The organism is Providencia sp. PROV188 (assembly GCF_027595165.1).
GTDB lineage: Bacteria > Pseudomonadota > Gammaproteobacteria > Enterobacterales > Enterobacteriaceae > Providencia > Providencia lanzhouensis.
Genome location: NZ_CP097291.1, coordinates 3,056,590 through 3,287,275, shown reverse-complemented (window position 1 = coordinate 3,287,275; position 230,686 = coordinate 3,056,590). Strand labels below are relative to the sequence as shown.

At 43.4% G+C, this 230,686-nt stretch carries 209 protein-coding genes, 4 tRNA genes, 1 other RNA gene and 2 riboswitches (2 of these 216 running past the window's edge); of the genes, 122 read left to right on the top strand and 92 right to left on the bottom strand.

The genetic code is table 11. The features are described from left to right. From M5X66_RS18775 to acuI, 12 genes are all read right to left on the bottom strand, one after another. On the bottom strand, window positions 1-62 hold the 5' end (the start) of the coding sequence (locus tag M5X66_RS18775; RefSeq protein ID WP_230082467.1) for an ATP-grasp domain-containing protein. It extends 802 nt beyond the left edge of the window; only the first 62 of its 864 coding nucleotides appear in the window; the start codon lies at window positions 60-62; its stop codon lies off the left edge, out of view. Further along, on the bottom strand, window positions 34-1,200 hold the full coding sequence (locus M5X66_RS15075) for an MFS transporter (protein WP_230082466.1): 1,167 nt from the start codon (window positions 1,198-1,200) through the stop codon (window positions 34-36). The genes M5X66_RS18775 and M5X66_RS15075 overlap by 29 nt, the downstream gene beginning before the upstream one ends. Next, window positions 1,190-2,224 carry a threonine aldolase family protein gene (locus M5X66_RS15070; RefSeq protein ID WP_154637161.1) on the bottom strand — a complete coding sequence of 345 codons (1,035 nt, stop codon included), beginning with the start codon at window positions 2,222-2,224 and terminating at the stop codon, window positions 1,190-1,192. Before M5X66_RS15070 ends, M5X66_RS15075 begins: the two co-directional genes overlap by 11 nt. Window positions 2,225-2,513: 289 nt before the next feature. Then, window positions 2,514-2,810, bottom strand: coding sequence for a DNA-binding transcriptional regulator Fis (gene fis / locus M5X66_RS15065; protein WP_004258438.1), 297 nt, complete (start codon window positions 2,808-2,810; stop codon window positions 2,514-2,516). Window positions 2,811-2,824: 14 nt separating this feature from the next. After that, window positions 2,825-3,802 carry a tRNA dihydrouridine synthase DusB gene (gene dusB / locus M5X66_RS15060; RefSeq protein ID WP_036956067.1) on the bottom strand — a complete coding sequence of 326 codons (978 nt, stop codon included), beginning with the start codon at window positions 3,800-3,802 and terminating at the stop codon, window positions 2,825-2,827. Between the two features lie 329 nt (window positions 3,803-4,131). Then, the gene (gene prmA / locus M5X66_RS15055) at window positions 4,132-5,016 is read right to left on the bottom strand and encodes a 50S ribosomal protein L11 methyltransferase (protein ID WP_036956069.1); all 885 of its coding nucleotides are present in this window, start codon (window positions 5,014-5,016) and stop codon (window positions 4,132-4,134) included. Between the two features lie 177 nt (window positions 5,017-5,193). Beyond that, window positions 5,194-6,654, bottom strand: a complete 1,461-nt coding sequence (gene panF / locus M5X66_RS15050; RefSeq protein ID WP_036956072.1) for a sodium/pantothenate symporter — start codon at window positions 6,652-6,654, stop codon at window positions 5,194-5,196. Then, window positions 6,644-6,886 (bottom strand): DUF997 family protein, encoded by a 243-nt coding sequence (locus tag M5X66_RS15045; RefSeq protein ID WP_108478429.1) that lies wholly within the window; start codon window positions 6,884-6,886, stop codon window positions 6,644-6,646. Before M5X66_RS15045 ends, panF begins: the two co-directional genes overlap by 11 nt. A 176-nt stretch (window positions 6,887-7,062) precedes the next feature. Next, window positions 7,063-8,409 carry an acetyl-CoA carboxylase biotin carboxylase subunit gene (gene accC / locus M5X66_RS15040; protein WP_036956076.1) on the bottom strand — a complete coding sequence of 449 codons (1,347 nt, stop codon included), beginning with the start codon at window positions 8,407-8,409 and terminating at the stop codon, window positions 7,063-7,065. A 12-nt stretch (window positions 8,410-8,421) separates the two neighbouring features. Next, window positions 8,422-8,892, bottom strand: coding sequence for an acetyl-CoA carboxylase biotin carboxyl carrier protein (accB, locus tag M5X66_RS15035; protein WP_154609985.1), 471 nt, complete (start codon window positions 8,890-8,892; stop codon window positions 8,422-8,424). Between the two features lie 18 nt (window positions 8,893-8,910). Then, on the bottom strand, window positions 8,911-9,375 hold the full coding sequence (aroQ, locus tag M5X66_RS15030) for a type II 3-dehydroquinate dehydratase (RefSeq protein ID WP_036956081.1): 465 nt from the start codon (window positions 9,373-9,375) through the stop codon (window positions 8,911-8,913). A gap of 234 nt (window positions 9,376-9,609) precedes the next feature. Further along, window positions 9,610-10,590: an acrylyl-CoA reductase (NADPH) gene (acuI, locus tag M5X66_RS15025; protein ID WP_036956084.1), complete on the bottom strand. Its 981-nt coding sequence runs from the start codon at window positions 10,588-10,590 to the stop codon at window positions 9,610-9,612. Window positions 10,591-11,205: 615 nt separating this feature from the next. Between acuI and M5X66_RS15020 the strand changes: the two genes are divergently transcribed. The 11 genes from M5X66_RS15020 (at window position 11,206) to M5X66_RS14970 (ending at window position 23,628) form a co-directional block, all read left to right on the top strand. Next, window positions 11,206-12,249, top strand: coding sequence for a rod shape-determining protein (locus M5X66_RS15020; RefSeq protein ID WP_006662897.1), 1,044 nt, complete (start codon window positions 11,206-11,208; stop codon window positions 12,247-12,249). 87 nt (window positions 12,250-12,336) lie between these two features. Continuing rightward, window positions 12,337-13,314, top strand: a complete 978-nt coding sequence (gene mreC / locus M5X66_RS15015) for a rod shape-determining protein MreC (RefSeq protein ID WP_036956086.1) — start codon at window positions 12,337-12,339, stop codon at window positions 13,312-13,314. Between the two features lie 48 nt (window positions 13,315-13,362). Further along, window positions 13,363-13,851: a rod shape-determining protein MreD gene (gene mreD, locus M5X66_RS15010; RefSeq protein ID WP_036956087.1), complete on the top strand. Its 489-nt coding sequence runs from the start codon at window positions 13,363-13,365 to the stop codon at window positions 13,849-13,851. Window positions 13,852-13,887: 36 nt separating this feature from the next. Further along, window positions 13,888-14,475 (top strand): Maf family protein, encoded by a 588-nt coding sequence (locus M5X66_RS15005; protein WP_036956088.1) that lies wholly within the window; start codon window positions 13,888-13,890, stop codon window positions 14,473-14,475. Continuing rightward, on the top strand, window positions 14,472-15,941 hold the full coding sequence (rng, locus tag M5X66_RS15000; RefSeq protein WP_036956090.1) for a ribonuclease G: 1,470 nt from the start codon (window positions 14,472-14,474) through the stop codon (window positions 15,939-15,941). Before M5X66_RS15005 ends, rng begins: the two co-directional genes overlap by 4 nt. Window positions 15,942-15,964: 23 nt before the next feature. Beyond that, window positions 15,965-19,762 carry an AsmA2 domain-containing protein YhdP gene (gene yhdP / locus M5X66_RS14995; RefSeq protein WP_071992176.1) on the top strand — a complete coding sequence of 1,266 codons (3,798 nt, stop codon included), beginning with the start codon at window positions 15,965-15,967 and terminating at the stop codon, window positions 19,760-19,762. Next, the gene (nit1, locus tag M5X66_RS14990; protein ID WP_108478432.1) at window positions 19,762-20,601 is read left to right on the top strand and encodes a deaminated glutathione amidase; all 840 of its coding nucleotides are present in this window, start codon (window positions 19,762-19,764) and stop codon (window positions 20,599-20,601) included. The genes yhdP and nit1 overlap by 1 nt, the downstream gene beginning before the upstream one ends. 20 nt (window positions 20,602-20,621) lie before the next feature. Then, complete coding sequence (tldD, locus tag M5X66_RS14985; RefSeq protein ID WP_154599768.1) at window positions 20,622-22,067, top strand: metalloprotease TldD; 1,446 nt, start codon at window positions 20,622-20,624, stop codon at window positions 22,065-22,067. Between the two features lie 92 nt (window positions 22,068-22,159). Then, entirely contained in the window at window positions 22,160-22,681 is a 522-nt protein-coding gene (locus M5X66_RS14980; RefSeq protein WP_036956095.1) for a ribonuclease domain-containing protein, read from the top strand. Between the two features lie 13 nt (window positions 22,682-22,694). Then, window positions 22,695-23,003, top strand: a complete 309-nt coding sequence (locus tag M5X66_RS14975) for a barstar family protein (RefSeq protein WP_036956096.1) — start codon at window positions 22,695-22,697, stop codon at window positions 23,001-23,003. Between the two features lie 61 nt (window positions 23,004-23,064). Next, window positions 23,065-23,628 (top strand): RBBP9/YdeN family alpha/beta hydrolase, encoded by a 564-nt coding sequence (locus M5X66_RS14970; RefSeq protein WP_036956097.1) that lies wholly within the window; start codon window positions 23,065-23,067, stop codon window positions 23,626-23,628. Window positions 23,629-23,681: 53 nt separating this feature from the next. On the opposite strand, the gene M5X66_RS14965 is transcribed toward M5X66_RS14970, so the two are convergent. The 3 genes from M5X66_RS14965 to yjgA form a co-directional block, all read right to left on the bottom strand. Beyond that, window positions 23,682-24,002, bottom strand: coding sequence for a low molecular weight protein tyrosine phosphatase family protein (locus tag M5X66_RS14965; protein ID WP_036956099.1), 321 nt, complete (start codon window positions 24,000-24,002; stop codon window positions 23,682-23,684). Then, window positions 23,999-24,232 carry a hypothetical protein gene (locus tag M5X66_RS18770; RefSeq protein ID WP_036956101.1) on the bottom strand — a complete coding sequence of 78 codons (234 nt, stop codon included), beginning with the start codon at window positions 24,230-24,232 and terminating at the stop codon, window positions 23,999-24,001. Before M5X66_RS18770 ends, M5X66_RS14965 begins: the two co-directional genes overlap by 4 nt. A 156-nt stretch (window positions 24,233-24,388) precedes the next feature. Beyond that, window positions 24,389-24,934: a ribosome biogenesis factor YjgA gene (gene yjgA, locus M5X66_RS14955; RefSeq protein WP_036956102.1), complete on the bottom strand. Its 546-nt coding sequence runs from the start codon at window positions 24,932-24,934 to the stop codon at window positions 24,389-24,391. 183 nt (window positions 24,935-25,117) lie between these two features. Between yjgA and pmbA the strand changes: the two genes are divergently transcribed. Continuing rightward, window positions 25,118-26,458 carry a metalloprotease PmbA gene (gene pmbA, locus M5X66_RS14950; RefSeq protein WP_036956103.1) on the top strand — a complete coding sequence of 447 codons (1,341 nt, stop codon included), beginning with the start codon at window positions 25,118-25,120 and terminating at the stop codon, window positions 26,456-26,458. Between the two features lie 134 nt (window positions 26,459-26,592). Here pmbA and rnk read toward each other — a convergent pair whose 3' ends face one another. The 11 genes from rnk to kdsD form a co-directional block, all read right to left on the bottom strand. After that, window positions 26,593-27,003: a nucleoside diphosphate kinase regulator gene (rnk, locus tag M5X66_RS14945; protein ID WP_036956104.1), complete on the bottom strand. Its 411-nt coding sequence runs from the start codon at window positions 27,001-27,003 to the stop codon at window positions 26,593-26,595. 200 nt (window positions 27,004-27,203) lie between these two features. After that, window positions 27,204-27,476 (bottom strand): PTS phosphocarrier protein NPr, encoded by a 273-nt coding sequence (gene npr, locus M5X66_RS14940; RefSeq protein ID WP_036956105.1) that lies wholly within the window; start codon window positions 27,474-27,476, stop codon window positions 27,204-27,206. Then, window positions 27,473-28,327 (bottom strand): RNase adapter RapZ, encoded by an 855-nt coding sequence (gene rapZ / locus M5X66_RS14935; protein WP_036956106.1) that lies wholly within the window; start codon window positions 28,325-28,327, stop codon window positions 27,473-27,475. Before rapZ ends, npr begins: the two co-directional genes overlap by 4 nt. Window positions 28,328-28,507: 180 nt before the next feature. Next, window positions 28,508-28,975: a PTS IIA-like nitrogen regulatory protein PtsN gene (gene ptsN, locus M5X66_RS14930; RefSeq protein ID WP_132496594.1), complete on the bottom strand. Its 468-nt coding sequence runs from the start codon at window positions 28,973-28,975 to the stop codon at window positions 28,508-28,510. Window positions 28,976-29,063: 88 nt separating this feature from the next. After that, window positions 29,064-29,351 (bottom strand): ribosome hibernation promoting factor, encoded by a 288-nt coding sequence (gene hpf / locus M5X66_RS14925; RefSeq protein WP_036956108.1) that lies wholly within the window; start codon window positions 29,349-29,351, stop codon window positions 29,064-29,066. 23 nt (window positions 29,352-29,374) lie between these two features. Then, window positions 29,375-30,820 carry an RNA polymerase factor sigma-54 gene (gene rpoN, locus M5X66_RS14920; RefSeq protein WP_036956109.1) on the bottom strand — a complete coding sequence of 482 codons (1,446 nt, stop codon included), beginning with the start codon at window positions 30,818-30,820 and terminating at the stop codon, window positions 29,375-29,377. Between the two features lie 98 nt (window positions 30,821-30,918). Beyond that, window positions 30,919-31,644 (bottom strand): LPS export ABC transporter ATP-binding protein, encoded by a 726-nt coding sequence (gene lptB / locus M5X66_RS14915; protein ID WP_036956110.1) that lies wholly within the window; start codon window positions 31,642-31,644, stop codon window positions 30,919-30,921. 5 nt (window positions 31,645-31,649) lie between these two features. Further along, complete coding sequence (gene lptA / locus M5X66_RS14910; RefSeq protein WP_036956111.1) at window positions 31,650-32,207, bottom strand: lipopolysaccharide ABC transporter substrate-binding protein LptA; 558 nt, start codon at window positions 32,205-32,207, stop codon at window positions 31,650-31,652. Continuing rightward, window positions 32,191-32,784, bottom strand: coding sequence for an LPS export ABC transporter periplasmic protein LptC (gene lptC / locus M5X66_RS14905; protein WP_036956112.1), 594 nt, complete (start codon window positions 32,782-32,784; stop codon window positions 32,191-32,193). The genes lptA and lptC overlap by 17 nt, the downstream gene beginning before the upstream one ends. A 16-nt stretch (window positions 32,785-32,800) precedes the next feature. Further along, a complete protein-coding gene (gene kdsC / locus M5X66_RS14900; protein WP_036956113.1) occupies window positions 32,801-33,361 on the bottom strand; it encodes a 3-deoxy-manno-octulosonate-8-phosphatase KdsC in 561 nt (186 codons plus the stop codon). Window positions 33,362-33,388: 27 nt separating this feature from the next. Then, window positions 33,389-34,357 carry an arabinose-5-phosphate isomerase KdsD gene (gene kdsD, locus M5X66_RS14895; protein WP_036956114.1) on the bottom strand — a complete coding sequence of 323 codons (969 nt, stop codon included), beginning with the start codon at window positions 34,355-34,357 and terminating at the stop codon, window positions 33,389-33,391. A gap of 383 nt (window positions 34,358-34,740) precedes the next feature. Here kdsD and mlaF point away from each other — a divergent pair, with 383 nt between their 5' ends. From mlaF to murA, 7 genes are all read left to right on the top strand, one after another. Further along, window positions 34,741-35,544 (top strand): phospholipid ABC transporter ATP-binding protein MlaF, encoded by an 804-nt coding sequence (mlaF, locus tag M5X66_RS14890; protein ID WP_006659099.1) that lies wholly within the window; start codon window positions 34,741-34,743, stop codon window positions 35,542-35,544. Between the two features lie 6 nt (window positions 35,545-35,550). After that, window positions 35,551-36,333 (top strand): lipid asymmetry maintenance ABC transporter permease subunit MlaE, encoded by a 783-nt coding sequence (gene mlaE / locus M5X66_RS14885; RefSeq protein ID WP_036956115.1) that lies wholly within the window; start codon window positions 35,551-35,553, stop codon window positions 36,331-36,333. A 3-nt stretch (window positions 36,334-36,336) separates the two neighbouring features. Further along, on the top strand, window positions 36,337-36,882 hold the full coding sequence (gene mlaD, locus M5X66_RS14880) for an outer membrane lipid asymmetry maintenance protein MlaD (RefSeq protein WP_154637159.1): 546 nt from the start codon (window positions 36,337-36,339) through the stop codon (window positions 36,880-36,882). Between the two features lie 35 nt (window positions 36,883-36,917). Then, window positions 36,918-37,547 carry a phospholipid-binding protein MlaC gene (gene mlaC, locus M5X66_RS14875; protein WP_036956117.1) on the top strand — a complete coding sequence of 210 codons (630 nt, stop codon included), beginning with the start codon at window positions 36,918-36,920 and terminating at the stop codon, window positions 37,545-37,547. A 1-nt stretch (window position 37,548) separates the two neighbouring features. Then, the gene (gene mlaB / locus M5X66_RS14870) at window positions 37,549-37,839 is read left to right on the top strand and encodes a lipid asymmetry maintenance protein MlaB (protein ID WP_036956118.1); all 291 of its coding nucleotides are present in this window, start codon (window positions 37,549-37,551) and stop codon (window positions 37,837-37,839) included. 137 nt (window positions 37,840-37,976) lie between these two features. Beyond that, window positions 37,977-38,231, top strand: a complete 255-nt coding sequence (ibaG, locus tag M5X66_RS14865; RefSeq protein WP_036956119.1) for a BolA family iron metabolism protein IbaG — start codon at window positions 37,977-37,979, stop codon at window positions 38,229-38,231. 54 nt (window positions 38,232-38,285) lie between these two features. Beyond that, window positions 38,286-39,548 carry a UDP-N-acetylglucosamine 1-carboxyvinyltransferase gene (murA, locus tag M5X66_RS14860; protein WP_036956120.1) on the top strand — a complete coding sequence of 421 codons (1,263 nt, stop codon included), beginning with the start codon at window positions 38,286-38,288 and terminating at the stop codon, window positions 39,546-39,548. A 126-nt stretch (window positions 39,549-39,674) separates the two neighbouring features. Here murA and degS read toward each other — a convergent pair whose 3' ends face one another. From degS to zapG, 3 genes are all read right to left on the bottom strand, one after another. After that, a complete protein-coding gene (gene degS / locus M5X66_RS14855) occupies window positions 39,675-40,739 on the bottom strand; it encodes an outer membrane-stress sensor serine endopeptidase DegS (RefSeq protein WP_036956121.1) in 1,065 nt (354 codons plus the stop codon). A gap of 131 nt (window positions 40,740-40,870) precedes the next feature. After that, window positions 40,871-42,265 (bottom strand): Do family serine endopeptidase, encoded by a 1,395-nt coding sequence (locus tag M5X66_RS14850; protein ID WP_036956406.1) that lies wholly within the window; start codon window positions 42,263-42,265, stop codon window positions 40,871-40,873. Between the two features lie 321 nt (window positions 42,266-42,586). Continuing rightward, window positions 42,587-42,985, bottom strand: coding sequence for a Z-ring associated protein ZapG (gene zapG, locus M5X66_RS14845; protein ID WP_036956122.1), 399 nt, complete (start codon window positions 42,983-42,985; stop codon window positions 42,587-42,589). Window positions 42,986-43,234: 249 nt separating this feature from the next. Between zapG and zapE the strand changes: the two genes are divergently transcribed. From zapE to sspB, 5 genes are all read left to right on the top strand, one after another. Beyond that, window positions 43,235-44,365: a cell division protein ZapE gene (gene zapE / locus M5X66_RS14840; protein WP_154609980.1), complete on the top strand. Its 1,131-nt coding sequence runs from the start codon at window positions 43,235-43,237 to the stop codon at window positions 44,363-44,365. A 315-nt stretch (window positions 44,366-44,680) separates the two neighbouring features. Continuing rightward, entirely contained in the window at window positions 44,681-45,109 is a 429-nt protein-coding gene (gene rplM, locus M5X66_RS14835; RefSeq protein ID WP_006659112.1) for a 50S ribosomal protein L13, read from the top strand. A 14-nt stretch (window positions 45,110-45,123) separates the two neighbouring features. Further along, window positions 45,124-45,516, top strand: a complete 393-nt coding sequence (gene rpsI / locus M5X66_RS14830) for a 30S ribosomal protein S9 (protein WP_004258235.1) — start codon at window positions 45,124-45,126, stop codon at window positions 45,514-45,516. 501 nt (window positions 45,517-46,017) lie between these two features. Further along, window positions 46,018-46,659, top strand: a complete 642-nt coding sequence (gene sspA, locus M5X66_RS14825) for a stringent starvation protein SspA (protein ID WP_036956125.1) — start codon at window positions 46,018-46,020, stop codon at window positions 46,657-46,659. Window positions 46,660-46,667: 8 nt separating this feature from the next. After that, window positions 46,668-47,159: a ClpXP protease specificity-enhancing factor gene (gene sspB, locus M5X66_RS14820; RefSeq protein ID WP_036956408.1), complete on the top strand. Its 492-nt coding sequence runs from the start codon at window positions 46,668-46,670 to the stop codon at window positions 47,157-47,159. A gap of 65 nt (window positions 47,160-47,224) precedes the next feature. On the opposite strand, the gene M5X66_RS14815 is transcribed toward sspB, so the two are convergent. Then, window positions 47,225-48,601 (bottom strand): FAD-dependent oxidoreductase, encoded by a 1,377-nt coding sequence (locus M5X66_RS14815; protein ID WP_154637158.1) that lies wholly within the window; start codon window positions 48,599-48,601, stop codon window positions 47,225-47,227. A gap of 225 nt (window positions 48,602-48,826) precedes the next feature. Here M5X66_RS14815 and arcB point away from each other — a divergent pair, with 225 nt between their 5' ends. From arcB to mtgA, 3 genes are all read left to right on the top strand, one after another. Then, window positions 48,827-51,172, top strand: a complete 2,346-nt coding sequence (arcB, locus tag M5X66_RS14810; RefSeq protein ID WP_036956128.1) for an aerobic respiration two-component sensor histidine kinase ArcB — start codon at window positions 48,827-48,829, stop codon at window positions 51,170-51,172. Between the two features lie 230 nt (window positions 51,173-51,402). Next, entirely contained in the window at window positions 51,403-52,053 is a 651-nt protein-coding gene (elbB, locus tag M5X66_RS14805; protein ID WP_036956130.1) for an isoprenoid biosynthesis glyoxalase ElbB, read from the top strand. A gap of 8 nt (window positions 52,054-52,061) precedes the next feature. Next, a complete protein-coding gene (gene mtgA, locus M5X66_RS14800) occupies window positions 52,062-52,784 on the top strand; it encodes a monofunctional biosynthetic peptidoglycan transglycosylase (RefSeq protein WP_154637157.1) in 723 nt (240 codons plus the stop codon). Between the two features lie 63 nt (window positions 52,785-52,847). Here mtgA and dolP read toward each other — a convergent pair whose 3' ends face one another. From dolP to M5X66_RS14780, 4 genes are read right to left on the bottom strand one after another with little or no spacing between them, the layout of a single operon-like run. Beyond that, window positions 52,848-53,423, bottom strand: coding sequence for a division/outer membrane stress-associated lipid-binding lipoprotein (gene dolP, locus M5X66_RS14795; protein WP_036956134.1), 576 nt, complete (start codon window positions 53,421-53,423; stop codon window positions 52,848-52,850). 9 nt (window positions 53,424-53,432) lie between these two features. Further along, window positions 53,433-54,023, bottom strand: coding sequence for a DnaA initiator-associating protein DiaA (gene diaA, locus M5X66_RS14790; RefSeq protein WP_006659121.1), 591 nt, complete (start codon window positions 54,021-54,023; stop codon window positions 53,433-53,435). After that, window positions 54,024-54,410: a YraN family protein gene (locus M5X66_RS14785; protein WP_036956136.1), complete on the bottom strand. Its 387-nt coding sequence runs from the start codon at window positions 54,408-54,410 to the stop codon at window positions 54,024-54,026. 48 nt (window positions 54,411-54,458) lie between these two features. Beyond that, window positions 54,459-56,138: a penicillin-binding protein activator gene (locus tag M5X66_RS14780; protein WP_036956138.1), complete on the bottom strand. Its 1,680-nt coding sequence runs from the start codon at window positions 56,136-56,138 to the stop codon at window positions 54,459-54,461. Window positions 56,139-56,199: 61 nt separating this feature from the next. Between M5X66_RS14780 and rsmI the strand changes: the two genes are divergently transcribed. From rsmI to M5X66_RS14765, 3 genes are all read left to right on the top strand, one after another. After that, window positions 56,200-57,072 carry a 16S rRNA (cytidine(1402)-2'-O)-methyltransferase gene (gene rsmI, locus M5X66_RS14775; RefSeq protein WP_270103688.1) on the top strand — a complete coding sequence of 291 codons (873 nt, stop codon included), beginning with the start codon at window positions 56,200-56,202 and terminating at the stop codon, window positions 57,070-57,072. Between the two features lie 103 nt (window positions 57,073-57,175). Continuing rightward, window positions 57,176-57,549, top strand: an RNA gene (gene rnpB / locus M5X66_RS14770) — RNase P RNA component class A. A 314-nt stretch (window positions 57,550-57,863) separates the two neighbouring features. After that, a complete protein-coding gene (locus M5X66_RS14765) occupies window positions 57,864-58,934 on the top strand; it encodes a 4Fe-4S binding protein (RefSeq protein ID WP_270103687.1) in 1,071 nt (356 codons plus the stop codon). A gap of 159 nt (window positions 58,935-59,093) precedes the next feature. Here the strand turns inward: M5X66_RS14765 and dagF are convergent, their stop codons facing one another. From dagF to M5X66_RS14715, 10 genes are all read right to left on the bottom strand, one after another. Continuing rightward, window positions 59,094-59,834 carry a 2-dehydro-3-deoxy-phosphogluconate aldolase gene (gene dagF / locus M5X66_RS14760; RefSeq protein WP_036956146.1) on the bottom strand — a complete coding sequence of 247 codons (741 nt, stop codon included), beginning with the start codon at window positions 59,832-59,834 and terminating at the stop codon, window positions 59,094-59,096. A 1-nt stretch (window position 59,835) separates the two neighbouring features. Further along, window positions 59,836-60,948 (bottom strand): DgaE family pyridoxal phosphate-dependent ammonia lyase, encoded by a 1,113-nt coding sequence (locus M5X66_RS14755; protein ID WP_036956149.1) that lies wholly within the window; start codon window positions 60,946-60,948, stop codon window positions 59,836-59,838. Then, entirely contained in the window at window positions 60,932-62,071 is a 1,140-nt protein-coding gene (locus M5X66_RS14750; RefSeq protein ID WP_036956151.1) for an amidohydrolase/deacetylase family metallohydrolase, read from the bottom strand. Before M5X66_RS14750 ends, M5X66_RS14755 begins: the two co-directional genes overlap by 17 nt. Window positions 62,072-62,162: 91 nt before the next feature. Then, on the bottom strand, window positions 62,163-62,813 hold the full coding sequence (locus tag M5X66_RS14745) for a DUF4310 family protein (RefSeq protein WP_036956154.1): 651 nt from the start codon (window positions 62,811-62,813) through the stop codon (window positions 62,163-62,165). A gap of 2 nt (window positions 62,814-62,815) precedes the next feature. After that, entirely contained in the window at window positions 62,816-63,607 is a 792-nt protein-coding gene (locus M5X66_RS14740; protein WP_036956155.1) for a DUF4311 domain-containing protein, read from the bottom strand. A gap of 26 nt (window positions 63,608-63,633) precedes the next feature. After that, entirely contained in the window at window positions 63,634-63,930 is a 297-nt protein-coding gene (locus M5X66_RS14735; RefSeq protein WP_270103686.1) for a DUF4312 family protein, read from the bottom strand. Continuing rightward, complete coding sequence (locus tag M5X66_RS14730) at window positions 63,930-64,295, bottom strand: SFCGS family glycine-rich protein (protein WP_036956157.1); 366 nt, start codon at window positions 64,293-64,295, stop codon at window positions 63,930-63,932. Before M5X66_RS14730 ends, M5X66_RS14735 begins: the two co-directional genes overlap by 1 nt. 58 nt (window positions 64,296-64,353) lie before the next feature. Next, complete coding sequence (locus M5X66_RS14725; RefSeq protein ID WP_036956160.1) at window positions 64,354-64,692, bottom strand: transcriptional antiterminator; 339 nt, start codon at window positions 64,690-64,692, stop codon at window positions 64,354-64,356. Window positions 64,693-65,205: 513 nt separating this feature from the next. Then, a complete protein-coding gene (locus tag M5X66_RS14720) occupies window positions 65,206-67,143 on the bottom strand; it encodes a BglG family transcription antiterminator (RefSeq protein ID WP_270103685.1) in 1,938 nt (645 codons plus the stop codon). A gap of 190 nt (window positions 67,144-67,333) precedes the next feature. Next, window positions 67,334-68,041 (bottom strand): pirin family protein, encoded by a 708-nt coding sequence (locus M5X66_RS14715; RefSeq protein WP_036956165.1) that lies wholly within the window; start codon window positions 68,039-68,041, stop codon window positions 67,334-67,336. A gap of 122 nt (window positions 68,042-68,163) precedes the next feature. Here M5X66_RS14715 and M5X66_RS14710 point away from each other — a divergent pair, with 122 nt between their 5' ends. Then, window positions 68,164-69,057, top strand: coding sequence for a LysR family transcriptional regulator (locus tag M5X66_RS14710; protein WP_154599776.1), 894 nt, complete (start codon window positions 68,164-68,166; stop codon window positions 69,055-69,057). Between the two features lie 312 nt (window positions 69,058-69,369). On the opposite strand, the gene M5X66_RS14705 is transcribed toward M5X66_RS14710, so the two are convergent. The 5 genes from M5X66_RS14705 to M5X66_RS14685 all read right to left on the bottom strand — a co-directional run bounded on the left by M5X66_RS14705 (window position 69,370) and on the right by M5X66_RS14685 (window position 71,880). Then, window positions 69,370-69,765 carry a DoxX family protein gene (locus tag M5X66_RS14705; RefSeq protein ID WP_132496578.1) on the bottom strand — a complete coding sequence of 132 codons (396 nt, stop codon included), beginning with the start codon at window positions 69,763-69,765 and terminating at the stop codon, window positions 69,370-69,372. Between the two features lie 263 nt (window positions 69,766-70,028). After that, a complete protein-coding gene (locus M5X66_RS14700) occupies window positions 70,029-70,331 on the bottom strand; it encodes a YqjK-like family protein (RefSeq protein WP_036956170.1) in 303 nt (100 codons plus the stop codon). Then, window positions 70,318-70,722 carry a phage holin family protein gene (locus M5X66_RS14695; RefSeq protein WP_036956172.1) on the bottom strand — a complete coding sequence of 135 codons (405 nt, stop codon included), beginning with the start codon at window positions 70,720-70,722 and terminating at the stop codon, window positions 70,318-70,320. The genes M5X66_RS14700 and M5X66_RS14695 overlap by 14 nt, the downstream gene beginning before the upstream one ends. 9 nt (window positions 70,723-70,731) lie before the next feature. Then, window positions 70,732-71,037: a DUF883 family protein gene (locus tag M5X66_RS14690; RefSeq protein WP_036956175.1), complete on the bottom strand. Its 306-nt coding sequence runs from the start codon at window positions 71,035-71,037 to the stop codon at window positions 70,732-70,734. A 183-nt stretch (window positions 71,038-71,220) separates the two neighbouring features. After that, window positions 71,221-71,880: a DedA family protein gene (locus M5X66_RS14685; protein ID WP_108478444.1), complete on the bottom strand. Its 660-nt coding sequence runs from the start codon at window positions 71,878-71,880 to the stop codon at window positions 71,221-71,223. Window positions 71,881-72,490: 610 nt separating this feature from the next. Between M5X66_RS14685 and M5X66_RS14680 the strand changes: the two genes are divergently transcribed. The 3 genes from M5X66_RS14680 (at window position 72,491) to sstT (ending at window position 75,966) form a co-directional block, all read left to right on the top strand. Then, window positions 72,491-73,462 carry a TerC family protein gene (locus M5X66_RS14680; protein WP_036956180.1) on the top strand — a complete coding sequence of 324 codons (972 nt, stop codon included), beginning with the start codon at window positions 72,491-72,493 and terminating at the stop codon, window positions 73,460-73,462. Between the two features lie 96 nt (window positions 73,463-73,558). Then, window positions 73,559-74,428 (top strand): hypothetical protein, encoded by an 870-nt coding sequence (locus tag M5X66_RS14675; RefSeq protein WP_234413545.1) that lies wholly within the window; start codon window positions 73,559-73,561, stop codon window positions 74,426-74,428. Window positions 74,429-74,709: 281 nt separating this feature from the next. Further along, window positions 74,710-75,966 (top strand): serine/threonine transporter SstT, encoded by a 1,257-nt coding sequence (gene sstT / locus M5X66_RS14670; RefSeq protein ID WP_036956183.1) that lies wholly within the window; start codon window positions 74,710-74,712, stop codon window positions 75,964-75,966. 65 nt (window positions 75,967-76,031) lie between these two features. Here the strand turns inward: sstT and M5X66_RS14665 are convergent, their stop codons facing one another. Beyond that, a complete protein-coding gene (locus M5X66_RS14665; RefSeq protein WP_270103684.1) occupies window positions 76,032-78,053 on the bottom strand; it encodes an NADPH-dependent 2,4-dienoyl-CoA reductase in 2,022 nt (673 codons plus the stop codon). 257 nt (window positions 78,054-78,310) lie between these two features. Here M5X66_RS14665 and M5X66_RS14660 point away from each other — a divergent pair, with 257 nt between their 5' ends. Beyond that, window positions 78,311-78,907: a GNAT family N-acetyltransferase gene (locus M5X66_RS14660; RefSeq protein WP_154599778.1), complete on the top strand. Its 597-nt coding sequence runs from the start codon at window positions 78,311-78,313 to the stop codon at window positions 78,905-78,907. Window positions 78,908-78,967: 60 nt separating this feature from the next. Here M5X66_RS14660 and M5X66_RS14655 read toward each other — a convergent pair whose 3' ends face one another. Beyond that, window positions 78,968-80,041, bottom strand: a complete 1,074-nt coding sequence (locus M5X66_RS14655) for an NAD(P)H-dependent amine dehydrogenase family protein (RefSeq protein WP_108478447.1) — start codon at window positions 80,039-80,041, stop codon at window positions 78,968-78,970. A 355-nt stretch (window positions 80,042-80,396) separates the two neighbouring features. Here M5X66_RS14655 and M5X66_RS14650 point away from each other — a divergent pair. Then, window positions 80,397-80,473 (top strand) — tRNA-Ile (locus M5X66_RS14650). 77 nt (window positions 80,474-80,550) lie between these two features. Here M5X66_RS14650 and M5X66_RS14645 read toward each other — a convergent pair. Then, a complete protein-coding gene (locus M5X66_RS14645) occupies window positions 80,551-81,099 on the bottom strand; it encodes an RBBP9/YdeN family alpha/beta hydrolase (RefSeq protein WP_108478448.1) in 549 nt (182 codons plus the stop codon). 1,168 nt (window positions 81,100-82,267) lie between these two features. On the opposite strand from M5X66_RS14645, the gene M5X66_RS14640 reads away from it, so the two are divergent. The 7 genes from M5X66_RS14640 to M5X66_RS14610 all read left to right on the top strand — a co-directional run bounded on the left by M5X66_RS14640 (window position 82,268) and on the right by M5X66_RS14610 (window position 88,639). Further along, on the top strand, window positions 82,268-82,834 hold the full coding sequence (locus M5X66_RS14640) for a fimbrial protein (protein ID WP_036956196.1): 567 nt from the start codon (window positions 82,268-82,270) through the stop codon (window positions 82,832-82,834). A 155-nt stretch (window positions 82,835-82,989) separates the two neighbouring features. Then, complete coding sequence (locus M5X66_RS14635; protein ID WP_270103683.1) at window positions 82,990-85,461, top strand: fimbria/pilus outer membrane usher protein; 2,472 nt, start codon at window positions 82,990-82,992, stop codon at window positions 85,459-85,461. Between the two features lie 22 nt (window positions 85,462-85,483). Beyond that, window positions 85,484-86,224 carry a fimbria/pilus periplasmic chaperone gene (locus M5X66_RS14630; RefSeq protein WP_108478449.1) on the top strand — a complete coding sequence of 247 codons (741 nt, stop codon included), beginning with the start codon at window positions 85,484-85,486 and terminating at the stop codon, window positions 86,222-86,224. Between the two features lie 34 nt (window positions 86,225-86,258). Next, window positions 86,259-86,741 carry a fimbrial protein gene (locus M5X66_RS14625; protein ID WP_036956202.1) on the top strand — a complete coding sequence of 161 codons (483 nt, stop codon included), beginning with the start codon at window positions 86,259-86,261 and terminating at the stop codon, window positions 86,739-86,741. An 11-nt stretch (window positions 86,742-86,752) separates the two neighbouring features. Then, complete coding sequence (locus M5X66_RS14620) at window positions 86,753-87,256, top strand: fimbrial protein (protein ID WP_108478450.1); 504 nt, start codon at window positions 86,753-86,755, stop codon at window positions 87,254-87,256. Further along, window positions 87,253-87,765, top strand: a complete 513-nt coding sequence (locus M5X66_RS14615) for a fimbrial protein (RefSeq protein ID WP_036956207.1) — start codon at window positions 87,253-87,255, stop codon at window positions 87,763-87,765. Before M5X66_RS14620 ends, M5X66_RS14615 begins: the two co-directional genes overlap by 4 nt. 19 nt (window positions 87,766-87,784) lie before the next feature. After that, window positions 87,785-88,639: an MrpH family fimbial adhesin gene (locus M5X66_RS14610; RefSeq protein WP_270103682.1), complete on the top strand. Its 855-nt coding sequence runs from the start codon at window positions 87,785-87,787 to the stop codon at window positions 88,637-88,639. 64 nt (window positions 88,640-88,703) lie between these two features. Here M5X66_RS14610 and M5X66_RS14605 read toward each other — a convergent pair whose 3' ends face one another. After that, complete coding sequence (locus M5X66_RS14605) at window positions 88,704-92,579, bottom strand: Ig-like domain-containing protein (protein ID WP_195848043.1); 3,876 nt, start codon at window positions 92,577-92,579, stop codon at window positions 88,704-88,706. Window positions 92,580-92,904: 325 nt separating this feature from the next. Here M5X66_RS14605 and hypF point away from each other — a divergent pair, with 325 nt between their 5' ends. The 18 genes from hypF to M5X66_RS14515 all read left to right on the top strand — a co-directional run bounded on the left by hypF (window position 92,905) and on the right by M5X66_RS14515 (window position 111,865). Continuing rightward, window positions 92,905-95,187: a carbamoyltransferase HypF gene (hypF, locus tag M5X66_RS14600; protein ID WP_108478452.1), complete on the top strand. Its 2,283-nt coding sequence runs from the start codon at window positions 92,905-92,907 to the stop codon at window positions 95,185-95,187. 619 nt (window positions 95,188-95,806) lie between these two features. Next, complete coding sequence (gene hybO, locus M5X66_RS14595) at window positions 95,807-96,925, top strand: hydrogenase 2 small subunit (RefSeq protein WP_036956217.1); 1,119 nt, start codon at window positions 95,807-95,809, stop codon at window positions 96,923-96,925. Window positions 96,926-96,927: 2 nt separating this feature from the next. Continuing rightward, on the top strand, window positions 96,928-97,983 hold the full coding sequence (gene hybA, locus M5X66_RS14590; RefSeq protein WP_036956220.1) for a hydrogenase 2 operon protein HybA: 1,056 nt from the start codon (window positions 96,928-96,930) through the stop codon (window positions 97,981-97,983). After that, window positions 97,970-99,157 (top strand): Ni/Fe-hydrogenase cytochrome b subunit, encoded by a 1,188-nt coding sequence (gene hybB / locus M5X66_RS14585; RefSeq protein ID WP_036956223.1) that lies wholly within the window; start codon window positions 97,970-97,972, stop codon window positions 99,155-99,157. Before hybA ends, hybB begins: the two co-directional genes overlap by 14 nt. After that, window positions 99,154-100,857: a hydrogenase 2 large subunit gene (gene hybC, locus M5X66_RS14580; protein WP_108478454.1), complete on the top strand. Its 1,704-nt coding sequence runs from the start codon at window positions 99,154-99,156 to the stop codon at window positions 100,855-100,857. The genes hybB and hybC overlap by 4 nt, the downstream gene beginning before the upstream one ends. Beyond that, window positions 100,857-101,351, top strand: a complete 495-nt coding sequence (locus M5X66_RS14575; protein WP_036956228.1) for a HyaD/HybD family hydrogenase maturation endopeptidase — start codon at window positions 100,857-100,859, stop codon at window positions 101,349-101,351. Before hybC ends, M5X66_RS14575 begins: the two co-directional genes overlap by 1 nt. A 7-nt stretch (window positions 101,352-101,358) precedes the next feature. Then, a complete protein-coding gene (gene hybE / locus M5X66_RS14570; protein ID WP_036956414.1) occupies window positions 101,359-101,844 on the top strand; it encodes a hydrogenase-2 assembly chaperone in 486 nt (161 codons plus the stop codon). Continuing rightward, the gene (gene hypA / locus M5X66_RS14565; protein ID WP_270103681.1) at window positions 101,844-102,185 is read left to right on the top strand and encodes a hydrogenase maturation nickel metallochaperone HypA; all 342 of its coding nucleotides are present in this window, start codon (window positions 101,844-101,846) and stop codon (window positions 102,183-102,185) included. The genes hybE and hypA overlap by 1 nt, the downstream gene beginning before the upstream one ends. A 126-nt stretch (window positions 102,186-102,311) precedes the next feature. Then, window positions 102,312-103,424, top strand: a complete 1,113-nt coding sequence (hypB, locus tag M5X66_RS14560) for a hydrogenase nickel incorporation protein HypB (protein WP_036956231.1) — start codon at window positions 102,312-102,314, stop codon at window positions 103,422-103,424. After that, the gene (hybG, locus tag M5X66_RS14555; RefSeq protein ID WP_036956233.1) at window positions 103,415-103,711 is read left to right on the top strand and encodes a hydrogenase maturation factor HybG; all 297 of its coding nucleotides are present in this window, start codon (window positions 103,415-103,417) and stop codon (window positions 103,709-103,711) included. Before hypB ends, hybG begins: the two co-directional genes overlap by 10 nt. Next, window positions 103,695-104,807 (top strand): hydrogenase formation protein HypD, encoded by a 1,113-nt coding sequence (hypD, locus tag M5X66_RS14550; protein ID WP_270103680.1) that lies wholly within the window; start codon window positions 103,695-103,697, stop codon window positions 104,805-104,807. Before hybG ends, hypD begins: the two co-directional genes overlap by 17 nt. A 1-nt stretch (window position 104,808) precedes the next feature. Beyond that, window positions 104,809-105,834: a hydrogenase expression/formation protein HypE gene (hypE, locus tag M5X66_RS14545; protein ID WP_270103679.1), complete on the top strand. Its 1,026-nt coding sequence runs from the start codon at window positions 104,809-104,811 to the stop codon at window positions 105,832-105,834. Between the two features lie 69 nt (window positions 105,835-105,903). Next, a complete protein-coding gene (locus M5X66_RS14540; RefSeq protein WP_442959370.1) occupies window positions 105,904-107,484 on the top strand; it encodes an ABC transporter substrate-binding protein in 1,581 nt (526 codons plus the stop codon). Continuing rightward, window positions 107,484-108,452, top strand: coding sequence for an ABC transporter permease (locus tag M5X66_RS14535; RefSeq protein WP_036956240.1), 969 nt, complete (start codon window positions 107,484-107,486; stop codon window positions 108,450-108,452). Before M5X66_RS14540 ends, M5X66_RS14535 begins: the two co-directional genes overlap by 1 nt. Then, window positions 108,449-109,261, top strand: a complete 813-nt coding sequence (locus tag M5X66_RS14530) for an ABC transporter permease (RefSeq protein ID WP_108478459.1) — start codon at window positions 108,449-108,451, stop codon at window positions 109,259-109,261. The genes M5X66_RS14535 and M5X66_RS14530 overlap by 4 nt, the downstream gene beginning before the upstream one ends. Further along, a complete protein-coding gene (locus M5X66_RS14525; RefSeq protein ID WP_036956244.1) occupies window positions 109,255-110,040 on the top strand; it encodes an ATP-binding cassette domain-containing protein in 786 nt (261 codons plus the stop codon). Before M5X66_RS14530 ends, M5X66_RS14525 begins: the two co-directional genes overlap by 7 nt. Window positions 110,041-110,044: 4 nt before the next feature. After that, a complete protein-coding gene (locus M5X66_RS14520) occupies window positions 110,045-110,641 on the top strand; it encodes an ATP-binding cassette domain-containing protein (RefSeq protein ID WP_195848027.1) in 597 nt (198 codons plus the stop codon). 174 nt (window positions 110,642-110,815) lie between these two features. Next, window positions 110,816-111,865: an Abi family protein gene (locus tag M5X66_RS14515; protein WP_154637129.1), complete on the top strand. Its 1,050-nt coding sequence runs from the start codon at window positions 110,816-110,818 to the stop codon at window positions 111,863-111,865. Here M5X66_RS14515 and M5X66_RS14510 read toward each other — a convergent pair whose 3' ends face one another. After that, window positions 111,866-112,759, bottom strand: coding sequence for a LysR family transcriptional regulator (locus M5X66_RS14510; RefSeq protein WP_108478462.1), 894 nt, complete (start codon window positions 112,757-112,759; stop codon window positions 111,866-111,868). Between the two features lie 98 nt (window positions 112,760-112,857). Between M5X66_RS14510 and M5X66_RS14505 the strand changes: the two genes are divergently transcribed. From M5X66_RS14505 to M5X66_RS14495, 3 genes are all read left to right on the top strand, one after another. After that, window positions 112,858-114,189 (top strand): MFS transporter, encoded by a 1,332-nt coding sequence (locus tag M5X66_RS14505; RefSeq protein ID WP_036956249.1) that lies wholly within the window; start codon window positions 112,858-112,860, stop codon window positions 114,187-114,189. After that, entirely contained in the window at window positions 114,190-114,582 is a 393-nt protein-coding gene (locus M5X66_RS14500) for a hypothetical protein (protein WP_036956250.1), read from the top strand. Between the two features lie 181 nt (window positions 114,583-114,763). Continuing rightward, window positions 114,764-116,233, top strand: coding sequence for an MFS transporter (locus tag M5X66_RS14495; RefSeq protein WP_270103678.1), 1,470 nt, complete (start codon window positions 114,764-114,766; stop codon window positions 116,231-116,233). Between the two features lie 63 nt (window positions 116,234-116,296). Here the strand turns inward: M5X66_RS14495 and rpoD are convergent, their stop codons facing one another. The 3 genes from rpoD to rpsU all read right to left on the bottom strand — a co-directional run bounded on the left by rpoD (window position 116,297) and on the right by rpsU (window position 120,409). After that, a complete protein-coding gene (gene rpoD, locus M5X66_RS14490; RefSeq protein ID WP_036956252.1) occupies window positions 116,297-118,147 on the bottom strand; it encodes an RNA polymerase sigma factor RpoD in 1,851 nt (616 codons plus the stop codon). Between the two features lie 182 nt (window positions 118,148-118,329). After that, a complete protein-coding gene (gene dnaG / locus M5X66_RS14485) occupies window positions 118,330-120,075 on the bottom strand; it encodes a DNA primase (protein ID WP_270103677.1) in 1,746 nt (581 codons plus the stop codon). Between the two features lie 118 nt (window positions 120,076-120,193). Then, entirely contained in the window at window positions 120,194-120,409 is a 216-nt protein-coding gene (rpsU, locus tag M5X66_RS14480; protein ID WP_001144069.1) for a 30S ribosomal protein S21, read from the bottom strand. A 373-nt stretch (window positions 120,410-120,782) separates the two neighbouring features. Between rpsU and tsaD the strand changes: the two genes are divergently transcribed. Further along, on the top strand, window positions 120,783-121,814 hold the full coding sequence (gene tsaD, locus M5X66_RS14475) for a tRNA (adenosine(37)-N6)-threonylcarbamoyltransferase complex transferase subunit TsaD (protein ID WP_036956254.1): 1,032 nt from the start codon (window positions 120,783-120,785) through the stop codon (window positions 121,812-121,814). A gap of 92 nt (window positions 121,815-121,906) precedes the next feature. Here the strand turns inward: tsaD and M5X66_RS14470 are convergent, their stop codons facing one another. Further along, window positions 121,907-123,439 carry a methyl-accepting chemotaxis protein gene (locus M5X66_RS14470; RefSeq protein WP_036956255.1) on the bottom strand — a complete coding sequence of 511 codons (1,533 nt, stop codon included), beginning with the start codon at window positions 123,437-123,439 and terminating at the stop codon, window positions 121,907-121,909. Between the two features lie 310 nt (window positions 123,440-123,749). After that, window positions 123,750-124,403, bottom strand: a complete 654-nt coding sequence (plsY, locus tag M5X66_RS14465; protein ID WP_036956256.1) for a glycerol-3-phosphate 1-O-acyltransferase PlsY — start codon at window positions 124,401-124,403, stop codon at window positions 123,750-123,752. 115 nt (window positions 124,404-124,518) lie between these two features. Here plsY and folB point away from each other — a divergent pair, with 115 nt between their 5' ends. After that, complete coding sequence (gene folB / locus M5X66_RS14460) at window positions 124,519-124,878, top strand: bifunctional dihydroneopterin aldolase/7,8-dihydroneopterin epimerase (protein ID WP_154599822.1); 360 nt, start codon at window positions 124,519-124,521, stop codon at window positions 124,876-124,878. Between the two features lie 56 nt (window positions 124,879-124,934). Here folB and M5X66_RS14455 read toward each other — a convergent pair whose 3' ends face one another. Continuing rightward, window positions 124,935-126,170, bottom strand: a complete 1,236-nt coding sequence (locus M5X66_RS14455; protein WP_036956258.1) for a multifunctional CCA addition/repair protein — start codon at window positions 126,168-126,170, stop codon at window positions 124,935-124,937. A gap of 10 nt (window positions 126,171-126,180) precedes the next feature. Continuing rightward, window positions 126,181-126,792 (bottom strand): TIGR04211 family SH3 domain-containing protein, encoded by a 612-nt coding sequence (locus M5X66_RS14450; protein ID WP_036956260.1) that lies wholly within the window; start codon window positions 126,790-126,792, stop codon window positions 126,181-126,183. A gap of 280 nt (window positions 126,793-127,072) precedes the next feature. Here M5X66_RS14450 and M5X66_RS14445 point away from each other — a divergent pair, with 280 nt between their 5' ends. From M5X66_RS14445 to M5X66_RS14425, 5 genes are all read left to right on the top strand, one after another. Continuing rightward, a complete protein-coding gene (locus tag M5X66_RS14445) occupies window positions 127,073-128,035 on the top strand; it encodes a CYTH domain-containing protein (RefSeq protein WP_154609927.1) in 963 nt (320 codons plus the stop codon). Window positions 128,036-128,046: 11 nt separating this feature from the next. Beyond that, window positions 128,047-130,890 carry a bifunctional [glutamate--ammonia ligase]-adenylyl-L-tyrosine phosphorylase/[glutamate--ammonia-ligase] adenylyltransferase gene (glnE, locus tag M5X66_RS14440; protein WP_036956263.1) on the top strand — a complete coding sequence of 948 codons (2,844 nt, stop codon included), beginning with the start codon at window positions 128,047-128,049 and terminating at the stop codon, window positions 130,888-130,890. 95 nt (window positions 130,891-130,985) lie between these two features. Beyond that, a complete protein-coding gene (hldE, locus tag M5X66_RS14435; protein ID WP_036956264.1) occupies window positions 130,986-132,413 on the top strand; it encodes a bifunctional D-glycero-beta-D-manno-heptose-7-phosphate kinase/D-glycero-beta-D-manno-heptose 1-phosphate adenylyltransferase HldE in 1,428 nt (475 codons plus the stop codon). Between the two features lie 185 nt (window positions 132,414-132,598). Beyond that, window positions 132,599-132,877 carry a type II toxin-antitoxin system HicA family toxin gene (locus M5X66_RS14430; RefSeq protein ID WP_036956265.1) on the top strand — a complete coding sequence of 93 codons (279 nt, stop codon included), beginning with the start codon at window positions 132,599-132,601 and terminating at the stop codon, window positions 132,875-132,877. Continuing rightward, entirely contained in the window at window positions 132,870-133,223 is a 354-nt protein-coding gene (locus tag M5X66_RS14425) for a type II toxin-antitoxin system HicB family antitoxin (RefSeq protein ID WP_036956266.1), read from the top strand. Before M5X66_RS14430 ends, M5X66_RS14425 begins: the two co-directional genes overlap by 8 nt. A 68-nt stretch (window positions 133,224-133,291) precedes the next feature. Here the strand turns inward: M5X66_RS14425 and ubiK are convergent, their stop codons facing one another. Further along, entirely contained in the window at window positions 133,292-133,570 is a 279-nt protein-coding gene (ubiK, locus tag M5X66_RS14420; RefSeq protein ID WP_006662951.1) for a ubiquinone biosynthesis accessory factor UbiK, read from the bottom strand. A gap of 225 nt (window positions 133,571-133,795) precedes the next feature. Next, window positions 133,796-133,963: riboswitch (FMN riboswitch) on the top strand. Window positions 133,964-134,117: 154 nt separating this feature from the next. Between ubiK and ribB the strand changes: the two genes are divergently transcribed. Then, window positions 134,118-134,771, top strand: coding sequence for a 3,4-dihydroxy-2-butanone-4-phosphate synthase (ribB, locus tag M5X66_RS14415; protein WP_036956267.1), 654 nt, complete (start codon window positions 134,118-134,120; stop codon window positions 134,769-134,771). Between the two features lie 170 nt (window positions 134,772-134,941). Next, a complete protein-coding gene (ygiD, locus tag M5X66_RS14410) occupies window positions 134,942-135,745 on the top strand; it encodes a 4,5-DOPA dioxygenase extradiol (RefSeq protein WP_108478471.1) in 804 nt (267 codons plus the stop codon). Window positions 135,746-135,872: 127 nt separating this feature from the next. Here the strand turns inward: ygiD and M5X66_RS14405 are convergent, their stop codons facing one another. The 3 genes from M5X66_RS14405 to tolC form a co-directional block, all read right to left on the bottom strand. Continuing rightward, complete coding sequence (locus M5X66_RS14405) at window positions 135,873-137,033, bottom strand: glutathionylspermidine synthase family protein (RefSeq protein ID WP_270103676.1); 1,161 nt, start codon at window positions 137,031-137,033, stop codon at window positions 135,873-135,875. Window positions 137,034-137,039: 6 nt separating this feature from the next. After that, window positions 137,040-137,747: a DUF1190 family protein gene (locus tag M5X66_RS14400; RefSeq protein ID WP_036956270.1), complete on the bottom strand. Its 708-nt coding sequence runs from the start codon at window positions 137,745-137,747 to the stop codon at window positions 137,040-137,042. A 408-nt stretch (window positions 137,748-138,155) separates the two neighbouring features. Then, window positions 138,156-139,538, bottom strand: coding sequence for an outer membrane channel protein TolC (tolC, locus tag M5X66_RS14395; protein ID WP_036956271.1), 1,383 nt, complete (start codon window positions 139,536-139,538; stop codon window positions 138,156-138,158). A 308-nt stretch (window positions 139,539-139,846) separates the two neighbouring features. On the opposite strand from tolC, the gene nudF reads away from it, so the two are divergent. The 7 genes from nudF to ftsP all read left to right on the top strand — a co-directional run bounded on the left by nudF (window position 139,847) and on the right by ftsP (window position 148,933). Next, window positions 139,847-140,485: an ADP-ribose diphosphatase gene (nudF, locus tag M5X66_RS14390; RefSeq protein WP_036956272.1), complete on the top strand. Its 639-nt coding sequence runs from the start codon at window positions 139,847-139,849 to the stop codon at window positions 140,483-140,485. 133 nt (window positions 140,486-140,618) lie between these two features. Next, entirely contained in the window at window positions 140,619-141,458 is an 840-nt protein-coding gene (gene cpdA / locus M5X66_RS14385; RefSeq protein WP_154637125.1) for a 3',5'-cyclic-AMP phosphodiesterase, read from the top strand. Further along, window positions 141,458-142,048, top strand: coding sequence for an esterase YqiA (yqiA, locus tag M5X66_RS14380; protein WP_036956274.1), 591 nt, complete (start codon window positions 141,458-141,460; stop codon window positions 142,046-142,048). The genes cpdA and yqiA overlap by 1 nt, the downstream gene beginning before the upstream one ends. A 118-nt stretch (window positions 142,049-142,166) precedes the next feature. Further along, window positions 142,167-144,062, top strand: coding sequence for a DNA topoisomerase IV subunit B (gene parE / locus M5X66_RS14375; RefSeq protein WP_036956276.1), 1,896 nt, complete (start codon window positions 142,167-142,169; stop codon window positions 144,060-144,062). 36 nt (window positions 144,063-144,098) lie between these two features. Continuing rightward, window positions 144,099-146,354 (top strand): DNA topoisomerase IV subunit A, encoded by a 2,256-nt coding sequence (gene parC / locus M5X66_RS14370; protein ID WP_036956278.1) that lies wholly within the window; start codon window positions 144,099-144,101, stop codon window positions 146,352-146,354. Window positions 146,355-146,410: 56 nt separating this feature from the next. Beyond that, window positions 146,411-147,139 (top strand): 1-acylglycerol-3-phosphate O-acyltransferase, encoded by a 729-nt coding sequence (locus tag M5X66_RS14365; RefSeq protein WP_036956280.1) that lies wholly within the window; start codon window positions 146,411-146,413, stop codon window positions 147,137-147,139. A 378-nt stretch (window positions 147,140-147,517) separates the two neighbouring features. After that, window positions 147,518-148,933 (top strand): cell division protein FtsP, encoded by a 1,416-nt coding sequence (gene ftsP / locus M5X66_RS14360; RefSeq protein WP_036956282.1) that lies wholly within the window; start codon window positions 147,518-147,520, stop codon window positions 148,931-148,933. Window positions 148,934-148,983: 50 nt separating this feature from the next. On the opposite strand, the gene M5X66_RS14355 is transcribed toward ftsP, so the two are convergent. Then, on the bottom strand, window positions 148,984-149,598 hold the full coding sequence (locus tag M5X66_RS14355; protein ID WP_270103675.1) for a LysE family translocator: 615 nt from the start codon (window positions 149,596-149,598) through the stop codon (window positions 148,984-148,986). Window positions 149,599-149,800: 202 nt separating this feature from the next. Here M5X66_RS14355 and folA point away from each other — a divergent pair, with 202 nt between their 5' ends. Next, window positions 149,801-150,295 carry a type 3 dihydrofolate reductase gene (gene folA, locus M5X66_RS14350; protein ID WP_036956287.1) on the top strand — a complete coding sequence of 165 codons (495 nt, stop codon included), beginning with the start codon at window positions 149,801-149,803 and terminating at the stop codon, window positions 150,293-150,295. Window positions 150,296-150,374: 79 nt separating this feature from the next. Here the strand turns inward: folA and apaH are convergent, their stop codons facing one another. The 6 genes from apaH to lptD all read right to left on the bottom strand — a co-directional run bounded on the left by apaH (window position 150,375) and on the right by lptD (window position 157,131). Beyond that, window positions 150,375-151,202 (bottom strand): bis(5'-nucleosyl)-tetraphosphatase (symmetrical) ApaH, encoded by an 828-nt coding sequence (gene apaH, locus M5X66_RS14345; protein WP_036956289.1) that lies wholly within the window; start codon window positions 151,200-151,202, stop codon window positions 150,375-150,377. 2 nt (window positions 151,203-151,204) lie between these two features. Beyond that, the gene (gene apaG, locus M5X66_RS14340; protein ID WP_036956291.1) at window positions 151,205-151,582 is read right to left on the bottom strand and encodes a Co2+/Mg2+ efflux protein ApaG; all 378 of its coding nucleotides are present in this window, start codon (window positions 151,580-151,582) and stop codon (window positions 151,205-151,207) included. Between the two features lie 18 nt (window positions 151,583-151,600). Continuing rightward, the gene (gene rsmA, locus M5X66_RS14335; RefSeq protein WP_036956293.1) at window positions 151,601-152,410 is read right to left on the bottom strand and encodes a 16S rRNA (adenine(1518)-N(6)/adenine(1519)-N(6))-dimethyltransferase RsmA; all 810 of its coding nucleotides are present in this window, start codon (window positions 152,408-152,410) and stop codon (window positions 151,601-151,603) included. Next, complete coding sequence (pdxA, locus tag M5X66_RS14330; protein WP_036956416.1) at window positions 152,407-153,399, bottom strand: 4-hydroxythreonine-4-phosphate dehydrogenase PdxA; 993 nt, start codon at window positions 153,397-153,399, stop codon at window positions 152,407-152,409. Before pdxA ends, rsmA begins: the two co-directional genes overlap by 4 nt. Then, window positions 153,380-154,702, bottom strand: coding sequence for a peptidylprolyl isomerase SurA (gene surA, locus M5X66_RS14325; RefSeq protein WP_036956295.1), 1,323 nt, complete (start codon window positions 154,700-154,702; stop codon window positions 153,380-153,382). The genes pdxA and surA overlap by 20 nt, the downstream gene beginning before the upstream one ends. Before the next feature lie 68 nt (window positions 154,703-154,770). After that, window positions 154,771-157,131, bottom strand: coding sequence for an LPS assembly protein LptD (gene lptD / locus M5X66_RS14320; RefSeq protein ID WP_195848049.1), 2,361 nt, complete (start codon window positions 157,129-157,131; stop codon window positions 154,771-154,773). Window positions 157,132-157,335: 204 nt separating this feature from the next. On the opposite strand from lptD, the gene djlA reads away from it, so the two are divergent. Further along, entirely contained in the window at window positions 157,336-158,151 is an 816-nt protein-coding gene (gene djlA / locus M5X66_RS14315) for a co-chaperone DjlA (RefSeq protein WP_036956297.1), read from the top strand. Window positions 158,152-158,222: 71 nt separating this feature from the next. Here djlA and rluA read toward each other — a convergent pair whose 3' ends face one another. The 6 genes from rluA to thiB all read right to left on the bottom strand — a co-directional run bounded on the left by rluA (window position 158,223) and on the right by thiB (window position 167,915). Further along, entirely contained in the window at window positions 158,223-158,873 is a 651-nt protein-coding gene (rluA, locus tag M5X66_RS14310) for a bifunctional tRNA pseudouridine(32) synthase/23S rRNA pseudouridine(746) synthase RluA (protein WP_132496533.1), read from the bottom strand. 99 nt (window positions 158,874-158,972) lie between these two features. Beyond that, on the bottom strand, window positions 158,973-161,879 hold the full coding sequence (gene rapA / locus M5X66_RS14305) for an RNA polymerase-associated protein RapA (protein ID WP_154609932.1): 2,907 nt from the start codon (window positions 161,877-161,879) through the stop codon (window positions 158,973-158,975). A 333-nt stretch (window positions 161,880-162,212) separates the two neighbouring features. Beyond that, window positions 162,213-164,564, bottom strand: a complete 2,352-nt coding sequence (locus tag M5X66_RS14300; RefSeq protein ID WP_036956303.1) for a DNA polymerase II — start codon at window positions 164,562-164,564, stop codon at window positions 162,213-162,215. Between the two features lie 75 nt (window positions 164,565-164,639). Beyond that, window positions 164,640-165,338, bottom strand: coding sequence for a thiamine ABC transporter ATP-binding protein ThiQ (thiQ, locus tag M5X66_RS14295; RefSeq protein ID WP_270103674.1), 699 nt, complete (start codon window positions 165,336-165,338; stop codon window positions 164,640-164,642). Further along, entirely contained in the window at window positions 165,331-166,935 is a 1,605-nt protein-coding gene (gene thiP / locus M5X66_RS14290) for a thiamine/thiamine pyrophosphate ABC transporter permease ThiP (protein WP_270103673.1), read from the bottom strand. The genes thiQ and thiP overlap by 8 nt, the downstream gene beginning before the upstream one ends. After that, window positions 166,911-167,915 (bottom strand): thiamine ABC transporter substrate binding subunit, encoded by a 1,005-nt coding sequence (thiB, locus tag M5X66_RS14285; protein ID WP_036956308.1) that lies wholly within the window; start codon window positions 167,913-167,915, stop codon window positions 166,911-166,913. Before thiB ends, thiP begins: the two co-directional genes overlap by 25 nt. Before the next feature lie 62 nt (window positions 167,916-167,977). Next, a riboswitch (TPP riboswitch) is annotated at window positions 167,978-168,070 on the bottom strand. Between the two features lie 113 nt (window positions 168,071-168,183). Between thiB and rppH the strand changes: the two genes are divergently transcribed. The 13 genes from rppH to M5X66_RS14220 all read left to right on the top strand — a co-directional run bounded on the left by rppH (window position 168,184) and on the right by M5X66_RS14220 (window position 187,693). Then, window positions 168,184-168,717: an RNA pyrophosphohydrolase gene (rppH, locus tag M5X66_RS14280; protein ID WP_006659219.1), complete on the top strand. Its 534-nt coding sequence runs from the start codon at window positions 168,184-168,186 to the stop codon at window positions 168,715-168,717. Between the two features lie 4 nt (window positions 168,718-168,721). Then, on the top strand, window positions 168,722-170,968 hold the full coding sequence (gene ptsP, locus M5X66_RS14275; RefSeq protein ID WP_036956310.1) for a phosphoenolpyruvate--protein phosphotransferase: 2,247 nt from the start codon (window positions 168,722-168,724) through the stop codon (window positions 170,966-170,968). A gap of 100 nt (window positions 170,969-171,068) precedes the next feature. After that, on the top strand, window positions 171,069-171,965 hold the full coding sequence (lgt, locus tag M5X66_RS14270) for a prolipoprotein diacylglyceryl transferase (RefSeq protein ID WP_036956312.1): 897 nt from the start codon (window positions 171,069-171,071) through the stop codon (window positions 171,963-171,965). Window positions 171,966-172,124: 159 nt separating this feature from the next. Further along, window positions 172,125-172,976, top strand: a complete 852-nt coding sequence (locus tag M5X66_RS14265; RefSeq protein WP_036956314.1) for a thymidylate synthase — start codon at window positions 172,125-172,127, stop codon at window positions 172,974-172,976. 401 nt (window positions 172,977-173,377) lie between these two features. Next, window positions 173,378-173,899 carry a prepilin-type N-terminal cleavage/methylation domain-containing protein gene (locus tag M5X66_RS14260; protein ID WP_270103672.1) on the top strand — a complete coding sequence of 174 codons (522 nt, stop codon included), beginning with the start codon at window positions 173,378-173,380 and terminating at the stop codon, window positions 173,897-173,899. Further along, entirely contained in the window at window positions 173,893-174,507 is a 615-nt protein-coding gene (locus tag M5X66_RS14255; protein ID WP_270103671.1) for a prepilin peptidase-dependent protein, read from the top strand. The genes M5X66_RS14260 and M5X66_RS14255 overlap by 7 nt, the downstream gene beginning before the upstream one ends. After that, window positions 174,504-174,947: a DUF2509 family protein gene (locus M5X66_RS14250; RefSeq protein WP_108478484.1), complete on the top strand. Its 444-nt coding sequence runs from the start codon at window positions 174,504-174,506 to the stop codon at window positions 174,945-174,947. The genes M5X66_RS14255 and M5X66_RS14250 overlap by 4 nt, the downstream gene beginning before the upstream one ends. Next, window positions 174,944-175,312: a type II secretion system protein gene (locus tag M5X66_RS14245; protein ID WP_036956318.1), complete on the top strand. Its 369-nt coding sequence runs from the start codon at window positions 174,944-174,946 to the stop codon at window positions 175,310-175,312. Before M5X66_RS14250 ends, M5X66_RS14245 begins: the two co-directional genes overlap by 4 nt. Further along, window positions 175,290-178,664, top strand: a complete 3,375-nt coding sequence (recC, locus tag M5X66_RS14240; protein WP_270103670.1) for an exodeoxyribonuclease V subunit gamma — start codon at window positions 175,290-175,292, stop codon at window positions 178,662-178,664. Before M5X66_RS14245 ends, recC begins: the two co-directional genes overlap by 23 nt. 16 nt (window positions 178,665-178,680) lie before the next feature. Beyond that, window positions 178,681-181,575 (top strand): pitrilysin, encoded by a 2,895-nt coding sequence (gene ptrA, locus M5X66_RS14235; RefSeq protein WP_154599802.1) that lies wholly within the window; start codon window positions 178,681-178,683, stop codon window positions 181,573-181,575. Then, window positions 181,572-185,183 (top strand): exodeoxyribonuclease V subunit beta, encoded by a 3,612-nt coding sequence (recB, locus tag M5X66_RS14230; RefSeq protein WP_270103669.1) that lies wholly within the window; start codon window positions 181,572-181,574, stop codon window positions 185,181-185,183. Before ptrA ends, recB begins: the two co-directional genes overlap by 4 nt. Then, window positions 185,183-187,093, top strand: coding sequence for an exodeoxyribonuclease V subunit alpha (gene recD, locus M5X66_RS14225; protein ID WP_270104033.1), 1,911 nt, complete (start codon window positions 185,183-185,185; stop codon window positions 187,091-187,093). Before recB ends, recD begins: the two co-directional genes overlap by 1 nt. 24 nt (window positions 187,094-187,117) lie before the next feature. Continuing rightward, window positions 187,118-187,693 carry a hypothetical protein gene (locus tag M5X66_RS14220; protein ID WP_036956323.1) on the top strand — a complete coding sequence of 192 codons (576 nt, stop codon included), beginning with the start codon at window positions 187,118-187,120 and terminating at the stop codon, window positions 187,691-187,693. A gap of 115 nt (window positions 187,694-187,808) precedes the next feature. On the opposite strand, the gene argA is transcribed toward M5X66_RS14220, so the two are convergent. Beyond that, window positions 187,809-189,149 carry an amino-acid N-acetyltransferase gene (gene argA, locus M5X66_RS14215; protein ID WP_036956324.1) on the bottom strand — a complete coding sequence of 447 codons (1,341 nt, stop codon included), beginning with the start codon at window positions 189,147-189,149 and terminating at the stop codon, window positions 187,809-187,811. A 393-nt stretch (window positions 189,150-189,542) separates the two neighbouring features. Here argA and amiC point away from each other — a divergent pair, with 393 nt between their 5' ends. Beyond that, window positions 189,543-190,793 (top strand): N-acetylmuramoyl-L-alanine amidase AmiC, encoded by a 1,251-nt coding sequence (gene amiC / locus M5X66_RS14210; RefSeq protein WP_036956325.1) that lies wholly within the window; start codon window positions 189,543-189,545, stop codon window positions 190,791-190,793. A gap of 157 nt (window positions 190,794-190,950) precedes the next feature. Here the strand turns inward: amiC and M5X66_RS14205 are convergent. The 3 genes from M5X66_RS14205 to M5X66_RS14195 all read right to left on the bottom strand — a co-directional run bounded on the left by M5X66_RS14205 (window position 190,951) and on the right by M5X66_RS14195 (window position 191,295). Further along, window positions 190,951-191,027, bottom strand: a tRNA-Met gene (locus tag M5X66_RS14205). Window positions 191,028-191,054: 27 nt separating this feature from the next. Then, window positions 191,055-191,131: transfer RNA gene (locus tag M5X66_RS14200), tRNA-Met, on the bottom strand. An 87-nt stretch (window positions 191,132-191,218) separates the two neighbouring features. Further along, window positions 191,219-191,295 (bottom strand) — tRNA-Met (locus M5X66_RS14195). A 227-nt stretch (window positions 191,296-191,522) separates the two neighbouring features. On the opposite strand from M5X66_RS14195, the gene mltA reads away from it, so the two are divergent. Both mltA and tcdA read left to right on the top strand, forming a co-directional pair. Beyond that, window positions 191,523-192,614 (top strand): murein transglycosylase A, encoded by a 1,092-nt coding sequence (gene mltA, locus M5X66_RS14190; protein WP_270103668.1) that lies wholly within the window; start codon window positions 191,523-191,525, stop codon window positions 192,612-192,614. 52 nt (window positions 192,615-192,666) lie between these two features. Beyond that, window positions 192,667-193,479, top strand: a complete 813-nt coding sequence (gene tcdA, locus M5X66_RS14185; protein ID WP_154599804.1) for a tRNA cyclic N6-threonylcarbamoyladenosine(37) synthase TcdA — start codon at window positions 192,667-192,669, stop codon at window positions 193,477-193,479. A gap of 33 nt (window positions 193,480-193,512) precedes the next feature. Here the strand turns inward: tcdA and csdE are convergent, their stop codons facing one another. Both csdE and csdA read right to left on the bottom strand, forming a co-directional pair. After that, window positions 193,513-193,974 (bottom strand): cysteine desulfurase sulfur acceptor subunit CsdE, encoded by a 462-nt coding sequence (gene csdE, locus M5X66_RS14180; protein WP_108478490.1) that lies wholly within the window; start codon window positions 193,972-193,974, stop codon window positions 193,513-193,515. A gap of 11 nt (window positions 193,975-193,985) precedes the next feature. Further along, on the bottom strand, window positions 193,986-195,191 hold the full coding sequence (csdA, locus tag M5X66_RS14175; RefSeq protein ID WP_270103667.1) for a cysteine desulfurase CsdA: 1,206 nt from the start codon (window positions 195,189-195,191) through the stop codon (window positions 193,986-193,988). 653 nt (window positions 195,192-195,844) lie between these two features. Here csdA and M5X66_RS14170 point away from each other — a divergent pair. Genes M5X66_RS14170 through rlmM form a run of 3 tightly spaced genes read left to right on the top strand, consistent with a single transcriptional unit; the run spans window position 195,845 to window position 198,305 of the window. Beyond that, on the top strand, window positions 195,845-196,786 hold the full coding sequence (locus M5X66_RS14170; RefSeq protein ID WP_036956330.1) for a transcriptional regulator GcvA: 942 nt from the start codon (window positions 195,845-195,847) through the stop codon (window positions 196,784-196,786). A 27-nt stretch (window positions 196,787-196,813) separates the two neighbouring features. Further along, window positions 196,814-197,209, top strand: coding sequence for a DUF423 domain-containing protein (locus M5X66_RS14165; protein WP_036956331.1), 396 nt, complete (start codon window positions 196,814-196,816; stop codon window positions 197,207-197,209). Further along, a complete protein-coding gene (gene rlmM / locus M5X66_RS14160) occupies window positions 197,202-198,305 on the top strand; it encodes a 23S rRNA (cytidine(2498)-2'-O)-methyltransferase RlmM (protein ID WP_036956332.1) in 1,104 nt (367 codons plus the stop codon). The genes M5X66_RS14165 and rlmM overlap by 8 nt, the downstream gene beginning before the upstream one ends. A gap of 63 nt (window positions 198,306-198,368) precedes the next feature. Here rlmM and xni read toward each other — a convergent pair whose 3' ends face one another. From xni to queF, 3 genes are all read right to left on the bottom strand, one after another. Further along, entirely contained in the window at window positions 198,369-199,124 is a 756-nt protein-coding gene (gene xni / locus M5X66_RS14155) for a flap endonuclease Xni (RefSeq protein WP_036956333.1), read from the bottom strand. A gap of 44 nt (window positions 199,125-199,168) precedes the next feature. Beyond that, complete coding sequence (ppnN, locus tag M5X66_RS14150; RefSeq protein ID WP_036956334.1) at window positions 199,169-200,536, bottom strand: nucleotide 5'-monophosphate nucleosidase PpnN; 1,368 nt, start codon at window positions 200,534-200,536, stop codon at window positions 199,169-199,171. A gap of 103 nt (window positions 200,537-200,639) precedes the next feature. Further along, a complete protein-coding gene (queF, locus tag M5X66_RS14145; RefSeq protein WP_036956335.1) occupies window positions 200,640-201,485 on the bottom strand; it encodes an NADPH-dependent 7-cyano-7-deazaguanine reductase QueF in 846 nt (281 codons plus the stop codon). 158 nt (window positions 201,486-201,643) lie between these two features. Between queF and syd the strand changes: the two genes are divergently transcribed. Beyond that, window positions 201,644-202,204: a SecY-interacting protein gene (gene syd / locus M5X66_RS14140; RefSeq protein WP_154599808.1), complete on the top strand. Its 561-nt coding sequence runs from the start codon at window positions 201,644-201,646 to the stop codon at window positions 202,202-202,204. A gap of 385 nt (window positions 202,205-202,589) precedes the next feature. On the opposite strand, the gene M5X66_RS14135 is transcribed toward syd, so the two are convergent. Further along, on the bottom strand, window positions 202,590-203,486 hold the full coding sequence (locus tag M5X66_RS14135; protein WP_036956337.1) for a VirK/YbjX family protein: 897 nt from the start codon (window positions 203,484-203,486) through the stop codon (window positions 202,590-202,592). Between the two features lie 248 nt (window positions 203,487-203,734). On the opposite strand from M5X66_RS14135, the gene M5X66_RS14130 reads away from it, so the two are divergent. Genes M5X66_RS14130 through M5X66_RS14120 form a run of 3 tightly spaced genes read left to right on the top strand, consistent with a single transcriptional unit; the run spans window position 203,735 to window position 205,311 of the window. Further along, complete coding sequence (locus tag M5X66_RS14130; RefSeq protein WP_036956339.1) at window positions 203,735-204,073, top strand: YqcC family protein; 339 nt, start codon at window positions 203,735-203,737, stop codon at window positions 204,071-204,073. Between the two features lie 3 nt (window positions 204,074-204,076). Continuing rightward, window positions 204,077-204,835 carry a tRNA pseudouridine(65) synthase TruC gene (truC, locus tag M5X66_RS14125; RefSeq protein ID WP_036956341.1) on the top strand — a complete coding sequence of 253 codons (759 nt, stop codon included), beginning with the start codon at window positions 204,077-204,079 and terminating at the stop codon, window positions 204,833-204,835. Between the two features lie 23 nt (window positions 204,836-204,858). Then, window positions 204,859-205,311, top strand: a complete 453-nt coding sequence (locus tag M5X66_RS14120; RefSeq protein WP_270103666.1) for a flavodoxin — start codon at window positions 204,859-204,861, stop codon at window positions 205,309-205,311. Between the two features lie 62 nt (window positions 205,312-205,373). Here the strand turns inward: M5X66_RS14120 and M5X66_RS14115 are convergent, their stop codons facing one another. The 4 genes from M5X66_RS14115 to map all read right to left on the bottom strand — a co-directional run bounded on the left by M5X66_RS14115 (window position 205,374) and on the right by map (window position 210,704). Continuing rightward, window positions 205,374-205,760, bottom strand: coding sequence for a DUF3461 family protein (locus tag M5X66_RS14115; protein WP_036956344.1), 387 nt, complete (start codon window positions 205,758-205,760; stop codon window positions 205,374-205,376). A 512-nt stretch (window positions 205,761-206,272) separates the two neighbouring features. Next, window positions 206,273-207,100: a 2,3,4,5-tetrahydropyridine-2,6-dicarboxylate N-succinyltransferase gene (gene dapD, locus M5X66_RS14110; RefSeq protein ID WP_036956346.1), complete on the bottom strand. Its 828-nt coding sequence runs from the start codon at window positions 207,098-207,100 to the stop codon at window positions 206,273-206,275. Window positions 207,101-207,160: 60 nt separating this feature from the next. Continuing rightward, window positions 207,161-209,800 (bottom strand): bifunctional uridylyltransferase/uridylyl-removing protein GlnD, encoded by a 2,640-nt coding sequence (gene glnD, locus M5X66_RS14105; RefSeq protein ID WP_108478498.1) that lies wholly within the window; start codon window positions 209,798-209,800, stop codon window positions 207,161-207,163. 106 nt (window positions 209,801-209,906) lie between these two features. Beyond that, window positions 209,907-210,704, bottom strand: coding sequence for a type I methionyl aminopeptidase (map, locus tag M5X66_RS14100; protein WP_036956350.1), 798 nt, complete (start codon window positions 210,702-210,704; stop codon window positions 209,907-209,909). A 675-nt stretch (window positions 210,705-211,379) separates the two neighbouring features. On the opposite strand from map, the gene rpsB reads away from it, so the two are divergent. The 17 genes from rpsB to accA form a co-directional block, all read left to right on the top strand. Beyond that, entirely contained in the window at window positions 211,380-212,105 is a 726-nt protein-coding gene (rpsB, locus tag M5X66_RS14095) for a 30S ribosomal protein S2 (RefSeq protein WP_036956352.1), read from the top strand. 134 nt (window positions 212,106-212,239) lie between these two features. Continuing rightward, a complete protein-coding gene (tsf, locus tag M5X66_RS14090) occupies window positions 212,240-213,091 on the top strand; it encodes a translation elongation factor Ts (RefSeq protein WP_036956353.1) in 852 nt (283 codons plus the stop codon). Window positions 213,092-213,297: 206 nt separating this feature from the next. Beyond that, window positions 213,298-214,026, top strand: coding sequence for a UMP kinase (gene pyrH / locus M5X66_RS14085; RefSeq protein ID WP_006814045.1), 729 nt, complete (start codon window positions 213,298-213,300; stop codon window positions 214,024-214,026). Between the two features lie 108 nt (window positions 214,027-214,134). Next, a complete protein-coding gene (frr, locus tag M5X66_RS14080; protein ID WP_036956356.1) occupies window positions 214,135-214,692 on the top strand; it encodes a ribosome recycling factor in 558 nt (185 codons plus the stop codon). A 149-nt stretch (window positions 214,693-214,841) separates the two neighbouring features. Next, window positions 214,842-216,035: a 1-deoxy-D-xylulose-5-phosphate reductoisomerase gene (ispC, locus tag M5X66_RS14075; protein ID WP_132496504.1), complete on the top strand. Its 1,194-nt coding sequence runs from the start codon at window positions 214,842-214,844 to the stop codon at window positions 216,033-216,035. Between the two features lie 181 nt (window positions 216,036-216,216). Then, the gene (gene uppS / locus M5X66_RS14070; protein ID WP_036956360.1) at window positions 216,217-216,969 is read left to right on the top strand and encodes a polyprenyl diphosphate synthase; all 753 of its coding nucleotides are present in this window, start codon (window positions 216,217-216,219) and stop codon (window positions 216,967-216,969) included. A 6-nt stretch (window positions 216,970-216,975) separates the two neighbouring features. Continuing rightward, complete coding sequence (gene cdsA, locus M5X66_RS14065; protein ID WP_154599812.1) at window positions 216,976-217,842, top strand: phosphatidate cytidylyltransferase; 867 nt, start codon at window positions 216,976-216,978, stop codon at window positions 217,840-217,842. Window positions 217,843-217,850: 8 nt separating this feature from the next. Further along, complete coding sequence (rseP, locus tag M5X66_RS14060) at window positions 217,851-219,203, top strand: sigma E protease regulator RseP (RefSeq protein ID WP_108478500.1); 1,353 nt, start codon at window positions 217,851-217,853, stop codon at window positions 219,201-219,203. A 41-nt stretch (window positions 219,204-219,244) separates the two neighbouring features. Next, window positions 219,245-221,659, top strand: coding sequence for an outer membrane protein assembly factor BamA (gene bamA / locus M5X66_RS14055; protein ID WP_270103665.1), 2,415 nt, complete (start codon window positions 219,245-219,247; stop codon window positions 221,657-221,659). An 87-nt stretch (window positions 221,660-221,746) separates the two neighbouring features. After that, window positions 221,747-222,241, top strand: a complete 495-nt coding sequence (skp, locus tag M5X66_RS14050) for a molecular chaperone Skp (protein ID WP_036956365.1) — start codon at window positions 221,747-221,749, stop codon at window positions 222,239-222,241. Window positions 222,242-222,244: 3 nt separating this feature from the next. Further along, on the top strand, window positions 222,245-223,282 hold the full coding sequence (lpxD, locus tag M5X66_RS14045; protein WP_108478502.1) for a UDP-3-O-(3-hydroxymyristoyl)glucosamine N-acyltransferase: 1,038 nt from the start codon (window positions 222,245-222,247) through the stop codon (window positions 223,280-223,282). A 130-nt stretch (window positions 223,283-223,412) separates the two neighbouring features. After that, complete coding sequence (gene fabZ / locus M5X66_RS14040; RefSeq protein WP_006658399.1) at window positions 223,413-223,865, top strand: 3-hydroxyacyl-ACP dehydratase FabZ; 453 nt, start codon at window positions 223,413-223,415, stop codon at window positions 223,863-223,865. Between the two features lies 1 nt (window position 223,866). Continuing rightward, window positions 223,867-224,664 (top strand): acyl-ACP--UDP-N-acetylglucosamine O-acyltransferase, encoded by a 798-nt coding sequence (lpxA, locus tag M5X66_RS14035; RefSeq protein ID WP_108478503.1) that lies wholly within the window; start codon window positions 223,867-223,869, stop codon window positions 224,662-224,664. A gap of 52 nt (window positions 224,665-224,716) precedes the next feature. Next, the gene (gene lpxB / locus M5X66_RS14030) at window positions 224,717-225,871 is read left to right on the top strand and encodes a lipid-A-disaccharide synthase (RefSeq protein ID WP_036956372.1); all 1,155 of its coding nucleotides are present in this window, start codon (window positions 224,717-224,719) and stop codon (window positions 225,869-225,871) included. Further along, entirely contained in the window at window positions 225,871-226,461 is a 591-nt protein-coding gene (gene rnhB, locus M5X66_RS14025; protein ID WP_036956374.1) for a ribonuclease HII, read from the top strand. The genes lpxB and rnhB overlap by 1 nt, the downstream gene beginning before the upstream one ends. 29 nt (window positions 226,462-226,490) lie before the next feature. Then, complete coding sequence (gene dnaE / locus M5X66_RS14020; protein ID WP_270103664.1) at window positions 226,491-229,973, top strand: DNA polymerase III subunit alpha; 3,483 nt, start codon at window positions 226,491-226,493, stop codon at window positions 229,971-229,973. 12 nt (window positions 229,974-229,985) lie between these two features. Continuing rightward, a protein-coding gene (gene accA / locus M5X66_RS14015; RefSeq protein WP_036956378.1) for an acetyl-CoA carboxylase carboxyl transferase subunit alpha crosses the window boundary here: on the top strand, window positions 229,986-230,686 show its 5' portion. It continues 259 nt past the right edge of the window; 701 of the gene's 960 nt are visible here — the first part of the coding sequence; it begins with the start codon at window positions 229,986-229,988; its stop codon lies beyond the right edge, outside the window.

The window sequence follows — 230,686 nt, the reverse complement described above, 5'->3', positions numbered from 1 at the left end:
AATTTGATGGCGCTGACGCCAGTACCGGAGATATTACATTCGAGAAATAGGATGGTTTTCATCAGTGCTCCTTAAATGGATAAAATATTCAGCGGTGAATAGAACAATGAGGATTAAAAGTAGGCTAGTAGGGATATAGGTGTGCATTTGAGTGTGATTAGCAATAATACCAATATAAGCACCAAGGGACTCAGCTAATCCCCAACAGAATATACAAATAGATAACGAGAGTTTTTTACGGGTGAACGGGCATTTTTCAATCGCTAAACTGTTGTTATAGGGACTCCAAATTAATTCGCTAAAGGTAAATAGGATTATCAGCAAATAAAGTGTGATTAATGCGCTGAAGTTTAAAAATAAAAGCAGGCTCGCAATCAGAAGAAGGCTGAATTTGTAGATAATAGATTGATGGGATTTTTTCTGTTTATCAATATATTGGGTCACTTTGATTTGCAAAAAAATGATCATAAAGGCATTCAAAGCGAATAGATAAGAAACCGTAATATAGTCTCTAGCATTTTGATAATTTAGCTCAAATAAGTAAGCCAAATTGCGGAATACAAGCCCCAGCATAAAGAAAGGAATGGCGCTATAACAGAGAAAAATCCCCCATTCTAAAAAGCTGGCAGAGGCTTTCGTTTGTTGGCTTTGTGGTGGTTGAGTATGTTTTGTATTCGTTAAGGTTAATGAGTACAGGGCAGCAATGAACATAATGGCGGCAGGAAGAAAGATCACTCCGGAATAAAAACTATGATAAAACCATTCGCCCACAGCACCACCGACTGCCGACGAAATATTCACAATGACATTTAAGATTGAAAAACTTTTCACTCTTTCTGAGTGATTGTTATTTTCAGCAATAAATAAACTGGTACTGACATTCGCAATAGAAAACCCCGCACCAATCAATGCGGCAGATAACAGAATTGGGTAAAAATTTGAAATGAAATAGAGTGAAATAATAGATGTTGAGGAAATTAGATAGCTTAAAAATAGCGTTTTTTTATAATTAAGAAAATCAATAATAAAGTGGGTGAAGAGAGAAAAGGCACGGCTAATGAAAAGGAAGACAAAAATAATAATTGCGGTTTCACTCTCACTGATATTTTTATAGTGAATAAGATAGAGGGAGAAAAAAGGTAGAAAACTGTAAAAAGAGGTACCCGATAAAAATCGAGTGGTCATAATTTTATTTATCATATTGTATGCTTTCTATTTTTTTTAATAATAGCTCAAGTTGGTAGAGCATTGTCTCTGAAATATTGCTGCTAGTGACAAAACGCACAATATCAGCTGTCCAAGCGGTGGCTAACACCCCATGGCTTTTTAACTTTTGAACAACGTGCTCAGCATCTGGCACTTTTATCATAACGATATTAGTTTCGACTGGATAAGCGAGTTGAAAATAACGTGAAAGAATAGACGCGAGATGAACTGCATTTTGGTGATCGGTGTGTAACCGAGAGTCATAATGTTCCAGCTTATTTAAGGCAATAGCTGCCAGTAATCCTGATTGATGTAGCGCTCCACCATACCATTTTCGGTATCGTTTAGCGTTTTCTATATGATGCTGACTTCCTACTAACACTGAACCAAATGGCGCTCCAATGCCTTTTGATAGGCAGATATTGAGAAGATCGATATCTTTGGTATATTCTTGCGGAGGAATATTAAGGGAGATGCAGCTATTTAATACTCGGGCACCATCTAAAAACAGAGACATGTTTTTTTCAATACATAGCTGCTTGAGTTTCTTGATTTCTGCTAATGGGAATACGATTCCACCGTAGGTACTGATGCTACTTTCTATCGCAATGATTTTGGGAGTAGAGTATAAATTTGACCAACGAGCTTTATGATTAATTGCTTGAATAACATCTTGTTCAGTTAAAATACCACTTTGTGTTTTAACATTATTAATAATTAAGCCGTTTAATGCTGAGGTTTGGGATGATTCAAAAAAACAAATGTGGTAGTCGACTTCAGTAATGACTTCATCACCTATAGTGGATAAAACTTTTAAACCAATCTGATTGCTCATTGTGCCTGATGGCATAAATAGCGCATTTTCTTTATTAAATAATTCTGAGATATAGGATTCTAGTTTTTTGACATAAATATCTTCATTATAACAATCATCGCTAATATAATTAAAATTGATATTATTTAGGTCCTCTTTATTTATCCTTGTTAGCGTATCACTTCTTAAATCGATAGTTACCATTTAAGTCCTTTTAGTTTTCATTGATGAGAACAAGAAGATTTTTGAATTTATAAACCTAGATAGAAAATGGCAAGATATAAAAATGAGGATTTTATTAATTGTGATAATGCTCATGAATAAAGGCTAGGATTAAAACAAGATGAATTTATTTATAAAATATATGATTTGCGAATTAGAAAGAAGGGTGATTATTAAAAATAGGGGGATCGTGTTCAGATCGACAGGGACAAAAAAAGCCCTTTCTAAAATCAGAAAGGGCTTCTAAAAACACTGCATTAACCGACTAGGATTAGTTCATGCCGTATTTTTTCAGTTTCTTACGCAGAGTTCCGCGGTTGATACCCATCATCAGGGCTGCACGGGTCTGGTTTCCACGGGTATATTGCATAACCATGTCCAACAAAGGCTGTTCTACCTCAGCCAATACCAGCTCATATAAATCGTTAACATCTTGATTATTTAATTGAGCAAAATAGTTCTTCAGTGCTTGCTTAACTGAGTCACGTAACGGTTTTTGAGTTACTTGATCTTGTGAATTTACAGTAGCAACGGTTAGTACGTCAGAATTTACGCGTTGTTCGAACATAGTTCTGTCAGCTCTTATCTTTTATTTACGCAAAAATTTTCAAAAAATGCTTCCAACACCTCCAGCTGTTCGCTGGCATCCTCAATGGCGTTGAAGGAGCGCCGAAACTGGTCATCAGGTGCATGTTCTTGTAAGTACCAAGAAACATGTTTGCGCGCTATACGGGCTCCCTTGCCTTGACCATAAAAGTCGTGCAGTTCCCGTACATGCCCTAACATAATGCTTTTCACGTCAGCCATTGGCATCGGTGGCAATATTTCACCTGTGTCCAGATAATGTTGGATTTCCCGAAAGATCCAAGGTCTTCCCTGAGCTGCTCGTCCTACCATCAAGGCATCCGCCCCTGTGTAGTCTAAAACAGCCCTGGCTTTTAGCGGGTCAGTAATGTCGCCATTGGCAATAACCGGAATGGAAACAGTCTGCTTAACTGCCCGAATGTTGTCATATTCAGCTTCGCCGTTGAACAGACAGGCTCTGGTTCTGCCATGAATGGTCAGGGCTTGAATACCACAATCTTCGGCCAATTGGGCAATCTCTATGCAGTTACGCTCTTCAGGTGACCAGCCTGTGCGGATTTTCAGTGTGACTGGCACATCCACAGCGTTTACAACGGTCTCTAGGATTGATTTTACAATCTCCGGATAACGCAGTAAGGCTGAGCCTGCTAGCTTACGATTCACTTTCTTAGCTGGGCAGCCCATATTGATATCAATGATTTGAGCGCCGCTCTCAACGTTAATTTGAGCTGCAGCAGCCATTTCATCGGGATCATTGCCAGCTATTTGAACGGAACGTACCCCGAGTTCATCGCGGTGAACCATCCTGAGTCTCGATTTATCTGTCTTCCAAACTTGTGGATTAGAAGAAAGCATCTCCGATACCGTCATTCCAGCACCCATCGCATAACACAGGGACCTAAACGGTTTATCTGTGATGCCTGCCATGGGGGCAGCAATAAGACAGTTTCTCAACTGATATTGTCCGATTCGCATAACTAAATGGGGGCCATACTGTGACTGCAAGGGCGCGTATATTACGCATTTTTTACGAGATATGAAAGGACAAACTTTGAGCAAACGGTTATTTATCACTAACTTTTTTATCTTGCTTTTTAGAAAATAATAAAATTAGTGTTATTTAACAAGTTGTTAGGTGTTTTTTAACAACAGGCGCTAAAAATAACGATTACTTTGAATATCCAAGACTCACTTCTCGAGCAGAACAGATTATCATCAGCTATTGAGCAATATTTGAGCTGTAAGATAATCCATTCTGCAATTAATTTCAAAGAAATTATTCTTTGATTTTTACCACAAACCCATTAAAAATGCTTGACACCAGTGATACGGCACCACTCATCTTTCTCTGCAACAGGGTCAATATTGAAGTCGGCACGATAAGCATCAGCAACACTTTCAGCTTGGCTGGCTAATACGCCAGATAAGCCTAAATGGCCACCGGCGCGCGGTAGCACACTGATCATCGGTGCAAGTTCACGTAAAGGGCCTGCAAGGATGTTAGCGACCACAACATCGGCTTGAAGGTCTTGAGGTTGGTCTTTGGGTAAATAGAGCGACAGACGCTCTGAGACGCCATTACGCTCCGCATTATCGCGGCTCGCAAGAATCGCTTGTGGATCGATATCGATCCCGATCGCACGCGCTGCACCGAGCTTTAATGCTGCGATAGCTAAGATCCCTGATCCGCAACCGAAATCGATAACGGTTTTGCCTTCAAGATCCAATCCATCCAGCCACTCAAGGCATAATGACGTCGTCGGGTGGGTTCCCGTACCGAATGCTAAGCCAGGATCCAACATTACGTTAACCGCGGTTGGATCTGGCACATCGCGCCAGCTAGGGCAGATCCATAAACGTTGACCGAAACGCATTGGGTGGAAGTTATCCATCCATTCGCGCTCCCAATCTTTATCTTCAATTTGTTCGATTTTATGAACGAAGCCGGCGCCGAGTAATGGGCTGTTTTCTAACTGAGTGACCACCCATTTCATATCAGTTTCAGCGTCATATAGACCGATAACATCGGTATCGCCCCACAGGCGAGTTTCTCCAGGAAGTGGCTCGAAAACAGGTGTGTCGTGGCTGTCTTGGAAGGTGACGGACACGGAGCCTGTTTCCATGAGTTCATCGCCAAGGGCTTCTGCGTCTTTTGCGTTTGAGTTTAGTCTGATTTGTATCCAAGGCATTGTTTTTTCTCTTTTAAAATGCTCGTCATTCTTCACGCCATAGCGTTGTTGGCTGCGCTCACTAACCCTAGTCACATACTTGTGTATGCTCCTAGGGATTAGCTCGTTTGCCGTCTAGCTATGACGCGAATTATTTAGCGCATTGCATTTGTTCATTTACATTAGGTAAAGTCAAAATCAATGAGTGCTAGTTACCTGTTCATTTGGTGCCGATTGTACTGGATTTTTGCCAAAAAGATTACCAATCAAAAAGGCAATCAGGCTCAGGAACAGTGATGGCACAATGGCGTGGAAGCCCATAATTTCAATCTTAAATGAGGCGAAAATAGCGTAGCAAACACCGCCAACAATCATGCCGCTCAGGGCGCCAGTGCCGTTGGCTTTTTCCCAATATAATCCGAGAACCAATGGCCACAGGAATACCGCTTCTAATCCACCAAAAGCTAATAAATTCAGCCAGATAATCATTTGTGGTGGATTCCACGCAGCAATCAATAATAGCGCCCCTAAAATTAACGTTGAGAAGCTGGAAATGCGCGCCAGTTTTTTCTCATTTTTAATTTGCTCAGGTGCGGCGTTAAGGTAGATATCTTTCACGATCGTCGCTGAAGATTGCAGTAACTGGGCGTTAATGGTGGACATAATTGCGGCCATTGGTGCTGCCAGGAAAATCCCCGCGGCAAATGGTGGAAGAACCTGAACCATCAAGGTCGGGATCACTTGGTCTGGAATGGTTAAATCCGGTAGTATGGCACGCCCCAAGGCACCCGCGAAGTGCATACCAAACATCAAGATGGCCATCACGATGGTGCCCAGAATAATACCTTTATGAACGGCTTTGCTGTCTTTGTAGGAGATACAGCGCACCGCAGTGTGCGGTAATCCGATAACCCCAAAACAGACTAGCACCCAGAATGAGGCCATAAATGGTCCGCTGAGGATATCGTTGGCTCCTTCTGGGGAGACCAGTTTCGGGTCGATAGCATGCATTTTTTCCACGGCAGCAGGTAAACCTCCCGCATGGTAGATAATGGCAACCAGCAAAATAACGGTGCCAAGCAACATGACCAGCCCTTGCAACGCATCGTTGAGGACACTGGCTCGGAAACCACCAATCGCGGTATACAGCGCGATAGAGATACCAAAAATCATCAATCCATAGGTATAAGGAATGCCGGCTGCGGTTTCGAGTAGTCGTGCGCCACCGATAAATTGCACCGTCATTGCCCCAAAGAACGCGACTAATAAACTTACGCTAGCAAACCAAACGAGAAAACGACTTTGGTAACGGGCGTAGAGCATGTCGTTAAGGGTAACTGCATTATAGCGGCGAGCTAAGATAGCAAATTTTTTGCCAAGTACGCCCAAAGAGAGCCAGATCGCAGGTAGTTGGATCATGGCGAGGAGTACCCAGCCTAACCCATATTTGTAGGCGGCACCGGGACCACCGATGAAGGAGCTAGCGCTGATGTAGGTTGCGGTGATGGTCATGGCTAAGACAAAGCCGCCCATCGAGCGATTACCTAGAAAATACTCGTTAAGAAATTCGCCTTTCGTGCGTTTTTTATAAGCGTAGAGCGAAAGGAGAAAAACGAGGAGCAGATAGCCGATTAAGGGCAGGAGAACTTCAGTCTGCATCTTTCTCCTCCAGCGAGATATCTTTGAATACGAGTTTAACCATCATGATGCATAGCAAAATAAAGATGATAGGGAGAATCAGACATGACCATTCAAACCATAACGGTAATCCGGTAACACCAAGTGTGTTACTGGGTAGATAAGCACAAAGTACCCAACCTATCATGTAGGCAATAGTCAGATATAGCGCCCAACGAGCTTCCCTGTTTGATTGAAGAAAACGTTTGTCCATCCGCTTTTCCTCCTCATGTTGACAAAAATAATCGGGGATTGTACGACAATCTGAAGGGGGAGTGTGAAAAATAGCGTAATAAAACCGATAATCCTGCCATTTATAGGCAAAAAAATACCGGAAATTGACTTTCCGGTATTTATTTTTAATGACGAAAATATCGATTATTCAGGGGATTATTCTTGAATACCGAGTTTTTTCTCCAAATAGTGGATATTGGTTCCACCTTTGGCAAAGTTTTCATCATTCATGATCATCTGTTGTAATTCGATGTTGGTTTTAATCCCATCGATGATCAATTCGTTTAACGCGTTTTTCATACGAGCAATCGCGATTTCACGAGTTTCACCGTAAGTGATTAATTTACCGATCATTGAGTCATAGAACGGAGGAACAGAGTAGCCTGCGTAAATATGAGATTCCCAACGAACACCAAAGCCACCCGGAGAGTGGAAACGAGTGATTTTACCTGGGCTAGGCAGGAATGTATGCGGGTCTTCTGCGTTGATACGACACTCAATCGCATGACCGTGAACATTGATCTGATCCTGAGTCACTGATAATGGTAAACCAGATGCTACACGCAGCTGTTCTTTGATTAAGTCAACGCCGGTGATCATTTCGGTCACTGGGTGCTCAACCTGAATACGGGTGTTCATTTCGATGAAATAGAATTCGCCGTTTTCAAATAAGAACTCAAAAGTACCAGCGCCACGATAGCCGATTTCGATACAGGCTTTTGCACAGCGTTCACCGATATTACGGCGAATTTCTGGGGTGATCCCCGGTGCTGGTGCTTCTTCAACCACTTTTTGGTGGCGGCGCTGCATTGAACAGTCACGTTCAGCTAAATAAACAGCATGACCTTGACCATCTGCCATCACTTGGATTTCAACGTGACGTGGGTTTTCAAGGAATTTTTCCATGTAAACCATGTCGTTGTTGAATGCGGCTTTTGCTTCTGCACGGGTCAGGTTAATGGAAGATTCGAGATCTTTCTCATTACGAACCACACGCATACCACGACCACCACCACCACCAGATGCTTTGATGATAACAGGGAAGCCGATGCGTTTAGCAATTGCTTTGTTCTTTTCAGTGTCGTTACCCAATGGACCATCAGAACCTGGTACACATGGAACGCCTGCTTTTTTCATCGCGCTAATCGCAGAAACTTTGTCGCCCATTAGGCGGATAGTTTCAGCTTTTGGGCCGATAAAAATGAAACCTGATTGTTCTACTTGTTCTGCAAAGTCAGCGTTTTCAGACAGGAAACCGTATCCTGGGTGAATCGCCTGTGCGCCTGAAATTTCAGCCGCAGCAATGATAGCAGGGATATTCAAGTAGCTTTTTGCTGAGGCAGCCGGACCAATACAAATAGTTTCGTCTGCCAGCAATACGTGTTTTAAATCTCTATCTGCCGTGGAGTGAACCGCAACAGTTTTGATGCCGAGTTCTTTACATGCACGCAGAATTCGCAGTGCAATTTCCCCACGGTTAGCGATAACAATTTTTTCCAGCATGGAAACGCCTCGTTATTCGATGACAACTAATGGCTCGTCAAATTCTATTGCATCACCGTTTTGCAACAAAATAGCTTTAACAACACCAGCTTTATCTGCTTCGATTTGGTTCATCATTTTCATCGCTTCAACGATGCAAAGAGGATCGCCAACTTTAACAGTTTGACCAACTTCAACGAATGGTTTTGCTTCTGGGCTTGGTGAGCGGTAGAAAGTACCAACCATTGGTGAGCGAACTTGGTGACCAGAAACTGCCGCAGGTGCTGCTGGAGCCGCTGCTTCTTGTGCTGGAGCAACCGCGTTAGCTAATGCAGGTTGTTGAGCAACTGGTGCTGAGTAGAACTGTTGAGGTGCAGCCATCATTTGAGGTGCTGGTGATACACGACTGATACGTACTGACTCTTCACCTTCAGAAATTTCCAGTTCAGAAATGCCAGATTCTTCAACAAGTTCGATCAGCTTTTTAATTTTACGAATATCCATGGATATGATTCCGTACTCTTATATTTGAATTGAATTAATTAGTCGCACACGATTAACCGCGGCTTGTAATGCAAAACTGTAACCATCTGCGCCAAGACCACAAATAACTCCATTGGACATATCGGAGAAATAGGAGTGATGACGAAAGGGTTCTCTAGCATAAATATTAGACAGATGGATCTCGATAAATGGGATACAAACTGCTAATAGCGCATCACGCAGAGCAACACTTGTATGCGTGAATGCGGCCGGGTTGATTAGGATATAATCAACATTACCTTGTGCTGCATGAATTCTATCGATAAGTTCATGCTCTGCATTTGACTGAAAATGGCTCAGTTTCACCCCTAATTTTTCTGCTTCTTGCATCAGGTTCGATACAATTTCAGAAAGCGGTCGAGCCCCATATTTCTCAGGTTCTCTGGAACCCAGCATATTTAAGTTCGGGCCGTTAAGGAGCAAAATATGAGTATCTTCTGTCATTGTGTTGCTAACTCCGACGATATGTCAATAATCCGACAACATAACGCGATGTCGACGGTTTGTCATCTTTTATCATAAAAATAAATAGATTTTCCACTGACAAGGAAGAGCATTATAATTATTTCGTTGCATATAGCAGCAAAATACTGGTCTTATCAGAGAAATTACCCGAATTTATTTTATAAATTGTGCCGTAATCCACATTGTGGCGACACAATCACGCGTGTTGATGATTTAATTTTGAAGGTTTACTAGGGTACGCCCAGTGACTTCGTTTTTTAAGAGTTTTTTTGCGTGTTCGACACACTCTTCTAATGAAATCTCGCAGCTAACTTGATCATAAAACGCATCAGGTAAGAGTTGCGCTAAGCGTTCCCACACTTTTTGGCGTTTTGCCGCAGGGTAGTAAACGGAATCGACCCCTTGCAGACGGATATTACGCAAAATAAATGGCATAACAGTTGTTGGCAGTGAGAACCCGCCAGCCAGCCCGCATGCAGCCACAGCTCCATTATAGTTCACTTGCGCCAAGATATTGGCCAGCACGTCACCACCAACCGTATCGATAGCGCCTGCCCAACGCTGTTTATCAAGCGGTTTGGCTGGATGAGTAAATTCACTGCGAGGTAGTACGCTTTTCGCACCAATTTTCAGTAAATAGTCGTGATTTTCTGCGCGACCTGAAATCACCACAACTTGATAGCCCAATATAGAAAGTAATTGGATTGCGACACTCCCAACACCACCACTGGCGCCGCTCACTACAATTTCTCCACTTTCAGGAGTGATCCCTGCATCTTCAAGGGCATTCACGCACAACATGGCGGTAAATCCAGCGGTGCCGATGATCATGGCATGTTTCAGTGATAATGCTTCAGGAAGAGGCGTTAAATAATCGGCGGGAACTTTCGCTTGTGTGGCGAGTCCACCCCAGTGTGTTTCGCCAACTCCCCATCCTGTTAATAATACGTGTTGGCCAATATGAAAACGGGGATCTTCACTGTGATGAACGATGCCAGAAAAGTCAATTCCGGGTACCATTGGATATTGACGGACAACGCCTGCTTTTCCATTAATAGCTAGCGCATCTTTATAGTTAATTGTCGACCAGTGAATATCGACGATGACATCGCCAGCGGGTAATGACTCAGTAGGTACATTGAGGATTTCTGGGACGATTTTATCGTCTTGTTGCTGTAAAACGAGCGCTTTCATGATCCACCCCTAATTTTATGATTAAATAAGTGTTTTTTTTAATTTACACACAGGTAAAATCGTTTTCATTGACGCCAGAATGGTATTCAAGCTATTACTTATGTAATTAATTTGTAAAAATGCATTTTTTTCTAGCATAACTAGGCTTTTATCATGCAAAATGTCCTACTCTGACTAATACATCAGCGTGTCGACATGGTTATGGCTTAATTTAAAGTTGATAATAGAATCAGCGAAATTTAAGTTCACTTATTTTGTTGTTAAAAAGCTAGATGTATAGCAATAATTAAAATATAAAAAATTTATTTGAACTTGTAGACGTAATCGCTTGTCACACTGGGAAGAACGCAAAGATGGAGTATATAACAACCAGAGGGCTGTCCATTTTTCGTGCGCGAATGATGAAAAATTTCAAAGGCGTTTGAATTAAGGGTGATTTTCGGGGTTTTTATCTGCTTCGTTTTGTTATAGAAGCATGTACGATTTTAGTATGTGAAAATAGATGAATTAACCATATTTATGAAGTGATTGATTTACGCCTTGAGGCAGCTTCAAGTGGTTGGTAGAGTAGACGGGTTTTTATTCGTCCCCAGCTTGCAGGATAATCCTTTCGTTATGTTTAAAAAATTTCGTGGCATGTTTTCTAATGACCTGTCGATTGACTTGGGTACGGCCAATACCCTCATTTATGTCAAAGGACAAGGCGTCAAATTAAATGAACCCTCTGTAGTTGCAATTCGTCAGGATCGCGCGGGCTCGCCAAAAAGCGTTGCTGCGGTTGGTGGTGAAGCGAAACAGATGCTGGGGCGTACACCGGGTAACATTTCCGCAATTCGACCAATGAAAGATGGTGTGATTGCAGACTTTTTCTTAACTGAAAAAATGTTACAACACTTTATCAAGCAAGTTCATAGCAACAGCTTCCTGCGTCCAAGCCCTCGTGTTTTAGTCTGTGTGCCTGTTGGTGCAACTCAAGTTGAGCGTAAAGCTATCCGTGAATCTGCATTAAGTGCAGGTGCCCGCGAAGTTTTCCTAATTGAAGAGCCAATGGCAGCGGCAATCGGTGCTGGTTTACCTGTTTCTGAAGCGACAGGTTCCATGGTTGTCGATATCGGTGGTGGTACCACTGAAGTCGCTGTTATCTCTCTGAACGGTGTAGTTTACTCTTCTTCTGTTCGCATTGGTGGTGACCGTTTTGACGAGTCAATCATCAACTATGTGCGTCGTAATTATGGTTCCTTAATTGGTGAAGCAACAGCTGAGCGTATCAAGCATGGTATCGGTTCTGCTTTCCCAACTGATGAAGTTTATGAAATTGAAGTTCGCGGTCGTAACTTGGCTGAAGGTGTACCTCGCGGATTCAAAATGAACTCCAACGAAATTTTAGAAGCATTACAAGAGCCACTGACCGGTATCGTGAGTGCGGTAATGTTAGCGTTAGAACAGTGCCCACCAGAATTAGCATCTGATATTTCAGAGCGCGGTATGGTATTAACGGGTGGTGGTGCTCTTCTGCGTAATTTAGATCGTTTATTAATGGAAGAGACTGGCATTCCGGTCATCGTTGCTGAAGATCCTTTAACCTGCGTTGCTCGTGGCGGCGGTAAAGCGTTAGAGATGATTGACATGCACGGCGGTGACCTGTTTAGCGAAGACTAAATCACGCCATAAGCGACTGGAGTTTTTTAGCTCCAGTCGCTTTGACTATTTTTTTATTCTCCGACCATTAGCGAAACTTAGCCATACATGAAGCCAATTTTTAGGCGAGGTCCTTCCCTACAGTTACGCATTTTTATTGCAGTGATAATTGCATTGGTGCTGGTGGTGATTGACCATCGATTTGAGCCTTTCAATAAAATCCGTAATTATTTAGACACGGCGGTTAGCCCATTCTATTTTTTAGCTAACGGACCACGTCAATTCCTTGATAATATCTCTGACACCCTTTCAACGCGGGATCAGCTCCAGTTTGAGAATAAAGCTCTACGCCAAGAGCTATTATTAAAAAAAGCGGATAACTTGCTGCTTGAGCAACTCAAACAAGAAAATGCCCGTTTACGCGAACTGTTAGGTTCCCCATTACGCCAAGATGAACATATGATGGTGACGCAAGTCATTTCAGGTGCGAACACGCCTTATCGCGACCAAGTCGTGATAGATAAAGGCAGTAATGACGGCGTTTATGAAGGCCAGCCAGTTATCAGCGATAAAGGCGTGGTAGGTCAGGTTGTTGGTACCAGTAATTTTAATAGCCGCGTTTTATTAATTTGCGATACTGCCCATGCATTGCCTGTGCAAGTCTTACGTAATGATATCCGTGTTATTGCTGCGGGCTCAGGATGTGCGGATGACCTGCAATTAGAGCCACTTCCTGGAAATACAGATATTCGTGTTGGTGATGTGTTAGTGACTTCGGGCTTAGGTGGACGATTCCCTGAAGGGTATCCTGTTGCTGTTGTTTCAGCGGTGAAGCATGATACTCAACGTGCCTATACTATCATCTCTGCAAGACCAAGTGCTGAGTTACAACGTCTACGTTATTTACTCCTGCTGTGGGGCAATGAAAGTGATCCGAAAACCCCATTACAGCCATCCGATGTTTACCGGGCTGCAAATGAGCGTTTAATGAAAGTGTTGCCGCAGGTGTTACCAACACCAAGCGAGATTCAAGGACCACCATTACCACCGTCCATGCAACCTACACAGCCTCAACCTCAGCCATAAGATAGAGTGAGGGAAACGGTATGATGAAAGGGTGGAGAGGAAATCATAATGGATGAGTATCGCGGTAATGGGCGCATCATTATCTGGCTATCTTTCTTTATTGCACTGATTTTGCAGGTAATGCCGTGGCCTGAACAATTGGCATTTTACCGACCATCATGGTTACTGCTGATTTTAATATACTGGGTAATGGCATTACCGCATCGCGTCAGTGTGGGTACCAGCTTTATTTTAGGAATTATTGTCGATTCTATTCAAGGATCAGCTCTGGGCGTACATGCGCTCTCCTTCAGCATCATTTGTTATCTCGTGGCATACAAGCATCAGCTTTTACGTAACATGGCACTGTGGCAGCAAGCTTTGATTATTGTTGCATTAACGGTGGTGCAAGACCTTGCTGTTTTCTGGGCAGAATTCCTTTCCTCACAAGTCTTATTCCACCCACAAGTATTCTGGAATAGTTTGGTGAATGGTATTCTGTGGCCATGGTTATTTTTACTGTTACGAAAAATTCGCCGCCAATTTTCAGTATGTTAAGATTGTGGCCGTTGATGATAACTGGAATGACAATTTATGAGCTTAATTTATCTTGCATCAGGTTCACCGAGACGACGTGAATTAGTCCAACTGCTAGGTTATTCCTTTGAAATCTTGCGTCCCGAAGTGGAAGAAAAATGGCAAGAAGGGGAATCGCCTCAGGCGTATGTCCAGCGCTTAGCGCGAGATAAATCCCGAGCGGGTGTAGCAATTGCTCCTGCGGATCATCCAGTTTTGGGTGCAGATACTATTGTGGTTCTTGACGGTAAAATATTAGAAAAACCGCGAGACGCGGTCCATGCTCAGCAAATCCTCAGTGACCTTTCTGGTAAAACACATCAGGTAATGACCGCCATTGCTGTGTCGAACAAGCATGAGACTCTAACCTCATTGATTACGACAGATGTGACATTCCGCGAGTTATCTTTGCTGGAAATACAGGATTATATACAATCTGGCGAGCCAATGGATAAAGCGGGCGCTTACGGTATCCAAGGTCTCGGTGGACGTTTTATTCGATGCATTAATGGCAGCTATCATGCAGTGGTGGGCTTACCATTGGTCGAAACAGAAGAATTAATACAACGATTTTTAGCGTTAGGTGATGGGAAGGGGAATTCATGACTACGGAACTATTAGTAAACGTAACACCATCTGAAACGCGCGTAGCTTATATTGATGGTGGGATCTTACAAGAAATACATGTCGAACGAGAGGCGAAAAGAGGGCTAGTAGGGAATATCTACAAAGGTCGTGTGAGCCGAGTTTTACCTGGTATGCAGGCGGCCTTTGTTGATATTGGTCTGGATAAAGCAGCCTTTTTACACGCCTCGGACATTATGCCTCACACCGAATGCATTGCGGGTGACGAGCAGAAAAACTTTCATGTTAGAGATATCGCTGAGCTGGTGAAGCAAGGGCAAGATTTAATTGTCCAAGTGGTTAAAGACCCACTTGGCACCAAAGGCGCAAGACTCACCACAGACATTACGTTGCCTTCTCGTTACTTGGTTTTCATGCCGGGAGCTTCCCATGTTGGTGTATCTCAGCGTATTGATAGTGAAGAAGAAAGAGAGCGTTTAAAAGAGTGTGTCGCACAATATTGCGATGAAAACGGCGGGTTTATCATTCGTACCGCCGCAGAAGGTGTGGCTGAAGAGGATGTTAAACAGGATGCTGCATTTTTAAAACGCTTATGGGCGAAAGTGATTGAACGCAAAAAACGTAATGTCACGCGTACTAAAATTTACGGTGAGCTTTCACTGGCATACCGTATCATTCGCGACTTTGCTGGCGCATCCCTCGACCGTATTCGCGTGGATTCTCGTTTAACCTACACGCAGTTGGAAGAGTTTATTGCGGAATATGTGCCGGAAATGACAGCGAAGCTTGAGCTATACCAAGGCAATCAACCTATCTTTGACTTGTTCGATGTGGAAAATGAAATTCAACGCGCGATGGACAGAAAGGTTGAATTGAAATCGGGCGGGTATCTGATCATTGACCAAACGGAAGCGATGACTACCATCGATATCAATACGGGCGCATTCGTGGGTCACCGTAATTTAGAAGAAACTATCTTTAATACCAACGTTGAAGCGACTCAAGCCATTGCGCGCCAATTACGATTAAGAAATCTCGGTGGTATTATTATCATCGACTTTATCGATATGTCTGATGTTGAACATCGTCGCCGTGTGTTAGCCTCACTTGAACAAGCTTTAAGTAAAGATAAGGTAAAAACCACCATTAATGGATTCTCTCAGCTAGGATTAGTTGAGATGACACGTAAAAGAACCCGTGAAAGCTTGGAGCATGTGCTGTGCGATACCTGCCCAACTTGCCAAGGCCGTGGTACAGTGAAATCGGTTGAAACCGTATGTTATGAAATTTTGCGTGAAATTGTGAGAGTTCACCGCACAATCGATGCTGATAGATTCTTAGTGTACGCATCAAAAGCGGTGGTGGATGTGTTGACCGGGGATGAATCTCACGCATTAGCGGAAGTTGAAATCTTTGTAGGGAAACAAGTTAAAGTGCAGATTGAGCCGTTATATAGCCAAGAACGCTTTGATGTCGTCATGATGTAGCATTCTGCTTGAAGGAGAAACTGGTGAAACGACTGCCACGTATCGTACTCGTGACAACCGCTGCCGTATTGTTGCTGTGTGCGTTGGTACTCACCAGTTTGCGTTTTCTATTACCCAATATTGATAATTATCGCCAAGAAATTATCACTTACGTTGAAAATCACAGTGATATCTCACTGGATATTGGTCAGATTGAAGGGGCTTGGCGCTATTATGGTCCCGAGCTTATCATTTCCGATGTTGTTGCCAAAAACCCAATAACCGATATACAAGTCAACAAAATCACTATCGAATTAGATATTTGGAATTCGCTATTATCTTTGCGTTGGCGTTTTCGTGATTTGACGTTTTATCAACTGAATGTGGATTATAAAGTCCCGCTGAGTTTTGATGGACCGGAAGATGAAACCACGAACTATGATGGCGTGGATGACCTGTTTTTACGGCAGTTTGACCATTTTATTTTAAAAGATAGCCAATTGACATTTTTGACGCCATCAGACCAAAAGATGACGTTACTATTGCCTGAACTTTCATGGCTTAACCAAGATGCCCGCCACCGCGCCCAAGGTTTCGTTAGCCTTGAAACGCTAAATAAGCAAAATAGTTATCTGCAAGTGAAGCTGGATGTGTCGGATAAAAACGGCGTACTCAGTGACGGCATATTCTATTTGCAGGCTGATAACATTGATATGCAGCCTTGGCTCAGCAAGTGGTTACGGGATAATACGGGGCTGCGGGACGCCAACTTCAGTTTATCATCGTGGATCACCCTCAAGAATAATCGTATAGATAATGGTCTGATCCAGCTACGTCAAGGTGAAGCGAACTGGGGGGAAGAGCCTCTCACACAAAATCTTCAAGTGAATGATTTATTGGTGCGTATGAAGCGCCAAGGTAACGGTTGGCTGTTTAATATTCCTGAGCTAGATACCCTGAAAACCAATGAATATATCTGGCCGCAAGGGAGCGTCTCCGTTCTGTATTTGCCTTCATCGGCAAAATATCAAAATAAAGATCACTGGCGCATTCGCGCAAAAAATATTGAGCTAGAACGTCTAAGTGAAGTCTTGCCGACATTCTCGTTTGTTACGCCAGAATTAGTGCAAGATTGGCAGCATCGTCAACCGACGGGATTAGTCTCGGAATTTGCTCTCGACCTAACGCAAGACACTGAAGACCATACGCAAATCAGTATGGACTGGCAGGATGTTAGCTGGAAAAAATGGAAAGAGCTTCCTTCTGTAAACCATTTCTCAGGGGTACTTATTGGCGGTGCTCAACAAGGGATCCTCTCATTTTCGCTGAAAGATAGTATCGTGGATTATCGCGATGAATTTAAAGCACCTTTTGAGATTAGTAACGCCAGCGGCAAATTAAATTGGACCAATAACAGCAGCGAATTCAAATTGTGGAGTTCCGGTGTGAATTTGCAAGCTAAGGCCGTCAAAGCCAATGGCGACTTTAGCTATGCGAAAGCGAAGCAGCATGATATTGCCGATTTGGCTATTTTAGCGGGGATCAGCACCGATGATGCAGGGGAAGCTTGGCGCTATTTCCCTCAAAAGCTGATGGGACAGGAGCTAGCGGATTATCTGACCAAAGCGATCATTGCTGGACATGTAGACAATGCGACGTTGGTGTATAAAGGCGACCCCGCACATTATCCTTACTATAAAAATGACGGGCAGTTCCAAGTGTATGTGCCGCTGCGTGATGGCACATTCGAATACGATGACCAATGGCCTGCATTACTGGATTTAAACCTCGATTTAGATTTTAGCCGCGCAAGTTTAGCGATGCATACGGACTCGGTGAAATTAGGGGATGCAACGGCAGAAAATCTCGATGCAGTAATTCATGATTACTTCGATGAAATGTTATATATCGATGCGGGAGTGAGTGGCACGGGCAAACAGATCCAACAATACTTCACCCATACACCACTCAAACATTCCCTTGGCGATACGCTGGATGAGCTACAAATTGATGGCACCGTAACCGGTAAGCTTAATCTCGCTATTCCATTATCGGCTGGAAAAGATGTTGTCGCGAAAGGGCAAGTCAATCTTAATAAAAATAATGTGTTTGTACGCCCAATCGATAGCACATTGCATGGATTGACTGGCAGCTTCAAATTTACCAATGGGGATTTAGTCAGTGATAACATCACGGGGCAATGGTTAGAACAGCCAGTTTCTTTGGATTTCACGACATTAACGCGCCCGAAAGATTATTTGGTGGATATTAACCTTGGCGGAAATTGGGAGCTAAATAAAGTTCCCATGCTGCCAAGTGATATCAAAGGGAAAGTCTCTGGCGTGAGTGATTGGAAAAGCCAAATTCATATCACGTTACCAGAATCATCCAAGCAAGCGACAGGCTTACAGATTGAGGTAGCCGCAGGATTAAATAAGCTAAAAAGCCAGTTACCTGCACTGAATACTGAACTACTGCAACAGCTTGGTAAGATGAATATTCAAGCAAAAGGCACGACGGAGCAATTAACGGTAGGTGGTGATATTGGTCAGCGTCTTGGTTTTAATTCTCAGTGGTCGCTCACCAGCTCGCCATTGAAACTACAAAAAGCTCACATTGCCCCATGGAATAATCAGGTTCCTGCATTACCAAATGGCTCGACCATTTTAGTGGATTTACCTGCGGTAGAAGATGTCAATTGGGAGAAATTAGCGAGTGGCTTTTTATCTTCTTCTGCCAGCGAACATGTGGGACAAATTGGCTACCCAGATACCCTTGAGGTTAAAGCTCCATCCGTTTATTTGGCAGGTCAGCGTTGGAAAGATTTGAGCTTCTCTTATGATTTATACCGTGATGAACAGCAAATTAATGTAGAAAGTGCAAACCTAAAAGGGCAGCTACAGATTTGGAAACAGCAGCCATGGGCGCTGGATATTGAATACCTGTATTACAATCCTGAAGGTTCGCTAGCGTCAAACGAAAAGACCCCTTCATCGGAAGTATTCGACTTTAGTCAGTGGCCTAAAGTGAACATCCATTGTGCCGAGTGTTGGGTGAGTGGGCAAAAACTGGGAGAAATCTCGGCGCAAGTCACGCCAGTGGGGCAGCACACTTTAAAATTAACCGCAGGTTCACTGAAAAACAGTGCCAGTGAGTTAAAGCTTGATGCCTTATGGCGCAGTAATGATGGCAATAAAACTGAGATTGCAGGCTCGCTAACTGGCGAGGCTTTCGATGAAACTGCCGCTTATTTTGGTGTCTTGGTGCCGATTATCGACTCTCCATATTCGATTGAATTTGACCTGAACTGGGCGCAGGTTCCTTGGGAGCCTGAGGTTGCGACACTGAATGGGAAAATGTCAGCAAAATTAGGGAAAGGTGCGATTGCCCATATGGGGGGCGGGCGTGCTGGGCAGTTACTACGTCTAGTCAGTTTTGATGCATTATTGCGCAAACTTCAATTAGATTTCCGGGATACGTTTAGTAATGACTTTAACTTTGATTCGATTAAAGGCAATGCGGTCATCAATCAAGGTATTCTAACCTCGAAGGATCTTTATATTGATGGATTAGTCGCGGATATTGCCTTGAATGGGGATATTGACCTTGTTAAGCGCCAAATTAATGCGGAAGCGGTCATTACCCCTGAAATTTCTGCTACAGTAGGTGTAGCCACCGCATTCGTGATTAACCCGTTTGCGGGCGCGGCAGTATTCGCGGCATCGAAGGTCCTTGGTCCGTTGTGGAGTAAAATTTCGGTTATTCGCTATCGTGTAAGTGGTAGTCTGGATGAACCTAAAATTGATGAAGTACTACGTCAGCTTAAGGAGACTCAAGAGTAATGAAAACGGGTAATGTTGCACTTTTGCAGTTATGTAGTGGTAAGAATACAAAACACAACTTGGCACAGATAGAGCAGCAAATTAAACAGTTGCCTGATACTGTGCAGTTAGTTCTTACTCCTGAAAATGCATTACTATTTGCTGATGCTGCAACCTATCGTAAACAGGCTGAAACAGAAGGTAATGGCCCATTACAAGACGCTATCCGTGGGATGGCTATCCGTTACAATGTGTGGATCCTGATTGGGTCAATGCCATTGATAAGCCGTGAAGATCCTGAACGTATTACCAGTAGTAGCTTACTGTTTGATGCGAAAGGGAATATCACTGCGCGTTACGATAAAATTCATATGTTTGATGTGAACATCGAAGATGAACAAGGCGAGTATAACGAATCGGTTATTTATCAACGTGGTGAGCACCTGACTGTGGTTGATACGCCAGTAGGTCGCTTAGGTTTAACCATTTGTTATGATTTACGTTTCCCTGGCTTATTCCAAGCATTACGTGAACAAGGTGCGGAGATTATTTCCGTCCCTGCGGCGTTTACTCGTTATACTGGACAAGCTCACTGGGAGCCACTGTTAAGAGCCCGTGCGATTGAAAACCAGTGCTATGTTTTAGCGCCAGCGCAAGTTGGGGTGCATGGTACGCGTCGTACATGGGGACATACTCTCGCCGTAGATGGCTGGGGTAAGGTGATGAAAAAGAATGTGGATGCTGTTTCCGCGTTGGTCGTGAATGTCCAGCCAGACAGCTTAAAAGTGATGCGTGAACAGATCCGAGTGGTGAAACATAACCGCTTTAGACCACAATTAACATCATTGATTAAAAAATAAACTAAATAAGAGTAACGAATATGAGTTTAGCTTCTGTCAGCGAACATTTGCTGGCTGCCAACGGTCTTGGTCAAGATAATCTGTATGATATTTTAGGGCTGCTATCTGAGCGCCGTGTTGATTATGGGGATCTCTTTTTTCAGTCTAGCTACCATGAATCATGGGTTTTAGAAGATCGAATCATTAAAGATGGCTCCTACAATATTGACCAAGGTGTTGGGGTTCGAGCGATTACGGGTGAAAAAACGGGTTTTGCCTATGCAGACCAAATTTCATTGCTGGCACTAACCCAAAGCACCACTGCAGCCCGTAGTATCGTGACTGAACAAGGCTCTGGAAAGTCACAGATTTTAACCAATGTAGACTACAAAAAACTCTATTCTGAAGTGGATCCTTTGCGTAGCTTACCGCGTGAGCAGAAAATTGAATTGCTGCATCGCGTTGACCAAGTGGCGCGCGCTGAAGATCCTCGCGTAATTGAAGTGAATGCCAGCTTAACTGGTGTGTATGAGCAAGTGTTAGTTGCTGCCACCGATGGCACATTAGCAACGGATATTCGCCCTCTGGTGCGTTTATCGGTGAGTGTGCTGGTGGAACATGATGGCAAACGTGAACGCGGAGCAAGCGGCGGCGGCGGTCGTTATGGTTATGAATATTTCCTCGAAATCCATCAAGGGCAAGTACTCGCGGAGCAGTATGCCCGTGAAGCGGTACGCATGGCGTTAGTGAATTTATCTGCAGTTGCCGCTCCTGCAGGCATGATGCCTGTAGTATTAGGTGCAGGCTGGCCAGGTGTTCTACTCCATGAAGCGGTAGGTCATGGTCTAGAAGGTGACTTTAACCGTCGTGGCACCTCTGTTTTCTCAGGAAAAATGGGAGAGCAAGTCGCATCTTCCCTGTGTACCGTGGTGGATGATGGAACCATCGCAGGGCGTCGCGGTTCATTAGCGATTGATGATGAGGGGGTTCCTGGTCAATACAATGTGTTGATTGAGAATGGAATTCTACGTAACTATATTCAAGATAAACATAACGCGCGTTTAATGGGTGTGGCGCCAACTGGGAATGCGCGTCGTGAATCTTACGCTCATTTACCAATGCCTCGCATGACAAATACCTATATGTTAGCGGGTGAATCAACACCGGAAGAGATTATTGCCAGTGTTGAAAAAGGGTTGTATGCGCCGAATTTCGGTGGTGGTCAGGTGGATATCACATCGGGTAAATTTGTGTTTTCAACCTCTGAAGCTTACTTAATTGAAAATGGTAAAATTACTTCACCAGTGAAGGGGGCGACCTTGATTGGTTCTGGTGTTGAAGCTATGCAGCAGATCTCCATGGTAGGTAATGACCTGGCGTTGGATAAAGGCGTAGGTGTTTGTGGTAAAGAAGGGCAAAGCGTGCCAGTGGGTGTGGGGCAACCGACACTGAAACTCGATAAAATGACCGTGGGTGGCACCGCGTAATCACACGTTAAGATAGTCTTTTATTTTTCGCCCTAGTCACGAATGTGACTGGGGCGATTATTTATCCGCACAGCAAAAATAATTGAGGCGTTATGAATAAGCGTATTATTTCTTTAGTGTTAATGGCAATTTTGATTGCGGTTAGCCTGTACTTTAAAGGTGGCGAGCAGGGCGCACCGGAACCATCTTCTGGTACATCATCAACCACACAAACTATATCAAGTACACAAAGCATACCGCCTTCCCGCGAAGCGATAACTCCGCGTGAAACGCCAAAAACGATTGATCAGCTGACCGCTCAGAACAATGTGGTCAGTTTTATGGAAAAATATCAAAAACTCCCCGCATTTTACATGACAAAAAAACAGGCAAGAGAAGCGGGTTGGGATGCTAAAAAAGGGAATTTATGTGAAGTTTTGCCCGGTAGAGCCATCGGTGGCGACCGCTTTTCTAACCGTGAAAAAGGCCTGCCTATTGCCGATGGGCGACAGTGGTTTGAAGCTGATATAAATTATCGTTGCGGGCATCGTGGTGCAGACCGTCTACTCTATTCCTCTGATGGAATGATCTTCGTTAGTACAGACCATTATAAAACGTTCCAACAAGTTAAATGATTGGGGGATAGCGATGAGCAAGACCGTCGTTTTTGATTTTCGTGAAATAGATAGCCTTGAGGAATTTTATCGGCAATTTCAGCAACAGTTCTCGCTTCCTAAATGGTTTGGCCATAATCTCGATGGGTTATGGGATGTGATTACTGGGGAAATAGAGTTACCCGTTACGCTGATTTTTAGCCATTTAAAGGCGGTTCAGCGTACGCAATTTTCATCGGTGATTGAATTGATGAATGAAGCAGAAGAAGAGCTAGATGAAGCGTTTATTTTTCTCATAGATATCACGAATAATGAGAATGATGCTTCACAAACCCCATGCTAGATTTGCGAAATGATTCTGCGTTTAGCCATTTTTTGTGGCGATTAATATTGAGGACGATTAAGTGGACGGTAAAAAAGTTATCATTGTTCATGGTTATACAGCATCACCGAATGATAATTGGTTTAACTGGTTAAAAGATGAATTAGAAGCGGTAGGGGCGACGGTTGATGTACCTGCATTACCAGAATCAAATTCTCCTGACCCGCAAAAATGGCAGCAATGTTTACTTGATGCCAATATTCAGTTTGATGAAAATACTATTTTAGTTGGGCACAGTTTAGGGTGCATTACGGTATTACGCTTTCTGGAAAATAATGCGCCAGAAGGGGCTAAAATTGGCGGCTATGTGCTAGTTTCTGGGTTTGATCGCTCGCTGGATTCGTTGTCTGAGTTGGCTGACCATACTCAGTTTTCATTGGATTATAATAAGCTGATTGGCATAACGGATAAGCGAGCTTCGATTATCTCTTCCAATGATTGGGTCGTGGATCCTGATGCTTCAATTGAGTTAGCAAAAGCATTAAAAACCTCTGTCACGATGGTGGAAAGTGCTGGGCATTTTCTTGATAGAGAAGGTTATACTCGACTTCCTGCATTACTCAATCTTCTACGATTTTGGTATTAAAAAATCCCCCTATGTTTTTACCACATAGGGGGATCTGAATATTTTGAATTTATTTACTTTAGATAACTCGGCACAGAGGATTCAAATAGTTGAATCAGCTCAGGATCCATATATAGGTAGTCGTCGGGAATATCTAGTACATGGATGGGCTTATGTTCAAGTAAACGAGAAAAATCGGCTATGAGCCGATTTTTATGTTTCAGCTCCATCACAAAAATAACATCCGCCCAGCGAATGAGATTGACATTGATGGGGCGTTTGGCATTGCGGCTAGTTCCCGCTGAACGAGTTACCCAGCGCGGGTGATTGCGCCAGATCTGTTCAGCGGTAGGGCTACGCCATTGATTTCGACTGCAGATGAATAAAAGGTTCATTTGTCATTTTGCATATCTTCAAGGCTACGTCGCGCTAGTAACGCGTTACTCACTTGAGGATAATCAATGCCTAGTTGTGTGGCACGAGCCAATTTTTCACTTCGAAGGTACAAATGCTTCCAGTTTTTTTCTGGAGTAAAACATTGGGTTTCTTGTGAATTTAAATTGTCGCGTGATTTGTTAATACGATCTTTGGCTCGACGCCAAGCTCTATTTCGGGTGTTATCCATATTTGCCTCATTAATTTATCGTGGTTCAGCAGCCGCGATAATACGGGTCAAAATATGACGTTGAAGATGATAGTGCGATTTGGTATCGCAAGCAACAATGGGGTGGGTTTTTAAGAATACTCCCCTAAACCACTGTGGGTATAGGGGAATAGATGATTAGTTGCTATCAGAAAGTTCTTTCAGATATTGGAAAATCTGGCGGAATGCTTTTGGTGGTTTATTTCCATCACGCTCTTTCTTCGCATTACGGACTAATGCTCGCAGTTGCTGGCGATCAGTTTGTGGGAATAGCGCAACGACTTCTTCAATGACTTCATCGCCATCGGCTAATAAACGGTTACGCAGATCTTCCAGCTTGTGCAAAATAACAACTTGCTGGTTATGGCGGTTTTTCAGCTTATCAAGGGCTTCAGTGATCGGTTCAACTTCACGAGAACGTAGTAGTTTACCGATAAGTTGTAATTGACGACGACGACCTTCACGTTTAATTTTTTGCGCTAATTCAATAGCCTCAAGTAATTGAGTGTCTAATGGGATGCGCTCAAGCTCGCTTTTACTTAAATCAACAAGTTCCGCCCCCAGTTTTTTGAGGATCTCGGCATCGCGTTTAATTTCGCTTTTGCTGACCCAAATAATCTCATCGTCCTCATCATCTTGGGGCGCTGGGATATCATCCAGCCAATCTTCAGGCTGTTTGGCCATAGGGATTTTCCTTTTTACTAAACGCCGCCGTGTAATTACGAGTAATTAGCATGATTTACGGCGTTGTGAGTGTTAACATTTATAGATTAACTCTATTGTAACTGGGAAAACCCCCTTATGACTACCTGACATTGATATGTCGAGGTAGAAAATCACTTTTCCCCTCTTTATTGGACAAAATGCATGAGTGTTACTGAACAAGTTGCCGAACAACGTAAACAATTAGAACAAGCCGTCGCCCACGCATTGGAATTCGCCAAAAGCCGTTGTGATGGCGCTGAAGTTGCAGTCAATAAAAGCACCGGCATTAGCGTGAGCACGCGCCAAGGTGATGTGGAGAATGTGGAATTTAACAGTGATGGGGCGCTCGGGATCACGGTTTACCATAAACAACGCAAAGGCAGTGCATCTTCAACGGATTTAAGCGACGAAGCCATTGAGCGTACAGTTCAAGCCGCGATTGATATTGCGTCTTATACTTCTGAAGACCCGTGTGCAGGCCCTGCTGACAAATCATTACTGGCATTTGATGCGCCGGATTTAAACCTATTCCAAGCTACAGAGCTTTCCCCTGAGGAAGCCATCAAGCTGGCATCAATTGCGGAAATGACCGCATTAAATGCAGATTCACGCATTGTGAATACGGAAGGCGGTAGCTTCAATGGACACTATGGTATCCGTGTCTTTGGTAACTCTCTAGGTCTATTAAAGAGCTACAGTTCTAGCCGTTATTCGATGTCGAGCTGCGTAATCGCCGAGCAAAATGGTGAAATGGAGCGCGATTATGCGTATACCATCGCACGCAGCATGCAGGCATTAAAATCCCCTGAGTGGGTAGGTCAAGAGTGTGCTCGTCGTACATTATCTCGCTTATCGCCACGTAAATTGCCAACCATGAAAGCTCCCGTTATTTTTGCCTCAGAAGTGGCGACGGGGTTATTTGGTCATTTAGTCGGTGCTATCAGTGGCAGCAGCATTTATCGTAAATCATCATTCTTAATGGATAGCCTTGGCAAACAAATTTTACCAAGCTGGTTAACTATTAATGAGCAGCCGCATTTGATGGGTGGTTTAGCCTCATCCCCATTTGACAGTGAAGGTGTACGTACTACTGAACGCAATATTGTGGAAAATGGCGTTCTGCAAACCTGGCTGATGACCAGTTATTCTGCGCGTAAACTGGGGCTGCAAAGCACAGGTCATGCGGGTGGGATTCATAACTGGCGCATTGAAGGACAAGGCTTATCGTTTGATGCTTTGTTGAAGCAAATGGGGACCGGCTTAGTAGTCACTGAGCTGATGGGACAGGGTGTGAGTGGAATTACGGGGGACTATTCCCGTGGGGCATCCGGTTTTTGGGTAGAAAATGGCGAAATTCAGTATCCTGTGAGCGAAATTACCATTGCAGGTAATTTGAAGGATATGTGGATGAACATGGTGACTATCGCCGATGATATCGAAACGCGCAGCAATATTCAGTGTGGTTCTGTGTTGATCCCTGAAATGAGTATTGCAGGGCAGTAAGTTCTAGTTGAACAATAAGCGCTAAATAGCAAAAAGGCACTCAATGAGTGCCTGAATACCGCCTGAAGACTAACGACAGTTTCTTGATGGAAACTTTTTTCGGCTAGTCTTCTTTCTCTTGTTGAGCATCGCAACTAGCGATGGAACTCGCCAGCCGCTTCAGGTTGATAAACAATCTCTAACACACGAACACGGGTTTCTACGCCGTTTGGCAGCGCCCAGCTAATTTCGTCGTTAACATGTAAACCTAATAAAGCTGCACCGATTGGCGCCATCACGGACAGTTGTTCTGCACTATCTTTGAGAGAGGCAGGGTAAACCAATGTGCGTGTGCGCTCTTCGTTACTGATTAAATCTAAGAAACGAATAGTGCTGTTCATTGTGACCACATCCGCAGGGATCTCTTGTGGAGATACGATATCTGCGCGGTCTAATTCGTCGTTTAGTGCTTCAGCAACAGGCGTACCCGCATAAGCGGCTTGCTCCATCAGGGCATCTAAGCGTTCTGCATCTAAATCATTGATAATAATTGTTGGCTTTGTCATACCACACTCCAATAGGGACGTACAAAGCAAACACCCCCCACCCAGAAGGCAGGGGGTGTTTGCTAGAAAATAGATTATGTAAAATATTAGGCGCTATAGGCGTTAAAGGGAAGAGATCGGGATCACGAACTCGGTGCCTATGCGTGTAAAACCATGTATATTGCTCTGTTCGCTAAGATGTAATGACGCAATGAGTTGGACTACTCTTCGTCAAATCCACTTTCAAACAGTTTAATGATTGCGGATAACGCCAAATCTTCATCGGGTCCGCTAACCTCGATATCAATTTTACTACCTTGTTCCGAGTCTAACATCAACATCGCAATAACGCTATCCGCCTCGGCCTCAATTTGGCTGTCATTTTTTAAAATGACTCTAGAGTTAAATTGTTTAACTAAATCATAGAGAAGCATTGCTGGTCTGGCATGCATACCAAGGCGGTTTTTTAGCGTAATCGTTGCTTTGACGGTCATTGCTTGCGTTTTTCCAACGTTCTGTGGCGTGACTGGACGTTTTTCCCTCGGGAGCGGAAATAATCAGCCAGCTGTTCTGCCACATACACCGAACGGTGTTTCCCTCCCGTACAGCCGATGGCGACGGTGAGGTAGCTGCGGTTATTGGTTTCTAACATCGGTAACCATAACTCTAAGTAACTACGAGTCTGGTAAATAAAGTTATGAACCTCGGTGTGTCTGTCCAAGAAGGCCGCAACGGGACGATCTAAACCGGTCATTGGGCGCAGTTTAGGATCCCAGTGTGGGTTTGGTAAAAAGCGCACATCGAAAACGTAGTCAGCATCAATTGGAATACCGTGTTTGAAACCGAAGGACTCAAACACCATGGTCAGCTCACGCTCGCGTTTGCCCATTAAGCGGGTTCTGAGCATTTCCGCTAATTCGTGCACTGACATTTCTGAGGTATCAATGACCAAGTCAGCGCGGGAGCGTAGCGGTTCTAATAGCTCGTTTTCTTCGTCGATGGCACTTTCTAAGGATAAATTTTTACTTGAAAGTGGGTGTAATCGACGAGTATCACTGTAACGACGAATTAATGTGTTGCGATCTGCATCCAGAAATAGCAGTTGTGGCGAGAAGGTTGATGGCAGTTTATCAATCGCTTCTTCAAACACTTCTGGATTGTCGGGCATATTACGCACGTCAATGCTCACGGCCGCAGAAATATTGCGATCGGCAAGTGAATTAGCCAATTCCGGCAGTAAGACTACCGGCAGGTTATCCACACAATAGAAACCCATATCTTCCAGCGCGCGTAGGGCAACGGATTTTCCCGAACCGGAACGGCCGCTGACAATCATCAGCACCATGAGCTAACTCCCTTCTGTCTCTTAAGGATTTATATCTTAATGATCGATTTCTCACTGATCACACATTTCTAATTGATCAAACACGTCTGACTATTTTGCATTTTGCGGTGTTTTACGATGCCGAATGAAAGAAATCATAACAATATCATTAGGCTGGCATCAACACATATCAGTTATTACTTACTCAATGATGATCTGGTATAACTCTTCGTCACTTTGCGCACTACGCAGACGCTTACAGAACGCTTTATCCGCTAATTTTTTAGCGATAAGAGACAACGTATGTAAGTGAGTTTTACATTGATCCGATGGAACAAGTAATGCAAAAAGCAGATCAACAGGTTGGTTATCAATCGCATCAAACGCAATGGGCTCTTCTAAATGCAAAAATACGCCAGCGGCGCGTGCACTTTCGCCTTCATTGAGTTTGCCATGAGGGATTGCAATTCCACCACCAATACCCGTGGTGCCAACTTTTTCTCTGGTTAGTAACGCTTCAAATACCGTATTTTCCGGTAATCCCAACTCGGCGGCCGCTAACTCACTAATAATTTCTAATGCTCTCTTCTTACTGGTGCAAACTAAATTATTACGTGTGCAACTGGCGGATAAAACATCGCTTAATTGGATTTCTATATCACTATTCATTTTATTATTCACTTAGGACTACAAAACCAGATGATGTATGCCACCATCTGGTTCAGAACATTAATCAGTCAACGACTGGCTAAATGTATTAGTGTTGTCTCAGTTTTTCTTTATGTTTGGTTAATTGGCGTGACAGCTTATCAAGGAGTAAATCAAGTGCCGCGTACATATCGTCGTCTTCCGCTGATGCGTGAATTTCTGCGCCGTTGAGTTGCAGGGTGGCTTCAGCAATTTGCTGAACTTTTTCCACTTTCAGAACAACTTGGATACTGTTAATACGATCAAACAATTGCTCTAATTTCTTGAGTTTTTTCTCAACCGTTTCGCGCAATGCCGGTGTAACTTCAATATTGTGTCCAGTAATCTGAAATTCCATACAATCTTCCTTATATTATTGGGTTAAACCAACTGTTTACGTTGATTTGATGGCGGAATAGATAATGACTCACGATACTTAGCAACAGTTCGACGAGCAACTTGTATACCTTGCTCTGCCAGCATACTCGTCAATTTACTGTCACTCAATGGTTTTGCTGGGTTTTCCGCAGCAACCAGCTTCTTCACCAGCGCACGAATCGCAGTGGAGGAGGCTTCTCCTCCGGTGTCCGTGCTGACGTGACTGGAGAAAAAATACTTCAACTCAAAAATGCCTCGTGGACTATGCAGAAATTTTTGAGTTGTCACACGGGAGATAGTCGATTCATGCATGTCCACCTGATAGGCAATGTCTGCCAAAATCATTGGTTTCATATACTCTTCGCCTAACTCAAAAAATTCTTGTTGTTGCTCAACAATACAGGTCGCCACTTTAAGTAATGTTTCATGGCGGCTCTCTAAGCTTTTAATCAGCCATTTCGCATCCTGCAAGTGACTGCGAATATATTGCGTGTCACTTTCGCTGGCTGAATCATTTGCCATTGAAGCATAATGATTATTGATGCTTAACTTAGGGATGCTATCTGTATTTAACTCAACTTGCCAGTGCCCACCGACTTTTTTCACCAGTACATCGGGAATAACATATTCCGATTCACCCGTATTGATTGACTGCCCTGGCTTGGGATTCAGCGTAAGGATCAGGTCAATTGCTGTTTTCAGCGCATCTTCTTTTAAGCGGGTCAGTTTGCTCAGTTGCCGAAAATCACGATTTGCCAGTAAATCAATATGATTGCTAATAATCAGTCTAGCTTCTTGCAGACCAATTGTCTCTTTTGGGTATAAAGAGAGCTGGATCAACAAACACTCTTTGAGATCCTGAGCTGCCACGCCTAATGGGTCAAAATGCTGGATACGTTTTAAAACGGCAACGACTTCTTCTAAGGTGATATCGGGGTCATCAATCCCTTCGTGGATCTCACTGATTGAGCTTGTGAGATAGCCTGAATCATCAATTGAATCGATAATCGAAGTCGCAATCGCGCGATCAGTATCGGTAAACGGGGTGAGATCCGCTTGCCAGATTAGATAATCTTGCAGTGTTTGGGTAGTTTCCCCTTGGTAAACAGGAAGTTCATCGAAGCTGTAGTCGTTGCTAGTGCCCGACGGGGTACCTGCTGTATAGATTTCATCCCAATCAGCATCTAGTGGAAGCTCATCGGGCATATCCGCGTTTTCAAGGGCATCTTTGGTATCGATTTCGCTGCTGTCAGTGTCGTTGCCTAGGTTATCTAAGTTCTCTTGCTCAGAGGATGACTCTTCTTGTTCAAGCAGAGGGTTGGTTTCAAGTGCGAGTTGAATTTCTTGTTGAAGCTCAAGTGTGGATAACTGCAACAGGCGGATGGCCTGTTGCAATTGAGGTGTCATTGCAAGTTGTTGACTGATTCTGAGCTGCAAACTTTGCTTCATGAATGTGCTTTATTCTCCATTACCACTTACACAACCAATGTCATGACAACCAACAAGGCAATACTACAAACGACAGTCTACAAGCGATAGTCTACAAACTACAGTCTAAAGCCTTCACCCAAATAAACACGTTTCACTTGCTCGTTTTCAAGGATCATCTCTGGTGAGCCGTGAGCAATCAAGTGCCCTTGGCTGACAATGTAAGCACGCTCGCAAACATCGAGAGTTTCGCGGACGTTATGGTCGGTGATTAACACGCCAAGCCCATAGTCACGCAAGTGTTGGATGATTTTTTTGATATCCAAAACGGAAATCGGATCAACCCCTGCAAACGGCTCATCTAACAGGATAAATTTTGGATTAGCAGCGAGGGCGCGTGCAATTTCCACTCGACGACGCTCACCACCGGACAGTGACTGACCTACGCTATCACGCAGGTGAGTAATACTGAACTCCTCCATCAGCTCTTCAGCACGCTCTTTGCGCTGTTCTGAGGTTAAGTCAGGGCGAATTTCTAACACGGCCATCAGGTTATCATACACACTGAGGCGGCGGAAAATAGATGCTTCTTGAGGAAGATAGCCAATGCCACGACGAGCGCGCTCATGCAGAGGAAGTAAGCTAATATCCTCACCATCAATTAAAATTTTACCAGCATCCCGCTGAACAATGCCGACTACCATATAAAAAGTGGTCGTTTTACCCGCACCGTTAGGGCCTAAGAGACCGACGATTTCCCCTGATTTCACTTCCAGGCTGACGTCAGTGACTACGCTGCGTTTTTTATAGGATTTCGCCAGATTCTCTGCGGTTAGTGTTGCCATAACAATTATTTACTCTTACTTGTTGATGAACCCTGTGCTGCTGGGCCTTTCTCTTGTAACTGGGCTGGTAATAAGACAGTTGTTACGCGCTTGCCTTTATCGCTGAACGCTTCCATTTTTTGTGTTGGAACGACGTAAGTGATCTTATCGCCTTTGATATTACTATCGAGCTGCTCAAGGTAGGCATCACCCGTTAATGTCACCAGCTGCTGATCAACTTCATAACGTGCTTTGGATGCGTGACCTTTAATTGGTTTGCCATCGTCTTGTAACTGGAAGAAAGTCACTGGCGTACCAAATGCTTCAATGACGATTTTATCGGAATCGCTGCTTGGGCGAGTCACAACAACTTTGTTGGCACGAATATCAATGGAACCTTGCTTGATAACAACGTCATCAGTAAATGTGGTGATATTTTTTTCTAAATCAAGAGATTGCTTAACCGAATTAATGGTCATCGGTTGTTGGGTATCTGTTTTCAGTGCCATTGCCGGTAGGCTAAGAGCCAAAATTGCACTTGCAATAGCCCCTTGAATAAAACTTTTCTTAGTTACTTGATTCATTGTGTTGCTCTTTTGGTTGTAACTCATAGTGAGTTTTAACATCTTCAATTAATTCAGCGGTTCTTGTACGAAGGTTCCCCTTCATTTTTAAGCCCGTTGAATTTAGCCCGTGTCCGATAATGGTAACTTTATCGTCAGATGAAACATCTTGTGTGACTAGATTGACCACCGCATTATCTGTGGTAATGCGCTGGATTTGAGGCTCAGGAGTCAAACTGTCAACTTGAACATCGCTATACAGGTAGAGCACACGCTCTTTGGTTAATCTTGCCTTAATGGATTTCACCGTCCAAGTCGGCGTACCCGCATCGTTATAAGTGGTTAATACCGGATTGGTAAACCACGTGATTTTCCCATCGGTATAATTATCAACTTTGCTCGCGGCGAGTTTATAGGCTAAATCACCCGCTGGATTATAGACGAAAGTTACTGAATCATCAGTTTGATAATTAGGTTTCCCGTCATTGATTTCGGTTGTTAATGGTTTGGAGTCATCGTAAACCGAAAAGTTCCAACCAATTAGCCCCAATACAATGAGGGATAAAACAGTGATTAACCACTTTTTTGCGTTGCTCATGAATGATATCTGTTCTTTAAATCGACAAGCCTTTAGCTTCTTCCAGTTTATTTTGGGATAACAGAATAAGGTCGCAGAGTTCACGTACTGCCCCTTTTCCGCCACCAATATGTGTTACATAGTCTGCTTTAGGTAATAACAAAGGGTGTGCATCAGCAACCGCAACGGATAACCCAACTTTTGCCATCACGGGCCAGTCAATGAGGTCATCACCAATGTAAGCTGTTTGCTCTTCTGTTAGTTGTAGTTTATCTAACAGTTCGCGATACGCCAAAAGCTTATCGCTTTGTCCTTGGTAAAGATATGTAATACCTAACGTTTGGGCTCTGTCTTCCAGCAATTTAGCTTTGCGTCCGGTGATAATAGCGACTTCGATACCTGAGGTTAATAGGCAGCGAATGCCATACCCATCGCGGACATTAAAGGCTTTTAATTCTTCGCCATTATTCCCCATATAAATTAAACCGTCGGACATCACGCCATCGACATCACAGATAAGCAGTTTAATTTTGGTCGCTTTTTCTATCACAGAATTTGCTACAGACCCATAGCAAGTATTCTGATAATTAGGGTTCATTCTATTTCCTTTATGTATACTTTCGACTTATACCACACCCGCTTGCAGTAGGTCGTGCATATGGAGAACACCCACTAATTGGTCGCCATCTGCCACTAATAACGACGTGACATGGCGAGATTGCATCAGGTTCAGCGCTTCAACAGCTAGCATACCTGGCGCGACTCGAATACCGCCCGGCGTCATTAAATCGGCAATTTTGGCATTATTAAGGTCGATGCCCATATCAAAAATACGGCGCAAATCCCCATCCGTGAATATCCCTTGAATATTCATATCGTCATCACAAATGACGGTCATACCCAGCTTTTTACGGGTAATTTCCACAAGGGCTTCGCGTAATGTGGCACTTTTCGGAATATGAGGGACATCGTCACCGGTACTCATTAAATCACGAACTAAGAGTAAAAGTTTGCGCCCAAGTGCGCCCCCTGGATGAGATAGTGCAAAATCATCTGCTGTAAAGCCGCGGGCGGTTAATAATGCAATGGCTAACGCATCACCCATCACTAATGTTGCCGTGGTACTTGTTGTCGGTGCCAAACCTAGCGGGCAGGCTTCTTGTGGTACTTTTATGCATAAGTGGATATCTGCATATTTGCCCATGTTACTGTCTGGATTATTGGTCATGCAGATCAGTGGGACTTTGATACGCTTTAACACTGGCAGTAGGGCTAAGATCTCTCCTGATTCACCAGAGTTCGAAATCGCTAATACAACGTCTTTATTGGAGATCATCCCTAAATCGCCATGGCTAGCTTCCCCAGGATGCACGAAAAATGAAGGCGTTCCTGTGCTGGCAAGCGTCGCCGCAATTTTCCGTCCAATATGCCCTGATTTCCCCATCCCCATAACGACCACTTTTCCCTGACAAGCAAAGATTTGCTGACAAGCAAGATCAAAGTCATGATTAATATATTGTTCTAGGTTTTTCAGACCTTCGCGTTCGATATGGAGAACTTCTTTACCTACTTTCTGAAAATCGATATTTGACATGTCTAATTCCATGTGTGTTTTCGGGTGAATCAAAAGTGTCGGTTGGATCCAAAGTTTCGGTTAGATCAAAAAAGAGAAATCGGATTGTATAACGAATACTTAGTATCAGTAAGTATTTTATCTCTAAGCTTTTATGAATGTCATGGTTATGAGTCTTTATTAGCGATTTGAGCTCAAAAGAGCCTTTTAGGGATTAACCGCACCGATGCCCAAAAAAAATTTTTTTAATTCTCTTACCCTTATGGTTGGATATATAAATTTCTAAGAGCTATCTTCTATTAATTAGGTAAAATATTAGTTAATACTATTTGGTTTATGTTTCTGTAAAACCCTGAATTTATTTAGGCAGAATCATAGTTTGACCTATAACGAGCTATTAAACGATGCAAGCACAGACAGAGAACTTAATCGAAGTCAAAAACATGTCATTTACGCGGGGCAATAGGAAAATATTCGAAAATATTAACCTAACTGTGCCTCGTGGTAAAATTACTGCGATTATGGGGCCTTCAGGGATTGGTAAAACCACATTGCTCAGACTGATTGGTGGGCAACTGCGCCCAGAGGAAGGGGAAATCTGGTTTGATGGGGATAATATTCCTGCGCTGTCTCGTTCTAAGTTATACCAATCGCGTAAAAAAATGAGCATGTTATTCCAATCCGGTGCCTTGTTTACCGATATGGACGTTTTCAATAATGTGGCTTTCCCTTTGCGTGAGCACACGAATTTACCGGAATCATTGATTCATACGACGGTGATGATGAAATTAGAAGCGGTGGGGTTACGCGGAGCCGCAAAATTAATGCCGTCAGAACTTTCAGGTGGAATGGCTCGCCGTGCGGCGCTGGCAAGAGCTATCGCTCTGGATCCTGACCTGATTATGTTTGATGAGCCGTTTGTGGGGCAAGACCCGATTACGATGGGAGTTTTGGTCAAACTGATTGATGAACTCAACCAAGCGTTAGGGGTAACCTGCGTGGTGGTTTCCCATGACGTTCCTGAAGTGCTAAGTATTGCCGATAAAGCGTATATTGTGGCGCAGCAACATGTTATTGCGAAAGGAACTGGGGAAGAGTTACGCGAGAACCAAGATCCGCGCGTCAGACAGTTTATGGATGGAATTGCTGATGGTCCTGTGCCATTCCGCTTTCCTGCCAATGACTATTCGGCTGATTTATTAGGGTAAATGAACATGATAATTAAGGCGATTGCTGCCTTCGGACGTCGATGGATTGAAACATTTGCGGCTTTTGGTCGAGCAGGCTATTTATTATTTGGTGCACTATTTGGCAAACCTGAGTTTGGCAAGCAGTGGCCGCTGTTAGTTAAACAGCTTTATTCGGTAGGGGTTCAGTCTCTGCTCATTGTGGCGGTGTCTGGTCTATTTATCGGGATGGTGCTCGGTTTACAAGGTTATTTGGTACTGACGACGTTCAGTGCAGAAGCCAGTCTTGGCATGATGGTAGCGCTTTCGCTATTACGCGAACTGGGACCGGTGGTCACCGCGCTGTTGTTTGCGGGGCGAGCTGGCTCGGCATTAACCGCAGAAATTGGTTTGATGAAAGCTACTGAGCAGATTTCGAGTTTAGAAATGATGGCGGTGGATCCTCTGCGTCGTGTTGTCGCCCCAAGATTTTGGGCTGGGTTCATTAGCATGCCGTTGTTATCACTGATTTTTGTCGCCGTAGGTATTATTGGCGGAGCCATTGTTGGTGTGGATTGGAAAGGGATTGACCCCGGTTTCTTCTGGTCGTCCATGCAGTCCTCCGTCGAGTGGCGACTCGATTTAGTGAACTGTTTTATCAAGAGTTTAGTCTTTGCAATCACGGTAACGTGGATTGCACTATTTAATGGTTATGATGCGATTCCAACCTCGGAAGGAATTAGCCGTGCAACGACGAAAACTGTTGTGCATGCATCATTATCGGTTCTAGGGTTAGATTTCGTACTGACAGCACTGATGTTTGGGAACTAAGTCATGCAAAGTAAAAAAAGTGAAATATGGGTGGGTTGTTTTATGTTGCTGGCGATCGCCGCAATTGTGTTCCTCTGCTTAAAAGTGGCGGATTTACAATCGATTGGTAGTCAGTCAACTTACCGAGTTTCCGCCTCTTTTGAAAACGTGGGTGGCTTAAAAGTTGGCTCTCCAATCAAAGTCGGTGGTGTTGTCGTGGGACGGGTTGCGAATATTTCTTTAGATAAAAAGAACTATATTCCTGACGTTCAAATCGATTTACTCAGCGAATATGACAATATTCCTGATTCCAGCTCGCTATCAATTCGTACTTCAGGCCTGCTTGGTGAACAGTATATCGCCATGAATATCGGTCCTTATGATGAAGATATGGGGATTGCGATGTTAAAAGATGGCAGTCGTTTAGAAGACACCAAACCGGCAATGGTACTGGAAGATTTAATTGGTCAATTCTTGTATAAGAGTGGTGATAGCCAAGGTTCTGCAGCTGCGCCAGCATCTGCGCCAGAGGCTCATGTTGCGGCACCGTCAGAGCCTGCTGCTCACTAAGTTGTAATTCCCTGTGAACTTAAAAGGAATGAATTATGTTTAAACGTTTAATAATGATAGCTATGTTAGTGGTTGCGCCATTTGCGATGGCGATTGACCAAACTAATCCTTATAAGCTTATGGAAGAAGCCGCAGCGAAAACTTTCGATCGCTTAAAAGCACAGCAGCCTCAAATCAAACAAAACCCAGATTACTTACGTACCATCGTGCGTGAAGAGTTACTGCCATATGTGCAAATTAAATATGCGGGCGCGTTGGTATTAGGGACTTATTATAAAGATGCTACCCCAGCGCAGCGCGATGCGTATTTTAAAGCATTTGAGTCTTATCTTGAGCAAGTTTACGGTCAAGCACTGGCAATGTATCACGGTCAAACGTACACCATCGCTCCTGAGCAGCCGATTGGCGACAAAAATATTGTCGCTATCCGTGTGACCATCAATGATACTAATGGTCGCCCTCCAGTACGTTTGGATTTCCAATGGCGTAAAAACAGTAAAACAGGTTACTGGCAGGCGTATGACATGATTGCAGAAGGCGTGAGTATGATTACCACCAAGCAAAATGAGTGGGGTGATATTCTGCGTAAGCAAGGTATTGATGGATTGACTGCTCAATTACAACGTAGTGCTCAGGTGCCGATTACGTTAGAAGAGAACAATTAAGATGAGTAGTCTGTTATCTTGGACGAAAAATAACAAAACATTGGCTTTTTCCGGTATTTTAAATCGCGATTCTCTGGTTGAATTTTGGGACAAGCGCCAAACACTATTGACCCAAGTTGAGCAAGTTGATGTTTCTGCTTTAACTCATGTGGATTCTACCGGACTGGCAATGCTAGTACGCTTAAAAGGTGAGTATCAGTCCCAACAAAGCCATTTAGGTATTGTTGGTGTGAGTGATAATTTGAATACCTTGATGGAATTGTACGGGGTAAAATCCCTGCTGATGGATTAAGTCAAGTTATGTAAAAAATAGCGCTTCTGAGTGTTTTTATACACCAGAAGCGTTTTCTTTAGTTTAAGTGTTAAGCTGAATCCTTTAGGATAGATGGCTATATTTATTATCATAATTAATTACAAAATTGAGTCATTATGGATACCAACGAAATTAAACAAGTCTTAATGGAAAAGCTGTCACTGGATGAAGTGATAGTGAATGGCGATGGCAGTCATTTTCAAGTTATCGCTGTTGGCAGCCTTTTTGACGGCATGAGCCGTGTTAAACAGCAGCAAGCAGTCTATGCGCCGTTAATGGAATATATTGCGGACAATCGAATTCATGCGCTTTCAATCAAAGCTTATACCCCAGCGCAGTGGGAGCGTGATCGTAAGCTGAGCGGCCTATAAGTTTGAAAATGTAAGCGAACAGTTTGTAAAAATCTGACACACGAGAATACCAGAATGGATAAATTTTTAGTTAAAGGGCCAACCCGCTTAGAGGGTGAAGTCTCTATTTCAGGCGCTAAAAACGCCGCACTGCCAATCCTGTTCGCTGCTTTACTGGCTGAAGAGCCAGTTGAATTACAGAATGTCCCTAAACTGAAAGACATCGACACCACAATTAAGTTACTCAGCCAACTTGGCGTCAAAATCGAGCGTAATGGTTCGATTTTTGTTGATGCTAGCAATGTGACTGAATATTGTGCACCGTATGATCTAGTAAAAACCATGCGTGCCTCTATTTGGGCATTAGCGCCGCTGGTTGCACGCTTTGGTCATGGTGAAGTTTCTCTACCGGGTGGTTGTGCCATTGGCGCTCGTCCAGTGGATTTACATATTAGCGGGTTAGAGAAGTTAGGTGCCAATATTGTCCTTGAAGATGGTTATGTTAAGGCAACGGTGAATGGTCGCCTGAAAGGCGCTGACATCGTGATGGACAAAGTAAGCGTTGGTGCCACTATCAGTATCATGACAGCTGCTGCGCTTGCTGAAGGAACCACTTCCATCGAGAACGCCGCTCGTGAGCCTGAAATTGAAGATACTGCTAATTTCTTAAATGCATTAGGTGCGAAAATCACTGGTGCAGGAACTGACCGTATTGTCATTGAAGGAGTGGCTCGTTTAGGTGGTGGTGTGTATCGCGTTCTGCCAGATCGTATTGAAACAGGTACATTCTTAATTGCTGCAGCGGTTTCTCGCGGTAAAGTAGTTTGCCGTAATGCACGTCCAGACACTCTGGATGCGGTGCTAGCGAAATTACGTGAAGCTGGGGCTGATGTTCAAACGGGTGAAGATTGGATTAGTCTAGATATGCATGGTAAACGTCCAAAAGCGGTTACATTGCGTACAGCTCCACATCCTGGTTTCCCTACTGATATGCAAGCGCAATTTAGCCTATTAAACTTGGTGGCTGAAGGTACCGGTGTTATCACAGAAACCATTTTCGAAAACCGTTTTATGCATATTCCTGAGTTAATTCGTATGGGTGCGCACGCGGATATCGAGAGTAATACCGTTGTGTGCCATGGTGTTGAAAAGCTCACTGGTGCGCAAGTGATGGCAACAGATTTACGTGCGTCAGCAAGTTTAGTGATTGCAGGTTGTATCGCGGGTGGAACAACGACAGTTGACCGTATTTATCATATCGATCGTGGATATGAAAATATTGAAGCGAAATTAAATGCGTTAGGCGCTAATATTCAACGCGTTAAATCTGAAGACTAATTCCAGATTGCGTTGATATCATTGCAAAAACAAGATTGCAGAAACAAAAAAGGTTGTTCTTTATCGGAACAACCTTTTTTTTGGGCTTATTTTGGGTGAAAGATTTGACTGGGCAGAATTGAGGGGTTAGTTTGCTTGCCCTTCAGGAAGTTCTTCAATCACGATATCGATGTTTTGCACATTACCATCACGTAAAATCTGAACGGGAATTTTTGTTCCGGGGCGAATTTCGGCGACATAATCCATGGTTTCTGCGGCAGAAACGGCAGGTTTTCCATCTAAGGATAAGATAACATCCCCTTGCTCAATGCCTGATTTTGCAGCAGGTCCATTGGCTGAAACTTGGAAAACCCTTAACCCTTGAATTTGGTTGATATTATTTGTATTTGTGCGAATTTGCGGTAATTCACGAGCCGTAATGCCGATGTAGCCTCGCACGACACGACCATCACGGATCAGTTTTTCCATGATTTTGGTTGCTAGGGCGGTTGGAATAGCAAAACTCAATCCTTCGGAACTGACTCCTTGCCCTGCGCTGAATGAAAGGGTGTTTATGCCAACCAATTCCCCTTCCGTGTTGATAAGGGCGCCACCGGAGTTACCCGAGTTAATCGAGGCATCGGTTTGTAGGAAATTTTGGCGACGTGTGGAGCTTAAACCGACACGTCCCGTCGCGCTTATAATCCCTTGGGTGACTGTTTGTCCAAGGTTATAAGGGTTTCCAATGGCTAAAACCACATCCCCAACATGGGTGATGCGCTTAGTATTAATTGGGATAACGGGAAGATTTTCAGCCTCTATCTTCAAGACTGCAAGGTCAGTTAAGGGGTCTGAGCCGACTAAAAGTGCATCGAAAATCGCACCATCTTGTAGGGCAACAAGGATTTGGTCAGGGTTATCCACCACATGTTTATTGGTCACTATGTAACCATTAGCGCTTAATATCACCCCTGATCCAAGAGATTGTAATTCCCGACCCGATTGGGAAAAACTCCCTTTAGAGCTGCTATAGACATACACCACCGCAGGCGCGGCACGGCGTACGGCCTTGTTATAGCTTACAGGCTCGCTATTGGTTTTCCCATACAGTAAATCAGCCAGTCCCTGTGGGCGCAATGAGGGGACAGCCACAATAATGATTGAGGCAGTGACCAATCCAAGCAGGACAGACACAAGCAGCTTTTTGACCATGTTAAAGGTTACCAAGTTCGCTATGATGGAAATGACAGACAGAGAGATACTTTGAGCATAACATAAAAAAACGGGTACAGCAGAGTGATACTGTACCCGTTTTATTGATTTATGTGCGGTAACTTAATGAATTAGTTTTTCATTAATAAGTAGAGCGTTTCACCGCCACGCAGCACTTTCATCGCTAATACTGGTGGTTTGCTATCGATGATTTTGCGGAATTGGTCGATACTTTCTACGCGAGTGTCATTCACGCCAAAGATCAGGTCGCCTTTCGCTAAACCAACCGCAGCAGCCGGAGACTTAGGTGCTACGCTGTCAACTTGTACCCCTTTGGTATTGCTGACAACCGCATTGGAAATGGTGGCGCCTAATAAGGATTCACTCAGTTTTTCCGCGTTGGTTGCAGAGCCTTCATCGCTTTCTAGTACTACTTTCACTTCCATTGGTTTGCCTGAACGGATCAGACCAAGGGTGATTTCTTTGCCTAACTGGCTGGTGCCAATTTTTGCTCTTAATTCAGCGAAGCTATTAATACGTTTACCATCAACAGAGACTAAAACGTCACCCGATTTGATGCCTGCTTTTGCCGCTGACGATTTTGGAATCACTTCACTGACGAAAGCGCCACGCTGAGCATCGATATTGAAGGCTTTAGCGATATCAGAGTTCATCTCTGTACCTTTAATACCTAAAATTCCGCGTTTAACTTCACCGTGTTTAATCAGCTGCTCACTCAGGCTTTTCGCCATGTTGCTCGGGATAGCAAAGCCGATGCCAATATTTCCGCCACCCGGTGCTAAAATTGCAGTGTTAATCCCAATCAGCTCACCGTTTAAGTTAACCAGTGCACCACCAGAGTTACCACGGTTGATTGAGGCATCGGTCTGGATAAAGTTTTCTAAGCCTTCCAGATTTAATCCACTACGACCTAACGCAGAGATAATCCCGGATGTGGCAGTTTGTCCTAAACCGAATGGGTTACCAACAGCGACGGCAAAATCACCAACACGCAGTTTATCGGAGTCCGCAATAGAAACCGCGGTGAGGTTTTTGATATCTTTTGCATTGCTGATTTTTAACAATGCAATGTCAGTTTGTGGATCTTTACCAATCAGTTTAACGTCAATTTCACGACCGTCATTGAGCTGAATTTGGATTTTATCAGCACCATCAATAACGTGATTATTGGTTAAAACATAGCCTTGTGTCGCATCGATGATGACACCAGAACCTAAACCTTCAAATGGGCGCACGCTTTGTTGTTGTGAAGGTGCATTTGGACCAAAGAAGAATTTGAGTTCTTCAGGAATCTGTTGATTTTGTACACGGGTGCCTGAAACATGGATATTCACGACGGCAGGCAGCACTTTTTCCAGCATTGGCGCTAAACTCGGCATGTTTTGGCTTTGTGCGGTTGCCGGTAATGTGGCCGGTAAGGCGGCGCTGCTGATTGCTGGGATCGTGGACAGGGTTAAACCTAAACTCATTGCGACTGCTGTCAGAAAGAAATTTTTTCTTTTCATCATTCCGTAGATTCTCTCAATAGAAAATATCAGCTCATATGAATGGTACCTATAAACGGTACACTAAGGTCATATGGGCGGAGGTATTTTGGGGTCTCAAATAATATTTTACTGATGACTATGACCAAGGATTATGCGGAAAAGTTCCCTATGCGGATAGTACTTATCCACAATTTTACATCCATTTACATGATGTTTAGGTGAAACGCTAACTTCTATACAGTAGCTAAACTAACTATAAGATTTTATTCGGAATTGGAATGATACAGTGAGGGAAATAACACCACCAGTAACGGGCGCTACTGGTGGCATAATCAAAAATTACTTCTCTTTTTCATCGAGAGGGCGGAACAGCCCTGAAGCACCTTCAGAGTAATCTCTCGGTGGCATTTTAACCGGTGCTTGGTCATTATCGGCTTCAGATTCAGTTAAACGATAATGGAATGGGTTATCTTGCATATCCGGCATTAATTCGGAAGAGCTTTGCGCCATATGTTGATACAGTTGGCGATAGTCGCGTGCCATTTTATCCAATAACTCTGCGCTGCGAGCAAAATGGCTAACGAGTTCTTTACGATACTCTTCCAGCTCAGTGCTTTTTTTGTCTAATTCAGCTTGTGCTGTTTTTTGTTGACGAAGTTTTGGATTGCCATAACGCACAACCAATGCGCCGATGATAAAGCCAACAACTAATCCTATTAGTGCATACTCCCAAGTCATGCTAACTCCTTCGTTTACTTCAATCAAAATTCACAGAAAATGGTCGCCAAAATTTAGCTCGATTACCCTAACTATACCTGCTAATAGCAAATCTGTTAATGCTAAAGAGTGGAATAATAAAGCGAAATTCCTTACTCTATGCCGAATAGTTAATCGAAAGTTAAATGCTAACAGAATCTGGTTATAATAAAGGCAGTGTATATCATATAACGGTAAAAAAAACCGAAAATTTTAAGGATCACTGAGTTGATGTCACCGATGACCCCTACCATGCGTTACCAACAAGCTCTTGAGCAAGGCAATTACCAGCCGGATGACGTACAAAAACAAGCCGTAGAGCGATTAGACAAGATTTATCAGCAACTTTGTAGCGCTACGCCTTGCTTCCCAAATGAAAAACCAAACGGTCTAAAACAGCGCTTTGGGCGCTTGTTAGGGAAATCATCCACAAAAACCTGTGAGCCAGTTCAGGGGTTATATATGTGGGGGGGCGTAGGCCGCGGTAAAACGTGGTTGATGGACATGTTCTACGACAGTTTACCGGGAGAGCGCAAATTGCGTTTACACTTTCATCGCTTTATGAAGAAAGTGCAGGAAGACTTAATGGCGCTGCAAGGACAGGAAAATCCGCTCGACATTATCGCTGATGAATTTAAAAAACAGACGGATATTTTGTGTTTTGATGAGTTTTTTGTCTCGGACATTACTGATGCGATGATTCTAGGAACCTTATTAGAAGGGCTCTTTGCGCGAGGCATCACGTTAGTCGCGACATCCAACATCATCCCTGACAACCTTTATCGCAACGGTTTGCAACGCGCTCGCTTTTTGCCAGCCATAGAACAGATAAAAAAATATTGCGATGTAATGAATGTGGATGCGGGGATTGACTATCGCTTGCGTACGCTGACTCAAGCGCATCTATTTTTATCGCCAATAAACGAACAAAATCGCCATCATTTAGATGAAGTGTTTGTAAAACTGGCAGGTAAAGAAGGTCAGCAAAATCCGGTATTAGAAGTTAATCATCGGAAAATGCAGGCAATTCGCTCCGCAGAAGGAGTATTGGCAATCAGCTTTAAGGTTTTATGTGAAGAGCCTCGCAGCCAAAACGACTATATCTACCTCTCAAATTGTTATCATACGGTATTGCTCTATGACGTCCCTGTGATGGGACTGAAAGATGAAAATCCTGCCAGACGTTTTCTCGCGCTTATTGATGAGTTCTATGAACGTAAGGTAAAATTGATGATCAATGCACAGGTGCCGATGGATTCACTTTATCAAGGGCAACTTTTGGCGTTTGAATATCAGCGCTGCCTTTCTCGCTTGCAAGAAATGCAAAGTGAAGAATATTTGAAAATCCCGCATTTATCATAGAGGCCAAAGAGGAAATGAGTCTCAAGGACGTCGTTTTCTCTCTAGATTTATGTGTGCTTTTTGAACAGGCGACACTAATTATTTATTTGAACGTAAAAAAAATGCATTTGGGGTCGATTTTTGTTGCTGACTTCTCTATAATCTTGCGACCCCACGTTACGGCGTTGTTTTTTATTTCCCAAAAAATAACGCATTAATGCCAGCTAGGCTGCTCGAAGGGGTGGGTTTGCTGGACAATGAGTCGCGTGAACCTCGCTATATTTTACGAACATGAGTGTTCACACAACGTGTAACTTCAATATTGGGTAAGTTTTAATGAAAACTTTTACAGCTAAACCAGAGACCGTAAAACGCGACTGGTATGTTGTTGATGCAGATGGCAAAACTTTAGGCCGTCTTGCAACTGAAATTGCTAGCCGTCTGCGCGGTAAGCATAAAGCGGAATATACTCCGCACGTGGATACTGGTGATTACATCATCGTTCTGAATGCAGAAAAAATTGCTGTTACCGGCAAAAAACGCGAAGACAAAATCTACTATCGCCACACTGGCCATATTGGTGGAATCAAGCAAGCAACTTTCGAAGAGATGATTGCTCGTAGTCCTGAGCGTGTGCTTGAAATCGCGGTTAAAGGCATGTTGCCAAAAGGACCTCTGGGTCGTGCAATGTACCGTAAACTGAAAGTTTACGCAGGTAATGAGCACAACCACGCGGCACAACAACCGCAAGTTCTTGACATTTAATCGGGATTATAGCAATGGCTGAAAATCAATACTACGGCACTGGTCGCCGCAAAAGCTCATCTGCTCGTGTCTTTATTAAGCCGGGTAGCGGTAACATCACAATCAATCAACGTACACTGGAACAATACTTTGGTCGCGAAACTGCGCGCATGGTAGTTCGTCAGCCGTTAGAACTGGTTGAAATGTTAGAAAAACTGGACCTGTACATCACTGTTAAAGGTGGTGGTATCTCTGGTCAGGCAGGCGCAATCCGTCACGGTATTACACGTGCACTGATGGCTTATGACGAGACTCTTCGTTCTGATCTGCGTAAAGCTGGTTTTGTTACCCGTGATGCGCGTTCTGTTGAACGTAAGAAAGTGGGTCTGCGTAAAGCACGTCGTCGTCCACAGTTCTCCAAACGTTAATTTATTGCCCTCTGGGCATAAAATTGATGAAAAAGCCCGTCTTTATGGCGGGTTTTTTATTGTCTAAAATAAATCAAATATTGAGCCATTCTTCTTTAATTAAAATAAAGACAGACAGAAGACATTATTTTATTATTCCACTCTATTTTTGTGTCATATCTCAAATGCAGTAAAAATATAACCCATCAACAATGGAGTTAACTTTAAGGTTTTAATTTTAAATTATTATAAATTTAAAGTTGATAGGGCTGGTTTTGATGGAATTATTCCTCTCTAATAAAATTAACCGATGATTTTCTCTAGGTTAGCCCCCTAAGCTGTACAAAATCTGTTAGACTATGTCCCAGTTTTTTATTTGATTATTTCTCGCTTTCATGAAGCGAGAGGGTTGTGCTGACTTTCAAAATGGATCTTGAAGGTTGAGTACATGGGATTTTAAAAATGAAAATAATGAATTAATCCTTATTTAAGGATCATTATTTTTATCATTTGGAGGTTTTAATGGCTGTTGCTCCTAATAAACGTTCGGTAATGACATTGTTTTCAGGCCCAACTGATATTTTTAGCCATCAAGTACGTATTGTGCTTGCTGAAAAAGGTGTTAGCGTTGAGATTGAACATGTCGAGCCTGGTCATATGCCTCAAGACCTTATTGATCTTAACCCATATCAAAGTGTTCCAACGCTGGTGGATCGTGACCTGACTTTGTATGATCCAGATATCATTATGGAATACCTCGATGAGCGTTTTCCTCATCCACCGTTAATGCCTGTTTACCCAGTGGCTCGTGGTACTAGCCGTCAGCTGATGCATCGTATTCGCAGAGACTGGTACTCATTGATGGCTAAAATCGAGAAGGGTACAGCACAAGAAGCAGATGCAGCTCGTCGCCAATTAGCGGAAGAACTGATTGCAGTTTCACCTGTACTGGCTGAAATGCCATTCTTTATGAGTGATGAGTTCAGCTTAGTTGATTGCTATTTAGCACCGCTATTATGGCGCTTACCTGTTTTAGGTATCGAATTAAAGCCTGCAATCAGCAAACATTTACAGATGTACATGCAGCGTGTATTTGAGCGCGATGCATTTTTAGCATCATTAACTGAATTAGAGCGTGAAATGCGCCTGTCAGCACGAGGCTAAGTCGGATGATGGAAATGGCACCAATGACACCACGTCGCCCTTATCTGCTGCGCGCCCACTATGAGTGGTTGCTGGATAACGATATGACTCCGCATTTGGTGGTTGATGTCACTCTTCCCATGGTGAATGTTCCAATGGAATTTGCGCGTGATGGGCAAATTGTTTTAAATGTTGCCCCGCGTGCAGTGGGTAACTTTGAAATTACCAACGAAGAAGTGCGGTTTAATGCGCGATTCGGCGGTGTACCTCGTCAGGTATATGTTCCAATGGCGGCTATCATGGCGGTATATGCGCGTGAAAATGGCGCTGGAATGATGTTTGAACCTGAAGCGGCTTATGATGAGCACTTTGATGGAGAAGACAACAGCACTGATGAAGCACTGTCTGACAACATCGTATTGGTTCATGATGAAGCCACTCAAACAGAAGAACCTTCATCCCCAGACGATGAGCCACCAAGGCCACCGAAAGGTCGTCCAGCGTTACGGGTTGTGAAATAAGCACAAATCGTGGCAGCTAAGACTGATATAGTAAATGCTAAAAAGAGGAAGAAATTCCTCTTTTTTTATACTCGAAGAAAACTCATGATCCCTTCTGCGGCTCGACGCCCTTCGGCAATCGCTGTTACCACCAAATCAGAACCGTGTACTACATCTCCCCCTGCAAAAATTTTAGAGTGCGAAGTCTGGTAAGCATAATGATGATGACGAGGTGCCACTATTCTACCGCTCATATCGCGCTGTATGGCATGTGTGCTAATCCACGGCATATCGTCAGATTCAAAACCAAACGCAATAATGACCACATCGGCAGAATGTGTAATTTCTTCCGATTCTGTGGAATTCGATAATGTGCTAGCGAAATGGATACCGACAACTTGTCCCTCGACATCGGTGTTAATCCCAATGGGTTGTAAGTGAAAATGGAACTGTACGCCTTCTTCTTGAGCGTGTAAGACTTCTCGCGGTGTTGCAGGCATTTCCGAAGTGCCTCGGCGGTAGATACAACTGACTTTGCTTGCGCCTTGGCGGATAGCGCTGCGGACACAATCCATCGCGGTATCTCCTGCGCCCAACACGATTACATTCTTATTTGCTAGTGATACGTAAGGGTATTGGGGATCGTCGGCGTAACCTAATAAGTGACGCGCATTACCCACTAAATAAGGAAGCGCTTGATAAACGCCTATGGCATCTTCGTTGAGGAGATTGCCTGAAACTGGATGATGGGTGCCGGTTCCAATAAAAATCGCATCAAACTCATTGAGTAACGTTTCTAACGGGATATGTTGTCCAATCTCAGTATTAAGTTTAAAGATAATCCCCATTTCTTCAAAAATCCGTCGTCGGTGCTGCATTATCTGCTTTTCTAACTTAAATGCGGGTATACCAAAAGTGAGTAACCCACCGATTTCAGGATGTTTATCAAATACTATTGCTTGAACGCCGTGACGAGCCAACACATCGGCACAGGAAAGACCCGCAGGGCCCGCGCCGATAATCGCGACTCGTTTACCTGTATCCCTAACATGAGAGAGGTCAGGCCGCCAACCTTGCTCAAATGCACTATCGGTAATATAGCGCTCCAAATGCCCAATCGTGACGGAACCAAAGGTTTCATTCAGGACACAAGCGGCTTCACATAATCGTTCCTGTGGGCAAATTCGACCGCAAATTTCAGGCAAGCTGTTGGTGTGATGACAAAGTTCTGCCGCTTCAAGAATTCGACCTTCTCCAGCCAGCTTTAACCAATTCGGGATAGGATTGTGGAGCGGGCATTTCCACTCACAATAGGGGCTGCCGCAAGACAAGCAACGCTGGGCTTGATGCTGAGCTTCAATGCCACTCATTGGCTGGTAAATTTCCACAAACTCAATTTTGCGGATCGTCAGCGCTTTTTTACGAGGTTCAAGACGGGGCGAACCCATATTTGAAGAGGACATAGGCACCTTTCCAGCCAAATTCTTTTACGAGAATGATATAAATTAAAGTTTACTTTGATAGCATTGATATAAATAGTGATTATCGTAATAAAGTTACTAATACACGGGTGAATATCCCATTGTGACCGACGATTTAATGAGCAGGATCGATATTTCGTATGAAACCCCATCCGAAACAGCCCTGTTTGATATATGATTCAGTGAGAATTTAACTAAGGGGTGGTTATGAAAGTACTTCGCGGTCTTGCACAATACTATGTTGACCTGATGATGAAGCTAGGCTTAGTGCGTTTCTCTTTGCTTCTCGCGTCAGCGTTAGTTGTGCTCGCCATGATAATGCAAATGGCGGTAGCGATTTTTCTTCGGGGGCAAGTCGATAGCCTCGATATGGTTGGCTCCATTTTCTTTGGCTTAATTATTACGCCATTAGCAGTTTATTTTCTTTCGGTGGTGGTAGAACAATTAGAAGAGTCTCGCCAGCGTTTAACGCGCATGGTTGATAAGCTCGAAGTGATGCGAAAGCGTGATGCGGAACTGAATACTCAGCTGCAAGGCAATATTGAGCAACTTAACTTAGAAATTTTAGAGCGTGAAAAAGCCGAAAGCGCCCATCTTGAGTTGTTAGAGCAACTCAAACAAGAAATGAAATACCGTGAACAGACTCAAATTGAGTTTGAACAGCAATCTGTTTTACTGCGTTCGTTCCTCGATGCTTCCCCTGATCTTGTCTATTATCGCAATGAAAACAATGAATTTTCTGGCTGTAACCGTGCGATGGAGCTGCTCACCGGTAAGAGTGAAAAACAGCTAGTCGGTTTAACACCATTGGATATTTATGATGAAGAAATTGCTGCCAAAGTGATGGAAACGGATGAAAAAGTTTTCAGACACAATGTGGCATTAACCTATGAACAGTGGTTAGTTTACCCTGATGGGCGAAAAGCCTGTTTTGAGCTGCGAAAAGTGCCATTTTATGACCGCGTAGGGAAACGTCACGGGCTAATGGGGTTTGGACGTGATATTACCGAGCGTAAGCGTTATCAGGAGGCGTTAGAGAACGCTAGTAGAGAGAAGACCACCTTTATCTCTACTATCAGCCATGAGCTTCGTACGCCGCTTAATGGCATTGTGGGGCTTAGCCGCATTTTACTGGATACTAAGCTTACCAAAGAACAATCAAGCTATTTAAAAACCATTCACGTCAGTGCCGTCACTTTAGGCAATATTTTTAATGATGTGATTGAAATGGACAAAATTGAGCGTCGCAAAGTCCAATTGGATAACCAACCTGTGACATTGCCTGAATTTGTGAACGATTTAGAAAACTTAAGCGGGCTACTGGTTCAGCCGAAAGGCTTGAAGTTTGTTATGGATGTCGCACACGGCTTACCTAAAACCATTCTGACGGATGGCACGCGTTTACGCCAAATTCTGTGGAACTTAATCGGTAATGCGGTGAAATTTACTCAGAAAGGTGAAGTTAAATTAAGCATTTGGCGTGAAGCGGATGACAAGCTGTTTTTCCAAGTCAAAGATAGTGGCATCGGTATTCCGAAAGATGAATTAGATAAAATCTTTGCTATGTATTATCAGGTCCGTGACTCCGCAGGTGGACGTCCTGCAACGGGAACGGGGATTGGGCTTTCTGTATCCCGTAGGTTAGCACAAAGTATGGGGGGCGATATTCGTGTGGAAAGCGATATTGGACATGGTTCAACATTTACTTTGTCGATTATAGCCCCTGAAGTTGAGGCTGAAATCGAAGAGCAGCAACAGCACGACGATGATTACCCATTACCAGCGCTCCATATCTTACTAGTGGAAGATATTGAACTAAACGTGGTTGTGGCGTGTTCTGTGCTGGAGAACCTTGGCAACACAGTTGATGTTGCAATGACAGGTAAAGACGCGCTAGAGATGTTTGCACCTGGGGAATATGACTTAGTTCTACTGGATATTCAACTTCCTGACATGACGGGGTTAGATATCTCTAAACAGCTTAAACAACAGTATGATAAGGATGATTTACCACCATTAATCGCCCTTACCGCGAATGTCCTCAAAGATAAGAAAGAGTACTTCGATGCGGGAATGGACGGTGTTCTGAGCAAACCATTATCGGTTCCTGCGCTCACTCAAGTGATTGAGCAATTCTGGGGCGAGAATGCATCTTCAAATGACAAGCATGAGGAGCAAGTGGATATGGCAGAAGTTGATGAGTCAATTTTAGATTGTGAAATGTTAGAGCAATACATTGAATTAGTTGGGCCAAAACTGATTTATGACGGCTTAGAGGTGTTTGAAAAAATGCTACCGGGCTATTTAGCGATTCTCGATTCCAATATGGTGGCTAAAGATCAGAAGGGAATTGTTGAGGAAGCTCACAAAATTAAAGGTGCCGCGGGTTCAGTTGGTCTGAAAAATTTACAGAAACTCGCTCAGCAAATCCAATCCCCTGAATTACCAGCATGGTGGGACAATGTGCAAGAGTGGGTTGATGAGTTAAAACAGGATTGGAAATCAGATATAGAAACATTAAGAAACTGGGTGGATGGTCGTACAAAAAAATAACCCCAACCTAAGTTGGGGTGCGCGAATACTGCGCCAACACCAGGGAAATCATTGATTCGCTTATAATTTTTATCTTAGGCGAATCATTAAAATGCATTTGTCACGACTCAGACGTTATCAAGATACCAAAATTTATCGAACCTGTTACAAGATTCATTAAAATCTGTGATGAAGATTGATGTTTGTCTGCTTTCGCTCTGGGGAGTAATTTACTACAAAAGGACGAAGATATGAAATCAATTGCGGTAATTTTAAGTGGCTGTGGTGTTTTTGATGGAAGCGAGATCCATGAATCAGTATTAACTATGCTTGCTTTAAGTAAAAATAATGCAGAAGTTCACTTTTATGCGCCAGATGATTATCAAGCTACTGTAATTAATCATGTTAATGGCGGATTAAAAACAGAAAAACGTAACCAAATGGAAGAGTCTGCACGTATTTCTCGTGGAAAAATAGCGCCTTTGTCATCAGCAGACGCCTCTAAGCTAGATGCCCTTATAATTCCTGGTGGTTTTGGTGTGGCAAAAAATTTATGTGATTTTGCGGTGAAGGGAAGCGAATGTGAAATTAATAAACAACTATTAAGTTTAGTACAGGCAATGCACCAACAGAAAAAGCCGCTAGGGCTGATGTGTATTGCTCCTGTCATGCTACCGAAGATGTTAAATACATCAGTGAAATTGACGATTGGTAATGATACTGAAACGATTGCCCAAATTGAAAAGATGGGTGGACAGCATGTTGTTTGCACGGTTGATAACATTGTGGTTGATGAATATAACAAAGTTGTTACAACCCCTGCTTATATGCTGGCTCAATCCATTGCTGAGGCAAATATAGGTATCAATAAGCTGGTTGAGAAAGTATTAGAAATGGCGTAATTAACTCAATGCAAAAGTTTGTTTCTCGCTTGTGGTATTGGTTAAAGAAGATCACACTTTCATTACTTGCCCTCTGGCTAGTGTCTGTTGTGATCTTCAAATTTATACCTGTTCCCTTTTCTGCAGTGATGGTCGAAAGACAGCTTTCTGCATGGGTAAGCTTTAATTTTTCTTATGTTTCTCATTCGACTTGGGTGAGTGAAAAACAGATTTCTCCCTATCTTTATCTCGCTGTCATTGCTTCTGAAGATCAAAATTTTCCTCATCATTGGGGATTTGATCTTGATGCAATTGAGCGAGCATATAAACATAATTCGAGTAATAAACAGACAGTTAGGGGGGCTTCAACAATCTCTCAACAAACAGTGAAAAACTTATGGTTATGGGATGGACGAAGCTGGATAAGAAAAGGCCTTGAAACAGCAATGACGCCAGTTATGGAGTTGATGTGGTCAAAAACTCGGATCATTACTGTTTATCTTAATATTGCGGAGTTTGGAGAAGGGGTTTTTGGTGTTGAAGAGGCCGCAAATAAATTCTTCAATAAGCCTGCTAGTAAGCTTTCCCGGCAGGAAGCTGCACTTTTAGCCGCTGTTTTACCTAATCCTCATCGATTTCATGTGAAAAATCCATCTTCATATGTTTTAAAAAGGCAAGCGTGGATACTTAATCAGATGAGCTTATTAGGAGATAGGAATTATCTGAAAAATAACGATATAGGTGAGGAATAAAAAAAAAGCCATGAATTTGACTTCATGGCTTGATGCTTTGTAACAATAGGTTACTAATTATAATCAATTGAGATAAGTAAATGCCGTCGTTACACGACGAACGCCATCCGTTTCACTCGCAATTTTTGCTGCTGCAGCACCTTCTTGCTGAGTGAGTACACCTAATAAGAAGACTTCACCATTCTCAGTGATGACTTTAACGCTGCCTGATTTCACTTCGTCACTGGCTAAAATCTTAGATTTTACTTTGGTGGTTAACCAAGTGTCTTTTGACGCGGTACCTAAATCAACGGGCTGACCTTGTCGAACCTCGTTATACACTTTTTCTGTACCATCAACGTTACTGGCGATTTGTTTGGCTTTATCTGCCCATGACATGTCGGGAGATTGTCCAGTTAACAAGACATTACCTTTATACGCCGTTGCAATAATACGGGCTTTGCTGGTGATATCTTTATCTTTGTTAAGTTGACCACTGACTCGGGCTTCTAATGTGCCATCATCAACTTGCTGACCAACAGAACGAGGGTCTGTAGCGCTTTTGGTAGCTACTGCGGCAGTACCCACAACGGCAGCACCAATACAACCTTGTAAAAGAACCGCGCTAAACACTATGGCAAAAATCGGAAGTAATCGCATTTTGTCTCCTTAGTCGTTCTGGTGAGGAAAGAGCGTGTTATCGATAAGGTCACACAAACAATTCACTGTGAGTAAGTGTACCTCTTGAATTCTGACACTATGCTGGGATGGAATACGAATTTCAACATCTTGTGGTCCTAAAAGACCTGCTAACTCGCCGCCATCATAGCCAGTGAGTGCGACAATGGTCATATCGCGCGTTACCGCGGCTTCTACGGCTTTAATGATGTCGGCACTGTTACCATGGGTTGAGATAGCCATTAATACATCGCCGTGCTGGCCTAGCGCTCGAACTTGTTTTGCGTAGATTTCAGTTGGCTGCTTGCTTCCTGAAATCGCGGTGAGCACGGTATTATCCGTATTTAGCGCAAGAGCAGGTAAACTTGGGCGCTCAGTTTCAAAACGGTGGATCATGCTTGCTGCAAAACGCTGTGCTGTTGCTGCGGATGCGCCATTGCCACAACACAAAATTTTATTACCATTAAGCAGTGACTGTACCATCATCATTGCAGCACGAGAAATTGCATCGGGCAGGGCTTCAGCTGCGGCAATTTGAGTTTGGATGCTTTCAGTAAAGCAAACTTTTATTCTATCTAGCACTTACTTATATTCCTGTTCACTAAGATTAAATGCGTTTTGAATCCACTGAAATTGCTTGCCGGTGATTGCACAGATATCAAAGCGGCAGGGTGTTGTTTCAAAACTTTCTTGTCGTTGAGCAAGCCAATATTGTGCGGTGGACAATATTTTTCTGCGTTTGTGCCAGTTTACTGATAAAAGTGCGTCTCCGTAATCACTATTCTTGCGAAAACGAACCTCTACGAATACCCAGCCTGATGTATCTCGCATGATCAAATCGATTTCTCCCGCACGATTTCGAACATTGCGTGCAACAAAAGCGAGCCCTTGCTGCTTTAAATAGGATAGCGCTTGGTTTTCGTAATATCGACCAGTCAACCATTTTAATGATTTTTTAACGGTTTTCATGACATCCTTGTCTGAAAAATAGGCAGCAATAAAGCGACCTCGTTTAATTTATTGCGCAGACGCTACTTGCCCTTGCTTAAATTGCAGCCATGGCAATTCACGATAAATAACACAGTTATCATGCACGCTTAATGTACCGGATGCACCGTTAACACGGAACTGATCACTGTGCTGCTGCAAGTTATCGTAGTTATTCGCCAGCGACCATGCATCAATACCCATCGCATACAGGCGGAACAGCGAATAATCATTATTCACTTTGCCTTGAGCTTGTTTACGTAGGTTGTTGTTTGCGCCAGCAAGTAATGGAACTTCGCTGAATTTCACACCTTCCATTTCGAAACGATAATCCGCATTTGAGTTCCCTTGGTTACTGCGCGAACTGGCATATAAAGCAGGGCGCTGACGGGAACTGATTGCCATATCGATCATCGGTTTGACGAGGGTTAATTCATCGCGTGTTGCCACGATATAAACCGCATCAACACCGCCACTGGTTGGAGCCATTCCTTGGGTATCGATACTGATTGGGGTACCCGTCATACGGATCCCTTGACCACGGTTGATCGACTCTTTTAAGGATGCAGTAGAACCAAATGTTTGCATCAGTGCAGTGCCACCGCCTTTTGCTTGCCACTCTTCGGCAAATGCTTTTGCGATGCGATCACCAAATGGGGATGCAGGCACTAATACTAACGGCATCTGTTTACCGTCTAATTTCATTTGGTTAGCGGCATTTTTCGCTTCATCTTCAGGGGATAAAGAGAAATAACATAAATTTGCACGTGGCTGTAATTGGTTAGCGTCTAATTCATTCAGTGCCAATACATTGACGGGCGCATTCATTTGAGCAATAGCTTGCACCTCTGATTTCAGTAGAGGTCCAACAATTAAGTTATACCCTTCAGAAGTGGCCTGAGCGACTAACTGAGGGATCGCTTTGCCTTGTGTATCAAAGACTTTAACGCTTTGGGTATTGGTTGGTGCTGCATCAATGCGCACCCTGGATGAAGCCACTTCGGAATTGGTATTTTCATTAACCGTTGCAGCCACTTCTTGGTAAATCTGGTCTAGCACATCATTACCCGAGCTTTGTGGCGCAGTTGGTGCTTCAGAAGCTTGAGATGCAGGGCCTGAAGGTAAACCTTTTTGTGCATCAAGGAAGCCTTGCATGATGGCTTGACCAAAGACTTGCCCCTGTCCGCTCATCGGTAAAAATAGCGCAATACGTGGGTTAGCACCGACTTTGGAGATGGTTCCTTGAACTAATGCGCTTGGCAGATTTTTGGCGCCCGGATTATGCGGATAGCGAGTTTTCCAGTCTTCGATGCCAGTACGGAGTGCCTCTGGGTCATCTTTGTTATTTTGGTAGATATCCAGAAGGTCGACCCAGCCCAGTAGAATATTTTCGTCAGCTTCGATTCCTTGAATCTGTTCTGGCTTCATCTGTGTTAACATCTGCCACAGAGAATCAATATTCGCCTGATGTTGTACAGGATCGGTTAGCAGAGGTTCTTGGCTGATAAAAGCACGCAGGACATCCATCGACGGTTTGCCTTGAGCGGTATCGATAACGGACTGGTAATGGCTGGCATCAGAAACGCTAGGCTGCTGGGTTGTTGTCGAGGTTGTCGATGATTCGATTTGGCACCCTGTTAATGCCAACGTGGACAACATCGCAGTGCAGATTAATCTTTTTTTCAAATGCAAAAAAATTGAAGGACGCATACTGTATCCAATGGTGTATTTTTCAATTGCTTAATTTTAAACCGGCTATTCGGATGAAACAATGAATCAACCTAATCAAGCAGTGGTTATGGCATCTACGCTGTACATCGTGCCAACCCCAATTGGTAACATGGGAGATATCACGCAACGCGCGTTAGATGTGCTTAAACATGTTGACCTAATTGCTGCGGAAGACACAAGGCACTCAGGCATTCTCTTACAGAATTTTGCCATCAATGCGCGCATGTTTGCGCTACATGATCATAACGAGCAGCAAAAAGCAGATCAATTAATTAGCAAGCTTCAACAAGGGGATAGTATCGCATTAGTCTCGGATGCAGGTACACCTTTAATTAATGATCCTGGCTATCACTTAGTCAATCGCTGCCGTGAGGCTGGCATTCGCGTTGTCCCATTACCGGGCGCTTGTGCAGCCATCACTGCCTTGTCAGCGGCGGGTTTACCTTCAGACCGTTTCTGTTATGAAGGGTTTTTACCCGCGAAAACCAAGGGACGCAAAGATGTTTTGCAATCCTTAGAGCAAGAGACTCGAACACTGATTTTCTATGAATCTACTCATCGCTTGTTAGACAGTTTAGCAGACATGGTAGCAGTGTGGGGACCTGAGCGTCGTGTGGTTTTAGCCCGTGAATTGACCAAAACCTGGGAATCGATTGAAGGGCGCACAGTTGGTGAATTACTCGAATGGGTAAAAGAAGACGAAAATCGTCATCGCGGTGAAATGGTACTCATTGTGGAAGGGTATAAGCCACAAACGGATGAATCGGCGATTACGCCAGATGTTATTCGTACGTTGGGTTTACTGCAAAAAGAATTACCACCGAAAAAAGCGGCTGCGATCACCGCAGAAATTTATGGTCTGAAGAAAAATCAGTTATACAAATTGATGCTAGACCAACAAGACGGCGAGTGATTTTTGTTCAAGTGCCGTTTTTTTTGTCTAAGTATAGGTTTTGACGCAATTTGGCTGCCATTGAGTCTGTACAAGCTAGTGTAAAGTGCCTATAATTCGCCGCGGAGTTGGTCAGACAACCGCTGCTTTATCGTAGTCCCTTCGGGAGACGGGTAGAGGGGAGGAAAGTCCGGGCTCCATAGGGCAGGGTGCCAGATAACGTCTGGGAGGCGCGAGCCTACGACAAGTGCAACAGAGAGCAAACCGCCGATGGCCTGTTTACAGGATCAGGTAAGGGTGAAAGGGTGCGGTAAGAGCGCACCGCGCGACTGGCAACAGTTCGTGGCATGGTAAACTCCACCCGGAGCAAGACCAAATAGGGGTTCATATGGTGCGGCCCGCATTGAACTCGGGTAGGTTGCTGGAGCCAGTGCGCAAGTGCTGGCCTAGATGAATGGTTGTCCACGACAGAACCCGGCTTACCGACCAACTCCAATTTTTTCGTCATACTTCAAGTTGTGACTGCGTTGGCTTCATTCGTCAACCCTAGTCACATACTTGTGTATGCTCCTAGGGATTTCCTCATTTTGCCGCCTTGGCACACCTCGAATTATTTAGAAAAAATCTCAGCTTGAATGATATAAAGAAAACGACAAGTCAAATTATTTAGAAAAATCTCTATTTACTTATCTTCCTATCAACACGCCATATCCATCGCCAACATCGCAAGGCAGTGATGCAAATCAATACGAGCTCTGGGGACTTAAATACAATAATGGTATTTAAAATGCATGTTAAAGAGATAGGCGGACATGGCAAAGAAACCCTCAGTACGATACCCTCGCCGTCCTGGTACCATTGGCGGAAAACTCCCTTGGAATGATTGGCGCAACGCCTCGACATGGCGGAAAGTCGTGCAAATCACGCTTTTGGCGATCAACATTTATATAGGCATTACCTTCTATTACTGGGTGCGCTATTACGAAACGGGCGGTGCGACGTTGTATCTTCCTCGTCCGGGAGGCATCGAAGGCTGGCTGCCTATTGCGGGGTTAATGAACTTAAAATACACCATTGAAACAGGGGGATTACCTCCCATACATGCCGCAGCAATGTTTCTCTTGGCTTCCTTTATTATCATCAGTTTATTACTGAAAAAATCCTTTTGCTCATGGCTGTGCCCGATAGGCACAATATCGGAATATATCGGGAAAATAGGTCAGAAACTGTTTCGTTTTCAAATCAAAGTACCTAAATGGCTCGATATCCCCTTAAGAGGATTAAAATACCTACTCTTAGCTTTCTTCCTCTATATCTCGCTCTCCATGCCTGCGCAAATGATCCAATACTTTATGATGTCGCCTTATGGGATCATCATCGATGTGAAAATGCTGGATTTCTTTCGTTATATTAGTAGCGCCTCACTCATCACAGTTTCTGTTCTTGTCGTCGCTAGCCTGTTTATTCGTAATGCATGGTGTCGTTATCTTTGCCCTTATGGTGCATTACTAGGGATATTTTCGCTATTCTCGCCGGTTAAAATTCGCCGAAACGTAGAAAGCTGCATTGATTGCGGAAAATGTGCCAAAAATTGCCCATCACGCATTCCTGTTGACCAATTAATCAACGTCAGAACGGTAGAATGTACGGGGTGCATGACGTGCGTTGAATCTTGCCCAGTGGCATCAACATTGGCTTTCTCATTACAAACGCCGACTAAAAAACACCAAATCCCTTTATCGGGAATGGTGATGGCCATTTTGACCCTAGGTATTTTATTCGTCACTATTGCGGTTGCGGCTTACCTCGGCGTTTGGGATAGCCCGGTTCCTGATAACTATTGGTTTCATATCATACCGAATGCCAGAGGAATAGGTCATTGATTCAAAAGGAAGAGTAAAAAATAGAGAATAAAAATAAAAAGTAAAATGCCCCACGGCACAAAAAGTGAGTGGGGCATTGGCTGCTTTGTCATGGTTATGGCGGTAAGTACTTTAACGTCTCGCTAATATTTATTTTCTTATGTGTAGCTTATTGCTACATCAATTTACCGCTTTTTTAACCATGTTTAGCAATTGGCGGACATCCTCTGGGCGGGTATCTCCAGTGGCTTGATCAATAATAGAACTGTAAATATGTGGGATGATTTTCTTCACGCCAGCGTCGAGGGCGATTTGCAAAATCTCGGCGAAATTTTCTAAATCAATACCGCCCGTTGGCTCTAAAGAAAAATCAAACTTCGCGCAAGCTTCTGCGATAGCTTTATATTCCTCAATGTACTTCAAGCCCTGCATATTAAAGAACTTCACAGAATCTGCGCCCATATCTTTGAGCATCATAATGGCGGTTTCAATCGGCACGATACCATCAGGGGCTTGAGCGCTTAATGGGCCTGTTGAAATTTTCACCATGCCCACCGTACCCGTTGGGGAAATCAACGCATTCACAAACGTTTCATTCTGACCTAGTAGCGCGCGGCTAATCGGTGCGCCCGTAAACACTTGATTCACATGCTGAGGTTGAACTTCTTTCGAAATCAGAGACACCATGGTGGACTGCTTAGGGTCGCCGGCACCTAAACCGACAGACAGCGCATTATCCACTTCCTTGGCGTACACCTTCATATCCGCAATGGCACTTTCAAGGTCAGGATAATTTTTAGATAACACCCCAACCACCACAAAACTCTCCGCCGCGGCATAAATATCTTTTGCGTTTTGATGGCTCCCTGCTAGAACGTTCAGGCACACACGATCATGGTAAAAATTTGGTGACAACTTCATGTTAAATTCCTTCTACTAACGTACGAATTTGCTGCGAAATGACGTCAAGTTGCTCGGTGCTGACGCTGCGAATATCGGCTTCAACCTTTCCTTCATTGGCTTTGTACTCACGAAAATAAATCGCAGTATTGCCTTGCTTCAGCTCATCCATGATTTGGTAGGTGGTTTTGCCAATCGCTTTTTCATCGAAACTGATCTCGGCTCTGGCGATATCACGCCCAGCGGCATCCCAAACAATACGGGCTGAAATACCGGCTATCGTATTTAAATCTTTAAGGAATTTATCCATACGGCTGACCATTTCCGCCCCAGTTTCTTTGGTAGCGGTGAGGTACTGCTCGATAGCCAGTGTTAAGCCTAAAATGCCTTCTTTACCAACTTTCATCGCACGACCAATACCTTGAGATTGGCGTTTTACCCATTCAACATACTGTTTTTTACCGACAACTAAGCCACTGGTTGGTCCTTCAATTGCTTTGGCGCCACTGTAAATCACAATGTCGCCACCCGCTTGGTAATAGGCAGTTAAATCTTCTTCCGCGGCCGCATCCACGATCAAGGGAAGCTGATGGGCATGAGCGACTTTGGCGGCTTCCGCCACGGTTAACATACTCTTTTGTACAGTATGGTGGGATTTGATATATAAAATGGCAGCGGTTTGCGGGGTGATTTTTGCCGCTAACTGCGCAGCGCTACATTCATTCGCAAAACCCGCTTCAATCACTTTACCGCCACCTAACGTGACCATGGTGTCCACGGGGGCGCCAAAGTTCACGTTATGCCCTTTTGGCAAAATAATTTCGCGAGGAACGGATTTGCTGGAGGAGTGCAAATTAAGCAGCAAATCCTCATCATCTTGCACAATCACCGCCGCCACCGCTTGAGCAATACCCGCAGAGGCGCAGGAAACCACAACCGCAGCTTCAACATTGAGCAGTTGAGCGATGTACTCCCCAGTTTTGTTCACTAAGTCTTTAATTTCAAAATAATGGTTCAGCCCATACGCTACGCGCTCGACGACTTCAGGTGTTGGGGTCGAAACGCCTAAAATAGTCATACGACCGGAGGCATTAATAACGTGTTTTAACTGATATTTTTCATAGATTGATTGCATGTTCAGATTCGCCTTGTGCAGGAATAATGTGCTTTCCACCAACGATGGCAGCAACAGGAACAAAACGATGGGTACCGATGCGATGCTCGCCGTCGGCATCCGTCAGCTCGGTTGCCTCTTCTTTGAGGTCAAATAGGGTGATGTCTGCATCAAAGCCCGGTTTTAAATAACCTTTAGCAGGAAGAGACAGTAAATCCGCGGCTTTCTCAGTGACACAGCGTAAAATTTGTTCGGCGCTAAAGCCCATACACAGGAATTTCGTCATCACGAATGCAAGGCTATAGACGGGACCATTCACTCGGTTACGGTGATAGATATCTGAGCTGATAATGTCTGGATAGGTGCCAATTCGCATGGCTTGCTCTGCGACTTTGAAGCTAAAGCTTTCACCGCCGTGACCCACATCGAGGATCACGCCACGGGCGAGGGCGCGGGCAATAGATGGTTTTAGGTATCCATCATCCCCTAAAATTTTATTTGGTTTGCCATTAAAACAGTGGGTAATGATGTCCCCACGGGTGAGTAAGTCGGCGACTTCATCAATATTGGGCGGATTATTTCCAATGTGCACCATTAATGGAAGATGGTGTTTTTTCTGCATTTCTTTGGCTTTAACCAAAGGCGCAATACCATTCTCGCCCACCACACTTTTGCTCATGCGCGCTTTCATGCCCACCACAAAGCCGGGGTGGCGCTCAAGTGCAGCTTGGAAACTCGCATCGTCGATATTATCCATGTTGGACAGCTCATTCTGAGCAATAATGCCAATGCGTGAAATATTCAGCAGAGAGAAGACATTGGTTTTGGACTGAGTGGTGAGCCGATAAAACCTGTCAATATCATCAGCACCTACACTGCCCGCATCAACCAGTGAAGTGACACCACCAGCAGCACCAGCGAGATCAGGCTCATCGAAGTAAATTGGCGATTCGGTAAAACAGTGGGCGTGAGAATCAATCCATCCAGCGCTGACATACAGCTTTCCTTCAAGATCAATGATTTTTTCAGCTTGCTGATTGTGGGAAAGCTCAGGTCCCGCAGCTTGAATTTTTCCGTCTTTGATTAGGATATCGATAATTGAGCCATCGATACGCTTTCCTTGTTTGATGATTAGAGAATACATGATTACCTTCTTTATAGTCATACTCGTCATACTTCAAACCGCAGCGTTGTTGGCTGCTCTTCGCCCCCAAAGTAGGGGGCTTAGATATTTATTAAGCGGCGAGTGGGAAGAAATACCCAAACAACATTGCACCTAAGATAGCGCCCCCAGCGACGGGTTTTTGCCATACATAGAAAATCAGTGAACCAATCAGTGCGCCGATACCAATCGGAATAGACGCGGCCATTGCGGCAAGGATAATCAATGGACCCAAGAAACGGCCGGATGTGTTACCAGCCCCCATCATCACGTCTGCGCCGAATGTGGAGTTCGCTTGTGCAATGGTAAACTTACGGGCGAACACGATAATTAAGCCGATAAGCACACCAAGGAATAAACCTGTGATCAGGGAGATCCAGAAGTTAGTGACTAAAATATCCCAGCCAGCGGCTAAAAATAGGGCGGGAACCCCTAAGCCAATACCGGTTTGTAGTGCGCCACCGATATCTAAAATCCCCACTAATGACCCTTCGATAATCCGCGCAAACAGGAAGCTTGCACCGAAGGCGGCGACCGCACCGTAAACCCCCGTATCTAGCCCTGCACGTAACATGGCGACGAAAGCCACTTCGTTAAATGCGCCAAACCCGTACACGACATACATATGGGTACCCGCGAAGATCCCCGCTGATAGCAGCCCAACAAAGATAGGGAAAGACCATTCTGCGTACCAAAAGTCTTGTTTATTGATTTCAGTTGTCATGATTATTTCCCGCTCAGCAGTCCGTGGACATATTCAAGCCACAGTGGTTTGTCTAAGTTGAAAGAGGTGATCATCTTCAGGTCAAATTCGCGGAAGAAGCCACTGAGAACGAACAGCAGAATAACGGTGATCATCATGGTACGAGTGATGCGGTTCCAGCCATTGTCATCCACGCCTTTACCAATCAAGATCCCTAACACTAAACCTGGGATAGCGTTACCCATGATTAATTGTGCGCAACCACCAAATAAGGTTGCCCAGAAACCGGAACGACGACCAGCATCCATCGCGGCTAGCCAGAAAATGACGGGCATCACGGTGTTAACCAGTAAGTTAGCTGCCGGAACCAGCACGTTAATAGCGGTGGTTTGCAGCGCGGCTGGTACTGCGGACGCCGTGGTATTTAAGAAGGCGACCACCAATGCCCCGATAATGGCACAGGCAATCGCCATTTTTTTCGGGTTATGCAGGGTATCTGCCACACTGCGGTTTTTAGTTAATAGAGCAGCAGCACCCCAGTTAGGGATGATGCGGTGGTCAACGTCTTGGGTAAAGGCACCCGCAGCGACTGATGATGCCCATGCGTTGAAGAAGAATCCTAAGCCGAATGAGAAGTGTGATGCGGGGTCGCCCTCACAGGCGTTTAACTCACCAAGGGTACGGAATGCTCCCATACCTTGAACGGTTGGCGCGTGGAACATACGTGCTGCCCCTGCGCCTAAACCAAAGCCGCAGAGACCGCCGATAATGAGGGACATGCCCAATATTTCTAAGAAAGATGCAGTTTCACTCATGGAATTTACTCCAGACCTGATTGCTTTTATTGTTCTGTAAATGGAATTTCGTTGACAGAAAGTAAGGTAACATCCAGCGAAACGTCGAGAACAACTCGGAAATGTTCACGTTTGCGTGGCAAAAAGAGAAAGAGAAACTTTTCTGTCCGCGAATGAGAGTGAGCACTAACAACCTCAACATCCTTGGGTTCTATCCGCAGAATGATGTCGGTGCTGTTCTTAAGTACGGTTTTTTGAATCGAATTTAAGGCGTCAGCAATCGCTTTTTGCTTTGTGTCGCTTTGCCCTGTCACCCGTACGGTCGTTTCGATAGATTTTTTCATTAAGCGTTGCCGTATTTTTTATTAAAAGCTTTAACTAAGCGCTCGCCTAACTCTTCCTTGTCCATAAATCCGAAACCTAAAACATTGCAACCTTCAGCAATGGCGGTTTCTCCCTCTTCAATCGAACGCATCCCATAACGCGCTTTGTAGCCATATTTGGTTTGAGCTGTAATGGCGCCTGCACCACCGCTACCACAGAATGAAATACCAAGATCAGCTTGTTCTTGGTTCATCACATCCCCCAGTTTCATGTCAGCAGCGACACCAGGAACAACAATGGCTTTTCCGCCAGCAGCTTCAACGCCCGCAGCCACTTTTTGCCCTTTACCTAAACGATCGCCGATAACAATAACTATCTGTTTCATAAAATATTCTCCAAAACTGAATGCTAAAAATTGAGTACTAAAAATAAGATGCTAAAAATTAATCATTAGAACGGGCAACTTCAAAGTGAACTGAGAGCAAATAAGTCTCTTCTGGTGCAAGCCCCGGCAAGGTATCGACGACGCGTTGCGCTAATGCAATGGAATGGCTCGAAATTTCATCGAACAAACTGATATCCACTTCCGGTAAGGCTTCACCGGTTTTGGCTCGAGCGACCATGGCACGTAGATGAGATTCCAGCATTTGTTGCTGTACATCCGTGGTGTAGCAACCCTCCAGTTTGAGCCAGTCAGTAATCACTGCTAGCAGTTCTTGTGTGACCTGATGGATATCAAGGTCGTCTTCTAACATTTTGAAAACCACAACTGATTCATTCATAACTGTTTAAAATCCAAGGTAATATTTCAAATCAAATCACTTTTTTCTTCATGGCTAATACCTTAATCGCTTCTTGGATAATTTTGCAGACAGGGAATTTCCAGTTCAAAGTGGAAATATTTTGGAAGTGTAACCGGAAGGATGGTGGTTAATTTTCGATCTAACAGGAAGCTAACTGGAAAAACTAACACATTACGAGGGGGGTTTTGGTGTATCAAATAACGAGTGAGTAATTAAAATCATTTAAATTCAAATCATTAAGATCGATTTTTTATAAGTGAAAATAGCTCTCAGGTTAATAAATAAAAGTGGAAATGAATTTGTGGAAATCTATATAGAGTGGAAATCTTCACTTCCACTTACGTTGGTTTACGCATGAAATGGACAATTTGGATTAAAAATCATTTGGTGGAGTTGTGGTTAGGATCACGTAAATAGTGGCCACCTCCCTTTTTCCACTGAGAAGTGGAAATGATGGGAAGTGGGGGGGATGGTGGTGGGAATTATTGATAACTATAAAATTCGCGCGAGACTATCTTTAGCAATTGCTTGGAATTCATTGAAATTTTTGACATTCACTAGGCGGCGGGTGGTTTTCTCTTTGACGAAGGTGACAAACAAATCATAAATCGCCATGGCTTCTTCATAGTCAGTTTTGCTGATTGCCAATAAAAAAATCACATAGGCGTTCTCTTTGGTTTCTTTGTTCCACTCGATGCCTTGCGGGGCAAGGATAGTTGTCACAATAGTTTTATTGGCAAGTAACCCCAAGGAGTGAGGAAGGGCGATCCCTTCACCCAGCAATGTCGAGACAATCGATTCCCGCTCTTGTAGGGACGGGTAAAAATCTGCGGTGACATAGCCTTCTAATTGCAGTTTCTGGCAGACGGTTTTAAACAGCGTCTCTTGGCTAATTTTTTCATTGATAACCATAAAAAAACGCTCATCGAAGAAGCGCTCAATAATATAGGGACGAGTCTGATCCACCATCGCTAAGCGACCCACTTGTTCGAGCTGGTAGGGGGTTGGGAAGGGTGCAATTTTAATAACTGGTTTATTTTTCTCAGAGATCCGTACGGTGGTGATCACAAAGTCTTCTGCGACTTCATCTAACGATTCATACTCTTGCAGTGTTAACCCGCGGCTAAATTTGAGCTGTGGAAATTCACGCATAATTTTGGATTCCACCACACGAAAGGTGGAGTTACCCGCATCCGTGACCACTAACACTTCCGTTTGGCGTGCGGAGCCTGCCCCATAATTTCGTTCAAGGCTAACCCCAATGTGCACTGCTAAGTAACCCAGTTCATCTTCATTAATGGGATGTGGAAGTAGCTGCTTACTGGCGCTGGTTAAGGCGCTTAATGTGACATCATAGGCAAATGGATAATACTGTTTGATGTCTGAAAGCAGCGGGTTTGGGGTAGAAATATGGTATTGAAGGCGAGTCATTAAAGCAGAAAGATGGGTATTCAGATCTTTCTTTAGCTTTTCATCACTCCGCAAATCATAGTTATACAACTCGTTGATATAATTTAAGATATATTCAGATAACTCATTGTGATGATTATGCTTTTGTGTTGATGCGTGCTGATTGCTGATACGCTGCGCGATGATTTGATCGTGCAAAAAGCTCAATTCAGCTGAGGATAAATCATTACCCAGGAAGTAAATTAACCCTTTAGAAATTTCATCACAAGCTTGAGTAATGACTTCTTCTAACTCTTCGTTATTGACGCAGGCAGTGAGTTCATGACCGCGGGTAATACGCAAAATGGTGACGGCGCAGTTAAATACAAGATAAAGATGACCTTCATTGCTGATACGAATATCAAAGCGATTCAAGCTGTTATGAACTACTTTATCGATGTAGGTTAAATCGAGATTATCCAGACTTTCCGGGGTAAATGTGGCGAGATCGGGGGTGATTTGCTCACTAAATTGCCGCCAGAGTGCTTCGGTCATACAAGCACGAATAGCCCACTCACTGCCATTTAAGCGGATCCCTTGATGAGGAATGCTCTCCAGTTGAACTTGATAGCGATGAAGATGCTCCCGAACGGCTCCCATATCTTGCTGAATGGTACTGCGGCTAACAAACCACTCTTCGGCAATATCATCGAGCTTGACGGGCAGGGATAACATCAAGAGTTTGAGCAATAGGGCATCAATACGCTCTTTGCTGGTGCGTGGAATCTGGTTATTTTTGTCATTAAGCTTAGTAAATGCAGAAAAAATTTCATCATTTTCGATTTTTAATCGATATCCACGCCCGCGCTCATACACAATATGAGCACTATGATCTTTAATTAATTCATTGATTTCATTGATGTCTGAACGAATAGTACGGGTGGAAACGGAAAACTGTTTCGCTAATTCATCTTGAGGGACAACCTCATTGAGGATCCGAGAGAAAATTTGATTGTGTCGCTGCAAAATGAATAAAGCCACAAGAACCCCTTTAAAATCAAAAAAATAAAGTTCGGAGTTAAAAACTGATGGTTTTTTAACTGTCTTATGGCTGGACTCTATCACAGTGATATCGGGATAGCGGAAATATAAATGATGAAATTTGCGAATCTATTCGCAAATTTTGCGCAATTTATGGAGTAAATTCACTTTTTCCGCCTCCTGAATAGGATTACAACGATTCGCCTAAATCAATTAATAAACCTCTAAATGCTCGGTAGCTGGTGAGCGTTAGGGAATTTTCATCTTGGATAAATAAGCCGTCGTTACAGCTCATTGATAAAGATTGCGATTCTTTCCCGCTAACCTGTAAACCACCATGAATGGATTGTAGATAGGCATTTTTACCTCGTAATGCGAGGGTTTTTGATTCATTAGGCTCAAGGTAAATCTGGCTTATCCAAATTTTTTGGCGAAGTTGTAGGCTATTATCGTCCCCATCGGGTGAGGCGATAAGCTTGTTATCTTTCTCCGCTAATGCCAACTTTTGGGGCGGCATAGATTCCTGTTGTGGGCACGCATTTAGCCACAGCTGGAGCCGTGTTAATGGCGTTGTCTCACTGGTATTGTGTTCACTGTAACTCAGGTCAGGGCGAGGCGAAAAGCTGACGCATTCCCCTGCTTTTGCACTGACGGTATTACCTAAATTATCGCGGTATTCAGCTTGACCTTGCAGGATGATGTTCACAATATCAACATGAGGATAAACTCTTGGTTGAAAAGCATTATCTGGCGCAAGCACTTCCTGATTGAGCACTTTTAGGGTTTTAAAACCCATTAGGTCTGGATCAAAATAGTGACCAAACGAAAAAGTATAGCGTGCTTGTAACCAACCGTAGTCTGCTTTCCCACAATGGTTAACTGATCTTAATTTCATCATAATGGTTAACCCTCACTCAAAATATATAGCTAGTAATATATTGTTATAATAAATATCTGGACGTTGAATTGTTAGCCAGTTAATCTGTTTCCATCATTCAAATTTCCTGAAAGAGATACATCATGAGCAAAGAGAGAGCATTAACACTTGAGTCGTTAAGGGTGATGGATGCAATCGATAGGCGTGGCAGCTTTGCGGCAGCGGCGGAAGAGCTAGGTCGCGTTCCTTCGGCATTGAGCTATACCATGCAGAAGTTAGAAGAAGAACTTGATGTTATTTTGTTTGACCGTTCAGGACATCGAACCAAGTTTACCAATGTAGGGCGCATGCTGTTAGAGCGTGGGCGCGTATTGCTTGAAGCCGCAGATAAACTCACATCGGATGCGGAGGCGCTAGCTAAAGGTTGGGAAACTCATCTGACTATTGTGTGTGAAGCGCTGGTTCCGGCTGAGTCTTTATTCCCGCTGGTGGACAAACTGGCTGAGAAATCCGACACCCAGCTCTCTTTAATTACTGAGGTGCTAGCAGGGGCATGGGAGCGACTTGAATCAGGACGTGCGGATATTGTTATCGCACCAGATATGCATTTCCGTTCATCCTCTGAAATTAACTCCAAAGTGCTGTATACCTTGAACCATATTTATGTGGCAAGCCCGAACCATCCTATTCACCAAGAACCAGAACCGCTTTCTGAAACCACGCGAGTGAAATACCGAGGTATTGCGGTGGCAGATACCGCCCGTGAGCGCCCAGTGATCACCGTGCAACTGCTGGATAAACAACAAAGATTGACGGTATCGAGCATCGAAGATAAGCGCAAAGCACTAATTGCAGGGCTCGGGGTGGCGACAATGCCATACCCGCTGGTGGAGCAAGATATTAAGGAAGGGCGCCTGCAAGTGGTGGGGGCGGAGTTTAGCCATGAGTCGAATATGATTATGGCGTGGCGACGGGACAGCATGGGGGAGGCGAAGTCGTGGTGTCTCCGCGAAATCCCTAAATTATTTAGGGGGTGATCTCGTCATACTTCAAGCTGTAGCTGTGTTGGCTTCATAAAGTTACCCTAGTCACATACTTGTGTATGCTCCCAGGGATAACTTCACTTGCCGCCTTGCTACAACTCGAATTATTTAGAGATCACTCATCACCTATTCTTTAATTCTTTTTAAAGCGAAAAGCGAAAATAAAAAGAAAGCAAAGGTAAAAGCAAAAAAAAGCACCTCGGATGGGAGGTGCAAAGGCATTTAACTTATGGAAAAGGATGTTGACTTGAGGGTACTGTTAACTCCCTGCCTATAGGTCACTATAGGCGAGGAGATTGGAGCTCATTACCATTTCTTATTTAATAAATGGTCGATACTGAATTTGCCTGGGCCAGTCACTGCTAACAGAATATAGCCGCCTGCAATAGTCATATTTTTCATAAACATCAAGCTGTTTGGCTCAACGCTGAAATTCGTATGGAACAGCATCGCAGTTAAGAATGTGAACACAGCAGTGAAAATTGCGGTTGTACGTGTTAACAGACCGAATAACACTGCCAGCCCACCACCTAACTCAAGTAAAATTGTCAGTGGCAGTAAAAAGCCTGGGACGCCCATTGCTTGCATATATTGCTGAGTGCCTTCATATGCCCCACCTAATTTGCCGTAACCTGCAACGATGAACAGAATTGGCATCATAATACGTGCTAATAAAATAGCTCCACTTTCTAAATTTTTCATTGAGTCTCTCCAGATAATACGGTCATTAAATATAAATAAAGTGCGATATATATCGCGTTATAAGCTAAGTTTCAGCACGAAAAGGCTAGAAATCTTGGATGTGCGTATCTTATTACTTAGCTCATTCAATAAAAAGCTAAGCTTATTAACAAAGATAGACAAAAAAATTGAATGTGTATAATTGAGTGCGAAAAAAAGTGCTAAAGGGCACTTTTATCTATCATATTGACAAATAATGATTATTTTTATCTTTAGGGGATGGGTTATTTCTGATTTGAACTGTTTAAGCTGCTTCTTAGGGTACGAATAAGCCCCCAAGTCGCAATGGCTTTCTTGCTCAGTGAAATAAATCGATTGGGGTGCTTTAAGGTAAAAATAGAGATAAGACCCGTCGCAGCGATAACAATTGGGCGAAAGGTCATCAGGGTTTGCCATGCTCGGTCATAAGGGGCAGTGGCTTGTAGCCACTCTTTCTTACTGGCCGATAATTGGATGCGCTGCTGCTCAATATCGGAGACTAAGCGTGATTTTCTTTCTGCAAGTAACTGACGTTTACTTTTGCTCATCATCGGTTCCTGCCAGTGCTTTAGCGTCATTGCGAAGCTGTTCACGGGTTGCGCTTAGCAGCGTGGACTGTTTCGCTTTTTTTAACGTCCAAATAGCAAAGATAATCGCGAGTAAAATCAGTGTTCCGGTCGTGATAGCGAAAGCCTGATAACGATAGACGGGATCCACAGACCAAAAAATTAGTCCAATAAGGCACATCAGACCAAATGCAGAAAATAGAAGGGTCAGCCCTGCGAGTAATAATAACTGAACAAGGTTGAGTTTCTCTTCTTCTAATTCTACTGCAATAAGTTGAATGCGGGTTTCAACCATATTAACGGCGATACCCGCAATTCTTTGCAGAGAATCTAGAACCCGCTTAGCGGGTCCTTGACGTGGCGACTGTTCCATAAGCGGTGATTAGCGCTTGGTGAGCAGCATGCCTAAGACCACACCGACCGCTGCACCGATACCCACACTTTTCCATGGATTTTCACGTACATAGCAATCTGCTTGGCCTGCAATTTCTTTAGTTTGCTCGGTGATTTTATCACTGGCTTGACCGAGTTTAGCTTTTGAAGAGGAGAGGGCTTCACGGGCTTTCGCCTTTAAGTTTTCGATCTCTTCTTTTGATTTGTCTTGAGTACTATTCAGAATGGATTCGAGAGAGTCTGCGAGTGATTTAAGTTCAGCACGTAGATCTTCAGAAGAATGATTGGATGACATAGTAGAACCTCCTATCAATAGAAAAATAACGCAATGCCTTAATAAAGTATGACCTTAATAACATTACAATAGCTTTTTTTAGCTTAAGTGCAATCACTAATTGGTATAGATTTCGAATTGAGATAGAGGAAAGCGGGAATCGCTAAATATTCCCGCTGTTCGATTTGATTCAGTGACGGCTATTTATTTGCGGGCGAATTTTTTCTTGATGACAACACCAATGCTGCCGATCAGACCCAAAATTAATAATCCAACTGGAATAAGCATCAAGACATTCATAATTTGATGCTCATATTGTTGGAAAATAGGGCTTTTACCGAATCCGTAGCCTATAGCGGTCAAAATTAGCACCCAAAGGAGCCCGCTTAACCAGTTAAACACTTGGAAACGCCCATTTTGCAAGCCCGCAAGCCCTGCGATAGTTGGTAGTAATGTTCTGACAAAAGCAAGGAATCGACCAATCAGTAATGCGGCTAAGCCGTGACGATGGAATAGCCCATGAGCACGCTGATGATAGTGTTCGGGGAGGTGTGATAACCAGCCTTTGACAATTTTTGTATTACCTAGCCAGCGACCTTGGATATAACCCACCCAGCAACCAATACTGGCGCCCGCAGTTAAAATCACTAAAGTTAATGGGTAGCTAAGAGCACCTTTTGCGATGAGTACGCCAACAAGGATCAGTAAACTATCACCGGGTAAGAATGCAGCTGGGAGCACGCCGTTCTCCAATAATAGGATCATAAACAGCATGAAATAAATCGACCATATCAACGATGGGTTAGATAAGGTTTCGTAATCTTGGTGCCAAAGGGCGAAAAAAAGTTCTCTAACTAATTCCATTAATGTTTCCTAAACGGCAATCACAGCAACAAACATGTTGTTGGGCAGAAATGGATTAAGTAAATGCCGGAAGAAAACAGCTGTTTCTTCGGGCTGTTAGTGTAAAACCCGATCACTTTAACAAAACAGAAAATAACTAAACAGTAAATTTTAAGCTTATTTTGAGAATTCATTTAAATTGCGGCTGATTTTTACATTTTAGGTTCTTAACTACTGGCTTTCTAAAATGGCAAAAAACGGGAATGGCGCTGAATAAGAGGATTTAATCTGACTATTTATCAATATATTTGTGTTTAGATAACGAAAAATAGCATGAACATATTGGTAGCTAATCATTGCTTTTTAAGACTAATTACCTTATTGTGTACGCATAGCAAAGGGGAGTAACTTCTTCTGTCGGATTATCGTCATTACGGTGCACACAATTGTACCCGGTAACCGAGCACCACAATTTCCTTGTCTTAGGTTATCTGTGTTGTAAGTGAGACCTTGCCAGAAGGCGAGGTTTGCTCATCGTTTACAACCGTATAGTGATAACTTAGGGTGAAAACAGTTTAAGCGGCTGATGTCTTCTGGATATCAGCCGTTTTTTGTTTTTTAAGGAATCAAAATGAACTCTGTTGGAAATCCTGTTTTATGGGGCAGCTTTGCTGTCATGATCCTTGTGATGCTACTCATCGATATGTTTTGGCAAGGAAAACATAAAGGCCAGGCGATGTCGATGAAGCAAGCAGCGGGTTGGAGCATCTTGTGGGTGACTCTGTCGCTGATTTTTGCGGGCGGCCTGTGGTGGTACTTCAATGATACCGTTGGACCTGAAGTTGCGAACACGCAAACTATGGCGTTCTTAACCGGTTATCTGTTAGAAAAAGCCCTTGCTGTGGATAACGTGTTTGTTTGGTTAATGCTATTTGGTTACTTTGCTATTCCGGCAAATTTACAGCGTCGCGTACTTGTTTACGGGGTGCTTGGAGCTATCGTCCTGCGTACGATTATGATTTTCGCAGGTAGCTGGTTAGTTACACAATTTAGCTGGATCCTCTATGTTTTCGGTGCGTTTTTACTGTTTACGGGGATCAAAATGGCGTTCGCTAAAGAGGATGATTCACCGATAAATGAAAAGCCATTGGTCAAATGGGTTCGTTCACACTTACGGATGACGGATGAGTTACACGGTGAAAAATTCTTTATTAAAAAGAATGGATTGCTGTTTGCTACCCCATTAATTTTGGTTCTGATCTTAGTGGAAATCAGTGATGTTATCTTTGCGGTAGACAGTATTCCCGCTATCTTTGCTGTGACCACCGACCCGTTTATTGTATTAACGTCTAACCTGTTTGCGATTTTAGGCTTACGTGCAATGTACTTCTTATTAGCGGGTGTTGCTGAGAAATTCTCAATGCTTAAGTACGGTTTAGCTATCATTTTAAGCTTTATCGGCGTGAAGATGTTGCTGATGGATATTTTCCATATTCCTACTGCGGTTTCGTTAGGGACTGTGGCTGCAATCTTAGTTCTGACATTGGTGGTTAACACGATCGTGAATAAGCGCAACGAAGCGAAAAAATTGATTAACGGATAATCTTTTTCCTAATTAGAAAAACTCCCATAATTTCATCATGACTTTGGGAGTTTTTTTATATCTAATGATTTATAGGCGTAAAGATGAGGCGGTTCTGTGCAACAAGTCATGCGGGTCTTACGAAAACTCTATAAGTATGAAAATAGCCAATATGATGGAGGTCGTGCGGTATCGACTTATCCATTGGACTCTTTATCTGATAAAGAACGGAAAATATTGAGTGATTCTCATTGGTTGCCGAATGAGATTGCATTTTTTACTGATCATGAAGATATCATTAATAAACTACACAGTTTAAAACAGGAAACAGCGCTTACTCGCCAGCGTTGTTTGGATGCTTTCGTGGCGGGAGTTGGAGGAAGTTATTTGCGAGGTCGATCAGTCTTGGGAGCTTATCACAAGCTACTTTCTCTGCCGGCTCATCAATATCTTGAAAAACCGCAATATGCATGTTGTTGGGTTTGTAGCGATCATAATAAGCATATTTATATTAATGATAGTTACTTCCAATACTGCTTATATTACGGAAATTCCTATACTGGGAATGTAAGTTACACTTATTTGAATCTCCGACATTTACTGACGGTTGCTGCTGTAGAACCTACCGATGAAGACAAAAAAGTCTTTAATCAACTATTAGATTTATTACGTCATGCCCCTGAAAATGAGACGCCAGGGCAGTTTGAAAAGCGGTTATCGCAGGCAAAATTGGTTAAAGGAGACAGATATACATTACGCGGAATATTGCATTCACTCGCATTGATTGGTGTTATTCCGAATACTTTTATCGCTTTGTCTCTTGATAGTTGGCGCGATTTTGGTGATATAACTAGTGCAGAAAACCAACTTAACAATACGAAAGGGCGTTCTGATATGGAAATGCCTTGGGCTGGTTGGAAAGGAAATTTAAAAGTAGATGAGGCAAAAATAGCAGATTACTTTGGTGGCTATTTAATCAATCGTTAAATCTTACTCGCAGTAATCAATACAATTTTAAAAAACACCTTGGAGTCATCTGAGGTGTTTTTTTATTTTAACTATCTGAAAATCCTCACTCATTTTCTATGTCCTCTGTTTCCTATAAGAAACAAAACTCTATTGCGATCACAGATATGTAAAATTAATGTTAACTACAATCAATCATTGTGTATATTTTGAATAATAGCCTTTTCAGGAGATTAATATTCCTTATACTGACTCGGCAAACACATTTAATTCCTAAAAAAGATAAATTATAAAGGTCTATTATGGATACAAATAAAGCAGGGTTATGGCGAGTAATTAGTCAAGGTAGTTTGGTCAAACAAATCCTAGCAGGCTTGATTGCAGGTATCTTATTGGCATGGTTATGGCCATCGGCAGCAAAAAACGTTGGCTTACTGGGTGACCTGTTCGTCAGTGCGTTAAAAGCGGTTGCTCCAATTCTTGTTTGGGTGTTGGTTATGGCGTCCATAGCTAACCATCGCCAAGGGCAAAAAACCAGCATTCGTCCAATTTTAGTGCTGTATATTCTAGGGACATTCTTCGCGGCTGTTGTGGCGGTGATTGGCTCATTTATGTTCCCATCAAGCTTGATCTTAGCTGTAGGCGATACTCAACTGACGCCTCCGGGTAACATTGCTGAAGTGCTCAAAGGTTTGTTGATTAATATTTTCGCTAACCCAGTCGATGCTCTGATTAAAGGGAACTATATTGGTATCTTGGCATGGGCGATTGGTTTAGGTATTGCATTGCGTCATGCCAATGAATCCACCAAAACGATGATCCACGATTTCTCTTTAAGCGTGACTCAGTTGGTTCGTGTGGTTATTCGCTTAGCGCCATTAGGTATTTTCGGGTTAGTTTCTTCAACAATTGCGACAACCGGTTTTGAAACCTTAAAAGGTTACTTCCACGTATTGGCGGTATTGCTGGGCTGTATGATTATCGTGGCACTAGTCGTTAACCCGCTGATTGTTTACTGGAAAATCAAGCGTAACCCATACCCATTAGTCTTCGCTTGCTTACGTGAAAGTGGTGTAACCGCCTTCTTTACCCGTAGCTCCGCAGCTAACATTCCTGTGAACATGGGGATGTGTCGCCGTATGAACCTGCATGAAGATACGTATTCCGTTTCTATCCCGCTAGGCGCAACCATTAACATGGGCGGCGCGGCTGTCACCATTACAGTGTTAACATTGGCTGCGGTGCATACTCTGGGTATTCCTGTTGATATCCCGACAGCGCTGTTATTAAGCGTGGTTGCAGCGGTTTGTGCATGTGGTGCATCTGGGGTTGCTGGTGGTTCGTTATTATTGATCCCACTGGCGTGTAATATGTTCGGTATTTCGAATGAAGTGGCAATGCAAGTGGTTGCAGTGGGCGTGATGATTGGCGTACTTCAAGATTCAGCTGAAACTGCACTGAACTCTTCAACGGACGTGCTTTTCACTGCGGCGGTATGTTTATCGGAAGACGATAAACTGGCGCAAGCGGATTCTGAGTTATCTCAAACTCAAGACTAAGCTTTCACGTTGTTCAAAAAAGAAAACCCGCTGAGTTAGCGGGTTTTTTTATAGGTCAAGAAAACTTACAACTGATAAGCCACTTTCATACCTTGTTCAATGGCTCGGCGGGCATCTAACTCGGACGCCACATCCGCCCCTCCAATCACATGAGGGTGAATGCCAATATCTTCTAATTGCTCTTTCAATGGGCGATAAGGTTCTTGCCCAGCACAAAGGATGACATTATCAACGGCAAGGCAGATATATTCATCTTGATAGCGAATATGCAGCCCATCATCATCCACATTCATATATTCCACGCCATTAAACATCTGAACGCCACGTTTCATTAATGACAGGCGGTGCACCCATCCTGTGGTTTTTCCAAGTCCTGCGCCGACTTTGCTGTTTTTTCGCTGCAATAAATAGAGGTGGCGAGGCGTTGGTTCTAACTGTTTTTTCATCGGGAAAAGCCCGCCGCGAGTGGTGATGGCGGTATCAATATTCCATTCATGATTAAATTTATTATCATCTAAACTGCTGCTGATCCCTTGTTGGGTAAGGAGCTCCGCAACATCGAACCCAATCCCTCCGGCGCCAATAATAGCTACGTTTTTACCGACATTATCGGGCTGTTTTAAAGCCTCAATATAGGACATGACTTTGCGATGATCGGCGCCAGCTAGGTTGATAGTGCGGGGGATAACGCCTGTGGCGATAATGACCTCATCAAATTGAGTTAAATCATTCGCTTGTGCAATCTGCTCGAGTCGAACATCCACATTGAGTAGTTGCAGTTGTCGGGAAAAATAACGCAAAGTTTCATAAAACTCTTCTTTGCCGGGGATCCGTTTAGCGAGATTGAATTGCCCACCAATTTGGTTGCTGCGTTCAAATAGCGTGACTTGATGCCCTCGTTTGGCGGAATAGATTGCACAAGAAAGCCCCGCTGGACCCGCCCCGACAATTGCCACTTTTTTGGGTTTATCTGCTAATTCATTAGGATAGTCCATCTCGCGTACCGCTTGTGGATTCACTAAGCAGCCAGCCAGCTTGCCATTAAAAATCTGGTCAAGGCAGGCTTGATTGCAGCCAATACAGGTGTTTATTTCATCAAATCGACCGTCTTGGGCTTTTGACACAAACGCTTCATCAGCAAGGAAAGGGCGCGCCATGGACACCATATCAGCTTGACCGCTAGCAATGATTTGTTCCGCCACAAACGGGTCATTGATGCGATTGGTGGTAATCAGTGGAATATTCACCTTGCCCATTAATTTTTCGGTTACCCAGCTGAAGGCTTTGCGGGGGACCAGCGTCGCAATGGTCGGCACACGGGCTTCATGCCAGCCTATTCCTGTATTGATCATGGTGGCGCCCGCACTTTCAATCTCTTTAGCCAATAGCTCAATTTCATCCCAAGTTGAGCCCCCTTCAACAAGGTCAAGCATGGATAATCGATAGATAACAATGAAATTTTTCCCAACCGCTTGGCGAATGCGTTTAATGATTTCTATCGGAAAACGGATACGGTTTTGGTAGCTGCCGCCCCATTCATCAGTTCGACGATTGGTGCGCGATGTAATAAATTGGTTGATTAAATAACCTTCCGATCCCATCACTTCGACACCATCGTAGCCTGCTTGCTGGGCAAGTTTAGCGGTATTTACGAAGTCATCGATGGTTTTCTGAACTTCATCGGCAGTTAATTCATGGGGGGGAAATGGGGTGATCTCGGATTTAATCGGGCTAGGCGCCACTAACGCCGGATGTAGAGCGTAACGACCTGCATGCAAGATTTGTAATGCAATTTTTCCATCCGCTTGATGCACTGCATCGGTGATTTGTTGATGAAATGGCAATTGGTCTTGATGATTCAATACAGCACCATGAGGTGCTAAAGCTCCTTCGGGGTTCGGGGCTATTCCCCCGGTAATAATCAGACTGACTCCATTCTCTGCACGAAGTCGGTAAAAGTGGGCAAGGCGCTGGCTTCCTTGGGGATGTTCTTCTAAGCCGGTGTGCATTGAACCCATCAAAATACGGTTTTTAAGGACGGTATACCCCAAATCAAGTGGGGTAAAAAGATGTGGAAAATTGCTCATATTGGCTCCCATTTGGGACTATTAATAACAGGTCAGATGAGTTAACTGTAGCCTAATGGACAATTGAATTAAGAATAATGTTAAAAAATTGTGATTTTTATCATATGTTTTACGAGGAATAATTAAACTTACAGGACTATTTCTTTTGTTTTATTTTTCTGTCATAAAAAATGGTTACAACAAAGAAGAATGGTTATTCACATCATAATTTGATGGGGTTTCACTTCACACAACCGAGTTATTCAGGAAATACGCCGATGAAAGAGATTTGCCAAGCTGTCACCTTAGAAGGCAACCATGTTCGATTAGAGCTACTGACTCATCACCATGATGCTGTTTATGCTGAGATTATTGAACGAGATAAGCTACATCACCTGTGGTATACCTCGGTACCTGAACCGGAAAATGTCGCGAAAGATGTCGATATGCGCCTTGCGCGTTTTGCCCATAAAGAGATGGTGCCATTCGCGATTATTGATAAACGTACAGGCAAAGCCGTTGGCATGACCTCGTATATGCGGATCGACCAAGGGGTTCGCCGTGTTGAAATTGGGGCAACATGGTATGGAGCCGAAGCTCAGCGCACACCAATCAATACGGAAGCTAAGTACTTGTTATTAAAAAATGCATTTGAAGAATTAGAGTGTGTTGCCGTAGAGCTAAGAACACATTTTTTAAATCATCAAAGCCGTAAAGCGATTGAGCGTTTAGGGGCAAAACTCGATGGGATTTTACGTAACCATATGCTAACTCGTACGGGTGAGCTACGAGATACCTGCGTTTATAGCATCTTAAGTAATGAGTGGCCGGCAGTGCGTCGCCACTTAGAATGGCAGATGACAAAGCCTCGCTAAGTCAAAAAAATAGCCCACGGGATGTGGGCTATGTGATTAATATTCAATCAAGTCAGTTGATTATAAATATTCGTGCATCGGTTTGGTCATATACACGTTATTTGGCATTTTTTCTGTGGTGGTGTAGCCCGCAGGGCTGTTGATCAGCGCTGGGATACGGTTAACCAGGTTTGCGCAGGTGAGTTCCACGGTTGCTGGGTTATTCACTTCAATCGCCGTATCTGGCTCGCCAATGAGCTGCCAACTGTTTTTGTCGCACTCATCCGCCGTTAAAATTTTACCGATACATTCCGTTTCTAAGGTGACACCTTCTGCTGTTTCAGTGATCACCACGGCAGACAACCCTAAAACATCGCCTTTTTTCACCGTCATTTTTAAAGTATCTGAATAGATATCTTCTTTGGCAATTTGCGGCACGCAGCGCTGAGTTTGATTGGTAATGGTCAGACCTAAACGGCTGCACAGCCAACCATTTTGTGTCCACATGTACGGTGGTGCATATTCACCGCTCTCAATTTTCTCAGCGATAACCGCGTATGGCAGGTCGTTATAGTTACCAATTTGCTGATTGAATTCGTCGACAGTTAAACCTGCACCGTGACCTTTTGCCAGCGCGATGCCGTAATCTTCCACGTTATAGCAGCTAGAGCCTTTGATTTTGACCAGTTTGTGCATAGAACCCGCCAAGGTATCGATAAGCACGCCCCAGAACATATCTGGGTAGCCGCTGCCCGCTAAAGTGCAGTTATTCGCTTTAGCTAAAGCATCGAGTTTTTCAGTGATCTCAGGGGAAGAGTTCCACGGATAGAGAGCTTCTTCACCTGTTGATATTGCATTAACGCCATGGCGAGCGAAGAGGGAGAATGCATCTTCTAAATCGGTCATGGTACTGAGGGTCGCAATAATCCCCACGTCAGGTTTTAAGGTTTCTAGGGCTTTATCCGCTTCATTCAGTGGCTGGATTTTTACGCCAGTTGGCGCCGTGCCTGCAATTTCACCAATGTCTTTGCCAATCACGGCAGGGTTGATATCAAAAGCCGCCACAACTTCAGCACCGTGTTCTTGTAGGTAACGGATGAGAAATTTGCCCATCTTTCCACAACCATATTGAACTGCACGTACTTTTTTCATCATTATCGTCCTATAGCTGTTTGTCTAATATCATCATGTTCTATATGAAGTATAAAATTATTGTTTTATATCAATCAATTGAATAAAGAATGCTTAATAAATTAGAACAGGAAAACTCAATCTTTACGCCCGATTATTTACTATAGGGTAGTCGTTAACGCAGGTTTGTTCATAAATGGCGTTCTAATAAAGAATGGAATCCTAGAATAAAATTCGATAATTAAGATAGGAATGATGATTTTCGATGATGCCATGCCATTGAATTATATGGCATGGCTATGGCTTGGATACAAATTCACCATACAGTATTGAAATACTAGACCTTCACCAAAACAGCACGTATAATCGGCACCACTTTGGCCCCTTAGCTCAGTTGGTTAGAGCAGGCGACTCATAATCGCTTGGTCACTGGTTCAAGTCCAGTAGGGGCCACCAAATTTTAGCTGTTAAATCAGCGAAAAAAGCCACTTCGAAAGAAGTGGCTTTTTTGTGTCTGGAGCACAGGAAATAAACTACCTGCGAACAAATCCTCTCCCCGTAAACTCTTCAATCAACCGCTCGCCTTCATGCCATTCGCCATATCCTGCATCAGTATTTAAATGCTCACCGCCTTTAACCAACATAAGCTGGCTGCCCCATGTTTCGGCAAGCTGATGGGCTTTTTCAGTGCCAAGATGCGGATCATTATCGGTATAAATAAGCAAAGAAGGGCTTGGAAGCTTTTTATTGGGTAGCGGTCTCTGCTGTTGAATATCGAGTAAGGCAGAAGGGGAATCAACATCTGCTGGGGTGGCTAGGATCATTGCCTTTACTCGATGGTTGGGAAATTGGCTTGCCCATTGCGCCACACAAACGGCTCCGCAACTGTGTCCAATCAGTACCAATTCACCCTCTGTATTTTGAACCATGTCGTTTAGGCGCTCTATCCATTTATGGTTAGGGGCATTCCAGTCATCCTGAATGACGCGCACAACATTATGGTATTTTCTTTCTATATAGGATTGCCAATGTTGAGAGCCGGAATTGGTATAGCCGGGAACAATAATAAAAGTGGTGGTCATCTTGCTTCTCAGGTTGTCTTGGTGAATGTAATCTTAATCGGTGCGAACTAAAGTTAGCTAGCAATTTATCTGTTAGCGTTAAATCAAAATGTTATTTAAATGAGCCATTCGGAATAATACGAAATAGCTTCTGATGATTTTGCTTTTAACGCATTTAATGCGTTACTTATGAGTTTGTAATAAATAATTAAAAATAAAATCAATGTATTGCAGTTAATCCTATTTTCATCACACATTATGATTGTCACCATTGTAATGACTACTAAAGTCAAATTATTTAAGGTGGGATGAGTTTTAATTTGACTTATGTAAAGGTTACTCATATGAAGGATAATACTTCACTAGGTAATGAATTTTCAGGTTTCAATGCATTTCATCTGATTTGATAAAGGCTCAATGAATGCATTTGAGCCTTCGTGTTTCTTTTTACCTAAAGAGCATTTGCCATTCTAATTTCCTACCTAGCTATTCTTATATACCAGTCAATACATTCCTGAAATAATCACTATGGTCATCATATTTGAGTGTGAAATAGTACCTTAATGAAATACTGATTAGACCAGAATATATTTTATTCACATTGAATAATTCTCATTAGGTATAATAAATGAGACTGAGTTCTTATTTATTAGAAAAAATAGCGGATGGGAGTAAATTAGAATTAACCATTTTCTTTTTGATACATATAAATTTTGATTAAAACCGAAAAAAACTATTACGCTAAATTGTGGTAATTGGATAATTGAAGATAATAATACGCGTCAAAGATGTAACCAATTGCAAAAAAGTAATGTCCGATGTATGTGAAAGAAATGTTGTTAAGTATGAATCAATGACACATTATCTGTAACTGATTGATTTATATAGTATCAAAATAATCTTAATATGAGTAAATGTATCAAAAAATAACTGCCTATTGAACTTCTTGTTTTCGATAGGTGATGGCGACTTTACAGCTTTTAAGTGTAATTATAGTATTTGTGTGAACCAAAGCTCAAAAGGCAAAAAGATTTAATTAACGTATTCATAAATATATCGTGGTTTTACCTAAGTATATTTAACTATGTCTCGTATCTGAAATTTAAGCTTCTATTGTAATTAATAATTAATTACAGGAATTCTTATTATCTTTTTTCTTTAAATTACGACTTAATTGAGGATTTACCAAATGAAATTAAATAAAACTCTTATGGCTATCGCAGCAACGACATTAATTGGTTTTGGTGCAAACGCAGCACCAGTTAACCACGGTAATGGTAAAGTTACTTTCACTGGTAGCATCATCACTGCACCTTGTTCTATTGACCCATCTTCTATTGACCAAACTGTAGATTTAGGTCAAATCGCTGATGTGGTGTTAAAAAATGGTGGTACTTCAGACGGTCAATCTTCACCAGTTATGTTCGATATTAAATTAATTGACTGTACTGTAGAAACAGGTGATTCCGTGAATATTACATTTTCAGGCGCGGCCGCTACAAATGATCCTAAATCACTATTAGCTATTACAGGTACTGCTGCAGGTGCAGGTATCCAGATCGTAGATAGCAACAATGACCCAATCGTATTAAATGAAGTCACTAAATCTGAGCACAAACTGCAAGGAACAACTAATACCCTGCAATTTGCTGCATATGTGAAAGGTTTAGGTAGCCAAGGTAAACCAGAAGCTCCGGTTGATATTGTTGCAGGTGAATTCCAAGCGGTAACTGATTTCGTATTGTCGTATAACTAATTTAATGCATTAGTTATTAACGGTAAGCTGAAGTAATGAGACCAATCATTACTTCAGCTTAGAAAATTTATTAAAATTTAAGGACATCGTAATGAAAAAAGTTAATAATAAAATTATGTGTTCTGTGTTTTTAAATGTTAATAAAAAATAAAGTCATGAAAAAACTCATCACGGTATCTTTATTGCTGCTGAATCCATTAATTGCTCTCTCTGAAGAGGCTGTGGACTTCAATATTAATATATTGAACGCAGAAGATAGAGAAAATATTAATTTGGCAGTTTTTTCACAAGATCTTTATATTGTTCCTGGCATTTACCCCTTTAAACTAAGTATAAATAACGCGTATATACCTGAGCAGAAAATAACCGTTGTGAGTTATGAAGAAAAATCACAAGCGTGTTTAACGGATGAAATTGTCGAGAAATTTGACTTAAATTCGGAAGCTGAAAGTGTATTACAGTGGAATACTATTGATGGCTTAGAGTGTTTAGATATTGCTAGCTTAGAAGGAATGTCAGTAACACCTAATTTATCGACCGGAACATTAATTATTAATATTCCTAAAAGTTACCAGGAATATTCAGCCAACGACTGGGAATCAGCATCTCGTTGGGAAGATGGCATTAAAGGTATTATTTTTGACTATAATCTGACCTCACAATATAACCATAGTTTAGGTGATAACAAATCGAACAATACTTTTTTCCTTTCAGGATTAGGGGCGGTTGGCGCTAATTTTGATAGCTGGCGTTTACGGGGTTTTTGGCAAGGTTCATATAACCATGCACAAAATAGTCGAGTTGATGATACTCATGATATTAAATGGACGAATATTTATGCTTATCGAGCTATTCGCAGCTTAAAATCGAAATTAACTCTAGGTGAAGATTTTCTGCAAACAGATTTGTTTGATAGCTTCAAGTTTATTGGGATTTCATTACGTTCTGACGACAATATGTTACCGCCGAGCTTACGTTCATATGCACCAGAGGTGACGGGTTTTGCAGAAACGAACGCGGTAGTCAAAATTAGCCAAGATGGACGCGTTATTTATGAAAGCTTAGTTCCTGCGGGTCCATTTAGAATCCAAAATTTAAATAGCGGTATTTCAGGGACGTTACAAGTCAGAGTTGAAGAAAGTGATGGGCGTGTTTCAGAATTTGAAGTAGAAGCTGGAAACATTCCTTTTTTATCTCGTCCAGGTTCTGTGCGTTATAAAGTGAGCGCAGGTAGACCAACGGATATGGATCGCCATGTTATGGGGGATGCATTCGCACAAAGCGAGGTTTCATGGGGCGTTAGCAATGGTTGGTCAGTTTTTGGTGGCGCACTAAATAGTAGTCGATTTAACTCTTTTGCTGCTGGTGTTGGACGTGATTTGTTTCAATTTGGTGCAATCTCATTTTCATTTAATCATTCAATAGCAGCATTGACAGATGGACCGACCTTAAAAGGCAAAGCATTTAAAGTCGATTATTATAAAAGCTTCGAAGGAAGTAATAGTCAAATTCAATTGTCCGCATACCGTTTTATGGATCGTGAATTTATGACGATGAGTGACTTCCTTACTTATAATGACCAAAAAGATATTATGTATGCAGGACACAATAAAGGCTCTTATTCTGCATCACTAAGTAAAAACTTTACTGATTGGCGTTCATCCATAAATTTAAACTACACGCACCAAACCTATTGGAATCGCCCAAATAGTTATCGCTATAACATGACCTTTTCGAAATATTTTGATACCAGCAAGTTTCATAATATCGGTCTGTCTATCAACATGTTTAATAGCAAAATGCAGGGTTATCAAGATAACGGAGTTTATGTCAGCCTTTCAGTTCCATTAGCATCAGGAACTTATGTCAATTATTCAACGTATAATGGTAAGAACGATAATACGAATAAAGTGACAGTGAATGAGCGTCTTGAAAATAAAGATAACCTTTCACTTTCTATCGGTAATAATCGACATAGCGGAATATTTAGTAGCTATTATAGCCATAAAGGCAATATGAATGATTTTAATACCAGCTATAACTATATAAGTAATAACTCAATGTCATTATCTGCGAATGTCCAAGGCGGCATAACATTGACGGGGTACGGAATAGGAATGCATCCAGTCACATCAACAGGTGGAACACGAGTTTTTGTTGATACAAATGGCGTTAAAGATGTCCCTGTAAAATATAACGGCACACATTTACGCTCTAGTGGTTCTGGAAAAGTCGTTGTACCAGATATTAATAGCTACTATAAGACAGACGTCGTTGTTGATATTAATAAATTACCTAAGAATGTTGAGGTTGCGGATTCCGTAACACGAACCACACTCACTGAAGGGGCAATAGGTTATCGTAGTTTTGATGTTATTTCTGGGATCAAAATGATGGTGACGTTGAGATTACAAGATGGAAGTTACCCACCATTTGCTGCGGATATTAAAAATAATGCTGGCAAGACAACCGGTATTGTGGGTGACCAAGGTGAAGCTTACATCGGTGGAATAAGACCGGGTGAGGCAATGAAAGTATTATGGCAAGGTTCTGAATGTACGATTACATTCCCACAAAATATCGAAGAGCATAATATTTACGACAAACTGCTCTTACCATGTAATTAATAATAATCTTAAAAGAAGGCTAATGTTTATGATGAAAAAATTATCCGTATTATTACTTAGCTGCTTCGTGACTGCGAATGCTTATTCTGCAATTTCAATGGACAGAACGCGTATTATTTATAATGGCGATAGCAATTCAGTCTCATTAACGGTAAGTAATAAAAATAACCAACTGCCTTATTTGGCGCAAGGCTGGTTTCAAGATGAAAAAGGCGAAAAGCTAACCTCTTATTTTACGATTTTACCACCAATCCAAAGAATTAATGCGGGGCAAACAAGCCAATTGCGTATTGAAGCTTTACCAGACATAGTGAAATTGCCTCAAGATAGAGAAAGCCTGTTTTTCTTTAATTTAAGAGAAATTCCACCTACAAGTAAAAAATCTAACGTACTGCAAATTGCATTACAAACACGTGTGAAGTTGTTCTATCGTCCAGCTTCTTTAGCGGTTGATTCCACGCAAATGAAAAATGCGCCGTGGCAGAATAAATTAGTGCTAGTCAAAAAAGGCGGTGCTATTTATGCCAAAAACCCAACGGCTTACTACGTGGTATTAAACAACATTAGAAAAAGTGCCAACGCAGAGAAAGCAAAAAGTTTTGTTGCTGTAGACGTTGCGCCATTTGCTGAGCAAAAACTGTCAATTACCGCAGATCAATTAGGTTCATCGCCAGTGATTAATTACATCAATGACTACGGCGGTCAGGTTGATGTTCCGTTTGTCTGTTCTGCAACAGAGTGTCACGCTCAAGCGGCTAACTAATCCCATAAGCAAATGAGAGAAATGGATAAATCGAATGTTTAAATTTAAGAACCTGTTTTGTCTTAGTTTACTGTTTTTTTTATCTGTGACTGCATTTGCGGATGGGAAGTTTGTGACAGTCAGAGTGAATGTTTTATCTGGCGGATGTGTATTGAATGATAACGAAGATATCTATGTGGATTTTGGCGATGACATCGTTATTGGGCAAATTGAGTCAGGTAAATACACAGAGGAAATTCCTTATAGTTTAAGTTGTGATTCGCGATTTGATGAGCTGTATATTGCTTTTGAAGGCGTTAAAGGGGAAACCTCAAACAGCCTGAAAGTCGCGGATACACCGGGTTTGAATATCAAACTGTATATTGATAACAAGCCTATGGATATCGGTTCTCAATATGAGATTGATAATATCCAATCTTTACCTTCTTTAACCGCAGAACTGGCACTGGCTAATGGGATAAGACCTGTTGGAGGTGAGTTTTCTACTGCTGCAACACTAACTGTAGGATATCATTAAGGTATTATCTTATGAAAAAGCTCTTGTTATCATTCGTTTTATTTCTGGCATACACAAGTGTGGCACAGGCTGTCAAAGTGAGCTTTAGAGGAAATTTGATAGAGGGAACGCCATGTGTCATCAATAATAATCGCCCGATTGAGGTAGATTTTGGTGATGACTTGGTGGTTTCGTTAGTGCCGACCAAAGATGGTACAAAATATATAGAAGATATCGATTTTGAATGGGAATGCGACAATATCTCATCTGGAATGGATGTGATTTTCAGTTTTGAAGGCAAACGTTCTTACTTTGATAATGATTTATTAGCAATTAATGAACAAAGAGATATTGCACTGCAAATTTATTATGATTCAGACACATTGAGAGTGAACGATACGTTTGTATACACCTATGAATCTGACTATAAAAAACCTGATCTGAAGGCGGCATTAGTAAAAAGTAGCTCAAGTTCTGCTCGTGTCGAGCCGGGCGAGTTTACCGCTAGCGCGACATTAACGGTTGCTTATCCATGAAGATAATCTTCTTTACTCTATTACTTTATTTCTCCGGGAATGCGTTCGCGGATGAGGTGAATTTTTCTGGAGTATTGAGGCACGCCATTCCTTGTATCGTCAATGGCGGCGAGGAGCTTGTGGTGCCATTTCATGAGGTCAATGATAAAGACCTTTATCGTCAAAGAGATATCTCTGAAGTCTTTGAAATTACACTCTCTGAGTGCGAGTTTTTACCTGATTTTTCATTTTCGATGTCATTTACGGGAATCAGTAACCCGAAAATTAAAGGTTCGCTGCGAATTGATGGTGACCCCGGTGATCTGGGCTATGCCATCGTGTTGAGTAGCGATAATGGTAATGTGGATATTAATAGCCAATACCCTATTGTTGGAATGAACGGCAGTAAATTCCCTAGCGTGATCCCGCTGAAAGCTTCCATTTTGGGGGAAGAAGACGCAATCAAAAATAAAAGTATTAAACTCGGGGATTTTAGCGCCACCACCACTTTTAATATCTATTACGAATAACTCGGTTGTTAAGGATATTATGAAAAAACTTATTCTTATCTGTTTGTTAGCGATATCGTCTTTTCAATTTGCTCGGGCTGAATTTGCAGCGCAAGGTGAGCTTGTTACTGACCATGGCGCATGGATGGACACACGATATATTTTACGCGGGGACTTACAACACGATAATCGCCCGATGGCTGTGCAAACGACAGGCAGTTGTCCTTGTGATATAGAGTTAGGATCTTGGGGAACCTATGCAGATGGTGGGTATGGTGCGGGTACCTCACACATTGTTAACTTTGATACTCACTCAGTGAGATTAAGAGAGCGAAGTTCATGGGACGAAAGCCCCGTTACGTTCAGTGAAGTGGCTAGAGCATTAGAAAAAGATAACGTTTTAAATAGGCAAATTCCGGGACGTTGGCAGTTTTATCCGAGAAGGCCTGGAGTTGGATACTGCTTCAATTTAGGTATTTTGTATCGACAAAAAATGCAGCGTGAGCAAACCGCAGATAACCCAATAATTCTCTGTTCACCGTTAGACCCTGCTATTACTAACTGTGATATTGAAGGACCAGATTATATCGACCATGGCACATTATCCAATAGCTCGATGAATGGTCATACTGTGAGAGAAAACTTTACGATCAGCTGCACAAATCCAATGGATGTTAAAATTTCTGCTGTCGCCGGGTTAGATAACGATAACTTTATTTTTATGGCGGATGGGCTAGAGTCTGAAATTAAAGTCAATGGTGCGCCATCAACCATACTTTCGGTAGATTCATTTGTGAAACAAACTTTTGATGTTTCCAGCACATTAAGAAAAACCAAAGATCTTGCTCCGGATGAATATTCAGGTATTTTCCTGTTATCAGTTGAGCTCCCTTAGTATTCAAGCATAAAAGACAATGGCAGGGTTTTGGTCAATACATCGAGACTGAAACCCTGCCATTTTATCTATCAATGGTAATAAAACGAATTGCACCCAAGAAAACACGATTGATTGATGAAGTTTGACTATTCCATCCTGTAAACCCGATAAATTGTTCTCCCGATGGGATTTGGTAGACATAAGTTTGTGGATTAGTGCAGGTATTATGTGCTTCTCCAATCACCTGGTTACTTGTGGGCTTGTAGAAGGTTAATTGACCGATGACCAGTACGCCTTGGAAGCGGCACACAATAACATCAATTTTTGTCACCGAATCTGTGTTAGTTATGGTCGTGGCCGTTCCTCCCGTTCCACCGGAATTTCCGATAGAATCCACGACCCAATCCCCTTGACCCGTTAACGTATATCCAGGAGGCTCTATCAAGTATTCAGAGGCTGAATTGGGTTTGCTGGTGGAATCACCATATATTGGTGACATGTTCAATTCACTGACGGTCAATTTTGCGGGTATGACGGTGACAGGGACACCTTTATAACCTGTACCAGTACTGCTAACGCTAATATCGACGATCCCTTTCTGTAGACCTTGAATTTCTCCCGGAGATATTGGTCTCGCCACACTGGTATTACTGGATATCCAATTGACTTGGTTAGCATTTAATTGAATTTCACTTTCTACACCATCGCTGGATTTAACGAATAATTGATAATCATATAGGGCGGTCACTCCTATTTTATGATCTAAATTGCTTAACCTGAATATATAGGTATACACGCTAATTGTTGGTGACTGGGCAGTATAAGTTGAATACAGCACTGTTGCGGTGATCTGGTAATCACCAACAGTGGAAGAGGTGACAACCGCCGTATATTGACCAGGAAGGGTTTCTGTCACATTGCTTATCTTAAGTTCGTTATTATTGGCGGTAAATTTCACATCATTTTTAACCCCTGTAATCGGTTGATTATTCTTATCGAGCATAGTGAGCGTGATTGTGGCTCTTCCATCCTCTGTTGCACCCGATGAATTGACGATACGTGTTTTATCTAGTGTGAGAGTTGATTTGCTCGGGTCAATAGCACTGGTAAATGTGACGGTGACATCTTGGGTACTATTATTAATCGACAGGGCAATGACGCTGGGTCCCGGCAGACTACTGGTCAAGGAAATAATGGTTTCACCATTAATATCGGTTTCTGGAATTGGACCAATGCCAATATGGGGATCCGCAGTCACAGTGACTCTTTGACCTTTTATAGGGTTATTATTGGCATCGATGATTTTGACTTTTATTTGATTAATTTCGATTTTATCGGCTTTAGCATCATTTTTGACGACAGTAATCGCACTTTTATCTAATTGGGCTGTACTGGTATCTGCAATAAAATCAACTGAAACAGATTGTGAGCTTCCGTTTAGCTCTGCCGTTATTTTGTATTGCTTAGCCTCAGTGCTTGTGATGGAGAATTCAGTTTCCCCCGCAGTATTCGTTGGTGAAACAGTACCTACAATCACGCCAGTATCGGTACTCACTGTAATGATTTGGTCTGCAAGTGGATTACCATTTTTATCCGTCACGATAACCTTGACGCGATCGGTATCAACACCATTGGCTTTAGCATTATTTTTGGTGATTACCATGTCATTTTTATCAATTTTCGCAGAGTTGTTATCCCCAACAAATGTCACGTTTAGGGATTGGGTACTGCCATTAATTTCAGCGGTTACTCGATATTGAGCCGCTTTGAGGCTCGTGAGCGTAAATTCTGTTTCTCCCTGACTATTGGTTGGCGAGATTGCGCTGATAATTGCACCATTTTCTGCTGTCACTGTAATTACTTGATTTGGAAGCGGGTTGTTATGGGCATCCGTAACGATAACTTTAATTTTATTCGTATCAACACCATTAGCCGTCGCGTTATCCTTCACCAAAATCATATTGGCACTATCAATTTGAGCCGTGCTCTTATCGGGCATAAACATCACGTTGACGGTATGGTGACTGCCATTAAATGTTATTGTGATTTCACTATTACCCGCATTAAAACTGGTTAAAGAGAAAATCGTATCACCATTTGCATCGGTAGGGGTAATGTTACCCACTGTTGCGCCATTATTTGCTGATACACTAATCAATTGATTTTCTAGTGAATTTCCAAATTTATCCGTGATGTGTACAGAAATTCGGTTAGTGGCTTTGTTATTGGCGACGGCATTATCTTCAATAACGACAATATCAGATGATATGATTTGGGCGGTGGAACTGTCAGCGATAAATTGGAGAGGCTTGCTGGATTGATAACCATCTTCTAATTTAGCAATCAATAATCCTTGTTGGGCTTTTTGCCCCCAAATATTGATAATAATCTGTCCGTTACTGTCCGTTGGTAATGTGAGCGGAGAAGCACTGGAAATATTATTGCCAGATAAAGTAAATGCGGATAATGGCGAGAAACCTGATAACGTAAATTCGACATTGGTATTTGAGAGCGCTTTTCCGGCAGCATCGGTGACTGTCACGGTTGCTTCATAGTTATCTGAATCATTGGCTGTCACAGAGCCTTGAGGAACGACGGTAAAAATAGAAATCATTCCTGACATCGGTTTTACATTTAAACGGGTTGTCGCCGTATTCGATTTATTCCCATTATTATCGATTGCAATAGCCGTTACCGTATAGGTTTTAGGGTTGTTTTGAATGGGAGGTAAAACAATTTTGATACTGTTTACGGAGGTTTTAATAAAGCTTCCTCCATCAGCAATCAGTTCAGGGGCTGACCATTGAATGTCTTTGACGCCATATTTAGACTTTATAATTGTTGCGGTTAGATTGATCTGTTGCTTTGATTGCACCTCTAATTCATTAGGTAATGAAATGGTGAGCAATTCTTGTTTCTTATATTGCATGACGATGTCGTAGTTTCGGTCGACAAAGTCGTAACGTAATCCTGTAAGAGAACGCATACTTTTGACTGAGTCAGCAGATAATTGGCGATTCAGTGGAAGATCAAACCGATAATTAATCTGGAGCATCGCAGATGTATCGCTGGAGCTGCCTACGGACTGGTTTAATTTCATCGTTACAAGCGGTATTGGTGTATAAGAAACGCCAACACTATAAAGGCTTGGGTTATTTTTTAAGTCTCTTAAATATGAACCATTGTTAATATTTACATTCTTTCCATAATAATGCTCGTATTTTAAATTTGCCCCAAATTGAGGATAGTCTGGAAGAAACCCTTCGAATCGAACATCAAAACCATTAGCTGGACGCTCATCAAAATCACGCCAATTATCTAATTTAGAACCATGCCAATCACTCAAGCGAAAATAACCATTGCTTGATAGTTTAATAAAATCAGCGGATGCTTCAGCGCCTAAACCTAAGCGTCTATTTGAAGATGTTGAATCATAAAATGAGTTAACTCCCCACATCCAATCATTATTAAGCTGACGATAACCGAATCCCATATTCGTTGTTGTACGATCTTCATTAATTTGTAATCCCAATTGGGTGAAGACAATATGGCTATCTTTATCATATAAGGGATAGAGGATAGCGGCATTACCGCTTTTATCCGTGTTAAATTGAATGCGGGCATAAGCAACCTGATTAAACCAATTATTAATATCACGGTTAATCTTCTGCATTAATGTATTTTCTAACATATTTCTAGCAGTATTGGTGCTATTTTCACTACTCAGGATTGTACCTAACTTGCTTCCTTTTTCAGCAATAAATTTCTGATTGTTATCTTGTTTATTTATTGGCTCTGTTGGCAGTTCAGGAAGGTCATTAATAGATTGCTCTGATGTGTTTTCTAAGATAAGCCAGTGTTCTTGTTTATTTTCATTAGCATTACCAATAGGAAAAAAACTCCAAAAAATAAAAAAAGATATTTGAAGTAAAATTAATGATGTGAATTTTTTATTCATTGTATTCATTTTCATTGTCTATGCTTACATTAATGACAATCAAATATTGATATTATTTATCTGTCTGGGTTGATTTCGTTTTTTTTAAAATTTATTTTTGATTTTTAATTATAGGGTACATTTATTTTTATTGGTGGAATAATGATTAATTTATTTTCGTCTTTTAATTGATTATTTGAAAATGAATGAAACGTTATTTTTAAAATAAAGTTTCGAACTCATATGCCATAAGAAAACTTAAAAACGCTTTATTTTTTGATCTGAACTCAGGTTATTTATACGTAGAAGCGCGAGAATAGCATCTCAGTCACCAGAGGGCATTAGAGTGAAAAACGGCATACAGTTACGTATCAAAGGAAAGGTTCAAGGGGTTGGATTCCGACCTTATGTCTGGCAACTTGCCCATCAATGTGCCTTGAATGGTGACGTCTGTAATGATGGCGAAGGTGTGCTGGTACGCCTGCTAGAGACTGCGGATATCCCTTTATTTACTCAGCTTTTATATCAACACTGCCCGCCGCTTGCACATATTGAATCTATTCAATCCCAACCTTTTCAATGGGATGAGTTGCCAGAAAAATTCACGATTCGTCATAGTGGTGCAGGACGAATGGATACTCAGGTTATCCCCGATGCAGCAACCTGCAAAGCCTGCCGTGACGAGCTGTTTGACCCTGCGAATCGTCGCTATCATTACCCGTTTGCAAACTGCACCCATTGCGGTCCTCGTTTTACTATTATTCGTCAAATGCCCTATGACCGACCAAATACCTCAATGGCGGCATTTCCTTTATGCCCTGAATGTCAGCAAGAATATGAAAACCCAGCAGACAGACGTTTTCATGCTCAGCCAAATGCTTGTGCAACCTGTGGTCCTGAAATCCAGCTGTGTGACAAAAATGGCAAGGTTCTAGCGGTTCACCATCAAGCCTTAGAACAAACGGCGACGGACTTATTGAATGGCAAAATTGCAGCAATTAAAGGGCTTGGCGGTTTTCACCTTGCGTGTGATGCCACTAATTTCCATGTGGTTGAACAATTGCGTCAACGTAAACACCGTCCCAGCAAACCTCTGGCGGTAATGATCCCATCTCTCAACTGGCTAAAAGACCAAGGAGTTGATGTCACTGAAGGTTTACGTGCATTACTTGAAAGTGCGGCGGCACCGATTGTCCTTATTCACGCATGGGAGAATAGCGTATTAAGCGAAAATATCGCACCACATTTGCGGGAAGTGGGGGTAATGCTACCTTCCAACCCGCTGCAACATTTGCTGATGGCGCAGGTGAATAGACCATTAGTGATGACCTCAGGAAATGCATCGGGCAAACCTCCGGTACTGACGGAGCAAACGGCTTTCACGGATTTAGCAAATATTGCAGACATTTGGCTGATGCATAATCGTGATATTGTGCAACGGGCGGATGACTCTTTAGTGCGTTACCATGCCGGAAAAGCGGAAATGTTACGCCGAGCCCGAGGTTATGTACCGGATGCTATTGACCTTCCAGCGGGCTTTGAAAACTCACCATCTATTTTGGCGCTAGGTGCGGATTTAAAAAATACCTTTTGTTTGCTTAGAGATAAAAGTGCGGTGATGAGCCAGCATTTAGGTGATTTGGACGATATCGATATTTATCAACAATATCAGCAATCTATTGCACTATTTGAGTCGATTTATCGATTTAAACCTGAATACCTAGTAGGGGATATGCACCCCAATTATGTTAGTCATCGTTACGGTAATACCTTAAGTGACCAGTTGAATATCCCGATGATGCACGTTCAGCATCATCATGCTCATATTGCGGCGGTGATGGCGGAATATGGAATTCCGTTAGGTAATGAAAAAGTAATTGGTTTGGCGCTGGATGGTCTCGGTTTTGGTGATGATAACCGGCTGTGGGGTGGTGAGTGCTTACTTGTCGATTATGCCTCTAGCCAGCACCTTGGTGGATTACCGCCAGTTGCCATGCCTGGGGGGGATCTAGCATCTCGCCAACCATGGCGTAACTTATTGGCCCATCTAGAAAAATTTGTGCCTGATTGGCAAACAAAGCCCATTGCTTCGGCGCTCGCTCCTTTTGCTTATCCACTATTACAAAAAGCGATTGCTAGAAAGCTTAACTGCCCAACCGCTTCATCGGCAGGACGATTATTTGATGCTATCGCAGCGGCATTAGGGATTTGTCCTCAGCAAACTAGTTGGGAAGGCGAGGGGGCTTGTCAGTTAGAAGCGCTAGCATTGCAAAGCTCAGTTCAGCAGCATCCTGTCACAATGCCGGTGGTGGATAATCAATTGGATTTAACCACCTTTTGGCATGAATGGTTGGCTTATGATGCGCCGAGAGCGGAACGAGCCCATGCTTTTCATCAAGCCTTGGCGCAAGGATTTGCGGATTTAGCGCTGCAACAAGCGAAACGGTATAGCATTCAACAAGTGGTGCTGTCTGGTGGCGTTCTGCATAACCAATTATTACGTCATTTGCTAATAGAGAATCTACAGCCTCTTGAGGTATTACATGCTCGTCAATTACCGATGGGAGATGGTGGACTTGCATTGGGGCAAGTTGCGATCGCTGCCGCAATATTGAAAAAAAATAACTGAGAATAATAGTCAGGCTTTATTTGTTTTTATTAGACATATATTAATAAATAAATTTAGCTTTATTTATTTTTGATATTCATTCGTATTTAATTTAATTGATATTAATTCTTATTTGTTTTTACCACAATAGTCATTATTGAAATAAGACGTTACTCGAAATTCGGTTAATTATACTTATCTATAAGACCTAATGGATGGATTTTTATTTTAACATCATGATATAACAACCTTTTGTTATCTTTTTTTAACATTTTATCTCCTATTTTTTTAAACAAATTGAAATCAGTATGAAAAGTTAAATAATCTTTTAACTCGTCGCTGAATCGATTTTTCTATCATAAATTTAAAAAAGACCAAATTTCTTATTGGCTCTTGATGAAGATCAAGTGATTAAAAAGCGGTAGGACTAGGATCTCATTTATATTTACACATCAGGTAATTCTAATAAGGCCTCAGCTTATTAGGTGTAATTGGTGAAGCGATTTTGAATACAAATAATACCTAAATTCCTATGCATATTTCTAATATGTGGCGGATTTTATTTATTTTTTGAATGCAAAATCGTAAAGAAAAATAGCCTAATAAATAGGCTCTAAGCCACTCATAATAGGAAATAGAAATGGCAGGAGATAACTCTATTCTTTCTCCCCATGGCATTAATCGCCGTGACTTTATGAAGTTGTGTACAGCGCTTGCTGCGACAATGGGGTTAAGTGGAAAAGCCGCCGCTCAAATGGCTGATGCGGTGAGTGATCCAGAACGTCCACCCGTCATTTGGATTGGTGCTCAAGAGTGTACAGGATGCACAGAATCGTTGCTGTGTGCGACTCACCCAACCCTCGAAAATTTAATTCTCGATACCATTTCTCTCGAATATCACGAAGTTCTCTCTGCGGCTTTTGGTGAGCAGGTTGAAGAGAACAAGCACAATGCTATTGAAAAATATAAAGGTAAGTATGTTTTAGTGGTCGATGGTTCGATTCCACTGAAAGATGATGGCATTTACTGCATGGTGGCAGGAAAACCTATCGTTGAGCATATCCGCATGGCAGCTGAAGGCGCGGCTGCGATTATTGCTATCGGTTCTTGCGCTTCTTGGGGCGGGGTTGCGGCAGCTGGGGATAACCCAACAGGCGCGGTTGGCTTAAATGAAGTTATCAAAGATAAAACCGTTATCAACATTCCGGGTTGCCCGCCAAACCCACATAACTTCTTAGCAACAGTTGCCCACCTGATCACCTATAACCGTCCACCAGCGTTGGATAGCAAAAATCGTCCAATGTTCGCGTACGGTCGATTAATTCATGAACACTGTGAACGCCGTCCACACTTTGATGCGGGGCGCTTCGCAAAAGAGTTCGGCGATGCTGGTCACCGTGAAGGTTGGTGTTTATACCATTTAGGCTGTAAAGGGCCAGAAACTTACGGCAACTGTTCAACCCTACAATTTTGCGACGTTGGCGGCGTGTGGCCAGTGGCAATCGGGCATCCATGCTACGGCTGTAACGAAGAAAATGTGGGCTTCCACAAAGGTATCCACCAATTAGCGAATGTGGAAAACCAAACACCACGTTCCGAAAAACCGGATTTGAATAACAAAGAAGGTGGACAAGTTTCTGCAACTGCCGTGGGCTTAATCGGTGGTGTAGTCGGTCTGGTGGCAGGTGTCAGTGTGATGGCTGTACGTGAGTTAGGGCGTCAAAAACGTCAAAATGATACCAACTCACGGGGAGAATAACCGTGGATAGACGAAATTTCCTTAAGCTCTCAGCTGGGGGAGCGCTGCTTGCAAGCACCACTTCGCCGAGCTTGGCGGGAGCGGAAAATAGGCCGCCAATTCCAAATGCGTTGGGCATGTTGTATGACTCGACACTCTGTGTTGGGTGCCAGGCGTGCGTCACCAAGTGTCAGGATATTAACCATCCTGAGCGCAACCCTGTTGGTCCTCAAACATGGTCAAACAATGACAAACTGACGCCATACACCAACAACGTGATTCAAGTGTGGAGCGATGGCTCAGGCTTGCATAAAGATCAGGAAAAAGATGGCTACGCCTACATTAAAAAACAGTGTATGCACTGCGTTGATCCTAACTGCGTCTCTGTTTGCCCTGTTTCTGCGCTCACCAAAGATCCGAAAACAGGCATCGTGCATTACGACCCTGATATCTGTACGGGTTGCCGTTATTGCATGGTGGGTTGTCCATTCAACATCCCTAAATATGCTTATGACGACAAATTTGGTGCCATCCATAAATGTGAACTGTGTAACCAAAAAGGCGTAGAACGCTTAGATAAAGGCGGTTTACCTGGTTGTGTTGAAGTGTGCCCAACAGGTGCGGTGATTTTTGGTACCCGTGAAGAGCTTCTCGCCGAAGCGAAAAAACGTTTATCGCTGAAAGCGGGTGAAGAGTATGGCTTCCCTCGCCAAACTGTCCATCACAATGACCCGAACGTGATGCCAGCACCGAAATACCAACAGCATATTTACGGTGAATTGGAAGGCGGTGGTACTCAGGTCATGGTGCTTTCTGGTGTGCCATATCAAAATCTGGGACTGCCAGAGCTAGATGAACTGGCAACCGGTGCACGCTCTGAAAATGTTCAGCACACCTTGTATAAAGGCATGGTTCTGCCTCTCGCGGCATTAGCGGGACTGAGTTTCTTAGTGTATCGCAATACCAAGAATCATGATTCTCATGACGACAAGTCTCATGGCAATAAAACGCATGACGACCAAAATCATGACGACCAAAATCCTAAGGACAAGGGGGACGACTCTAATGGCAACGCATGATAAAGAACAGCCGCTAGGTGGGCGTTTAGTCAGTTGGCCAGTGATTGTCTTCGGACCGTTTGTCATCCTGTGCCTGATTTTGATTGTAAAACGTTTGGTGTTTGGTCTGGGTTCAGTCTCTGACCTGAACGGCGGATACCCATGGGGGATCTGGATTGCCTTCGACTTACTGATTGGTACCGGTTTTGCCTGTGGTGGATGGGCGTTAGCGTGGGCAGTGTATGTCTTTAACCGCGGTGAATATCACCCGTTAGTACGTCCTGCACTGTTGGCGAGTCTATTTGGTTACTCTCTCGGTGGTTTATCTATCACTATCGACGTGGGTCGCTACTGGAACCTGCCTTATTTCTATATTCCAGGGTACTTTAATACCAACTCTGTGCTGTTTGAAACCGCAGTGTGTATGACTATCTACATCGGTGTCATGGCGCTGGAGTTTGCCCCTGCAATTTGTGAACGCTTTAATTGGAAAGTGTCATTAAAACGCCTGAATAAAGTGATGTTTTTCATCATCGCATTGGGCGCGTTACTGCCAATGATGCACCAATCTTCTATGGGTTCACTGATGATTGCCGCAGGGCACAAGGTTCATCCGATTTGGCAAAGCTATGAAATGTTGCCGTTATTATCGCTACTGACCGCCTTTATTATGGGTTTCTCCATTGTGATTTTTGAAGGCTCTTTATTGCAGTCAGCGTTAAAAGGGCAAGGGGCTGATGAACGACCTCTGTTTGTTAAGTTAACCAATATCCTTCAAGTGTTCTTAGTGCTGTTTTTGGTTTGCCGTTTCGGTGAACTGATTTACCGCGGCAAGATGCACTATGTGATGGCGATGGATTTCTACGCCATGATGTTCTGGATTGAGACTGCATTAATGGTGATCCCGCTGATTATCTTCCGTATGCCATCCCTGCGTACTGACTCAAGATGGTTATATATCAGTGGATTAAGCATGTTACTGGGTTCTGCGCTATGGCGTATGAGCTACTCACTGATCGCCTTCAATCCTGGCGGTGGATATGACTATTTCCCAACCGCAGAAGAGATATTAATTTCCATCGGTTTTGTGGCCATCGAGGTGTGCGCATACATCTTGTTAGTTCGCCTATTACCGATTATTCCAGCAATAAAAAAATCTAATTCAAGTCCTTCTCAGGCCCGAGGTAAAGCATGAGCCAACGTATAACTATCGACCCGGTAACTCGTATCGAAGGTCACTTACGCATTGATTGCGAAATCGAAGATGGAAAAGTCACTAAAGCGTGGGCATCCGGCACCATGTGGCGTGGTATGGAAGAGATTGTAAAAGGGAAAGATGCCCGCGATGCATGGATGATCATGCAGCGTATTTGTGGGGTTTGTACCACAGTTCACGGAATTATTTCTGTGCGTACGATTGAAAGCGCACTGAATCTTGAAGTGCCTGTTAACGCGCAATATATCCGTAATATGATTTTGGCTGCGCATACTATCCAAGACCATATTGTGCATTTTTATCAGTTATCTGCGCTGGACTGGGTAGACATTACTTCTGCATTAAAAGCTGACCCAACCAAAGCGGCGAATATGCTTAAAGGGGTCTCTACATGGTCGTTAAACAGCCCTGAAGAGTTCACCCGTGTTCAAAACAAAATCAAAGATTTAGTCGCCAGCGGTCAGTTAGGTATTTTCGCTAACGGCTATTGGGGTCACCCTGCGATGAAATTGTCGCCAGAAGTGAACTTAATTGCGGTGGCTCACTACCTGCAAGCGCTGGAATGTCAGCGTGATGCCAACCGTATCGTGGCACTGCTGGGCGGTAAAACACCGCATATTCAAAACTTAGCGGTGGGCGGTGTTGCTAACCCAATCAACCTTGATGGTCTTGGTGTACTTAACCTTGAGCGCTTAATGTACGTGAAATCCTTTATTGACCGTTTAGGGGATTTTATCGAGCAAGTGTACAAAATCGACGCGGCAGTGATCGCATCGGGTTATCCAGAATGGTTAGAAATGGGTAAAGGTGCCAAACATTATATGTGTGTACCTGAAATGCCAATGGACAACAAAAATGGCAGCTTCTTGTTACCGGGTGGTTATCTGGAAAATGGGGATTTCAGTACTTATCGCCCAATCACTAGCCACACTGATGAATACCTGATTAACGGTATTAAAGAGAGCAGCAAGCACGCATGGTACAAAGATAACGAGCCGCAAGCCCCTTGGGAAGGCACCACTATTCCTGACTACACTGGCTGGGAAGATGACGGTAAATACTCTTGGGTTAAAGCACCAACCTTCTACGACAAAACCGTGGAAGTGGGTCCATTGGCTGACTTGCTGTGCAAACTGGCAGCGAAACATGAGCCAACTGAAAAACACTTTAACGATGTCGTCGGTTTATACCAAACCTTAACAGGCAACACGATCACTAAAGACCAGCTCGAATCAACATTAGGTCGCATTATTGGTCGTACAGTTCGTTGCTGCGTATTAAACGAAACCTTGTCTATTCAATGGCAAGCTCTGGTGGATAATATCGGTAAAGGCGATCACACCACCTTTATCAAACCAAACTTCCCACAAGATACGGTGATCAAAGGGGTTGGTTTTGGTGAAGTGCCTCGTGGTCTGTTATCCCACTGGGTGGTGGTAAAAGACGGTAAAATTGAAAACTATCAAGCGGTTGTTCCATCTACATGGAACTCGGGTCCACGTAATTTCAATGATGAACCAGGTCCTTATGAGCAAGCGCTAGTCGGAACTACGGTGGCTGACCCATCTAAACCATTGGAAGTCGTCAGAACGATCCACTCCTTCGACCCATGCATGTCTTGTGCGGTGCATATCGTCGATACAGAAGGCTCCGAAGTGACCAAGGTGAAGGTGCTGTAATGCGTATATTAGTCTTAGGTGTTGGCAATATTTTGCTGAGTGATGAAGGCATCGGTGTGCGCATTGTTGAAGCACTCGAAGAGCGTTATCACTTACCAGAATGTGTTGAGGTATTGGATGGTGGAACGGCAGGCATGGAGCTGATTGGCGCTATGGCGGATCGTGACCATTTGATTATTGCGGATGTGGTGCTGTCGAGTCAGCAGCCCGGTAGCATTTTGGTACTGCGCGATGCTGAAGTACCCGCGCTGTTTACCCGTAAAATCTCACCCCATCAGTTAGGGCTTTCCGATGTGTTATCGGCGCTGCACCTAACCGATGAATTTCCGAAGCGTCTGACACTGGTGGGGATTGTGCCTGAGTCGTTAGAACCAGCAATTGGTTTAACAGAAACGGGGCAAGCCGCATTAGAGCCTGCACTGCAAAAAGTGATTGAAGTGCTACGCAGTGAAGGGTTAGAGATTATCGCAAAAGAAGAGAGTCTCCATGCCTAGTGAATCCATGCCAAAAGAAATCCAAGGTTACTCTCAAAACCCACAGCCTCTGGTTCAGGCTGCTTTTGAACGAGTCGCTCAGCAATCGATGCATGATTTGTCCTTCTTGCATCCGACAATGGACATCTATGCCAGTGCATTTTCGTTATTTGAAAATCAATGGGTAGGGGCGGTTATCACCCCTTGGATGTTGAGTGCGATCATCCTGCCGGGTCCTGACCAATATTGGGAGCATCGTGTTGTTGGGGAGAAACTTGGTTTGATTCTCCCTTACGGCGAAATGACATACACCGTTGGGGAACTGGAAGGGCTAACTCAATATTTGGCGTGTTCATTAATGTCGCCATTAGACAGAAAGCTAACTGCAACGCAGGGTGAACATCTGGCTGATGACTGCGCGCGGATGTTGCTCTCTTTACCTGTGACGGATCCTAATGTCCCTAAATCGCCGGAACGTCGCGCTGTGTTCGCTCGTTATCTGGGAGACCAATAATGCATGAAGTCTCTTTATGCCAAAGTGCTGTTGAGATCATTGAACAGCAAGCTAGACAGCATCAGGTGAAAAAGGTGACCGGCGTTTGGTTGGAAATTGGTGCGCTCTCTTGTATTGAAGAGAGCGCCCTTCGTTTTTGTTTTGATATCGCGTGCCGCGGAACCGTGGCATACGGTAGTCAATTGCACATCCTGTATCGTCCTGCTCAAGCATGGTGTTGGGATTGTAGTGAAAGTGTTGATGTCCACACTCACGACGCCGCTTGCCCTAAATGTCACGGTTTTAACCTCAAAGTTGAGAACGGTGACAGCCTGCGAATCAAAGAATTAGAAATCGAATAGATTTTTGATCTAAGAACCTTTTGTGTGATTTAGAGCGAAAATTGTGAATTGACCTTGCGGTGAATCAACCTATTTTTCTGATGTTGCACTAAGCTAACTTCATCACTCACTTATGGAGTAATCATTATGTGTAGTACTTGTGGCTGTGCTTCGGGAGAGCGCAGAATTGAAGGTGATGAGCACCAACATCACCATGATCATGACCACCACCATGGACATGATCACCATCACCCTCATGACCATGATCATCACCATGATCACCATTCTCATGGACATGACCATGATCATCATGACCACGACCATCATCACCATGACCACTCTCATGCAGCAGAACATAGTGGTAAAACGGTGATTATTCATCATCATTATTATCATCAAGGTGATGTGAACCACTACTATCAATCTGAGCCCGAAACCTGTGGCGTGAAGATTGAAAAACATAAGCATAAACATAAGCACGAGCATCCGCATTCCCATGATCATGATCATCGTCATGAAGCGGAATCCACTTTTGCCCCCGCAGGTGATCACCATGACCTCGATTATGGACAAGGTGAAGCGGGAACTCATGCGCCGGGCATTAGCCAAAAACGCATGCTACAAATTGAGATGGATGTTCTGGATAAAAACAACCATCTAGCCGAGCACAATCGCGAAGATTTTGCGGCAAAAAATATTTTGGCATTGAACCTCGTTTCAAGCCCTGGCTCCGGTAAAACCACCTTACTGACTGAAACCCTGTTGCGTCTGCGTGACAAATTGAACTGCGCGGTGATTGAAGGGGATCAACAGACTACCAATGATGCTCAGCGTATTCGTGAAACGGGCGTGCCGGCGATTCAAGTGAACACAGGCAAAGGTTGCCATTTAGATGCACAAATGGTGCATGATGCGGTTGACCGTTTAGGTTTGGATGAGAACAGCCTGCTATTTATTGAAAACGTTGGGAACTTAGTCTGCCCAGCGAGTTTTGATTTGGGTGAACGTCATAAAGTTGCGGTGCTGTCTGTCACGGAAGGTGAAGACAAGCCTTTGAAATACCCGCATATGTTTGCGGCGTCAGACATTATGATCCTTAATAAAATCGACTTACTGCCGTACCTGCATTTTGATGTAGACGCTTGTATTGCCAATGCAAAACGGGTGAATCCGAATATCCAAGTGATCAAAGTCTCTGCCACTAGCGGTGAAGGGATGGATGCTTGGTTAGCATGGTTGGAGACTCAACTATGTGCTTAGGAATTCCGGGCAAAATCGTCGCGGTGGGCGAAGATGTCCACCAATTAGCGCAAGTTGACGTCTGTGGAGTAAAACGCGATGTGAACATTGGGCTGATTTGTGAAGGGGACACCGCGGACCTGCTAGGTCAATGGGTCTTGGTACACGTTGGCTTTGCGATGAGTGTGATTAACGAAGAAGAGGCTCAAGCCACCCTTGATGCGCTAACGGCAATGAGCCAGTTAGACCATGAAGTGGGAGACTTTACAGGGCTAAATTCGGGAGCAACAGATGCAGTACGTCGATGAGTTTCGCGACCCTGCCTTGGCAAAAGCCTTATTGGCGCATATCCGCAAGCGTATTGCGGATATCCCAAGAGCCAAGCAGCGCCCATTACAGTTAATGGAAGTGTGTGGTGGTCACACCCACGCCATCTTCAAATTTGGTATTGACCAGCTTCTTCCTCCTGAAATTGAATTTGTGCACGGACCGGGTTGCCCAGTCTGTGTACTGCCGATGGGACGAATTGATGGCTGCATTGAAATTGCTGAACGTCCTGAAGTGATTTTCTGCACCTATGGCGATGCGATGCGTGTGCCGGGTAAAAATGGCTCTTTGCTGGATGCGAAACGCCGTGGCGCAGATGTGCGTATTGTTTATTCACCCTTAGATGCATTAAATCTTGCTCAGCAAAACCCTGAGCGTGAAATCGTATTTTTCGGACTGGGATTTGAAACCACCATGCCGAGTACCGCGCTGACACTACAACAAGCGCGTCTGCGCCAAGTGAAAAACTTTTCGGTATTTTGCCAACATATCACCATTATCCCAACCCTTCGTAGCCTGCTTGAACAGCCTGATGTGCGAATTGATGGCTTCCTTGCGCCGGGGCACGTCAGTATGGTGATTGGCGCTCATCCTTATCAATTTATTACCCAAGAATTCCATAAACCGCTGGTGGTCACTGGGTTTGAGCCTCTCGATATTTTGCAATCTCTTGCTATGTTGGTGGATCAAATTGCGGATGGTCGCTGTGAGGTGGAAAACCAATATAAGCGCATTGTGGCGGATGAAGGCAATCTGTTAGCGCTAAAAGCCTTGAACGATGTGTTTGAATTGAAAGCCACCAGTGAGTGGCGTGGATTGGGGGAAATTGCAGGTTCAGGTGTGCAGTTAACTCTTGATTACCAAACCTTTGATGCAGAGCTGCGTTTTAATATCCAGCCTCATCAAGTGTCGGATGACCCTCAAGCACGTTGTGGTGATGTGCTCACGGGGCGCTGTAAACCAAATGAATGCCCGCTGTTTGGGCAACGCTGTACACCACAAACGGCATTTGGCGCGTTGATGGTCTCTTCTGAAGGAGCCTGCGCCGCGTATTACCAATATCGTCGGGAGGCGTAAAATGAGCTCGGATTCTAAAAACGTGGTCACTATGGCTCATGGTAGTGGGGGCTTAGCCATGCAGCAGCTGATTGAACAGCTGTTTTTACAGGCTTTTGCTAACCAAGCTCTCGATGAACGCGAAGACCAAGCACGCCTTTCTCTCGCGGAAATGACCGCATTAGGTAACCGTTTAGCATTCAGTACCGATAGCTATGTGATTGACCCTATTTTTTTCCCGGGCGGCAATATAGGGAAACTGGCAGTTTGCGGCACGGTGAATGACGTGGCGGTTAGCGGCGCTGTTCCCAAATACCTCTCTTGTGGTTTTATCCTTGAAGAAGGTCTGCCACTGTCAGATTTGCAAACCATTGTGGAATCCATGGCGGCAACCGCTAAAGCGGCGGGAGTGCAGATCGTGACGGGAGATACCAAGGTTGTACAGCGTGGCGCGGCGGATAAAGTGTTTATCAATACTGCGGGCATTGGCGTGATCCCAACCGAAATTCATTGGGGTGCGCAGCAAATTCAAGCGGGGGATAAAGTGATTGTCAGTGGAACACTGGGCGATCATGGTGCGACCATTTTAAACTTGCGTGAACAGTTAGGCCTGGAAGGTCAGCTTAGTAGTGATTGCGCGGTTTTAACCCCGATTATTGAGCCTTTGCGTGATATTGATGGTGTGCGTGCTCTGCGTGATGCCACTCGTGGTGGTGTAAATGCTATTTTGCATGAATTTGCGCAAGCCAGTGGTTGCGGTATTTCCATCAATGAAGGGGATTTACCCGTTTCTTCCGCCGTTCGTGGCGTGTGCGAGTTATTAGGTTTAGAACCCCTTAATTTTGCCAACGAAGGCAAATTAGTGATTGTGGTGAAACCCGATGCGGAACAGCAAGTTTTAGCCGTATTGCGTCAACATCCATTAGGCGTTAATGCCAAAACCATTGGTTGTGTGACAGAGAATAAACAGGTGAAGCTGGTGGGCATTTTTGGCGCTTCCCGACTGTTAGATCTGCCGCATAGCGAGCCATTACCTCGAATTTGTTAGTTATTTGTACCCTAAAAACGGTACCTGAAAAGGGTACCGAAATGAAAAAATCACCGGTTAGAGGGATATATGATTAAAAAATTAGCGGTTGCCATGTGTTTAATGGGATTTACCCTGCAAGCACAAGCGGCTGAGCCAGCATCATCTACACACACTTTACGACTTGCCATTGGCGCAGAACCCACTGAAGGTTTTGACCCAATGTTGGGTTGGAGCCACGGTAGTTACTTGCTCCTGCATAGTCCACTCTTAAAGCAAAAAGCGGATCTTTCTTGGCACAGTTATATGCTCGAAAGCTACACGCATAATGCGGATGGTAAAGAGTGGATACTGACCTTGAAAAAGGATCTGAAATTCTCGGATGGTTCACCGCTAACGGCAAAAGATGTGGTCTTCAGCTACAACAATGCGGCGGCGAGCGGCGGTAAAGTGGATATGGGTAATTTCGCGAAAGCCGAAGAAGTTAATCCGCTGACCGTGAAAATCACTTTATCCTCCCCACAAAGTACCTTTATTAATGTGTTGGGATCGTTAGGGATCGTCTCTGCGGATAAGTACGATGCAAAAACTTACGCGCATAAGCCGATTGGGGCAGGCCCATACCGTTTAGTGGCTTTCCAACCGGGTCAACAACTGATTGTTGAGCAAAACCCATACTATGCCGGTCCTAAAAATGATTACGGCAAAATGGTGTTTGTATTCCTTGATGAAGATGCCGCATTTGCTGCTGCCCAGAGCGCTCAGCTTGAAGTTGTGCGCATTCCACCTGCCGTGGCAAGCAATGCTAATAATGTCCCTAACATGAAGCTAATTGAGCGTTACAGCGTCGAAAACCGAGGGATCTCATTCCCAATCCCGCCTGCTGGCGAAAAAGATGCGCAGGGCAACCCAATCGGTAATGATATCACCTCCGATGTGGCTATTCGTAAAGCCATTAACTATGCATTAGACCGCAAGTTGCTCGCGGAATCTGTTCTTGAAGGCTTTGCTGTTCCGGCTTATACCGGTGTTGCTGGGTTACCTTGGAATAACCCTAAATCGTCATTCAAAGATGGGGATTTAGACAAAGCGAAGGTCATTTTGGAAGAGGCTGGCTGGAAGCTAAATAAAGACGGTTTAAGAGAGAAAAATGGCAAAGTAGCGAAATTAACCCTGTGGTATGCCAGTGGTGACACGACTCGCCGCGATTTAGCCCAAGCCATTCGCTCAAGCTTAAAACCGCTCGGTATTGAAATGGATTTAAAATCAGGTAGCTGGGAAACGGTTGAATTGCATATGCATGCTAACCCGACACTGTTTGGCTGGGGCAGCCTCGACCCAATGGAGTTAGTCCATAACTACAGCAGCAAAGCTGCGGGTGTCGGTTTCTATAACGCCGGTTACTATAAAAATCCCGCAGTGGATGAAATTATCGAAGAAGCATTGCGTCAGCCAGACCAGGATGCCGCCATCCCGTTATGGCAGCAAGTGGACTGGAATGGCAAAGTGGGCGTTGGCATTCAAGGGGATGCAGCATGGGCATGGTTGATGAATGTTCAGCATATTTACTTATCAAATCAATGTGTTGATTTAGGTAAAAGTGCTCCTGAAATTCACGGCTCTTGGTCTGTGTTGAATAACGTCGATGAATGGAAGTGGACTTGTAAGTAATGCGAACAACCTTTGGGCTTTTATTGCGATTTATCTGCTTATTAACGGTAACCGCGCTGGGGATTTTTATCCTACTAAGTTACTCGCCGATTGATCCGATCAAAGCCTATATTGGTAACGACTTGATGCATGTGCCCCCGGAGCAATACCCGCTGATTGCAGCGCGTTGGGGGCTTGACCAACCGCTCTGGATGCAGTTCTGGCGCTGGTTTTCACAAATGCTTCAAGGGGATTTGGGGTATTCGATGTTGTACAATACCCCTGTTTTACAAGTGATTTCTGACCGTATTGTTCCGTCACTGGCTTTGCTCGGCAGTGCGTGGGTATTTTCCGGCGTGGTCGGGTTCGGGCTTGGGTTAGTTGCAGGGCGCTACTTAAACCGCTGGCCTGACAAAATCATTTCGGCATTTTGTTATTTACTCGCCTCAATCCCGGTCTTTTGGATAGGCTTATTGCTGCTGTCTCTGTTCGCGGTTTCTTTAAAATGGGCGCCAATTTGCTGCGCATGGCCAATAGGCTTAGATGAACAGACCGCCACATTCTCACAAAAAGTTCAGCATTTAATTTTACCCGTCATTGCCCTTGGCATGTTGGGCGTGGGTACCATTGCCTTACACACCCGCGCCAAAGTGGCTGAAGTGATGAATAGCGAATTTATTCATTACGCACAAGCGCAAGGGGATAAAGGCTGGTCAATGATGGGCTTCCATGTGCTTAAACACGCTATCACCCCTGCGATTTGCTTGCAGTTTGCCTCTGTCGGCGAGCTTTTTAGTGGCGCATTGTTGGCGGAGAAAGTGTTTGCGTACCCAGGGTTAGGACAAGCCACCATTGATGCTGGATTACGCGGAGATGTGCCATTGTTAATGGGGATTGTGATGCTGTGCGCCGTGCTGATTTTCTTCAGTAATACGATGGCGGATTTGCTATTGAAACGGGTGAATAAGGGAGTGATAAGAGAATCATGACCTATAATCCTAATCGCGCACTGATTAAATTAATCCTTTCATTAAGTTGCCTGATTTTATTAGGTGGCTACGCTTTTTGGTTGCTTTCGTCTGATATTGAAATGAGCTTGCTCGATAGGCGACAGGCGCCGTCATTACTGCACTTATTTGGGACAGATAATTTAGGGCGCGATTTATTTGAGCGTACATTTCAAGGGCTTGCTACCAGTTTACAAATTGGTTTAACCGCGTCGATAACCAGCGGCATTATCGCCTTGGTGATGGCGGGGTTATCTTCACTCAATAAAAGCATGGATTATGTAGTACGCGGTATTATTGATGCGCTCCTTGCTCTACCACATTTACTGCTATTGGTGCTGATCTGCTTTACGCTGGGTGGCGGAAAGATGGGGGTGATTTGGGCGGTGGCATTAACCCACTGGCCTAAATTGACATTAATCTTGCGTTCAGAACTGCTACGGGTTCAGCAAACTGATTACATCATGCTATCCCATCGTATAGGTAACAGCGCGTTTGAGCGTTTACGCTACCATTATTTACCGATGTTACTTCCTCAATGGATGGTTGGGACATTATTAATGTTTCCGCATTCTGTGTTACACAGCGCCGCACTAAGTTTCCTCGGGTTCGGGCTCGCACCCCATGAGCCATCACTGGGTATCCTGCTTTCTGAAGCGTTACGTTATTTGAGTACTGGTGCATGGTGGATGGTCGTTTTCCCCGGTGCGGCATTGATGGGGTTAGTTCTACTATTTGACCAATTTGCGAAATCGGCTCAACAATTGTGGTTAAGGGGAGCAACATGCTGAAATTTGAAAATCTGACCATTGATGTGGCGCAATATCGTTGGTTGGGCAAAAAGCAATGGTCTCCATTACTGCAAGATATTTCATTGGATATTCAACCTGGTGAAATGGTGGCGCTGATTGGCGGCAGTGGTGAAGGCAAAAGTTTATTACTACAAAGCGCATTAGGATTATTGCCAGAGAATATGCGCTGCAAAGGGAATATCGAACTGAATGGTCAAGCCCTGACGGAGAAAACCAAATCTCAGTATCGCGGGAATTCGTTGTGCTATGTGCCCCAAGGGGTGAGTGCGTTAAATCCATTAATTCAGATTGGTCCTCAGCTCGAACGCGCCGCGGTACTCAGTGGGCAGCATATAAAAATGCACGATGTGGCACGACACCTACAAGAATACAGTTTGCAATCGAGCCTAGTGAATCACTACCCAAGCCAGCTCTCAGGAGGAATGGCAAAAAGGGTATTGGCGAGCAGCGCCACACTTTCGCGTGCGGAATATATTCTCGCCGATGAGATCTCTTCATGGCTGGATGATGAGCATGCTGCGCAGTTGCTCGATAATATCAAATCCTTATGCCGCGATGGCCGCGGTGTGTTATGGGTAACTCATGACCTTTCTATGGCGGTGCGTTTCGCCGATCGCGTGGCACTACTGCGTAATGGTGCGCTTGAAGAAGTACTGAGTAGCCAAAAACTCAAACAAGGTGGTGGCGGACAATGGATCCAATCTTTATGGAATGCCCTGCCTGAACATCAATTTATGATGTTGGATGAGTGGAGGTAGCCAGATGCTAGAGATTCAAAATCTGCGTATTGAGCAAGCGGGTAGGACATTGTGGGATAACCTGAATTTGTCATTAGCAGACAATGAACGGCTGGGTATTTCCGCTCCCAGTGGATTTGGGAAAACGACGCTAGGACGTGTGCTGGGTCAGTGGCAACAACCAACACATGGACAAATTTTATTGAATGGTGCGCCAGTTCCCCATCGCGGTTATTGCCCAATCCAGCTAGTCCCCCAGCACCCAGAAAAAAGCTTTAATCCCTATCGTACCGTGGGTTCCAGTGTTCGTGATGCGTGGGAACCGGATGCCCAATGGTTAGATTATCTTTCCATCAAACCGCAATGGTTAGAGCGACGCCCCAGCGAGTTATCGGGCGGAGAACTGGCGCGGGTAGCTTTACTTCGCGCCCTCGATCCTCGTACCAAAGTGTTGATCGCCGATGAAATCACAGCCCAATTAGATGCCCATCTTCAAAAGGAAGTGTGGCAGCATTTGATCCGTATTTCACAGCAACGCCCTCTTGCGATGATTGTTTTTAGCCACAATAAAGCGCTGCTAGAGAAAGTGTGTACCAAGGTGTGGACAGTGGCTCCACAATAGCGGTATTAGAGGTTTCGATATTGATTGGTTTATTTTAAAAAGGTTATGATGCCCTAGAAATGCGAAACCCCGAGAGGGACAATATGCCTATCTCGGGGCTCTAAATAGATTGTTGAGGGTGCATGTTTTACAGAGGGACCACATCAACTGCTCTGATAGGGATTCTAGAGGGATATGGCAGAAAGTCAAGTCACTTATATTTATGATAGTAATATAAATACAATAAAAGAAAATATTTCGGATAATCGATTTTCGGCTTATTTAAAGAAAGCGGGCTTTAATGAAATATATGCATTTAATTTATATTTATATAATGCCCGAATTTCCAAAGCCTTTTTATTTCCATTACATATGTTAGAGGTGTCATTAAGAAATCGAATCAATAGAATATTTAAAATATTATATGGCGATGATTGGGCTAATCAACAGGCATTTCGTTCTAATCTAACATCGGAAAGTTTAAATAGTCTTGATACCGCATTTAGACGGTGTGATATGAAGCATACTGAAAATGTCATTGCTGAGTTATCTTTCGATTTTTGGTCTAATTTATTTAGAGCAGAATATGACAGAGTGTTTTGGCAGAAAAATATGAAAGTATTGACGCCCCATCACATAACCACAAGAAAAGAATTTCAAAAGATAATTAAAAATATTAATAAACTTAGAAATAGAATTGCTCACTACGAGCCTATTCATGATTTAGATATTTCAACATTGCACTCTCAAGTAATTGACGTTATTAATTGGATTTCTTTAGAAACAAGTAGATGGGTTAAGCACTATTCCACTGTGAATGAAATGCTGCGTACATCACCTAGTCCGACTGGTGAGCCTAGACCACATTTTAGTGAACGATGTGATAATGACTTTATTGAAATAAATGAGAATATCTTTTTATCAGAAATACCTAAAGCAAGATTTATTTTAGTGAAGAATAAAGATGGCAAAGTTTTATCAGTTCTAGAACATAAAGATATTTTTAATTTTATAATAAATTTAATCGATGTTGATGGAAAAAGTATCGCTATAGATTTAACTGACTATAAATTTAAAAATATCTGTAAAGAATTAAGTTTAAATAATAATTATCATGAATGTGGGCATGAAGAGAGTTTCAGTAAAACAGCTATGATTTTTAAAAAATCAAAATCTCAGTTCATTTTAGTGAAAAGAACAGATGAAATTATAGGTGTCATTTCTAAATCTCATCGTAGATATTAATTATTCTTTTAACTTTCCCACCAAAAACTCAATAAATGCCCGTGTCTTGGCGGGTAGAGTTTGGGTATTGGGATAAAGCAATTGAATGTTTTGTTTCGGTAGCTCGAATTCAGGCAACAACCGCACTAATCGCTGTGCTTTTAAATCTTCTTCAATCAGCCACGCGGGGCAAATAGCCGCACCTAATGAGGCTAATGCCAACTGGCGGATGGTTTCTGCTGAATTGGATTCATATTGGCTGTTTAATAAGGGCAACCCAAACTTTTCGCCGTGACAATTCTGCAGAATATATTGGCTATCTTGCAAATTCAGTAACGAATGTGTGACCCACGGAATATGCGCTAAGTCCTCGATATTTTTAATGGAGCATTGATTGGCAAACTGGGGTGTGGCGACCAAATAAATTGCATATTCTCCGAGCTTACGGGATTTTAATGAGGAGTTTTTTAAATTTCCTAATCGAATCGCAATATCGAGCTTTTCAGCTAATAGGTCATCAAAAGAAGAGTTAAAACTGTATTGTAGGCGTAGTTGAGGGTATTGCCGGCAAAATGCTGGGAGTAAAGGCAAAATATAGCGTTGCCCAAATTCATTGGTTGAAGAGAAACGTAATGTGCCAGTTATGTTGGTTGCTAAATTTTGGCTTCTCTCAAAGGCTTCCTCTATCTGTAATTGAATCCGTTTAAAATCATCATAAAAATATTTCCCCACTTCAGTGAGTGCAATATTGCGGGTATTTCGCACCAATAAGCTGACATTTAAGCTCTTTTCAAGCTGTTTAACATCAATACTGACCATCGAACGGCTTAGCTCTAAGATCTCTGCGGCTTTGGTAAATGAACCCGAGTCTACAACTTGAAGAAAGCTGGTAATTTGCTTGAGATTTTTTTGCATAATCCATTCGATTGTTTGATTGTGTTAAACAATGATTTTACTTCCTTTGCATCGACAGGAGAAGGGCGGCACTCTACTCTTGGCGACTGGAGGTAGCTATGTCATACCGTTATCAAATCGCTACAGTATTTCTTCTCGGCTTTTTCATTGATTGTATTAATATTTTTATGTCTGCCATTGCATTGCCAGATATCGCTTCGGCATTTTCGGCGAGCCAGTCGATGGTCTCTTGGGTGGCGAATGCCTATATTTTAGGGCTCGTGCTGATTATGCCTGTTAGCCTGTGGTTAGCGGGTCGTTTGGGGGTGCGTAAGCTACTTGCTTACTCAATGCTGTTATTTTCCCTTTCCGTTGGGCTATGTGGATTTAGTGATTCTATTTATAGTTTGATTTTCTGGCGCTTTATTCAGGGAATTGCTGGGGGGTTATTAATTCCAGTTGGGCAGGCTTTAGTGTTTGCTCTATTTCCTAATCAAGAACGCCAAAAGATATCCACGATGATCATGACGGTTGCTTTAATTGCCCCAGCATTTTCTCCGGCAATTGGTGGCATGATTATCGATTCTCTTTCTTGGCGGTGGGTATTCTTTGCTAATCTTCCGTTCTCATTGCTGGCGGCATTGTTGGCTTGGTGCTGGGTAAAATCCAGTGAAAAGCAGGTGCGAGAAAAGCCCGATATTATTGGCTTGCTGTTAGTCAGTTTCAGTTTACTGAGCTTATTGATGTCATTTTCCTTTTATAATGATTACCAAAGTTTAGCCCTTGCATTATTGAGTTTTGCGCTTTCTGCCGCTTTGCTGATTGTATATTTACAGTACGCAAAGAAATGCCGAGCACCGATTTTAAACCTGCAATTACTCAAGAATTATAATTTACGTAATGGTTTTATTGTTTATTACGCGGTGCCGGGAATTTTTACGGGCGTTAATTTACTGAATATTTTTAATCTACAAAATAATATCGGATTTAATGCACAACAAACGGGCATGTTTATGCTGGTATATGCGGCGGGTGCTTTGATTTCCATGGTAACTGGCGGTTATTTTTATCATCGTCTAGGTAAGCGAAGCCTATTTATTGCGGGTATCGTTGTGCATAGCATTGGGATCTTGACTCTGTTTTGGGTCGATAACCAAAGCCAATTAATGTTGCTCATTATGGCTTATTTATTAATGGGAACAGGCGGTGGGATCAGTGCGAATACGGCGCAAATTAGTGCATTAATAGACTTTAAAGATAAGGATTTATTGCAAGGTAGTGTGTTGTGGAATATTAACCGTCAGGTGGCTTTTAGTGTGGGAACGGTGGTATTAATTTCCCTCTTTAACCTTGTTTCATTTTCTTCAGAGTTAGTTCGTTACCAATATACGTTTTTCATTGCAGCTATTCTGGGGCTGCTATCGTTAATTTCAGTCATTAAGGGAAAATAGATGGACGCTAAAATGTCGCTGGCAGTACAAAGTGTGATTGATTTACATGTGGTCATTGAGGATGTATTTACAGGGCGCAATCAGGGGGAGAGTTTAACGCTTTTACTGAATAGCTTTGCTCCTGATTTTAAAATGGTCACGATCCAAGGGCAGGGGATCGCCCACAAAGATGTCATTGCGTTGTTTAGTCAACTTGCTGGCAAAAAGCCTCATTTGACCATCGCAATTCAGAATATAGTGCCAATACAGCAGGTAGAGAGTGATTGCTGGATACAGTACCAAGAATTACAGACCAATGAAGGCGTTTCATCGTTACGAATCTCAACTGCGTGTATTCATGTTGAAAATGAAAAGTGCACTTGGAAATACCTGCATGAAACACCGGTGAAATAACCCAAGTTTTGAAAGAATAGTTACTTAGTGGAATATGAAACGGTCAATAGACCGTTTTTTTATACTTAGCTAACAAAGAATTTCTCATTTTAATTGCAAATAATTTTTATTCTCAATATTGATTGACCGTCGGTCGGTTGCAATCTAACATGCGGAAAAGATCGAAAGTGGGAATAAGAGAATGAAACGAATTTTTTTGATTATCGCGGTGTGCTTGGGAACGTTTATGGCGACGCTCGATATTAGTATTGTGAATGTCGCGCTCCCTGCAATAGGGCAAGAACTGTCCACTAATCTTTCAATGTTACAATGGGTTATAGATGCTTATGCATTGTGTTTATCGGCATTGATCCTCTCCGTCGGGCCTCTAAGTGATCGTTATGGACGTAAGAGAGTGTGGTTGATGGGGATCGCAATATTCACATTGGGATCGTTAATTTGTGCTTTGGCGTCAAATATCCAATGGCTGCTATTTGGACGTGCTGTCCAAGGCATTGCCGCCGCGGCGCTGATCCCAGGGGCGCTATCTATTATTACGCAGGCATTTAGTAATGATATTGAGCGAATTAAAGTCATTGGTATCTGGTCGGCAGTTAGCGCGTTATCACTGATCATTGGCCCTATCTTAGGTGGTTTTCTGGTAGATACCTTTGATTGGACAACCATCTTTATCATCAATATTCCGATTGGTTTGCTGACTTTGGTGTTGGGGGTATTAGGGATTACGGAAAGTGCTGATCCTGATAAAGCGGCGTTGGATCCGGTTGGTCAGTTGCTGAGTATTGTTGCTCTTGGGGGGATCACCTATGGGTTAATTGAAGCAGGGGACCTCGGTTGGAATAACCCATCGACTTTGGGAAGCTTAGCGCTTGGCACAGTGGCATTATTAGGTTTTGTTGCTGTGGAAATGAAAGTGCCACGCCCTTTATTGCCGTTGTATCTATTCAAGAAAAATTCTGATTTTTTTCAATATAATATGGCGTCATTTGCTCTCGGGTTTGCCACCTACAGTAATGTATTTTTTATCGCGCTGTTCTTACAGAAAGGGCAAGGTTGGGGAGCATTTGAAGCGGGTTTACGGATGGCGCCAGAATTTATCGCGATGGCACTGTTTTCATTCCATTTTGGTCGGCTTTCCGGGCGATACAGTGTCCGTAACATTATGATTATTGGCTTCTTGCTGATAGCTCTGTCATCCATATTATTGACGCGAGTGAATGCGGATACCGACTATTTCCTTATTGCCGTTACGTTATTTATTTTGGGGGCGGGCATGGGAATGGCGACGCCGGCAATAGGTGCATTGGTGATGTCGAGTGTTGAAAAGGCTTATTCAGGGATAGCATCTGCGGTGATGAATGCCTTGAGACAAACGGGCATGACTCTGGGCATCGCCTTATTGGGAACACTAATGACTCACCGAGCGGTTGATTTACTATTGAGTAATCAACAGATTAATACTCAGCTTTCCACTGAGCAGATTATCGAGCTCGTTAACCAACATGGAAATATTTCATCGACGATGATTGAGCAAGCAACGCGCTCAGCCTTTGTTTCGGGATTTAATTTAGCGATGTTTGGTGGAGCGTTGGCCATTTTGCTTTCATTAGCGTTAATGTTTAAACGTCAGCAAAAAATTAAGTGTGAGTGACAGATAAAAAAAACACCTGCCGAAGCAGGTGTTTGGTTTTGTAGGCTTGAAGATGTTTACGGCTTATTCGTCTAAGAAGCTGCGCAGAACTTCTGAGCGGCTAGGGTGACGTAATTTACGCAGCGCTTTCGCTTCAATCTGACGGATACGCTCACGGGTTACATCGAACTGTTTGCCCACTTCCTCTAAGGTGTGGTCAGTGTTCATGTCGATACCAAAACGCATACGCAGGACTTTCGCTTCACGCGCGGTTAAGCCAGCCAGAACCTCATGAGTTGCCGAACGTAAGCTTTCTGACGTTGCAGAATCTAACGGTAACTCTAATGTGGTATCTTCAATGAAATCGCCTAAATGTGAATCTTCATCATCACCGATTGGCGTTTCCATGGAGATTGGCTCTTTCGCAATCTTCAGTACTTTACGGATTTTATCTTCCGGCATTAGCATGCGTTCTGCCAGTTCTTCTGGCGATGGCTCACGGCCCATCTCTTGCAGCATTTGACGAGAGATACGGTTCAGTTTGTTGATGGTCTCAATCATGTGAACCGGAATACGGATTGTACGTGCTTGGTCAGCGATAGAACGGGTAATAGCCTGACGGATCCACCATGTTGCATAAGTTGAGAACTTATAACCACGGCGGTATTCAAACTTATCAACCGCTTTCATCAGACCGATGTTACCTTCTTGAATCAAATCAAGGAACTGCAGACCACGGTTGGTGTATTTCTTCGCGATAGAAATAACCAGACGTAAGTTTGCTTCAACCATCTCTTTCTTCGCACGACGAGCCTTAGCTTCACCGATAGACATGCGACGGTTGATGTCTTTAACCTGTTCGATAGTCAGACCAGTTTCTTCTTCGATTTGACGCAGTCTTTGCAGACAACGCAGAACTTCTTCTTCCACTTCCAGTAGTTTTTCAGACCACGGCTTGTTCATCGCTTTTGCTGCGGTTAACCAAGTTTCGCTGGTTTCATTGCCACTGAATAAGGTGATGAAGTTCTTCTTAGGCATTTTGCACTGTTCAACACACAGTTTCATGATGGTACGTTCTTGCATACGAACGCGGTCCATCATTTCACGCATGTTGTTGACCAAATAGTCAAACTGCTTAGGTACTAAACGGAACTCTTTGAAAACTTCGGACAATTGCTCGATAGCAGCCGCAGTTTTCGCATCGCTACGACCATATTGTTTAATATGGGTGCGAGTTTTTTCATATTGTTCGCGAAGATCAGAGAATTTCTGACGCGCTAACTCAGGATCGATGCTGTTATCGTCATCGCTATCGCTGTCATCGCCGTCTTCATCTTCTTCGTCTTCGTCGTCTTTATCTAACTCTTCTTGTGGAAGTTCAGAACCTACGTGGGTTGCTGTAGGGGCTAAATCTTCTTCCGCATTTGGGTCAACGAACCCAGTGATGAGGTCAGATAAGCGGCTTTCGCCAGCTTCGACGCGGTCATACTGTTCAAGTAAGTAGGTGATAGCCTCAGGGTATTCAGCAACAGAGCACTGGACCTGATTGATACCATCTTCGATACGTTTTGCGATGTCGATCTCACCTTCACGGGTAAGAAGTTCGACAGTTCCCATTTCACGCATATACATGCGCACTGGGTCAGTGGTACGGCCGATTTCACTTTCAACACTGGACAATACTTGAGCTGCAGCTTCAGCCGCATCTTCATCCGTGTCGGAAGTATTTTCAGCCAAAATTAAATCATCGGCATCAGGTGCTTCTTCCATGACTTGGATGCCCATGTCATTAATCATCTGGATGATATCTTCAATCTGATCCGAATCGACGATATCTTCCGGCAGATGGTCGTTTACCTCAGCATAGGTTAAATAACCTTGCTCTTTACCCTTGGTGACGAGTAGCTTAAGCTGTGACTGCGGGTTTTGCTCCATAAGACGGTATCCACACTTCTGAGTATTTAAATTGGTGTCGGTCGGCGAAACTAACGGCCAACAAGAACATTTAAAGGGACATTTGACTACGCGCTACGCCCTTTATATTTCGTAGCATTTACAGGCATTTGCCTTGTTATTTGCGGCACTTAAGCCGTTTTGTATACTATTTTTTGGATGCTTTAAGTTTTCACTCGTGAAAGAGTGATTAGACGGACTTCTTCGCGCTCTTCAGGTGTCAGCCTTTGTGTTCGTTCTTTCGCTATCAGATAGTCGAAACGCTCATCGAGGGCGCTATTAAATAGATGATTTAGAGCATCTATAAAGGTATTTTCCGCTATTTCCTCTATTTCTATATCGTTCCATGTTGCGAGTTTTTCAAGTTGTTTCGCGAAATTATTATCACGATAACGTTCTAGCAACTGCCCAGTGGTCATTCCGGGGGTGGAACGGCAAACTTCAACCAATTCCTGAAATAGAGAAAGCCCCGGCATTTGGATATGGGCAATTCCCTCTAGCGAGGGAACAAGCTCCGAAAAGTTCGGATTTTGCACCAACAACGCGATAAGTATGCGCATTGTTGTTGGTTTCAGTTTGGGTGCCTGATAGTTAACTGGCTCAGTACTCTCTCTATCAATCATAGCAAGAACTTGGGAAATATCCGGTATACCAATGAAATTTCCTAGCTCTTGTGCCATATAAAGACGTAGAGTTTCACCCGGAATCTGTTTTATCAATGGGATAGCAAGTTTACTAATTTTTGCTCGACCCTCTTGGGTTTTTAAATCCACTTGGGGAACTAAAGAGTCAAACAAAAAGGTGGAAAGACTTTGCGCATTTTCCATACGTTGCTCAAAGGCGTCTTTTCCTTCTTTGCGTACCAATGAGTCTGGGTCTTCGCCATCAGGCAAAAACATAAAACGGAGTTGTCGACCATCGGTCAGATAGGGAAGGGCGTTTTCAAGCGCGCGCCAAGCGGCTTCTCTTCCTGCTCTATCTCCGTCATAACAGCAAATTACCGTATCTGTTGAGCGATAGAGCAATTGAATATGCTCAGAGGTTGTAGAGGTGCCAAGTGATGCAACCGCATAGCGGATGTCATACTGTGCGAGTGCTACAACGTCCATATAGCCTTCAACAACAAGTAATTTTGCAAGCTCACTACTATTTTGTGTGGCTTCATAAAGACCGAAAAGTTGGCGACCTTTATGGAATATATCGGTTTCTGGAGAGTTTAAATATTTCGGCAACGCATCGCCTAACACCCGTCCACCAAATGCAATTACGCGACCGCGACGATCCCGAATCGGGAACATGACTCGCTCTCTAAAGCGATCATAAACGCGACCATTATCATTAGTGACCAGCATGCCCGCTTCATCAAGTTGCTGACGGCTTTCTGGGTTCACGGCAAATTTCTTGAGAAGGTTGTCCCAGCCTGAGGGCGCAAAACCAATCGAAAAATGCGAGATAATATCTGCACTTAAACCACGTTGGCTTAAATAATCTTTGGCTTTATTGGCCGATGGATGATTTAAGGCAGCGCAGTAAAACTGATTTATTTTTTCCATCAATTGGTACAAATTTTGACGCTGATGGAGTTCAATTTGGCTGGTTCCGGTTCCTTTTTCGTAAGGAACATCCAGACCATGTAATGCGGATAACTCTTCTATCGCTTCGACAAAATCTAATTTGTCGTAATTCATCAGAAAATCGATGGCGTTACCATGGGCACCACAACCAAAACAATAGTAAAACTGTCTCTCACCATTGACAGTAAATGATGGTGTTTTTTCGTTATGAAAAGGACAGCAAGCGTGATGGTTCTTACCCTGTTTTTTTAACGGGACTTTTGCATCGACTAAATCAATGATATCGGTACGAGCGAGTAAGTCATTGATAAATGAACGCGGAATTCGTCCAGCCATAAGCCTCTTTTTCGCCTGTTGATGAACGATAATAAGCCGCGCTTCCGTTAGGAAAGCACGGCCTTTAACTGCTAACTACTTACTTGTCTGTATTGGCTGCGATTAAAATCGCAATCAATTAGTACAGACGAGTACGGCGTGCGTTTTCGCGAGCCAGTTTTTTAGCGTGACGCTTTACAGCTGATGCTTTAGCGCGTTTACGTTCAGTCGTTGGTTTTTCATAGAATTCACGACGACGAACTTCTGCTAAAACTCCTGCTTTTTCACAAGAACGTTTGAAACGACGCAGTGCTACGTCGAATGGCTCGTTTTCACGTACTTTAATTACCGGCATGTGCCTCTCACCTCAATAGAAATCGGTTTGTTGCTGGTTTTTGTTCACCAGCCGTCATTTAAAATGGTGCGGAATTTTACTTCAATGAGTACGGGTTTGTAAAGTGCCGTATAAAATTGAATCACGCAAGATCACCTGTTTCACCTCAACTTTATTCAATAAAGTGAGAAAAACCAGATAATAATGAGAATTTGCCACACGAAATTTTTATTACAGGGGTCTGATTATAGACTATACAACTTGGAAAGTCAGCCTTTTGCTGGGATTAATTGTGGGGTTTCATGACATTTTATTGCGCAATGACGCAAATTTAGGCGCGATGACGCAAATTTAGTGGTAGACTTGCCCCCATGCAACAAACAAGGGTAGTGCAATGCGTGTTTTAGGTATCGAAACATCTTGCGATGAAACCGGAATCGCAATCTATGATGATAAACTGGGTTTACTCGCGAACCAGTTATATAGCCAAATTAAAGTTCATGCTGATTACGGCGGTGTTGTACCCGAATTAGCCTCTCGTGATCATATCCGCAAAACAGTACCGCTAATTCAAGCGGCGCTCAAAGAAGCCAATTTAACCCGTGAAGACATCGATGCTGTTGCGTACACCGCAGGCCCCGGTTTAGTGGGTGCATTGATGGTGGGAGCGACAGTGGGTCGTGCACTGGCATTTGCGTGGGATGTACCTGCGGTTGCTGTGCATCATATGGAAGGGCATTTGCTCGCCCCAATGCTGGAAGAAAAAAGCCCTGAATTCCCATTTGTGGCGCTGTTAGTGTCTGGTGGTCATACCCAGCTAATTAGCGTGACGGGCATTGGTGAATACGAACTTCTTGGCGAATCCATCGATGATGCGGCAGGCGAAGCATTTGATAAAACGGCGAAGTTACTTGGTTTAGATTATCCGGGGGGCCCCGTGTTGTCTCGTATGGCGCAGCAAGGTGTAGCAGGGCGTTTTGTTTTCCCTCGCCCGATGACTGACCGTCCGGGGTTAGATTTTAGTTTTTCTGGCTTGAAAACTTTTGCGGCAAATACGATTCGTGATAACCCAGATGATCCTCAAACTCGCGCTGATATCGCCCGTGCTTTCGAAGATGCAGTTGTGGATACACTCGCCATTAAATGTAAGCGCGCGCTTGAGCAAACGGGCTTTAAACGTTTAGTGATGGCCGGTGGCGTGAGTGCTAACCGTACTTTACGCGCCAAAATGGAAGAAGTTTTGAAGCAGCGTGGCGGCGAAGCATTTTATGCGCGCCCTGAGTTTTGCACAGACAATGGCGCAATGATTGCTCTCGCGGGCTTAATTCGCTTAAAAGGCGGAGCAAATGCAGATTTAGGCGTGACCGTTCGTCCTCGCTGGCCGCTTGCAGAGCTGCCACCGTTAGATGAAGGTGCTGTTAAATAAATTATTATGTTTTAAACATAATGAAAACAGGGGGCTAGCGTATTACGTTAGCCCCCTGTTTTATGGTAAAACGTGCTTAGTGCAAGACGTTTTTAGTGCAAGATAGTCACTGCATCCTCTAAGCGAATGGAACGATCTTTAACGTGATTCGCGGTCTCGGTGCTCTGCTCAACGAGTAAGCTACTTTGTTGAGTGATGGACTCCAATTCACTGACGGCTTGTGTGATATCCGAAATCCCAGAAGCTTGCTCCGTTGTAGCATGGCTAATATGGGTAATCAGCTGCGTTACGTTTTGCACTTGATCCACGATTTCTTTCATCGTGTTCCCCGCCGCGTAGACTTGGTCTTTACCGGAACTCACTTTCTTCTCACAGTTATTGATAAGCTCGCGAATATCGTTCACTGCACTGGCGCTGCGGCTTGCTAAGCTACGAACTTCATTGGCGACGACGGCAAAACCTTTGCCTTGTTCACCCGCTCTAGCGGCTTCTACGGCGGCATTTAGCGCCAAAATATTGGTTTGGAATGCAATATCTTTAATCACATCGGTGATCGAATTGATTTTACTGGTGCTGTGTACGATTTCGTCCATAGTGATGACCACCGCATCCATCATTGCACCGCCATTCACCGCTGTTTCACTGGTTTCATTCGATAGCACATCGGCTTTATGGGTATTGTCTGCATTCATCTTAACGGAGACTGCCATTTGGTTCATGGTGGCGGCGGTTTGCTGCATATAGCCTACGGTACGCTGTGTATGGCTATCGAGTTCACCACAATCGCTCACTAACGATTGGCTGCCTTTACGAACGTTATCCACTTGCTCAGAGACATCGTTAATTAGCCAACGACACACTAAGCCCAGCTGACCAATGGAGCGCAGGATCTGCCCAATTTCATCAACGCGGCTCATGTGGTCAATGCTATTACGGTTACCTCGCGCTACGCTTAATGCCTGAGACATAATATTTTCGAGCGGCTTCGCAAAACTGCGCTCTAGCATTACATTGCCGAGTAGCAGGGTTATTAAAGTGAATAAGCTGGTTAGTAGTAGTGCATTACCGGAGAGACCCGATAAACCTGCCATCGCCATCCACAAAACAAATAAGCTGCTGGAAATTAAACGGCAACGCCAGCGAACAGACAGTGTTGAAAGTGAGAATCGACGGCGTTTGGGTAGTACGATCCCCTTATAAATTCGGCGATTACTGCGATTTTCGACTAGGGCTTTATACAGCGGCTCAACGGCGGCGATTTCTTCTCGGGTGGCGCGTAGGCGAATGGACATATAACCGGTGATGACACCTTTTCGCTGCATAGGGATGATATTGGCACGAACCCAGTAATGGTCACCATTTTTACGACGGTTCTTGACGATCCCAGTCCACGGCTCTCCCATTTTTAAGGTACGCCACATATCCGCAAAGGCGGCTTTTGGCATATCAGGATGGCGAATAATACTGTGAGGCTGTCCCATTAATTCATCGAGATCATACCCACTGACCTGCACAAAGAAATCATTAGCGTGAATAATATTCCCTTGAAGGTCGCTTGTGGTCATCAAGGTGATATCTTCATCTAAGATATGTTCATTTTGAGTTACATATGGAGTTCTGCTCATTTTATATTCACTTTTATAGTTAAGTTTTCCTTTATATAGTCGACAGCTTTTAATTATTCATTAGTAATAAATTTGCAATATTTTAACTATTTTTTAAAAGTGTGCGCTGCGTTGCGAATAAGTGTAAGTACGTACCAAAATGAGTGAGGTGAGTGTGAGTCAATGCAGTAAAAAATAGGGAAAGTTTTTGATGGTATAGAAGGATGCGATTGAAGAGAAAGGGAAGATAATGGAAACAAAAAAGGCTGAAATTCAGCCCTTATTGTTTATCAAAGTAATGACTTATTAGAAGAGTGATTCGTGAAGGAAGCTAATCGTCGTTATCCTCACGTTGCTCTTGAGCTATCTCTTTGGTGGTTTTTTGCTTTTTATTTTTCAATTTCTGCCAAATTCGACTTTCTTGTCCGCGCCATAGACGCTGAATATTGCCATGATGGCGAACAAGCACTAAGCACGACAGCATAGCAACCGGGAAGGTGAATTCAGGCTTAAACCACCACACATAAAATGGTGCCATTAGTGCGCTGACAATCGCTCCAAGGGATGAGTAGCCACTGAGCAATACGGTGAGCAGCCAAGTGCCTGCTACCAGTCCCGAAAGATCCCAGCCGATTGCTGCGATGGATCCAAATGCGGTAGCAACGCCTTTTCCACCTTTAAAGTGGAAGAAAACTGGATAAATATGCCCAAGGCAGGCTGCAATCGCGACCAAGCCAAGATAGAATGGTTGCACATTTAAATAATAAGCAAGCCATACAGGGATCATCCCTTTCAGTACGTCACAGATCAGTACTGAGGCAGCGGCGACTTTGCCGCCGACGCGTAAGACGTTAGTTGCACCGGGGTTACCAGAGCCGTGTTGACGAGGGTCGGGTAATCTTGCCAGACGGCAGATCAAAATAGCACTCGATATTGATCCGCAAAGATAGGCGAAGATTATCATGCCAAGCGCGATAGCACTCATAACTAACTCCAAAAACGGTTTAGGCTATTTATATGTAATTCACTTCAGTCTTGGATAATACGCACATTTTTCCTGAAGTGGTATCAATTCAGCACATAAACGAGAAAATGACGTGATGGATATCGTATTTATTGAACAATTATCAGTCATCACCACTATTGGTGTATATGACTGGGAACAAGATATTGAACAAAAACTTTTGCTCGATATCGAAATGGGATGGGACAATAAACAGGCCGCGATGAGCGATAATGTTGAATTATGTTTGAATTATGCCGATGTCAGCGAACGCGTTGTTAGCTATTTAGAACAGAACAAGTTTGGATTAGTAGAACGGGTTGCGGAAGAGGTTGCTCAACTTCTACTGAATGAATTTTTAACGCCTTGGGTACGTATCCGAGTGTCTAAGCCAGGGGCTGTAGCTCGTGCTGCTAATATGGGCGTGTTGATTGAACGTGGTACGAAAACCAGCTAATGGGGATTGCCTCGTGAATGTTGGCGGTCTATGTGCCGCCAATATTTTCAGCTATTTTAAATCATCACTTTTTGTATTTTTAGCCACTCTTCAACAGCTTGAACACGCTGTTTAGTTAGTTCCTCTCGGATTTGTGCGCCTTGGAAGCCCTGCTCGATAATCGATTTTACGGCAACCGCTTTGGCTATCTCGTAGGATTGGCGTAAAAATATTCCTTGAGGATAGGCTTGGTTTTCTAACCCGCCGCGACCTCTGGCATCAGCTTCACTCACTAAACTAAGCTGAAAAATACGCTCAGGTTTACGCCAGCTATCTAATCCATCAAAGATCCCCACAATATCGGCAGCGTTGAGCTTGTTAATCACATGGATCATATCGTGATATTTTGCAGCAAGGCAGGCGAGATCTTTGGTGCTGGTTGGGATCCTGTATCGCTCGCATAAATCGATGATCAGGGGGATCCCTGCTTCCCCATGCTGTGGATGACTCGGCCAGACCGCTTTTGGCGTAAGACCTTTACCTAAGTCATGACATAACGCAGCAAAACGCACATCAATATCTTTCGATAATGTTGCCACCACGCGCATTACCATCAAAATATGGATCCCAGTGTCCACTTCTGGATGCCATTTCTCCGGAGCTGGTACGCCGAAGAGGTTATCAATTTCAGGAAATAGGACGGCAAGTGCGTCGCATTCACGTAAAACTTCAAAGTAAACTTGCGGTGAATTGGACATCAATGCTTTGTGCGTTTCTGTCCAGACACGCTCAGGGGTGAGATGGGATAGCTCTCCCGATTCCGACATGGATTGCATCAACGCCATAGTTTCTGGGGCAATTCGAAAGCCTTGTTCATAATAGCGAGCGGCAAAACGTGCCACACGCAATACGCGCAACGGATCTTCCAAAAAAGCATCAGAGACATGGCGCAGAACGCGATTTTTGAGATCTCGCACACCATGATGAGGGTCGACCAGCTCCCCCGTATCACTTTGTGCGATGGCGTTGATGGTCAAATCTCGGCGCAGTAAGTCATCCTCGATGGTGACGTCTGGCGCGCTATAACAGCTAAATCCTGTATAGCCAGAACCGATTTTTCGTTCAGTTCTGGCAAGGGCATACTCTTCGTGAGTCTTTGGATGTAAAAAGACAGGGAAATCTTTGCCTACCTGTTGAAAGCCTTGGGCTAGCATCGCCTCTGGCGTGGTACCCACCACCACATAATCTCTATCCGAGATGGGTAATCCAAGTAATTTGTCACGTACCGCTCCACCGACGAGATAGACTTTCATTTAGGCTCTCTTACATCCAACCATCATTACGTTTTTTACGGCGTGGAATAATGTGAGGCAGAAGTAACCCTAAAATTAATCCAGCACCCGCCACACCACCACCATACATAAACCACTGTAAAATTAACTCACGACGGCGATCATCCAGATTCACTTCAGCAATGTCTAACTTTTTACCCGCTTTGATAAGCTCGTTTTTCAGTTTTTCATTTTCTGCTTTAAGTTGACGCACTTCGCTATCATTATCAGCCACTTTTTGCTGCATGTCCGCGGTGCGGGTATTCCAAGTATTATCAATGTTATCTAACTGTTGACGAAGCTTTTGATTTTCAGCTTCTAACTGTGGAATTCGACTTTTCATACTTGGGATGTCGCTGAGCTGATCCGTTGGTAACCAAACGGTGCGACCTTTGCCATCTTTAATCTGAGCAAATTTATTATCCACTGAAATCAGTTCAACGGATTCACCTGCGTTTAGAGAGCCAACAATGCGGTAGTTGGTACCCGGACCACTACGGACATAAGTCGATAAATCTTCAGAAACGTAGCGTGTTTCAGCGTTTGCTGTGATTGAAAGGCCTAACCCCATGATTGAAACAAGTAAAAGTGGAATTTTTCGCATAGTGTTTTTATCTTTTCACGGTGAATGAGTGTCTTATTAATTAAATACTAATAAGTAAAGCCTATTGGTGCAAACGTTAAAGCATAGAGTTGTGTAAATGTTGAATGAGAATGAGAACCTTCCTAAGTCACTGGATAATACAATTTTTAAGCATTTTATTGAAACAACCCTCTAAGGGAATTTATGTTTGTAGAATTTTTGGTTTCCGTGCGGTTTCTTTTCTCTGCTCTCAGGGATTGGGGTAATATGGATGGAGTAAAATTATTAAATAAGGAAATGTATGAACCACATAGAAGTTGAACTCAAGTTAGCGGCTCAGAGTTCTGCTATTGATGCTGTTCGCGAGTGTATTTCGACGCTTTCACCGCAACATTCAGCCCCTCGCAAGCTGACTAATATCTATTTTGATACGGCACAAAGACAGCTACGCCAATGGGATATGGGATTGCGCATTCGGGGCTGTGATGGTCGTTATGAGATGACGATGAAAACGGCTGGGCAAGTGATTAGCGGATTACACCAGCGTCCAGAGTTCAACGTGGAAATTGATTCCCCTGAAATCAATCTCGCGGCATTTCCAGCAGAAATCTGGCCAGAAGGAACGGATATTGCTCAACTCGAGGATGAGTTGGAAGTTTTGTTTAGCACCAATTTCACTCGTGAAACATGGTTGGTGAAATTCGAAGATAGTGAAATTGAAATTGTCTTCGACCAAGGGGAAGTCTCTGCAGGTGCGAAAGATTTACCGATTCAAGAATTTGAACTGGAACTAAAACAAGGCTTTGTGGCGGATGTACTGAATTTAGCGAAGAAATTCGCAGATATCGATGGCCTGAATCTATCCTCCCTGAGTAAAGCGGCGCGAGGCTACTCATTATTGGCGAATGAGCCAGTACCTTTAGTCCGTCCTGAGTCTGTGTTTGATTATGAAGAACAACCTATTGAAAAATCACTATTGCACATGCAGCAACTTTGCCAGCAGCATGAACAGTATTGGCTAGCGGATGGTGAACACGCGCGTCATGGGCTCAGTGAATTCTTACGCTTTGTTCAGGCTTTCTTAGTGCATTATCAAAACTCTGCACCGCATTTTGTTCATGATCTCCCTCTGGAACAATTACGTTTGGATGTGACTGACGAGACGGTCAGCGCAGAAGGTTTTTGTTACAGTAGTCAATGGCTAAAATGCAAACTAGCCTTTATTCAGTGGTTAACCGCCTTAACATATACCGATGTCGAATAGGTACTGAATCTATGCCGCTTTCTTCCAAGCTTTTGCAGAACCAACACCAACGTATTATTCAGCAGTTTACGGAGCAATCTTCTGAGTTGCTTCCGTTAAATGAATCAGAACTGAATTTCCTGTCATTCAGTGATTTTGCGTTGAAACAGGTTCTCACCCATTCCCGATTTTTACAGCATATTCGAACACTGCCGCCAGTAGGCGATGAATGGGCTCGCTATGGGGAATGGCTGGAAGAAGCGCTAGCATCGGTGACGGATGAAGACTATTTGATGCAAGTTTTACGCACTTTTCGTCATCATATGTTAGTGCGTATCGCTTGGATGCAAACCTTAGAATTATGTACTCAGCGCGATACCATTGTGCAACTGAGCGAATTGGCTGAGGTATTGATTGTTGCGGCGCGAGACTGGCTATACAAAACCTATTGCCTCTTGTGGGGAACGCCGTGTGATCGTGCGGGAAATCCGCAGCCACTATTAGTACTTGGAATGGGGAAACTGGGTGGTAGAGAATTAAATTTTTCTTCTGATATCGACCTGATTTTTGCTTATCCCGAAAATGGGGTTACTCAAGGCGGACGTAAAGAGCTGGATAACGCGCAGTTTTTTACGCGCTTAGGTCAGAAGCTTATCCGCGTTCTTGACCAAGTCACCATTCACGGTTTCGTGTATCGCGTTGATATGCGTTTACGTCCATTTGGCGATAGCGGTCCATTGGTCTTCAGTTTTTCTGCTTTGGAAGATTACTACCAAGAACAAGGGCGTGACTGGGAACGCTATGCTATGGTCAAAGCCCGTATCATGGGGCCTGACAGCGTCCACTATGCGGATACGTTGCGTAAATTATTGCGCCCGTTTGTCTACCGTCGCTATATTGATTTCAGCGTCATCCAATCCCTACGTAATATGAAAAACATGATTGAGCGGGAAGTCCGCCGCCGCGGATTGGTCAACAACATCAAATTAGGCGCAGGAGGCATTCGTGAAATTGAGTTTATCTCCCAAGTTTTTCAGTTGATCCGAGGTGGGCGAGAACCTGCATTACAGTCACAATCTTTATTTACGGCATTGCAAGGCATTGAAGAACTTGCATTATTACCTGCGCAGCAAGTCACTCAACTGCAAGACAGCTATATCTTCCTGCGTCGGTTAGAGAATTTACTGCAAAGTATCGATGACCAACAAACCCAAACATTACCCGATGATGCTTTAAACCAGGCGCGTTTAGCGTGGGGGATGGGGTTTGCAAACTGGGCTGATTTTTATCAGCAACTGAGTACGAAAATGGCCACGGTACACCAAATCTTCGCAGAACAAATTGGTAGCGATGATGAGGAAGACCAAGTAGAAGAGTGCCATGAAGCATATATTACGCTCTGGCAAAGCGAGCTTTCCAAAGAGGAGCTGGCAAGTTATTTACCGTCAAAAGATGAACTCGTCGCAGAAAAAATGATCCACGGAATTAACCTATTCCGCCATGATCTTAATAAGCGCACTATCGGTCCTCGTGGACGTGATGTTCTTGATGAATTAATGCCAAAATTGTTGGCTAAAGTGGGTGAGCGCGAAGATGCAGGGAGAGTGATTGAGCGCATCACGCCATTACTGCTGAGCATTGTTAGCCGAACAACTTATTTAGAGCTTATGCTCGAATTTGACGAAGTGCTGACCCACGTTATTCGTTTGTGTGCGGCTTCACCAATGATTGCCGAGCAGTTAGCCCGCCATCCACTTTTGTTGGATGAATTACTCGACCCGCAATCCTTGTATCAGCCATTACCGCTCACCGCTTACCGTGATGAATTACGCCAATATTTAATGCGTGTACCTGAAGATGACGAAGAGCAGCTATTAGAAGCACTCCGCCAATTTAAACAGGCACAATTATTACGCATTGCCGCGGAGGATATCTCTGGGGTACTCCCTGTGATGAAAGTGAGTGACCACTTAACGTATTTGGCTGAAGCGATTATTGATGCGGTGGTACGCCAAGCATGGCAAATGATGGTCAAGCGTTATGGTGAGCCAGATCACTTAGCGCAGTTTGATGAAAAACAGTACGGATTTGCGGTACTGGGTTATGGAAAATTAGGCGGCTGGGAGTTGGGTTATAGCTCAGATTTGGATTTGGTTTTTCTGTTTGACTGCCCGATGAATGCGGTGACAACAGGGGATCGTTCCATCGAGGCTCGCCAATTTTATCTGCGTGTTGCGCAGCGTATTATTCATCTTTTTAGCACCCGCACGGCTTCGGGGGTATTGTACGAAGTGGATGCGCGCCTAAGACCTTCTGGTGAATCGGGCATGTTGGTCAGCACAATTCAATCTTTCGATGACTACCAAAAAAATGATGCGTGGACATGGGAACACCAAGCGCTGATCCGTGCTCGTATGGTATTTGGTGATAATTCTCTACAACAAAAATTCACGCAAATTCGTCATGAAACCTTATGTTTGCCGAGAGAGCCAGATGTGCTGCGTGAGCAGGTGCGGGATATGCGCCTGAAAATGCATCGGCATTTGGGAAGCCATCAGGAAAACGAGTTTGATTTAAAAGCGGATCCGGGCGGGATCACTGACATTGAATTTATTGCTCAATACTTAGTGCTGCGTTTTGCTATTGATAACCCAGCGCTGACTCGCTGGTCTGATAATGTGCGTATTTTTGAGTTAATGGCACAGTATGATTTTATGCCAGAAGAAGAGGCGTATGGCTTAACGCAGGCGTATGTCACGATGCGTAACGAGCTACACCATTTAGCGCTACAATCTTTACCGAGTCGGGTAGATAGCCAGCAATTTGCGAATCAACGAGCTTTGGTGCTTGCCTGCTGGAAAAAATGGCTTGAGTAATTGATTAGCTAGCAAATTATTTAGGCGATATCGCGCAGTATGCTAGTATTAGCGGCAATTAATTTCAGATTTTCTTTTCATAACTGGAGTGCGGGATGAAAGTAACCCTTCCTGATTATAAGCAAGCAGGTGTATTGGTTGTTGGTGATGTCATGTTAGATCGCTACTGGCATGGACCTACGAATCGCATTTCACCTGAAGCGCCGGTTCCGGTTGTTAAAGTGACCATGGTGGAAGAGCGCCCAGGTGGCGCTGCAAACGTGGCAATGAACATTGCATCACTCGGTGCAAATTCTCGCTTAGTGGGTTTAACAGGGATTGATGATGCGGCAAAAGCGCTGACCGAGAACCTGAATGGCGTGAATGTGCGCTGTGATTTTGTAGCAATTCCAACGCATCCAACCATTACTAAGTTACGTGTTTTATCCCGTAACCAGCAGCTGATCCGCCTCGACTTTGAAGAAGGGTTCGAAAATGTGGATGCACAGCCAATGTTAGAGCGCATCGAACAAGCTCTGCCACATATTGGCGCGTTGGTGCTGTCTGACTATGCGAAAGGTGCATTAACCGAAGTTGAGAAGATGATTGCGCTGGCGAATAAAGCAGGCGTGCCTGTTCTTATCGACCCGAAAGGCAACAACTTCGAACGTTATCGCGGAGCAACCCTGTTAACGCCAAATATGTCTGAATTTGAAGCGATAGTGGGTCGCTGCAAGGATAATAAAGATGTTGAAGAAAAAGGGATGCAGCTTCTTGAGTCTTTAGAGTTATCAGCACTGTTGATTACTCGCTCAGAGCAAGGGATGAGCTTGATCCGCCGCAATGAGGCACCTCTACATTTACCGACTGAAGCACAGGAAGTCTTTGATGTGACAGGGGCTGGCGATACGGTCATTGGCGTATTGGCGGCATCAATTGCATCAGGTCGTCCATTGCATGAAGCTTGTGCATTAGCGAATGCAGCGGCGGGTGTTGTGGTTGGTAAATTAGGGACTTCAACGGTTTCCCCTATTGAATTAGAAAATGCGATCCGTGGTCGCGCAGAGAATGGTTTCGGCGTAATGACCGAAAGCCAGCTTAAGCAAGCCGTAGCCGATGCGCGTGCTCGCGGTGAGCGCGTAGTGATGACCAATGGCTGTTTCGATATTCTGCATGCAGGACATGTTTCCTATTTGGCAAATGCACGTAAATTGGGTGATCGCCTGATTGTTGCGGTAAACAGTGATGCATCGACCCGTCGCTTGAAAGGGGAAACTCGCCCAGTTAATCCATTAGACCAGCGTATGATTGTGTTGGGCGCATTAGGTGCCGTGGATTGGGTTGTGCCATTCGAGGAAGATACACCTCAGCGTTTGATCTCCGAAATTCTGCCTGACATTTTAGTAAAAGGTGGTGATTATCAGCCAGATGAGATTGCCGGTAGTAAGGAAGTGTGGGCTGCTGGTGGGCAAGTGATGGTTCTGAATTTCGAAGATGGTATTTCAACCACTAATATCATCAAAAATATTATGAAAACCAAATAATTAAACATTATTTGGTGTCAGTGAATTAGCCTAGCTTTTTGTTTGCATTTAAATGCGTACAGAAGTTAGGCTTTTTTGTTTGTGATAGTTTTTCTTAAATGTTAGCTTATTGTGACGTCAATAATTGACGTCACTCTATCATCATTTATTCTATAACCACTAGATTGGATGTCATAGGATAGATGATGATAAAAATGATGGAACTGTCTTCTAAGCACCGTAAGACAATGGTGGATATACTCACTATACCGCCAAAATCTGGAATTAAATGGGATGATGTCTTAAGCCTAATTTGTAATTTAGGTGGAAAAGTTAAAAATGGTAATGGTTCACGGCGAAAATTTATTTTGTTCGGCTCTTTGTTTCAGACGCATGAACCCCATCCAGGTAATGTAATGGATAAAGGTGCTATTAGTGGCTTACGTGAATGGTTTGAGAATGTAATTGGAGTGAAATATGATTAAAGGAAGCAATGTCATGATAATCGACGGGCATCCGGCGTCTGTCGCTTATGAATCTGAAATTAAAGCATTTAGAGGTAAGTTTTTAGATGTAACAGGCTATTGTGATTTTGTCTCAGATAGTATCGAGGGATTAATACAAGAAGCGAAAATTTCACTGGGGGAATATGTACTGACTTGTCAGGAAGAGGGAATTAAACCCTTTAAAGACCAAGAGACGATTAGGTCTTTTACTTTGCGATATCCCAGCCATTTGGAGCCACGTCTAGATGCAATAGCAACCGCTAATAATTTATCTAAAAATCAATATATTGTTCAATTATTAGAACGTGAGCTTATTTCGAAGTAAAAAGGTATTTGCAAGGTAAACGTGCCCTGAAATTTAATTAAAACATTCAGGGCACTGTAATTTTTGAATCAATCTTCTTGTTTTTCTTCAATCACTTTTTCATCTGAAAAACGGGCTTCAAGTGCGCTAACGCGCTGCTCCATTTTCATCAGTTTTTCGCGAGTGCGCAGTAAAACTTGTGTTTGAATATCAAACTCTTCTCGGCTGACTAAATCTAATTTACCAAGCTGAGATTGCAGCAGTGAACGAAGCTTTTTATCAAAGTCTTCACCTAAGTCACGCACGCCTTTTGGTAATGCACCTTGAATTTGGCGGGCAACTTGTTCAATTTTTTTCGGATCGAGCATTCGCGGGTCCTTCAGTTTCAATATAACATCAGCTTTAAGATAGCGTCAGTTTCACAATAAATAATGTGGGGTAGTGTAATACCTGCGGCGTTATGAATAAACCACCTTCTTCTATTATTATGGAAACACACTGCTTCATCTTGTTTTTATTGGCGAAAAGTGTGAGTAAGTTTCCAGTTTATCGTTTGTTCGTTGCACCATTGAATTATTGGAGTTATATTGATTGCGTAATCTCAGGGCGGGGTGAAAGTCCCCACCGGCGGTAACATGCATCGCGCATGAAGCCCGCGAGCGCTTTGTTATCTTTGGCATTATTGTCATGGATAGGAAAGGTCAGCAGATCCAGTGTGAATCTGGAGCCGACGGTTATAGTCCGGATGGGAGAGAATCACTGTATCTGCATGTTTGTACCTATTGGGTGCAACATTGTTCTACATATTGAATGGCGAAACGGCTGTGAAGTCGTTATGTTTATTCATTTCTCGTACTCCTAAGACTGCCCTGGTTCTGGTAACTCAAATATTGTTAATTTAAGAAGGTTTTTACCATGAATCAGACGCTACTTTCCGAATTCGGTAATCCAACCGAGCGTGTTGAAAATGCAATTGAAGCCCTGCGCCAAGGCAAAGGTATCTTAGTTCTCGATGATGAAGATCGTGAGAATGAAGGTGACTTAGTGTTTGCAGCAGAAACCATGACCACCGAGCAAATGGCAATGACCATTCGCTATAGCAGCGGCATTGTGTGCCTGTGTATTACGGAAGAACGCCGTAAGCAGCTTGATATTCCGATGATGGTGGAGAAAAACACCAGCCAAAACCAAACCGGTTTTACGGTCACTATCGAAGCGGCAAAAGGCGTAACAACAGGCGTTTCTGCGGCTGACCGTATCACAACGATTAAAACCGCAATTGCGGATAACGCGGTACCTGCGGACATTAACCGTCCAGGTCACGTATTCCCTCTGCGCGCTCGTGAGGGTGGGGTATTAACTCGCCGTGGTCATACTGAAGCGACAATCGACTTAGCTGTACTGGCAGGTTTCAAACCCGCTGGAGTACTGTGTGAGTTAACCAACGATGATGGCAGCATGGCGCGTGCGCCAGATGTGGTGAAGTTTGCTCGTGAGCACAACATGACCGTTGTGACTATCGAAGACTTAGTGAACTACCGCCTTCAGTTGGAAAAAAAAGCCAGCTAATTTGCTAGGTTTTTAAAACGTTTTGCTTATAGAGTCATCGGCCACAAAGTTGCACACCTTTGTGGCCTCTTCAAATTTTTTGATGATCATTCTCATAATTCTCCCACTGTGTTTTTTCTAAAAAAGGGTATGCTGATACTCATTATCCTTTTTGTGGAATTGAGGTCATCATGTCGACAAATAACCAACACTTAACCCATCGAATGCCTGCGGTATTTATCGGTCATGGTAGTCCGATGAACGCGATTAACCATAATTCATACACTGAAGCATGGGAAAAACTGGGCAAAACCTTGCCTAGACCGCGTGCGATTTTGGTGATCTCAGCACACTGGTATACCCGTGGAACGGCGATCACCGCGATGGTTAAACCGAAAACTATCCATGATTTTGGTGGTTTCCCTGAAGCTTTATACCAAATAGAGTATCCAGCACCAGGCTCTCCAGAACTGGCTAAACAGGTGGCTGAATTACTGTCTCCAGAACCAATTTATCAAGATAAAGAGGAGTGGGGGCTTGATCACGGTACATGGGAAATTTTAGTCCGTATGTATCCTCAAGCGGATATCCCCGTTATTCAGCTCAGTATTGATGGGTCGAAACCGGCGGCTTGGCATTATGAGCTGGGGAAAAAGCTGGCGACATTACGAAATGAAGGGGTATTGATTATGGGCAGCGGTAACGTGGTTCATAATTTAAGAGCGATGGATTGGCAAAATGCTAATGCAGCACCTTATCCTTGGGCAACCTCTTTTGAGCAGTTCGTGTATGACAATTTACGCAGTCACGAGCAGCCGCATCCGCTTACAAAAGGGTTAGATCGTGAAGATGGTAAATTATCGAATCCATCTCCGGAACACTTTTTACCTATTTTACCTATTTTAGGAACTTGGGATGGTGAAGAAGGGATAACTACGCCTGTGGAAGGCATTGTTTCTGCCTCGCTGAGTATGTTGTCAGTGCAAATTGGCTAATATTTTCGAATCGATTAATGCTTTAAAGTTGGTTAATACTGAGTATAAAAAATAAGAAAGCGGCACGAAATAGCTCGTTGCCGCTTTCTTTTTATCAGATACCCTATTTTTATCAAACTACGAAATATTAGTCGATAATGATATGTGGGTAGAAACGTGATAAATCCTGAGTAATCAGTTCTTTATCTTCGCGAATACAGATGCCCGCAGGTTGGTCGTTAACTAACCAGCTGCCCACTAATGTATAGCTGCCTTCAAATTTTGGCAGTGAGTGGAATTGCTGGATAATCATCCCTTCTTCACCATAAGGACCATCTGCAGAAGCGATTTCTCTACCATTTTCGATGACGCGAATATTCGCACCTTCACGAGAAAATAGCGGTTTAATCACATAGCTTTCAAGCTCTGGTTTGTTACCATCCGCAAAGTAGGCTGGTAACAAGTTTGGATGATCAGGGAACATTTCCCATAACATTGGCAGCAACGCTTTGTTGGAAATAATACTTTTCCATGCTGGCTCTAACCAACGTACACCCGCATCTTGCAGCTTGGTTGAGAAGATTTCTCTGAGCATAAATTCCCATGGATACAGTTTGAACAGGTTACTAATTACCTGATCTTGTGTATCGGTGAATTCACCTTTTTCACCCAGCCCGATTTCATCTATATACAGGAATTCGGTCGCTACGCCAGCTTCATTCGCACAGTCTTGCAGATATTGGACTGTGCCACGATCTTCTTCGGTATCTTGGCAGCAAGCCATATGTAGCAAGCGGAAACCATATTGATCTTTCAGCTCACCAAAACGCTCAATCAGCTGCTCTTGGATGCTGTTAAACTGGTCAGCATTTTCTGGCAGTTTTCCAGCTTCGATTTGGTCTTCTAACCAAATCCATTGGAAGAACGCTGACTCATACAGTGATGTTGGTGTATCCGCATTATTTTCCAGTAGCTTAGGTGGATTTACGCCATCGTAAGCTAAGTCTAGGCGGGAATATAATGAAGGCTGCTCACTTTTCCACGAACTACGGACAAATTCCCAACAGTGTTTAGGAATTTGGAAGCGAGCGAGTAATTCGTCGCTTTCAACAACGCGCTCAACCACTTTTAAACACATTTGGTGAATTTCAGCGGTAGCTTCTTCAATTTCTTCAACTTGCGCTAGCGTGAATTGGTAATAGGCATCTTCAGACCAGTACGGTTCGCCATACATAGTGTGGAAGTGAAAACCAAACTCATCCGCTTTTTCGCGCCAGTTAGGACGCTCTACAATAGGAACACGTTTCATTACTTATCAACCACCCATTGAACGGGAAGAGGATGAGCTGGATTTCGCGGACGAAGATGAGCGTTGCGCTGTCGCTTGTTTGTTGACTGTGTCACCGAAGCCGCCACGAGTAATAGTAGAGGTGGTGGCAGGTTTTGGTGCCATCGCAGTTTTTGGTACGCTCATTGAACGACCCCCGGCAACGGCTGGACCATAACTTTTACCCGTTGCATCAACAAATTTACCATTTGCTGGGCTTGCTGGGTTTTTAGAGCTAAACAGCGGTTGAGATGGTGCGCTACCGCCCATCATACGACCCATCATGTAGCCCATCATTAATGGCATCCACATGCTGCCACTGCTTTGTGATTGAGCAGCTGGCTCGCCGGCTGCTGGTGTGCTTGTACCTGCGATACCTGCTTGAGCTGGAGCCTGAGTACACATTGCTTCACCAAATTCCGCTACGCAATCTTCTTGAGTTGCGTATTTTGGCGCTGTTTTAGCAGCTTCATTCAATGCGTTGTTATACGCAAGGGTGCATTGTTCTGCTTGAGATGGATTTGCTTGGCTACAGTCTTGAGCGTTAGTGTACAGAGACACAGTTTCATCGCTCTCTTCACACGCAGAGAGCATAAATACAGCACTGACCGCTACAGCGACAGGGGCTAAACGGTATGAGCGCCAAGACTTACGGAAGGCGTTCTGATTAATATTTTTGGTACGCTTCATGGTCATGGTAATTACCTTGAATAAATAATAAGTAAGAGGTTCGAGATGTTGCCCTTAGAATAGGGGATATAGGATAAAAATTAAAGTACAAATGCTGCACAAATAATGGGAAATGATGGAATTAGCGAAATTGATTCCATTTTTGCATGTTGTTGGTGAAATCTAATGCCGAGTAATTCCTATTTTTCTTTGATATCAATAAATTAATTATGACGATTTTTTGACTATAGTCTCAATTAACCTCAGTCAGAATTGACTGAATTTTAAGAATTAGATGAATAAATAATACGGTAAGTTATTCATTATTTAGAGAACAGACAAATTCGCGTTATTTTAAAATAAGTGTCTGGATGATCGAGCTAAAAAAATAGCCCGCCATTTGGGCGAGCTATCTTCATCGACTAAATTAAATGATTATTTAATTTGGGGTGCAGTCGAGTTGCGAATAATGCTGTCAGGTGAAGTTTGGATCTCTTTACCTAAGCTAGCATTTAAACGAGCAATATCATCTTCGTTTAACGTACCACGCGCAAATTCGATGTTCAGTTGGTTGATCATATAATCGTAACGGGCGTTAGACAGGTTTTGCTTCGCTTGATACAGCGCAGTTGTTGCTGTTAACACGTCAACGATAGTACGAGTACCCACTTGGTAGCCAGCTTCCATTGCATCTAATGAGCTCTGGGCTGAAACAACAACTTGTTTATAAGCGTTGATGCTACTGATTGATGATGTCACGTTGTTATACGATGAACGAACCAATTGGATGACGTTACGGTAAACGCTTTCCAGTTGTTCACTCGCACTTTGGAAACCATATTGTGCCTGTTCAACTTGTGAACTAACCATTCCACCTGAATATAATGGCAGGCTTAAGGTTAAACCAATGCTGTTTTGGCCATTGTAGCTGTTATTTGCGCCACCGGTACGATCGTAACCGCTACCGTGGTTATAAGTGTTTGCTACGCTAGTTGATGCATCTAAGCCTACAGTTGGCATATGACCAGTTTCTGCTAAACGGATGTTTTCACGAGAAACGTCTTGCGCTAAGCGGGCGCTCAGTAAGCTCAGGTTACGTTGTTCGGCTTCTTTTAAGATAGATTCAACATCGTCTGGATTAGCAGTTTTGAAGCGGTCGATATTTAAAGACGCTAACTGGCTGTAGTAAACACCACTGACTTGGCGAAGTTTTTCAACCGCGTTAACTAAATCATTGCGACCTGCGACTTCTTGTGCAATCACGCTATCGTAATTTGCACGGGCGTTTTGCACGTCAGTGATTGCGACTAAACCGACGTTAAAACGTTGCGTTGTTTGGTCTAACTGGCGGTAAACCGCTTCTTTGTTGGCTTGGATGTAAGATAACGCATCAATGGCTTTCAATACGTTAAAATAAGCCGTTGCGGTATCTAAAATAAGCTGTTGCTGGCTTGTCTGATAGGTAACATCAGAAATTCCTGCGGTTTTTTCTTGAAGATCCAACTGACGCCATTTTGACATATCAAATACAATCTGGGTCAATTTCAATGATGCATTAAGACCTGTGCTTTCTGTGTTGCTAGCATCACGGTAACCGCTGCCATAGGTTGCTCCAGCGCCTAAGCCTAATTGCGGTAACAGCGGGCTACGTGCTTCATTGATTTTCTCAAAAGCTTGATTACGCTCAGCAAATGATTTTCTGAGTTCCGGGTTACTCTCTTTGGATTTTTGGTAAACCTGAAGTAAATCTTCTGCGTAACTATTAGCACTGAGACCCACAAAACTCATCGCAATAAAAAGGGGAAGCAGTTTCTTCATTTTGATTCCTTGATTAAACAGCAAATTATATGGAGCCTGTTGTCTAAAACTTATCATGTTAAGGACGATGATAGGCTGTTGGAACTCTGAAAAGAGAGACCGTTCTCAAAACAGACCCTATTGTTGCTCATAAATTTGAATAATGGCGCACATTGTAACAGAGGTGTGGCACGGAAAACGGTAGCCTTTTGTGCCATTTAGTCTCAATTTGTTTAAACATTACCTCATCTAAGGTTAAAAAACCTTAAAAACTGATTTAATCCTTTCATCTTTGTTAGTATAAAAATGAAAGGATTAGGAGACTATCAATGAATAATAAAATCGAAAATCCGATTAAATACAGTAAAAATGATATTGAAATTATATCTAAGCGTAAATTATTTAACGGTTTTTTTCAAATGATTGAATATCGATTTAAACATCGATTATTTGAGGGGGGCTGGAGCAAAGAAATTGTTCGCGAAGTGTTTGAAAGAGGGCATGCGGGGGCAATACTGCCTTATGATCCACAAACCGATAATGTCGTATTAATCGAGCAAATTCGATTCCCTGCTTTTGAATCAAGCGAAACGCCATGGTTGTTAGAGATAGTGGCGGGAATGATTGAAGACAACGAATCCCCTGAAGAGGTGGTTCGTCGCGAATCAACGGAAGAAGCGGGTCTCACTATTGAACGCATAGAAAAATCGATTAGCTATTTATCAAGCCCTGGTGGCACCAGCGAGCGGATTCATGTTTTTGTTGGAGAGGTCGATAGCTCGTTGGCAAAAGGCATTCATGGCTTAGCCTCAGAAAATGAAGATATCCGAGTGCATGTCGTGAGCCGAGAGCAAGCTTATCAATGGGTTGAAGAGGGCAAAATTGATAATGCGGCAACCGTGATAGCCATTCAATGGCTACAACTGAATCACCAAAAGCTGCAAGAAAAATGGGTGAAACTGATTTAAATAACCATTAATCTAGTGAAGTGTGTGCTGATTAGCAGATATTGAATGGATAGTTAGGTTAAAATCAGTGACCTATGTACTTGATGGTTTAGGTGATAATACTTAGCGCTATTTTTAAGGATAAAGGAATACTTTGGACAGCCAGCTTAAAGTGACTGCTAATAACCCTAAAGTTATTAGAATCTTACAAGTTACTGATACGCATCTTTTTGCTGATACGGAAAACACCCTTTTAGGGATCAATACTTACCGAAGCTATCAGGCGGTACTTGATGCGATTGCAGAACAAAACTTACCTGTCGATTTAATCGTCGCCACAGGGGATCTCGTTCAAGACCAATCACCTAAAGCCTATCAACATTTTGCGGCTGGGATTGAACGCATTCCTGCACCTTGTGTTTGGCTACCTGGAAATCACGATTATCCCCCTGCGATGGTCGGTACCTTAAAAATTGCCGGTATTTCGAGTGCGAAGCAGGTCTTTATTGGTGATGACTGGCAAATTTTAATGCTAGATAGCCAATTACAAGATGTTGCTCATGGCGAGCTTTCTGAGCAGCAACTGGAATGGATGAAGCTGTGTTTAGACGAGCAGCCGACACGCACGACACTGATTATGCTGCATCATCATCCATTACCTTCAGGCTGCACTTGGCTAGATCAGCACAGTTTACGAAATTCACATATTTTGGCGGACTATCTTAAAAGCTACCCCAATGTGAAAGCGATGCTATGTGGACATATTCACCAAGAGATGGATGAAAACTGGCACGGCATCCGCCTGTTAGCAACGCCATCGACCTGTGTACAGTTCAAGCCACACTGTACCAACTTTGCTTTAGATACGGTTGCTCCAGGCTGGCGCTATCTAGAATTAACGGTGAATGAGCAAGGGGAAAAAGTGATTGAAACCCAAGTTTATCGTTTAAATACTCAGGAATTTAGTCCTGACTTTGATTCAGATGGTTACTAATGGCAACATTACTGTATATTCATGGATTCAATAGCTCTCCACAGTCTGAGAAAGCAAATAATCTTAAACAGTGGTTGGCAGTGCATTATCCTCAAATCAATATGATTGTTCCGCAATTGCCTAATTTTCCGCAGCAAGCGACAAAATTACTCGATGATATTCTTGCTGAACATCAGCATGAAAAAATCGGTTTAGTGGGTTCTTCATTGGGTGGTTATTTTTCCATTTATTTTTCTGAGCGCTACCAAATTCCCGCAGTATTAGTGAACCCAGCGGTACGTCCGTTTGATTTGCTCAGCGATTATCTTGGGGAAAATACCAATCCATATACCCATGAAACGTATGTGTTAGAACCCAAACATATGCATGAATTGAAGGCGTTGCATCTCGAAAAGATACGTTCACCAAACTTACTTTGGTTATTGCAGCAAATGGGGGATGAGGTACTTGATTATCGTCAAGCCGTTGCCTATCTTTCAGAGTGTAAGCAAACGGTGGAACCGGATGGGGATCATGCATTTGTTGGGTTTGAACGTTATTTCCCGCAGATCATTCGCTTTTTGTCTCTGGTTGATAACGCAGAGAAATAGTGCGAAAACGCCAATACACTGTTATTATCAACAGTAATTCACTGATTGAATATACCCAATCTTCTTGAATTATTTAGGGTATAGTTCAATTAATCATCTATTACCGCAGAATGACAACATGACTCAATCTAGTTATAACGCAGAGGACATTGAAGTTCTCAGTGGTTTGGAGCCTGTTCGCCGTCGTCCTGGCATGTATACCGACACCAGCCGACCGAACCATTTGGCTCAAGAAGTAATTGATAACAGTGTCGATGAAGCCTTAGCTGGACATGCCGGACACATCCAAGTGATTTTATACCCCGATCAATCCCTCGAAGTGATTGATGATGGGCGTGGTATGCCTGTTGATATCCACCCAGAAATGAAAGTCTCCGCGGTTGAACTGATTTTAGGACAACTGCATGCTGGGGGAAAATTCTCCAATAAAAACTATCAATTTTCGGGTGGTTTGCACGGTGTTGGTATCTCCGTGGTCAATGCGTTATCAAAGCGTATTGAAGTCACCGTGCGCCGTGATGGCCAAGTTTATCAAATTGCGTTTGAAAATGGCGAAAAAGTCGAAGATTTACAAGTCATTGGTACTTGTGGCAAACGCAACACTGGAACCAGTGTCCATTTCTGGCCTGATGAAAGCTATTTTGATAGCCCGCGTTTCTCCGTTTCGCGTTTAACTCATAACTTAAAAGCAAAAGCCGTTTTATGCCCTGGCGTACAAATTACGTTTAAGGATCTGCTCAATGAAACTGAGCAAAGCTGGTGCTATAGCGATGGGTTAACCGATTACTTAATGGAATCGGTGGATGGCTTTGAAGCGCTGCCTGCCAAGCCATTTACAGGTGAATTCTCTGCTGAAGTTGAAGCCGCTCAATGGGCGCTATTATGGTTACCCGAAGGTGGTGAGCTACTGACGGAAAGCTACGTTAACTTGATCCCAACAGCGCAGGGCGGTACTCACGTTAATGGGTTACGCCAAGGCTTACTCGATGCGATGCGTGAATTCTGTGAATTTCGTAATATTTTGCCGCGTGGAGTGAAGCTATCTGCGGATGATATTTGGGATCGCTGCGCCTATGTTTTATCTGTGAAAATGCAAGATCCGCAATTTGCAGGACAGACGAAAGAGCGCCTTTCTTCCCGTCAATGTGCAGCGTTTGTTTCTGGTGTGGTGAAAGATGCCTTTAGCTTATGGCTAAACCAGAATGTTCAAGTTGCTGAGCAATTGGCTGAAATGGCGATTTCTAGCGCCCAGCGTCGCCTGCGTGCGGCGAAAAAAGTGGTGCGTAAGAAACTCACGAGTGGCCCAGCATTGCCGGGTAAATTAGCGGATTGTAGCTCTCAAGATCTCTCCATGACAGAACTGTTCTTAGTGGAAGGGGACTCGGCAGGTGGATCGGCGAAACAAGCTCGTGATCGTGAATATCAAGCCATCATGCCGCTGCGCGGTAAGATCCTCAATACGTGGGAAGTTTCTTCAGATGAGGTTTTAGCCTCCCAAGAAGTTCACGATATTTCTGTCGCGATTGGTATGGATCCTGATAGCGAAGATATTTCTCAGCTACGATATGGGAAAGTCTGTATCCTCGCGGATGCGGACTCCGATGGACTGCACATTGCCACATTGTTGTGCGCCTTGTTTGTGCGCCATTTCCCTAAATTGGTCAAAGAGGGGCATGTCTATATGGCAATGCCGCCACTGTATCGTATCGATTTAGGCAAAGAGACTTACTACGCATTAGACGAAAGTGAAAAAAATGCGGTATTGGAAAGATTAAGCCGTAAAAAAGGCAAACCAAACGTCCAGCGCTTTAAAGGACTGGGTGAAATGAACCCGCCACAATTGCGTGAAACGACGTTAGATCCAAATACTCGCCGCCTCGTTCAGTTAACTATCGATGATGATAATTACACAGAAACTATGTCGAAGATGGACATGCTTCTGGCTAAAAAACGCTCGGAAGATCGTCGTAACTGGCTGCAAGAAAAAGGCGATACGGCAGAAATTGAGGTCTGATCATAATCGGATGAATAAGAGTAAGGAACGTATTGAATGAGTGAAATTACTCATGACGGTGTGGAGCGTTTACCGCTTCATGCCTTTACTGAAAACGCCTATCTGAACTACTCGATGTACGTCATCATGGATAGAGCGTTGCCATTTATCGGCGATGGACTTAAACCTGTTCAGCGCCGAATTGTGTATGCCATGTCCGAATTGGGGCTGAGCAACACGGCAAAATATAAGAAATCAGCCAGAACCGTCGGTGACGTATTAGGTAAATATCATCCGCATGGTGATAGCGCCTGTTATGAAGCGATGGTGTTGATGGCGCAGCCATTCTCCTACCGTTATCCTTTGGTTGACGGTCAAGGAAACTGGGGGGCTCCAGATGATCCGAAATCCTTCGCTGCGATGCGTTATACCGAGTCTCGCTTATCAAAATATGCAGAAGTTCTGCTCAGCGAATTAGGTCACGGCACCGTTGATTGGGTACCTAACTTTGACGGTACATTAAATGAGCCGAAAATGTTGCCTGCCCGTCTGCCAAATATTTTATTAAATGGTACCACGGGGATTGCCGTGGGTATGGCGACCGATATTCCACCACACAATGCCCGCGAAGTGGCAAGTGCGCTGGTGGCACTACTGGAAAAACCAAAGTTAAATCTTGATGAGATTATGCAGTTTATTCCGGGGCCTGATTACCCAACGGAAGCTGAAATTATCTCTTCACCGGAAGATATCCGTAAGGTTTACCAAAACGGTCGTGGCTCAGTGCGTATGCGTGCGGTATGGGAGAAAGAAGATGGTAATGCGGTAATCACAGCGCTGCCTCATCAAGTTTCCGGCGCTAAAATCCTTGAGCAGATTGCAAACCAGATGCGCGCGAAAAAGCTGCCAATGGTCGAAGATCTACGTGATGAATCAGATCATGAAAACCCAACGCGTTTAGTGATCGTTCCGCGCAGCAACCGCGTGGATCTTGATCAAGTGATGACCCACTTGTTTGCAACGACAGATCTTGAAAGAAGCTACCGTGTTAACTTAAACATGATTGGCTTAGATAACCGTCCGGCAGTGAAAGGATTGGTTGAGATCCTTACCGAGTGGATCACGTATCGTCGTCAAACAGTACGCAATCGCTTAAACCACCGTTTAGAAAAAGTATTAAGACGCCTACATATTTTGGATGGTTTACTCATCGCTTATTTGAATATCGATGAAGTCATTGAAATCATTCGTAATGAAGATGAGCCAAAAGCCGTCTTAATGTCGCGCTTTAATATTAGCGATACCCAAGCCGAAGCGATTTTAGAATTAAAACTACGTCACTTAGCGAAACTTGAAGAGATGAAAATTCGCGGTGAACAGGATGAATTAGCCAAAGAGCGCGATGAGTTACAAGCTATTTTAGGCTCAGAAGCTCGTTTGAATACCTTGATTAAGAAAGAGATTCAGGCAGATGCTAAAGCTTATGGTGATGATCGTCGTTCGCCGCTGCAAGAGCGCGAAGAAGCCAAAGCGCTTAGCGAGCATGAAATTCTGCCTTCGGAGCCGATTACTGTCGTCTTGTCTGACATGGGCTGGGTGCGTAGTGCGAAAGGGCATGATATCGAGCCAAGTAATCTGAGCTACAAAGCGGGGGATAGCTTCAAAGGCGCCGCCCGTGGTAAGTCTAATCAAGCGGCGGTATTCCTTGATACCACTGGACGTAGCTATTCTGTCGATCCGCTGGAATTACCTTCTGCACGTAGCCAAGGTGAGCCGTTAACAGGGAAATTAACACTTCCACCGGGCGCGACGATTGAGCATGTGCTGATGGCGCCGGAAGAGCAGAAATACTTAATGGCGTCTGATGCGGGTTATGGTTTTATTTGCACCTTTAATGATTTGGTGACGAAGAATAAAACCGGTAAGGCGTTGATGTCGTTGCCTGAAAATGCAAAAGTAATGGCGCCGATTGAGCTAAATAACGAAAAAGAAGATTTGTTATTAGCCATCACGAAAGCCGGTCGCATGTTATTATTCCCTGTATCTGACCTTCCGCAATTATCCAAAGGGAAGGGGAATAAAATCATTAATATCACAGGGGCGCAAGCCGCAAGTGGTGAAGACCTACTGGTTTGGTTAATGGTGATCCCACCTCGAGCCTCGATCACACTCTATTTTGGTAAGCGTAAACTGAAATTTAAATCAGAAGACTTACAGAAATACCGTGCAGAGCGTGGACGTAAAGGTACATCGTTACCGCGTGGTTTACATAACATTGAACGTATTGATGTTGATTCTGTGGATACAGAGTAAAAATAACAATAATTCAAGGGCTTGGTTAAAGCCCTTTTCATAAGTTAAGGAATATTATGCTAGCGCTAATTAGAGCTATCATTGTGATCATATTTACGATTTGTGTGTGTGTAGGTGGCAGTATCTACTGCCTATTTAGCCCACGAAATCCAAGACATGTGATGACGTTTGGTCGTATGTTTGGGCGTTTGTCCCATGTGTTCGGTATTAAAATGATTGACCGTGTTCCGGCTAAGGCAAAGGATTACGGTCCAAGTATTTATATCGGTAACCACCAAAATAACTATGACATGGTCACTATGTCGAATGGTGTTCAACCAAGAACCGTTACTGTGGGTAAAAAAAGCCTTGTTTTGATCCCATTCTTTGGCTTCTTGTATTGGATCACGGGAAATATTTTGATTGACCGTGGTAACCGTTCGAAAGCCCATAACACTATTTCCCAAGTTGCCGAGCAGATTAAATCTCGTAAGATTTCAGTCTGGATGTTCCCTGAAGGAACTCGTAGCCGTGGTCGTGGTTTACTGCCATTTAAAACGGGCGCATTCCATGCTGCGATTGCTGCTGGTGTGCCAATTGTGCCTGTTTGTGTGTCTACTACACAAAACAAAATTAGCTTGAACCGTTGGAATAATGGTCATGTGATTATTGAAATGTTGGATCCGATAGATACCTCGAAATACTCTAAAGATCAGGTTCGTGAGCTGTCGGAATATTGTCATGACTTGATGGAAGCTAAAATTAAAGAGTTAGATAAAGAAGTTGAAGAGCTGAATAAACGCTAATCTCCATACTTTTACTAAGTTCTATGATTTTACTAAGTTAATTGATATCGATAGTGGGGAGGTCATTCAGAACTTCCCACTATGTTATTCTGGCGATGTTATTTTCACTGCGAGACTTTTGCTCCACTATTTTCTCCGTCATATAATCCCACTCGTAATTATTACCACTCAAATTTATTATATTTTAATTATTGATACATATATTTTTAGAATTCTATGCCCTTTCGCGATATGATGGCTCGCAAATTTGTCGCAAGATAAATTATTGAATTCCAAATAGTGGTATCACCAGCACATACCTAAAAATACTCGTATAAATCACTAATTTATAATGATTTATTAAAATAATTTGCTGGTTTTTTATTTAGCGGAGAATCTATGTTATTCAGTCGTTGCCGATCATTGCTGATTAGCGGGTTGGCTGTGTGCTTATTGCAGGTATCAACTTATGCGAGTGCAGAAGGAACGACCGCACTCCCTGTTCCACCCTTGCTAGAATCCCGTTCGGGACAGCCACTCTTTTTAACATTACAAAAAATCCATTGGTCTTTCGATGGTAAATATTCAGCGGAAGTTTTAGGGATTAATGGTTCTTATCCTGGACCCACTATTCGCGTAAAAAACGGAGATGACCTCAAATTAATCTATAGCAATAGATTACCGGATGCCGTTTCAATGACGATTAGCGGGTTGCAGATCCCCGGCACGCAAATTGGTGGTGCAGCGAGACAAATTTCGCCAAATGCAGATTGGTCACCGGTGATCCCTATTCGCCAAAATGCGGCAACGCTTTGGTATCACGCGAATACCCAAGGTAAAATGGGACAGCAAATCTACAATGGTTTACTGGGAATGTGGATTATTGATGATGATTCCACAAAAGAGTTACGTTTACCAAAACATTACGGCGTAGATGATTTCCCGATTATTATTCAAGACAAACGTTTGGATAACTTTGGCGTTCCTGAATATCACACTGATGAGAATGGATTCCTCGGGGATACATTAGTGGTTAACGGTGTGCAAGATCCCTACATTGAAGTTTCTCGTGGTTGGGTACGTTTAAGATTATTAAACGCGTCTAATTCCAGACGCTATGTGATGAAAATCAGCGATGGCCGTCCTTTCGTGATGATAGCATCAGACCAAGGATTGCTAACGGTGCCTGCCAGCGTACAAGAACTTTCACTTGCACCGGGAGAACGTCGTGAAGTGCTGATTGATATGGCAAAAACGGCTGAACTGACGATTACAGCAGGGGAATCTGCCTCGTTGATGGATCGCGTAAAAGGGCTATTTGAACCGTCGAATAATTTAATTTCCACCAATGTGCTAACCATCAAAGCGACGGGATTAATGTCATTGGTGACGGATGATGTTCCAAAACAATTAGTTTTGGATACGACACAGATTACCTCCTCGATTACTAACCGTGATATCCAACTAAATGATCCAGTAGGCATCAATGGCGTAAAATTGGATACGGGGCGTGTGGATATTACTTCTCGCCAAGGCAGTTGGGAGCGTTGGAATGTCAGCAGTCAACAGCCTCAATCTTTCCACATTGAAGGTGTTCGCTTTAAAGTGATCAACTGTAATGGGCAGCCAGCTCAGCCAGATAACTTTGGATGGAAAGATACGGTTTGGATTGATGGGCGCTGTGAACTACTTGTGCAGATGCTGCAGCCGTCTTACAACCATTTCCCATTCCTGTTTTATAGCCAAAACCTTGAAAAAGCAGATTTAGGCTCAGTAGGACAACTGGTTATTACACCTGAAGATGGTAGTAACTAATTGAAACATTAGAAAAAGCCCGCAATTAGCGGGCTTTTTTACGTTAAAGATTAGCTTAATGCTACGCGTATACCGAATGCTACTAGCACCACGCCAAGGACTTTATCCACATATTTTTGTACTTTCGCTAGCCCTTTTCTAACGGGGGCACTTTGAATTAAGCACACCAAAATTGGCCAGTAAATCACAGCAAGACCCCAAATAATAAAGGCGAACCAGAGCTTTTCTGAGAATGTCGAATCCACACTAAGCATTTGAGTAAAAATCGCTAAGAAGAATAAAGTTGCCTTAGGATTTAAGACGTTACATAAGAAACCTTGCATGAACGCTTTTTTGAATGTGACATGCTCATGTTGATTGCTCATTAAATCAACACTCTGAGCCTTTTGCGGCATCAGGCTTTTAATCCCAATCCAGATTAAATACGCCGCGCCAGCATATTTAAGAATATTAAATAACCATGGCGTGGTGGTAATCAACACGGCGAGCCCTGCCACGCAATAAGACATATGAAGTGCAATAGCAACGATAATACCGAAGGCGGTCATCATGGCTGCGGAACGTTGGTAACGCGCTGCATTCTTGATAATTAAAAAGAAATCTGGACCTGGTGAGATCATGCCAAGGGCGGCAATCGTCGCGACCATGATACTGGTCTGATACATAATGTAATCTCTTTATTTTAGGTTGAACTAAACTGAGTAATAAGGGACTAAAAGCGTTGTAAACATCGTTTAGTGCATTGACTTGAGTCGTTCGAGTATAAGGGATTGAGTGGTATTTAAGGAAGATTAAATTTAGTCGACGAAGTATGTCTGTTTCCGTATAGTGTGCACAATTTTTATATTTCGTTTCTAAGGTGGTTAGATGAATATTAGCTTAATCGCAGCAATGGCGTTCGATCAGGTTATCGGCATGGAAAATGCGATGCCTTGGAATTTACCAGGTGATTTGGCGTGGTTTAAGCGTCAAACATTGAATAAACCTGTGATTATGGGACGCGTGACTTATGAAGCCCTAGGTCGTCCTTTACCGCAGCGTGTCAATATTGTTTTAAGTAGCCAAGCAGGCACAGAAACTGGTGTTATCTGGGTTAAATCAGTTGAAGAAGCATTAGAAGCCGCGAAGGCAGTTGAAGGTGCTGATGAGATTATGGTGATTGGTGGTGGTAAGGTTTATCAACAATTCCTTCCAATGGCGAATAAACTCTATTTGACTCACGTGGATGCTGAAGTGATTGGGGATACACATTTCCCTGCTTACGAGCCTGATGAATGGGACTCTATTTTCACTGAATATCATGAGGCAGACGAAGCGAATAGCCACGGTTTCTGCATTGAAGTTCTGACTCGTCGCGTTTAACCGTCGCTGCTCTAGTCAACAAAAATGGCACTGTTAGGTGCCATTTTGCTATCTATCATTTGGTATCTAGAGTAAACACTCACTCTTTGCGACGTTTCTGGTGAGATTTCTGTCTATGGAATGTTTTAGTTTCCCAGTGAAGTAGCGTTAAATCCCCTCCCCAGCAACAGCCAGTATCCATCGCATACACATGTTCCGGTGTAAACTTACCTTCCAATGATGCCCAATGACCAAAGAAAATGGCGTAATCTTCAGGGAATTGACTTGGTAGAGAAAACCACGGCTTCAGTGGAGCAGGAGCTTTAGCTGGGCTCTCTTTACAGATCATGTCCAGTTGCCCATTTGGAAAACAATAACGCAGGCGGGTGAGGGCATTGGTGCTGTAGCGTAAACGCGCCAATCCCATCAAACTTTCAGACCAATTGTTTGGCATGTCGCCATACATAGAGTCAATAAATAGCGGATATGCATCGCTTGAAAGCACGGCTTCCACTTCGCGAGCGCACATTTTTGCGGTTTCGAGATCCCACTGTGGCGTAATGCCAGCGTGGGTCATGACCATTTTTTGCTCTTCATCGACTTGTAAAAGTGGCTGACGGCGTAACCAATTGATGAGTTCATCGATATCGGGCGCATTAAGTAGCTCATCAAGATGGTCTTTAGGCTTATTGCGACTGATTTTGCAGTAGATACCAATTAAATGTAGGTCATGGTTGCCTAACACTAATCGTGCTGATGAGCCTAAACTTTTCACATAGCGTAAGACTTGCAATGACTCGGGTCCACGAGCAACAAGGTCACCCGTTAGCCACAATGTATCTTGCTGTGGATCGAAATTCACGCTATCGAGAAGTTCCCGCAGCTCACGATAACAACCGTGTATATCACCTACAATGTATGTGGACATAATTAATTAATCAGTGTTGGGATAGCGAGGCGAAATGCAGGAATATCAACATGAAAATGATTTCCTTGATCGCTCAGCATAACGTAATAGCCTTCCATCGTACCCATTGGTGTTTCTAAGATAGCACCGCTGGTATAGCGATATTCTTTGCCCGGTAGGATAACGGGTTGTTCACCCACCACGCCTTCACCTTGCACTTCAGTTTTACGGCCATCACTATTGGTAATGAGCCAGTAACGGCTCATTAACTGTATAGGAATTCGCCCTAAATTGCGGATACAAATAGTATACGCAAAGACAAAACGGGCAATGTCGGGCTGGGATTGGCTTTCTATGTAGACACTTTGAACTTGGATGCTCACATTGGGATCATTCAGCATAGTGCCTCCTCAGATTCTCTATTCCGATAAATTACACAGATAGTTTGCCATCTTACAATAGTGCTCAACGGAGATATTCTCAGCGCGCGTTCCCGGGTCGATACCCAGTTCGGTTAACTGCTCAACGCTGAATAAATCCCCAAGACTATTGCGGATAGTTTTACGACGTTGGTTAAATGCTTGGGTTGTAATACGGCTCAATACTTTAATATCCTTCACTGGGTATGGATTTTCCTTGTGAGGGATCAATCTTACTACCGCAGAGTCCACTTTTGGTGGTGGCGCAAAGGCAGTAGGCGGAACTTCAAGCACAGGAACAACATTGCAGTAATATTGCGCCATTACGCTTAAACGACCGAAAGCTTTGCTTCCAGGACCTGCTACTAATCGATTAACCACTTCTTTTTGCAACATGAAATTCATGTCGGAAATTTGGTTGGTGAATGTAAACAGGTGGAACATCAACGGTGTTGAGATGTTATAAGGCAAATTACCAAATACGCGTATTGGCTGTCCAGCTTGTTTCGCCAGTTCACCAAAATCGACAGTCATCGCATCTTGCTGGATGATGGTTAGCTTGTCTTTCAGCTGTGGATGGACATGCAGACGAGCAGCAAGGTCGCGGTCAAGTTCGACAACCGTCATTTTATCCATGCGGCTGCCAACAGGTTCAGTTAATGCACCAAGACCCGGACCAATTTCTACAATGGCTTGTCCTGGTTGTGGGTGCATTGCATCTACAATACTGTCGATAATAAATTGGTCAGTTAAAAAGTTCTGCCCGAAACGTTTGCGGGCAAGGTGCCCCTGATGGACTCGATTATTCATGAATTCTTTTGTGTCATTTGGATAGCTAATTTCAATGCGGTGATGAAACTGCCCGCATCGGCTTGACCCGTACCTGCTAATTCAAGCGCTGTGCCGTGATCGACGGAAGTACGGATAAATGGCAGACCAAGGGTAATATTTACCGCTCTGCCGAAACCTTGGTATTTTAACACAGGTAGCCCCTGATCGTGATACATCGCTAATACGGCGTCTGCATCGGTTAAATACTTCGGTTGGAAAAGCGTGTCTGCGGGTAAAGGACCGATTAAGGTAATACCTTGTTTACGCAAGGTTTCTAGGGCTGGAATGATGGTTTCAATCTCTTCCATTCCCATATGTCCGCTTTCTCCGGCATGAGGGTTAAGCCCACAAACATAAATGTGCGGGTTTTCAATACCAAACTTGGTTTGCAGGTCATGATGCAAAATGGTGATCACTTCATGCAAGCTTTGTTGGGTAATTGCCTCGGAGACATCTTTTAGCGGCAGGTGCGTGGTCGCTAAAGCGACACGTAATTCTTGTGTTGCAAGCATCATCACAACGCGGTCACAGTGGCTTCTATCTGCGAAAAATTCGGTATGTCCACTAAATGGAATACCAGCGTCATTGATAATGCCTTTGTGAACAGGCCCCGTTACGATGGCAGAAAATTCACCATTCAAACAGCCATCACAAGCGCGGGCTAAAGTTTCAGTAACATATTCACCATTACGAACATCGAGTTTTCCAGCTTCTGCCAGTACACTCAGTGAAACGGGAACAATCGATAACTGCCCTGCGACGGAAGTCTGTGGCTGTTTTGCATCATATTCGCGTAATGTTAGCGGTAAATTGAGAGTTTTAGCGCGTTGAATAAGCAGGTCTGGGTCTGCGCAAGCCACAAGCTCGACAGGCCATGCCTGCTGAGCGAGTTGGATCAGAAGATCTGGGCCTACCCCGGCAGGTTCACCGGGGGTGATGACGATTGGCTTATTTTGCTTGTTCATCATTAGATTGGCTTTGGCGACCATCAACGATATTCACATAAGCCGCAGCGCGTTGTTCTTGCATCCAAGTCTGCGCTTCTTCGTTAAACTTACGATTGAACAGTAAACGGTACGCTTGATCTTTCTTCGCGGCATCAGTTTTATCAACGCTGCGAGTATCTTCTAACTGAATTAAGTGCCAGCCGAAACTTGAAGGTACAGGTTGGCTGATTTCACCTTTTTTCAGTTTCATCAGTGCATCACGGAATGCAGGGTCGTAAACATCAGGCATATTCCAACCTAATTCCCCACCTTTTAATGCACTACCTGGATCTTCGGAGTTTTCTTTAGCCGCTTCTTCAAATGAAATTCTGCCGTTACGGATCTCTTGAGCCAGTTGAGTCAGTTTTTGTCTTGCTGTTGCATCATCCATAATTGGTGATGATTTCAGTAAGATATGACGCGCTTTCACTTCGGTGACGGATATTGGCTGGTGAGTATCACCAGTAACGTCATTGACACGTAAAATATGGAAGCCTACACCAGAACGAATTGGACCAACGATATCGCCTTTCTTCGAGTTTTTCAGTTGGTCAGAAAAGACCACTGGCAGCTCTTGCAAACGTGACCAACCCATGTTTCCACCTTTCAGTGCTTGAGGGTCAGCAGAGTAAGCAATCGCTAATTTACCGAAATCAGAGCCTTTTTTCAGGTCAGTTAAGATTTTATCAACTAACGATTCTGCTTTTGATAACTGTTCTGGCGTTGGGTTCTCTGGCAGTGGGATCAGAATGTGGCTTAAATTTACGCCTTTCTGAGCATTCATTTGAGAATCCATTTGCTCAGCTAATGCATCAACTTCCTGAGGCAAAATGGTGATACGGCGGCGAACTTCGTTATTACGCACTTCCGCTAACAGCATTTCCTTACGGATTTCGCTGCGGTATTTGCCCATATTGATACCATCCGCAGTCAGGCGTTTTTCCATCTGCGGTAAGGTTAAATTGTTTTGGCGAGCAATATCCGCGATAGTCGCATTCACAGCTTCTTCAGGGATATTAATCTGCATTTGGTTAGCCATCTGCAACATGATGTTATCCATAACCAAACGGTCGATGATTTGCTGGCGCAGGGTTTGATCATCAGGAACTTGTTGATTTGCATTACGTGCATTCAACTTCACTGTATTGATCATATTCTGGACGTCGCTTTCAAGTACAACTCCGTTGTTGACAACCGCAGCCACTTTATCCATTTGCTGTGGCGCAGCTAAACTTGCAGAGCTTGCGAACATCAGTCCCAGAATAAGCGTTCTCCAATTCTTCATAATGGTCCTATAAAATTGACTTTTATTCCGCATATGCGGGCTAATCGTGATCGTTATGTTGTTTGTTATCAGAAAGCACGTTGATAAGGAATAATACCTTGTTTCAACATCTCCTGACTACCTAAACTATGATTGTTATTTAGGCCTCTAAGTTCCACGTTGATAGACCATTTATTGTCATATTCACTGCTGAACTTCTCATTTTGCCAACCCACAATCTTACGTTCATACCCTAAATTCACCGCCCAACAGCAGGCATTGTACTGTAATCCGACAAGCTGGCTGGCAGATTGTTGCTGTTTGGTATCGTAATAATACGAGCCGACAAAGCCCCAGTTATCACTTAATGGCCAACTTACCACGGTACCTACTTGGGAAATACCTTGTTGATATTCTGGTAATTTATATACCTTCTCATTATCTTTTTGATATGTAGCTTGGATATAGTCACGGTCAACAAAACGGTAATTGAGCTGAATCAGTCTGTCCGCATCAAAGCGATACTCGGTGACCGCATTTCCCATGGTGATGTTGCCAAGGCGGCGGTCATACTGTAAGTTCCCACTAATGCCCCAGTTTTCATCAATGTGCCACATGGCATCCGTTGCCCACAGCAATGATCCTGTGTCACTCTTATCATCAATTTTTCGCGTTGAATTCCCCGCACGAGGGCGCTCTAAATAGTAAATTTGCCCGACGGAGAAATTGAAGCGTTCAGCTAAGTTTTCATCATAAATACGGGTGGTTAAACCAGTTGTGAATTGGTTCGCAGAAGCGATACGATCTAAACCACTGTAAATACGGTCACGGAATAAGCCCGAATAATCAGATTGTAATAATGATGAGTCGTAGTTATTGATATTGTCCTGATCTTTATACGGAATATATAAATACTGAACTCGTGGCTCTAATGTTTGAACAAAATCACTGCCTTGGAATAAGTCGCGCTCAAATACCACCTTCGCATCACTCTTAAACATAGGCAGCACGCGGGTGACATTTTTATCTAAGGCGCTATTTTCTTGGGCTTTGGGGATATCTTGATCATAGTGAGTAGCAAATAGCCTTACACTGTTATTCATCTGCGCCCAACCGTTAGACAGCGGCATGCTGACTTCTGGCTCGATATGCAAACGGGTTGCATCTGGGTTATTTTCACCTACGCTGGTAAAACGTGCAGCTTGTGCGTAGGTATGGAAATCCAACATACCGACGTCATTTTGGTAATAGTTAAAATCGATTTGTGGCTCAGCTTTATAAGCACGACGGTTCGGGTCATCAACGAAGATTTGGAACTGTTTGTGAGACACTTTCATGTTCCAATTGGTATCAGAATAGCCGACGTTAAATTTCTGGGTGGCATAGCCATCAGTGGTGCTACCATACTGAGAGCTAAAATCAGTAAAGTATTGACGGTCACTTACTTTGGTGTAGTCGGCACCAAAGTTCCAGTGCTGAGCAAAGGTCCCTGAGTGGCGCCAGTAGAATAACCAGCGGTCATCGCTGTCACGGGCATCACGCTTACCATTTTCTTTATCTTTAATATAAGCACGATCGTGGTTAATAAAGTCAAATGCGATGGTCCCCGTACCTGGTGTGATTAAATAACGGAATTCGTTATTTAATTTTACGCCTCGGTGGGTCATAAATTGTGGCGTAATCGTCGCATCGTAATTTGGTGCGATGTTCCAATAATACGGCAGCGTGAACTCTAACCCGTCGTTGTTTGAATAGCTTCCCATTGGGATTAAGAAACCAGAACGGCGCTTGCTACCAATCGGTAACTGCATATATGGGCTATAGAACACAGGCACATCTGCGATACGGAAACGAGCATGCCAAATTTCTGCGACTTCTTCTTCGCGGTCAATAATCACTTCAGAGCCAGCAACGCTCCATGTATTACTGCCCGGTAAGCAGCTGGTGAAAGTCCCGTTTTCCATAATGGAATAGCGGTTTTCACCTCGCATTTTCATTTTTTTCGCGTCACCGCGACCTTGACGACCTACCATCATGTAGTTACCGTCATCAACGTCAGTGTTTTTATTATCTAAGTTTGACCACGCTGAAGGGCCTTTCAGGATAATTTGAGGGTCATCGTAATGGACATTCCCCGTCGCCGTCACTTCACGAACCGGTTCTTCACCCTCTTTTTGGGTTTGTGTCAGTTTAACGTTATCTGCTGTGAGAGTCTGGTTGCCCTGCTGAATATCAACGTTACCAGTATATTCGACAAAATTAGGGTATTCCCCTGTGACGTCGTCAGCTTGAATCTCAATCGGTAAGCTATTTTGATCACCAGAGATAATAGGTTTGTCATAAACAGGCACCCCAAGCATACATTGTGCTGCAAGATCAGCATGTGCTTGCTGGCTATAAATAGCCGCCCATACCATGGTGGCGATTATTGTGGGATAACTTTTCTTCATCATTAAATAGGGAGTCCGTCAAATGGGCACAGTCGGCAAACGCTCAAAGACTATCTTAGCCAACCCGTTTTCGCCAGTATAATATCAAAACTGGAATAAACGTAGTTAGCAACTTGTTAGGTTCTTTATCGTTATGCACAAAAGCAGAATGGATAGTATGATAATGCAAAATTGCATTCTGAGCATTGAAGAATTGAGGGATATATGCACTATTGGGGTAAAATTATTGGGGTGATACTCGCTATTGTCTCCGGTTTAGGGTTTTGGGGAGCATTAGCCGGCTTACTGATTGGGCACGGTTTTGATAAGGCTTCGGCTCAACGTAAGTTCGCTGGCGCCTTCAATAAGCGCGACAGACAAATTATTTTCTTCGCAAGTACCTTTCAAATATTAGGGCATTTAACCAAGTCAAAAGGGCGTGTCACCGAGACTGATATCCAGTTAGCATCGAACCTGATGGACAGAATGCAACTGCACGGAGAAACTCGCAAAGCCGCTCAACAAGCCTTTAGAGAGGGGAAATCCCCAGACTTTCCACTGCGTGATGTTCTTAAACAATTACGTATGGCTTGTTATGGTCGTTTTGACCTTGTTCAGATGTTTCTGGAAATTCAATTACAAGCTGCTTTCGCGGATGGAACCCTACATCCTAACGAACGAAAAGTGCTATTTATTATTGCGGAAGAGCTGGGTATCTCCCAAATTCAGTTTGAGCAATTCTTAGATATGATCCAAAGCGGTCGCCAGTTTGGTCATGGTTATTCTCAGCAGCAGTCTGGAGGCTATTACCAACAAAATAATGGCCCTACGCTGGAAGATGCCTGTAAGGTACTTGGGGTTTCCGTCGATGATGACCCAACGAAAATTAAGCGAGCGTACCGTAAGCTGATGAGTGAGCATCATCCCGATAAGCTCGTTGCTAAAGGTTTACCGCCAGAGATGATGGAAATTGCTAAGCAAAAAGCACAGTCAATTCAGGCGGCTTATGATCTTGTTAAAAAAGAGAAGGGTTTCAAATAACTTCAGTTTTTAAATAACTTAAGCTTTTAAATAATTGAAGCGCTTAAACCAGCCTAAGCGCTTCAATCAGATTAGAAATCTGGCGGGCAAGTAAAATGCATTGGTGTGCCATACTCAGGATGAGTGATATACAGCTCCTGCGCATGTAACTGCAAACGTGGTGCTAATGCCAATGCTTCTTCATGGGCATAAAATCTGTCACCAAGAATAGGGTGTCCCAGTGCGAGCATATGGACACGTAGCTGATGAGAGCGTCCCGTAATTGGCGAAAGTTTGACTCGCGTTGCCTGCTCTTCATATTCTAAAACTTGGTATTCGGTTTGGGCCGATTTTCCGGTTTCAAAACAGACTTTCTGCTTAGGGCGATTCGGCCAGTCACAAATTAGCGGTAAATCCACCAAACCCTCAGGTTTTTCCAAATGACCCCACACGCGAGCCACATAGTGTTTTTTCGGCTCCCGCTCCCTAAACTGACGCTTGAGTTCACGCTCAGCCGCTTTATGCAGAGCGACAACCATAACGCCACTGGTTGCCATATCTAAACGGTGAACGGACTCCGCCGCAGGATAATCCCGCTGAATACGGCTCATGATGCTGTCATGGTGCTCAGGGGCTTTCCCTGGTACAGAAAGCAAGCCGCTAGGTTTATTGACTACAATAATATGCTCGTCTTGGTAGAGTATATGTAGCCATGGTTCAGTAGGGGGATTATAGGGTAACATTTCTTTTATCCTTCATTCTTCACACTGTAGCGGTGTTGGCTGCTATCAGCCAGCACCGCTGTAACTCGCATAATCTCGGGGAGTGTCGAGCTATATTCTCTACTGATGCGTGACAACCACTAAGCGGATAGCGTCGAGGCGCCATGAAGCTTGGTCGATGTTGGTCATCAATTGGCGACGCTCTTCCTCGATAATATCGAGTTCTTCATCACGGATATTTGGGTTAACCGCTTTCAGCGCTTCCAAGCGAGACAGTTCCAAAGTCAGGGCTTTATCAGCGGCTTCTTTGGCATTCTCAATAATGGATTTTGCTTCTTTCTCGACCATCGGTTCAGAGAGGCGTAATACAGAATGCACCTCGTTTTGTACGGCATTGACTAACTTGCTCGCCATATGACGGTTGATGGCATTTAATTGGCGGTTAAAACTCTCAAACTCCACTTGTGAAGATAGGTTATTACCTTTTAAATCAATCAATAAGCGAACTGGGGTCGCCGGTAAGAAACGGCTGATTTGCAGCTGTTTCGGAGCCTGAGCTTCTACAACATAAATCAGTTCGGTCAGCAAGGTGCCTACTGGCAACGCTTTGTTTTTCAACACAGAAACTGCGCAGCTACCCGTATCGCCGGATAACACTAAATCCAAACCGTTACGAATAATCGGATGTTCCCAGCTAATAAACTGCGTATCTTCGCGGGAAAGCGCTTGTTCGCGGTCAAAAGTGATAGTACAGCCATCTTGCGGCAATCCTGGGAAATCAGGCACTAACATATGGTCGGATGGCGTGAGGATAATTAAGTTATCGCTCTTATCTTCTTGGTTGATCCCAACGATATCAAACAGGTTCAGTGCAAAGTTAACCAGCTCAGTCTCGTTATCGCCTTCACCAATCTCTTCGGCTAATTTATTACCGGCTTCACCGCCATTTGAGTGCATTTCCAGCAAACGGTCACGACCTTGCTCTAACTGCGCTTTGAGTGCATCGTGCTCTTCGCGGCAGGTTTTAATAAATTCATCAAACCCGTCAGTGATGGTTGGCTCAGCCATAAATTGCAGCAATTGTTGGTAATATTTATCGTAAATAGTACGACCGGTAGGGCAAGTATGCTCAAAAGCATCTAAACCTTCATGGTACCAACGAATTAATACGGCTTGTGCGGTATTTTCCAAGTAAGGCACGTTGATCACGATATCGCGGCTTTGACCAATACGATCCAAACGACCAATACGCTGCTCAAGCAAGTCAGGGTTGAATGGCAGGTCAAACATCACTAATTGGTTAGCAAACTGGAAGTTACGACCTTCTGAACCAATTTCAGAACACAGCAATACCTGCGCGCCTTCTTCTTGTGAAGCAAAGTATGCAGCAGCACGGTCACGTTCTAACAGGGATAAACCTTCGTGGAATACCGCCGCACGGATCCCTTCACGCTCACGCAGAACTTGCTCAAGTTGCAGTGCTGTAGCGGCTTTGGCACAGATAACCAGTACTTTTTCATGACGATTTGCGGTTAAGAAGCCCATCAGCCATTCAACTCGTGGGTCGAAGTTCCACCAAGTGGCGTTTTCACCTTCAAATTCTTGGTAGATTTGTTCTGGATACAGCATCTCTTTTGCGCGAGTTTCTACATCCTTTTTCGTGCCCATAATGCCAGCGACTTTGATTGCCGTTTGGTATTGAGTTGGCAGTGGCATTTTTAAAGAATGCAATTCACGGCGTGGAAAGCCTTTGACACCATTACGGGTGTTTCTAAATAACAGGCGGCTAGTACCATGTCTGTCCATCAGCATATGGATCAGTTCTTGGCGAGCGGCTTGGCTGTCATCGCCTTCAAGATTAGCGGCTTTTAATAACGGCTCAACATCTTGTTCTTTGATAAGCTCGCTGAGCAGGTTTTGCTGGTCATTCGTCAGTTTATCGCCAGAAAGTAGCAGTGAAACCGCATCGGCGACAGGGCGATAATTTTCTTGCTCGGCTAAGAACTCTTGATAGTCATGGAAGCGGCTAGGGTCAAGGAGGCGCAAACGCGCAAAGTGGCTCTCTTGACCTAATTGCTCGGGTGTTGCCGTTAGCAGTAAAACAGAAGGAACATGCTCTGCTAAGGTTTCAATCACTTGATATTCACGGCTTGGGGCAGTTTCGCTCCATTGCAGATGGTGAGCTTCATCGACGACCATCATGTCCCAGCCCGCTTCGACGAGTTGGTCAAAACGCTGTTTATTACGACGAACAAAATCTAGAGAACACAGGACTAATTGTTCAGTTTCAAATGGGTTATCGCTGTCGTGTTGGGCTTCGCTGTAGCGGCTATCATCAAACAGGGAAAAACGCAGGTTAAAACGGCGCAGCATTTCCACCAGCCATTGATGCTGTAAGCTATCTGGGACAATGACCAATACTCGCTCAGCACGACCTGCCATCAATTGTTGATGGATTATCATACCCGCTTCGATGGTTTTCCCTAAGCCCACTTCATCCGCCAGTAAAACTCGCGGATTGTGGCGCTTACCGACTTCGTTAGCAATATGCAACTGATGCGGGATCAAACTCGCGCGGATACCACGCAGACCCGTAGATTGGTGTTTAACTTGTTCGCTTTGGAATTTACGTGCACGAAAACGCAGCGCAAAACGATCCATACGATCGATTTGACCGGCGAACAGTCTATCTTGTGGCTTATTAAACGTTAGCTTGCTATCAAGGAACACTTCTCTCAGGCTGACATCCGCTTCTTGGGTGTCTAAACGTGTTCCTGTGTAGGTCAATAACCCTTTATCTTCTTGAATACTTTCAACTTGTAGCTGCCAACCTTCGTGACTGGTGATGGTATCACCTTCGTTGAACATCACTCGGGTAATTGGGGCATCACTACGTGAGTACAGTCGGTTTTCCCCAGTGGCAGGGAAAAGCAACGTCACCATACGGGCATCAATAGCCACGACGGCGCCTAACCCAAGTTCGCTTTCTGTGTCGCTGATCCAGCGTTGACCAAGAGTAAATGGCATAGGTTTAATTTAATTCCATAATTTTGATTGTTTATTTTTAGATGTTTAAGACAACTAACCGGTGTCTTTGCCCAGTGTTGATATAACGGTTATATACCAAGGGTGATGCGAAATTTTTTAATCGTTTTGCCGTTTGGCAATTATAGCTCTTTTCTCTTTCGAGTCGCGTTGCTCGAATTATGATGAGTATAGCCGATTTTCTCGCCAAGCTGTGTGTATAACAGGTCGAGATATCAAAGGGGCGTTATATTAATTCAACATTCGCTTATCGTCACCTGTTAAAAATGCGGCAATTGTAATAAGAATTGTACAATTCACGCTGTTCGTTAGGCTTTAAAACAAAAGATTAATTTGCCCTGTCAAAATGGCGTCAAAATCATCTTGCAGAAATGGCAGAATTCCATCGGCGATAGGTTTGATTTGCTTAAGAATATAGTGCTCATAGTCAGGTTTCGCGGTTACGGTCTCTAATGGCTCGGGACCTGCCTGAGTGATGATATAACTGATCCACCCCCCATTTTGATATTGCAATGGGCGCTGTAATTGCAAATTGTACTCATCGGCTTGGCGTGCGGCTCGTACATGAGGTGGCACATTACGTTGATAATCTGACAATTTACGCCGTAGGCGCTTGCGGTAAATCAAGCGATCGTCATATTCTCCTGAACGAATGGCATGAATATAGTCGCGAATAAATTCCCGATAAGGCTGGCGATAAAAAATGCGCGTATACAGCTCTTTTTGGAAGTTTTGAGCGAGAGGTGTCCAGTCTGAACGAATAGTTTCTAAGCCTTTAAAAACCATTGTATCTTGGCTTAAACCCGCATAGCGTTTTTTACTGCCTTGGTCTGTGCCTCTAATTGTTGGCATCAAAAAGCGCCGATAATGGGTTTCATACTCAAGCTCGAGCACACCATCAAGTTGCCACTCTTCTTTAAGATGCTGTTTCCACCAATTATTTACATGGTCACGCAGTTGATAGCCCACTTTTTGAGCTTGTTCATCAGTATGGGGATCTCGTAGCCAAACAAAGGTGGAATCGGTGTCCCCATAAATTACCTGATATCCTTGGGATTCAATCAATTGTTTGGTAATTCGCATAATTTCATGACCGCGCATGGTAATTGACGCGGTTAATCGTGGGTCAAAAAAACGGCATCCATCGGCACCCAAAACCCCCGCAAAAGCATTCATAATAATTTTGAGGGCTTGAGAAAGCGGGGCGTTTTTTTGCTGTTTAGCTTTATCACGACCTTGCCAAATATGGCTGACAATATCTGGCAAGCAATGGGTCGTACGGGAAAACCAAGCACCGCGAAATCCTTCAACAGAGTGTTCAGGTTCTGGGTGTGCAAGCCCTTCAATCATGCCTGCTGGGTCAATTAAAAAGGTGCGAATAATTGAGGGATAAAGGCTTTTATAATCAAGTACCAAAACGGAGTCATACAAACCCGGCTGAGAATCCATGACAAATCCACCGGGATTGAGCTGAAACTTTTGCTCACAGAGCGTTGGGGCAACAAACCCTAAGCGGTGTAGCCGAGGAATATATAAATGGGAAAAGGCGGCTACTGAGCCTCCCATGCGATCGGCGGCGAGCCCCGTGACCGTCGAGCGCTCTTGCAAGAACGCCATTAAATCGGTTTTCTCAAAGATGCGATGCACCAAAATACAGTCTTGAATATTGTAATGGGCGAGGGCGGGTTTATCGTGAGCAAAGCGGCGGTTAATTTCATCCATGCGATCATAAGGAGTATCAATCGCTTTCCCTTCGCCAAGCAGCTGCTGGGCAACGGACTCCAAGCTGAATGAGCTAAAACTCCATGTCGCCGATTTTAACGCATCAATACCATCAATAATTAAGCGACCTTCAGCAGAGGCAAAAAAGACACCTTGCTTAAAACCGTGTTCTCGCCATTCGAGTTTTTTCCCTTGCCGACCGAGCAACAGAGGGATGCCATAGCGCTCCGCATGCTTTTGTAAAACTTGCAAATCAAACTGGATCAGATTCCAACCGATGATGGCATCGGGATCGTACTGTTGCAGCCATTCGTTCAATTTTTCAAGTAATTGAGGGCGGCTGGTGGCATACACGAGTCGATGTTGATCATTCAGAGCAGGGCCTTGATCGGGTCCCAACATAAACACCACATTGTCACCGCAGCCAGATAACCCAATCGAATAAAGCTCCCCATGTTGGCTAGTTTCAATATCGAGAGAAACAGCATGCAGTGTCGGGCGATAACCTTCACAAGGTTTGAGTTGATATTTCCCCTGATGATTGCGAGAAAACCACACGGGAGCGGTAATAAAGCGCTCCATTAAATAACGCTCACAAGGGCGAATATCGGTTTCCAGCAGTTCAATGCCTAATGCTTGGCAGTTTTTATCTAGGTTTTGTAATTGACGATATTGCTGGCAATAGATGGCGTAGACTTTTTCGCGTTTGAAATCTCGCAGTTCCACGGATCGATAGCTGATATCAGCTTGTCCTTCAATTAAATGGCGTACTAGGGAAAACTTGGATTCAGGTAAAAACCCTACGGCTTGTTGATAGGGAACAATGACTTTTTGCGGTTTATTATCCGTGAGTAACCAATAGCTTACCTCGACACCGTAGCGGGTATCTCGCCAATGGCGGCTAAGAATAAAGCCTTTTTCAGCGGGGGTGTTTGACTGAGGCATAAAGAAAACTCGCGTAAATAATCTGCAAATTAATATACGCGAGTAGTGGGAATTTATACAGTATTATTTGTCGAGCTAATTAGAAATGCCCAATAATGCAGAAGCGTCGGTTTTGCCTTGTAATAGTGTTTCGGTATCGCCGTCATACACAATTGCGCCATCGGCGACCACTAAGCTGCGAGGGGCGATTTGTAGCGAGTCTTCAATACTATGGGATACCATTAATAATGTGATGGATTTATTAACGCAAACGTCATTGAGTAATTGCAGCATTTCACTGCGCAGCGCAGGGTCAAGGGCGGAAAACGGCTCATCCAGCAATAAAATCGGTTGATTGCGAATTAAACAGCGTGCGAGTGCGGCTCGTTGACGCTGCCCACCGGATAACTGCGCTGGTGTTCGATCTAAACAGTCGGTTAAACTGACCTGCCGCGCCATTTGCTCGACTTCAGCCATTTGCGATGCACTCAAACGTAAGCTCGGTTGTAAACCTAGCCCAATATTTTGCCTCACGGTTAGGTGAGCAAACAGGTTATTTTCTTGAAATAACATGGAAACAGGGCGTTTAGCTGGGGGCGTAAATGTATGATTTTCACCATTTAAGGTGATAGTGCCACTGCGAGGAAATTGAAACCCACTAATTAGGCTGAGCAGCGTGCTTTTGCCTGCGCCACTCGGACCCATTACGGCAACTCGTTCCCCCGAAGCTACCGCAATATCAAAATGCATATTTAGGTTATCGTATTGATAATCTAGATTTTGTAATTCAATCATGAGTTTTCCCCGATAGGCGTTCGAGTAGGCTAAACAGGCAGAAACAGAGTAACAACAATAGCATAGCGGTAACCGCGCCATCATTGGTTCGATACGCGCCAATCTGTTGATAAAGATAGTAAGGCAAGGTGCGGAACTCTTCATTACCAAACAAGGCGACCACGCCAAAATCCCCAATCGAAATCACGCAAGCGAATGCCAATGCTTGTGCGATAGGTTTGCGTAATGCTCGTAATTCAATGATTTTAAATCGATTAAAACCAGTGATTTCGAGTGATTGGCATAACGGATTATAGCGTTGAGCCAGATCTCGCATTGGGTTATCCAGTACCTTTAGCGCGTAAGGGATAGCGAGTAAGGCGTTAGTCATGATCACCAACGGATAAGGAGTTTCGGGTATTCCAATGGTTTCATTGAAAAAGATAAAAAAGCCTGTCGCCAGCACAATACCCGGCATCGCCAGAATAATCAGCCCGCTTAGCTCAATAGCTTGTCCAAGTTTTAATGCATTTCTTAAACGCAGTTCACGGCTACTCCACAGCAGCATTAGCGTGAGGATCACGCACAGAACCCCCGCACAGAGTGCAATAAATAGGGAGGTGGATGTGGCTTGCCATAGGGCAGGTTGCTGTAAAACATCCAGTAATTGGCCGTTGAGCCCATCAATAATGACCGCTAATAACGGCGGAATTAATAGCAAAATAGCTGCAGTAATCACCAGCCAGTCACGTAAACGGCGAAACAGGTTATCGGCAGGATCAAACCATGATGTTTGGTGGCTAAATCCAACGGAAAAGGCATGGTTAATACGTTGGCAAATAAGCATTAATCCTACGCAACATCCCAACTGAATTAACGCAAGCAGTGTGGCACGCCCTAAATCAAAGTCGTAGCTCAGTGCTTGGTAAATCGCGAGTTCGATAGTAGTCGCCGCAGGGCCACCACCCAGAGCCAGTACTGTCGCAAAGCTGGCAAAACAGAGCATAAAAATCAGTGCGCCTGTTGGCAACATCTGACGGCGTAAATAAGGCCACTCTAAAAGGGTAAATTGTTGCCACTCATTGAACCCTAATTGAGCGGCGCTTTGACGCTGCTCAATGGCAATATTTTCAAGGGATTGCAGCAACATCCGGGTGGCGAGTGGCATATTGAAAAAGATATGCGCCAATAAAATGCCACGCAGACCATAAGGGGAAAACTGATAGTCAACATCAAGCCATAGGCACAGTTTTGCTAGCCATCCGGTTTGTCCATATACCGACAAAATACCGAAAACTGCGACTAAAACGGGTAAAACAAGGGTCATTGCACACAAACGGAGCAAGAGCATTCTTCCCCAAAATCGCCGGCGATACAGAGCTCTTGCAAGAAAAATAGCGGGAATAATGGAAAAAATAGCGGAAAGCAATGCCTGCCAAAACGTAAAACCGATGACATGCCATAGATAATCGTCGTCGATTATCTCGCGGAGGGAAACTTCAGGTGCGAAAAACCACAGCGCCCCAAAAGCGAGCAGGGCAACGACGATTAAAAGACCGGAGGCTATTGCCCCCGGTAATAAGGTTAAATTGATTAACGACTGACGGCGGTTTGCCATAAACGTGTCCACGTTTGACGTTCTTTAGCCACTTCTTCCGCGCTAAATTGCAGGGATTTAGCAGGCAGTGGTAGCACGTTATACACTTCAGGCAACGGCATATCGATAACCGGATACATCCAGTTAGTGGTTGGTAATGTGCCTTGGAATTCAGGGGTTAACATAAACTGTAAGAACTGTTTTGCCAGTTCAGGCTGCGGGCTGTGTTTTAATCTTGCCGCCACTTCGACTTGCATATAATGCCCTTCATCGAACAATGCTGCCGCGTAGTTGTCTTTCTTATCATTTAAAATTTGATAACCCGGCGAAGAGGTGTAGCTCAGGACAAAATCTCCTTCACCTTTTAAGAACAAGCCATAAGACTCACTCCAACCTTTGGTCACGGTCAGTGTTTTCGCTGCCATTTTCTTCCATGCATTAGCCGATTTATCACCGTAGATTTTCTCAATCCACAGCATTAATCCTAATCCTGGGGTGCTGGTACGTGGATCTTGGTAAATGATTTTCCAATTATTTTTGCTATCAAGCAGTTCATCCATGCTTTTTGGCGGTTGCTTGATTTTATTGGTGTCATAGATAAAGGCGAAATAACCATAATCATAAGGAATGAATGTTTTGCTTGTCCATTCGATAGGTAATTTAAGCGCATCCGTTTTGATATCTGCTGGGGCAAATAAGCCAGTTTTTTCTGCGGAATCGAGCAAGTTGTTATCTAACCCTAAGATAATGTCGGCTTTGCTTTTAGCTCCTTCCATACGTAGACGATTCAGTAGCGCAACACCATCCCCTAGAGAAACCAGTTTTAACTCGCATTCACATTGAGCTTCGAAATTCTTTTTGATTTGAGGACCAGGTCCCCATTCTGCCGCAAAGGAATCATAGGTATATACAGTCAGCGTTGGTTTTTCGGCAGAAGCGAATGCAGCAAAACTTAAGGTGGTTAAGGCAATGAGTGAGGTAAAGAGTTTATTTTTAGTCATTGTAATTCCTGCGTAAATCATAAAAAAAACACAGGATTTGAGGAGGGACCGATACAATAATTTGTAGGCGGTAGCTCAAATCCCTACGCCGGTATTAGCCGGATCAGGTTCTACGGGTTATTTCTCAGCCCAAATTGGCACCCCGTTGAGACGCAGACTATTGTAATTACTTCAGACATATCTGCAAACTGTATTGATATAGGTTTACCAGTTTGGGTATGTGTGAAACAATTAGGCATCTTTCAAATTTGGTTATTGAGGTAGTCTAGTGATCGATGATGATGGCTACCGCCCGAATGTAGGAATTGTAATTTGTAATCGGCAAGGTCAAGTCTTATGGGCTCGCCGTTATGGTCAGCATTCTTGGCAATTTCCCCAAGGTGGGATTAACCCGGGGGAATCGCCAGAACAAGCGATGTATCGTGAGTTATACGAGGAAGTCGGACTACAGCGTAAAGATGTAAGGTTACTTGCATCTACCCGTAATTGGTTACGCTACAAATTACCTAAGCGTTTGGTGCGTTGGGATACAAAACCTGTTTGTATTGGACAGAAACAACGTTGGTTTTTACTTCAACTCCAATGTAATGACGCCGATATAAACGTGCAGCGCAGTAAATCGCCAGAATTTGACGGCTGGCGGTGGGTCAGTTATTGGTATCCTGTTAGGCAAGTGGTCTCTTTTAAGCGCGAAGTTTATCGCCGCGTGATGAAGGAATTCGCTCCCGTAGTTATGCCTTTGCAGGAACAGAAATTACCACAACGACCTGTTTTTAATAATCGTAGGCGCGGAGTTAAGTAAGCCTATGTTGACGCGTTTACGTGACATTGTCGAAAAGGTTGCGATGGCGACCAGTCTGACTCAAGCTCTTGAAGTTTTGGTCAATGAGACGTGCAAAGCAATGCGCACCGATGTGTGCTCGATTTACTTAGCCGATCATCCTCGCCAATGTTATTACCTAATGGCAACCCGCGGGCTGAAAAAGCCTAGCGGGATTGCTATTCGTTTAGGATTCGACGAAGGGGTTGTTGGCGCAGTCGGTCGACAATCGGAAATGTTGAACCTCGCTGATATTCGCGAACACCCGCAATTCAAATACCTCCCTCAACTCAAAGAAGAACAGCTCAAAGCCTTTCTAGGTGTGCCTGTTGTTTATCGACGTCAATTACTGGGCGTGCTGGTGGTTCAGCAGCGAGAAAAACGGTTATTCAGCGAGACGGAAGAGTCCTTTATGGTCACGCTATCAATGCAGTTAGCGGTGATTTTATCCCAAGCGCAAACAAAAGGTATTTTCGGGCAATATCGACAAAATCGCCTCAAAGCTATCCCTGTTTCTCAAGGAATTTCGATGGCTTATGGTTGGCAAGATACCTCTCAACCTTCTTTAGACAATGTGTATCAAGCGACCACATTGAATATTGATGAAGAGCGTCAACGCTTAGTGATAGCGCTGGAAAGTGCGGCGGCAGAATTTCGTCGTATTAGTAAGCGGTTTATGGCGAGCTCATCGAAAGAAAGCGCAGCTATTTTCGACTTGTATAACCACTTGCTTAATGACCCCCAACTGAAAAAGCGGTTATTTACGGCGATTAATCAAGGGGCGGTGGCTGAATGGGCAGTGAAAACCGTCATCGAAGATTACGCTTTGCAGTTCTCACGTTTACGTGACCTCTATTTAAGAGAGCGTGGCTCTGACCTTCGCACCTTAGGGCAGCGCTTATTATTTCATCTCGATGATTCACTGACACCCACTAGCCAATGGCCAGACCGTTTTATTTTGGTGGCTGATGAGCTAAGTGCGAGCGTTCTTGCTGAATTACCGCTTGAGCAATTAGCGGGTGTGATTGTGCGCGATGGTGCAACGCACTCCCACTCTGCAATCTTGATCCGAGCGATGGGGATCCCCGCGATTATGGGGGCGGATATTGAGCCTTCCTTATTACATAATCGCCATCTGATTTTGGATGGCTATCGTGGCGAAGTGTTTATTGAGCCTGAAAATTTTATTGCTCAGGAATACCAGCAAATTATTGAAGAAGAAAATGTACTTAGCCGATTAGCGGAAGGCACACTTTCTCAAGATGCAGTACTCAAAAACGGTGAGCATGTGGATATTTGCCTCAACGCCGGATTGAGCCCTCGCTATGAACAGCAAATTCATGATGGGGTGGATGGTGTTGGATTATATCGAACCGAACTGCCATTTATGCTGCACAATGGCTTTCCATCTGAGGATGAACAGAAGCAGTTATATCGGGATGTATTGCAACTTTTTGCAACGAAACCGGTGGTATTAAGAACCTTAGATATCGGTGCAGACAAACAACTGCCTTACATGCCGATCAGCGAGGAAAATCCTTGCTTGGGGTGGCGTGGGATCCGAATCATGCTGGATCAGCCTGAAATCTTTTTAATCCAATTGCGTTCTATGCTGAGAGCTAACCAAGATACGGGCAATTTACGTATTTTATTGCCGATGATCACTAGCATTAATGAAGTGGATGAGGCTATTGGGCTGATTAATCGCGCCAAAAATGAAGTGAGCCAACAACTCGGAAAATCGATTGATTTACCTCCAATTGGCGTGATGTTGGAAGTACCTTCACTCCTGTTTTTACTGCCAGAGTTAAAGCAGCGAGTTGATTTTATTTCGATAGGTACCAACGACTTTACACAATATTTACTCGCCGTCGACCGTAATAACACTCATGTGGCGGCGCTCTATGATAACCTGCACCCTGCGGTGGTGCGTTTTCTATCCATGGTACATATGGAATGTCAGCGTATAGGCCTGCCGATTAGTGTATGTGGTGAAATGGCTGGACAGCCATTAAGTGCTATGGTGCTGATTGCATTAGGTTATCGTAGTTTGAGTATGAGTGGGCGCAGTGTTCCTCGCATGAAATATTTAATTCGTCAGCTTGATCCTCAATTGATGGCTGAGTTAGTGCCTGATTTGCTCGGCGCAGAAACCAGCGAAAATGTTCGCCATAAGATTAGCGAGTTTATGGAAAGAAATGGACTTGGTGGTTTTGTGCGTGGCGGGATCTAGTTTGATCTTCTATGTTATTAATATGTAATTATATGCTGGCAATAACCTCGTGTTATTATGCGACATAATTTTTGACTCAATTATTTTAAAGTGGGGAACGATGAGTAACAGTTACTTAGCATTTCCGGAAATTGATCCCGTAATGTTCTCGATTGGCCCAGTCTCTTTGCACTGGTATGGTTTTATGTACCTTGTCGGATTCGTTTTTGCGCTATGGTTAGCGGGACGTCGCGCTTCTAAGCCAAACAGTGGCTGGACAAAAAATGAAGTCGAGAACTTGTTGTACATTGGTTTTGTCGGTGTATTTGTAGGTGGACGACTTGGCTATGTTTTCTTCTATAATTTGCCTGTTTTCTTAGATGACCCTCTGTATCTGTTCAAAGTGTGGGATGGCGGCATGTCCTTCCACGGTGGCTTGATTGGGGTTATCTGTGCCATGATGTGGTTTGCCTATCGCACGAAACGCCGTTTCTTACAAGTTTCTGATTTTGTTGCACCGTTGATTCCTTTTGGTCTTGGAATGGGGCGTATCGGTAACTTTATTAATGGCGAGCTATGGGGACGGGTTACCCTAGATACACCATGGGCATTTTTATTCCCTCATTCAAGAAGTGAAGATATCCAACTTGCGGCACAAGACCCCTCTCTGTTGCCTATTCTTGAGCAATACGGTGTATTGCCAAGACACCCATCCCAGCTGTATGAAATGGTTTTAGAAGGTATCGTTTTATTCTTGATATTGAATTTATTTGTACGTAAACCTCGCCCAATGGGGAGCGTATCGGGCCTGTTCCTTATCGGTTATGGTGCATTCCGTATCATCGTTGAATTCTTCAGACAACCAGATGCACAATTAGGTTTATTCGGTGGTATCAGTATGGGGCAAATCCTCTCGATTCCGATGATTATTATCGGTGTATTGATGATTGTCTGGGCTTACAAATACGGTAAAAATATCCCAGCCCATAAGCCCGCTAAAAACGTTGAGAGTAAGTAGCGTCGATAGCAAGTAGCGTCGATAGCAAGTCACGTAGACTGTTAATAATGTAGACAGCAAATCGCGCTAATAAGCAGTAAATTAAGTCATTTTCGGTTTGTGTTATTGATGGATATTCGATAACACAAACCGCCTGTATTTCGGAGTAAGAGAGCCACTATGAAGCCGTATCTTGAGTTATGCCAACGTATTATCGATGAAGGTCAATGGGTTGAAAACAAGCGTACTGGTGTTCGCTGTTTAACCGTGATTAATGCCGACCTCGAATATGATGTGGGCAACAATCAATTCCCTTTAATTACGACGCGTAAAAGCTTTTATAAAGCCGCTATTGCCGAGTTATTAGGGTACTTGCGTGGCTATGATAATGCAGCGCAGTTCCGTGAAATTGGTTGTAATACTTGGAATGCCAATGCTAATGAAAACCAAGCATGGTTAGATAACCCGCATCGTAAAGGTGAAGATGATATGGGGCGCGTTTATGGCGTCCAAGGTCGCTCATGGCAGCGCCCTGATGGCTCTCATCTTGACCAATTAAAGAAAGTGGTTAATAACCTGAAAAACGGCATTGATGACCGCGCCGAAATCGTGACTTTCTATAACCCTGGTGAGTTCGAAATGGGCTGCTTACGTCCTTGCATGCACACTCACACGTTTTCACTACTTGGCGATACGCTGCATTTGACGTCATACCAACGTAGCTGTGATGTTCCTCTTGGGCTTAATTTTAATCAGGTTCAATGTTTTGTACTGCTGGCGCTAATGGCGCGTATTACGGGTCACAAAGCCGGTAAGGCTTATCATAAAATTGTGAACGCACATATTTATGAAAACCAATTGCCTTTAATGCGTGATGTTCAATTAAAACGTGAACCATATCCATCTCCAAGCTTGACGATTAACCCTGAAATTAAAACCTTGGAAGATCTTGAAACGTGGGTAACAACTGATGATTTCATCTTAGAAGGTTATCAGTGCCACGAAGCAATAAAATATCCATTTACGGTTTAATGCGGGTAGATTGATATAAAGGCATAGACACGCATAGACCCTGTAAATAATACGGTTTATGCCTTTGTTTTTTATTATCTTTACGGCTCATTCGATTTTTTAAGCTGCTCCATACCTTTACACCTCGATTAACGCTTACTCTCTTTCATCCTTATTACTTCCGCTATTTCCAATTTTTGCCTTATCCCCGAAAACTATTCTGACCTGTCTCCCTTATTTTTCGGGAACACTTTTTTATCTTGGTACTTAACTTTGCGAAGCCGTTTCCAAAAGCATTTAAGAAAAATGCAAAAGTGACATTTTTTTTGGGAAGCGTTTTGAAGAAGAGAAAATGTAGGCTGTAGCCATGTGAAATTTTCTTCCAAACTTATTTATAAAGAGCGAGTGACAGGGATAAAGAAATGGCAGAGCAGGCGAGTTTGATACAGGGAAAAGTAAAGTGGCTAAAAAGCAATGTTGATGAGCTGGGATTCACTTTAATTGAAATTCTGGTTGTACTGTTTCTTTGCTCAATAGTGGCTCTACCTGCGTTTTATCAATGGCAACAGCAAGTGAAGCGGCTACAGCTTATTGATGCTGCGAGGCAAACTGCCGAATTTATCTACAGTAACCTAATGGAAGGCATCTATTTAAATCAGCACCGTATTGTGACGGTAAATCTCACATCAAAAGAGTGGCGTTTAGTTGTTATCGATGCAGATACTGCGCAAGAAATCAGCCAATTTAAAAGCGATAAATTTGAAAGCATTGAGCTTAAATATGCGTCTAGAGAATTAATTCATTTTTACGGTAGGCAAGGAACAAGTAGCCCTTTTCGAATTGAACTCAGTAATGAAAGTGACCAAATATCCGTGATTATTTCATCTTCAGGTCGGGTACGCAGTTGCAGCCAGCAAACGTTGGCAGGTGTTCCTAAATGTTGAATGACATTAAAAAGCATAAAACAGAAAAGGGTTTTTCTTTGCTAGAAACACTGATTGCGATGCTAATTGGCTGTTTGGTCTGCATTGCAGCGATGAATACGATCCCTATGTTATTTAAGCAACTATTTCAGGCTTTTTTTCAATATCAACTGGATAGGGAGGTCCGGCAGGTGTTGATTAATATGGAAAAAGATTTTCGTCGAATAGGTCATTGCAGCCAGTCACCTTCCAAGCCTCATTGTGAAGGAAAGGCAATAACCATCAGCGCTAAGTTCTTAAGTCGTCAGGCCAATTCTTGCATTATTTTTGCCTATGATCAGGATTTATCTGGGCAATGGGTTATAGGACAAGGCCGTTCATTACATTCTGATTTTTTTGGATTTAGACTCAACAACAATAAGCTCGAGTCTAGCCGTAATGTGACAAACTGCGATGGTACCCGCTGGCAGTCGTTGTTTGATCCTAATATGGTAAAAGTGAATCAGCTGACTTTTGAGTGGCAGCCAAGCACGAAAATTTTAGGAATATCTATGACGGTGGAAAGCATGTTATTGCCTAATAAAACGTTTGATTATCATTTCTCTGTACTGCTAAGGAATGTGCCATGAGGGAAAAAAATGCGCAGCAAGGCAACATTGCTTTAATCATGGTAATGGTTTTAATGAGTGTTGGGCTCATACTCTTAAAGGCATTACATTACTACCAAGCTCGAGCTAGCCATGAATTAATCCGCGAAGAAAAATATTACCAATCATTTAATTTAGCAGAATCAGCATTGTCATGGGGGCTCGCTCAACATTGGAAATTGAAAGCTGAAAAGGTGAGTCCTTGGGTGTGTCAGAGAGAAACAAATCATGGGTGGGTTAGCTGTCTTAAGCATTATAAAAATAATCAATTCATTTTATCGGGTAAGGGGGAATTTTCGAAAAATCAATCGCTAACGATATATCGATGGGTTGTACCAATATGGAATGAAGGGCGTCTACAAGCCCGTGAAAATGGCTGGATAGATTACTGCCCAGTGGCAATTAAAGGATTTTGCCAATGAAGAATTCACAGCAAGGATTTGCACTGGTAGAGTCGATGATTGCGGTGGTTATTTTTGCTATCTTGCTGATAGCTCTGCTAAACTACAGCCAATATATCGCTTTGAATTTTAATCAAATATATCAAGGTTCACAGGCAATTCGATCTCTACATGGAACATTAGAAGGCAAACGCTCTTTTAATGATAAAGTTCCATTGGAAATAGGGTATCAGCCCCAGAGAGAACAGATAAAAATCGTGCATTCTGTAAGCCTTGGGGGCTGTAGTGAATCTAAGGTGTCCTTGTTCGTGGGCGGGAAACTGTATTCGATAAGTCGCTGGCAGTGCGCAAAAGGAGAGAGTCATGTTTCAGGTTTATCATTCTAACCAATTAGATCTGCTCAAAGAGCTAATTGCACACTTAATGGAGAATGACCCTCTCACTCATCCTTTTGAGCAAGAAATTGTATTAGTACAAAGCCCAGGTATGTCCCAATGGCTACAGATAGAGCTTGCTAAGCGTTTCGGAATAGCCGCCAATATTAACTACCCATTACCCGCTACGTTTATCTGGGATATGTTCCGTCGAGTGCTTCCCGATATCCCCAAAGAGAGCGCCTATACTAAACAAGCGATGACGTGGAAGTTAATGACGATTTTGCCAAATGTTATTAATGAAACTGAATTTGAGCCTCTACGTCACTATCTACAAGACGATTCAGACAAGCGTAAATTACATCAACTATCAGGGCGTATTGCCGATTTATTTGACCAATATTTGGTCTATAGACCTGAATGGATTGCGCTGTGGCAACGTAATGAATTGATTGACGGGCTCAGTGAAAATCAATTGTGGCAAAAAAGATTATGGTTATGTTTGGTGGAATATACAGAGCAGCTTGGTCAATCGCCTTGGCATCGAGCAAACTTGTATCAGAGTTTTATTGATAAGCTCAAAGCATCACCAGAGTTAGCTAAAAATTTACCGTCACGCTTATTTATTTGCGGTATTTCATCCTTACCACCAGTGTATTTGCAAGCACTCAACGCGATTGCTGAACACTCAGATATCCACTTAATGTTTACCAACCCGTGCCGTTATTACTGGGGAGATATTCAAAGCAGTGCCTTTTTAGCGCGATTACAACAACGGAAATTGCGCCACTATTTGGATAAGCACGAAATTTCCCGCTTTAAAATTGATGAGCATGCAGCCAATTTATTCAACGCGGAAGGTGAGCAGAATTTAGCAAACCCACTGTTAGCATCGTGGGGCAAGCTTGGGCGCGATAATTTATTTTTTATTTCCCAAATAGAGGCCGCCAATGAAGTGTCGGCCTTTGTTGATAATGGGCGAAATAACCTTCTCGAAAATTTGCAGCAAGATATTCTCGACCTTGAAAATCACGCTCAGCTAGGCGTGACTTTAGATGAGTATGAAAGTAGCTCGCAGAAGCGCTCACTTCCTCAGTGTGATCAATCCGTGACATTTCATTCATGCCATAGTGCTCAGCGTGAAGTTGAAGTTTTACAGGATCGTTTATTGGCCCTATTTGAAGAAGATCCTACATTAACGCCCCGCGATGTGATTGTCATGGTTGCTGACATCGACAGTTATGCGCCATATATTCAGGCGGTGTTCGGTAACACCAGCTCATCACACTATATTCCATTCTCCATTTCGGACAGAAAAGCGCTCCAAGCACACCCAATCTTACAAGCATTTATTATGTTATTGGATTTACCTCAAAGCCGATTTTCAACGGAGCAAGTACTGACGCTATTAGAGGTTTCAGCGTTTGCTGCTCGTTTCGATATTGATGAGAGTGAACTGAGTTTGTTAAGGAGATGGGTCAATGAATCCGGAATTCGCTGGGGGCTGGATGATGATAATGTCAAAGCACTATCGCTACCGGTTATTGGGCAAAATACATGGCAATTTGGTTTAAGCCGAATGTTGCTTGGCTATGCGATGGATAGCCGTAATGGCCCATGGAATGGTGTGCTGCCATACGATGAATGTAGTGGTCTCGCAGCTCAGCTGGCTGGGAAATTAGCATTACTCGTTGATACACTTAGAGAATGGCGAACACACTTAGATCAAGAACGCATGCTCGATGAGTGGAAAGAAATCTGCCAGCAGTTAATCGATAGCTGCTTTAAAGTCGATAGTGAAACTGAAGTTGTCTTAGCATTACTCACGACACAGTGGCATAAAATTATTGAAAATGCGTTGACCGCCAACTACCAAGAAGCCATTCCATTACGTTTAATTCGCGACGAGTTATCGGTTTGTTTTGATGATGAAAAAATTAGCCAGCGTTTCCTCGCCGGTGCAGTCAATTTTTGTACGTTAATGCCAATGCGTTCTGTACCATTTAAAGTGGTTTGTTTACTGGGTATGAACGATGGTGCATACCCACGTAATGTGCCACCACTCGGTTTCGATTTAATGGCAGAAAAAGTCCAGCGAGGCGATAGAAAGCGTCGTGATGATGACAGATACCTATTCTTAGAAGCATTAAATTCAGCGACAAAACGGCTTTATATTAGCTATATCGGACGTTCTATTCGAGATAACCAAGAGTGCAATCCATCGGTATTAGTCACTGAATTATTGGAGTATATCTGTCAGAGTTTCTGCTTAGATGGCGACCAATCGTTGAATATCGATGAAAGTGCACAGCGGCTAAAACAGCATTTGATTATTGAACATAATCGAGTGCCATTTGCGAAAGAGAATTTTGCCTCTGGCTCTCTTTATCAAAGCTTCGCGCAAGAATGGTTGCCCGCTGCAAAAAGTGCAGAGCAAGCGGCTAAGTCGTTTACGTCAATATTAAAACAACGTGAACCTATTACAGAGTTATCGTTAGAACAAATTTTACGTTTTTACCGTCACCCTATCCGTGGGTTTTTCCAGCAGCGTTTGAAGGTTCATTTCTCGATTGAAGAGACTGAACTTCCAGAAGAAGAGCCTTTCGTATTAGGTGGATTGCAACGCTATAAAATTAATGACCAAGTGTTAGATTTGTTAGTCAAAGATGAAGATCCAAATCCTCTTTATCATGCACTAAGAGCCTCGGGACAATTACCTGCAAAACAATTTGGTCAGCTATTTTGGGAGAAACAATTAAATGATATTGCTCCATTAGCTGAAAAAGTGAAAGAGTACGGCGATCGACGTGTCGATTATCCGATTGAGTGTGAAATACATGAGATCAAAATTACAGGCTTATTGCGAAATGTTCACGAGTCAGGAATATTGCGTTATCGACCTGCTTATCTTACTGCTAATGATGGTGTGCAATTATGGATAGAACATTTGTTTTTTAATGCTTTTATTCGTGAAGGTGAAAGCATCGCATTAGGGCGAGAAAACAGTGTTTGGCATTTTTCTGCCATATCCTCAGAGCGTGCAAAAGTACACTTGAATACGCTTATTGAAGGGTATTGTGAAGGAATGAATACGCCGCTAATACTGTTAAATCAGAGTGGTTGGAATTGGATTTCGGCGTGTTTTGATAAAAAAACAAAGGAATATGACTTTACGTCAGAAGATGTGCAGCAAAAGGCGTTATCGGCGCTACTGCAAAGCCTACAAGGAAGCCAAATGAAAGTGGGTGAAATGGAAGATGATTATGTATTGAGAGCTTGCAGAAGCATAAATAGTTCGTTGATTGAATCGCTGCTGAGTAATACTCGGCGCTTCTTACTGCCGATGGCAGAGTACTTAAAATAAGGGAGAGCATCTAAGAATGTTACGATTATCGAAACATATCGCTCATTTATTCTTGTTATCACTACTATTTATAGGTAGTGCTATTGCTGCGCAGCCGCTTTGGCAAGTTATGCCAGAGACTATTAATAAAAGCGTCAGTGATCCGCGAGAATATAAAGCAATCAAACTCAACAACGATATGACGGTTTTACTGGTTTCAGACCCTAAAGCGACTAAATCGTTAGCGGCAGTTTCATTACCCGTCGGGAGTATTGAAAACCCGAACAGTCAGTTAGGGCTCGCTCACTACTTAGAACACATGGTGTTAATGGGCTCTAAAAAATACCCTGAGCCAAGTAGCTTCTCTGAGTTTTTACAAAAACACGGCGGAAGCCATAATGCTAGCACTGCACCACATCGTACCGCCTACTATTTTGAAGTTGAAAATGGAGCTCTTGAGGCTGCTACGGATAGACTAGCGGATGCACTCGCTGAGCCGTTACTTGACCCCGTGAATGCAGATAAAGAACGTAATGCTGTCAATGCTGAACTCACCATGGCTCGTGCGCGTGATGGTATGCGTATTTGGCAAATTCGTTCCGAAACGCTAAATCCTGCCCATCCAAACTCTCGCTTTGCAGGTGGAAATCTGGAAACGTTGAAGGACAAGCCCAATAGCAAGCTCCAAGATGAGTTAGTGAGTTTCTACAAACGTTATTACTCAGCAAACTTGATGAATGGCGTGTTGTATGGCGACCAATCTATTGAACAATTAGCGAAAATTGCCAATGAAACCTTTGGCCGTATTCCTAATTTTAATGCTTCAGTACCAGAGGTTACGATCCCCGCAGTGACGGATAAAGAAAAGGGGATTGTGATCCACTATGTTCCCTCTCAGCCACAAAAAGCATTGCAAATCGAATTTAGTATCAAAAACAATATGGCCGATTTTCGTAGCAAGAGTGATGAATACATCGGCTACTTAATTGGAAATCGTAGTCCGGGAACGTTATCTGATTGGCTTATTTCCCAAGGATTAGCAGAAGGTATCAGCGCATCTGCCTCGCCAAATGCAGATCGTAATTATGGTTCATTCTCTATCTATGTCACATTAACGGATAAAGGGTTAGCGGAACGAGATCAAGTTATCGCGGCTATTTTTGCTTATATTGATTTGATTAAAAACCAAGGGGTTAACCAAGATTATTTTGATGAAATAGCGAAAGTGCTTAATTTATCATTTCGTTATGGCTCTATTGTCAGAGACATGAACTATATCGAATGGCTTTCTGACCAAATGATCACTATGCCTGTTAATCACGTTCTAGATTCTGATTATGTTGCAGACAAATATAATCCTACGGCGATAAAACAGAGACTTTCTGAACTGACTGCGCAAAATGCACGTATTTGGTTTATTAGCCCGAACGAACCGAGTAATAAAAAAGCTTACTTTGTCGATGCGCCTTATCAAGTTGATAAAATCAGTGAAAAGCAGTTCACGGAATGGGCTGGTTTAGAGTCAAAAATGACCTTTAAATTACCAAAATTAAACCCTTATATTCCCGATAACTTATCCCTGATTAAAACGGATAAAGCGTATAAACATCCTGAAATGGTTTATCAGGAAGGGAATATACGTGTGCTGTATATGCCAAGTCAGTATTTTGCTGATGAGCCGAAGGCAAGTATTACGTTAGACCTGCGTTATAACGATCAAGATGAAACAGCAAAATCTCAAGTGGTAGGTTCTTTATTGCAATATATTTCATCGTTAAAAATGGATGAATTACAGTATCAAGCCTCCGTTGCTGGGATGTCGGTCTCTGTCTCTCAAGGGGTTGGATTACAGTTAAATGCGAGCGGCTATACTCAGCATTTATCGGAGCTGTTTTTATCCATGACCAAGGTGTATTTAAGTTTTGAGCCAACAGAAAGAGAGTTGATTCAGGCAAAATCTTGGTACAAAGAACAAATCGAAGTGGCAAACAATGCGAAAGCATACGAGCTAGCCATGCAGCCATTGCAGCGCCTTAACAGTGTTCCGTATTTTGAACAGGAGCAACGGTTAGCTGCTTTAGACACGATCACTTTGAAAGATATTACGGACTACCGTAATTCCGTCGTTGAAGGTGCCGCCTTACAAGCATTAGTTGTGGGTAACATTACTCAGCAGCAAAGTGTTCAAACTATCCAAGATGTCAGTAAGCTGTTAAAGAGCAAAGGTAAAAATTGGTGGAGTGGTGACATCGTTGTGGTGAATAAAACCTATCTAGCCGATTTCCATAAGCAAGGTAATAGCAGCGATAACGCATTGGCCGAGTTATTTATTCCTGATGGTTATGACCGTATCGATGGTGCGGTTCTGTCTGGTATTTTATCTAAAATTGTTCAGCCATGGTTTTACGACCAATTACGGACCAATGAGCAACTAGGTTATGCCGTATTTGCTTTCAAGGTGGGGCTTGGTGATCAGTGGGGTATTGGCTTCTTGCTGCAAAGTAATGCCAAAACACCAGATTATCTCAATACTCGCTATCAAGATTTCTATAAAGTCACTTTGGATAAGCTGAAAAAATTACCTTCTGCTGAATTTGAACAATATAAACAATCGATTATTACGGAAATGAAACAGCCGCCACAAACATTCTATGAAGAGGTTGGGCGCTATGGTTCCGATTTTTCTCGTAATATTTTCAGTTTTGACTCCCGAGATAAAGTGTTATCGAGATTAGAGACTGCCACTCAAGCTGAAGTGATTGCATATTATGAAAATGCGGTTTTAAAACACCAAGGTTTAGCGATGGCATCTCAAGTTATTGGTCAGGGTGTTGATGAGACATCAGGGTATGCAAAACTGAAAAACTGGGTATTGTACCCACAAGCTTCAGATCTTCAGAAAATGTTACCTATCAAGGAAAATGTTGAGTGAATAAGGTGCAGATGAGTTCCCAATTGTTAGATGCCTATAAACTCCCGTTACGTGGACAGCGGTTAATTGAGGCATCGGCTGGTACAGGTAAAACCTATACGATAGGGATCCTCTATCTGCGTCTATTATTAGGTTTAGGGAATGAAAATGCATTCCCTCGACCTTTAAGTGTTGAAGAGATTCTGGTTGTGACCTTTACTGAGGCGGCGACCAATGAATTACGCGGGCGTATTCGTGAGCGCATCCATAAGATGCGTTTGGCGTGTTTACGTAATGGCTTGGGATTCGAATCGGAACCAGAATATCTCACACTATTAACGGAGTTACCGAGTGAAGAGCAACGCGCTTTTGCGGCGAATTGGCTATTAGCCGCTGAGCGCCAAATGGATGAAGCCGCTATTTACACCATTCATGGTTTTTGCCAACGAATGTTAGCGCACAATGCGTTTGAATCAGGCATTTTGTTTGAACAAACCATGATCCAAGATGAGTTTCCTATCCAGAAACAAGCATGTGCGGATTTTTGGCGTCGTCATTTTTATCCTCTGGATTATTCGATGACCAAAGTGGTTCATGCCGAGTGGAATGGACCTGAAGCACTCTTGAACGAGATTAAGCCGTTCTTGCAAGGGGATATTCCCGTTATTATCAACCAGCCGGAATTACCTGAAACTCTTGAAGAACGTCATCAACGTTTGATTGGTTTAATTCAGAATTTAAAAGATTTATGGACAAAAAATGCTGCTGATTTTGAAAAGCTAATTTCTGATTCTGATGTAGACAAACGCAGCTACAGCATACGTTATTTACCTACATGGTTAGAAAAAATAACCGAATGGGCAGAGAAAAGCACCGATGATTATCAACTGCCAAAAGATATCTTAGAGCGCTTTGCGCAATCTCGATTAGATGAAAAATCCAAAAGTGGTTCAGGGCCTTCTCATGTAGTCTTTAGGTTAGTTGATGAGTTGCTTGCCCAAGCGCTGACGATTAAAGATTTGATTATTCCTCAAGCGATTAGTGAAGTACGCCAGACTATTGCTCATGAGAAGCAAACACGCGGTGAGTTAGGTTTTGATGATCTACTGACTCGTCTAGATAGAGCGCTGCATCAAGATGGTGGAGCATTACTTGCCGAAGCAATTGCTAGGCGTTTCCCTGTTGCGATGATTGATGAGTTTCAAGATACTGACCCGCAGCAATATCGTATTTTTCAGCGTATTTATCGGGAAACTGATAACACTGCATTGCTGTTTATTGGAGACCCGAAACAAGCCATTTATGCATTCCGTGGTGCGGATATCTTCACGTATATTGCGGCGAAAAAGCAAGTTAGTGCTCACTATACGTTGGAAACAAACTATCGCTCATCTCAGCGTATGGTTGAAGCTGTAAATCAGGTTTTCCATCACGCTGAAAACCCATTTATTTTTGAACAAATTCCATTTCAAAGCGTTAATTTTGCGGCTCATAATAGCCACAAAAAACTTATCCATGATGGGAAAGAAGTGAAAGCGCTTACTTTCTGGCAGCAGCATGCTGAAGCGGTCTCTGTTTCGGAATATGAACAAGCCCTGGCACAGCAATGTGCGGCGCAAATAGGACAATATCTTGCTGGTGGTCTGCAAGGTTCAACCTACTTTGAAAACAAACAGCAGCAAATTCCTGTAGAAGCCTCGGATATTACCGTATTAGTTCGCAGCCGTCGTGAGGCTATATTGATCCGTGATGCACTAAATCAACTTAATATCCCATCGGTGTTCCAATCAAATCGAGAAAGTGTATTCGCGACTCAAGAAGCTAAAGAAATTCTCTGGCTATTATTGGCCGTATTAACACCAGAAAAAGAACGGGTATTGCGCAGTGCCTTAGCGACGGGATTATTGGGTTTAACGGCAGAAGATATTGATAGCCTAAATTACGATGAAAAAGCCTGGGAAAATGTCGTTGATGAGTTTGCTCACTATGCTGTAATTTGGCGTAAACGCGGTGTTCTTCCCATGTTACGTGGGATTATGTCTCAAAGACATATTGCTGAAACCTTGCTATCGGGTTCTGAAGGTGAACGCCGTTTGATGGATCTCATGCATATTGGGGAATTACTGCAAGAGATGTCTCTCCAGCTTGAAGGTGAGCACACACTAACCCGTTGGTTAGCGCAGCAGATTGCCCATCCTGACCATCAATCAGATGCACAACAAATGCGTCTTGAAAGTGATAGGCATTTAGTACAAATCAGCACCATTCATAAATCCAAGGGGTTGGAATATAAAATTGTTTGGTTACCGTTTGCCAGTAACTTCCTACCTCAATCAAAAGGTCTGTTTCACGACCGTGATGATTACATAGCGAAACTCGATCTTGATGATACCGAAGAGTATGTCGAATTAGCGGACGAAGAGCGCTTAGCCGAGGATTTACGTTTATTGTATGTGGCACTCACTCGCGCTATTTATCACTGTAGTGTCGGAGTCGCGCCGCTTATCAAAGGTAACCGTAAAAAAGCAGGTAATACAGATTTGCACCTATCCGCGCTGGGATATTTGCTGCAAAAAGGGCAAGAAGGTGACAGTGTTTTGCTCAGCAGCATGCTCGATGCGCTCAGTAATGATGTGATTGATGTGCAACTGATAAACTCCCCTGAAATGGTAAGGCTGAATTTAACCAAAGAGACCAGCGATGAGTTATCTGCGAGAGTGGTTTCTCGACACTTTGATGATAGCTGGCGTGTAACAAGCTATTCGGGTTTGAGTTATAGCGCATCCCATGGAGAAGAAGAGCAAGCTTTATCGGCTGAGCAATTTGCTAACTCATTAGCCCCTAAGATGGATATTGAAGTTAGTCATGATGTCGAGACACAAGAAATACAAGAAAATCAACTGACCCCCCACCAGTTTCCTAAAGGTGCTGCACCCGGTACATTTTTACATAGCTTAATGGAAGAAATTGATTTTTCAGGTGACATTTCTTCCGAATGGCTAGAAGAAAAACTGCAAGTAGCAGGCTTTGATACTCAATGGGTTCCTATGTTACAAGGTTGGTTGAATGCCATTTTGAATGTACCGTTAGCCGATGATGGGCTCTGTTTGTCGGCTATTTCAGCTCAAGATAGATTGGATGAAATGCAGTTCTATTTACCGATTGATAGCTTGCTCAGTGCAAAAGATGTTGATCGCGTTACTCACAAGTATGATCCTCTGTCAAAACATTGTCCTCCGCTTAATTTTGAGCAGGTACAAGGTATTTTAAAAGGCTTTATAGACTTAACCTTCTGTTGGAAAGGGCGGTTTTATTTATTGGATTATAAGTCTAACTATTTAGGCGAAGATGCCTCTTATTACACTCAAGAGGCGATGGCTGAAGCAATGATTGACCATCGATATGATCTGCAATATCAGCTCTATTCGCTGGCATTACACCGTTTTTTACAACAGAGGATGCCAAATTACGATTATGAAACTCATTTTGGTGGCGTTTATTATCTTTTTTTACGGGGTACGGAACGCATAGGTTCTCAAAATGGTGTCTTTTTCTATCGACCAACAATTGAATTTATCAGTGAGTTTGATGCGCTATTTCATGATGCTCAATCTAAGGAGCCACAATGATGAAAGCGTTGTTTAATCAAGCTATTGAAGTGCGTATATTCACACCTCTTGATGTGCAATTCGCTTATAACGTTGCAAATGAAGATAACCCGATTTTATTGTTAGTGGCTGCGCTGCTTAGTGCAGAAACTATGTCTGGGCATGTCTGTCTAGCGCTGGATGATATTCGTCCTGACGTGTTATTTATGGGGAGACACCCTGAATTTACAACTCAATTGTGGCACATGATTGGGGAACCAAATCAAGCCACTATCAGAGCGGCGTTATTATCGAGCGAATCCGTGAGTGAAGTCGGGGAAGAGTCTGTTGCTCCATTACTGCTATCAGGCGATTTTCTTTATTTCCAGCGTATGTGGCAATACGAGCAGTGCGTAGCTCACTTCTTTTCAGAGACTGAATTAGCTAATGTTAGTAATGATAATATTGTTAATAATGCTAAAGTTCAGCCAATTTTAACGGCGCTATTCCCTGAATCAACGCAGATAGATTGGCAGAAAATTGCCGCCGCCGTTGCGTTAACGAGTCGAGTTTCAGTCATTTCAGGGGGGCCAGGAACAGGTAAAACAACTACCGTAGCGAAAATTTTAGCGGCGCTGATTAAGTTAGGCCATCAGCAGCAACATCGCTTACGTATTGAATTAGCCGCTCCAACAGGTAAAGCAGCCGCCCGTTTAACCGAGTCATTAGGGTATGCGATGAAACAGCTACCGTTAAATGACGATGAGCGTGAATTACTCCCCTCTCAAGCCAAAACATTACATCGACTATTGGGTGCTCAACCTGAAAGCCAGCAGTTTCGTTATCATCGAGATAACCCGCTTGCACTTGATATCTTAATTGTTGATGAAGCTTCAATGGTGGATTTGCCGATGATGGGCAAGCTTATTGAAGCACTGCCTGACTCTGTCAAACTGATATTTTTAGGCGATAAAGATCAGCTCGCTTCTGTTGAAGCGGGGGCTGTTTTAGGGGATATCTGCCGTTTCGCGAATAAAGGCTATAGTCCTGAACGAGCAGCTCAGCTGGAGCGATTGGCTGGATGCTCATTAAGTGAATTCACCTCAAATAAAGGGCCTGCTATCCGTGATAGCTTATGTCTATTAAGACACAGTTATCGTTTCTCTGCCGATTCAGGAATTGGTCAGCTAGCTTTCGCCGTCAATACCGGAAATGTGAAGCGGGTGGATGATATTCTTGCTCAGAATTTCACGGATATTCATAACTATATCCCTAGTGCCATGCCAGATAATGAAAGCGATGCCGAAGCCAAAATGAGCGAAAGTTACGCCAATATGTTACTAGATGCGGTCGGGTTTTATCAGCACTATTTATTAGCCGTTAAAGCGAGGGAAAAACCTGCTGATGTCTTACATAAATTTAATCAATACCGTCTACTTGCAGCATTAAGGGAAGGAGCTTACGGGGTTTCAGGTCTAAATGACAAACTTGAAAAATTACTTCATCGCCAAGGGTTAATTACAAAACCATATAACTTGAAGCATAAGCACTATGTTGGAAGACCGATTATGATCAGCCGCAATGATAGTGCACTAGGTCTCTTTAATGGTGATATTGGTATTATCCTGTTAGATGAAGAGCGCCAGATGAGAGCCTACTTCCAATTTTCTGATGGCACTATTCGTGGGATCCAACCAAATCGACTGCCAGCACATGAAACGGCTTACGTGATGACAGTACATAAATCTCAAGGTTCAGAGTTTGCTCATACCGCCTTGGTTTTACCTTATGTATATTCGCCGGTGATTACCCGAGAGCTCGTCTATACCGCGATGACACGAGCTAAGAACGAACTTTCATTGTATGGCAGTAAAAAAGTGTTACGTCGTGCGATAGAAACCCCCACTAAACGCCGTAGTGGCTTAGCGCTACAGTTTGAGCAGTTAAATTAATTCCCAGACATTTAAGGTACCAATATGGAAAATCAGCAACAAATGACCGCCGTGACAGTAACATTGAATGCCAAAATTGATCCTGCTCGCCGTGCAGATTTGGAAGATGCATTTGATCAAGCCATGGAGAAATTAGGCAAAGAGGGGCAAATCCAAGTCAGTGGTGGTGGCACCCAATTAGGTGAAAATGGCGAAGTTGCTGAGTGTGATATTGAATTGGCACTAAGTGATGCAAGTGATGAAAACATCAGCCTGATTATTCAAATGTTTTCGGCGATGTTAGCCCCTAAAGGCTCTCGCTTAACTATTCATGGTGAAGACGTTCAAATCGACTTTGGTGCGGATGAAGGGCTGGCGATTTATTTCAATGGCACAGATTTAGCTGATGAAGTCTATGAAAATAATGATATTAACGATCTTTTTGATCAGCTTGATGAAGCGGTCGAAGATATCGGTGGGATCCATGGTGTTTGGGATGGTCCAACAGAAACCGCATTCTATTTTTACGGTACCTCTTTTGCTGAAATGGAAGCGATTTTACGTCCACTGTTAGAGCAAAATCCACTGTGCGAAAAATGCCGAGTCGTGCAAATCGCTTAACTTAATATTAGGTCACATTAAAGAAAAACCCAGAGTATTACTTGAATATCTGGGTTTATGGACGCGAGTTAGAGATTATGGCGAACTACTCTGTTTGCCAACTTTCTGTAAGATTTCAAGCGGCTTGGCTTTTAATATCCAGCATTAAAATTTTTGATTTACGCTGATAGTTATAAAGTGCCTGCTTTTTGACTGGAAGCATCTCAATTTCTGCAGGAATAAAACCACGTTCTTGGAACCAATGAATGCTCCGAGTGGTTAAGACAAACAGTTTATCCAGCTCTAGTTGCTTAGCTTGCGTCATAACGCGTTGTAGCAGTTCTTCGCCCCGAGATGAGCTACGATAATCAGGGTGTACTGCCACGCAAGCCATCTCCCCAAGTTTTTCTTCGGGATATGGGTAAAGTGCAGCGCAGGCGATCACCAAATTATCGCGCTCAATAATCGTGAACTTATCGATTTCCATTTCGAGTTGTTCCCGTGAGCGTCTAACCAGAATACCTTGCTGCTCAAGAGGTCTGATTAGCTCTAAAATTCCACCAATATCATTGATATTCGCACGGCGAGTCTTTTCTGAGCTTTCCATGACTATCTGCGTACCGATACCATCACGGGAGAAGAGTTCTTGGATCAACGAACCATTTTCTTGATAGCTAAGTAGGTGGCTACGGCGTACACCTCGGCGGCAGGCAGAAGCTGCGCCACGCAAGAAGCGAACTGTTCCAGAGTAATAATCTCCTTCAGATTCTAATTCTTGTATCCGTGTTTCTGCCTCATTTGGGAATAGCTCAGACAGAATATTACCGTCCTTATCAGCCACCCCTTGAGATGAGCAGAAACCAATCAGTTTTTCGGCTTTGATTTTAACGGCAAGCTGAGTTGCAATCTCTTCCGAGGTGAGGTTAAAGCTTTCACCGGTTACAGAAACTGCCACAGGGCCAATTAACACGATAGATCCATTATCGAGTTGAGCATTGATAGCATCTTCGTTGATGCGACGGATACGACCGCTATGGCAATAATCAATTCCATCATCGACACCTAAAGGCTGTGCAATCACAAAATTACCACTCACAACGTTAATGTGTGCTCCTTGTAATGGCGTATTGCCTAAACTCATTGATAAACGAGCCGTAATATCAAGCTGCAATGCTCCAGAAGCTTGCTTAACATATTCAAGGGTATTCGCATCAGTGACACGGGTATGTTTATGATAAATGGCGTCATAATTATGCTCAGCAAGGATGTCTTCGATTTGAGGTCGAGCGCCATAAACAACGACAATACGAATGCCAAGGCTATGAAGTAGCCCTATATCATTGACAATGCTAGGAAAATTTTCATGCGCAATTGCTTCGCCGCCAAGCATGATGATAAATGTCTTGCCACGGTGGGCATTTATATAAGGTACCGAATGGCGAAATTCATCAACCAACTCGGTGCTGCGCTCTTTCATAATTACCCTCTTAACTGAATTTTTATTCGCAATAACTGTATTTTTATTCTTTTTGGCGGGAAATATCAAGTAAAAGTTAGGACAATAAAAGTAACAAATTTATTTTTAAGGTTTACATATCTCTAAATATAAATGGATATAATCACAACAATGCAATCTGCATATCAGATTATTGCCAATAAATGTTATTCGGCAATTGAGCATCATTAACTATTTAAATTACGCAAGTATGGTGTTTATATTGCATTGAATAGATGCGTGCTGGGATATAAATAGAATAGATTGGTAATGACAAAGGATGAAGAACTAGATAGAGTGCGAATTAGTCGCTAATATATTATCTCTTGTCTTAGATATTATTAAACTTTTCAGGATATAGATTCGGAATTATTGATGAGTCATCAAGATCACAGCCCATCAAAACGTCGCCTATTGCAAGGTGCGGCGGCAGTTATGCTATTAAGTGTCAGCCCATTCGGTTTTGCTGCCAGTAGTAGCGTTGTTGCTGTTCGTATTTGGCCAGCCTCGAGTTATACCCGTATTACTCTAGAATCCAGCATTCCTTTAAAGTATCGCCAGTTTGTTTTAAACAATCCTGAGCGTATTGTTGTTGATTTAGAGGGCGTTCAATTAAATAACGTTCTTAAGAATATGGGAAGCCAAATTCAGTCTCGAGACCCTTACTTAAAATTAGTGAGAGTCGGGCAGTTTGATCCTAAAACGGTACGTTTGGTTTTTGAAGTTAAAAACAAAGTATCTCCTCGATTCTTTACCCTACCGCCAGTCGCTGAATTTAAACACCGTTTAGTTATGGATTTCTATCCGGGTAAAGGCGTTGAAACCAACGATGACCCATTATTGGCGCTCCTTGAAGATTACAACAAAGGTGATTTAGAAGAGAGCATGCCAGTACAGGCGAAAAAACCAGGGAAAGCGGGTACCGATAGGCCGATTGTTATTATGATTGACCCAGGGCACGGTGGGGAAGACCCTGGTGCAATTGGTAAGTATAAGACCCGTGAAAAAGATGTGGTTTTACAAATCGCCCGTCGCTTGAAAACGCTGATTGATAAAGATCCGAAAATGCGGGCATATATGACGCGTAATGAGGATGTCTTTATTCCATTAAAAGTCCGCGTGGCGAAAGCGAGAAAAATGCAGGCTGATTTGTTTGTTTCTATTCATGCGGATGCCTTTACCAACCGTTCAGCGAATGGTTCATCGGTCTTCGCACTCTCCACGAAAGGGGCAACCAGTAACACGGCACGTTACCTCGCTCAAACGCAGAACGAAGCTGACTTAATTGGTGGGGTGAGTAAAAGCGGCGATGCGTATCTCGACCACACCATGTTAGATCTGGTGCAAACTGCAACGATCAATGACAGTTTGAAGTTTGGGGATGAAGTTTTAAAACGCATGGGTCGTGTTAACCGGCTACACAAAAACAAAGTGGACCAAGCTGGCTTCGCGGTATTAAAAGCCCCCGAAATTCCATCTATTTTAGTGGAAACAGCCTTTATCAGTAACTTAGAAGAAGAGCGTAAACTCAAAACCGCTAAGTTCCAACAGCAAATGGCTGAGTCGATTTTTGAAGGGATCAAAGCTTATTTCCGTAATGGCGGTGAATTAGCTATCCGTAATTAATCGCGATATTTGTCGTGTCGAAGAAGGTGGCAAACAGCAATGTGAGTCGCCTTTTTTATTGGGTGAAAACAAGAAATTAAGTGATTAAAAATCTGTTTGGGTTTTGATATAACTAAGAAAGACAAAGAAAAGAATAAATAAGAAGATAAAAAAGAATTGGTTGCGGGGGCTGGATTTGAACCAACGACCTTCGGGTTATGAGCCCGACGAGCTACCAAGCTGCTCCACCCCGCGACTGAAGAGGTTAAATATATCAGGAATTGGTTGCGGGAGCTGGATTTGAACCAACGACCTTCGGGTTATGAGCCCGACGAGCTACCATGCTGCTCCATCCCGCGCCTGAATATTTCACTACTTTGGGATACTACTTTGATTTTACTGCTGAACTTACTTTGACTGAATCAAGTTTGACTAAATCAAGAAATTGGTTGCGGGGGCTGGATTTGAACCAACGACCTTCGGGTTATGAGCCCGACGAGCTACCATGCTGCTCCACCCCGCGTCCGATAGCGGGCACTATACTCGGGATGAGATCTGATGCAAGTTTTTTCGTGTTTTTTTTTCATTTTTCATCAAGTGGCGTTTAAAAATCGCACAAAATGTAGTTTTTTTGTTCTTTAAAGGTTTCTAACCCAAAAATAACCCCACTAAATATTTATACCCGTTTCATTCTCAATTTGGGTTTGCTATTGTGCGCTTCATATTGGATATGTGTTAGGTGGTATAAAGATGAATTCATGGCAGAAAGGGTTAATCGCGGGCGTCTTCTTTTCTTTATTGGCAGGGTGTCAATCTCATCCAACAGATAAAGGGCAACAATATAAAGACGGTAAATTGCACAGTGACTTGCAACAAGTTAATCAAGTTAACGTGCAAGGACGACCAATAAATGCGCCGGATTTTAATCGCCAAGTGACGGAAATTCAAAATGCATCACCACGCTTATTCAACAACAATAATGAAACTTACCACGCAATAGAAAACTGGTTAATGGCAGGGGGCGATCCTGCTCAATTATCGCGTTTCAATTTGTCGGCTTTCCAAATGGAAGGGATGGACAATTACGGAAACGTCCAATTCACGGGGTACTACACGCCTGTGATTGAGGCTCGACGCTCGCCGCAAGGTAATTACCGCCATCCATTGTATGGTATGCCGTCAAAAAGCAAAGGGCGCTTACCTAGCCGTGCACAAATATATAATGGCGCGCTCAGTAACAATCTGATCCTGGCTTACAGCGATTCTCCTGTCGACAATTTTATGATGGAAGTGCAAGGCAGTGGTTACGTGGACTTTGGCGATGGTAGCCCACTGAATTTCTTCGCTTATGCAGGCAAAAATGGTCATGCATATAAAAGTATTGGTAAGGTGCTGGTTGATAGAGGCGAAGTGCCTTTAGAGAAAATGTCCCTACAGGCTATTCACGACTGGGCAAACACGCACAGTGAACAAGAAGTGCGTGAATTACTTGAAAGTAATCCATCGTTTGTTTTCTTTAAACCGCAATCTTTCGTCCCTGTAAGGGGTGCAAGTGCAGTGCCATTAGTGGCAAAAGCATCAGTAGCATCGGATAAAACCTTGATCCCACCGGGAACCGCATTGCTAGCCGAAGTTCCTGTGTTAGATGGAAATGGGAAATTTACGGGTAGATACGAAATGCGTATGATGGTAGCCCTCGATGTGGGCGGCGCAATTAAAGGGCACCATTTCGATATTTATCATGGAACAGGGCACGATGCAGGGAAAATGGCCGGTTTTTATAACCACTATGGTCGAGTGTGGGTTCTGAAAAAAAGCCAACCTGTTTTTAGTGCGATGTAGCCCCTATTTACTGTTTATTAAGTTTTCGTTTTAACTAAGGTTGTTTGTGATTATGCTAGCTCAGCTTTCTGATGCGTGGATGCAGCGATTCGCTGGAATCGGGCGTTTATATGGGCAACAAGCCCTTCATCTTTTTGCACGTTCACATGTGTGTGTTATTGGCGTGGGCGGCGTCGGCGTATGGGCTGCTGAAGCATTAGCGCGTTCAGGAATTGGCGCTATCACCTTGATAGATATGGATGATATCTGCGTGACAAATACGAATCGCCAACTTCATGCATTGAAATCAACAGTGGGGCTACCTAAAGTTGATGTGATGAAAGAGCGCATTTTGGCAATCAACCCTGAGTGTACCGTGAATGTTATCGATGATTTCATTACGGTGGATAATGTGGCTGAATACCTCTCTTTGGGATTTGATTACGTTATTGATGCCATTGACAGTGTAAGACCAAAAGCGGCGCTGCTGGCGTATTGTCGACGTTTTAAAATTCCTATCGTGACGACGGGGGGCGCAGGTGGTCAAATTGATCCAACCCAAATTCAAGTCGCGGATTTAGCAAAGACAGTTCAAGATCCTTTGGCAGCGAAATTACGCGAACGCCTGAAATCAGACTTTAATATCGTGAAAAATGGCAAAGGTAAATTGGGAATCGATTGTGTGTTTTCGACGGAGCAGTTGGTCTATCCACAAAGTGATGGAACAGTATGCGCGGCAAAAAGCACAGCAGATGGTTCAAAACGTATGGATTGTGCATCAGGATTTGGTGCGGTCACGATGGTAACAGCCAGTTTTGGCTTTATTGCGGTGTCCCATGCGTTGAAAAAGATGGTTGCAAAGGCACAAAGAGAAGTTAAACAGTAGAATTGAGGCTACGATGTAGCCTCAATGGGATAATCATTCTGCTGGGGTCATTTCACCCGCAATGTTTTTGATTGCTGTAATTAGTGCGTGGATCCCATTTTGTCGGGATTCACTGAGTTGCCCTGTTAGACCAGTTTGACTAAAAATATCTTCAAAATCAGTCTCTAAAATTTGCTGTGCATTTTTCTGTTCAACGCAGGCGAGCAAAATAGCAAATAACCCTTTCACTACACGACCTTCGCTATCCCCATAAAAATGGAATGTATCATCATCATTGAGAATAGCGCCAATCCATACACGGTTTTCACACCCTTGAACTTCCTGAGTCTGCTGCTTTTCTTCTTCTGTGAGAGAGGGTAGTTTTTTCGCGAGCTGAATGAGTAAGCGATATTTATCTTCCCACGCTTTTTGTTTGGAAAACTGTTCAACGATTTCGTGAATGACAATTTCTGTGCCAAATGGATGAGAAGCCAGTTCATGTCGAGACAAAGTCATTAGATTACCTTTTAATCATTTAAAATCGAAAGTGCAAATTTCACTGAATCAATAAATTTATCAATATCTTGCTTGTTGTTATATGGCATGGCTGAGATGCGTAAACAGCCGCTAATATTGAGTGAATCCATCAATGGTTGAGCACAATGTTGTCCATAGCGTAATGCAATTTTCTGTTCGGTCAAGAAAAGCCCTAAATCACTATGGTGAATATTGTGGAAATTGAAAGATAAAAGCGGTGAATTTTGAGTTCGATAGAAAATCGCGCCTTCGAGCTGAGAAAGCTGCTCATAGGCATAGTCTATCAGAGCACAAGTATAGGCTTCTGCTTGCGTTAAGTTTTGCGTTGAAAGCCACTCAAGCACAGCTGAAAAGGCTATTACACCCGCGATATTCGGTGTTCCAGCTTCAAATCGCTGAGGGATTGGGGCGAGGGTGAAGCCTGAAAAATCAACATGATTCAACATTTTACCGCCGCCATGCCATGGGCTCATATTGGCTAAATGCTCGGGTTTTCCATAGCAGATACCTAAACCTGTAGGCCCATATAATTTGTGCGCTGAAAAAGCGTAGAAATCTACATTGGTTTCCATGACGTTAAGAGGGTGGTGCACAACGCCCTGAGCGCCATCAACAACGATTTTTGCACCAAATTGATGGGCAAGTGTGGTTATCGCGTTAATGTCCGGCTGGTAGCCCGTTACGTTAGACATTTGCGTTACTGCAACAATTTTGCTTTTGGTGTTCAAGAGTGATTGCAGCGTATTGAGATCTAAGGTTAAGTCAGGAGTCACCGCCCATTTAACAATCTTTGCGCCTGTCTGTTGTGCCAACATCAGCCAAGGCAGCAAGTTTGAGTGATGCTCAGTCTCACTGACAATAATTTCATCACCTGCTTGGAGTTTTTCACGGAAATAACTCTGTGCAATCAAGTTAATAGATTCAGTAGTGCCACGTGTCCAGATAATGGATTTTTCGTCCGGTGTTTGGATCAATTTTGCTGTGAATACGCGACCTTGTTCGTACAAGCGAGTAATTTTTAATGCTTCAGGAGATTGCCCTCGATAGACCGAACTGCCAGAAAAGCGATAGTAATCATCAGAGGCGTTGATCATATCCAACGGTTTTAGGGCGGTGGCGGCGCTATCAAGGAAAACAATATCAGAGCCGATGGCTGGAAATTGCTGACGAAATTGAGGGGCGTTAAAGTTATCCATTATGCTGATTCTTTGATGTTAGCTATCCAACAGGTGAATGTGGCTGTGGTTATGAATGTGCGTTGATTATGATAATAACGGAAAACAGCGAATAAGTAGATGGAGATAAAAAATGTTATTCAGTTATCGATTATTAGAAATAATTTGTTACACTTAACAGGAAGATTTTTGCGCAAATTTTTGAATAATTGCGCGCCTGAAAAAAGTTAACGCACTAAATCGATGAAGGTTTGCTTTTTAACCTAATGGTTAAATTTAATTTAAGATGCGTTTTTTGGGCCTTTTTTACTCGAAATCCGATGGGATAATGTTTTTTTATCTTTCATAATGGATTTTATGGCGCCCAAAATAAAAAAAGCACCGCGCTTAGGCGGTGCACTATAAAAATCACTATGGACAGACAGGGTAAATGTACAGGAAGTGAAAAAAAACAGTAGCAATCGCTACAAAGCCTGGATTAACCAGACAACTTGCAAACACAACATCACAACCACAAAGCCAAAAGTTTCAAAGTAACTAAACTCTGCAACTTTTCGTTCCGGCTTAGGAAGTGCGCATACTATAGGTATTTACTGGCGTATCCTCAAGGGACAATTTATAATGCTTCGGATGAGAAAAACTAATGCGTATAACGAAGCTGAGTCGAAGAGATTATGTCTAAAAGATTACCGCCTTTAAATGCTCTGAGAGTGTTTGATGCCGCCGCCCGTCATTTAAGTTTTACTAAAGCGGCAGATGAATTATTTGTGACACAGGCAGCTGTCAGTCATCAAATAAAAAGCTTAGAAGATTTCCTCGGATTAAAGCTATTTCGCCGTCGAAATCGTTCATTGCTGCTGACGGAAGAGGGGCAAAGTTATTACCTTGATATTAAAGAAATTTTCTCGTCTTTAAATGAAGCGACGAGAAAGCTTCAAGCCAGAAGTGCAAAAGGCGCACTAACTGTAAGCTTATCGCCAAGTTTCGCGATACAATGGTTGGTTCCTCGGCTTTCTGGATTTAACCAAGCTTTCCCAGGTATTGATGTGCGTATTCAAGCAGTTGATCGGGAAGAAGATAAACTAGCGGATGATGTGGATGTTGCCATTTTTTATGGCAGAGGAAACTGGACTGGCTTAAGAACGGACAGACTCTACGCCGAATATTTAATGCCAGTGTGTTCACCTTCGTTAATGACCGGAGGGAATCAACTGAAGAACCCAGAAGATTTAGCGAAGCATACGTTGCTTCATGATTCTTCTCGCCGTGATTGGCAAGCTTATGTTAAGCAATTAGATTTGCAAAATATTGTGAATGTGCAGCAAGGACCTATTTTTAGCCATAGCGCTATGGTGATCCAAGCAGCAGTTCATGGGCAAGGGGTGGCATTAACCAACAATGTGATGGCAAAGAATGAGATTGATGCTGGCAGATTGGTGTGTCCGTTTAGCGAAGTATTAGTCAGTAAAAATGCATTCTATCTGGTCTGCCAAGAGAGTCAGGCCGATTTAGGGAAAATAGCGGCATTTCGTCAATGGATCCTTGCACAAGCAGCCAGTGAGCAAGAAAAGCTTGGCTTTATTACCAATGACCAAGATTTGACGCATATACAATAATCAAACAGTTAAAACGAAGGTGCTATTGTGAATAGTCGTTTGATGTTAATTTTTGCAGGGATTAGTGGATTTTTTATTGTTGCATTTGGCGCCATTGGCTCTCATGCACTTTCTCCAATTATGAGCGCTCATCAAATGGCTTGGATTGAAACAGGGCTGCGTTATCAAATGTTTCATACCGTTGCATTAATGGTGCTGGGTGCGGTATTACTGCGTAAAGTCATTTTGTGGTTCTATTGGGCGGGCGTATTTTTCTCCGTAGGCATACTTCTTTTTAGCGGTAGCCTTTATTGTATGGCCTTATTGCAGGTAAAATACTTCTCTTATTTTACGCCAATAGGTGGCGTTTGCTTCCTCGTTGGCTGGCTTTTAGTTGTTATTGGCGCTATGCGTCTAAGGAAATCGGCGTCACGCAATGAGTAATAAAATTGCATTATATTGCCGCCCGGGCTTTGAAAAAGAGTGCGCAGCAGAAATTACAGATAAAGCAGGGCAACGCGAAATTTACGGTTTTGCCCGCGTTAAAGAAAATAGCGGTTATGTTATTTTCGAATGTTATCAATCTGAGGATGCAGACATCCTTGCGCGCACGCTTCCATTTCGTGAATTGATTTTTGCTCGCCAAATGTTTGTAGTGGGTGATTTATTAAAAGATTTACCGCCAGAAGATAGAGTTACACCGATTGTGAACGCGCTTAGCCAACAGGTTGAGAGAGCGGGGGATCTGCGTGTTGAAGTTGCGGATACCAATGAATCAAAAGAATTAATGAAATTCTGCCGTAAATTTACGGTGCCTCTGCGTAATGCGTTACGCCAAGAGAAAGTTTTATTGGCGCAAGAGAACTTTAAACGCCCAGTCGTCCACGTGTTCTTTATTGCGCCGGGGTGCTGCTATACTGGTTATTCTTATTCGAATAATAGCTCGAATTTCTATATGGGGATCCCGCGCTTGAAGTTCCCATCGGATGCACCAAGCCGTTCGACGTTAAAGCTGGAAGAGGCTTTCCATGTGTTTATTCCTTATGAAGAGTGGGATGAGCGCCTTGCGAGTGGCATGAAAGCGGTGGATTTAGGCGCATGCCCTGGGGGATGGACTTACCAGCTCGTCAAACGCAGCATGATGGTGGAAGCGGTAGATAATGGTCCAATGGCGGAAAGCCTGATGGATACAGGACAAGTTCGACATCACCGTGAAGATGGTTTTAAATTTAAGCCAACCTCTCAAAATATCACGTGGCTCGTATGTGATATGGTGGAAAAACCTGCCAAGGTTGCTGCATTAATGACTCAGTGGCTGCAAGAAGGCTGGTGTCGCGAGACCATTTTTAACTTGAAGCTGCCGATGAAAAAACGCTATGAAGAAGTGGCGCATATTCTGGAAAAAATGAAAGCTCAGCTGAAAGAGAATGGTATCAATGTTCTGATCCAAGCGAAACAGCTTTACCATGACCGTGAAGAAGTTACTGTGCATGTACAACGTGTTTGGTCTGCAAACCCAATGGCGCGTGAATATTATTAAGTCAAAGCTGGGTTGGTTTGAATAGCAAAAAGGTCACTTTGAAGTGACCTTTTTTTGTGTTTGCTATCTAGCTTCGTAGCGTAACTGATTCAGATTACCTTTCAAGGTAATATCTGTTTTTAATGTGGCAATATCGCGACAGATAAGCGCAATTTCTTGTTGGTTAATTAGTTTTTTCTGCCATTTTTCTTCAAGAACATCAAAGTTGGCGTACAAATTTTCAATAGTGTGGAATCGCTGAAGTAACTCAGTGGCACTTTTGGTGCCAATCCCTGCAACTCCAGGAACTTTACTGCTACTGATCCCCGCTAAACCCCAGTAATCAGGTAGTTGTTCAGGCTTGACTCCAAATTCATTCTCGATGAAAGGTACGTCCAACCAACGTTTTTGAAAGTAGTCACGGATACGCAGGTTTGGAGAGAGTAGCTGGCAGTAACCTTTATCGGTAGAGACGATGGTGACGGTATGCCCAGAATCGGCAATACGTTTAGCGAGAGTGGCGGCTAAATCATCGGCTTCATCACCTTCAGATTGCCAGCAATGAATACCATTTTCTTCAAACTGAGCAACGAGTTGAGGTAACTCAGCTTGTAAGTTTTCAGGCATAGGCTGACGCCCTGCTTTATAGTCAGGCAGTTTTTCATGACGCCAACTATGGTGGCGACCTTCTTCATCAAATACTGCCACAATATGGGTGGCGTTAGTATGGTTAATCAATTGAGAAATAGCGGATAAACAGGTTTCTCCACATGGGCTCCCCTGAACCGCGTGGATACGTCGAATTAAGTTTAAAGCATCAATAATTAATAAATGGATCATAAGCCGTTTGGTCGTTAAACGCGCCTTCCTTGGCACGTAGGTGATTATTTCACAATTTCATAGCAAGGTTCGTAAGCGGTGCCACCCGGCAACTTCATACGATGCTGTTTCACGAAACCTTGGAGTAAAATGTCCATGCGTTTCATGATATCGCTATCCCCATGAATTTTGAAAGGACCATGTTTTTCAATCGCTTTCATGCCGACTTCTTTTACGTTACCCGCGACAATTCCAGAGAAAGCACGGCGTAAATCGGAAGCCAGTTTTTCTGGGGATTGACCCGGATGCAGATTCAGTGACGCCATATTTTCGTGAGTCGGCTCAAACGGATGCTGTAGCTCAGGGGCGATTTTAATCGACCAGTTGAAGCTGTATGCGTCACCCGTATTACGACGGCTCTCTTTCACTGCAGACATGCCTTTTTTCATCACGCGTGCCACTTCTTGCGGGTTGTCGATAATGATTTGGTAATGTTTGCTCGCTTCATCTCCCAGAGTATGGCGAATAAAATCATCAAGAACAGAGAAGTATTCCGCGCTTTCTTTTGGTCCAGTCAGGACTAATGGCAGCACTTGCTCGGTATTTTCAGGATCCATCATAATACCCAACAGATAAAGGAGCTCTTCTGCGGTTCCCACGCCACCAGGGAAAATAATAATCCCGTGGGCTAAACGGACAAATGCCTCAAGACGTTTTTCAATGTCTGGCATGATGATCAGTTCATTAACTAATGGGTTAGGTGGCTCAGCCGCGATGATGGATGGCTCAGTTAACCCGATAAAACGGCTGTCTTTATAACGCTGTTGAGCATGACCTACCGCGGCACCTTTCATTGGCGCTTCCATAGCTCCCGGTCCACAACCTGTGCAGATGTTCAGTTCACGCAAGCCTAGTTCATTACCGACTTTACGACCATACAGGTATTCATTTTCATTAATGGAGTGTCCACCCCAGCACACGATCATATTCGGATCTTCACCAATATGTAGCGCACGGGCGTTACGTAAGATGGAAAAGATCATATTAGTGAGGTGAGTGCTATTTTCTAAATCGAGATGGAACTGCTGTTTGGCATTAGTTATTTGAGCGTGAACAAACAGAATATCGCGCAGTACGGCAAACAAGTTCGCTTGTAATGAACGAATGATTTTACCGTCAACGAACGCTTTTTCTGGTGGGTTAATAAGCTCTAATTTGATACCACGTTCACGACGTAAAATGTTGATATCAAAACCTGCACTTTTTTCTAAAAGTTCTTTACTGCTGTCAGTTAAGCTTCCTGAATGTAATACCGCTAAGGAGCAGTTTCGATATAGCTGATACAAATGGCTGCTCGCCGTACGTTTCAGCATATCGACTTCAAGCTGAGACAATAGATCCATAGATCCTAATGGACTGATATGAGTAATCAAGTAACACTCCTTTGCCCAATTGGGCTCTTGACGCGTGAATTACATTGAAAATGATTTAAATAGCATTCTCTTAAATTACACTGATTTTCAATTTAGTAGGTACTTATTGCCGTGCCAAACGACCCGTGTCAGGCTCGAATTGTTCATTACTGCGCCATGGGTTGATATCAAGCCCACCTCGGCGAGTATAGCGTGCATACACAGATAATTTCTCTGGTTTGCACAGTATTGTTATGTCGTTGAAAATGCGCTCCACACACTGTTCGTGGAATTCATTATGATGACGAAATGAGACGAGGTAACGTAATAACGCTTCACGGTCAATTTTTGGACCACGATAATGAATTTGTACTGATCCCCAATCAGGTTGGTTGGTTATCAAACAATTTGATTTCAACAGGTGGCTGACGAGGGTTTCTTCGACAACCTCTGGTTGAGTGCAATCGACCAAATAGTCGCGATTAAATTCATAGTTATCGATGTCAATCTCTTGCTCATCAATACAGACACCTTGGAATTGGTGAATGGCTTGCTGAGTAAAGTCATCAAGTTTATAAAGTGTAACCTTAACCTCGCCATTAGCACAGCGGCTTAGGTCATTTTGCAAAACGCTTCGCACATTTTCCCACGTTTCGAAGCGAGTCTGATTGAAACTATTGAGATAAAGCTTGAAGCTTTTTGATTCCACCAAGTTTTCACTTGTGGCATCTACACTGACGGAGCCTATCGCTACTTGAGGAACACCACGGGTATTTAGCCAAGAGAGTTCATACAGTGTCCAAATATCGGCGCCGTGGAATGGCAGTGTATCAGCATGAATATCCAAAGGATCGCGATTAAGGCTACGCGGCACCGCTTGCAATAAAGCGGCATCATATTGGTCATGATAAGCCGTCTTTTTCCCGAGAGTTAAATTATCGAGAGCGGGGTTATTTTGATAGTGAGACATAGTGATCCTTATCTTTTCGGCGTGTCAGTGCTGAACATTGGCAAACTGAGTGCATTTTATTCGTTTGTTAACTTCTGTCATAATACCACTTATCCATAATATTGAGCCTGCCAATTTGAATTGGTTTTAATAATGTTATTTCTCACAATTGAAAAACGATGAATACAATAATCTCTGATTTAATTAAAAATTTTACCAGCCAGTATGTGGCTAAGTGGCAAGAAGCTACGGGGCTTCCACCGGTGTCTGCTGAGCTGTATGGGGTACCTTCTCCTTGCATCGTTCGTACTGGTGATGATGTGGTTTATTGGGAGCCTAAGCCGTTTCCATTAGAAGAGAAAAGTTTAAATAATGTCGCTAATGCGCTAGATCTCCAATTACAGGACGATATTCACGCTTTTTATACCTCTCAGTTAGCAGGAGATATGAGCGCGACGTTGGGTGATTTATCATTGAATTTGGTGCAAGTGTGGAGCGAAGAGGACTTTATTCGCTTACAGGAAAACTTGATTGGGCATTTAGTGACTCAAAAGCGCTTAAAGTTACCACCAACGCTGTTTATTGCCACGTTAGACTCTGAATTAGAAATGATTTCTATGTGTAATTTAACAGGGGAAATTATTGTTGAAACGTTTGGAAGCAAGCAACGACAAGTTATTGCAGAAAATCTTGCGAGCTTTATTCAACAACTGAAGCCCGTTATATCATCTCAGGGGTAAGTGATTTATGGCATGGTGCTGTAGGTTATCGCCTACAATTTGGTTAAGCCATATCTTAATAATTTTTCACATCATCGAAATGAGAACTATTTAACTTTTAATTTCATAGCGTTACTATCCATTTTAAGTTTTTTATCATTTTTTGAATCATCTGAATGTAGAACACTAGGTTGTTTGCTTAATGGATTTAATACATTCTTATCGGGCTGGACAGGGTAGTTGTTTAGCTTTTTTACATATAAAAAACAAGGAAATGGATAACCTGGCAGAGCGGTTGGTCTGCTAAATTTTTATCTAACAGGATGTTAGGCGGCAGGAAGTCGCATTGCAGGATGCAAGTCAATTGATAGATAAGTAGCCAGTTAGTTTTAACTGGCTACTTTTTTTATTTCTGAGCTGAGTTTGAGTATTGGGTGAGGGACTCAATAATACTTTGCGACATGGCTTCTCTCAGTGCTTCGCGCTTACGGAATTCGGAACGTCTCTGGCTTTTCACTGATTCGATATCACGCATTGGCTCTTGAAGTGGTAATTGATACCAACCTTCGGCATTTAAAACGCCGCCACACTCTTCCCAAAAAGTATCGTAGCTAGATTTTAAATGCTGGCTTTTGATATGGCTATTATTTGAAATCCCGAGAATAGATTTGATTTGGAAATAAGCAGCTACCGCATAAATAGCAGACATTAAAAGATTTTTAGGCCTCATTGCATGCATCTGTTTCGTAATGGATTTCACTTGCTCTACGCTCTGTTCTGTCGATGGCCCTTGTAGGGAACAGACATAAAGCTGACCTTGTTCACCAAATGAAAAGCTCATCAAATAGATTTCATCACCCGTTTCATTGAGTAAATGGATGGAGAGATCCCCTTCACGTGGATATTGAGAATAGATCATTTTTAATTGGGCAAAATCACCGGATTTTAGCTCAATATTCGCGACCGTTAAGCCGTCTCGTTTATCCGAAAACATGGCGGTGATAGCTTCAGGCGTAAAGGTTTTTTCAATTAAATCTAACGTATAGCTTGCAGTGGATAATTTCTGTTTACCACTCCACGTTTTATGCAGGTATTTGTTAATCGGTCGCTCAATAAATTGAGGTACGCCATCGATGGTCGCTGATAGCAGGGCGCTTTGGTATGTATCGCACATCGATTGATATTGCTGATATTGTTGTGAAGGCAACTTAGCAATGCGGAGCTTTCTTTTTAGCTGTACATATTTGTTAGTGAAAGATTTCCATGTCTTGTTTTGTTGGCGCCACTGTTTTAATAGTCCCATAGATAAACCATCTTTATGTTAATAATGAAAAAAGCAAACTGTGCATAAAAACATTCAATAATAAAGGCAGAATATACAACAAATGATAAACAATTATTAATTGTTTTAGTCAATGTGAATAAATGGACGTAGATACATAATTTGGAGACGCATGATTGCTTTTTGCTTGTCTCATCCCCATGTTTGCGACAACACTGTGTCCAAAAATACGGTATATTTTGAATTATTATCTTTGAATAGGTTTTAGTATGAATATTGAGCAGCGCATCCTTGAGAAACTCAGTCATCTTGAAATAGAGATGAGAGCCAAATCCTTATGGGAAGAAGTTCCTCCAAGTCCAGACGCGTTTGAGAGTGTGGAACCTTTTGCCATCGATACGATGGAAGCCGCCCAATGGCTTCAGTGGATTTTAATCCCTCGACTGACAGCAATGATTGATCAAGGTGCCATGTTGCCGAGCAATTTTGCTATCGCACCGTATTTTGAAGAGATCTACAAAGACGATGAAGAAGGGCGCTTTATTGCATTCCTCGATCATTTGCGTGAGTTAGATAGCTACTTTCAATTCACTGTGATGGGCGAATAACGGATGCTGGATATTATCTACCAAGATGAGTATGTGGTTGCTGTTAATAAACCAGCAGGCATGTTGGTGCATCGCAGTTGGCTCGACAGCAAAGAGACGGTGTTTGTGATGCAAACACTGCGTGACCAAATTGGGCAGCATGTGTTCCCAATCCACCGTCTTGATAGACCAACATCGGGTGTGTTGTTGTTTGCATTATCCAGTGAAGTAGCAAGGTCACTCGCCGAGCAGTTTGAGCAGCATACCATGGAAAAAGTGTACCATGCGATTGTGCGGGGCTACGTTACAGAAGGGGATAGATTAGATTATCCGTTACTTGAGGAACTCGACAAAATTGCGGATAAACACGCCACTAAAGAGCCTCGGTTACAAGAGTGTGTCACCCATTATAAACCCTTGGCGACAGTCGAGTGTTCAGTGGCAATTGGGCGTTATGATACAGCGCGTTTTAGCCTTGTTGAGCTTAAGCCTGAAACTGGACGCAAACACCAATTAAGACGTCATATGTCCCATTTACGTCATCCCATTATTGGGGATAGTAAACATGGAGATTTACGTCAAAACCGCGGTGTGAGTGAGCATTTTTCAGTCTCTCGCTTGATGCTGCACGCTAGCCAGCTAATATTTATTCACCCTATAACAGAAGAAAAAATATCGTTAGTCGCGGCATGGGATGCACAATGGCTATCATTAGTTGAACAATTTGGATGGGGTGATACTGTCTCAAAGCTCGATATTAATGTGATTGATTATCCTGTTTGATAGACTTTTATAAGGAGGACGTAGTGTCCAAAATCGGAATTTTTGTCGGAACAGTGTATGGCAACGCATTAGCGGTTGCGGAAGTGGCGCAAGAGATCTTCGAACAGCAAGGTCATGAAGTGGCAGTGTTTGAGGAGCCAACGCTAGCGGATTGGCAAGTCTATAATGCGGGGGAAGGCGTTGCTCTGGTGATCTCTTCCACTACCGGACAAGGTGATATTCCCGATACCATTGCGCCTCTTTTTTATGAAATTAAAGATGTTGTCGGCTATCAACCTGAATTGAAATATGGCGTGATTGCCTTAGGTGATAGCAGCTATGAGAACTTCTGCGGAGCGGGTAAACAGTTTGATGAGTTATTAGCTGAGCAATCTGGCAGCCGTATTGGCGATGTGTTGTTTATTGATGCCACTGAAGTGGAAGAGCCGGAAGAGTTCGCCAAAGTGTGGTTACAATCTTGGGCGGATTTGCTGTAAATCGCGAGCCTTATGCATCTGCACTGTAAACAGGTCGGCTTACAGTGCAGTGAGGAATTGGACTATTTACGAGTAAGTTTCTCGAGATCCGCTTCAATTTCTGCGATTTTATTGGACACAACGTGTTCTAAATGACGCAGGTCATCCAAAATTTTGTGTTTTAAATCAACATCTGTTTGGTCGTTTTGACAAATTTGGTCTAGTTCTTCAATCACATAACGTAAGTTAGTATTGATTTCGTTAATTTCTTTGAAGTTGTTGCTGCCATCAGTTGCTGCAACAGTTTTACGCTGGCGTGGGTACTTAAATTTCACGCTTTTAGCGAAAAACTCGCCTTTATCTTTGCGAAAGTAAATTTTTAAAATATCGTTATTAGCTTCTTGGCGCAGGGAATAGCGGTCGATATCTTGCGGATTGCTGATACCTAAACTTTTCAAATTATCGTACATGTTAGCTCGCTTAATCGTAAGGGACTGTGTCGATGACTTTTAGGGTTATAAATAAGGGCTATAAACAAGGCAGTCTCTTTTTATAACCATTTACTGAGCCCTAATTGCTTATAAAATGATGAGTTACAAAACAACCATCTAATAATAGCAGCTAATTGACCAAGGGCTGTAAATTCTCGGTCATATTATGCGCGATTAATCCAGTTTGACCAACCTCTGTTTGTAATAGAATCTGCTTTATTATTTGCGTTATCTATCTATAACCCAGAGGCTTCTGCTGACTTAACGAGAGATTTATGCTTGAGGTGCAGGATTTTCCATTGTGAATCAATAGATCAGCGGAGCAATGACTCAATGGGACACTCGGCTACCCGATTCGCTGATGGACATGCGCTTCGGGGTAGCTTCGCGTTTTACACCTTACAACCCTTAAACTATAAGGGGAGGTGAGAGAGTTTAGAATTTGATTAGTAATTGATTCGGTAACTTACAAGTAAGTCACTGATCTATACTTACTCATCAATACTTCTTAATAACTCATTGATACCGACTTTACCGCGGGTTTTTTCATCGACTTTTTTCACGATCACGGCGCAGTACAGGCTGTAGCTACCATCTTTGGACGGTAAGTTGCCAGAAACAACAACGGAGCCCGCAGGTACGCGACCATAGAAGATTTCACCCGTTTCACGGTCATAGATCTTGGTGCTTTGACCCAGATAAACGCCCATAGAAATCACGGAACCTTCTTCAACAATCACGCCTTCAACCACTTCAGAACGTGCGCCGATAAAGCAGTTATCTTCGATAATTGTTGGGTTTGCTTGTAATGGCTCCAGAACACCACCGATGCCGACGCCACCAGAAAGGTGAACGTTTTTACCAATTTGGGCACAAGAACCGACTGTTGCCCATGTATCAACCATTGTTCCTTCATCAACATACGCACCGATGTTGACGTAAGATGGCATCAATACACTGTTTTTGGCGATATAAGCCCCTTGGCGTACGGCTGCTGGTGGAACAACACGGAAGCCTTCACGTTCAAAGCGAGCTTTGTCGTAATCTGCAAATTTCATTGGAACTTTATCAAAATAGCGGCTTTCAGCGCCTTCGATGACTTGGTTATCATGAATACGGAAAGATAATAAAACTGCTTTTTTCAGCCACTGGTGAGTGACCCAAACACCCGCAATTTTTTCTGCAACACGCAGTTTACCGCTATCTAATAAAGCGATGGTTTCCATCACGGCTTGTTTGACTGTTGGCGTGACAGTATTCGGGGTAATGGATGCGCGATCTTCGAATGCTTGCTCAATAATTGTTTGTAATTGTTGCATTAATGCTGTTTCTCCTTCAATGATTCTCAGTCAGGTAACATGCCATAAATTAGACTGGCACTATATTTTATCCTTCGATTTAAGGGCTTCTGTCAACCTTTCTGATAACTCTTGTTGCATATTTTTATCTAACGCTTTGTGTTCTCTATCTGCCAATACAAAAAAGTCTTCCACTTTTTCGCCAATAGTCGTGATGCGGGCGCCATATAAAGAAATCTCCATTTGAGCGAAAATGTGCCCCACTTTGGCGAGCAATCCGGGTTGGTCAAGCGCGAATAACTCCATATAGGTACGACGGTCATTATTGGAGTGTAGAAAATTCACTTTGGTTGGTACGCTGAAATGACGTAGCTTCGCAGGGAGAGTTCGCGGTTTTGGTAATGGAATTTCAGGTTGTTGAACTGCCAGTAACAGCGCCTTACGAATGTGTTCATATCTATCTTTCGAAAGTGGCGAGCCATTAGGTTCGAGTACCACGAAAGTATCCATCGCCATATTATCTTTATTAGTAAAAATTTGAGCGCTATGAATGCTGAGGTTGCGTCTATCCAGCTCACTGGCAACGGCTGCAAATAAATGCGCTTTGTCGTGGCACCAGATAAAAATTTCTGTTCCGCCATGTTTCGGTTGAGTACTGATTAACACCAAAGGCTGGGTTAAATCATGTTTGAGCAGGTGATTGGCGTGCCAAGCCAGTTGAGTCGGCGTGTGGCGCAAGAAATAATCCGCATGGCAGCGTGACCACAGAGTGTTGAGCTGCTCTTCATCGATGTGCGATTGTCGAAGTAGCGATAGCGCTTGGTAACGATGATGACGAATGCGTTCACGAAGATCGGGCGTGCTTTGCATGCCTTGGTTGAGTTGATGTTCGGTAGAAAGATAAAGCTCACGGATCAAACTTTGCTTCCAGCTATTCCATAACGTGCTGTTGGTGGCACAAATATCGGCAACGGTTAGGCACATCAGGTAATTCAAGCGCGCTGTCGATTTAACTTCCCCGGCAAACTGTTTGATCACATCCGGGTCTTGAATATCTCGGCGCTGGGCGGTCACGGACATCAATAAGTGATTTTTCACCAGCCATGCGACAAGCTCGGCATCTTTGGTTGTAAAATCATGTTGAAGAGCAAATTCATAGACAAATTCAGCACCGAGATCGGAGTGATCCCCTGAGCGCCCTTTGGCAATATCATGAAACATCGCCGCTAAGCGTAACAGCTCTGGCTGTAAAATCTTAGGATAAACACTGACACATAGCGGGTGCTCTCGGCGGTTCTCTTCCTGAGTGAAACTGTCGATTTTTTGCAGAACGCGAATGGTATGTTCATCTACGGTATAGGCGTGGAACAGGTCGAACTGCATTTGCCCGACAATATTGCTCCAAAATGGCGTATAGGCGCTGAGAACACTGTGTAAGTGCATCGGGACAAAAGCCCCTTTGATAGCTCTTGGATGGCGCAAAATTTTGACAAACATGCGGCGAGCTTCAGGAATTTCGCATAAGGGGACTTTCAGATCGCGCCGTGCAAAGCGTAATTGACGTAATGTGGTGGAGTAGATCCCTTCAATATTGGGGTTGCGAGCCATTTGATAAAACATTTTCAAAATAGCGTCTGGCTGCTTAATAAACAGCATTTCGTCAATCACATCGATTAAGTTGCCACGCAGTTGAAAATATTCATCAATAGGGCGCGGTTTTTCATTAGGATTTAATGCCAAGATAGCTTCATCAAACAGTTGCAGCAGCATTTGATTTAATTCCCTGACTCGGCGAGTGACGCGATAGAAATCTTTCATCATGCGCTCGACAGGTTGGTTCCGTTCGCCGGTGTAACCTAATGATTGTGCAACACTAAATTGACGGTCAAACAGTAGACGGTTGTCATAGCGCTTGACCACTAAATGCAAGGCAAAGCGGATTTTCCATAAAAATGATAAACACTCTTTAAGCTCTTGGCGTTCTTCTTCGGTGAGGAAACCAAAGCCAACCATTTCATCGACGGTTGTCGCACCAAAATGACGGCGGCCTACCCACAGTAAGGTATGAATATCCCGTAATCCGCCGGGGCTGCTTTTAATATCTGGCTCTAAGTTGTAGCTAGTGCTGTGATAACGCTGATGGCGTTCTTGTTGTTCGGTTAGTTTCGCGGCAAAAAAGGTCGCGGATGGCCAAAAGTCATCACTAAAAATAGTTTTCTGTAAGCTTAAGAATAGGGCGATGTCACCACATATTAAGCGCGATTCAATCAGATTGGTCGCCGTGGTTAAGTCTTGTTTTCCTGCTTGAATGCACTCTTCCAATGAGCGAACACTGTGCCCGATATCAAAACGCAAATCCCACAGTAAGGTAATGAACTGACCGACTTTAGTGGCAATCTCTTCAGGAAGCGGTTGCTGGCTGAGAATTAAAATGTCAATGTCTGATAGCGGGTGTAGCTCATGACGACCATAGCCTCCGACGGCAATCAACGACATCTCTGAACATTGGTCAAAATGGTAACTCTGCCAAAGCTTGGTGAGTAAGGCATCAAGATAGTCACTGCGGGCGCGGAGTAAATCCACGACATTTTGCCCTTGGTGAAATGCAGATTCTAACCAAGCATCAAATTGATCAACGTGTTGCCGAAGCGTTGAGAGTTCAAGATCGGAAGGCTGGAATTGAGTGGGAGATAAATAGCTGTTTGAAGGTGCCGTCATCATCATCTGTCCGTGTTGAGAGCCATACAGAAATTATGATCAGCTTACGTTTTTTTAGGGGGGATGAACAGAAAAACTAAGCTCCCCCAAGGAGGAGCTTGAAATACGATTATTCGTTGATCAGAACCGCAGAAATAAATGGCTCTTCTTCTTTACGCAGAGTTAAAATTTCACAGCCGTTGTCAGTCACCGCTAAGGTGTGCTCGTACTGTGCAGACCAACCACGGTCTTTAGTTTTGACTGTCCAGCCGTCTTTCATGGTACGAATACGGAAATCACCGGTATTTACCATTGGTTCGATAGTGAAGGTCATGCCTTTTTGCAGCACAACGCCGCTGTCATCTGCATCATAATGCAGCACTTGTGGCTCCTCGTGGAAACCTTCACCGATGCCGTGACCGCAATATTCGCGAACTACTGACAGGTCTTGTTTCTCAACAAACTCTTGAATGGCTTTACCGATAGTGCGTAAACGGATACCTGGTTTAACCATGCGGATTGCCAGATACAGACTCTCTTGAGTCACTTGGCACAGGCGCTCACCTTGGATAGTTGGTTTACCGACGATGAACATTTTAGAAGTATCGCCGTGGAAGCCATTTTTGATGACAGTGACGTCGATGTTAACCACATCACCATCTTTCAGAATTTTATCGTCGCTTGGAATACCGTGGCAGATAACATCATTCACAGAAATACAAACAGACTTAGGGAAACCATGGTAGTCAAGGCAGGCTGGGATCGCTTGTTGTTGCTCAACAATGTGTTTGTGGCAAAGGCGATCCAATTCACCTGTACTGACTCCCGGCACAACATGCGGTGCGATCATTTCTAACACTTCAGCTGCTAGGCGACCAGCAACACGCATTTTCTGAATATCTTCTTCAGTTTTGATAATAATAGCCATGAGTTCAGTCCATATATGTCAGCAAGGAATTTGCGACATGTTAAAAAAAGGGTTTGGAAATGGGCAATTGTTGCGACATTTTTACCGTTGATGCTGAGTATGGTAACAGTCACCGCATTTTCTGCCAACTAGTAGGCGATATGTTTAGATGCCCACAATTCGATTAAAAACAGATAATGGAGCACAGGGTAAGCCAAGCCTTAGGCGTGGTTTGTTCAAATTGAGCTTTCTAGAGCACAAATTGTCAAAGATGCCAGTCGATTTTTGATGGTGAATTTTTTGTCTTGACCATTTTTCGCTATCGCTTTGTTGTTGCTCCATATTTGCACGGAGGCTCTTTTGTGATGGGCAAAATTCATTGATATTTGAATAGTACACTTACTTTTTATCAGCGAAAAAAACAACAATTATTGGATTACAACTGCATTTTATGGTATAAAGCGCGCCGGCAATCCATATTTTTCTCTTTATCTCATTTTTTAATCTAATTTGGATTAGTGAGTGAATCTTAAAGGCATCGATTGGATGTGCGTAAATTAAAACTCAATTGTGTAATAACACACACGAATCGGCACGTGCGCCGGGGTGCTCTTATGCGTTTAGACGCAGCTATAGAGTCGGTAGCATGGGATTCGTGGAGGCATAACCCCAATTACTTATATACAGAGGTATAAAATGGCAACTGTTTCCATGCGCGATATGTTACAAGCGGGCGTTCACTTTGGTCACCAGACTCGTTACTGGAACCCTAAAATGAAACCTTTCATTTTCGGCGCTCGTAACAAAGTTCATATCATCAACTTGGAAAAGACTGTTCCAATGTTCAACGAAGCTCTGGCTGAGTTGACTAAAATTGCTTCTCGTAAAGGCAAGATTCTGTTTGTTGGTACTAAACGTGCTGCAAGCGAAGCCGTTCAAGAAGCTGCTGGAAGCTGTGATCAATATTTCGTAAACCACCGTTGGTTAGGTGGGATGCTGACTAACTGGAAAACTGTTCGTCAGTCAATCAAACGTCTGAAAGATCTGGAAGTTCAGTCACAAGACGGTACTTTCGACAAACTGACCAAGAAAGAAGCGCTGATGCGTACTCGTGAACTTGGTAAGTTAGAAAACAGCTTAGGCGGTATCAAAGATATGGGCGGTTTACCAGACGCTCTGTTCGTTATCGATGCAGACCACGAACACATTGCTATCAAAGAAGCTAACAACCTGGGTATCCCAGTATTCGCTATCGTTGATACTAACTCTGATCCAGACGGTATCGACTTCGTTATCCCTGGTAACGACGATGCAATCCGTGCAATCAAACTGTATCTGGGCGCTGTTGCAAACACCGTTCGTGAAGGTCGTTCACAAGATCTGGCTGTTCAAGCAGAAGAAAGCTTAGTAGAAGCTGAATAATAAGGCAAAAGCCCTTATTAACCAGGTATTGCTATATATTGGTTAGAAGGGGCCTACTTAGGCCCCTTTTGTCTCTGTGAATCAGAATTATCCTTGTGGGAAAGTCCCGTGAGGCATATCGAGGAATAAATCACATGTCTGGAATTACCGCTGCATTGGTAAAAGAACTGCGCGAACGTACTGGCGCAGGTATGATGGAATGTAAAAAAGCATTAGTTGAAGCTAACGGCGACATCGAATTAGCAATCGACAACATGCGTAAATCAGGTCAAGCGAAAGCAGCTAAAAAAGCAGGCCGTGTTGCTGCTGAAGGCGTTATCCTGACTGAAGTTTTCAACGACGGTAAAACTGGTGCGCTGATCGAACTGAACTGCGAAACTGACTTCGTTGCTAAAGATGCTGGTTTCTTAGCATTCGGTAAAGAAGTTTTAGCTTCTGTTGTTGCTGATAAAAACGCTGACATCGACGCTCTGAAAGCAAAATTCGAAGAAGCTCGTACAGCTTTAGTTGCGAAAATTGGTGAAAACATCAATATCCGTCGCGTTGCTATTCTGGAAGGCGCACAAGTAGGTAGCTACCTGCACGGCGCTCGTATCGGTGTTCTGGTTGCTGGCGAAGGCGCAGATGAAGAACTGCTGAAACACATCGCTATGCACATTGCTGCAAGCAAGCCAGAATATGTGACTCCAGAAAACGTTCCAGCTGACGTTGTTGCTCACGAGCACCAAATTCAGTTAGACATCGCTATGCAATCTGGTAAACCACGCGAAATCGCTGAAAAAATGGTTATCGGTCGCATGAACAAATTCACTGGCGAAATCTCTCTGACTGGCCAGCCTTTCGTAATGGATCCAAGCAAATCTGTTGGTGACTTACTGAAAGAAAAAGGTGCTAACGTAACTAACTTCATCCGCTTTGAAGTTGGTGAAGGTATCGAGAAAGTTGAAACTGACTTCGCAGCAGAAGTTGCTGCAATGAGCAAGTAATCAACGAAAAGGGCCGCCGATTGGCGGCCTTTCTTTAATACACTGCATATTTCAAGCTGCATGCATTCGCCTCCTTTGGTGTAGCGACTCAACTTCCTGCAACTTGAACTATTTTTGTGCAGCATTCTGTATCAAATACATTTTTCGGCATATAGAGCGAGATTCTATATGTATGACTCCAATAATGACCTGTTAGGACACAACTCATGGCAACCAATGCAAAACCCGTTTATCAGCGTATTCTGCTTAAACTAAGTGGCGAGGCTCTACAAGGTGCAGAAGGTTTTGGTATCGATGCTAGCGTTTTAGATCGTATGGCTCAGGAAATCAAAGAACTTATAGAACTGGGTATACAGGTCGGTGTGGTTATTGGTGGTGGTAACTTGTTCCGTGGTGCCGGTCTGGCACAAGCAGGCATGAACCGCGTTGTTGGTGACCATATGGGTATGCTGGCAACCGTGATGAATGGTCTGGCAATGCGTGATGCGCTGCACCGTGCATACGTAAACGCAAGACTGATGTCTGCAATTCCACTCAATGGTGTGTGTGACAACTACAGCTGGGCTGAAGCTATCAGCTTACTGCGTCACGGCCGTGTGGTTATCTTCTCTGCGGGAACAGGAAATCCATTCTTCACAACGGACTCAGCAGCTTGCTTACGCGGTATTGAAATTGAAGCTGATGTTGTACTGAAAGCCACAAAAGTTGATGGCGTTTACTCGTCAGATCCTGCCAAAGATCCTGATGCCGTTCTGTATGAAAACCTGAATTATCAAGAAGTTCTTGAGCGTGAATTGAAAGTTATGGATTTAGCTGCATTTACGCTAGCACGCGATCACAACCTGCCAATTCGTGTTTTCAACATGAATAAGCCAGGTGCATTACGCCGTGTTGTGATGGGTGAAAACGAAGGAACTCTGATTTCTCACAATTAATACTCAGAGACATGACCTGAGTTTGAATGTATTATCTAACATAAATTCAGACAATTTAAGCGAGGCTGCTTTGCGGCCTTTAATAACAAGTTCTTAAGGGTTGATAACGTGATTAACGAAATCCAAAAAGATGCTCAAGACCGTATGGAAAAGAGCCTTGAAGCACTAAAAAGTCAAATCAGCAAAGTTCGTACTGGCCGCGCTTCTCCAAGCCTGTTAGACGGCATCTCTGTTGAATATTACGGTTCAGCAACGCCTCTGCGTCAATTAGCTAACGTGACTGTTGAAGATTCACGTACATTAGCAATTTCTGTTTTTGACCGTAGCATGTCACCTGCAATTGAAAAAGCGATCATGGCGTCTGACTTAGGTCTGAACCCATCTTCAGCAGGTACTGTTATCCGCGTTCCACTTCCTCCATTAACGGAAGAGCGTCGTAAAGACTTAATCAAAGTGGTTCGTGGTGATGCTGAGCAAGGTCGTATCGCAATTCGTAACGTCCGCCGTGACGCGAACGATAAAGTTAAAGCTTTACTGAAAGACAAAGAAATCAGTGAAGATGACGAGCGCCGTTCACAGGATGACATCCAAAAGCTGACTGATAACTTCATCAAAAAAGTGGATGAAGCATTAGCTCAGAAAGAAGCGGAGCTGATGGAGTTTTAATCCATCTTGATAATAAAGCCATCTGAACACATTTTTTAAAAGTGTGCTTTAGCATGGCTTTATTATTTATCATTTCTATTAAACAATCCTTTCTTATCGCTAAGCTGATATAATCTCAGTATTGAATTAATACAGAGTATCTGATCACTATGAAACGTCTTACTATCCTGGGTTCTACAGGTTCAATCGGTACAAGTACACTTTCTGTTGTTCGTCAAAATCCTGATAAATTCCAAATTCTTGCATTAGTCGCAGGTAAAAACGTGACTGAGATGGCAAGTCAGTGCCTTGAATTTAATCCTAAATATGTCTCAATGGCTGACGAAAGCGCAGCGAAAGCATTACGTACTATTTTGACGGAAAATAACTGCAAAACAGAAGTTTTATCTGGTACAGAATCCGCTATTGAACTTGCTGGATTAGATGATGCGGATCAAGTGATGTCTGCTATTACTGGCGTGGCGGGGCTACTCCCAACGTTGTCAGCAATCCGCAAAGGGAAAAGAATATTATTAGCGAATAAAGAGTCTTTGATCACCAGTGGCCGTTTATTCTTTAATGCGATTCGAGAGCACCAAGCGACAGTTTTCCCGATCGATAGCGAGCATAATGCGATTTTCCAAAGCTTACCTGAAGAGATTCAATTGAATTTAGGCTTTGCCGACCTGATGGCCTCAGGGATTTCCAGCATCGTATTAACAGGGTCTGGCGGACCATTTAGAGATACACCTTTATCTTATTTTGACCAAGTGACACCTGATGAGGCATGTAATCATCCTAACTGGTCAATGGGTCGCAAAATCTCAGTAGATTCCGCGACTATGATGAATAAAGGTCTAGAATATATCGAGGCCTGCTATTTCTTTAATGCGAACGAAAAGCAGATGGAAGTGATTATTCACCCTCAATCTGTGATCCACTCTATGGTTCGTTACCGTGATGGGAGTGTTATCGCCCAGTTAGGAACACCGGACATGCGTACACCAATTTCGTACAGCATGGCCTATCCTCAGCGTATTATGTCGGGTGCTAAGCCATTGGATTTCACTACGTTATCTTCGCTGACTTTTGTGGAGCCTGATTACCAACGTTATCCTTGCCTGAAACTGGCTATCGATGCATGTCACCAAGGGCAAGCGGCGACGACTGTATTAAATGGTGCGAATGAAATCACTGTCGGTGCATTCTTAGAAGAGAAAATTCGCTTTACGGATATTGCAAAAATCAATCACAAGATTATGGATAAATTAGATTTTTCGGAACCCACGTCTATTGATGAGGTCTTAGAAATCGATGCTTGTGCTCGTCGTGAAGCAGCTCAGCTAATTGCTCAAGAATTTTAATCTTGATATGTGATTTATTTAGTTGCTGATAACTATAATATATCTTTAATATGTGGCGTGTTGAGAATAGAAAGCTTATCAACAATAAGCATATTAAGGATGTGTCTTATCAGCAATTATAATCATAAGAGTTATGATTGAGCCGGATTTCCCAAGTAGTACAGACAAGGATTAACATTTAATGAACTCTAGTGGTGAAAATCTCTCTGATTCTATGATGCCTAAGCATGTTGCCATCATTATGGATGGTAATGGGCGATGGGCAAAACAGAGAGGAAAATTCAGAATTACTGGTCATCGAGCAGGTGTTGAATCTGTACGTAGTTCTGTGCGTTTTGCAGTAAAGAATAATATTCGTTCCCTGACACTTTACGCATTCAGCAGTGAAAATTGGAAAAGACCAGAAAAAGAAGTCAGTTCGTTGATGGATCTGTTTGTTTTTGCATTAGATAATGAAGTCAAAAACCTGCATAAAAATAACGTAAAACTGAAAATTATTGGTGATGTTAGTCGCTTTAGTGAAACCTTAAGAAAAAGAATTGATAAAGCGGAAGCATTAACAGCAGGTAATACCGGTTTACAGCTGAATATTGCCGCTAACTACGGTGGACGCTGGGATATTGTAAATAGCGTTAAACAAGTTTATGAAAAAGTGAGTCGTGGTGAGTTATCTATTGATGACGTAACTGAAAGTACGATTAGCGACCATGTTTGTATGCATGACCAAGAGTGTGTTGATTTGGTGATCCGTACAGGTGGAGAACATCGCATTAGTAATTTCTTGTTATGGCAGGTTGCTTATGCGGAATTTTATTTCACCAACGTTTTATGGCCAGATTTTGATGAAATGGTGTTTCAGGATGCAGTCGATGCTTTTAGCAAGCGAGAACGGCGCTATGGTGGAGCAGAATCAGATGACGAACTCGTCAAATAAAAGGGGATGGATGTGCTGAAGTATCGTTTACTCACTGCGGTGATTTTAATTCCAATTGTTATTGCTGCACTTTTTTTACTGTCCCCAGCAAATTTCGGTTTAGTAGTGATAGCTGTCTGTGCGTTGGGCGCATGGGAATGGGCTCAATTTGCTGGATGGCATTCACAAACTAAACGCATCGGTTTAGCGGTTGTATTTGCGGCGGTATTACTCGCAATTCAATTTTCTTTACCAGACATGACCGCTCTTTCAAGTTCTCCGTTTATTTTATATAGCCTATGGGCGGGTTTAATCTGGTGGATTGCCGCCATTTTATTGGTTGTGACATACCCAGCCTCTGCCTCATGGGGTAAATCGGTCATCATTCGCTTACTGTTTGGTGTATTAACTATCGTGCCTTTCTATAGCGGCATGATGGTATTAAGAACCATTGGTTACCAAGCAGATACCTCTGTAGGGGCATGGTGGCTGCTCTACGTTATGTTATTGGTATGGGGTGCAGACTCCGGTGCTTATGCGTTTGGACGTACTATTGGTCGCAATAAAATGGCACCAAAAGTTTCTCCAGGTAAAACATGGGAAGGGTTAATCGGTGGTTTAATTACCGCTGGAATTATCTCATGGTTATTTAGCTTATATGCGCCAATCCCAGCAATGCCAGATTATTTACTAGTGACTTCAATTATTGTTGTTGTAGTATCTGTGTTTGGTGACTTAACGGAGAGTATGTTTAAGCGCCAATCCGGTATTAAAGACAGTAGTCATTTAATTCCAGGTCACGGTGGAATACTCGATAGAATTGATAGCCTAACTGCGGCAATCCCTGTATTTGCAGGGCTGAATTTGTTAGTTTTTAACGGTTTTGGTCTTTAGGAAGATTAATGGGATTTATTTGGAGCTTAGCGGCGTTTATTATTGCGATTGGTGTGCTGATTACGGTGCACGAATTTGGGCATTATTGGGTCGCGCGCCGTTGCGGTGTTTACGTTGAAAAGTTCTCTATAGGGTTTGGTAAAACGCTATGGCGTAAAGTCGATAAACATGGGACAGAGTTTGTTTTAGCGCTGATCCCGCTTGGTGGCTACGTCAAAATGCTCGATGAGCGTGTTGGTGAAGTAAGCCCAGAACGCCGTCATTTAGCTTTCAATAATAAGACTGTTGGACAACGTGCCGCCATTATTAGCGCGGGGCCTCTTGCGAACTTTTTGCTTGCTATTGTTGTCTACTGGATTGTCTTTATGATTGGGATTCCATCTGTTCGCCCAGTCATTGATAGCATTAAGCCAAATTCTATTGCTGCTGAGGCAAATTTTGAGCCTCAGATGGAACTAAAATCGATAGACGGTATCGAAACACCTGATTGGAATTCAGTTCGTTTAGCGCTAGTGAGTAAAATTGGTGATAGGGAATTTACTGCACAAGTTTTACCTCAAGGATATAATGAACCGGTTTCTAAAACAGTGGATTTAAGCGCATGGCAGTTTGACCCTGAAAAGCAGGATCCTATTTTATCAATAGGGATTATGCCAGTGTCTGCGAAGGTTGACCCTGTCATCCATAAAGTGACGGAAGGCTTAGCGGGCGAGCGTGCCGGTTTAAAACCGGGAGATAGAATTATTAGTGTCAACGGAGAGCTACTGGATACTTGGAATCCAGTGACGAGAATAATCCGAAATAATCCGGGGACACCATTAAAATTAGCCGTGCAACGTGATTCGACATTGATTGATTTAACCTTGGTTCCTGATGTTCAGGAAGGTAAAAAAGGTGAGCGTTTTGGCGTTGCAGGTGTCGAACTAACTGTATTACCGTTAGCTGATGAATATAAAATGGTGCAGCAATACAACCCTGTATCTGCACTGTTTCAAGCTAGCGACAAGACTTGGCAGTTGATGAAACTGACAGTCAATATGATGGGTAAACTGGTTGTTGGGGATGTCAAACTCAATAACTTGAGCGGGCCGGTATCTATCGCAAAAGGTGCGGGGGTTTCGGCGGAGTCAGGCTTGGTATATTATCTGATGTTTATTGCGCTGATTAGCGTGAACTTAGGCATCATCAATCTATTTCCATTGCCTGTGTTAGATGGGGGGCACTTACTCTTCTTATTAATTGAAAAAATTAAAGGGAGTCCAGTGTCTGAGCGAGTACAAGACTTTAGTTTTCGAATTGGTGCAATGGCATTGATTCTGTTAATGGGACTTGCACTTTTTAATGATTTCTCTCGCTTCTAATTTTGTAAGCTTGGGACCAGTAAGGAATACGCATAACAACGATGGCGATGAAAAAGTTGCTCATAGCGTCGCTGCTTTTAGGTAGCGCCACTGCATACGGTTCAGACGGATTCGTAGTTAAAGACATTCGTTTCGAAGGTCTACAACGCGTCGCCGTTGGTGCAGCATTATTGAACATGCCTGTCAGGGTCGGGGATTCAATCGATAACGAAGATATCAGTCGTTCGATTCGTTCGCTATTCTCTACAGGTAACTTCGAAGATGTTAGGGTCCTGCGTGATGGAAATACGCTGATCGTTCAAGTTAAAGAACGACCAACCATCGCGAGTATCACTTTTACAGGTAACAAATCTGTAAAAGATGACATGCTAAAGCAGAACTTGGAAGCATCCAATGTCCGTGTGGGTGAAGCATTAGACCGCACTAAAATTGCGAATATTGAAAAAGGTTTAGAGGACTTTTATTACAGTGTTGGTAAATACAACGCGACAGTAAAAGCGGTGGTCACTCCATTACCACGTAACCGCGTGGATTTAAAATTTGTGTTCTCTGAAGGCGTGTCTGCAAAAATCCAGCAGATCAACATTGTGGGTAATAAAAACTACTCAACAGCGGAATTGGTGAATAAGCTCCAATTACGTGACGATGTGCCATGGTGGAACCTGGCGGCTGACCAAAAATATCAAAAACAAAAATTGGCGGGTGACTTAGAAACCCTGCGCAGTTTCTACCTTGATCGTGGTTATGCACGTTTCAATATCGACTCAACGCAAGTGAGTCTGACACCGGACAAGAAAGATATCTACATTACGATTAATGTCACTGAAGGAGATCAATATAAGATTTCTGGCGTTGACGTTAATGGTAATACGGCAGAGTATTTAGCGGATATCCAAGAGCTGATCACTATTACACCAGGTGAGTTATACAATGGTGCGCAAGTGACTCAGATGGAAAACCAAATTAAAGACCTGTTTGGTCGTTATGGTTACGCTTATCCGCGCGTAATGACTCAGCCTGAAATTAATGACGCTGATAAGACAGTTAAGCTGCATGTTAACGTTGATGCAGGTAACCGTTTCTATGTTCGCCAAATTCGTTTCCAAGGCAATGATACCAGTAAAGATTCCGTTTTACGCCGTGAAATGCGCCAAATGGAAGGTGCTTGGTTAGGTAACGATTTAGTTGAATTAGGTAAAGAGCGTCTGAACCGTACTGGTTTCTTCGAAACTGTTGATGTTGAAACTCAGCGCATTCCGGGTAGCCCAGACCAAGTTGATGTTATCTATAAGGTTAAAGAACGTAACACTGGTTCAATGAACTTTGGTGTTGGTTTCGGTACTGAAAGTGGCGTTAGCTTCCAAGTTGGTGTAACTCAGGATAACTGGTTGGGTACAGGTAATGCGGTTGGTATTAACGCGAGCCGAAATGACTACTCAACAAACGTAGAGTTTTCAATGACAGACCCTTACTTCACTGTAAACGGTGTGAGTCTGGGTGGACGTATTTTCTATAACGACTTTAGTGCGAAAGATGCGGACTTATCTGGCTATAACAACAAAACGTATGGTTTAGATAGCACATTAAGCTTCCCATTCAATGAAAATAACTCCTTCCGTATTGGTGCGGGTTATGTTCATAACGACCTGTCTGACATGCGTGCGCAAGCTGCAATGTGGGACTATCTACAATCTATGGGTGAAAACCCACCGGTGACTAAAGATGGTCGTAACAAAGAAAGCTTCAGAGCTGATGACTTTACGCTAAACTTAGGTTGGACATATAACTCCTTAAACCGTGGTTTCTTCCCAACATCGGGTAACAAAACCAGTGTTTCAGGCAAAATTACTGTCCCAGGTTCTGATAACGAATACTACAAACTGCGTTTTGATACTGCCCAATATCTCCCATTGAATGATGATGAAACATGGGTTGTGTTAGGTCGCGCGCAGGCGGGTTATGGTGATGGTATTGGTAGCAAACAAATGCCATTCTATGAGAACTTCTATGCAGGGGGTTCTAGCACTATCCGTGGTTTCCGTTCAAATAACATCGGTCCGAAAGCTGTATATCTGAAGAATGTAGATGGCAAAGATGGTCCTGAGCCAGGTAGCCCATCCAGCGATGCGGTTGGTGGCAACGCGATGTATGCAGGTTCATTTGAGCTGATTACACCAACGCCATTTATCGACGAAAAATATGCGAATACGATCCGTACATCTCTGTTTGTAGATGCGGGAACCGTATGGGATACCAACTGGAACAGTATTAACCCAGCATGGCGTGCAGGTATGCCTGACTACGGTACAGCAACTAACGTCCGTGTTTCTACGGGTATTGCTTTACAGTGGATTTCGCCACTTGGGCCTCTGGTCTTCTCCTATGCGCAACCTATCAAGGATTACGAAGGCGACAAATCAGAACAGTTCCAATTTAATATTGGTAGAACTTGGTAATAATTCAGTCTCTATCGAAATCAGCCCTCATAAAATAATGAGGGCTACCAAAATTTCCAGCCATAAGAATGGGTTAAGGAGTTTAGTGTGAAAAAATTGTTGTGTGCAGCGGGTGTAAGTATTGCTTTAGCAATGTCTGCGGGTGCGTATGCTGAAAAAATCGCTATCGTTAATGTTGGCGAAGTTTTCCAGAACATGCCTGCTCGTGAAGCCGTTGCTAAACAGCTTGAGAGTGAATTCAAAAGCCGTGCTACTGAACTGCAGAATCTGGAAAAAGATCTGCAATCACGCGTAGAAAAACTGCGTCGTGACGGCGCGACTATGAGCACTAGCGATCGTGAAAAGCAGGAAAAAGAATTAATCACTAAACGTGACCAGTTCGCTGAGAAAGCTCAGAAATTTGAAGAAGACAATCGTCGTCGTCAAGCTGAAGAGCGTAATAAAATCCTGAGCCGTATCCAAGATTCTATTAAATCTGTTGCAGCGAAAGAAGGCTATGATGTTGTTATCGATGCAAACGCAGTTGCGTATGCAAAAGATGGTATCGATATCACCAGTCAGGTTCAAAAACAGGTTAAATAATAGATGTCTTCAATTCGATTAGCTGACCTTGCTCAGCAGTTGAATGCACAGTTACACGGTGATGGCGATATCGTCATCACCGGTATTGCACCGATGTATTCAGCGAATAATCAGCAGATTACTTTTTTATCTGATAGCCGTTACAGCGATAAGTTGGCAGATTGCCAAGCTGCTGCTGTGGTATTAACTGAAAAAGATCTGAGTGCTTGTAAGGTTGCTGCACTGGTTGTAGATAATCCTTACCTTGCTTATGCGCACATGGCGCAAATTATGGATACCACTCCAGCCCCTGCTGAGAATATCCATGCGTCAGCGGTCATTGCTGATGATGCCCAGCTTGGTCAGAATGTCGCAATTGGCGCGAATGCCGTTATCGAAAGTGGCGTTGTGCTAGGCGATAACGTTGTGATTGGTGCAGGTTGTTTTATTGGTAAAAATACCCGCATTGGTGCAGGCACCCGTTTATGGGCGAATGTCAGTGTTTACCATCATGTTGAGATTGGGGAAAGTTGCTTAATCCAGTCAGGCACAGTGATCGGTTCTGATGGCTTTGGTTATGCCAATGATCGTGGTAATTGGATCAAGATCCCACAATTAGGTACCGTGATCATCGGATCTCGTGTTGAGATCGGTGCGTGTACAACAATTGACCGTGGCGCATTAGATAACACAGTCATTGGCAATGGCGTTATCATCGATAACCAATGCCAAATTGCGCACAATGTAACAATAGGCGATAATACCGCAGTTGCGGGTGGCGTCATTATGGCTGGTAGTTTAAAAATCGGTCGCTATTGTATGATTGGCGGAGCCAGTGTTATCAATGGTCATATGGAAATCTGTGACAAGGTTACCGTAACAGGTATGGGAATGGTCATGCGACCAATTACTGAGCCAGGAGTTTACTCTTCCGGTATTCCTTTACAGCCGAATAAAGCATGGCGTAAAACCGCAGCTTTAGTCTTAAGCATCAATGAGATGAATAAGCGTCTAAAAACACTTGAACGTGAATTAGATAGCCAAAATCAAAAAAATCAGTAATTATTTGGTAATTCAAGCTAAAATAGTTTCTTGAGTTACATTTTTTCCGGCCTGCCTGTTAACTCGCTATTGAGTTAAAGCGGGCCGATTCATTAATTAAATAGTATTAATAGACAGGAAGAGTATTTCGATGAGTGATAATCATACTCTGAATATAGAAGAAATCTTAGAACTACTTCCGCACCGTTACCCATTCCTTTTGGTTGACCGTGTATTGGATTTTGAAGAAGGTAAATCTTTGCGCGCGGTAAAGAACGTTTCTTTTAACGAGCCATTCTTTCAGGGACATTTCCCGAGCAAACCAATTTTCCCAGGTGTTTTAATTTTAGAAGCAATGGCTCAGGCTACGGGTATCCTTGCATTTAAAAGCGTAGGCAAACTTGAACCTGGCGAGCTGTATTATTTTGCAGCGATTGATAACGCACGCTTTAAACGTCCAGTTCTGCCAGGAGATCAAATGATCCTGGAAGTTGAATTTATCAAAGAACGTCGCGGTGTTGCACGTTTTAAAGGTGTAGCAAAAGTTGATGGAGAAGTGGCCTGCGAAGCAGAAATGATGTGCGCCCGTCGTCGTGAGGTCTGATATGATTGACAAAACTGCCTATGTTCATCCCTCATCTATTGTAGAAGATGGAGCTGTTATTGGTGCCAATGTACGCATTGGTCCTTTTTGCTATATCGGCGCTAATGTTGAAATTGGTGAAGGTACTGAGCTGAAATCTCACGTTGTTGTAAACGGACACACGAAAATTGGTCGTGACAACGTTATTTTTCAATTTGCTTCGATTGGTGAAATTAACCAAGACCTGAAATACCAAGGTGAGCCAACTCGCGTTGAGATTGGCGACCGTAACCGCATCCGTGAAAGTGTGACTATCCACCGTGGAACCACACAAGGCGGTGACCTAACTAAAATTGGTAATGATAACTTACTGATGGTTAACGTCCATATTGCGCATGACTGCATCATTGGTAACCGCTGTATTATCGCGAATAACGGAACGTTAGGTGGTCACGTCACTCTTGGTGATTTCGCTATTATTGGTGGCATGACTGCGGTGCATCAATTCTGTCAGATTGGTGCGCACGTAATGGTCGGTGGATGCTCTGGTGTTGCACAAGACGTACCTCCATACGTTATTGCACAGGGCAACCATGCAACTCCATTTGGTTTAAACCTTGAAGGTTTAAAACGCCGTGGTTTTGAAAAAGAATCTCTGCACGCTATTCGTAACGCCTACAAAACGTTATACCGCTCAGGGAAGTCTTTGGAAGAAGCACGTGAAGAAATTGCTGAAATGGCAAAAACTGACGAACACGTCAAAGTATTTAGTGATTTCTTAGAAGACTCAGCACAATCTAAGCGCGGAATTATTCGTTAATTTTTGCTGCTGCAGATGAATACAAGAAAAGGCCTTTAATAAGGAGCGAATTTTGGTGAATAGCAACCGCCCACTTACTATTGGCCTTGTTGCCGGAGAAACCTCTGGTGATATCTTAGGCGCAGGACTTATCCGCGCCTTAAAACAACAAGTCCCCAATGCCCGTTTTGTCGGTGTTGCAGGTCCTCTCATGCAAGCAGAAGGTTGTGAAGCTTGGTATGAAATGGAAGAGCTCGCCGTCATGGGGATTGTTGAAGTCCTTGGTCGTTTACCTCGTTTATTATCCATCCGTAAAGATTTAACTCAGCGTTTTACTGAGTTACAACCTGATGTGTTTGTTGGCATTGATGCGCCTGATTTCAATATCACCCTTGAAGGTCGCTTAAAATCCAAAGGCATTAAAACCATTCATTATGTCAGCCCATCTGTTTGGGCATGGCGCCAAAAGCGCGTATTCAAAATTGGTCGTTCCACAAATTTAGTCTTAGCATTTCTCCCATTTGAGAAAGCATTTTATGACCGTTTTGATGTCCCTTGCCGTTTTATTGGGCACACCATGGCGGATTCAATCCCCTTAAACCCTGATAAACAGGCTGCGCGTGAACGTTTAAATATCCCCGTAACTGCAAAATGTTTAGCATTGTTACCGGGAAGTCGCCATTCTGAAGTCGAAATGCTTAGCGCTGATTTCTTAAAAACCGCTACACTATTAAGTAGCCACTTTGCCGATCTACATATTGTCGTGCCTCTGGTAAATCAGAAACGCCGCCAGCAATTCGATGAAATAAAACAACAGGTTGCTCCAGAGTTGAATGTCCATATTTTGGACGGACAGGCTCGCGATGCAATGACCGCAGCAGATGCGACATTACTTGCTTCTGGCACCGCGGCCTTAGAATGTATGCTAACCAAATGCCCAATGGTAGTGGGTTATCGCATGAAGCCTTTCACATTCTGGCTTGCCAAGCGCTTAGTCAAAACGCCTTATGTTTCTTTGCCAAATTTATTGGCAGGGAAAGAAATCGTGAAAGAATTACTCCAAGAAGAGTGCCAGCCACAGCAGCTTGCAGACCAGTTACTTCCATTGTTGGAAGGCGGAGAGCAAGTAGACGCGCTGAAGGAAACTTTCTTACAATTGCATCAACTGATTCGTTGTGATGCAGACCAACAAGCCGCTGATGCTGTATTAGATTTGGTTAGAAAATAATGGAATTTATATACCCGAAAGCCAACTTAATTGCTGGCGTTGATGAAGTGGGGCGTGGACCTTTAGTGGGCGCTGTAGTGACTGCAGCGGTTATTTTAGATCCTAATAACCCAATAGCAGGACTTGCTGACTCGAAAAAACTTAGCGAAAAAAAGCGTGAAAAGTTGTTCGATGAGATCAAAGAAAAAGCACTGTGTTGGTGCATTGGCCGTGCAGAACCTGAGGAAATTGACCAACTCAACATATTGCATGCGACTATGTTGGCAATGCAAAGAGCGGTAGAAGGCCTTTCAATTCAACCAGAATTCGTCTTAGTGGATGGCAACCGCTGCCCTAAATTGACCATGCCATCACAGGCTGTTGTCAAAGGTGATAGTTTAGTCCAAGAGATCAGCGCTGCATCAATTCTGGCTAAAGTGATTCGAGATAGAGAAATGGTCGAGCTTGATAAAGCTTTCCCTGAATATGGTTTTGCGAAACACAAAGGCTACCCTACAGCGTATCATTTAGAAAAATTAGCTGAGTTTGGCGCTACCGAATTTCACCGTAAAAGCTTCGCGCCTGTAAGACGTGCGTTAGACATTAAATAGTCGGCATAAGAAAAATAGGTATAAAGTTAATGGCTTCTCCTCGTTTTATTCATCTACGTGTTCACAGTGACTACTCCATGATTGATGGGCTGGCGAAAACCGCTCCATTAGTGAAAAAAGTCGCCGCCATGGGCATGCCTGCATTTGCCATCACGGATTTTACTAACCTTTGTGGGTTAGTGAAGTTTTATGGTGCGGCTCATGGTGCAGGTATCAAGCCGATCATTGGGGCTGATTTTTATATGGAAAGTGAGCAACTTGGTGATGAGGTTGCTCACTTAACGGTTCTGGCTCGCAACAACGAAGGCTATCAAAACCTCACCTTACTCATCTCCGAAGCTTACCAAAAAGGTTATGGCGCAATTGGTCCCACGATTCATCGTGACTGGCTCGTCAAACATAAAGAGGGTTTGCTCCTGCTATCAGGCGGTCGAAAAGGGGATGTGGGGCAGTTTTTACTCCGCGGTAACCAAGCACTAGTGGATGAAAGTTTAGCGTTCTACCAAACCCACTTTCCTGATGCTTACTATCTTGAGCTTATTCGTACTGGGCGACCTGATGAAGAGAGCTACCTACATGCTGCTGTCGAATTAGCAACTCAGCGTGGTCTGCCTGTAGTGGCTACCAACGATGTCTGTTTCATTGAAAGCAGCGATTTTGATGCCCATGAAATTCGTGTCGCTATTCATGATGGATTCACGTTAGCCGATCCGAAGCGTCCAAAAAATTATAGTCCTCAGCAATACTTACGTACTGAAGAAGAGATGTGCGAGCTGTTTGCCGACATCCCTGAAGCATTAGAAAATAGTGTAGAGATTGCTAAGCGCTGTAACGTCACTATTCGTCTTGGTGAATATTTCCTACCGAAATTCCCGACAGGGGATATGGAAACGGAAGACTTTCTGGTTATGCGTTCAAAAGAAGGTCTGGAAGAGCGCCTTAAATTCTTATTCCCAGATGAAAAAGTCCGAGCAGAAAGACGCCCTGAATATGATGAACGTTTAGAAATCGAACTCAACGTTATCAACCAAATGGGATTCCCTGGCTACTTCTTGATCGTAATGGAGTTTATTCAGTGGTCGAAAGATAACGGTGTTCCTGTTGGTCCAGGGCGAGGCTCAGGTGCGGGCTCTTTAGTGGCTTATGCACTAAAAATCACTGACTTAGACCCACTTGAACTTGACCTGCTGTTTGAGCGTTTCTTGAACCCTGAGCGGGTATCAATGCCAGACTTTGACGTTGACTTCTGTATGGAAAAACGTGACCAAGTTATTGATCACGTTGCTCAAATGTATGGGCGAGACGCGGTATCCCAGATTATTACCTTTGGTACGATGGCAGCAAAAGCTGTTATTCGTGACGTGGGACGGGTGCTGGGGCACCCTTATGGTTTCGTTGACCGAATTTCTAAACTCGTTCCCCCTGATCCGGGAATGACCCTTGAAAAAGCCTTTGAAGCAGAACCGCAGCTGCCTGAAATTTATGAAGCAGATGAAGAGGTTAAAGCGCTAATCGATATGGCGCGTAAGCTTGAAGGGGTAACGCGTAACGCCGGTAAGCACGCCGGTGGGGTAGTTATTGCACCAACTAAAATTACGGATTTTGCACCGCTCTATTGCGATGCTGAAGGCAATAACCCCGTTACACAATTCGATAAAAACGATGTCGAATATGCTGGCTTGGTAAAATTCGACTTCCTAGGTCTGCGTACGCTGACCATTATTAACTGGGCATTGGAGATGATCAATGCCCGTCGAGCCAAGAAAAATTTAGAGCCGATTGATATTGCAGCTATTCCTTTACAGGATAAGAAAAGCTTCGACATGTTGCAGCGTTCAGAAACCACGGCGGTATTCCAATTAGAATCCCGAGGAATGAAGGATCTGATTAAACGCCTGCAACCGGACTGTTTTGAAGATATGATCGCTCTGGTGGCGTTATTCCGCCCAGGTCCGCTGCAATCGGGGATGGTAGATAACTTTATCGACCGTAAACATGGTCGTGAAGAGATCTCATATCCTGATGTAAATTGGCAGCACGAATCATTAAAACCTGTTCTAGAGCCAACTTATGGTATTATCCTATACCAAGAACAGGTTATGCAGATTGCTCAGGTTTTAGCCGGTTATACCCTCGGTGGCGCGGATATGTTGCGTCGTGCGATGGGTAAAAAGAAACCTGAAGAAATGGCAAAACAGCGCTCCGTTTTTGAGGAAGGTTCCATCAAAAACGGGGTAGATGGTGAGTTGTCGATGAAAATCTTTGACTTGGTGGAAAAATTCGCCGGTTATGGATTTAACAAATCACACTCCGCTGCCTATGCGCTGGTTTCGTACCAAACATTATGGCTAAAAGCCCACTATCCGGCTGAATTTATGGCTGCAGTAATGACTGCGGATATGGATAACACGGAAAAAGTAGTCGGACTGGTTGATGAATGTTGGCGTATGGACTTGAAAGTATTGCCACCAGATATCAATAGTGGGTTATATCACTTCCATGTGAATGATGAAGGTGAGATAGTTTACGGCATCGGCGCAATTAAAGGCGTTGGAGAAGGCCCAATCGAAGCGATTATTGAAGCTCGCCAACAAGGCGGGATCTTTAAAGAAATTTTCGATCTTTGTGCTCGAGTGGATATTAAAAAGATTAACCGCCGAGTGATGGAAAAGCTGATCATGGCAGGGGCATTCGATCATTTAGGTCCTCACCGAGCGGCGTTGATGTCATCCCTTGAAGACGCATTAAAAGCGGCAGATCAGCATGCGAAAGCAGAAGCTATCGGGCAAGGGGATATGTTTGGGGTGCTTGCAGAAGCCCCTGAGCAGGTTGAAAGTTCTTATGCGAGTGTGCCGAAGTGGCCTGAGCAAGTTGTGCTAGAAGGTGAGCGCGAAACTTTGGGGCTCTATTTGACAGGTCACCCAATAACGCGATACTTAAGTGAGATAGAGCGTTATACAAATGGTTTGAGATTGAAAGATGTGAACCCAACCCCTCGTGGTCAAGTGACAACTGTGGTAGGTTTAGTGCTCTCTGCCAAAGTGATCACAACCAAACGTGGAAACCGAATTGGGATTTGCACACTCGATGATCGTTCCGGTCGTCTGGATATTATGTTATTTTCAGATGCGCTGGATAAATACCAACATATGTTGGAAAAAGACAATATTTTAATTGCCACCGGTCAGGTCAGCTTTGATGATTTCAATGGTGGTAATAAAATGACAGTGCGCGAATTGATGGATATCGGAGAAGCAAGGGAAAAGTATGCGCGCGGCCTTGCAATTTCACTGTCCGATAAACAGATTAACGATCAATTACTGAATCGGCTTCGTAATGCGCTTGAACCTCACCGTTCAGGCACGATACCGGTTCACTTGTATTATCAGAAGGATGATGCCAGAGCTAAGCTTAAGTTTGGCGTTGTTTGGCGTGTAACACCCGTGGATCCCCTTCTGAACGACCTTCGAACTCTGCTGGGTAGTGAGCAGGTAGAATTAGAATTTGACTAAAATAGGAATATTATGAGTCTGGACTTTCTTGATTTTGAACAGCCGATTGCTGAATTAGAGGCGAAAATCGATTCCCTAACTGCAGTTAGCCGTCAAGATAACAACTTAGAAGTCAACCTGGATGAAGAGGTTGCTCGTTTACGTGAAAAAAGTGTTGAACTGACACGTAAGATTTTCTCTGATCTGGGGGCTTGGCAAATTGCTAAACTCGCTCGTCACCCTCGTCGTCCATACTCTTTGGATTACATTTCTCGCATTTTTACAGATTACCAAGAATTAGCGGGTGATCGTGCGTATGCCGATGACAAAGCGATTATTGGTGGTTTAGCTCGTTTAGATGGGCGCCCTGTGATGGTTATTGGTCATCAAAAAGGTCGTGAAACGAAAGAGAAAATTCGCCGTAACTTTGGTATGCCAGCACCAGAAGGCTACCGTAAAGCACTGCGTCTGATGGAAATGGCTGAGCGTTTTAACCTGCCAATTATTACGTTTATCGATACACCGGGTGCATATCCGGGTGTTGGTGCAGAAGAGCGCGGTCAATCCGAAGCGATTGCGCGTAACTTACGTGAAATGTCTCGCTTATCCGTTCCGGTGATCTGTACCGTGATCGGTGAAGGCGGTTCAGGTGGTGCGTTAGCGATTGGTGTGGGTGATAAAGTGAATATGCTGCAATACAGCACTTATTCCGTTATCTCACCAGAAGGTTGTGC

Coding starts and splice junctions, on each gene's coding strand:
- tcdA (WP_154599804.1), top strand. CDS start 192,667: ATGCTAGCTCAGCTTTCTGATGCGTGGATGCAGCGATTCGCTGGAATC.
- M5X66_RS14530 (WP_108478459.1), top strand. CDS start 108,449: ATGACCTATAATCCTAATCGCGCACTGATTAAATTAATCCTTTCATTA.
- M5X66_RS14365 (WP_036956280.1), top strand. CDS start 146,411: ATGCTAGCGCTAATTAGAGCTATCATTGTGATCATATTTACGATTTGT.
- M5X66_RS14515 (WP_154637129.1), top strand. CDS start 110,816: ATGGCAGAAAGTCAAGTCACTTATATTTATGATAGTAATATAAATACA.
- hypE (WP_270103679.1), top strand. CDS start 104,809: ATGAGCTCGGATTCTAAAAACGTGGTCACTATGGCTCATGGTAGTGGG.
- truC (WP_036956341.1), top strand. CDS start 204,077: ATGCTGGATATTATCTACCAAGATGAGTATGTGGTTGCTGTTAATAAA.
- amiC (WP_036956325.1), top strand. CDS start 189,543: ATGAGTCATCAAGATCACAGCCCATCAAAACGTCGCCTATTGCAAGGT.
- bamA (WP_270103665.1), top strand. CDS start 219,245: ATGGCGATGAAAAAGTTGCTCATAGCGTCGCTGCTTTTAGGTAGCGCC.
- murA (WP_036956120.1), top strand. CDS start 38,286: ATGGATAAATTTTTAGTTAAAGGGCCAACCCGCTTAGAGGGTGAAGTC.
- prmA (WP_036956069.1), bottom strand. CDS start 5,016: ATGCCTTGGATACAAATCAGACTAAACTCAAACGCAAAAGACGCAGAA.
- M5X66_RS14605 (WP_195848043.1), bottom strand. CDS start 92,579: ATGAATAAAAAATTCACATCATTAATTTTACTTCAAATATCTTTTTTT.
- argA (WP_036956324.1), bottom strand. CDS start 189,149: ATGAAAGAGCGCAGCACCGAGTTGGTTGATGAATTTCGCCATTCGGTA.
- pyrH (WP_006814045.1), top strand. CDS start 213,298: ATGGCAACCAATGCAAAACCCGTTTATCAGCGTATTCTGCTTAAACTA.
- nit1 (WP_108478432.1), top strand. CDS start 19,762: ATGAAAACGGGTAATGTTGCACTTTTGCAGTTATGTAGTGGTAAGAAT.
- arcB (WP_036956128.1), top strand. CDS start 48,827: ATGAAAGTACTTCGCGGTCTTGCACAATACTATGTTGACCTGATGATG.
- ftsP (WP_036956282.1), top strand. CDS start 147,518: ATGTTATTCAGTCGTTGCCGATCATTGCTGATTAGCGGGTTGGCTGTG.
- M5X66_RS14220 (WP_036956323.1), top strand. CDS start 187,118: ATGGAAAATCAGCAACAAATGACCGCCGTGACAGTAACATTGAATGCC.
- M5X66_RS14730 (WP_036956157.1), bottom strand. CDS start 64,295: ATGAAACAGATAGTTATTGTTATCGGCGATCGTTTAGGTAAAGGGCAA.
- mltA (WP_270103668.1), top strand. CDS start 191,523: ATGAATTCATGGCAGAAAGGGTTAATCGCGGGCGTCTTCTTTTCTTTA.
- cdsA (WP_154599812.1), top strand. CDS start 216,976: ATGGATGTGCTGAAGTATCGTTTACTCACTGCGGTGATTTTAATTCCA.
- M5X66_RS15020 (WP_006662897.1), top strand. CDS start 11,206: ATGTTTAAAAAATTTCGTGGCATGTTTTCTAATGACCTGTCGATTGAC.
- rpoD (WP_036956252.1), bottom strand. CDS start 118,147: ATGGAGCAAAACCCGCAGTCACAGCTTAAGCTACTCGTCACCAAGGGT.
- aroQ (WP_036956081.1), bottom strand. CDS start 9,375: ATGACAGAAGATACTCATATTTTGCTCCTTAACGGCCCGAACTTAAAT.
- pdxA (WP_036956416.1), bottom strand. CDS start 153,399: ATGATGAACAAGCAAAATAAGCCAATCGTCATCACCCCCGGTGAACCT.
- M5X66_RS14510 (WP_108478462.1), bottom strand. CDS start 112,759: ATGCAAAAAAATCTCAAGCAAATTACCAGCTTTCTTCAAGTTGTAGAC.
- M5X66_RS18770 (WP_036956101.1), bottom strand. CDS start 24,232: ATGGATAACACCCGAAATAGAGCTTGGCGTCGAGCCAAAGATCGTATT.
- ribB (WP_036956267.1), top strand. CDS start 134,118: ATGAATCAGACGCTACTTTCCGAATTCGGTAATCCAACCGAGCGTGTT.
- rsmI (WP_270103688.1), top strand. CDS start 56,200: ATGAATCAACCTAATCAAGCAGTGGTTATGGCATCTACGCTGTACATC.
- M5X66_RS14430 (WP_036956265.1), top strand. CDS start 132,599: ATGATAAAAATGATGGAACTGTCTTCTAAGCACCGTAAGACAATGGTG.
- glnE (WP_036956263.1), top strand. CDS start 128,047: ATGCCGCTTTCTTCCAAGCTTTTGCAGAACCAACACCAACGTATTATT.
- dapD (WP_036956346.1), bottom strand. CDS start 207,100: ATGCAACAATTACAAACAATTATTGAGCAAGCATTCGAAGATCGCGCA.
- rlmM (WP_036956332.1), top strand. CDS start 197,202: ATGAGTAATAAAATTGCATTATATTGCCGCCCGGGCTTTGAAAAAGAG.
- rseP (WP_108478500.1), top strand. CDS start 217,851: ATGGGATTTATTTGGAGCTTAGCGGCGTTTATTATTGCGATTGGTGTG.
- M5X66_RS14785 (WP_036956136.1), bottom strand. CDS start 54,410: ATGAAAACCGTTAAAAAATCATTAAAATGGTTGACTGGTCGATATTAC.
- dnaG (WP_270103677.1), bottom strand. CDS start 120,075: ATGGCTGGACGAATTCCGCGTTCATTTATCAATGACTTACTCGCTCGT.
- M5X66_RS14765 (WP_270103687.1), top strand. CDS start 57,864: ATGGCAAAGAAACCCTCAGTACGATACCCTCGCCGTCCTGGTACCATT.
- M5X66_RS14635 (WP_270103683.1), top strand. CDS start 82,990: ATGAAAAAACTCATCACGGTATCTTTATTGCTGCTGAATCCATTAATT.
- ibaG (WP_036956119.1), top strand. CDS start 37,977: ATGGATACCAACGAAATTAAACAAGTCTTAATGGAAAAGCTGTCACTG.
- M5X66_RS14455 (WP_036956258.1), bottom strand. CDS start 126,170: ATGAAAGTCTATCTCGTCGGTGGAGCGGTACGTGACAAATTACTTGGA.
- M5X66_RS14425 (WP_036956266.1), top strand. CDS start 132,870: ATGATTAAAGGAAGCAATGTCATGATAATCGACGGGCATCCGGCGTCT.
- hldE (WP_036956264.1), top strand. CDS start 130,986: ATGAAAGTAACCCTTCCTGATTATAAGCAAGCAGGTGTATTGGTTGTT.
- M5X66_RS14445 (WP_154609927.1), top strand. CDS start 127,073: ATGAACCACATAGAAGTTGAACTCAAGTTAGCGGCTCAGAGTTCTGCT.
- tsaD (WP_036956254.1), top strand. CDS start 120,783: ATGCGTGTTTTAGGTATCGAAACATCTTGCGATGAAACCGGAATCGCA.
- M5X66_RS14470 (WP_036956255.1), bottom strand. CDS start 123,439: ATGAGCAGAACTCCATATGTAACTCAAAATGAACATATCTTAGATGAA.
- queF (WP_036956335.1), bottom strand. CDS start 201,485: ATGTCTCACTATCAAAATAACCCCGCTCTCGATAATTTAACTCTCGGG.
- mreD (WP_036956087.1), top strand. CDS start 13,363: ATGGATGAGTATCGCGGTAATGGGCGCATCATTATCTGGCTATCTTTC.
- csdA (WP_270103667.1), bottom strand. CDS start 195,191: ATGGATAACTTTAACGCCCCTCAATTTCGTCAGCAATTTCCAGCCATC.
- hybG (WP_036956233.1), top strand. CDS start 103,415: ATGTGCTTAGGAATTCCGGGCAAAATCGTCGCGGTGGGCGAAGATGTC.
- syd (WP_154599808.1), top strand. CDS start 201,644: ATGAATACAATAATCTCTGATTTAATTAAAAATTTTACCAGCCAGTAT.
- kdsD (WP_036956114.1), bottom strand. CDS start 34,357: ATGTCAAATATCGATTTTCAGAAAGTAGGTAAAGAAGTTCTCCATATC.
- mlaD (WP_154637159.1), top strand. CDS start 36,337: ATGCAAAGTAAAAAAAGTGAAATATGGGTGGGTTGTTTTATGTTGCTG.
- zapE (WP_154609980.1), top strand. CDS start 43,235: ATGTCACCGATGACCCCTACCATGCGTTACCAACAAGCTCTTGAGCAA.
- M5X66_RS14705 (WP_132496578.1), bottom strand. CDS start 69,765: ATGAAAAATTTAGAAAGTGGAGCTATTTTATTAGCACGTATTATGATG.
- M5X66_RS14170 (WP_036956330.1), top strand. CDS start 195,845: ATGTCTAAAAGATTACCGCCTTTAAATGCTCTGAGAGTGTTTGATGCC.
- M5X66_RS14495 (WP_270103678.1), top strand. CDS start 114,764: ATGAAACGAATTTTTTTGATTATCGCGGTGTGCTTGGGAACGTTTATG.
- mlaB (WP_036956118.1), top strand. CDS start 37,549: ATGAGTAGTCTGTTATCTTGGACGAAAAATAACAAAACATTGGCTTTT.
- M5X66_RS14965 (WP_036956099.1), bottom strand. CDS start 24,002: ATGAACCTTTTATTCATCTGCAGTCGAAATCAATGGCGTAGCCCTACC.
- fabZ (WP_006658399.1), top strand. CDS start 223,413: ATGAGTGATAATCATACTCTGAATATAGAAGAAATCTTAGAACTACTT.
- dusB (WP_036956067.1), bottom strand. CDS start 3,802: ATGCGAATCGGACAATATCAGTTGAGAAACTGTCTTATTGCTGCCCCC.
- xni (WP_036956333.1), bottom strand. CDS start 199,124: ATGATCCATTTATTAATTATTGATGCTTTAAACTTAATTCGACGTATC.
- rnhB (WP_036956374.1), top strand. CDS start 225,871: ATGGAATTTATATACCCGAAAGCCAACTTAATTGCTGGCGTTGATGAA.
- M5X66_RS14680 (WP_036956180.1), top strand. CDS start 72,491: ATGAACTCTGTTGGAAATCCTGTTTTATGGGGCAGCTTTGCTGTCATG.
- ptrA (WP_154599802.1), top strand. CDS start 178,681: ATGTTACGATTATCGAAACATATCGCTCATTTATTCTTGTTATCACTA.
- M5X66_RS14815 (WP_154637158.1), bottom strand. CDS start 48,601: ATGTCCTCTTCAAATATGGGTTCGCCCCGTCTTGAACCTCGTAAAAAA.
- ygiD (WP_108478471.1), top strand. CDS start 134,942: ATGTCGACAAATAACCAACACTTAACCCATCGAATGCCTGCGGTATTT.
- tsf (WP_036956353.1), top strand. CDS start 212,240: ATGTCTGGAATTACCGCTGCATTGGTAAAAGAACTGCGCGAACGTACT.
- hybE (WP_036956414.1), top strand. CDS start 101,359: ATGCCAAAAGAAATCCAAGGTTACTCTCAAAACCCACAGCCTCTGGTT.
- M5X66_RS15005 (WP_036956088.1), top strand. CDS start 13,888: ATGAGCTTAATTTATCTTGCATCAGGTTCACCGAGACGACGTGAATTA.
- M5X66_RS14500 (WP_036956250.1), top strand. CDS start 114,190: ATGGACGCTAAAATGTCGCTGGCAGTACAAAGTGTGATTGATTTACAT.
- mlaF (WP_006659099.1), top strand. CDS start 34,741: ATGCAAGCACAGACAGAGAACTTAATCGAAGTCAAAAACATGTCATTT.
- mlaE (WP_036956115.1), top strand. CDS start 35,551: ATGATAATTAAGGCGATTGCTGCCTTCGGACGTCGATGGATTGAAACA.
- mlaC (WP_036956117.1), top strand. CDS start 36,918: ATGTTTAAACGTTTAATAATGATAGCTATGTTAGTGGTTGCGCCATTT.
- M5X66_RS14355 (WP_270103675.1), bottom strand. CDS start 149,598: ATGTATCAGACCAGTATCATGGTCGCGACGATTGCCGCCCTTGGCATG.
- elbB (WP_036956130.1), top strand. CDS start 51,403: ATGAAATCAATTGCGGTAATTTTAAGTGGCTGTGGTGTTTTTGATGGA.
- csdE (WP_108478490.1), bottom strand. CDS start 193,974: ATGACTTTGTCTCGACATGAACTGGCTTCTCATCCATTTGGCACAGAA.
- mtgA (WP_154637157.1), top strand. CDS start 52,062: ATGCAAAAGTTTGTTTCTCGCTTGTGGTATTGGTTAAAGAAGATCACA.
- hypB (WP_036956231.1), top strand. CDS start 102,312: ATGTGTAGTACTTGTGGCTGTGCTTCGGGAGAGCGCAGAATTGAAGGT.
- zapG (WP_036956122.1), bottom strand. CDS start 42,985: ATGACTTGGGAGTATGCACTAATAGGATTAGTTGTTGGCTTTATCATC.
- sspA (WP_036956125.1), top strand. CDS start 46,018: ATGGCTGTTGCTCCTAATAAACGTTCGGTAATGACATTGTTTTCAGGC.
- lptC (WP_036956112.1), bottom strand. CDS start 32,784: ATGAGCAACGCAAAAAAGTGGTTAATCACTGTTTTATCCCTCATTGTA.
- dnaE (WP_270103664.1), top strand. CDS start 226,491: ATGGCTTCTCCTCGTTTTATTCATCTACGTGTTCACAGTGACTACTCC.
- M5X66_RS14690 (WP_036956175.1), bottom strand. CDS start 71,037: ATGTCATCCAATCATTCTTCTGAAGATCTACGTGCTGAACTTAAATCA.
- M5X66_RS14685 (WP_108478444.1), bottom strand. CDS start 71,880: ATGGAATTAGTTAGAGAACTTTTTTTCGCCCTTTGGCACCAAGATTAC.
- rluA (WP_132496533.1), bottom strand. CDS start 158,873: ATGTTACCCTATAATCCCCCTACTGAACCATGGCTACATATACTCTAC.
- lpxD (WP_108478502.1), top strand. CDS start 222,245: ATGTCTTCAATTCGATTAGCTGACCTTGCTCAGCAGTTGAATGCACAG.
- nudF (WP_036956272.1), top strand. CDS start 139,847: ATGAATAATAAAATCGAAAATCCGATTAAATACAGTAAAAATGATATT.
- M5X66_RS14575 (WP_036956228.1), top strand. CDS start 100,857: ATGCGTATATTAGTCTTAGGTGTTGGCAATATTTTGCTGAGTGATGAA.
- thiB (WP_036956308.1), bottom strand. CDS start 167,915: ATGACTAAAAATAAACTCTTTACCTCACTCATTGCCTTAACCACCTTA.
- thiQ (WP_270103674.1), bottom strand. CDS start 165,338: ATGATTGAATTACAAAATCTAGATTATCAATACGATAACCTAAATATG.
- kdsC (WP_036956113.1), bottom strand. CDS start 33,361: ATGAACCCTAATTATCAGAATACTTGCTATGGGTCTGTAGCAAATTCT.
- lpxA (WP_108478503.1), top strand. CDS start 223,867: ATGATTGACAAAACTGCCTATGTTCATCCCTCATCTATTGTAGAAGAT.
- lptA (WP_036956111.1), bottom strand. CDS start 32,207: ATGAATCAAGTAACTAAGAAAAGTTTTATTCAAGGGGCTATTGCAAGT.
- M5X66_RS14975 (WP_036956096.1), top strand. CDS start 22,695: ATGAGCAAGACCGTCGTTTTTGATTTTCGTGAAATAGATAGCCTTGAG.
- lptD (WP_195848049.1), bottom strand. CDS start 157,131: ATGAAGAAAAGTTATCCCACAATAATCGCCACCATGGTATGGGCGGCT.
- hybO (WP_036956217.1), top strand. CDS start 95,807: ATGGCAGGAGATAACTCTATTCTTTCTCCCCATGGCATTAATCGCCGT.
- M5X66_RS14400 (WP_036956270.1), bottom strand. CDS start 137,747: ATGACCATGAAGCGTACCAAAAATATTAATCAGAACGCCTTCCGTAAG.
- ispC (WP_132496504.1), top strand. CDS start 214,842: ATGAAACGTCTTACTATCCTGGGTTCTACAGGTTCAATCGGTACAAGT.
- M5X66_RS15075 (WP_230082466.1), bottom strand. CDS start 1,200: ATGATAAATAAAATTATGACCACTCGATTTTTATCGGGTACCTCTTTT.
- hypA (WP_270103681.1), top strand. CDS start 101,844: ATGCATGAAGTCTCTTTATGCCAAAGTGCTGTTGAGATCATTGAACAG.
- folB (WP_154599822.1), top strand. CDS start 124,519: ATGGATATCGTATTTATTGAACAATTATCAGTCATCACCACTATTGGT.
- sstT (WP_036956183.1), top strand. CDS start 74,710: ATGGATACAAATAAAGCAGGGTTATGGCGAGTAATTAGTCAAGGTAGT.
- tolC (WP_036956271.1), bottom strand. CDS start 139,538: ATGAAGAAACTGCTTCCCCTTTTTATTGCGATGAGTTTTGTGGGTCTC.
- M5X66_RS14710 (WP_154599776.1), top strand. CDS start 68,164: ATGAGCAAAGAGAGAGCATTAACACTTGAGTCGTTAAGGGTGATGGAT.
- mreC (WP_036956086.1), top strand. CDS start 12,337: ATGAAGCCAATTTTTAGGCGAGGTCCTTCCCTACAGTTACGCATTTTT.
- rnk (WP_036956104.1), bottom strand. CDS start 27,003: ATGACAAAGCCAACAATTATTATCAATGATTTAGATGCAGAACGCTTA.
- M5X66_RS14745 (WP_036956154.1), bottom strand. CDS start 62,813: ATGACAACTGAAATCAATAAACAAGACTTTTGGTACGCAGAATGGTCT.
- recC (WP_270103670.1), top strand. CDS start 175,290: ATGTTTCAGGTTTATCATTCTAACCAATTAGATCTGCTCAAAGAGCTA.
- M5X66_RS14245 (WP_036956318.1), top strand. CDS start 174,944: ATGAAGAATTCACAGCAAGGATTTGCACTGGTAGAGTCGATGATTGCG.
- pmbA (WP_036956103.1), top strand. CDS start 25,118: ATGAGTGTTACTGAACAAGTTGCCGAACAACGTAAACAATTAGAACAA.
- M5X66_RS14615 (WP_036956207.1), top strand. CDS start 87,253: ATGAAGATAATCTTCTTTACTCTATTACTTTATTTCTCCGGGAATGCG.
- M5X66_RS14660 (WP_154599778.1), top strand. CDS start 78,311: ATGAAAGAGATTTGCCAAGCTGTCACCTTAGAAGGCAACCATGTTCGA.
- M5X66_RS14750 (WP_036956151.1), bottom strand. CDS start 62,071: ATGTATTCTCTAATCATCAAACAAGGAAAGCGTATCGATGGCTCAATT.
- yqiA (WP_036956274.1), top strand. CDS start 141,458: ATGGCAACATTACTGTATATTCATGGATTCAATAGCTCTCCACAGTCT.
- ptsN (WP_132496594.1), bottom strand. CDS start 28,975: ATGAATAGTGATATAGAAATCCAATTAAGCGATGTTTTATCCGCCAGT.
- M5X66_RS14535 (WP_036956240.1), top strand. CDS start 107,484: ATGCGAACAACCTTTGGGCTTTTATTGCGATTTATCTGCTTATTAACG.
- M5X66_RS14260 (WP_270103672.1), top strand. CDS start 173,378: ATGGCAGAGCAGGCGAGTTTGATACAGGGAAAAGTAAAGTGGCTAAAA.
- yjgA (WP_036956102.1), bottom strand. CDS start 24,934: ATGGCCAAACAGCCTGAAGATTGGCTGGATGATATCCCAGCGCCCCAA.
- rpsB (WP_036956352.1), top strand. CDS start 211,380: ATGGCAACTGTTTCCATGCGCGATATGTTACAAGCGGGCGTTCACTTT.
- M5X66_RS14135 (WP_036956337.1), bottom strand. CDS start 203,486: ATGGGACTATTAAAACAGTGGCGCCAACAAAACAAGACATGGAAATCT.
- panF (WP_036956072.1), bottom strand. CDS start 6,654: ATGCAGACTGAAGTTCTCCTGCCCTTAATCGGCTATCTGCTCCTCGTT.
- M5X66_RS14250 (WP_108478484.1), top strand. CDS start 174,504: ATGAGGGAAAAAAATGCGCAGCAAGGCAACATTGCTTTAATCATGGTA.
- M5X66_RS14300 (WP_036956303.1), bottom strand. CDS start 164,564: ATGCCTCAGTCAAACACCCCCGCTGAAAAAGGCTTTATTCTTAGCCGC.
- glnD (WP_108478498.1), bottom strand. CDS start 209,800: ATGATGACGGCACCTTCAAACAGCTATTTATCTCCCACTCAATTCCAG.
- M5X66_RS14755 (WP_036956149.1), bottom strand. CDS start 60,948: ATGCAATCAATCTATGAAAAATATCAGTTAAAACACGTTATTAATGCC.
- parC (WP_036956278.1), top strand. CDS start 144,099: ATGAGTGAAATTACTCATGACGGTGTGGAGCGTTTACCGCTTCATGCC.
- M5X66_RS14450 (WP_036956260.1), bottom strand. CDS start 126,792: ATGCGAAAAATTCCACTTTTACTTGTTTCAATCATGGGGTTAGGCCTT.
- rng (WP_036956090.1), top strand. CDS start 14,472: ATGACTACGGAACTATTAGTAAACGTAACACCATCTGAAACGCGCGTA.
- M5X66_RS14525 (WP_036956244.1), top strand. CDS start 109,255: ATGCTGAAATTTGAAAATCTGACCATTGATGTGGCGCAATATCGTTGG.
- dolP (WP_036956134.1), bottom strand. CDS start 53,423: ATGCGATTACTTCCGATTTTTGCCATAGTGTTTAGCGCGGTTCTTTTA.
- M5X66_RS14665 (WP_270103684.1), bottom strand. CDS start 78,053: ATGAGCAATTTTCCACATCTTTTTACCCCACTTGATTTGGGGTATACC.
- M5X66_RS14540 (WP_442959370.1), top strand. CDS start 105,904: ATGATTAAAAAATTAGCGGTTGCCATGTGTTTAATGGGATTTACCCTG.
- hpf (WP_036956108.1), bottom strand. CDS start 29,351: ATGGAATTTCAGATTACTGGACACAATATTGAAGTTACACCGGCATTG.
- M5X66_RS14735 (WP_270103686.1), bottom strand. CDS start 63,930: ATGAAAAAATCTATCGAAACGACCGTACGGGTGACAGGGCAAAGCGAC.
- ptsP (WP_036956310.1), top strand. CDS start 168,722: ATGTTGACGCGTTTACGTGACATTGTCGAAAAGGTTGCGATGGCGACC.
- tldD (WP_154599768.1), top strand. CDS start 20,622: ATGAGTTTAGCTTCTGTCAGCGAACATTTGCTGGCTGCCAACGGTCTT.
- M5X66_RS14130 (WP_036956339.1), top strand. CDS start 203,735: ATGAATATTGAGCAGCGCATCCTTGAGAAACTCAGTCATCTTGAAATA.
- rapA (WP_154609932.1), bottom strand. CDS start 161,879: ATGCCATTTACTCTTGGTCAACGCTGGATCAGCGACACAGAAAGCGAA.
- uppS (WP_036956360.1), top strand. CDS start 216,217: ATGAACTCTAGTGGTGAAAATCTCTCTGATTCTATGATGCCTAAGCAT.
- rpoN (WP_036956109.1), bottom strand. CDS start 30,820: ATGAAGCAAAGTTTGCAGCTCAGAATCAGTCAACAACTTGCAATGACA.
- apaH (WP_036956289.1), bottom strand. CDS start 151,202: ATGTCCACATACATTGTAGGTGATATACACGGTTGTTATCGTGAGCTG.
- ubiK (WP_006662951.1), bottom strand. CDS start 133,570: ATGCTCGATCCGAAAAAAATTGAACAAGTTGCCCGCCAAATTCAAGGT.
- rsmA (WP_036956293.1), bottom strand. CDS start 152,410: ATGAATAATCGAGTCCATCAGGGGCACCTTGCCCGCAAACGTTTCGGG.
- M5X66_RS14640 (WP_036956196.1), top strand. CDS start 82,268: ATGAAATTAAATAAAACTCTTATGGCTATCGCAGCAACGACATTAATT.
- hypD (WP_270103680.1), top strand. CDS start 103,695: ATGCAGTACGTCGATGAGTTTCGCGACCCTGCCTTGGCAAAAGCCTTA.
- M5X66_RS14700 (WP_036956170.1), bottom strand. CDS start 70,331: ATGAGCAAAAGTAAACGTCAGTTACTTGCAGAAAGAAAATCACGCTTA.
- M5X66_RS14725 (WP_036956160.1), bottom strand. CDS start 64,692: ATGAATGAATCAGTTGTGGTTTTCAAAATGTTAGAAGACGACCTTGAT.
- M5X66_RS14115 (WP_036956344.1), bottom strand. CDS start 205,760: ATGTACGATAATTTGAAAAGTTTAGGTATCAGCAATCCGCAAGATATC.
- M5X66_RS14850 (WP_036956406.1), bottom strand. CDS start 42,265: ATGAAAAGAAAAAATTTCTTTCTGACAGCAGTCGCAATGAGTTTAGGT.
- hybC (WP_108478454.1), top strand. CDS start 99,154: ATGAGCCAACGTATAACTATCGACCCGGTAACTCGTATCGAAGGTCAC.
- M5X66_RS14780 (WP_036956138.1), bottom strand. CDS start 56,138: ATGCGTCCTTCAATTTTTTTGCATTTGAAAAAAAGATTAATCTGCACT.
- degS (WP_036956121.1), bottom strand. CDS start 40,739: ATGGTCAAAAAGCTGCTTGTGTCTGTCCTGCTTGGATTGGTCACTGCC.
- acuI (WP_036956084.1), bottom strand. CDS start 10,590: ATGAAAGCGCTCGTTTTACAGCAACAAGACGATAAAATCGTCCCAGAA.
- M5X66_RS15045 (WP_108478429.1), bottom strand. CDS start 6,886: ATGGACAAACGTTTTCTTCAATCAAACAGGGAAGCTCGTTGGGCGCTA.
- M5X66_RS14405 (WP_270103676.1), bottom strand. CDS start 137,033: ATGAAACGTGTTCCTATTGTAGAGCGTCCTAACTGGCGCGAAAAAGCG.
- M5X66_RS14255 (WP_270103671.1), top strand. CDS start 173,893: ATGTTGAATGACATTAAAAAGCATAAAACAGAAAAGGGTTTTTCTTTG.
- accB (WP_154609985.1), bottom strand. CDS start 8,892: ATGGATATTCGTAAAATTAAAAAGCTGATCGAACTTGTTGAAGAATCT.
- lgt (WP_036956312.1), top strand. CDS start 171,069: ATGAGTAACAGTTACTTAGCATTTCCGGAAATTGATCCCGTAATGTTC.
- M5X66_RS14520 (WP_195848027.1), top strand. CDS start 110,045: ATGCTAGAGATTCAAAATCTGCGTATTGAGCAAGCGGGTAGGACATTG.
- hybB (WP_036956223.1), top strand. CDS start 97,970: ATGGCAACGCATGATAAAGAACAGCCGCTAGGTGGGCGTTTAGTCAGT.
- npr (WP_036956105.1), bottom strand. CDS start 27,476: ATGACCGTCAAAGCAACGATTACGCTAAAAAACCGCCTTGGTATGCAT.
- M5X66_RS14610 (WP_270103682.1), top strand. CDS start 87,785: ATGAAAAAACTTATTCTTATCTGTTTGTTAGCGATATCGTCTTTTCAA.
- fis (WP_004258438.1), bottom strand. CDS start 2,810: ATGTTCGAACAACGCGTAAATTCTGACGTACTAACCGTTGCTACTGTA.
- map (WP_036956350.1), bottom strand. CDS start 210,704: ATGGCTATTATTATCAAAACTGAAGAAGATATTCAGAAAATGCGTGTT.
- M5X66_RS14630 (WP_108478449.1), top strand. CDS start 85,484: ATGTTTATGATGAAAAAATTATCCGTATTATTACTTAGCTGCTTCGTG.
- M5X66_RS14505 (WP_036956249.1), top strand. CDS start 112,858: ATGTCATACCGTTATCAAATCGCTACAGTATTTCTTCTCGGCTTTTTC.
- rpsU (WP_001144069.1), bottom strand. CDS start 120,409: ATGCCGGTAATTAAAGTACGTGAAAACGAGCCATTCGACGTAGCACTG.
- accC (WP_036956076.1), bottom strand. CDS start 8,409: ATGCTGGAAAAAATTGTTATCGCTAACCGTGGGGAAATTGCACTGCGA.
- rplM (WP_006659112.1), top strand. CDS start 44,681: ATGAAAACTTTTACAGCTAAACCAGAGACCGTAAAACGCGACTGGTAT.
- M5X66_RS14625 (WP_036956202.1), top strand. CDS start 86,259: ATGTTTAAATTTAAGAACCTGTTTTGTCTTAGTTTACTGTTTTTTTTA.
- sspB (WP_036956408.1), top strand. CDS start 46,668: ATGGAAATGGCACCAATGACACCACGTCGCCCTTATCTGCTGCGCGCC.
- plsY (WP_036956256.1), bottom strand. CDS start 124,403: ATGAGTGCTATCGCGCTTGGCATGATAATCTTCGCCTATCTTTGCGGA.
- djlA (WP_036956297.1), top strand. CDS start 157,336: ATGCACTATTGGGGTAAAATTATTGGGGTGATACTCGCTATTGTCTCC.
- M5X66_RS14645 (WP_108478448.1), bottom strand. CDS start 81,099: ATGACCACCACTTTTATTATTGTTCCCGGCTATACCAATTCCGGCTCT.
- M5X66_RS14715 (WP_036956165.1), bottom strand. CDS start 68,041: ATGATGAAATTAAGATCAGTTAACCATTGTGGGAAAGCAGACTACGGT.
- M5X66_RS14695 (WP_036956172.1), bottom strand. CDS start 70,722: ATGGAACAGTCGCCACGTCAAGGACCCGCTAAGCGGGTTCTAGATTCT.
- surA (WP_036956295.1), bottom strand. CDS start 154,702: ATGAAGAATTGGAGAACGCTTATTCTGGGACTGATGTTCGCAAGCTCT.
- parE (WP_036956276.1), top strand. CDS start 142,167: ATGACTCAATCTAGTTATAACGCAGAGGACATTGAAGTTCTCAGTGGT.
- dagF (WP_036956146.1), bottom strand. CDS start 59,834: ATGAAGTTGTCACCAAATTTTTACCATGATCGTGTGTGCCTGAACGTT.
- M5X66_RS15070 (WP_154637161.1), bottom strand. CDS start 2,224: ATGGTAACTATCGATTTAAGAAGTGATACGCTAACAAGGATAAATAAA.
- lptB (WP_036956110.1), bottom strand. CDS start 31,644: ATGGCAACACTAACCGCAGAGAATCTGGCGAAATCCTATAAAAAACGC.
- M5X66_RS14740 (WP_036956155.1), bottom strand. CDS start 63,607: ATGAGTGAAACTGCATCTTTCTTAGAAATATTGGGCATGTCCCTCATT.
- M5X66_RS14265 (WP_036956314.1), top strand. CDS start 172,125: ATGAAGCCGTATCTTGAGTTATGCCAACGTATTATCGATGAAGGTCAA.
- M5X66_RS14980 (WP_036956095.1), top strand. CDS start 22,160: ATGAATAAGCGTATTATTTCTTTAGTGTTAATGGCAATTTTGATTGCG.
- rapZ (WP_036956106.1), bottom strand. CDS start 28,327: ATGGTGCTGATGATTGTCAGCGGCCGTTCCGGTTCGGGAAAATCCGTT.
- apaG (WP_036956291.1), bottom strand. CDS start 151,582: ATGCTGAATGATCCCAATGTGAGCATCCAAGTTCAAAGTGTCTACATA.
- M5X66_RS14620 (WP_108478450.1), top strand. CDS start 86,753: ATGAAAAAGCTCTTGTTATCATTCGTTTTATTTCTGGCATACACAAGT.
- recD (WP_270104033.1), top strand. CDS start 185,183: ATGAAAGCGTTGTTTAATCAAGCTATTGAAGTGCGTATATTCACACCT.
- folA (WP_036956287.1), top strand. CDS start 149,801: ATGAATATTAGCTTAATCGCAGCAATGGCGTTCGATCAGGTTATCGGC.
- rpsI (WP_004258235.1), top strand. CDS start 45,124: ATGGCTGAAAATCAATACTACGGCACTGGTCGCCGCAAAAGCTCATCT.
- thiP (WP_270103673.1), bottom strand. CDS start 166,935: ATGGCAAACCGCCGTCAGTCGTTAATCAATTTAACCTTATTACCGGGG.
- M5X66_RS14655 (WP_108478447.1), bottom strand. CDS start 80,041: ATGATGAAAAAAGTACGTGCAGTTCAATATGGTTGTGGAAAGATGGGC.